Annotated in this window: 212 protein-coding genes, 4 tRNA genes and 1 pseudogene (1 of these 217 only partly in view); 72 read left to right on the forward strand and 145 right to left on the reverse strand. The window is 67.8% G+C overall.

Features of this window, described 5'->3' with window-relative positions:
- Window positions 1-260: 260 nt before the first annotated feature.
- On the reverse strand, window positions 261-1781 hold the full coding sequence (locus BKA25_RS19405; protein WP_069847738.1) for an alpha/beta hydrolase: 1521 nt from the start codon (window positions 1779-1781) through the stop codon (window positions 261-263).
- 293 nt (window positions 1782-2074) lie between these two features.
- Here BKA25_RS19405 and BKA25_RS19410 point away from each other — a divergent pair, with 293 nt between their 5' ends.
- Complete coding sequence (locus BKA25_RS19410; RefSeq protein WP_069847735.1) at window positions 2075-3256, forward strand: sensor histidine kinase; 1182 nt, start codon at window positions 2075-2077, stop codon at window positions 3254-3256.
- Complete coding sequence (locus BKA25_RS19415) at window positions 3257-3934, forward strand: response regulator (RefSeq protein WP_069847734.1); 678 nt, start codon at window positions 3257-3259, stop codon at window positions 3932-3934. It begins immediately after the preceding gene.
- Between the two features lie 77 nt (window positions 3935-4011).
- Here the strand turns inward: BKA25_RS19415 and BKA25_RS19420 are convergent.
- A pseudogene (locus BKA25_RS19420) lies at window positions 4012-4203 on the reverse strand (hypothetical protein); the annotation flags it as partial.
- Window positions 4204-4311: 108 nt separating this feature from the next.
- Window positions 4312-4590, reverse strand: coding sequence for a hypothetical protein (locus BKA25_RS19425; protein ID WP_069847730.1), 279 nt, complete (start codon window positions 4588-4590; stop codon window positions 4312-4314).
- An 80-nt stretch (window positions 4591-4670) separates the two neighbouring features.
- Between BKA25_RS19425 and BKA25_RS19430 the strand changes: the two genes are divergently transcribed.
- The gene (locus tag BKA25_RS19430) at window positions 4671-4850 is read left to right on the forward strand and encodes a hypothetical protein (protein WP_069847728.1); all 180 of its coding nucleotides are present in this window, start codon (window positions 4671-4673) and stop codon (window positions 4848-4850) included.
- Between the two features lie 143 nt (window positions 4851-4993).
- On the opposite strand, the gene BKA25_RS19435 is transcribed toward BKA25_RS19430, so the two are convergent.
- From BKA25_RS19435 to BKA25_RS19450, 4 genes are read right to left on the reverse strand one after another with little or no spacing between them, the layout of a single operon-like run.
- The gene (locus BKA25_RS19435; RefSeq protein WP_069847726.1) at window positions 4994-5311 is read right to left on the reverse strand and encodes a GNAT family N-acetyltransferase; all 318 of its coding nucleotides are present in this window, start codon (window positions 5309-5311) and stop codon (window positions 4994-4996) included.
- Window positions 5308-6279: a pirin family protein gene (locus BKA25_RS19440; protein ID WP_069847724.1), complete on the reverse strand. Its 972-nt coding sequence runs from the start codon at window positions 6277-6279 to the stop codon at window positions 5308-5310. The genes BKA25_RS19435 and BKA25_RS19440 overlap by 4 nt, the downstream gene beginning before the upstream one ends.
- A complete protein-coding gene (locus BKA25_RS19445) occupies window positions 6276-6986 on the reverse strand; it encodes an NADPH-dependent F420 reductase (protein WP_069847722.1) in 711 nt (236 codons plus the stop codon). Before BKA25_RS19445 ends, BKA25_RS19440 begins: the two co-directional genes overlap by 4 nt.
- Entirely contained in the window at window positions 6983-8020 is a 1038-nt protein-coding gene (locus BKA25_RS19450; RefSeq protein WP_069847720.1) for an LLM class flavin-dependent oxidoreductase, read from the reverse strand. Before BKA25_RS19450 ends, BKA25_RS19445 begins: the two co-directional genes overlap by 4 nt.
- Window positions 8021-8207: 187 nt before the next feature.
- Between BKA25_RS19450 and BKA25_RS19455 the strand changes: the two genes are divergently transcribed.
- On the forward strand, window positions 8208-8672 hold the full coding sequence (locus BKA25_RS19455) for a MarR family winged helix-turn-helix transcriptional regulator (RefSeq protein ID WP_069847718.1): 465 nt from the start codon (window positions 8208-8210) through the stop codon (window positions 8670-8672).
- 128 nt (window positions 8673-8800) lie between these two features.
- Here BKA25_RS19455 and BKA25_RS19460 read toward each other — a convergent pair whose 3' ends face one another.
- Window positions 8801-10516, reverse strand: a complete 1716-nt coding sequence (locus BKA25_RS19460) for an alpha/beta hydrolase (protein WP_172803750.1) — start codon at window positions 10514-10516, stop codon at window positions 8801-8803.
- Between the two features lie 158 nt (window positions 10517-10674).
- Between BKA25_RS19460 and BKA25_RS19465 the strand changes: the two genes are divergently transcribed.
- Window positions 10675-11343 carry a response regulator transcription factor gene (locus BKA25_RS19465; RefSeq protein ID WP_069853402.1) on the forward strand — a complete coding sequence of 223 codons (669 nt, stop codon included), beginning with the start codon at window positions 10675-10677 and terminating at the stop codon, window positions 11341-11343.
- Entirely contained in the window at window positions 11337-12500 is a 1164-nt protein-coding gene (locus BKA25_RS19470) for a sensor histidine kinase (RefSeq protein WP_216637806.1), read from the forward strand. The genes BKA25_RS19465 and BKA25_RS19470 overlap by 7 nt, the downstream gene beginning before the upstream one ends.
- 21 nt (window positions 12501-12521) lie before the next feature.
- Here BKA25_RS19470 and BKA25_RS19475 read toward each other — a convergent pair whose 3' ends face one another.
- The 4 genes from BKA25_RS19475 to BKA25_RS19490 form a co-directional block, all read right to left on the reverse strand.
- Window positions 12522-12884 (reverse strand): DUF4180 domain-containing protein, encoded by a 363-nt coding sequence (locus BKA25_RS19475; RefSeq protein ID WP_069847714.1) that lies wholly within the window; start codon window positions 12882-12884, stop codon window positions 12522-12524.
- The gene (locus tag BKA25_RS19480; protein WP_069847712.1) at window positions 12881-13756 is read right to left on the reverse strand and encodes an alpha/beta fold hydrolase; all 876 of its coding nucleotides are present in this window, start codon (window positions 13754-13756) and stop codon (window positions 12881-12883) included. The genes BKA25_RS19475 and BKA25_RS19480 overlap by 4 nt, the downstream gene beginning before the upstream one ends.
- A complete protein-coding gene (locus BKA25_RS19485) occupies window positions 13753-14250 on the reverse strand; it encodes a helix-turn-helix domain-containing protein (RefSeq protein WP_375791892.1) in 498 nt (165 codons plus the stop codon). Before BKA25_RS19485 ends, BKA25_RS19480 begins: the two co-directional genes overlap by 4 nt.
- 63 nt (window positions 14251-14313) lie before the next feature.
- Window positions 14314-15087, reverse strand: a complete 774-nt coding sequence (locus tag BKA25_RS19490; RefSeq protein ID WP_069847709.1) for a hypothetical protein — start codon at window positions 15085-15087, stop codon at window positions 14314-14316.
- Window positions 15088-15344: 257 nt separating this feature from the next.
- On the opposite strand from BKA25_RS19490, the gene BKA25_RS19495 reads away from it, so the two are divergent.
- Window positions 15345-16370 carry an LLM class flavin-dependent oxidoreductase gene (locus BKA25_RS19495; RefSeq protein ID WP_069847707.1) on the forward strand — a complete coding sequence of 342 codons (1026 nt, stop codon included), beginning with the start codon at window positions 15345-15347 and terminating at the stop codon, window positions 16368-16370.
- A gap of 39 nt (window positions 16371-16409) precedes the next feature.
- Here BKA25_RS19495 and BKA25_RS19500 read toward each other — a convergent pair whose 3' ends face one another.
- The 13 genes from BKA25_RS19500 to BKA25_RS19560 all read right to left on the reverse strand — a co-directional run bounded on the left by BKA25_RS19500 (window position 16410) and on the right by BKA25_RS19560 (window position 28449).
- The gene (locus tag BKA25_RS19500; RefSeq protein WP_236750548.1) at window positions 16410-17273 is read right to left on the reverse strand and encodes an ABC transporter permease; all 864 of its coding nucleotides are present in this window, start codon (window positions 17271-17273) and stop codon (window positions 16410-16412) included.
- A 54-nt stretch (window positions 17274-17327) separates the two neighbouring features.
- Complete coding sequence (locus tag BKA25_RS19505) at window positions 17328-18263, reverse strand: ATP-binding cassette domain-containing protein (protein WP_084643594.1); 936 nt, start codon at window positions 18261-18263, stop codon at window positions 17328-17330.
- A gap of 32 nt (window positions 18264-18295) precedes the next feature.
- Window positions 18296-18838, reverse strand: coding sequence for a MauE/DoxX family redox-associated membrane protein (locus BKA25_RS19510; RefSeq protein ID WP_069847704.1), 543 nt, complete (start codon window positions 18836-18838; stop codon window positions 18296-18298).
- 40 nt (window positions 18839-18878) lie between these two features.
- Window positions 18879-19292, reverse strand: a complete 414-nt coding sequence (locus BKA25_RS19515; RefSeq protein ID WP_069847702.1) for a lasso peptide biosynthesis B2 protein — start codon at window positions 19290-19292, stop codon at window positions 18879-18881.
- A complete protein-coding gene (locus BKA25_RS19520; protein WP_069847700.1) occupies window positions 19289-19546 on the reverse strand; it encodes a lasso peptide biosynthesis PqqD family chaperone in 258 nt (85 codons plus the stop codon). The genes BKA25_RS19515 and BKA25_RS19520 overlap by 4 nt, the downstream gene beginning before the upstream one ends.
- Window positions 19543-21369, reverse strand: a complete 1827-nt coding sequence (locus BKA25_RS19525; RefSeq protein ID WP_069847698.1) for an asparagine synthase-related protein — start codon at window positions 21367-21369, stop codon at window positions 19543-19545. Before BKA25_RS19525 ends, BKA25_RS19520 begins: the two co-directional genes overlap by 4 nt.
- Before the next feature lie 55 nt (window positions 21370-21424).
- The gene (locus tag BKA25_RS19530) at window positions 21425-22015 is read right to left on the reverse strand and encodes a flavin reductase family protein (RefSeq protein WP_236750546.1); all 591 of its coding nucleotides are present in this window, start codon (window positions 22013-22015) and stop codon (window positions 21425-21427) included.
- A 195-nt stretch (window positions 22016-22210) separates the two neighbouring features.
- Window positions 22211-22339 (reverse strand): lasso RiPP family leader peptide-containing protein, encoded by a 129-nt coding sequence (locus BKA25_RS19535; RefSeq protein WP_157420991.1) that lies wholly within the window; start codon window positions 22337-22339, stop codon window positions 22211-22213.
- 127 nt (window positions 22340-22466) lie between these two features.
- Window positions 22467-23285, reverse strand: coding sequence for an AfsR/SARP family transcriptional regulator (locus tag BKA25_RS19540; RefSeq protein WP_069847696.1), 819 nt, complete (start codon window positions 23283-23285; stop codon window positions 22467-22469).
- Window positions 23286-23702: 417 nt separating this feature from the next.
- Window positions 23703-24674 carry a class A beta-lactamase gene (gene bla, locus BKA25_RS19545; protein WP_069847694.1) on the reverse strand — a complete coding sequence of 324 codons (972 nt, stop codon included), beginning with the start codon at window positions 24672-24674 and terminating at the stop codon, window positions 23703-23705.
- A 151-nt stretch (window positions 24675-24825) separates the two neighbouring features.
- Window positions 24826-25734, reverse strand: coding sequence for an alpha/beta fold hydrolase (locus BKA25_RS19550; protein ID WP_084642697.1), 909 nt, complete (start codon window positions 25732-25734; stop codon window positions 24826-24828).
- A 353-nt stretch (window positions 25735-26087) separates the two neighbouring features.
- Entirely contained in the window at window positions 26088-27302 is a 1215-nt protein-coding gene (locus BKA25_RS19555) for an NAD(P)/FAD-dependent oxidoreductase (protein WP_069847693.1), read from the reverse strand.
- Window positions 27303-27360: 58 nt separating this feature from the next.
- Window positions 27361-28449: a LysR family transcriptional regulator gene (locus BKA25_RS19560; protein ID WP_069847691.1), complete on the reverse strand. Its 1089-nt coding sequence runs from the start codon at window positions 28447-28449 to the stop codon at window positions 27361-27363.
- Window positions 28450-28926: 477 nt separating this feature from the next.
- Here BKA25_RS19560 and BKA25_RS19565 point away from each other — a divergent pair, with 477 nt between their 5' ends.
- Together BKA25_RS19565 and BKA25_RS28465 are read left to right on the forward strand one after the other, a co-directional pair.
- A complete protein-coding gene (locus tag BKA25_RS19565; protein ID WP_084642695.1) occupies window positions 28927-29514 on the forward strand; it encodes a hypothetical protein in 588 nt (195 codons plus the stop codon).
- A 274-nt stretch (window positions 29515-29788) separates the two neighbouring features.
- The gene (locus tag BKA25_RS28465) at window positions 29789-31213 is read left to right on the forward strand and encodes a PP2C family protein-serine/threonine phosphatase (protein WP_084642693.1); all 1425 of its coding nucleotides are present in this window, start codon (window positions 29789-29791) and stop codon (window positions 31211-31213) included.
- A gap of 53 nt (window positions 31214-31266) precedes the next feature.
- Here the strand turns inward: BKA25_RS28465 and BKA25_RS19575 are convergent, their stop codons facing one another.
- From BKA25_RS19575 to BKA25_RS19585, 3 genes are all read right to left on the reverse strand, one after another.
- Complete coding sequence (locus BKA25_RS19575; RefSeq protein WP_069847685.1) at window positions 31267-31617, reverse strand: nucleotide pyrophosphohydrolase; 351 nt, start codon at window positions 31615-31617, stop codon at window positions 31267-31269.
- An 84-nt stretch (window positions 31618-31701) separates the two neighbouring features.
- On the reverse strand, window positions 31702-33321 hold the full coding sequence (locus tag BKA25_RS19580; RefSeq protein WP_311734495.1) for a carboxylesterase/lipase family protein: 1620 nt from the start codon (window positions 33319-33321) through the stop codon (window positions 31702-31704).
- Window positions 33318-33905 (reverse strand): TetR/AcrR family transcriptional regulator, encoded by a 588-nt coding sequence (locus tag BKA25_RS19585; RefSeq protein ID WP_172803748.1) that lies wholly within the window; start codon window positions 33903-33905, stop codon window positions 33318-33320. The genes BKA25_RS19580 and BKA25_RS19585 overlap by 4 nt, the downstream gene beginning before the upstream one ends.
- Window positions 33906-34130: 225 nt before the next feature.
- Between BKA25_RS19585 and BKA25_RS19590 the strand changes: the two genes are divergently transcribed.
- From BKA25_RS19590 to BKA25_RS19600, 3 genes are all read left to right on the forward strand, one after another.
- On the forward strand, window positions 34131-34481 hold the full coding sequence (locus tag BKA25_RS19590; protein WP_069847681.1) for a hypothetical protein: 351 nt from the start codon (window positions 34131-34133) through the stop codon (window positions 34479-34481).
- A 75-nt stretch (window positions 34482-34556) separates the two neighbouring features.
- Entirely contained in the window at window positions 34557-34883 is a 327-nt protein-coding gene (locus BKA25_RS19595) for an ArsR/SmtB family transcription factor (protein WP_069847680.1), read from the forward strand.
- Window positions 34880-35383 (forward strand): SRPBCC domain-containing protein, encoded by a 504-nt coding sequence (locus BKA25_RS19600; RefSeq protein ID WP_069847678.1) that lies wholly within the window; start codon window positions 34880-34882, stop codon window positions 35381-35383. The genes BKA25_RS19595 and BKA25_RS19600 overlap by 4 nt, the downstream gene beginning before the upstream one ends.
- A gap of 20 nt (window positions 35384-35403) precedes the next feature.
- On the opposite strand, the gene BKA25_RS28470 is transcribed toward BKA25_RS19600, so the two are convergent.
- From BKA25_RS28470 to BKA25_RS19640, 8 genes are all read right to left on the reverse strand, one after another.
- Entirely contained in the window at window positions 35404-37377 is a 1974-nt protein-coding gene (locus BKA25_RS28470) for a beta-galactosidase (RefSeq protein WP_236750544.1), read from the reverse strand.
- A gap of 51 nt (window positions 37378-37428) precedes the next feature.
- Window positions 37429-38367 (reverse strand): carbohydrate ABC transporter permease, encoded by a 939-nt coding sequence (locus BKA25_RS19610; RefSeq protein ID WP_069847672.1) that lies wholly within the window; start codon window positions 38365-38367, stop codon window positions 37429-37431.
- Window positions 38364-39368: an ABC transporter permease gene (locus tag BKA25_RS19615; RefSeq protein WP_069847671.1), complete on the reverse strand. Its 1005-nt coding sequence runs from the start codon at window positions 39366-39368 to the stop codon at window positions 38364-38366. Before BKA25_RS19615 ends, BKA25_RS19610 begins: the two co-directional genes overlap by 4 nt.
- Window positions 39369-39383: 15 nt before the next feature.
- Window positions 39384-41030, reverse strand: a complete 1647-nt coding sequence (locus BKA25_RS19620; RefSeq protein ID WP_069853395.1) for an extracellular solute-binding protein — start codon at window positions 41028-41030, stop codon at window positions 39384-39386.
- Window positions 41031-41104: 74 nt separating this feature from the next.
- Window positions 41105-43090, reverse strand: coding sequence for a glycoside hydrolase family 31 protein (locus tag BKA25_RS19625; RefSeq protein ID WP_069847669.1), 1986 nt, complete (start codon window positions 43088-43090; stop codon window positions 41105-41107).
- Window positions 43091-43230: 140 nt separating this feature from the next.
- Complete coding sequence (locus tag BKA25_RS19630; protein WP_069847667.1) at window positions 43231-44241, reverse strand: LacI family DNA-binding transcriptional regulator; 1011 nt, start codon at window positions 44239-44241, stop codon at window positions 43231-43233.
- A 201-nt stretch (window positions 44242-44442) separates the two neighbouring features.
- A complete protein-coding gene (locus BKA25_RS19635; protein ID WP_236750542.1) occupies window positions 44443-47445 on the reverse strand; it encodes a glycoside hydrolase family 3 protein in 3003 nt (1000 codons plus the stop codon).
- A 259-nt stretch (window positions 47446-47704) separates the two neighbouring features.
- Window positions 47705-48622 carry a DUF6807 domain-containing protein gene (locus BKA25_RS19640; RefSeq protein ID WP_069847663.1) on the reverse strand — a complete coding sequence of 306 codons (918 nt, stop codon included), beginning with the start codon at window positions 48620-48622 and terminating at the stop codon, window positions 47705-47707.
- Window positions 48623-49193: 571 nt separating this feature from the next.
- On the opposite strand from BKA25_RS19640, the gene BKA25_RS19645 reads away from it, so the two are divergent.
- Window positions 49194-51776: a glycoside hydrolase family 9 protein gene (locus tag BKA25_RS19645; protein WP_069847661.1), complete on the forward strand. Its 2583-nt coding sequence runs from the start codon at window positions 49194-49196 to the stop codon at window positions 51774-51776.
- Between the two features lie 103 nt (window positions 51777-51879).
- On the opposite strand, the gene BKA25_RS19650 is transcribed toward BKA25_RS19645, so the two are convergent.
- A complete protein-coding gene (locus BKA25_RS19650; protein ID WP_069853394.1) occupies window positions 51880-52272 on the reverse strand; it encodes an NUDIX hydrolase in 393 nt (130 codons plus the stop codon).
- A 327-nt stretch (window positions 52273-52599) separates the two neighbouring features.
- Between BKA25_RS19650 and BKA25_RS19655 the strand changes: the two genes are divergently transcribed.
- The 3 genes from BKA25_RS19655 (at window position 52600) to BKA25_RS19665 (ending at window position 55433) form a co-directional block, all read left to right on the forward strand.
- Window positions 52600-52806, forward strand: a complete 207-nt coding sequence (locus tag BKA25_RS19655) for a heavy-metal-associated domain-containing protein (protein WP_069853393.1) — start codon at window positions 52600-52602, stop codon at window positions 52804-52806.
- A 1-nt stretch (window position 52807) separates the two neighbouring features.
- Window positions 52808-52978: a hypothetical protein gene (locus BKA25_RS19660; protein WP_157420990.1), complete on the forward strand. Its 171-nt coding sequence runs from the start codon at window positions 52808-52810 to the stop codon at window positions 52976-52978.
- Between the two features lie 208 nt (window positions 52979-53186).
- Complete coding sequence (locus BKA25_RS19665; RefSeq protein WP_236750924.1) at window positions 53187-55433, forward strand: heavy metal translocating P-type ATPase; 2247 nt, start codon at window positions 53187-53189, stop codon at window positions 55431-55433.
- A 33-nt stretch (window positions 55434-55466) separates the two neighbouring features.
- Here the strand turns inward: BKA25_RS19665 and BKA25_RS19670 are convergent, their stop codons facing one another.
- On the reverse strand, window positions 55467-55973 hold the full coding sequence (locus BKA25_RS19670) for an NUDIX hydrolase (protein ID WP_311734496.1): 507 nt from the start codon (window positions 55971-55973) through the stop codon (window positions 55467-55469).
- A 588-nt stretch (window positions 55974-56561) separates the two neighbouring features.
- Here BKA25_RS19670 and BKA25_RS19675 point away from each other — a divergent pair.
- The gene (locus BKA25_RS19675; RefSeq protein ID WP_069847657.1) at window positions 56562-57914 is read left to right on the forward strand and encodes an acyltransferase family protein; all 1353 of its coding nucleotides are present in this window, start codon (window positions 56562-56564) and stop codon (window positions 57912-57914) included.
- A 25-nt stretch (window positions 57915-57939) separates the two neighbouring features.
- On the opposite strand, the gene BKA25_RS19680 is transcribed toward BKA25_RS19675, so the two are convergent.
- Window positions 57940-58566 carry an NADPH-dependent F420 reductase gene (locus BKA25_RS19680; protein ID WP_069847655.1) on the reverse strand — a complete coding sequence of 209 codons (627 nt, stop codon included), beginning with the start codon at window positions 58564-58566 and terminating at the stop codon, window positions 57940-57942.
- Between the two features lie 366 nt (window positions 58567-58932).
- Between BKA25_RS19680 and BKA25_RS19685 the strand changes: the two genes are divergently transcribed.
- The 4 genes from BKA25_RS19685 to BKA25_RS19700 all read left to right on the forward strand — a co-directional run bounded on the left by BKA25_RS19685 (window position 58933) and on the right by BKA25_RS19700 (window position 66419).
- Entirely contained in the window at window positions 58933-60903 is a 1971-nt protein-coding gene (locus tag BKA25_RS19685) for a maltotransferase domain-containing protein (RefSeq protein ID WP_069853391.1), read from the forward strand.
- Window positions 60904-61168: 265 nt separating this feature from the next.
- On the forward strand, window positions 61169-63358 hold the full coding sequence (gene glgB, locus BKA25_RS19690) for a 1,4-alpha-glucan branching protein GlgB (RefSeq protein WP_069847653.1): 2190 nt from the start codon (window positions 61169-61171) through the stop codon (window positions 63356-63358).
- On the forward strand, window positions 63355-64746 hold the full coding sequence (locus BKA25_RS19695) for a neutral zinc metallopeptidase (RefSeq protein ID WP_069847651.1): 1392 nt from the start codon (window positions 63355-63357) through the stop codon (window positions 64744-64746). The genes glgB and BKA25_RS19695 overlap by 4 nt, the downstream gene beginning before the upstream one ends.
- 209 nt (window positions 64747-64955) lie before the next feature.
- Window positions 64956-66419: a neutral zinc metallopeptidase gene (locus BKA25_RS19700; protein WP_069847649.1), complete on the forward strand. Its 1464-nt coding sequence runs from the start codon at window positions 64956-64958 to the stop codon at window positions 66417-66419.
- Window positions 66420-66472: 53 nt separating this feature from the next.
- On the opposite strand, the gene BKA25_RS19705 is transcribed toward BKA25_RS19700, so the two are convergent.
- The 4 genes from BKA25_RS19705 to BKA25_RS19720 all read right to left on the reverse strand — a co-directional run bounded on the left by BKA25_RS19705 (window position 66473) and on the right by BKA25_RS19720 (window position 70801).
- Window positions 66473-67309 carry a TrmH family RNA methyltransferase gene (locus tag BKA25_RS19705; RefSeq protein WP_069847646.1) on the reverse strand — a complete coding sequence of 279 codons (837 nt, stop codon included), beginning with the start codon at window positions 67307-67309 and terminating at the stop codon, window positions 66473-66475.
- 82 nt (window positions 67310-67391) lie between these two features.
- On the reverse strand, window positions 67392-68396 hold the full coding sequence (locus tag BKA25_RS19710) for a tetratricopeptide repeat protein (RefSeq protein ID WP_172803746.1): 1005 nt from the start codon (window positions 68394-68396) through the stop codon (window positions 67392-67394).
- 83 nt (window positions 68397-68479) lie between these two features.
- Window positions 68480-70258: a coenzyme B12-dependent isobutyryl-CoA mutase large subunit gene (gene icmA, locus BKA25_RS19715; RefSeq protein ID WP_084642687.1), complete on the reverse strand. Its 1779-nt coding sequence runs from the start codon at window positions 70256-70258 to the stop codon at window positions 68480-68482.
- Between the two features lie 240 nt (window positions 70259-70498).
- A complete protein-coding gene (locus BKA25_RS19720) occupies window positions 70499-70801 on the reverse strand; it encodes an MTH1187 family thiamine-binding protein (RefSeq protein WP_069847644.1) in 303 nt (100 codons plus the stop codon).
- Between the two features lie 84 nt (window positions 70802-70885).
- Between BKA25_RS19720 and BKA25_RS19725 the strand changes: the two genes are divergently transcribed.
- Window positions 70886-71416 (forward strand): MarR family winged helix-turn-helix transcriptional regulator, encoded by a 531-nt coding sequence (locus BKA25_RS19725; protein ID WP_069847643.1) that lies wholly within the window; start codon window positions 70886-70888, stop codon window positions 71414-71416.
- A 74-nt stretch (window positions 71417-71490) separates the two neighbouring features.
- Here BKA25_RS19725 and BKA25_RS28005 read toward each other — a convergent pair whose 3' ends face one another.
- Complete coding sequence (locus tag BKA25_RS28005; RefSeq protein ID WP_069853388.1) at window positions 71491-71850, reverse strand: DUF3817 domain-containing protein; 360 nt, start codon at window positions 71848-71850, stop codon at window positions 71491-71493.
- Between the two features lie 312 nt (window positions 71851-72162).
- On the opposite strand from BKA25_RS28005, the gene BKA25_RS19735 reads away from it, so the two are divergent.
- The gene (locus tag BKA25_RS19735) at window positions 72163-73572 is read left to right on the forward strand and encodes a DNA polymerase IV (RefSeq protein WP_069853387.1); all 1410 of its coding nucleotides are present in this window, start codon (window positions 72163-72165) and stop codon (window positions 73570-73572) included.
- Between the two features lie 24 nt (window positions 73573-73596).
- On the opposite strand, the gene meaB is transcribed toward BKA25_RS19735, so the two are convergent.
- The 3 genes from meaB to BKA25_RS19750 form a co-directional block, all read right to left on the reverse strand.
- Entirely contained in the window at window positions 73597-74559 is a 963-nt protein-coding gene (meaB, locus tag BKA25_RS19740; RefSeq protein ID WP_069847641.1) for a methylmalonyl Co-A mutase-associated GTPase MeaB, read from the reverse strand.
- Window positions 74560-74565: 6 nt separating this feature from the next.
- Window positions 74566-75753, reverse strand: a complete 1188-nt coding sequence (locus tag BKA25_RS19745; protein WP_069847639.1) for an acetyl-CoA C-acetyltransferase — start codon at window positions 75751-75753, stop codon at window positions 74566-74568.
- Window positions 75754-75868: 115 nt separating this feature from the next.
- Entirely contained in the window at window positions 75869-76726 is an 858-nt protein-coding gene (locus BKA25_RS19750; protein WP_069847637.1) for a DUF1028 domain-containing protein, read from the reverse strand.
- A 117-nt stretch (window positions 76727-76843) separates the two neighbouring features.
- On the opposite strand from BKA25_RS19750, the gene mce reads away from it, so the two are divergent.
- Window positions 76844-77296 (forward strand): methylmalonyl-CoA epimerase, encoded by a 453-nt coding sequence (gene mce, locus BKA25_RS19755; protein ID WP_069847635.1) that lies wholly within the window; start codon window positions 76844-76846, stop codon window positions 77294-77296.
- A 428-nt stretch (window positions 77297-77724) separates the two neighbouring features.
- Complete coding sequence (locus BKA25_RS28010) at window positions 77725-79278, forward strand: coiled-coil domain-containing protein (RefSeq protein WP_069847633.1); 1554 nt, start codon at window positions 77725-77727, stop codon at window positions 79276-79278.
- A 21-nt stretch (window positions 79279-79299) separates the two neighbouring features.
- Here the strand turns inward: BKA25_RS28010 and BKA25_RS19765 are convergent, their stop codons facing one another.
- Window positions 79300-80088 carry an alpha/beta fold hydrolase gene (locus BKA25_RS19765; RefSeq protein ID WP_069853386.1) on the reverse strand — a complete coding sequence of 263 codons (789 nt, stop codon included), beginning with the start codon at window positions 80086-80088 and terminating at the stop codon, window positions 79300-79302.
- 253 nt (window positions 80089-80341) lie between these two features.
- On the opposite strand from BKA25_RS19765, the gene BKA25_RS19770 reads away from it, so the two are divergent.
- The gene (locus BKA25_RS19770; RefSeq protein ID WP_375791862.1) at window positions 80342-80659 is read left to right on the forward strand and encodes an Rv1322 family protein; all 318 of its coding nucleotides are present in this window, start codon (window positions 80342-80344) and stop codon (window positions 80657-80659) included.
- Between the two features lie 50 nt (window positions 80660-80709).
- On the opposite strand, the gene dhaM is transcribed toward BKA25_RS19770, so the two are convergent.
- From dhaM to BKA25_RS19815, 9 genes are all read right to left on the reverse strand, one after another.
- Window positions 80710-81654 carry a dihydroxyacetone kinase phosphoryl donor subunit DhaM gene (gene dhaM / locus BKA25_RS28740; RefSeq protein WP_446323463.1) on the reverse strand — a complete coding sequence of 315 codons (945 nt, stop codon included), beginning with the start codon at window positions 81652-81654 and terminating at the stop codon, window positions 80710-80712.
- On the reverse strand, window positions 81651-82298 hold the full coding sequence (dhaL, locus tag BKA25_RS19780; protein WP_069847631.1) for a dihydroxyacetone kinase subunit DhaL: 648 nt from the start codon (window positions 82296-82298) through the stop codon (window positions 81651-81653). The genes dhaM and dhaL overlap by 4 nt, the downstream gene beginning before the upstream one ends.
- Window positions 82298-83299, reverse strand: coding sequence for a dihydroxyacetone kinase subunit DhaK (dhaK, locus tag BKA25_RS19785; RefSeq protein ID WP_069847629.1), 1002 nt, complete (start codon window positions 83297-83299; stop codon window positions 82298-82300). The genes dhaL and dhaK overlap by 1 nt, the downstream gene beginning before the upstream one ends.
- A gap of 99 nt (window positions 83300-83398) precedes the next feature.
- Complete coding sequence (locus BKA25_RS19790; RefSeq protein WP_084642685.1) at window positions 83399-84982, reverse strand: aldehyde dehydrogenase family protein; 1584 nt, start codon at window positions 84980-84982, stop codon at window positions 83399-83401.
- A 107-nt stretch (window positions 84983-85089) separates the two neighbouring features.
- Window positions 85090-86112, reverse strand: coding sequence for a hypothetical protein (locus BKA25_RS19795; RefSeq protein WP_157420988.1), 1023 nt, complete (start codon window positions 86110-86112; stop codon window positions 85090-85092).
- Between the two features lie 100 nt (window positions 86113-86212).
- On the reverse strand, window positions 86213-86500 hold the full coding sequence (locus BKA25_RS19800) for a hypothetical protein (RefSeq protein ID WP_069847625.1): 288 nt from the start codon (window positions 86498-86500) through the stop codon (window positions 86213-86215).
- 53 nt (window positions 86501-86553) lie between these two features.
- Complete coding sequence (locus BKA25_RS19805; protein WP_069853383.1) at window positions 86554-88233, reverse strand: sodium:solute symporter family protein; 1680 nt, start codon at window positions 88231-88233, stop codon at window positions 86554-86556.
- Between the two features lie 155 nt (window positions 88234-88388).
- Window positions 88389-89048: an endonuclease NucS gene (nucS, locus tag BKA25_RS19810; RefSeq protein ID WP_069847623.1), complete on the reverse strand. Its 660-nt coding sequence runs from the start codon at window positions 89046-89048 to the stop codon at window positions 88389-88391.
- A gap of 80 nt (window positions 89049-89128) precedes the next feature.
- Window positions 89129-90370 carry a S8 family peptidase gene (locus BKA25_RS19815; protein ID WP_084642683.1) on the reverse strand — a complete coding sequence of 414 codons (1242 nt, stop codon included), beginning with the start codon at window positions 90368-90370 and terminating at the stop codon, window positions 89129-89131.
- Window positions 90371-90513: 143 nt separating this feature from the next.
- Here BKA25_RS19815 and BKA25_RS19820 point away from each other — a divergent pair, with 143 nt between their 5' ends.
- Window positions 90514-91071, forward strand: coding sequence for an NUDIX domain-containing protein (locus tag BKA25_RS19820; protein ID WP_069853381.1), 558 nt, complete (start codon window positions 90514-90516; stop codon window positions 91069-91071).
- Between the two features lie 54 nt (window positions 91072-91125).
- Here the strand turns inward: BKA25_RS19820 and ehuA are convergent, their stop codons facing one another.
- From ehuA to murA, 5 genes are all read right to left on the reverse strand, one after another.
- Window positions 91126-91941 carry an ectoine/hydroxyectoine ABC transporter ATP-binding protein EhuA gene (ehuA, locus tag BKA25_RS19825; RefSeq protein ID WP_069853380.1) on the reverse strand — a complete coding sequence of 272 codons (816 nt, stop codon included), beginning with the start codon at window positions 91939-91941 and terminating at the stop codon, window positions 91126-91128.
- 32 nt (window positions 91942-91973) lie between these two features.
- Window positions 91974-92639, reverse strand: coding sequence for an ectoine/hydroxyectoine ABC transporter permease subunit EhuD (ehuD, locus tag BKA25_RS19830; RefSeq protein ID WP_069847621.1), 666 nt, complete (start codon window positions 92637-92639; stop codon window positions 91974-91976).
- Window positions 92636-93331 (reverse strand): ectoine/hydroxyectoine ABC transporter permease subunit EhuC, encoded by a 696-nt coding sequence (gene ehuC / locus BKA25_RS19835; RefSeq protein WP_172803745.1) that lies wholly within the window; start codon window positions 93329-93331, stop codon window positions 92636-92638. Before ehuC ends, ehuD begins: the two co-directional genes overlap by 4 nt.
- 18 nt (window positions 93332-93349) lie before the next feature.
- Window positions 93350-94267 carry an ectoine/hydroxyectoine ABC transporter substrate-binding protein EhuB gene (gene ehuB, locus BKA25_RS19840; RefSeq protein ID WP_069847617.1) on the reverse strand — a complete coding sequence of 306 codons (918 nt, stop codon included), beginning with the start codon at window positions 94265-94267 and terminating at the stop codon, window positions 93350-93352.
- 774 nt (window positions 94268-95041) lie between these two features.
- Complete coding sequence (gene murA / locus BKA25_RS19845; protein WP_069847615.1) at window positions 95042-96310, reverse strand: UDP-N-acetylglucosamine 1-carboxyvinyltransferase; 1269 nt, start codon at window positions 96308-96310, stop codon at window positions 95042-95044.
- A gap of 61 nt (window positions 96311-96371) precedes the next feature.
- Between murA and BKA25_RS19850 the strand changes: the two genes are divergently transcribed.
- A complete protein-coding gene (locus tag BKA25_RS19850; RefSeq protein WP_069847613.1) occupies window positions 96372-96950 on the forward strand; it encodes a cob(I)yrinic acid a,c-diamide adenosyltransferase in 579 nt (192 codons plus the stop codon).
- Between the two features lie 142 nt (window positions 96951-97092).
- Here the strand turns inward: BKA25_RS19850 and BKA25_RS19855 are convergent, their stop codons facing one another.
- Both BKA25_RS19855 and BKA25_RS19860 read right to left on the reverse strand, forming a co-directional pair.
- Window positions 97093-97503: a DUF2550 domain-containing protein gene (locus BKA25_RS19855; protein WP_069847611.1), complete on the reverse strand. Its 411-nt coding sequence runs from the start codon at window positions 97501-97503 to the stop codon at window positions 97093-97095.
- Window positions 97504-97554: 51 nt separating this feature from the next.
- Entirely contained in the window at window positions 97555-97920 is a 366-nt protein-coding gene (locus BKA25_RS19860; RefSeq protein ID WP_069853379.1) for a F0F1 ATP synthase subunit epsilon, read from the reverse strand.
- A 114-nt stretch (window positions 97921-98034) separates the two neighbouring features.
- Here BKA25_RS19860 and BKA25_RS19865 point away from each other — a divergent pair, with 114 nt between their 5' ends.
- The 4 genes from BKA25_RS19865 to BKA25_RS19880 all read left to right on the forward strand — a co-directional run bounded on the left by BKA25_RS19865 (window position 98035) and on the right by BKA25_RS19880 (window position 102066).
- Complete coding sequence (locus BKA25_RS19865; RefSeq protein ID WP_069847609.1) at window positions 98035-98571, forward strand: SigE family RNA polymerase sigma factor; 537 nt, start codon at window positions 98035-98037, stop codon at window positions 98569-98571.
- Window positions 98568-99980: a hypothetical protein gene (locus BKA25_RS19870; RefSeq protein WP_069847607.1), complete on the forward strand. Its 1413-nt coding sequence runs from the start codon at window positions 98568-98570 to the stop codon at window positions 99978-99980. The genes BKA25_RS19865 and BKA25_RS19870 overlap by 4 nt, the downstream gene beginning before the upstream one ends.
- Before the next feature lie 182 nt (window positions 99981-100162).
- Complete coding sequence (locus tag BKA25_RS19875) at window positions 100163-100681, forward strand: SigE family RNA polymerase sigma factor (protein WP_069847605.1); 519 nt, start codon at window positions 100163-100165, stop codon at window positions 100679-100681.
- Window positions 100678-102066, forward strand: a complete 1389-nt coding sequence (locus BKA25_RS19880) for a hypothetical protein (RefSeq protein WP_069847603.1) — start codon at window positions 100678-100680, stop codon at window positions 102064-102066. Before BKA25_RS19875 ends, BKA25_RS19880 begins: the two co-directional genes overlap by 4 nt.
- Before the next feature lie 73 nt (window positions 102067-102139).
- Here BKA25_RS19880 and atpD read toward each other — a convergent pair whose 3' ends face one another.
- The 14 genes from atpD to rpmE form a co-directional block, all read right to left on the reverse strand.
- Window positions 102140-103561: a F0F1 ATP synthase subunit beta gene (gene atpD, locus BKA25_RS19885; protein ID WP_069847602.1), complete on the reverse strand. Its 1422-nt coding sequence runs from the start codon at window positions 103559-103561 to the stop codon at window positions 102140-102142.
- 1 nt (window position 103562) lies between these two features.
- Complete coding sequence (locus BKA25_RS19890) at window positions 103563-104504, reverse strand: F0F1 ATP synthase subunit gamma (RefSeq protein ID WP_069847600.1); 942 nt, start codon at window positions 104502-104504, stop codon at window positions 103563-103565.
- 11 nt (window positions 104505-104515) lie between these two features.
- Complete coding sequence (atpA, locus tag BKA25_RS19895; protein ID WP_069847598.1) at window positions 104516-106165, reverse strand: F0F1 ATP synthase subunit alpha; 1650 nt, start codon at window positions 106163-106165, stop codon at window positions 104516-104518.
- A gap of 70 nt (window positions 106166-106235) precedes the next feature.
- Window positions 106236-107063, reverse strand: a complete 828-nt coding sequence (locus BKA25_RS19900) for a F0F1 ATP synthase subunit delta (protein ID WP_069847596.1) — start codon at window positions 107061-107063, stop codon at window positions 106236-106238.
- Between the two features lie 55 nt (window positions 107064-107118).
- Entirely contained in the window at window positions 107119-107667 is a 549-nt protein-coding gene (locus BKA25_RS19905; RefSeq protein ID WP_236750535.1) for a F0F1 ATP synthase subunit B, read from the reverse strand.
- Between the two features lie 29 nt (window positions 107668-107696).
- A complete protein-coding gene (gene atpE, locus BKA25_RS27395) occupies window positions 107697-107972 on the reverse strand; it encodes an ATP synthase F0 subunit C (RefSeq protein ID WP_084642679.1) in 276 nt (91 codons plus the stop codon).
- Between the two features lie 82 nt (window positions 107973-108054).
- Window positions 108055-108858 carry a F0F1 ATP synthase subunit A gene (gene atpB, locus BKA25_RS19915; RefSeq protein WP_084642678.1) on the reverse strand — a complete coding sequence of 268 codons (804 nt, stop codon included), beginning with the start codon at window positions 108856-108858 and terminating at the stop codon, window positions 108055-108057.
- A 310-nt stretch (window positions 108859-109168) separates the two neighbouring features.
- Window positions 109169-109657 (reverse strand): Cg1360 family ATP-synthase-associated protein, encoded by a 489-nt coding sequence (locus BKA25_RS19920; RefSeq protein WP_157420987.1) that lies wholly within the window; start codon window positions 109655-109657, stop codon window positions 109169-109171.
- A gap of 246 nt (window positions 109658-109903) precedes the next feature.
- Window positions 109904-111070: a glycosyltransferase family 4 protein gene (locus tag BKA25_RS19925; RefSeq protein WP_069847590.1), complete on the reverse strand. Its 1167-nt coding sequence runs from the start codon at window positions 111068-111070 to the stop codon at window positions 109904-109906.
- A 17-nt stretch (window positions 111071-111087) separates the two neighbouring features.
- Window positions 111088-112371: a serine hydroxymethyltransferase gene (gene glyA, locus BKA25_RS19930; protein WP_084642676.1), complete on the reverse strand. Its 1284-nt coding sequence runs from the start codon at window positions 112369-112371 to the stop codon at window positions 111088-111090.
- A 92-nt stretch (window positions 112372-112463) separates the two neighbouring features.
- Window positions 112464-113111 (reverse strand): L-threonylcarbamoyladenylate synthase, encoded by a 648-nt coding sequence (locus BKA25_RS19935; RefSeq protein WP_069847586.1) that lies wholly within the window; start codon window positions 113109-113111, stop codon window positions 112464-112466.
- 120 nt (window positions 113112-113231) lie between these two features.
- Complete coding sequence (gene prmC, locus BKA25_RS19940) at window positions 113232-114104, reverse strand: peptide chain release factor N(5)-glutamine methyltransferase (protein ID WP_069847584.1); 873 nt, start codon at window positions 114102-114104, stop codon at window positions 113232-113234.
- 125 nt (window positions 114105-114229) lie between these two features.
- Complete coding sequence (gene prfA, locus BKA25_RS19945) at window positions 114230-115306, reverse strand: peptide chain release factor 1 (protein ID WP_069847582.1); 1077 nt, start codon at window positions 115304-115306, stop codon at window positions 114230-114232.
- Between the two features lie 96 nt (window positions 115307-115402).
- Complete coding sequence (gene rpmE, locus BKA25_RS19950) at window positions 115403-115615, reverse strand: 50S ribosomal protein L31 (protein WP_069853376.1); 213 nt, start codon at window positions 115613-115615, stop codon at window positions 115403-115405.
- 266 nt (window positions 115616-115881) lie between these two features.
- Here rpmE and BKA25_RS19955 point away from each other — a divergent pair, with 266 nt between their 5' ends.
- Complete coding sequence (locus BKA25_RS19955; RefSeq protein ID WP_157420986.1) at window positions 115882-116235, forward strand: hypothetical protein; 354 nt, start codon at window positions 115882-115884, stop codon at window positions 116233-116235.
- 61 nt (window positions 116236-116296) lie between these two features.
- On the opposite strand, the gene rho is transcribed toward BKA25_RS19955, so the two are convergent.
- The 6 genes from rho to BKA25_RS19985 form a co-directional block, all read right to left on the reverse strand.
- On the reverse strand, window positions 116297-118342 hold the full coding sequence (rho, locus tag BKA25_RS19960; protein ID WP_084642674.1) for a transcription termination factor Rho: 2046 nt from the start codon (window positions 118340-118342) through the stop codon (window positions 116297-116299).
- A gap of 477 nt (window positions 118343-118819) precedes the next feature.
- A complete protein-coding gene (gene thrB, locus BKA25_RS19965) occupies window positions 118820-119698 on the reverse strand; it encodes a homoserine kinase (protein WP_069847579.1) in 879 nt (292 codons plus the stop codon).
- A complete protein-coding gene (thrC, locus tag BKA25_RS19970) occupies window positions 119695-120732 on the reverse strand; it encodes a threonine synthase (protein WP_069853374.1) in 1038 nt (345 codons plus the stop codon). The genes thrB and thrC overlap by 4 nt, the downstream gene beginning before the upstream one ends.
- 86 nt (window positions 120733-120818) lie before the next feature.
- Complete coding sequence (locus BKA25_RS19975; protein ID WP_069847577.1) at window positions 120819-122126, reverse strand: homoserine dehydrogenase; 1308 nt, start codon at window positions 122124-122126, stop codon at window positions 120819-120821.
- A 1-nt stretch (window position 122127) separates the two neighbouring features.
- Window positions 122128-123549: a diaminopimelate decarboxylase gene (lysA, locus tag BKA25_RS19980; protein WP_069853373.1), complete on the reverse strand. Its 1422-nt coding sequence runs from the start codon at window positions 123547-123549 to the stop codon at window positions 122128-122130.
- Window positions 123550-123551: 2 nt separating this feature from the next.
- Window positions 123552-124559 carry a DALR anticodon-binding domain-containing protein gene (locus BKA25_RS19985; RefSeq protein WP_069847575.1) on the reverse strand — a complete coding sequence of 336 codons (1008 nt, stop codon included), beginning with the start codon at window positions 124557-124559 and terminating at the stop codon, window positions 123552-123554.
- A 219-nt stretch (window positions 124560-124778) separates the two neighbouring features.
- On the opposite strand from BKA25_RS19985, the gene BKA25_RS19990 reads away from it, so the two are divergent.
- Both BKA25_RS19990 and BKA25_RS19995 read left to right on the forward strand, forming a co-directional pair.
- On the forward strand, window positions 124779-125741 hold the full coding sequence (locus BKA25_RS19990; RefSeq protein ID WP_084642672.1) for a DUF3105 domain-containing protein: 963 nt from the start codon (window positions 124779-124781) through the stop codon (window positions 125739-125741).
- Between the two features lie 15 nt (window positions 125742-125756).
- On the forward strand, window positions 125757-126551 hold the full coding sequence (locus BKA25_RS19995; RefSeq protein ID WP_236750532.1) for a DUF305 domain-containing protein: 795 nt from the start codon (window positions 125757-125759) through the stop codon (window positions 126549-126551).
- Between the two features lie 68 nt (window positions 126552-126619).
- Here the strand turns inward: BKA25_RS19995 and BKA25_RS20000 are convergent, their stop codons facing one another.
- Window positions 126620-127267 carry a TetR family transcriptional regulator gene (locus tag BKA25_RS20000; protein ID WP_069847571.1) on the reverse strand — a complete coding sequence of 216 codons (648 nt, stop codon included), beginning with the start codon at window positions 127265-127267 and terminating at the stop codon, window positions 126620-126622.
- A gap of 105 nt (window positions 127268-127372) precedes the next feature.
- On the opposite strand from BKA25_RS20000, the gene BKA25_RS20005 reads away from it, so the two are divergent.
- A complete protein-coding gene (locus BKA25_RS20005; RefSeq protein WP_069847568.1) occupies window positions 127373-127819 on the forward strand; it encodes a nitroreductase/quinone reductase family protein in 447 nt (148 codons plus the stop codon).
- Between the two features lie 67 nt (window positions 127820-127886).
- Here BKA25_RS20005 and BKA25_RS20010 read toward each other — a convergent pair whose 3' ends face one another.
- Window positions 127887-128816 carry a cation diffusion facilitator family transporter gene (locus BKA25_RS20010; RefSeq protein WP_069847566.1) on the reverse strand — a complete coding sequence of 310 codons (930 nt, stop codon included), beginning with the start codon at window positions 128814-128816 and terminating at the stop codon, window positions 127887-127889.
- Between the two features lie 232 nt (window positions 128817-129048).
- Here BKA25_RS20010 and BKA25_RS20015 point away from each other — a divergent pair.
- Window positions 129049-129121: transfer RNA gene (locus BKA25_RS20015), tRNA-Arg, on the forward strand.
- A 106-nt stretch (window positions 129122-129227) separates the two neighbouring features.
- Here the strand turns inward: BKA25_RS20015 and BKA25_RS20020 are convergent.
- From BKA25_RS20020 to BKA25_RS28475, 4 genes are all read right to left on the reverse strand, one after another.
- Window positions 129228-129641: an ectoine synthase gene (locus BKA25_RS20020; protein WP_069853371.1), complete on the reverse strand. Its 414-nt coding sequence runs from the start codon at window positions 129639-129641 to the stop codon at window positions 129228-129230.
- Window positions 129642-129704: 63 nt separating this feature from the next.
- On the reverse strand, window positions 129705-130898 hold the full coding sequence (locus tag BKA25_RS20025; protein ID WP_069853370.1) for a Glu/Leu/Phe/Val dehydrogenase dimerization domain-containing protein: 1194 nt from the start codon (window positions 130896-130898) through the stop codon (window positions 129705-129707).
- Between the two features lie 520 nt (window positions 130899-131418).
- The gene (gene tatC, locus BKA25_RS20030; protein WP_236750530.1) at window positions 131419-132363 is read right to left on the reverse strand and encodes a twin-arginine translocase subunit TatC; all 945 of its coding nucleotides are present in this window, start codon (window positions 132361-132363) and stop codon (window positions 131419-131421) included.
- A gap of 86 nt (window positions 132364-132449) precedes the next feature.
- On the reverse strand, window positions 132450-132710 hold the full coding sequence (locus BKA25_RS28475; protein ID WP_069847564.1) for a twin-arginine translocase TatA/TatE family subunit: 261 nt from the start codon (window positions 132708-132710) through the stop codon (window positions 132450-132452).
- Between the two features lie 309 nt (window positions 132711-133019).
- Here BKA25_RS28475 and BKA25_RS20040 point away from each other — a divergent pair, with 309 nt between their 5' ends.
- The 4 genes from BKA25_RS20040 (at window position 133020) to BKA25_RS20055 (ending at window position 137458) form a co-directional block, all read left to right on the forward strand.
- Entirely contained in the window at window positions 133020-133985 is a 966-nt protein-coding gene (locus BKA25_RS20040; RefSeq protein WP_069847562.1) for a CHAD domain-containing protein, read from the forward strand.
- Between the two features lie 185 nt (window positions 133986-134170).
- On the forward strand, window positions 134171-135469 hold the full coding sequence (locus BKA25_RS20045) for a Bcr/CflA family multidrug efflux MFS transporter (protein WP_069847561.1): 1299 nt from the start codon (window positions 134171-134173) through the stop codon (window positions 135467-135469).
- Window positions 135470-135543: 74 nt separating this feature from the next.
- Window positions 135544-136149, forward strand: coding sequence for an LOG family protein (locus BKA25_RS20050; RefSeq protein ID WP_069853368.1), 606 nt, complete (start codon window positions 135544-135546; stop codon window positions 136147-136149).
- A gap of 70 nt (window positions 136150-136219) precedes the next feature.
- On the forward strand, window positions 136220-137458 hold the full coding sequence (locus BKA25_RS20055) for a cytochrome P450 (RefSeq protein ID WP_069847559.1): 1239 nt from the start codon (window positions 136220-136222) through the stop codon (window positions 137456-137458).
- 323 nt (window positions 137459-137781) lie between these two features.
- On the opposite strand, the gene BKA25_RS20060 is transcribed toward BKA25_RS20055, so the two are convergent.
- The 3 genes from BKA25_RS20060 to BKA25_RS20070 all read right to left on the reverse strand — a co-directional run bounded on the left by BKA25_RS20060 (window position 137782) and on the right by BKA25_RS20070 (window position 146127).
- The gene (locus BKA25_RS20060; protein ID WP_069847557.1) at window positions 137782-140997 is read right to left on the reverse strand and encodes a S8 family peptidase; all 3216 of its coding nucleotides are present in this window, start codon (window positions 140995-140997) and stop codon (window positions 137782-137784) included.
- Window positions 140998-141614: 617 nt separating this feature from the next.
- Window positions 141615-144791 (reverse strand): S8 family peptidase, encoded by a 3177-nt coding sequence (locus BKA25_RS20065; protein WP_172803743.1) that lies wholly within the window; start codon window positions 144789-144791, stop codon window positions 141615-141617.
- Window positions 144792-145347: 556 nt separating this feature from the next.
- Window positions 145348-146127 (reverse strand): DUF6319 family protein, encoded by a 780-nt coding sequence (locus BKA25_RS20070; RefSeq protein WP_184285097.1) that lies wholly within the window; start codon window positions 146125-146127, stop codon window positions 145348-145350.
- Between the two features lie 167 nt (window positions 146128-146294).
- Here BKA25_RS20070 and BKA25_RS20075 point away from each other — a divergent pair, with 167 nt between their 5' ends.
- On the forward strand, window positions 146295-146849 hold the full coding sequence (locus BKA25_RS20075) for a hypothetical protein (RefSeq protein WP_157420985.1): 555 nt from the start codon (window positions 146295-146297) through the stop codon (window positions 146847-146849).
- A 56-nt stretch (window positions 146850-146905) separates the two neighbouring features.
- Here the strand turns inward: BKA25_RS20075 and BKA25_RS20080 are convergent, their stop codons facing one another.
- Window positions 146906-147127, reverse strand: coding sequence for a DUF3618 domain-containing protein (locus tag BKA25_RS20080; RefSeq protein ID WP_069847549.1), 222 nt, complete (start codon window positions 147125-147127; stop codon window positions 146906-146908).
- Window positions 147128-147270: 143 nt separating this feature from the next.
- On the opposite strand from BKA25_RS20080, the gene BKA25_RS20085 reads away from it, so the two are divergent.
- Both BKA25_RS20085 and BKA25_RS20090 read left to right on the forward strand, forming a co-directional pair.
- Entirely contained in the window at window positions 147271-147687 is a 417-nt protein-coding gene (locus BKA25_RS20085; protein ID WP_069847547.1) for a hypothetical protein, read from the forward strand.
- Between the two features lie 79 nt (window positions 147688-147766).
- Window positions 147767-147840, forward strand: a tRNA-Leu gene (locus tag BKA25_RS20090).
- Between the two features lie 199 nt (window positions 147841-148039).
- On the opposite strand, the gene BKA25_RS20095 is transcribed toward BKA25_RS20090, so the two are convergent.
- A complete protein-coding gene (locus BKA25_RS20095; protein WP_069847545.1) occupies window positions 148040-148648 on the reverse strand; it encodes an NADPH-dependent FMN reductase in 609 nt (202 codons plus the stop codon).
- A gap of 89 nt (window positions 148649-148737) precedes the next feature.
- Between BKA25_RS20095 and BKA25_RS20100 the strand changes: the two genes are divergently transcribed.
- Window positions 148738-149406 carry a TetR/AcrR family transcriptional regulator gene (locus BKA25_RS20100; RefSeq protein ID WP_069853367.1) on the forward strand — a complete coding sequence of 223 codons (669 nt, stop codon included), beginning with the start codon at window positions 148738-148740 and terminating at the stop codon, window positions 149404-149406.
- A gap of 38 nt (window positions 149407-149444) precedes the next feature.
- On the opposite strand, the gene BKA25_RS20105 is transcribed toward BKA25_RS20100, so the two are convergent.
- The 8 genes from BKA25_RS20105 to BKA25_RS20140 all read right to left on the reverse strand — a co-directional run bounded on the left by BKA25_RS20105 (window position 149445) and on the right by BKA25_RS20140 (window position 156237).
- Window positions 149445-150077, reverse strand: coding sequence for a DUF2249 domain-containing protein (locus tag BKA25_RS20105; RefSeq protein ID WP_069847543.1), 633 nt, complete (start codon window positions 150075-150077; stop codon window positions 149445-149447).
- 182 nt (window positions 150078-150259) lie between these two features.
- Window positions 150260-151030 (reverse strand): hypothetical protein, encoded by a 771-nt coding sequence (locus BKA25_RS20110; RefSeq protein ID WP_069847541.1) that lies wholly within the window; start codon window positions 151028-151030, stop codon window positions 150260-150262.
- Window positions 151030-151812 (reverse strand): hypothetical protein, encoded by a 783-nt coding sequence (locus tag BKA25_RS20115; protein WP_069847539.1) that lies wholly within the window; start codon window positions 151810-151812, stop codon window positions 151030-151032. The genes BKA25_RS20110 and BKA25_RS20115 overlap by 1 nt, the downstream gene beginning before the upstream one ends.
- Window positions 151809-152561: an ABC transporter ATP-binding protein gene (locus BKA25_RS20120; protein WP_069847537.1), complete on the reverse strand. Its 753-nt coding sequence runs from the start codon at window positions 152559-152561 to the stop codon at window positions 151809-151811. Before BKA25_RS20120 ends, BKA25_RS20115 begins: the two co-directional genes overlap by 4 nt.
- A gap of 57 nt (window positions 152562-152618) precedes the next feature.
- Window positions 152619-153347 (reverse strand): response regulator transcription factor, encoded by a 729-nt coding sequence (locus BKA25_RS20125; protein WP_069853366.1) that lies wholly within the window; start codon window positions 153345-153347, stop codon window positions 152619-152621.
- Window positions 153328-154614 carry a sensor histidine kinase gene (locus BKA25_RS20130; RefSeq protein ID WP_069847535.1) on the reverse strand — a complete coding sequence of 429 codons (1287 nt, stop codon included), beginning with the start codon at window positions 154612-154614 and terminating at the stop codon, window positions 153328-153330. The genes BKA25_RS20125 and BKA25_RS20130 overlap by 20 nt, the downstream gene beginning before the upstream one ends.
- Window positions 154615-154686: 72 nt before the next feature.
- Complete coding sequence (locus BKA25_RS20135) at window positions 154687-155214, reverse strand: arsenate reductase/protein-tyrosine-phosphatase family protein (RefSeq protein ID WP_172803742.1); 528 nt, start codon at window positions 155212-155214, stop codon at window positions 154687-154689.
- Window positions 155215-155484: 270 nt separating this feature from the next.
- Entirely contained in the window at window positions 155485-156237 is a 753-nt protein-coding gene (locus BKA25_RS20140; protein WP_069847533.1) for a chitinase, read from the reverse strand.
- Window positions 156238-156626: 389 nt separating this feature from the next.
- On the opposite strand from BKA25_RS20140, the gene BKA25_RS28030 reads away from it, so the two are divergent.
- From BKA25_RS28030 to BKA25_RS20155, 3 genes are all read left to right on the forward strand, one after another.
- Window positions 156627-157523 (forward strand): Pr6Pr family membrane protein, encoded by an 897-nt coding sequence (locus tag BKA25_RS28030; RefSeq protein ID WP_069847531.1) that lies wholly within the window; start codon window positions 156627-156629, stop codon window positions 157521-157523.
- A gap of 47 nt (window positions 157524-157570) precedes the next feature.
- On the forward strand, window positions 157571-158500 hold the full coding sequence (locus BKA25_RS20150) for an alpha/beta fold hydrolase (protein WP_069847529.1): 930 nt from the start codon (window positions 157571-157573) through the stop codon (window positions 158498-158500).
- A gap of 112 nt (window positions 158501-158612) precedes the next feature.
- Window positions 158613-160235 (forward strand): ATP-binding protein, encoded by a 1623-nt coding sequence (locus BKA25_RS20155; protein ID WP_069847527.1) that lies wholly within the window; start codon window positions 158613-158615, stop codon window positions 160233-160235.
- 154 nt (window positions 160236-160389) lie between these two features.
- Here the strand turns inward: BKA25_RS20155 and BKA25_RS20160 are convergent, their stop codons facing one another.
- The 6 genes from BKA25_RS20160 to BKA25_RS20185 form a co-directional block, all read right to left on the reverse strand.
- A complete protein-coding gene (locus BKA25_RS20160; protein ID WP_069847525.1) occupies window positions 160390-160941 on the reverse strand; it encodes a DinB family protein in 552 nt (183 codons plus the stop codon).
- Window positions 160942-161136: 195 nt separating this feature from the next.
- Window positions 161137-162576 carry a GH1 family beta-glucosidase gene (locus BKA25_RS20165; RefSeq protein ID WP_069847523.1) on the reverse strand — a complete coding sequence of 480 codons (1440 nt, stop codon included), beginning with the start codon at window positions 162574-162576 and terminating at the stop codon, window positions 161137-161139.
- Between the two features lie 7 nt (window positions 162577-162583).
- Window positions 162584-163501: a carbohydrate ABC transporter permease gene (locus BKA25_RS20170; RefSeq protein ID WP_084643586.1), complete on the reverse strand. Its 918-nt coding sequence runs from the start codon at window positions 163499-163501 to the stop codon at window positions 162584-162586.
- 15 nt (window positions 163502-163516) lie between these two features.
- Window positions 163517-164488, reverse strand: coding sequence for a carbohydrate ABC transporter permease (locus tag BKA25_RS20175; RefSeq protein WP_084642663.1), 972 nt, complete (start codon window positions 164486-164488; stop codon window positions 163517-163519).
- 86 nt (window positions 164489-164574) lie between these two features.
- Window positions 164575-165852 carry an extracellular solute-binding protein gene (locus BKA25_RS20180; RefSeq protein ID WP_069847521.1) on the reverse strand — a complete coding sequence of 426 codons (1278 nt, stop codon included), beginning with the start codon at window positions 165850-165852 and terminating at the stop codon, window positions 164575-164577.
- A gap of 186 nt (window positions 165853-166038) precedes the next feature.
- On the reverse strand, window positions 166039-166716 hold the full coding sequence (locus tag BKA25_RS20185; protein ID WP_157420984.1) for a DUF305 domain-containing protein: 678 nt from the start codon (window positions 166714-166716) through the stop codon (window positions 166039-166041).
- 162 nt (window positions 166717-166878) lie between these two features.
- Here BKA25_RS20185 and BKA25_RS20190 point away from each other — a divergent pair, with 162 nt between their 5' ends.
- Window positions 166879-168363: an LVIVD repeat-containing protein gene (locus tag BKA25_RS20190; protein ID WP_069847517.1), complete on the forward strand. Its 1485-nt coding sequence runs from the start codon at window positions 166879-166881 to the stop codon at window positions 168361-168363.
- A 90-nt stretch (window positions 168364-168453) separates the two neighbouring features.
- Here BKA25_RS20190 and BKA25_RS20195 read toward each other — a convergent pair whose 3' ends face one another.
- A complete protein-coding gene (locus BKA25_RS20195) occupies window positions 168454-169785 on the reverse strand; it encodes a tetratricopeptide repeat protein (protein ID WP_069847515.1) in 1332 nt (443 codons plus the stop codon).
- A gap of 259 nt (window positions 169786-170044) precedes the next feature.
- Between BKA25_RS20195 and BKA25_RS20200 the strand changes: the two genes are divergently transcribed.
- Window positions 170045-170548, forward strand: coding sequence for a GNAT family N-acetyltransferase (locus BKA25_RS20200; RefSeq protein ID WP_084643585.1), 504 nt, complete (start codon window positions 170045-170047; stop codon window positions 170546-170548).
- Window positions 170549-170561: 13 nt separating this feature from the next.
- On the opposite strand, the gene malQ is transcribed toward BKA25_RS20200, so the two are convergent.
- The 3 genes from malQ to BKA25_RS28775 all read right to left on the reverse strand — a co-directional run bounded on the left by malQ (window position 170562) and on the right by BKA25_RS28775 (window position 174215).
- Complete coding sequence (malQ, locus tag BKA25_RS20205) at window positions 170562-172538, reverse strand: 4-alpha-glucanotransferase (protein WP_069853363.1); 1977 nt, start codon at window positions 172536-172538, stop codon at window positions 170562-170564.
- A gap of 141 nt (window positions 172539-172679) precedes the next feature.
- Complete coding sequence (locus tag BKA25_RS28480) at window positions 172680-173582, reverse strand: EamA family transporter (RefSeq protein WP_069847511.1); 903 nt, start codon at window positions 173580-173582, stop codon at window positions 172680-172682.
- Between the two features lie 447 nt (window positions 173583-174029).
- Window positions 174030-174215, reverse strand: coding sequence for a hypothetical protein (locus BKA25_RS28775; protein ID WP_512699158.1), 186 nt, complete (start codon window positions 174213-174215; stop codon window positions 174030-174032).
- An 8-nt stretch (window positions 174216-174223) separates the two neighbouring features.
- On the opposite strand from BKA25_RS28775, the gene BKA25_RS20215 reads away from it, so the two are divergent.
- From BKA25_RS20215 to BKA25_RS20245, 7 genes are all read left to right on the forward strand, one after another.
- On the forward strand, window positions 174224-174427 hold the full coding sequence (locus BKA25_RS20215; RefSeq protein ID WP_157421365.1) for a hypothetical protein: 204 nt from the start codon (window positions 174224-174226) through the stop codon (window positions 174425-174427).
- Window positions 174424-174963, forward strand: a complete 540-nt coding sequence (locus tag BKA25_RS20220) for a GNAT family N-acetyltransferase (RefSeq protein ID WP_069847505.1) — start codon at window positions 174424-174426, stop codon at window positions 174961-174963. The genes BKA25_RS20215 and BKA25_RS20220 overlap by 4 nt, the downstream gene beginning before the upstream one ends.
- Before the next feature lie 31 nt (window positions 174964-174994).
- A complete protein-coding gene (locus BKA25_RS20225) occupies window positions 174995-176686 on the forward strand; it encodes an AMP-binding protein (RefSeq protein WP_069847503.1) in 1692 nt (563 codons plus the stop codon).
- Window positions 176687-176700: 14 nt separating this feature from the next.
- Entirely contained in the window at window positions 176701-177237 is a 537-nt protein-coding gene (locus tag BKA25_RS20230; RefSeq protein WP_069847501.1) for a PH domain-containing protein, read from the forward strand.
- The gene (locus tag BKA25_RS20235; RefSeq protein ID WP_069847499.1) at window positions 177234-179102 is read left to right on the forward strand and encodes a PH domain-containing protein; all 1869 of its coding nucleotides are present in this window, start codon (window positions 177234-177236) and stop codon (window positions 179100-179102) included. The genes BKA25_RS20230 and BKA25_RS20235 overlap by 4 nt, the downstream gene beginning before the upstream one ends.
- A complete protein-coding gene (gene orn / locus BKA25_RS20240; RefSeq protein WP_069847497.1) occupies window positions 179099-179752 on the forward strand; it encodes an oligoribonuclease in 654 nt (217 codons plus the stop codon). Before BKA25_RS20235 ends, orn begins: the two co-directional genes overlap by 4 nt.
- A gap of 115 nt (window positions 179753-179867) precedes the next feature.
- Window positions 179868-179943, forward strand: a tRNA-His gene (locus BKA25_RS20245).
- 402 nt (window positions 179944-180345) lie between these two features.
- On the opposite strand, the gene BKA25_RS20250 is transcribed toward BKA25_RS20245, so the two are convergent.
- The 9 genes from BKA25_RS20250 to BKA25_RS20290 form a co-directional block, all read right to left on the reverse strand.
- Window positions 180346-181788: an ABC-2 family transporter permease gene (locus tag BKA25_RS20250; RefSeq protein WP_069847495.1), complete on the reverse strand. Its 1443-nt coding sequence runs from the start codon at window positions 181786-181788 to the stop codon at window positions 180346-180348.
- The gene (locus tag BKA25_RS20255; protein ID WP_084642662.1) at window positions 181788-182555 is read right to left on the reverse strand and encodes an ATP-binding cassette domain-containing protein; all 768 of its coding nucleotides are present in this window, start codon (window positions 182553-182555) and stop codon (window positions 181788-181790) included. The genes BKA25_RS20250 and BKA25_RS20255 overlap by 1 nt, the downstream gene beginning before the upstream one ends.
- Window positions 182556-182583: 28 nt before the next feature.
- Window positions 182584-182976 carry a superoxide dismutase gene (locus BKA25_RS20260; protein ID WP_069847491.1) on the reverse strand — a complete coding sequence of 131 codons (393 nt, stop codon included), beginning with the start codon at window positions 182974-182976 and terminating at the stop codon, window positions 182584-182586.
- Window positions 182973-183845, reverse strand: a complete 873-nt coding sequence (locus BKA25_RS20265; RefSeq protein WP_069847489.1) for an ATP-binding cassette domain-containing protein — start codon at window positions 183843-183845, stop codon at window positions 182973-182975. Before BKA25_RS20265 ends, BKA25_RS20260 begins: the two co-directional genes overlap by 4 nt.
- Before the next feature lie 12 nt (window positions 183846-183857).
- Window positions 183858-184625 carry a hypothetical protein gene (locus BKA25_RS20270; protein WP_069847487.1) on the reverse strand — a complete coding sequence of 256 codons (768 nt, stop codon included), beginning with the start codon at window positions 184623-184625 and terminating at the stop codon, window positions 183858-183860.
- Window positions 184622-185248: a hypothetical protein gene (locus BKA25_RS20275; protein WP_069847485.1), complete on the reverse strand. Its 627-nt coding sequence runs from the start codon at window positions 185246-185248 to the stop codon at window positions 184622-184624. Before BKA25_RS20275 ends, BKA25_RS20270 begins: the two co-directional genes overlap by 4 nt.
- A gap of 82 nt (window positions 185249-185330) precedes the next feature.
- The gene (locus BKA25_RS20280) at window positions 185331-186146 is read right to left on the reverse strand and encodes a hypothetical protein (protein ID WP_069847483.1); all 816 of its coding nucleotides are present in this window, start codon (window positions 186144-186146) and stop codon (window positions 185331-185333) included.
- Window positions 186139-186699 carry an RNA polymerase sigma factor gene (locus tag BKA25_RS20285; RefSeq protein WP_216637804.1) on the reverse strand — a complete coding sequence of 187 codons (561 nt, stop codon included), beginning with the start codon at window positions 186697-186699 and terminating at the stop codon, window positions 186139-186141. The genes BKA25_RS20280 and BKA25_RS20285 overlap by 8 nt, the downstream gene beginning before the upstream one ends.
- A 196-nt stretch (window positions 186700-186895) precedes the next feature.
- A complete protein-coding gene (locus tag BKA25_RS20290; protein WP_069847480.1) occupies window positions 186896-188077 on the reverse strand; it encodes an epoxide hydrolase family protein in 1182 nt (393 codons plus the stop codon).
- 104 nt (window positions 188078-188181) lie between these two features.
- Here BKA25_RS20290 and BKA25_RS20295 point away from each other — a divergent pair, with 104 nt between their 5' ends.
- Window positions 188182-188775 (forward strand): CGNR zinc finger domain-containing protein, encoded by a 594-nt coding sequence (locus tag BKA25_RS20295; protein WP_069847478.1) that lies wholly within the window; start codon window positions 188182-188184, stop codon window positions 188773-188775.
- 103 nt (window positions 188776-188878) lie between these two features.
- On the opposite strand, the gene BKA25_RS20300 is transcribed toward BKA25_RS20295, so the two are convergent.
- Complete coding sequence (locus tag BKA25_RS20300) at window positions 188879-189718, reverse strand: SDR family NAD(P)-dependent oxidoreductase (protein ID WP_069847476.1); 840 nt, start codon at window positions 189716-189718, stop codon at window positions 188879-188881.
- A 162-nt stretch (window positions 189719-189880) separates the two neighbouring features.
- Between BKA25_RS20300 and BKA25_RS20305 the strand changes: the two genes are divergently transcribed.
- Complete coding sequence (locus BKA25_RS20305) at window positions 189881-190768, forward strand: helix-turn-helix transcriptional regulator (protein WP_069853362.1); 888 nt, start codon at window positions 189881-189883, stop codon at window positions 190766-190768.
- A 216-nt stretch (window positions 190769-190984) separates the two neighbouring features.
- Here BKA25_RS20305 and BKA25_RS20310 read toward each other — a convergent pair whose 3' ends face one another.
- The 3 genes from BKA25_RS20310 to BKA25_RS20325 all read right to left on the reverse strand — a co-directional run bounded on the left by BKA25_RS20310 (window position 190985) and on the right by BKA25_RS20325 (window position 194826).
- Complete coding sequence (locus BKA25_RS20310) at window positions 190985-192385, reverse strand: amidohydrolase family protein (protein ID WP_069847474.1); 1401 nt, start codon at window positions 192383-192385, stop codon at window positions 190985-190987.
- Window positions 192382-193395 carry an Atu4866 domain-containing protein gene (locus BKA25_RS20315; RefSeq protein ID WP_311734498.1) on the reverse strand — a complete coding sequence of 338 codons (1014 nt, stop codon included), beginning with the start codon at window positions 193393-193395 and terminating at the stop codon, window positions 192382-192384. The genes BKA25_RS20310 and BKA25_RS20315 overlap by 4 nt, the downstream gene beginning before the upstream one ends.
- Window positions 193396-193578: 183 nt before the next feature.
- Complete coding sequence (locus tag BKA25_RS20325; RefSeq protein WP_236750526.1) at window positions 193579-194826, reverse strand: L,D-transpeptidase; 1248 nt, start codon at window positions 194824-194826, stop codon at window positions 193579-193581.
- 328 nt (window positions 194827-195154) lie between these two features.
- Here BKA25_RS20325 and BKA25_RS20330 point away from each other — a divergent pair.
- Window positions 195155-195227, forward strand: a tRNA-Lys gene (locus BKA25_RS20330).
- A gap of 405 nt (window positions 195228-195632) precedes the next feature.
- Here BKA25_RS20330 and BKA25_RS20335 read toward each other — a convergent pair.
- Window positions 195633-196499: a class I SAM-dependent methyltransferase gene (locus BKA25_RS20335; protein ID WP_069847470.1), complete on the reverse strand. Its 867-nt coding sequence runs from the start codon at window positions 196497-196499 to the stop codon at window positions 195633-195635.
- A 100-nt stretch (window positions 196500-196599) separates the two neighbouring features.
- Window positions 196600-197187, reverse strand: a complete 588-nt coding sequence (locus BKA25_RS20340; protein WP_069847468.1) for a helix-turn-helix domain-containing protein — start codon at window positions 197185-197187, stop codon at window positions 196600-196602.
- Window positions 197188-197284: 97 nt separating this feature from the next.
- On the opposite strand from BKA25_RS20340, the gene BKA25_RS20345 reads away from it, so the two are divergent.
- Window positions 197285-198274: an NAD(P)/FAD-dependent oxidoreductase gene (locus tag BKA25_RS20345; RefSeq protein WP_069847467.1), complete on the forward strand. Its 990-nt coding sequence runs from the start codon at window positions 197285-197287 to the stop codon at window positions 198272-198274.
- Window positions 198275-198287: 13 nt separating this feature from the next.
- On the opposite strand, the gene BKA25_RS20350 is transcribed toward BKA25_RS20345, so the two are convergent.
- Window positions 198288-200324 carry a glycoside hydrolase family 97 protein gene (locus BKA25_RS20350; protein ID WP_172803741.1) on the reverse strand — a complete coding sequence of 679 codons (2037 nt, stop codon included), beginning with the start codon at window positions 200322-200324 and terminating at the stop codon, window positions 198288-198290.
- Window positions 200325-200420: 96 nt separating this feature from the next.
- Window positions 200421-200768, reverse strand: a complete 348-nt coding sequence (locus BKA25_RS20355) for a hypothetical protein (protein ID WP_216637803.1) — start codon at window positions 200766-200768, stop codon at window positions 200421-200423.
- A gap of 270 nt (window positions 200769-201038) precedes the next feature.
- Here BKA25_RS20355 and BKA25_RS20360 point away from each other — a divergent pair, with 270 nt between their 5' ends.
- On the forward strand, window positions 201039-201689 hold the full coding sequence (locus BKA25_RS20360) for a TetR/AcrR family transcriptional regulator (protein ID WP_069847463.1): 651 nt from the start codon (window positions 201039-201041) through the stop codon (window positions 201687-201689).
- A gap of 106 nt (window positions 201690-201795) precedes the next feature.
- On the opposite strand, the gene BKA25_RS20365 is transcribed toward BKA25_RS20360, so the two are convergent.
- The 3 genes from BKA25_RS20365 to BKA25_RS20380 all read right to left on the reverse strand — a co-directional run bounded on the left by BKA25_RS20365 (window position 201796) and on the right by BKA25_RS20380 (window position 206532).
- Window positions 201796-205032, reverse strand: coding sequence for a P-loop domain-containing protein (locus BKA25_RS20365; protein WP_157420983.1), 3237 nt, complete (start codon window positions 205030-205032; stop codon window positions 201796-201798).
- 1 nt (window position 205033) lies between these two features.
- Window positions 205034-205375 carry a hypothetical protein gene (locus BKA25_RS20370; protein WP_069847458.1) on the reverse strand — a complete coding sequence of 114 codons (342 nt, stop codon included), beginning with the start codon at window positions 205373-205375 and terminating at the stop codon, window positions 205034-205036.
- Between the two features lie 257 nt (window positions 205376-205632).
- On the reverse strand, window positions 205633-206532 hold the full coding sequence (locus BKA25_RS20380; protein ID WP_084642654.1) for a CPBP family intramembrane glutamic endopeptidase: 900 nt from the start codon (window positions 206530-206532) through the stop codon (window positions 205633-205635).
- Window positions 206533-206849: 317 nt separating this feature from the next.
- On the opposite strand from BKA25_RS20380, the gene BKA25_RS20385 reads away from it, so the two are divergent.
- The gene (locus BKA25_RS20385; protein WP_069847456.1) at window positions 206850-207401 is read left to right on the forward strand and encodes a GNAT family N-acetyltransferase; all 552 of its coding nucleotides are present in this window, start codon (window positions 206850-206852) and stop codon (window positions 207399-207401) included.
- 338 nt (window positions 207402-207739) lie between these two features.
- Window positions 207740-208672 (forward strand): alpha/beta fold hydrolase, encoded by a 933-nt coding sequence (locus BKA25_RS20390; protein WP_069847454.1) that lies wholly within the window; start codon window positions 207740-207742, stop codon window positions 208670-208672.
- A 168-nt stretch (window positions 208673-208840) separates the two neighbouring features.
- Here the strand turns inward: BKA25_RS20390 and BKA25_RS20395 are convergent, their stop codons facing one another.
- Window positions 208841-209500: a response regulator gene (locus BKA25_RS20395; protein ID WP_069847452.1), complete on the reverse strand. Its 660-nt coding sequence runs from the start codon at window positions 209498-209500 to the stop codon at window positions 208841-208843.
- Window positions 209497-210651: a sensor histidine kinase gene (locus tag BKA25_RS20400; protein WP_069847450.1), complete on the reverse strand. Its 1155-nt coding sequence runs from the start codon at window positions 210649-210651 to the stop codon at window positions 209497-209499. The genes BKA25_RS20395 and BKA25_RS20400 overlap by 4 nt, the downstream gene beginning before the upstream one ends.
- 328 nt (window positions 210652-210979) lie before the next feature.
- Here BKA25_RS20400 and BKA25_RS28745 point away from each other — a divergent pair, with 328 nt between their 5' ends.
- Together BKA25_RS28745 and BKA25_RS20415 are read left to right on the forward strand one after the other, a co-directional pair.
- Window positions 210980-211765: an ArsR/SmtB family transcription factor gene (locus BKA25_RS28745; protein ID WP_446323464.1), complete on the forward strand. Its 786-nt coding sequence runs from the start codon at window positions 210980-210982 to the stop codon at window positions 211763-211765.
- A complete protein-coding gene (locus tag BKA25_RS20415; RefSeq protein WP_069847448.1) occupies window positions 211762-212388 on the forward strand; it encodes a dihydrofolate reductase family protein in 627 nt (208 codons plus the stop codon). Before BKA25_RS28745 ends, BKA25_RS20415 begins: the two co-directional genes overlap by 4 nt.
- Window position 212389: 1 nt before the next feature.
- On the opposite strand, the gene BKA25_RS20420 is transcribed toward BKA25_RS20415, so the two are convergent.
- From BKA25_RS20420 to BKA25_RS20455, 8 genes are all read right to left on the reverse strand, one after another.
- The gene (locus BKA25_RS20420) at window positions 212390-212770 is read right to left on the reverse strand and encodes a VOC family protein (RefSeq protein WP_069847447.1); all 381 of its coding nucleotides are present in this window, start codon (window positions 212768-212770) and stop codon (window positions 212390-212392) included.
- Between the two features lie 48 nt (window positions 212771-212818).
- A complete protein-coding gene (locus BKA25_RS20425; RefSeq protein ID WP_069847445.1) occupies window positions 212819-213133 on the reverse strand; it encodes a hypothetical protein in 315 nt (104 codons plus the stop codon).
- A 103-nt stretch (window positions 213134-213236) separates the two neighbouring features.
- Complete coding sequence (locus BKA25_RS20430; protein ID WP_069847443.1) at window positions 213237-213506, reverse strand: hypothetical protein; 270 nt, start codon at window positions 213504-213506, stop codon at window positions 213237-213239.
- Window positions 213507-213717: 211 nt separating this feature from the next.
- A complete protein-coding gene (locus BKA25_RS20435) occupies window positions 213718-215121 on the reverse strand; it encodes a glycoside hydrolase family 6 protein (RefSeq protein ID WP_069847441.1) in 1404 nt (467 codons plus the stop codon).
- Window positions 215122-215770: 649 nt separating this feature from the next.
- A complete protein-coding gene (locus tag BKA25_RS20440; RefSeq protein WP_512699152.1) occupies window positions 215771-216349 on the reverse strand; it encodes a flavoprotein in 579 nt (192 codons plus the stop codon).
- Between the two features lie 78 nt (window positions 216350-216427).
- Window positions 216428-217558 (reverse strand): aromatic ring-hydroxylating oxygenase subunit alpha, encoded by a 1131-nt coding sequence (locus tag BKA25_RS20445; protein WP_069847437.1) that lies wholly within the window; start codon window positions 217556-217558, stop codon window positions 216428-216430.
- A 129-nt stretch (window positions 217559-217687) separates the two neighbouring features.
- Window positions 217688-220186 (reverse strand): GcvT family protein, encoded by a 2499-nt coding sequence (locus BKA25_RS20450; RefSeq protein ID WP_069847435.1) that lies wholly within the window; start codon window positions 220184-220186, stop codon window positions 217688-217690.
- 472 nt (window positions 220187-220658) lie between these two features.
- Window positions 220659-221468 carry an IclR family transcriptional regulator gene (locus BKA25_RS20455; RefSeq protein ID WP_084643577.1) on the reverse strand — a complete coding sequence of 270 codons (810 nt, stop codon included), beginning with the start codon at window positions 221466-221468 and terminating at the stop codon, window positions 220659-220661.
- Between the two features lie 136 nt (window positions 221469-221604).
- On the opposite strand from BKA25_RS20455, the gene BKA25_RS20460 reads away from it, so the two are divergent.
- Together BKA25_RS20460 and BKA25_RS20465 are read left to right on the forward strand one after the other, a co-directional pair.
- Complete coding sequence (locus tag BKA25_RS20460) at window positions 221605-221937, forward strand: bifunctional 3-phenylpropionate/cinnamic acid dioxygenase ferredoxin subunit (protein ID WP_069853356.1); 333 nt, start codon at window positions 221605-221607, stop codon at window positions 221935-221937.
- Complete coding sequence (locus BKA25_RS20465; RefSeq protein ID WP_069847433.1) at window positions 221934-223166, forward strand: NAD(P)/FAD-dependent oxidoreductase; 1233 nt, start codon at window positions 221934-221936, stop codon at window positions 223164-223166. Before BKA25_RS20460 ends, BKA25_RS20465 begins: the two co-directional genes overlap by 4 nt.
- On the opposite strand, the gene BKA25_RS20470 is transcribed toward BKA25_RS20465, so the two are convergent.
- Entirely contained in the window at window positions 223163-224116 is a 954-nt protein-coding gene (locus BKA25_RS20470) for a phosphotransferase family protein (protein WP_069847432.1), read from the reverse strand. The genes BKA25_RS20465 and BKA25_RS20470 overlap by 4 nt on opposite strands.
- A gap of 105 nt (window positions 224117-224221) precedes the next feature.
- Between BKA25_RS20470 and BKA25_RS20475 the strand changes: the two genes are divergently transcribed.
- The 4 genes from BKA25_RS20475 (at window position 224222) to BKA25_RS20490 (ending at window position 228352) form a co-directional block, all read left to right on the forward strand.
- A complete protein-coding gene (locus BKA25_RS20475) occupies window positions 224222-225307 on the forward strand; it encodes an NAD(P)-binding domain-containing protein (protein ID WP_069847430.1) in 1086 nt (361 codons plus the stop codon).
- Window positions 225308-225708: 401 nt separating this feature from the next.
- Window positions 225709-227205 (forward strand): substrate-binding domain-containing protein, encoded by a 1497-nt coding sequence (locus tag BKA25_RS20480; protein ID WP_069847428.1) that lies wholly within the window; start codon window positions 225709-225711, stop codon window positions 227203-227205.
- On the forward strand, window positions 227190-227366 hold the full coding sequence (locus tag BKA25_RS20485) for a hypothetical protein (RefSeq protein WP_157420982.1): 177 nt from the start codon (window positions 227190-227192) through the stop codon (window positions 227364-227366). Before BKA25_RS20480 ends, BKA25_RS20485 begins: the two co-directional genes overlap by 16 nt.
- A 215-nt stretch (window positions 227367-227581) precedes the next feature.
- On the forward strand, window positions 227582-228352 hold the full coding sequence (locus tag BKA25_RS20490; RefSeq protein WP_069847426.1) for a thioesterase II family protein: 771 nt from the start codon (window positions 227582-227584) through the stop codon (window positions 228350-228352).
- 193 nt (window positions 228353-228545) lie between these two features.
- Here the strand turns inward: BKA25_RS20490 and BKA25_RS20495 are convergent, their stop codons facing one another.
- Window positions 228546-230686 carry the 3' portion of a type I polyketide synthase gene (locus BKA25_RS20495; protein WP_069847424.1) on the reverse strand. Its footprint extends 970 nt past the window's final position, so the window shows 2141 of its 3111 coding nt (coding positions 971-3111); its start codon lies beyond the right edge, outside the window; it ends in the stop codon at window positions 228546-228548.

Below are 230686 nucleotides of genomic sequence, written 5' to 3' on the forward strand. Positions count from 1 at the left end.
ACGTGCACGTCCGCAGCGCTGTCATTCGGCGGTGGCTCACCGCCGCATGCACCCGATTCGGAACCCGAACCTTCTACGTCGTCGACAGTGACGGATACCGCGACGTCATCCATGGCGTGGACGAGCTATGCCATCCGATCGGGTCGACCTGCCCGTCTAGTGGTGGGCGTGAGCCGTCTCGCAACAGCGTGTGTGAGGGGTGGGACGGCCATCGCCGTCCCACCCCTCACGGTGGTTCACCGCCTATCGCGGCTCGGTTCTCAGCCTGCCGCCTCGCAGGTCACGTCCTGCTCGGGCATCGTGCCGTCGACCAAGAAGCTCGTGGTGACGTTCAATGCGCAGGGGTTGGTACCGAGGACGTATCCGCCGTGCCCACTGCCGTCGATGCTCACCAGCCGGGAACGGTCGCCGAACTTCTCGTTGATCAGTTCGCCGCCACGCAGCGGGGTGACCGGGTCGCGCTGGTTCTGCACGACCAGAACGTTGGCCGGTCCGTCCGTGTTGATCTCCACCGGCGGCTCGAGCGGTTCCTGCCAGAAGGCACAGGGCGAGATGTTCGCGGAGGCGGCGCCGAAGAGCGGGTACTCCTCGCGGTCCTCGGCGACGGCCTGCTGGTAGGTCTCGACGTCCTCTGGCCATTCGACGTCGTTGCAGGTCACCGCGAGGAACACCGACCAGGTGTTGTCGGTGGGCGAGAGCTCGGAGTTGTCCGCCTCCGGGACGGACTCGACGGCCTGCCCGCCTGCGGCCTGGCCATCTGGGTCGAGCAACGACTGCCAGATTTGCGCCGTCTGGCCGTAGGACCGCTCGTTATACAGGGCTGCGAAGATGCTCAACCGGAAGAGGTGACCGTTGAGGCCTGCCTGCGGGGTCTCATCGAGTCGCTCGGCGATGCTGAAATAGTTGTCGCGCACCTCTTCCGGTGTGCTGCCCAGTCCGTAGCTGTCGTGCCGGGCTGCGGCCCACTCGGCGAAGTCCGGGAAGGTCTCCTCCATGCCGTGGGCGTACCGGCGCAGCCCTTCCTGGTCTAGGTGGGTGTCGCCGATGTTGCTGTCGAGCACCACCTTGTCGGTGGTCTCGGGGAACATCGAGGCGTATGCGGCTCCGAGCGCGCTTCCGTAGGAGTACCCCAGGAAGCTGCCCTTCTCCTCGCCGAGTGCGGCCCGGATGCGGTCCAGGTCACGAGCCATGTTCGCCGTCGAGATGTGCCGCAGCCGTCCCTCGGTGTCGTTCGCCGCACACTGTTCGGCAATGCCCTCGGCGACCTTTGCCTGTTCGGCCACCGCCGCTTCGTCGACCGCGTACGGCGGGATGGCGCCGTAGTACTCCTGATCGTTGGTGAAACCGCAGCTCACCGGCGCCGAATGCCCGACGCCCCGCAGGTCCATGCCGATCAGGTCGTAGCTGTTCAGGACGCTGGCGGGTACACCCTGACTGACCATGAAATTGGGCTGGTCCAGCCCGGTCCCGCCCGGCCCACCCGGGTTCAGCATCAACACGCCGCGCCGCTGGTCCGGGTTACCGCTGGCCAGCTTCGAGATCATGAGGTCGATCTGCTCGCCATCGGGATCGCTGTAGTCCAGTGGCACCGGCACCGTGGCGCACTGCAACTGTGCGAGGGGGTCCGAAACGTCCTCAGGACACGCGTCCCACTGCATCTCCTGCCCTGTGGCTTCCTCCTCGCTCTGCCCCGACGCGAGCGGCAGCACGGCCAGCGTTCCGGCGAGGCCGAGCACGGCCACCAGAACCGCACCACCGCCAACGGTCCATTTTCGGTCCATACGTTCACACTCCCCGACGAGAACTCGCAGCCGATCGTGTCGCCTGCTAAGAAGGCTGTGCTCGCCATTCCGACCATTTCGCAGGCCGGGACCGCCGCCCTCGTTCATCACGTTCTCGGTCTCTCGTGTCCGGTTGTCTACCGTGAACGAGTCTGTCCATTCGGCTCCGCAGCCACATCAGCCCGAGGACTCGAATCGTCTTCGACCTGAGACGAAGCGGCGGTTCGACTTTGGTCGAGGCGCCGAAGCCCCGGCTTGCCGCATCGCCAGGGCGGTGCCGCGATAATGACCGGGTGCACACGGACGTGGCGCCGAGCCTTCGCTGGTGGCAGCAGACATGGCGCTTGGTGGCGGCGGCGGCGGTGGGCATACCGTTCTGGCTGGCCAGCGGCGTGCAGCTGCCGCCCGGATGCGTGGCCGATACCTGTTCCCGATACGTCACCATCGATCCGCTGATAGCTCTCGGTTGTTTGACCGCGTTGCTGTGGCGGCGACGGTTCCCGTTTACCGTCGCCCTAGCGGTCGCGATCGCGTCGCCCGTATCGGCACTCGCCACCGGCGCCGGATTGCTGGCGTTGTCCTCGATCTCCACTCGTCGCCGTCCGGTCGAAATCGGGGTTGTCGGGCTGGCCTATGTGACCGCGTCGCAATTCGCCGGGGATCTCTACGCAGTTCAGCTCGCTGCCCCGGTGTGGATGCAGTTGGCTATCCCGCTTTTGAGCGCTGGCATCGCGGTGGCCATCGGCATGGCCGTCGGCGCACGACGCGTCGAGGTGCGGTCCCTACGCGACCGGGCGGAAAGCGCGGAACGGGAACAGTCCGCCCGAGCGGCGCAGGCACGAGCCCTGGAACGGAATCGGATCGCCCGCGAGATGCACGACGTGCTCGCGCACCGGATCTCGCTGGTCGCCATGCAGGCCGGTGTGCTGGACCACCGCAGGGAGCTCACCACCGAGGAGAACGGCGTGCTGATTCGCGGCATCGCCGACGGCGCCCACCAATCGTTGGAGGAACTGCGAGACGTCCTCGGTGTGCTCCGCGCGGACCCAGACCGTCCGGAACCACCACAACCGTCCCTCGACGGCATTCCCGAACTCGTGGCCGATGCCCGGGCGTCCGGACTGGACGTCACACTCAGCACCACGGTGACCGAGAACCCATCCGACGTCGTCGGCCGAACCTGTTACCGGATCGTCCAGGAGGGGCTGACCAACGCCGCCAAGCACGCCCCCGGCGCACGCGTGCACATCGTCATCGAAGGAACGGCAGGTGCGGGCCTCCACGTCAGCGTCCGCAATGCGCCGACGACCATGACCACCACCCCGCTGCCGACATCGGGGTTCGGTCTGCTCGGTCTCGCCGAACGGGTCAGTCTCGCGGGCGGAGAACTCGACCATCACCCGACGCTGGACAACGGATATCTCCTCAGCGCGCGACTACCCTGGCCAAGCCACCACCACGAGAAAAGAGCATGAGTGGATAGCGAACCAGTACCGGTGCGTGTCGTCATCGTCGACGACGATCAGCTGGTGCGGATGGCACTGCGGCTCATCATCGACGGTGAGCCGGATCTGACCGTCGTCGGAGAGGCGGCCGATGGGGACGCCGCGCTCGTCGTGGTGGCCGAGCAGCGACCGGACGTCGTGTTGATGGACGTGCGGATGCCCGGCCGGGACGGATTGAGTACGGCCCGAGAGGTTCTCACCCGGCCCGCGCCGCCACGGGTTCTCATGCTGACCACTTTCGATTCCGATGATCTTGTGCTCGGCGCACTGCGAGCCGGAGCACTCGGATTCATCCTCAAGGACACCCCGCCGTCGCAGATCGCCGACGCGGTGCGCACCGTCGCGGCAGGCAATCCGATGCTGTCCCCGGTGGCCACGGCCCGGGTGATCGCTGCGGCCACCGGGCCGGATTCCGCGCAGGCGCGCAGCTCGTCCCGCGATGCCGCGCGGAAACGGCTGGCCGCATTGACCGAACGAGAACTCGATACCGCACGGGCCATCGCGGACGGGCTGGGTAATCCGGAGATCGCCAAGCGTCTGCACATCAGCATCGCAACGGTCAAAGCGCACACCGGCAACCTCTTCGCCAAACTGGCACTCGAGAATCGGGTACAGATCGCGCTGCTGGTCCGCGACGCGGAGCAATGACCGACTCCGGGCCGACCGAGCAACACCGACGTCCGGCCCACCCGGAATGGGTGAGCCGAACGGCAGGACGGTCAGCTCTAGTCGGTCCGGCTTTCGGTGGTGTGCTGGACGCGTGCTTCCCTGGATTCCGCAGAGCTCGCGTCCGGTGCTTCGGCACCGTCTGCGGGCACCTCGGGCCGGGGCTGATCCGCGCAATCGGACTCGGCGGCGGGCAACTCGCCGTTGATCAGATAATCGTCGACCTTCGCGGTGACGCACTCGTTCATGCCGTATAACCCGTGCCAACCGTGTCGCGGACCAGATCAGCGGATTATCGAGCTACTCGGCCATCGCCGGACCACCCTCATACTGGGTCGCGGGGTCGCCATCGCCCTGGATCACCAGGCCGACGGGGTAACCGTCGCGCTCCAGCTCCACGAGATCCTCGATCGCGTCGAAGCTGCGGAACGTGCAGTTGGTCGGTGCGGCACCTCGGCGACGACATCCCGGTTCGGCCGTGTCATCGTGCCCATGCCCAGGAAGCGATCGACGGCGTCCCCGTCGGCGTTGGTCGGCCGGTGGTCGTACCAGTCCTCGGGCCGTTCGATGCCCAGTTCCACGGGCTCGATGGTCAGCTGGGCGGTGAGGGCCTCGGTGCTCTCCAACACCTCGTCCATCGTGGCGCCCAGGTGGTAGGTGTCATCGCGTTCGGCGACCCAGCCCGCCCACTGCTCGACGTTGAATCGGACCCGGCGTCTTGGGCGAGCTGCTGCGCACCAGCGGCGACGCGATCCGCGACCAGGTCACCAACTCCGTGGTCGCCCGCGCGGACGCCACCGAGCTAGTGGTGGGCCAGGTCGCCGATCCCGTCCTGGTTGGCGGGGTGGAACTGGCGTTCGAGCCCTCCCTCGGCCAGCCGCAGGACCTCTCGCACTGACCGAGAAGCACCGTCGGCGGCGCAACGCCGGTGATCCCGGGTCCGTTCCCGCTGGGGTCGCCCTCAGGCGTGGCGTGCGACCGGTTCTGCCGAAGTGCGATCCGTTTCGTTCCCGACCGACCGACCCGACGGGCAGGTCCCGGTTATCGGTTCGCTTCCAGCCACGCCAGGACGGCGCGGTCCACGGGATCGGTGATGTCGGCGAATCCGTCGTGCTTGGCGAGGTAGCGAGCCACCGCCGGACATACCGCGACGATGCGTTTGCCTTCCTCACGAGTGCGGGTGAGGGCCTGTTCGATGAGCACGGTGCTCAAGCCCCTGCCCCGGAATGCCTCGGTGACCACGGTATGGAAGAAGACCCGTTGTGCGTCCCGGTCACGGAACTCGGCGAACGCGGCTGGCTCGCCGTCGATCCTCATCTCGTAGCGGTTGTCGGCTCGTTCGACGGCGGGGGATGTCATCTGCGACTCCGAGGGTTGATTCGAGCGTTGGGCAGGGAAGGCGCGGGCAGGCGTTGCGGCGTGCCGGTGTAGCCGTCGACACGGCCGAACTGCTCGGATTCGCTCTGCCATGCCTCGCGGAAGGCGACGATCTCATCGTGACTGCGGCCGACGAAGTTCCACCACATCACGATGTCCTCGTCGAACGGGGCGCCGCCGAGTAGCAGCACCCGAGCCGGCTGATCGCCGGGGTTGGCCAGCTCCAGAGTCGCTGTGCCGGGCGCGAGATAGCCGAGCTCCGCCCGATCCAGACCGGTGCCGCCGAGCACGACAGTCCCGGTGTCGGCGAGGACACCGTGTTCGAAAGCGGGGTCGACGGCGAGCGTGATGCTGGTGTGCGCTTCGAGGACGATCTCCGCACCGAGCAACGGGCTGAAGGTCGGAACCGGGGACGTCTCGCCTGCAAGGCTACCCAGGAACACTCGGGCGGTGGCACCGCCGATGTCGATCGGGGCCGGTGTGTGGTGCTGGAAATCGCGTGCCGTGTGGCGGTGCGCGTCGGGTAGGGCGATCCAGAGCTGCACGCCGTGCAGGGTCGTGGCGCCTGCGGTGGACACCTCGGAGTGGCAGATGCCGTGTCCGCCCGTCATCAGGTTCAGCCTGCCGGGCCGCACGATCGCGTGAGTGCCGAGACTGTCGCGGTGCTCGACCTCCCCGGCGAACAGCCAGGTCGCGGTCTGCAAGCCGGTGTGCGGGTGTGGGGGCACGTCCATGGCCCCGGCACGATCGACGGCGGTGGGTCCGAAGTGGTCGACGAAACACCATGCGCCGATCAGCGATCGTTTGCGCTGCGGCAGCGTGCGCAGGACCGCCATCGCTCGTGGCCCACCGAGCGGCACCTCCCGTGCGGACAGGACCTCGACCTCGCCGGAGCCGGCTACGCCGCTTGGACAGGTGACTTCGGCGGGTGCTGTTTCCAAGTTGCTCATGTGGCGGTTCCTCGGGGGATGTCGTCGGACCCGGCCGAGCGGGCTCGCGCAACGGTACGGCCGTGCGGGGAGTCGGGGAAACGTTCGAGCATGGCGCGGACCTCGTCGGAGTCGACGTTGGCACCGAACAACTCGGCGCCGGGCTCGAAGCGGACCCCCTCGGCGAGCGGACCCGCGACGACGGGGTCGAAACCGAACGCATCGACGAGCCGGGCGACGACGGTGACGGCGTCGGCGTCATCGCCCGCGATCGCGAGCGCCTTACGCCCGGGCACGGTCGCGGGGCGGGCTTCCTCGGCGAGGTCGTGGTACCCCATGTGGTTGAACGCCTTGACCACCCGGGCTTCCGACAGGAAGGTCTGCACGATCTCGCTGGAGGAGGTGCGCGGGTCGGTGAGGTCGTCGCGAATGCCGTCGGTCTCCCACCAGTAGTTCATCGCGTCGACCACCAGCTTGCCGCGCAGCGCGTCGACCGGAATGGTGCGGTGCTTGCCCAGCGGTAGCGCGAGGACGACGATGTCGGCCTGCTCGACCGCCTCGACGGCGGTCACGGCCGTCGCGCCGGGGGTGACCACCTCGACGATGAGCGCGATCCTCGCCGGATCACCGGAGCCGGCGATGAGGACGCGGTGCCCTGCGGCGACGGCGAGCCGGGCGAGCACGGTGCCGACCTTGCCCGCGCCCAGGATCGCGATGGTGGGGTTCATGTCGTCTCGGCGAGGATGTCGCGGACCATGGGGATGACCTTGGTGCCGTAGAGCTCGACGGCCCGGAGTCGAGCACTCATCGGCTGCGATCCGGTGGCGTAGACCAGATCGAACCGGCCGACGTCGAGTGTGCGAACGGTGCGGGCGATCTTGCGGGCGACGGTCTCCGGAGAGCCGACGTACAGCGAGCCCTGGTCGAGATCGGCCTCGTACTCCTCCCGGCGCAGCGGCGGCCAGCCACGCAGGGCGCCGATGCGGTCGCGCATGATCTTGTAGCGGGGATAGTGGATCTCTTTGGCCTGTTCGTCGGTGTCGGCGATGAAGCCGGGCGAGTGCACGCCGATCGGCCATGCGGGGGTGGCGAGCTGGTCGGTGGCCCGGTGGTAGAGCTCGATGAGCGGGATGAACCGATCGGGCGGGCCGCCGATGATGGCGAGCATGAGCGGCAGACCGTGGCCGGCGGTACGGACGATCGACTGCGGCGAACCACCCACCCCGACCCAGGTCGTCAGGCGTCCGGATTCGGTCTTGGGGTACACATCGGCGTTCTCGAGCGGGGCCCGCACGCTGCCGGTCCACGTGACCGGCTTCTCGTCCAGGAGTCGAACGAACAGGTCGAGTTTCTCCTCGAAGAGCACCTCGTAGTCGGCGAGGTCGTAGCCGAACAGGGGGAACGACTCGGTGAACGAGCCGCGCCCGAGGATCACCTCGGCGCGCCCCGAGGAGATCGCGTCGAGCGTGGCGAAGCGCTGGAAGACCCGCACGGGATCGTCGGAGCTCAACACGGTGACACCGGAGCCGAGGCGGAGCCGGGAGGTACGGGCGGCGATGCCTGCGAGCACGGTCTCGGGGGTGGATATCGCGTAGTCGGGTCGGTGGTGCTCGCCGAGTGCGATGGCGTCGACGCCGATCTCGTCGGCGAGGGTTGCCTCGGCGACAACCTGGCGGATCGCCTCGGCGTGGGAGACGAGGGCGCCGGAATCGTCTTCGGGCACGTCACCGAAGTTGTCGAGGCCGAACACGAGGTCGCTCATCGGGTTACTCCTGGATTCTTCGGTTTCGCATGTCGATCGGATGAGCGGGCACGGGACGAGGGGGCCTCGCCGCTGGGAACTGCGAGGCCAGCGGAGTGTTCTGACCGCAGGCTCGCGGTTTTGTTGACACGTCTACATCTACCGGAGTTTCGATGACGCGTCAACAAAGGCTGTTAGGGTGGCACGTATGGGGGATGCTCGCTGGCTCGACGAGCGGGAGGCACATGCGTGGCGCGGGGTGATCGGCGTGCTGCATCGGCTGACCGCGGTGTTGGATCGTCAACTCGTCCAGGACGCCGGACTCTCGGCAGCGGAATACACCCTGTTGGTGCCGCTGTCGGAGGCACCGGACGGACTGTTGCGGGCACGTGACCTCGGTCGGACGGTCGGCTGGGAACGCAGTCGGATCTCCCACCAGATCACCCGAATGGAGAAGCGCGGCCTGGTTGTCCGCGAGGAGTGCAACGAGGACGCACGCGGATCGATGGTTCGGCTCACCGCTGCGGGCCGCGCCGCTATCACCGCCGCCGCTCCCGCACACGTCGCCGCCGTCCGGCAGCACTTCTTCAGCGCGCTCACCGAGAACGAACTCGACGTACTCGGCCCCGCACTCGAACGGGTCCTCGCCCGACTCCCCGACAACGACGGATGACCGGGCCGACGCCCTGAGCCCGGGTAACGGCCTCGACGCCCGGCTCGATACGGCCGAGCAGACACCGACGTCCGGCCCGCCTGTAGGGGGCAGAGCCGGACGTCGGTGTTCGTCGATCTCAGCGTGGCTTACCGCAGGCTGGTCTGGTGCTCGATGGCCGCCCGCACCCGGGCCTCCTTGGTCTCCTCGGACTTCGGGTCCGGTTCCTCGGCACCGTCCGCAGGGACCTCGGGGCGGGGCTGGTCCGCGCAATCGGACTCAGCGGCAGGCAGCTCGCCGTTGATCAGGTAGTCGTCGACCTTCTCGGTCACGCACTCGTTCATACCGTAGAACCCGTGTCCGCCGGTGTCGCGGACGGAGATCAGCGGATTGTCGAGCTGTTCGGCCATCGCGGGCCCGCCCTCGTACTGGGTGGCGGGGTCGCCATCGCCCTGGATCACCAGTCCGGTGGGGTAACCGTCGCGCTCCAGCTCCACGAGATCCTCGATCGGGTCGAAGCTGCGGAACGTGCAGTTGGTCGGTGCGGCACCGATGACGCCCGCGCCGTTGAAGTCCGCGTAGGGGTACTGCTCGCGGTAATGCCGCATGTCCTCGTAGTAGGTCTCGACGTCGGCGGGCCAGTCGGCCTCACAGGTGACCGTGTCGTAGACACCCGGGTCGATCTTGCGGGTGTCGTCGGCGGACAACAGCCCGATAACGGTGCCGGTGTCGGCGGACAGCTCGGTACCGCCTTCGGCCGCCTGCCGCAGCTCCACGATCACCTCGGCGACGACGTCCCAGGTCGGCCGGGTCATCGCGCCCATGCCCAGGAAGCGGTCGATCGCGGTTCCGTCGGCCTCGGTCGGCCAGTAGTTGTACCAGTCCTCCGGCCGTTCGATACCCAGTTCAACCGGCTCGACGGCCAGCGCAGCGGTGAGCGCCTCGGTGGTCTCCAGTACCTCCGCCATCGTGGTGCCCAGGTGATAGGTGTCGTCGCGTTCGGCGACCCAGCCCGCCCACTGCTCGACGTTGAACCGGACGCCCACAGCCTGTTGTTTGAATTGCTCCCGCCACAACCAGTCGGGGTGGATAGAGGAGTCCAATACGCTGCGGTTCAGGTGCTCCGGGAAGAGGCTGCCGTAGACCGCGCCGAGGTACGTCCCGTAGGAGTACCCGAGATAGTTGATCTTCTCCTCGTCCAGCACTGCCCGCATGACGTCCATGTCCCGTGCCGTGTTGGCGGTGTTGATGAACGGTCGGATATCACCGCTCTCCCGTTCGCAGGCGGCTTCCTTCTCCTGCGCGTACTCGGTGAAGGCAGCGAACTGCTCGTCGGTCGGGCGGGTGACCCTGGGCGGGAGATCCGTCACCCGTTCACAGAAGAGTCGGTCCGCGTAGCTCACGCCTCGGGGGTTGAAGCCGATCAGATCGAAATGCGCGGCGACCTCGAACTCGCGGGCTCCCAGCGGCATCGACAACCCGCCTCCGCCGGGCCCACCGGGATTGAACAGCAGCACGCCTTTTCGACTGTCCGGATCGGTCGCCTTGATTCTACTGAGGTCGAGTTCGAGGGTGTCACCATCGGGGTTCTGGTAATCCAACGGAACGCTCACCGTGGTGCATTCCATGTATTTCCATTGACCCTTCCAAGGGTCGACGATGATGCTGTCCTCGTGTTCCTCCTCGGGAAGCGGCGGCGGAGGCTCCTCGCATTGCTGCCAATCGGCCTCCTGGTTGTAGAACTCGTCCAACTCGGTGGCCGCCGCGACCGGGGTGGCCACCGTACCTAACCCGAGGGTTACTCCGACCACGAGACCCATGCCGGAAATGGCACCACGCCGGCCTCGGCTGGTTCTGATCGCCATTCGTGTTCCTCCGTTCTGAGCAGTGCAGCGCACAACGTAGGGACCGCGATGTTTCACCGGCATTTCACCCTGAAATGGGCCGGATAGTGCTTATGTCGTCACAACATCCACCGCATTACCGTCCCATGAGGTAGCCATATCCAGGAGCGGAGATGACGATGCGCGTGCTGGTCGCGGAGGACGAGAAGACCCTTGCCGAATATGTCGCGATGGGGTTGCGCGACCAATCGATATCGGTTGATCTGGCCTTCGACGGCGACACCGCGCTCGATAAACTCACGACCGGCGCTTACGACGTCGTGGTGTTGGACCGGGATCTCCCCGGCACCCATGGCGATGACATCTGCCGGTATCTCATCGAGAACGACGGCCGGACTCGTGTGTTGATGCTCACTGCGATGGCCGACGTCGGCGACCGGATCGCCGGTCTTCGACTCGGTGCCGACGATTATCTCGGCAAGCCCTTCGACTTCGACGAACTCGTCGCCCGGCTCGACGCACTCGGCCGCAGAGCAGGGCCCGCCGTGCCGCCGATGCTGCGTTGGCACGGCATCGTCCTCGACTCGTCTCGGCGCTCGGTCACTCGCAATGGCAGGCCTATCGCCCTGTCCCGCAAGGAGTTCGGATTGCTGTCCGTGCTCATGGCCGCCGCCGGGCGGATCGTCAGCGCCGAGGAGCTACTACGGGTGGTGTGGGACGAGCACGCTGATCCCTTCACCAATGCGGTGCGGGTCACCATGTGTCGATTGCGGGCCAAGATCGGCGCGGTCGGCGCCATCGAGACGGTGCCCGGCGCCGGATATCGGATGGGTGGCAGCGGGTGCTGAGCAGGCTCACCCTGCGATGGCGGCTCACCCTGCTGAACACCGCGCTGTTCCTGGTCGTCACGGCAGTGGTGCTCACCATGGTCTATTTCCAGAATCGCCTCATCATCATGCGCATCGGGGCACCCGATGCCGAGGACCGCCCGATATCGGCTGTTCACGGGGAAACCGGTCGCTCCCCCGAGGATGTGACCGAGCTGGCCGATGGGATCGCGATCCAGCGCAACGAGGCGTTGGCAAACCTGCTCGGGCAATGGTTCCTCGCGCTGATCGCGATGACCGCGCTCGCGGGTCTGTTGGCGTGGTGGGCCATCGGGCGGGTGCTCCGGCGGGTCCACCGGATGACCTCGCAGGCACGGCGGCTGTCCATGGCGAACCTGCATGAGCGGCTCGCGCTGACGGGTCCGGATGACGAGATCAAGGAACTCTCCGACACCTTCGACGCGCTGCTCGCCCGTTTGGAGAACTCGTTCGCCGCCCGGGCCCGATTCATCGCCAATGCATCGCACGAACTGCGCACCCCGCTCGCGGTGGCCCGGACGATGCTGCAGGTCGGGCTTTCCACCAGGGATCCGGGCCGGATCGACCGGGTCCGCGAGGATCTACTGCGGAACAACGACCGGTGCATCGCGTTGATCAACGGGCTGCTGACATTGGCCAGGGGAGAACACGATCAGCATCGGCGGGAGCCCGTGGAACTCGCCGCCGTGGTCGACGAGGTGACCGACGAACTGGGCGCCGGTGTCCCCGCCGACGGGCCCCGACTCCATGTCGACCTTCCCGAACGATGTGTCGTGCTGGGCGAGCCGGTGCTACTCGCCCAGCTGGTCCACAATCTCGTCGCCAATGCCCTGCGGTACAACATCATGGGCGGCGAGGTGCGGGTGGAACTCGACTCACAGGGTGTTCTGAGGATCGCCAACACCGGGCCGCCGATCGACGCCGACGAGGTCGATCGGCTGTTCGAGCCCTTCTATCGCGGTGCGGTTCGCGCCGGGCAGGCCGATGGCGCCGGGCTGGGCCTGTCGATCGTGCACACCATCGCCCAGTCCTGTGGCGGCCGGGTCACCGCACGGCCACGGCACGGCGGTGGTCTGGTCGTGGAGGTCCGTATCCCATCGGCCAGGACGGCCGCCGACGCCCGGCTGGTTCCGATCTGATCCGGCCGCGCGAGATCTGATTCACCGGTCCGGCTGCAGTCGTCGACGGAGTTCGTCGCGGTCGGCCACGAACCAGATATGCCGCCCTCGATTGGCCTCTCGGACGTAACCCGCGAAGGCCGAGCTCCGCTCGATGTGCTCGGACACGTCGCCGAGGATGGCCAGCCGGAAGCCGTAATTCACCAGCTTCTGGGTGAAATCACCGGCCAATCTGGTCTCCAGACGGAAGAAGCCGTCGACGAACCGCTGCACCGGGATGACGACCAGTTCCGGCTTGAGCTCCCAGAGTTCGCCGATGAGGTCGGTCGCATCGCGTTCGGTTCCGATCGCGACGCCCTCGGCGTCGAGGGTGTAGGCCCGGACACCCCAGGCGGTGTCGATCACGATGCCTCCCTTGGCTCGGAATGCAACAGAAAGTCGAGTTCGATTCGCCCTTGGTCGCCGATGAGATGTCCGGTGTTCGGCAGCACACGGACGGTGGCGTGTGGCACGTTGCGCGCGAGTCGACGCTGGGTCTGCGCGGAATCCACCATGACGTCCGCACTGCCTACCAGAACGTGCATCGGCATGGTGAGGCTGCGCAAGGACGAATCGTCGAACACCGGCAGCGAATCGCTCCGAAACCGGTAGTTCGCCGAGATCAACAGAATCTGTTCGATGACGGCGTCCGCGTGCTCCGGATCCATGGTCGCGAGGACCGGGCCGAGGGTCCTGGCCACGTTGCGACGTCTGCCGCGCTCGCCGAGCGAGTTCGATACCAGTGCGGAGAACAGGAAGCCCGGGCGTTGTCTGCCGATGCCGATCGGGCAGGACAGGGCCAGCCGGGTGACCCGATCCGGATGCCGAGTGGCGTAATCCAGCGCCAGCCAGCCGCCGAGTGAGATCGCCATGATCGACGTCTGCGCGATGCCAAGCGAGTGGAGGACGGCGTCGAGCCACTCGGTATACCGGCTCGACTTCCAAGGCGGCCGAGCCGGTGCGCTGAACCCCGGCTCGCCGATCACGTCGACCGCGTACACCCTGAAATGCGCGGCGAGTTCGGCGATGCGACCCATCCACTGGGTGCTGTTGCTCCCGGATCCATGCAGCAGAAGCAGCGGCGGCGCAACCTCCGGACCTGCGGAGATAACGAAGGTAGCCCCTTCGGGGGTCGGCACGTGCTGTCGTTCATGGGGAATCGGCCAGTGCTCCAGTGTTGCCGCATACTTCTCCCGTAGCAGTCGGGCTCCCGCCTCGGAGCGGTAGATCGCGTTCATTCGTCGCCCTCCTCGACCAGCGCACTGATGAGTCCCAGCAGATGCGCATTGGTCGTCAGGCTGCCGAGCATGACGACCTTCAGTCGGGCTCGACGGGCGTCGTGCACCGTGTCGATGCGCAGGTGGTCGTCGCCCGGACGACGGTGGGCGGTCGCGGCGCTCAACAGCGTGGTGATCCGGTCGGCCATGGCGCGGTCGATGGCGTCGATCTCGACGATGCTCGACACGGCGGCATGCCGCTCCCCCGCCGACGGCGGCGTTTCGTCGCGGAGCTCCGGGGCCGTGCCGAGGAACTCCGCGAGATCGGCGCCGGTGATGCGGTACTGCTTGCCGATGCGGACCGCGGGCAGTCTGCCGTCGCGGATGTAGTTGCGCACGGTCCGCACGTGCAGTCCCAGCCGGGCGGCGACCTCGTCCGCTGTGAGCAGCTCCTCGGACATGCGAACTACCGTATCACTCCCTAAACTTCCCTCTCCTGCCCTATTAGAGGTGATGAAGCGACCTGTTGCACCCCGTTATGCCCTGCGTTGGACTGCCGCAGTGACGAAGCGCCGGGGTCAATCGGTGGGATAGGGGAAGCTGCGGAAGGACCGGTCCAGCTCCGCCGGGGAGCGCGGCAACCAGCTGCCCGCCAAGCCTCGAACGGTCTCGCGGGGCAGCGGCGGGTTGATCGCATTGGAATCGGGCAGGGCCAGCGATTGCAGAGCCCAGGCGTATCCGATCAATGGATCGAGGCGGGCCCACCGAGCCCGATCGATGTCGAGCATCATCATCGCGCGCAGGAAGATGTGCCAGAGGTGGTAGCTCATCGTCTCCTCGCCATCCATCATGTGCACCTGCGGTCCTACCCCGGCCCGGCGAGGGTCGAACAGGATGCCCTGGCCGAAAGACCCGAAGGCCGTCACCAAGCGGGGGTCGTTCGGCAGGTAGTAGAGATCGAGGATCTCCAGCTGCACCCGGGAGAATGCCTGCAGCGCAGCACGGATCGGGGTGACGAACTCGGTGAACTCGGTCTCGTAGTCCGGCGTGCCGCTCAACCGACTCCAAGTGTCGAAGAGCAACTGCATGAAGCCGTCACCGAAGACCTCGTAAAGCTCCGCATACGCCTGTTCGACCTCGGGAGTCCGATTGAACAGGGTGACCTCGTCCAGGTGATACCACATCTCGTTGGCGCGCCGATCGCCTCGCATTCCTGGCACGGGCGGGAAATCGCCATCGAGTTGCGCCTGCGGCTGCGCATACGATCGACCTGCGGTGAGTCCCGTGAGTGCGGCGGCCCCCAACGCGGTCACCGATTGCAGCAGTAGTCGCCGATCCAGCTGGTGTGTCATCGCGTCAATTCCCCTGTTCGCGTTCCGCCGCGCTGTTCTGGGACAGCGCCTTGTGTCGCGGGTGGAATACGACGCTAACCAGCAGATCTTGCCCGTGGCTTGTTCGACGCTTGCCCGGCGTGTCCCGGAAACGTCCAGGCAGCGTGACTGAAGCAGGAAACCGGCAAGTCTGCGGCAAGAAACGCGCAAGCAGGCCGCCGTAGCGTTGCGGAGTTCTCTGGTATCCGGCCCCAACCGCTCCCGGCGAAAGGGAATTCATGGCTTCGGCGTCCGTACCGCTGTCCGTACTCGATCTCGCTCCGATCGGCGCCGGTTCGACGGCGGCCGATGCGTTACGCGGCAGCGTCCGGCTGGCTCGGGAGGCCGAGCAGCTCGGTTATGACCGCTATTGGTTCGCCGAGCATCATGATGTCGCCAGCGTTGCCAGCTGCTCCCCCTCGGTACTGGTCGCCGCCGTCGCCGCGGTCACCGAGCGGATCCGCGTGGGTTCCGGCGGTGTGATGCTGCCCAATCACCAGCCATTGGTGGTCGCCGAACAATTCGGCACCCTCGAAGCGCTGCATCCGCAACGGATCGATCTGGGGGTGGGCCGGGCCCCCGCCGCCGATCAGGCGGTCGCGGCGGCGTTGCGCTGCACCGATGCGGCCGAGTTCCCCGGGCAGCTCGGTGAGCTGGTCCGCTTCTTCGGTGCGCCCCAGCAGAACCAGGGGGCAGGTACCCCGGTGTCGGCCATTCCCGCCGTCGGACACCGACCGGAGTTGTGGCTGCTCGGGGTCGGTCCCCGCAGCGCCCAGCTGGCCGGGATGCTCGGGCTGTCCTTCGCCTACGCGCACCACATCGCTCCGGAGAACGTCGGCTCGACATTGGCGGCATACCGATCGGCGTTCCGCCCCAGTGGGCTGTCCTCCGTCCCGCACACGATGATCGCGGTGGGCGCGGTGTGCGCGGAATCGGATGCCCAGGCGCAACGACTGGCCGCACCTGCCGCGCTGTTGTACGTCCGGCTCCGCACCGGCGACCGGCATCGACCGCTGCCCTCGATCAGCGAGGCGGCCGAGTACTCCTACACCGACCAGGAACGCGCGCTGGTGGCCAAACAGACTGCGGGCCGGTTCGTCGGTACTCCCGAGGCCGTTCGGGCCGGTATCGATCGGGTCGTCGCCGAATCGGGCGCCGACGAGGTGATGGTCACGACGCAGGTCGCCGGCTTCGAGGACCGCCGTCGGTCCTACGCGTTGCTCGCCGAGGCCTACGCGCTGGACCGGGCCGCCGTCGCGGTGTGAGAACACCGTGGGCGGATTCGAGCTCCCGCCGCTGCGCCGCTAGATCGGGCGGCGGAATGCTCGGACGGCGAACACCCCGGCCACGCCACCGACCAGCAGGCTCATCCCGATGGCGGTGATCACCGCAGCGCCCACCGGCTGGCCGAGCACCAGCGCGCGGGCCGCGTCGATGCCGTAGGACATCGGGTTGACCTCGGCGACGGCCCGCAGCCAGCCGGGCAGGCCCGCCAGGGGCATGAAGGCGGTGGAGCAGAACATCAGCGGGAACATCAGCAGGGTCGCGGCGCCCTGCATCAACTCGGCCTCGCGGATCCTGCAGGCCGCCGCGATGAAGATCCAACCGAGGCCGGTGCCGACGATCAGGGCCAACGCCCAGGCTGCGAGCGTCCCGGTCACCCCACCCGGCGGGCGGAAACCGAGCAGGGCCGTGGCCAACACCAGGATCAGCAGTAACTGGATGGCACTGCGCACCAGATCGGCGAAGCTGCGCGCCAGCAGGATCGAACCGGGCCAGACCGGTAGGCAGCGCAGCCGCGCGACGATCCCCGAGGTCATGTCGCTCGTCAAGGCGAACGCGCTGCTCACCGCAGCCTGCAGGGTGGTGTTGATCAGGATCGCGGGTACCAGGAAGTCGATGTAGGCGGTGCCCGCCGGAAAGCCGGGAGTCTGCGCGACGCTACCGAAGATCTGGCTGAAGACCACCAGCATGAGCAAGGGGGCCAACAGGTTGGTCAGGATCAACCTCGGATCGCGCAGCACCGCACGCAACGACCGTCCGGTGAGGACGAGCACCTGATCCGGCAGCGTCGTTCCCCGCCGTTCCCGCGCGGCAGGCGGGTCGACGACGGCGGCCGTCGCCTCCCGCATCGCCGATCCGACACGTCCCTGCGGGTCCACGGCCATCAAGCCGGCCTCCTGTTCTGCGTCGCGCCGACCGTGTCGGTCCGAGCCGACCCGCTAGCGGGCATCGGCAACGGCGTTGTCCATGACGAAGAGATAGACCTCGTCCAGGCCCGGCTCGGTGATCCCGAGCTCGGCCGCCTCGATGCCCACCTCGTCCAGCGCACGGACCACCGAGGTGATCTCCCGGGACTGTCCGACCGCGATGGTCAACTCGGTGTCCCGACTATCGGACCGCACCGGTTGCAGCCCTGCCCGGCGCAGCGCCGGTACGGCCGAGGACACCTCGTCGCGGGCGAGCCGCACGGTGACGGCCCGCCTGCCCACCCGGGCCTTGAGTTCCGTCGGGGTTCCGGACAGGACGACGCGGCCGCCGGAGAGCAGCGTGATCGAGTCGGCCAGCCGGTCGGCTTCCTCCAGGTGCTGGGTGGTGAGCAGGGCGGTGCTGCCCTGCCGCACCATCTCCCGCACGGTCTGCCAGAGGTCCAGCCTGCTCGTCGGGTCCATTCCAGTCGTCGGCTCGTCGAGAATGATGACCTCCGGGTGGCCGACCAGACCGATCGCGAGATCGAGCCTGCGCCGCATCCCGCCCGAGTAGGTCTTGGCCAGCCGGTGGGCCACGGCGGTGAGCCCGAACAACTCCAGGAGTTCGTCGGCCCGCCGCCGCGCATCGCGGCGCGACGCACCGAGCAGTCTGCCGACCAGTACCAGGTTGTCCCGGCCCGTGATGCGTTCGTCGAGCGCGGCGAACTGGCCGGTCAGCCCGATCCGGCTACGCACCTGCGAGGCCTGCCGCACCACGTCGTACCCGGCGACCCGGACCGTTCCCGAACTCGGCCGGGCCAGGGTTCCGACGATGTTGACCAGCGTCGTCTTGCCCGCGCCGTTGTGCCCGAGCAGACCGAGCACCGTCCCTCTCGGCACCGCCACATCGACATCGGTCAGTGCGGCCACCTCGCCGAACCGCTTCCCGAGGCCGATGGCCTCGATCATCAGGTCCGGCGAGCCGGTTCGCGGGGCGCCGGTCACGCCTCGACCTGCGGAGCCAGCCGACCGAGCACCACGCGTACCAGCGCGTCGTAATAGCGAATGAAGAACGCCGCACCCGCCAGACCGACGAGCGCCGCCACCGCGGCGTAGCCGAGGTCCCCGATCGGTTCACCCGGGCTCAAGACGAGTCCGATCACGGCGACAGCAATGATCAACAGATTGCGCAGGATCATCGCGCTGGTCATCACCGAGCCACGGCCGAAGCAGCGGCACTCGACCAGCACACCCGCCTGAATGGCCCTGGCCACCACGCCGATGAACAACACCAGCAGCCCGATCGCCAGGGTGAACCCCCAACCGGTGGTGCCAGGCAACACCAGCAGGGCCACCGTCGCCGCCTCGCCGAGGACGATGAACGCGGCGATGCCCGTCACCACGGGTTCGGGGAATCTCGTCAGCTGCCGCACCGTCGCCGCGAACTGCCGGAAGGCCGTCGCACCCGCGATCTTGCCGATGAATGCGACGCCGAAGACGACGGCGATCAGGAATCGATCCGCCAGCAGCACGTAACTCGTCATGGATCCGGTGTCCTCTCCTCGCGGATGACCGCCGCCCTGATCAGCGACAACGCACGGCCAGCATGGTCCGATAGCCTGCGACGTCGTCGCGTTCACCGATCGGAACGCCGTCGACCTCGACCCAGGCATGGGCGCGGAACGGCTCGATGCAGACACCGGTGCACCAGTCCGCCCAACGACCGCCGAGCCGGGCCAGCAGCACCGTGGCGACCGACCGTTGCAGACAGCCCTGGCCCGCACAGCGCACGCTCACCGCCACCACCGCATTCCTGGCCATCGTGATCTGCCGGGCGCTGGCGGGTCGGGCACCACGTCGCAACACTTCGAGGACCCGTCGGAGCCTGCGGGGTGAGAGGCGGATCAACAGCCAGGACGCCGCCACAGCGACCCGGGCGGCTGCTCGACGTCGCATGCCGACGTCGACCGATGGTTCGAGCATCACCGGCATCGTCATCGGGTGACCACCTTCGCAGCACGCAACGCCTCGATGATGGCTTCGACATCCGATGCCACTCGATCCGCGGCGGCGGGATGCCGCTCGCTCAACGTCTCGACGATCTCGGCGACCTGGGCGCCCGCCAACAGTCGACGCAACACCATCGCCCCGGTCGCGTTGAGCTGCCAGTAGCGGCCGCCTTTCTCGTCCAGCAGCACCATCGAGTCGCCGACGTCGGTCAGCGACACGTCCGGCGCGAGAGTGAAGGTCATCGTGCTCCTCCTGTCAGGACAGCGGTGGGCGCGAACGCGGCCACCGACCGCAGCCACACCTCGCAGGCCAAGGTCGCGACCACCAGACTCAACCCTGCGGACGAGGTGTGTTGACCAAGTAGCGTCGTGCGGAACCGGTCGGCGTCGACGAGGCCGCGCTGGGCCAGGAGCATGTCGTCGCAGAGTTCGGCCAGTTCTCCTCGGCAGGACCGCAGCCCGGCGTACACATCGGCGCTGTACTCGGATTTGGTGCCGCGCCCCAGTACCTCGGTGGGCACCGTGCCCCGCATCGACTCCACCAGCACCGGCTTGTACCGGTGCGGCGAGGCGGAATCGGCGAAGCGGATCGATAGCGCCGCCTCGACCACCTGGTCGTCGACGAAGGGCGCCTGCCAGTCGACGCCGTGCCGCGCGGTGAGCCTGCCGACCCGGCGAATCGACTCGCCGCACTTGCGGATGTCCTGGATGGTGGCGTGTTGCGCGCGAATCGGGCTCAGCGGCTCGGGGGTCTTCGCGGCGGCATCGGCCAGTAGCTCCCGGACCGAGTCGACGCCTGTCCGAGTCACCCACGGCGGGGTGCGGAACTGGCCCCACCACCCGAAGTTCGGCGTCCGATTGACCCCCCGGACCGAGTCGGTCAGGGTCGCTGCGGAACCGGCGAGCCAGCCGGGGAAGCTCTGGTCGGCCGCGATCCCACGCAGGGTGTCGGGCAGGGCCCACCGATAGATCGAGCGGAATCCGCGCAGGTATTTGATGGCTGTCCATGGTTGGCTGCGCAGCAGGGCGTGCAGCTGCAGTGGAGTAGGGAAGAACAGCTCGTCGCCGCCGTGCCCGGTCAGGTGCATCGTGGAGCCGAGTTCGGCCAGCCGCCCGGCCTGGAACGCGAGGCGTTCGCGGGTCCGGATCCAGGCGAAGGGCGCCTCGATGTCGGGATCGCCGGCCAGCAGGCCCGCGAAGTTCATCGGGATGCCCTGGCGTTCGAGCACGATGTGCGCGGCGTTGGGAATCGAGGCGGCGGCGCGCTGGGCCCAGTTCTGGTCCTCGTCGTCCACATTCGTCGCCTGCCAACGGGTGGTGACGAATCGATCGACCTGTCCGGCGGCGAGGAAGGCGAGGCTGGTGGAGTCCATTCCGCCGGAGAGATCGGTGCTCAACGGCCGTTCGGTCGCGACGCGGGCGGCAACCGCGTCGTGCAAGGCGGCGCGCACCCGCTCGGCGCCCTCGGTGAGCGGCACCTCGGGAGCCGGGGGTCGCCACCAGCGCACCTCTCGGCCGGAGCCGTCCCGATCCAGCTCGAGTCGGTGCCCTGCGGACAGCGCTTCGACCCGGCGCCATGGGTTGTAGTCGCTCAGCGGCCAGGGTGCATAGGGCGAGATCAGCTGCAGGGCGAGGAATTCCTCGTTGAGGCAGGCCCCGGACAGCGCCGCGAGGCTCTGCGGCCGGTCGGCGGCCACCACCACACCCGCGATCCTGGTGTGGAAGATCTGCCGTGCCGTCGACAGAGTGCCCAGCGCCCCGACCCGGCCGTTCATCGAGGCGACCAGGTGATAACTGCCTGGCAGCGCGCTGCGGATGCGATCCAGTTCGCCGAGGTCGCGGATCCGTCCCAGCCGGGCGGCGAGGTCCTCGGCCGTAGTCGCGGCGATTCCCAGGGCCACGATTCGGTGCCTGCCCGCCGAGGCCGCGACGATCTCGCCCGGCGACCAGCGTCCGACGATCCACGGCCTGCCCGACGGGTGCTCGACCACCGTTGTTCCGGCTCCGCCGATCGATTCCGCGACGGAGGTGCCCTGTGGACAGTCCGGCAGGATCACAAACTCCACTTCTGCTCCCGTTCTCGGGGATCGATGACCGCGATGGCAGCGCCTTCGATCGGTTTCAGCCTGCGGGCCAGCCCGCGTACCGCCGCCGCCCGTACATCAGCGGACTGCGGATCTCCGCGTAGTGCCGGATGTGGGTGACCTCGCCGAAGACCACCCGGTGATCGCCGACGAGTTTGCTGTCGACGACCCGGCATCGCGCCACGGCGTGCACGTCGTCGAACAACACCGGGACTCCCCAGGAAGGCTCGATCCGCCAACGCACCCGATCGAAACGGTCGGGTGCTCCGGAGCCGAACAGCTCAGCGACGGGTTGCGCCGCCTCATGCAGCAGGTTCACCGCGAAGACCCGGCGGCGTCGGATCGCCGCCAGAGTCGGACTACCCGCGCGCAGACAGGCCAACAGCGTCGGCGGGCCCAGGCTCACGCTGCACAGCGCGGAACAGGTCATGCCCATCGGAGCCTGGCCGCGACCGAGGGTGCTGATCACCGTGACCCCGGTCGGGAATCCGGCCATCAGCAGCCGAAACCGCACATCGTCGGCCGCGTCCTGCGGCTCTGGGCCGTCGAGATCGGTGCCCCGTTCGGGCTGGACGTCCGAGCTGTCCCGATCGGTCTCGATCTCGGTGGCGACATCGTTGGTGACCACGGTGACTCCGTTCCACGTCGAGGAAGCGCCGTGTTCTGAGACTCGGTCGATCGTCGCCCTGTCGATGGGCACGAGTCGGCCCAGCCGCGCGGACCTGCGGACTTCGGTGGTTACCCGGCACGGCCGCACCGAGGCGCGGGGACACACATCGGCACGGCCGTACTCACGCGGTCATTCGGTGCTTATTCGCCCGAATCAGCACAACATGACGCAGGTCCAGTCGGCTTCGAAGCCCCAGCCCGGGCGGCCGAGCGTCACCTCGTCGAAGACACCGACCTCTTCCAGTGCGGGGGGTTCGTACGCCACCACGGACTCACCATTCATGATGATCTCCTCCAGACAGGATCGATACACTCGACATCCCGCGAGATTCGCCAGACCACATCACTCCGGGATGCGATATCAGGCTAAATACTCTCGCTTGTGTCGCCCTTGTCTCCGTCTTGCCCGGCTATGAACGGTGCCCTGATCTGCTGGTCACCCGCCAGTAGTCGCCGCCGATCACGAAGTCGTTCTGTTGCAACACCGGATCGTTGCGCAATATCGAGGTCTCCAACCAGGCCAATCGGTCAGGAGGCTCCAAACCGAAATCCCGGTCCATGGATTCGCGAAGTCGCCGGAATACCTCGAGTGCGTCCGCGGTGCGACCCGCCCGGTGCAGCAAGATCATCAACTGCGCGGCGAATCTCGGCCTGCCGGGAAACCTGGTCAGTAGTTCGGTCAGCTTGGCTACCAACTCCAGCCAATGACCCAGTCCGATTTCGAGATCGATCTGCGCGGTGAGGATATCGAGGCGCCGTTCCTCCAGGGGAACGCACAATTCGAGGCGGGCCCGCTCGTTGGTGATGTCGGACAGCGGCTCCCCGTGCCAGAGGTCGAGCGCCTGCCCGTAGAGCCGCGCCGCGTCCGGCGCAGACGCCGCCTTGGCCTGTCCTACCAGTGCCTCGAAGCGGTGTGCGTCGATGCATTCCGGTTCCATCGACATCAGGTAGCCGGGGCCGACGGTCCGCAGGCTCATCCCCTCGGCCATCGCCTTGCCGCCCGCGATGCCCAGCGCCGACCGGAGTCGCGACACATGGGCATGCAATGAGCCGGTCGCCGATCGGGGTAGCGGATCGCCCCACAGCAACTCGAACAGTCGTTCCCGATGGACCGACTCATTGGCGTTCAACAGCAGGACTGCGAGCAGGAGGCGACGTTGTTGTGGACCGATTTCGCATACTCGGCCCTGCCGCCAGAATCGAACTTCGCCTAACAGCTGGAAATACATCGCTCTCCGATCGCGGCGCCGCACTTCCTACCGGGCCCGATCGGCCGGCGGCAGCACCCCCATCTGGCCGCGTTCGTCCTCTTCAGGTTCTCTACAAGATGAATGATCACCGTCATGACGCTCCCCGCTTGATGAACCTTCACCATTACAATATTCCGCCCAGGTTAACGCGACATTCCGCTCCCGCTTCAAGATCGACGACGGAGGCGGCACGCCGACGTAACGCGCCGACCAGAGTAACACCATGATCTGTCACCAAAGGGTGAAGCAATTCATGCGATAGCACCGGATCCATGTTGATTCCCTTGGCGGTCCGGCGATCGCCATCGAGTCATTCACGGCCGTCGCCACCGGCATCCGGGTGCCCCCACCGAACTTCGGCGGCTACCGGTCCGGCGGGGGTCGGATGCTGCTCGATCAGGCGAGCATGTCCACCACGTATTCGGTGGCCGCCGCCAAGAGCGCATTGTCGTACCGGGCATCGCGTTCGTCCTTGCTGGACATGATGGCGATGGCGATCGGTTCGGCATCCGGCGGCCAGACGATGCCGATGTCGTTGGCGGTGCCGTAATCGCCGGTCCCCGTCTTGTCGGCCACCGTCCAGCCTGCGGGGAGCCCGGCCCGGATCCGCTGCTCGCCTGCCAGGGTGGCGTTGCGCTCCAACAGGTCGCGCAGGAAGTCCCGCTTCTCGGCGGGCAGGGCGGCGCCGAGCACGATGTCGTGATAGTCGGTGCCGATGGCACGCGGTGAGGTCGTGTCGCGAGGATCGCCCGGGGTGGCCTCGACGATCGTCGGTTCGTAGCGATCCATCCGAGTCACCGTGTCACCGAGGCTGCGGGTATAGGCCGTCAGTTCGGCCGGTCCGCCGATGTCGCGGAGTAAGAGGTTGCCCGCCGTTCCGTCGCTGAATCGGACTGCGGCGTCGCACAGCGCGCCGATCGTCATCCCGGTGGCCACGTGCTGCTCGGTGATGGCGGAGCTGGCCATGAGATCGGCCTCGGTATAGGTGACGACCGTGTCGAGATAGGACATCGGATGCCGGTGCAGCACGGCTGCGGCGGCCAATCCCTTGAACGCGGAGCAGAAGGCGAAGCGCTCGTCCGCGCGGTGGGAGACCGTGTTGCCGGTGCCGACCGCGATGGCATAGACACCGAGCCGCGCATCGAACTCCCGCTCGAGTTCGAGGAGCCGATCGTGCCGCCTGCTCACCTCGGTCGGAGCGGGGGCGCTGCTCGGAGTCGAAGGGTCGGGCTCGCCCGGCGGGTCTCCCGGGCTCGAGGATGTCACGGCACCGATCAGCTCGTCGCCCCCACAGCCCGCGAGCGAGAACAGCGCGGCCGCACCGAGCACCGCGCGGCGGGTCACCGCCCCTACCGGTTTCGTCGTCATCCTGGCCTCCGAGGCGCCGTTGGAACGGATTACCACGGCGCAGAACCCAGCCGTAGCCCGCTGCCGGGCGGGATCCGTATCGCCAAGAGCAATCCTGGTCTACCTGGTGATCCCGCCCGACAGCGGTGCGGTGGAACTTCGAGTTATCCGATCAGGCGGGCAGCCCGGCGAGCAGTGCCGCCATCTCCCGCGCTCGATAGACGAAACCCGCGTGCGAGCTGTCCACGGTGTGCACGTCGTAACGATTGTCCGGGGTCAGCGCGTCGGCCTCCGCGATCAGCCGGTCCTGCATGGCCACCGGCAACGACCGGTCCTGCAGCAGCCGGACGTAGCTGCGCGCCACGGTGCCCCAGGTCTCGGCGTGCACCGTGGCGTCTCCCGCCATCACCTGCAGCGACTCGTCCGGTTGCAGGATGTTGAGGAAGGTCAGGAACTGCGCATCGGTGGCATCGGCCATCACGGCAGCCTTGAGCGCAGGCAGCAGGGTCGGGTCGGCCGTGCGGTAATTGGCCCGCCCCACCCCGAGCCGCGCGGGATCCCCGACGTTGAGGGCCGCCAGCGGAGCCAGCAGGTTCTCGCCGAACTCCGGTTCCGCCATGTACTCGAGTGGATTGCGCAACCGCACGCAGCTCCACGCGGAGATGTAGACCAGTCGAGCCACCGCTTCCGGTGCACGATCGGCGACGCCGCTGATGGTCAGGCCACCGAGGCTGGCACCGACGAGCACGACCGGGCCGTGTGCCCCCACGGTGCGCACGACGTCGAGCACCGCCTCGACGTTGTCGACGAGGGTGACCTCGGCCAGCTTCGACGGTTCGTTCGCCCAGGCCTGGAGATCCTGGGGTGCCTGGTAGGACGCCGAGTACTCCGCGTCGAGCCCGTGTCCCGGGAGATCGACGGCGTGACTGCGGTGACCGAGCAGCGCCAGTTCACGTTGGATCGACGCCCACATGAAGGAGTTGGAACCGGACCCGTGGACGAACACATAGGTCGGCGCGCCGTCGATCCGCCTGGTGCGGTCTGCCGAGTGACCGGCGGCCTGGTTGGAGAGCTGTGCCATGAGATGGACCTGTCTTCCCCCGGGGCATGCGTGGACGCCCCGATGCAGCGAAATATGAGCAAGAGCTGCTGATCGCAGGCGGGCTCGCCGACGAAGCCGACTACCACGATGGGTGGAACGGCCATCGAGCATCCAGCGCCGGGTGAGGGCGAGCTGGAGCGGCCGTGCGGGTATGGCTCGGCCGGCGGCCTACCTACGGCTCGGTGTCGAGCGCGCCGAGCGACGGCGCGCCTCGGTACCGGCGAAGGTCAGGCGGCGCGAAGCCTGCAGAAGGAATGCATGAGGACCACGCGCACACCCTACCCCGCTGCTTTGCTCAGACGACACCGATTTTCTCGACGACGTCCGCGCTGCTAGACCTCGGCCATGGCGTCGGCCCATTCGACACCGGTGTCCAGAGCGGTCCGCCACCGCCGCAGCCCCCGGAAGTCGCCGACACCGAGCACCCCGGCCACCCGGCTGCCCTTCCGGTAGAGCGCGATGAAGCGTCGCTGTTCGAACGAGCCGGAGACCAACCGCACCTCGTCGTGGTCGCGCAGCAGGCCGTGCGACTGGATCTTGACGTCGAACTGGTCGGACCAGAAGTAGGGAATAGGGGCGAACGGGACCGGTTCGGCGGCGAACATCGCGTTGGCGACGTGTCTGGCCTGTTCGGCGGCATTGGTGCGGTGCTCGATGCGCATCTCGACGTCGTAGCGCGGGTTGAACCAGCGTGCGACGTCGCCGGCGGCGTATACCCCCGAGCCCGCCGAACAGGTGGGATCGCAGTGCACGCCGTCCTCGCAGTGCAGGCCGCTGCCCGCCAACCAGTCGACCGATGGCCGCGAACCGATGGCCACGACCACGGCGTCGGCGGGCACGATGTCGCCCTCGGCGAGTTCGACCCCGGCCACCGCGCCATCGACCACCTGCAGCGAGCGCACCGCGGCGGCAGGCCCGGTCCGCAGATCCACCCCGCGCTCCCGGTGCAGCTGCGCCACGAAACCACCGACCTCGGCGCCCACCACGGCCGCCAACGGAGTCGGTGCCGGGTCCACCAGGCATACCTGCGCGCCCAGCCGACGGGCCGAGGCGGCGACCTCGGTGCCGAGGAAGCCCGCGCCCACCACCACCAGCCGAGCATCCGGGCGCATCTCGGTGCGCAGCGCGATGACGTCGTCGACCGTGCGCACGGTGTGCACCCCTCGAACGCCGTGGGTGTCGGGAAGTCGACGCGGGGCGACCCCGGTGGCGACGACGAGCCGGTCGTAGTCGGCCACGCCGCCATCGGCCAGTGTCACCCGACGTCGCGCCAGGTCGAGACCAATCGCGGCGATGCCGAGGCGGAGGTCGACGTCGAGGTCGTGCAGCTCCGATTCGGAGCGCAACCGAACCCGTTCCGGGTCCCAGTCGCCCGCGAGAACCTGTTTCGATAACGGCGGTCGGTCGTAGGGAAGGTGGACCTCGTCGCCGATCAGCGTCACCGCCCCGTCGAAGCCGTTGCGGCGCACGGTGTCGACGACGGTCAACCCGGCCACCGACGATCCGACGACCACGATTCGACGCGGGGTATCCCCGAGTGCAGTCATGTCGACGACGGTATCCGGGTTGCCGCGCCACGGGCAGTGCTTCGATCTTGGTCCGTGTTCAACCCGCGTCCTCGGAGCCGGTGTCGGTGTCGGTACGCCTGCGCTTGTACTGGATGTCCTGGCGGGCGAACGCGGACCACATCAGATTCAGCGGATGGTCGTCGGGATAGGCGGCTCGCTCGTCCCGGCGGGCGAACAGTCCGGCCAGCACCTGCAGGCCGGGTGCCACGTCGTCGACGAGCTCGATGGTCCGCAAATTGTCGCCCTCCGGCAGCCTGCCCTGCGCGGCGGCCTCGCCGATCCCCTGGGTGACCAGCATGCAACCCCGGGTCAGCTGCGAACGAAGCAGCTCGAAACCGTAGTGCACGGTGTCGATCTCGGCGGCGATCTCCAGGCGGAGCAGGTATTCGGGACCGAACCAGCCCCGGAGGAAGTCGGTGATCAAGCCGTAGCTGGGCACCACCAGCGGCAGCATCGGCAGGTCACTGGTCCGGATCGGCTCGTCGGGCAGGATCTCCGGCGGCAGGTTGGTGACCAGCGACAGACCGCTGCGCCGCCAGGCCATCACATCGAGGTCGGCCAGCTCGTCGACGTCGTCGGTCCTGGTGACCAGGCTGCCACAGACGAGGTCGACCTGTTTGGCCCGCAGCCTGCCGAACAGATCGCCGGAGCGGACGTGCACCACCTTCAGCTCGATGCCCCGGCTCTCGAACTCCGCCGCGACGAAGCGGCCCGCGTCGGCGAGGTATCGCAGGGTGAATCGGGTGGTGGCCACCGTCAGGATGCCGCCGAGACTGCGTCGACATTCGTCGATCTCGTCGAGCCAGCCCGCCAGCGTGCGCCGCGCCATCTCGACCAGGGACTCACCGGTCCCGGTGAACAGCATGTCCTTGCCTCGGCCCTGTTTGAGCACCAGCGGTTCGCCGCAGAGCACGCTGAAGTTGCGGTTCATCGTGTCCAGCTGCTTCTGAACGCTGGACTGCTCACGCCCCAGCATCCGCGCGGCGCCGAGGGCGGTGCCCACCTCGCGCACCGCAAGCAGGGTTCGAAGCTGATCCAACGTGGTGTCGAGTAACGGCGGCGGGGACTGCAGAAGCCGACTCCTGCCACTCGCCGAGGGGAACCTCAATGGATTGAACTCGGACATTCTTCCTTCTTGCGGTCGCGGTCATTCGGTCGCGAGCGTAGACGATAGTGCAGCAAACTAATCTCCAATCGATGACAAGTTTTCTTTAGATCAGGTCCCGGATTCGACGTCGATTCGTTGATCTCTGGGTAACATCTGTCCCGCTTCATCGGCCGTGATCGACACTCGATCTCCCGCTCCCGAACAAAACGGGCGGCGGCATCGCTGATGCCCGGCCAGCCGCACCGACCGGCGGACCCCAGGAAGGAATCCGAACACAAACCAGACGTAACAGGTCCGAATCACAACGCGGGATAACCGCCATCCGGAATTCCGCGCCTGCGACGCGGGACATCGAATAGTGCATCCCGCCCTGCGCCAGAGGACTACCCGAGAACCCATCTCGGCTACGGCGGCGTGCCCGGACTTCGACAGCGGTCGCAGTGCTGCCTGCCCTGCACGACGCTCCTCCACAACCCAGAGAGAGATCCAACCCCCATGAACCAACCCCGGAACGCTCCGCCCAGCGACGAACAGCTCGCCGTGCCCTCGACGCCGCCCCGTAAGCCGCCCGTCGTGATCGGGCTGCTCATCCTCGTGCTCGTCGCCGTGTTGACCTCGGCGATCGGCTCGGTACTGGTCTACAGCGGCGGTGCGACCATGGCCGAGGAGAACCTCATCGCGGCGATCGACGAATCCCCGGAGGGCCGGGAGATCTCCCGGGGAATGTCTTCCACCGAATTACAGGAGATGATGGGGCCCGAGTTCTGGGACACGATGGTCGCCGAACGGCAGGACACCATGAGTGCCCGCGCCTCGATGGCGATCTTCCTCTCGACATTACTCCTGGTTTTCGGGCTACTCGCGCTCAATTCGGCGCTGTGGGCCAGGATTCTCATCACCATCGTCATCCCGTTCGCCGTCTTCCCGCATATGTTGATTACCGAGGACTATCCGCCTGCCATGTTGGAAACCTTGAGCATGATCTCGGTGTGGACCGCATTGCTGGCGATCGCATTCTGCTGGCTGCCCGGCCACGGAAAGCACTCTCGCGCTGTCAAGCAGGCGCGTTCCAGCACCGCCTGACCCGCCTTTTCTGCCACGCATAGTCACCACTGGCCGCCCGGTGCCTCGGCACGGGCGGCCAGTGGTCGTCGGACGAAGATCGATCGGCAGCGGTACCCGGCCTCACACAGCGTCAGGAGTCACGGCGACCTCGCGCACACTTGACTGACGGCGGTGACCGCCGGTCCTGTCCCGGCTCTGCGTTAACCTGCAGAGGTCGGCGGTGGTGACGACCCTTGGCGCGAAACGATCGGACGTCTCCTCACAGAGGTTGGACGGGTGAAGGAGCTGCCTCATGACCCTCGCTCTGCGCTTCACGGCTCGCAGTGACCGAGGACTGGTCCGGTCGAATAACGAGGACTCGGTGTATGCGGGACCTCGACTACTCGCCGTGGCCGACGGGATGGGCGGCCATGTCGGGGGCGAGATCGCCAGCAGGCTGGTCATCACCGCGGTGACACCGCTCGACGACGCCGACCTAGGCGGCGACCTGACGCGGATGCTCCAGGACGCGACCGTCGACGGGAACAGCGCCATCGCCGCGACCGTCGAGGAGGATCCCGAACTCGCGGGCATGGGGACGACCCTGACGGCGCTGCTGTTCGCCGACGACAGGGTGGGTCTGCTCAACGTCGGTGACTCCCGCGCGTATCTGCTGCGCGATGACCAGCTTCACCAGATCACCCACGACGACACCTTCGTGCAGTCGCTCGTCGACGCGGGACGTATCACCGTCGCCGAGGCGGAGGTGCATCCCAAGCGTTCGCTGGTGCTTCGGGCGTTGACCGGTGAGAAGGCCGTCGAGGCGACGACCGAGATCCGGGAGGTTCGCGCAGGCGACCGCTACCTGCTGTGCTCGGACGGACTCACCGACGTCCTCAACCATGCGGCGCTGACCATCGCGTTGCGAGGGGGCGACCACGAGGCCTGCGCCGACAAGCTCGTCGAGGCCGCGCTCGCGGGCGGCGGACCGGACAACGTGACGGTGATCGTCGCGGACGTCGTCGAGGTTCCCGCCGAGCAGCCCGCAGCCGATGAACCCGCCGATTCCGCCCAGGCGGGCACGCCGACCGAGGCGCAGAGCTCCGCGCCTGCGGCGGCCGCACCGACGGCCTCGGAAACCGAGTCCGCGCCCGCTGCTCCGGAGCAGCCTGGGCATCAATCGGCTTCGACCCAGGACCACCCCGACTCGCCCACGATGCCCGACGAGCCCGTCGGATCGGATGCGGCCGATGAGTCGGATGTCGACGATGACGACGACCATGGCTGGAACGCGGCAGGGAACCGATCCGCGACCGGAGTCCCGCTCCAGCGGCCGATGCCCGGCCGGGTCCAAGACGTCCAGGACGTCCAGGACGGCGATCTGGACGCCGGGGAAGCCGCTCCGTCGGGCTCCCCGGCTGCCGCCGAGGTTGCGGAGACCGCCGAGGATCGCACGGACGACCGGGCTCCGGACGATGCCACTGCGGCGATTCGACGTGCCGTCTGGGATTCGGTGGAGCGGGATCTCTCGGAGACCGCGACAACGCATCGAGACGTCCCCGATGAATCGGCGATCGATTCGCCGGCCACGCCCGCACACGATGCTTCCCGGGCCGACGCCACGTCGACGCTGGGACCGCAGCCCGGCCCGCGACGTCGGTCGAAGCGCTCGCTGCTGATGGGTGCCGCGGTGCTCGGTGCCGTGGCCACGATCGCGATCCGTCGTTTTCGCCGTTGACCGGCCGCTGAGAAGCCGTCGGCCCGCAGCTCGGGCGGCCGACGGATTCCGCGTCAGGGGTCGATCCGGGTGATCGAACCGTTCTGCAACTCGACGGGAAACCGACGCTCGTTGCGATCGATCTTGGCGTTGGCCTCCGCGAGTAGGTCGATCCCGCAGGAATTGGCGAATTGGAGCAGGTAGAGCAGAACATCGGCCGCTTCGTCCGCCAACCTGTCGCGCAACGGCCCCTCGGCCAGCGCGGCGGGGATCTCCTCCGGTGCCGACCACTGCAGTTCCGAGGCCAGCTCGCCCGCCTCGCCGCTCAAGGCCATCGCCAGGTTCTTCGGTGTGTGGAACTCCTGCCAACCACGGGCGGCCACGAACGCCGCCTGCCTTGCCCGCACCGCTTCGAACTCGCTCATGCGGTGCACGCTATTCCCCGACCGAACACGAGCGGGCGGCTCGGCATCGACCGAGCCGCCCGCCACCGTGTGGTCCGGTTGGGATCAGGCGATGGTGGACCAGAATTCGAGCCGGTGCTCGGCCGCGAAGTCCACCGGGGCGATCCCGTCCGGGCCCGGGGCCAGCGACAGAACGTGGTCCTCGGTGCCGAAGGGCTCCCAGGTCGGCAGGTCCGCACCGTTGGGGTCACCGGTGCGGGCGAAGTTGGTCCAGTACCGGATCATCTGGTCGGACAGGGCCAGTTGCGATTCGTCGAGCTGCGCCTCGAACTCCTCGCTCCGGAACAGGTAGCTGGTCTCCGCGCTGTGGAAGGCTCCCGGCGGGAAGTCCTCGGGGAACGGGATCTCGGTGGGGGCCTCGGTGTCGGCGAACTCGAAGGCGTAGGTCGGCACCGCTTCGGCGAACATCCGGTTGTGGCGCAGCGTCGACATGGCCCACATCCGGTCGGTCAGCACCGCCGCCCAGGCCAGGCTCGGGGTGTCGTAGTCCGCCAACGGGTATTCGGCCTCGACGGCTGCGGCGTGCTCACCGAAGGCCTCGGCCAGCAGGGTCGGGTACTCCTCGGCGGTTACCGGTTGACCGATGAGGTCGCGGAAGGTGCCGACGAAGGTGCGGTGTTCGTCCTTGGTCGACCCGGAGAGCACCGGGACGTCCGCGAACTCGCCTGCCGCAAGAAGATCCGCCGGGAGTCCGGGCAGCACCTCGTTGCCGTAGGTCATGGCCTGGAACAGGTTCGTCGCCTGCGGGTGTTCCAGCAGGGTCTCGACGGGCAGTTCGCGTAGACACGCCAGCGCCGATTCCGGGTCCGGGCAACCGAGTTCCTCGGCCACCATGCTTCCGACGGCCTGCGTCTGCTCGGTGGGCGTCCACCCGAAGGATTCCAGCGCCGGGACGCCCGGGAAGAGTGCACCTGCGGGCGCGTCCATCAGTGGGAAGGCGCTCTGCAGGATCGCGCGATGGAACAGCCCCTGCGAGCCGGGGGATATCAGATGCGCGGTCGTCGCGGTGGCGCCGTAGGACACCCCGAAGAGGGTGACGTTGTCCGGGTCGCCACCGAAGGCCGCGGCGTTGCGCTGTACCCATTCCAGGGCAGCCCGCTGATCGAGCATCCCGAAGGTTCCCGACCCCTCCAAGCCCGGCAGCCCGAAGCCGCCGAAGGTGCCGAGCCGGTAGTTCACCGTGACGACGACGACGTCACCCTGGGCGGCGAGCCGCCGCGCCTCGAACAGGTCGCCCGATCCCACGGCGCCGTCGCCGTGCAACCACACCATCACCGGCTTGGGCTCGGCATCGGCATCGGCTGCGGGAGTGGTCACGTTGAGGAACAGGCAGTCCTCGTCGGTGCTGTTGATGTCGGCATAGGAGGCGCCGACCTGGGGGCAGGGCGAACCGGGCTCGGTGGCCTCGCGAACATCCGTCCACGATTCGGCCGGCTGCGGAGCGGCCCAGCGGAGTTCGCCGGTGGGCGGTGCGGCGTAGGGAATCCCCTGGAAGCTGCGGTGATCCGCAGCGACCACGCCACGCACCTCTCCGTTGTCGGTGGCGACGACGTCATCGCTCATCGCGGACTCCCGAGGTCGCTGGGCTGGTTGGGCGGTGGCGCAGGCGGTCGTCAGCAGGCCGATGGCCAGGGCCATGCCCACCACCGCGCGCGAGCGCTTCACCGTTGGCTCCTGGTCGCGTTGTCGATCATGGTGGTGAGTTCCTCTCGTACGGTGTCGAGTTCGGCGGGCGCGGCATCGCGGAGTCGGCTCAGCACGCCGTCTCGCAAGGCGAAGACGAAGAGCGCCATCGCCTCGGGATCGAACTCCCGGAAATCGCCGAGTCGGATGCCCTCCCGCAGCAGCTCGGCCAGCGCGGCGTGATCGCTCTCGACCAACCTGGCGTAGGCGGTGGCCTCGCTCGCGGCGATCTCGGCCTCGCCCTGGATGCCGAGCAGGGTCAACATGTCGGCCCGGTGCAGGCGCAGGAAGTCGAGTTGGGCGCCGATGAAAGCCCGCAGCTGCGCTGGAACGGTGGTGTGCGCGTCCACCCGCTCGACGACGAAGGCGGCGAATCGCCCGAGCACATCGCGCACGACCTCGGTGATCAGCTCACTTCTGTTCTGGAAGTGATAGGAGATCAGGCCGGAGCTACTCAGCCCCGCCCGTGCGGCTATCTGCCGATAAGAGGCTTTCGGATAACCGACGTCGGCGATCGTCTCGATCGCGGCCGCCACGATCTGTGCCCGCCGCGCCCGCTCCGTCACAGTCAGCTCACCTGAGCCAGACTTTGCTTGCATGAGTCAAAGTTAGCACAGCTGAGCAAACTGATGATCGAGCCTTCTCGAACCGGTATGACCAGCGAAAACGTCGTTCCAGGCCGGAACTTCACCCATGAGCCCTCGCGACTCCGGGCCGAAATCAGTCGGCTCGACGCGGAAACGCCGGTAGGTTTCCGCCGACCGCCTCGCAGCATCCGAGAGGGGACGACCATGTCAGCCGTACGAACCACAACCCTCTGGCGCCCGACCGGACCGATCGAGCTGGAACTGCTTCGCGAGGCACGCTTCCGCGCCTGGCCGCCCAGGCTCCCCGAACAGCCGATCTTCTATCCGGTGCTCAACGAGGACTATGCGATCCGCATCGCTCGAGATTGGAACGTCAAGCACGACGGCGCGGGTTTCGTGACGCGTTTCGAGGTGGAGACCGAGTTCCTCAGCCGTTACCCCGTTCGGCAGGCGGGCGGGGCGACCATCCTCGAACTGTGGGTGCCCGCCGAGGAGCTCGACGAGTTCAACGCCCACCTCGTCGGCGAGATCCAGGTCGTCCACGAGTTCCGTTGAGCGGCGTGCGATCGACGGTGCCCCGGCGGGCCAGCGCCGCTTGCCAAATGTGTAAGCCTTTGCTTACATATCCGCGTGGATCGATTCGAGGCGCTCGGCGAGCCCCATCGACGACGCATCGTCGAACTCGTCGCCGAGCGAGCACGCAACGCGGGTGAACTCGCCGCCCATTTCTCGATCAGCCGACCCGCTGTCTCCCAACACCTCCGGGTGTTGACCGAGGCCGGGGTGCTGACCGTGACGGCACAGGGCAGGCAACGGCTCTACTCGCTCGATCCGACCACCCTCGACGAGGTCGAGAACTGGCTGGACGCCCAACGAGAACGGTGGGCGCGGGCCCTCGACTCGCTGGAAGCCGCCATGGCCACCGAACCCCGAACTCCAGGAGAGCCCAACCCATGACCACTCGCCACGCTGCCCGACGCGGCACCCTCGGCGTCGACAAGGCCGGGGTGTTCCGCATCCAGCTGCAACGACAGTTTCCGTACTCCCCTGCCCAGGTCTGGCAGTGGATCGTCGACCCGGACCGGCTCGCCCGCTGGCTTCCGGGCTGTCGCATCGACACCGAGGTCGGCGGCGAGGTGTGCTTCGACTTCGGTGAGGAGGGTACGGCGACCGGCGCGGTCCTTGCGGTCACCCCGCCGGGGGCTCGGGGAGCGCTCACCCATACCTGGGTGTGGGAGGGCGTGCCGGAGTCGACGGTGCGATGGACGGTCACGGGCACCGCCGAGGGAAGCGAGCTGACCCTGGTGCACTCCGAGTTGGTCCGCGAACCCGCCGCCGACTTCGCCACAGGCTGGCACGTCATGCTGGATTCACTGGAACTCGACCTCGCGGGCGAGCCCACCGACCCGGCATGGCAGGACCTCCCGGCGATCGCCGAGCTCTATCAGCAGTCCTGAGCTGCCGAAGCCCAGTCGCCTTACTCCATCAGCGCCAAGACCGCGAAGGCCCCCAGTTCGGTGAGCCCGGAATGCGGCTGTCCGCCCAGCAGATCCACCCGGGCAGCCGCATCGAGCTGCACCGAGACGGCGTCCGAACGGTTATTGATCACGAAGAGCACTCGCCCCCGGCGGACCGCTGTCACTCCGACGGGCAGTTCCGGCAGCACCCCGGCCACCCCGGCGTCCACACACACCTTGCGCAGCAGTTCCGCGAGTGCCCTCGGATCGGGTTCGGTGGCCAGATACCAGGCTGCGCCCGCGCCGAAGCCGTTGCGCAGCATTACCGGCCTGCCCGCCCGGTGTCCGTCGGCGACGGTGGCCAGCACCTCCGCGCCCTCGGGCCGCAGGTCCTCCAGCCAGTCGCGGGCCTCGAAGTCGCCGATCGACTCCGAGGAACACCGCACCGTCTCCCCCTCGGCCAGCGGGTCGAACTCCTCGATTCGCAAGCCCAACACCTTCCGGAGCCGCGCTGGATAGCCACCGAGGCCGATGTGGTCGTGTTCGTCGACGATGCCGGAGAAGGAGCCGAGGACCAGCGTGCCGCCGCGCTCGACGAAGGCCGTCAGGTTCGCCGCCGCTCCCTCGGTGACCAAATACAGATTCGGCGCTATCACCAGCCGATAACCGGACAGGTCGGCGTCCGGACCCACCACGTCGACCGTGATGCCCTGCCGGGCCAAGGCGGTGTGGAAGGCGCGCAGTCTGCCGAGCACGTCGATATCGGCCGTGGGGTGGGCGTCCAGTCGCACCGCCCACCAGCTCTCCCAGTCCAGTACCAGTGCCACCGCGCAGTCGATCCCGGCATCGGCCAATTCGTCCAGCCGCCGTAGTTCGGCACCCAGCGAGCAGACCTCCCGGAACACCCGGGTGTCGGGCCCGGCATGCGGCAGCATCGCCGAGTGGTACTTCTCCGCCCCGGCGCGGGAGGCCCGCCATTGGAAGAAGCACACCGCACTGGCGCCCCTGGCCACCGCATGCCACGACTCGGCACGCAGTTGACCGGGGCGTTTCGCGGCGTTGCGCCGCCGCCAGTTGACCGCGCTGGTCGCGCCCTCCATCAGGAACCATGGGCCGCCCGCCATGGTGCGCATCAGATCGAAACCCAGTCCGGCCAGTTCGTGGGCGGCCGGATCGGCCGGGTCGGGGTACCAGTCGTGGGAGACGACGTCCTCGCGCCGGGCGAGCGCCCGATAGTCCAGCGGCGCGTCCAGACCAAGGAAGTTACTGGTGATCGGCATCGTCGGCGTCGCGGCGCGCAGCACGTCGCGCTGCACCTCGAAACACTCCAGCAGCGCGGCCGAACCGAATCGTCGGAAGTCCAACTGGTGTCCCGGATTGATCAGGTAGGGCGCGCGCCGGGGCGGCCTGATCTCCGCCCAGTCCGAATAGCGCTGGCTCCAGAACACCGTGTGCCAGGCCTCGTTGAGCGCGTCGAGGTCGTCGGCATAGCGCTGCCGCAGCCAACGCCGGAAATGCGCGGCGCTGACGTCGCAGTAGCAGACCTCGCACAGCTCGTTGTCCACATGCCACATCGCCAACGCGGGATGGTCGCCGTACCGCTCGGCGAGGTCGGCCACCAGCGACAGGGCATGCTCGCGGTAGATCGGCGAGGACGGGCAGAAGTGGTTGCGGGAGCCGTACAGCAGCCGTCGCCCGTCGGCGTCCACCGGCAGGGTCTCGGGATAGCGATGGCCCAGCCAGGGCGGCGGACTGGCGGTGGGCGTGGCCAGGTCCACGGCGATCCCGCCCGCGTGCAGCAGGTCGAGGACCTCGTCGAGCCAGCCGAAATCCCGCGCGCCCGGTGTCGGTTCCAGCCGCGCCCAGGTGAAGACGCCCACCGTCACCAGCGTGACCCCGGCTTCGCGCATCAGCTCGACGTCCTGCCGCCAGACCCGCGCAGTCCACTGTTCCGGGTTGTAGTCGCCGCCGAACACGATGCGGCCGCGTGTCACGTCCGAGATCCCCGCCACGATGTCCTTCCCACTGCAGTGGAGTCGGTCGCCTCAGCCCTTGACCGCACCGACGATGACGCCCTTGGTGAAGTGCCGTTGCACGAAGGGGTACACGAACAAGACCGGCAGCACGGCCAACACCACGACCGCCATCTTCACCGCCAGGGTCGGCAACGGCCCGCCGGCCACCGAGTCGATCGGCCCCGCTCCCGGGATCGGAATGCCCTCCAGCGCGTAGGTGCGGAGCACCAGTTGCAGCGGCCACTTGTCGTTGTCGCTGAGGTAGAGGAAGGCATTGAAGAACGCATTCCAGTAGCCGACCCCGTAGAACAGGGCGATCACCGCCGTCACCGCCTTGGACAGCGGCAACACCAGCGAGGTCAGGATGCGGAACTCGCCCGCCCCGTCGATGCGGGCGCTGTCGGTGAGTTCCTGCGGGATGCTCATGAAGAAGGAACGCATCACGACCAGGTTGAAGGCGGCGACCGCGGTAGGCAGCACCAGTGAGGCGTAGGTGTCCAGCAGCCCGAAGGTCTGCACCGTCAGGTAGGTGGGGATCAACCCCGGCCCGAACAGGAAGGTCAGCAGCACCGCGAACAACAGGGGCCGGTGCGCGAAGGAGCCCCGCCGCGACAGGCCATAGGCGGCCAGCACCGTCAGCGTGGTGCTGAACAGGGTGCCGAACAGGGTGAGCCCGGTACTCACCAGCACCGAGCGGGTCACGACTCCCCCGGACAGGATCTCCTCGTAGGCGGCGAGGCTGAATCCGTCCGGGACCGTCACCAGGCCGCCGGCCCTGGTGATCGCCTCCTGGGGAGAGAGACTGGTCAGCACGACGACGTACAGCGGGAACGCCACCGCCAGCACCACCAGCGCGAGCACCACTGCCTTGGCCGCCCGCCCGAGCGGCGTCGGTTCCTCCTCCCAGGCGGGCCGCAGCGGATGTCGACGGCGCCGAGGCGCCTGAGGTCGTTCGGCGATCGTGGTCATGAGCGCGAATACACCCCCGGTTGACCGAGCAGGTGCGCGACCTTGTTCGCCCCGAGGACCAACAGCAGGCCGACCACCCCCTTGAACAGGCCTGCGGCGCCCGCGTAGGCGAAGTCGCCGTTGACCACACCCTCGTAGTAGACGTAGGTGTCCAGAACCTCCGAGGCGTTCACCCCGACGGCGCCGCGTTGCAGCAGGAACTGCTCGAATCCGACGGACAGTGCGTCGCCCAGCCGCATGATCAGCAGCAGCACGATCACCGGCACCAGCGCGGGCAGCGTGACGTGCCAGAGCCTGCGCCAGCGGCTGGCTCCGTCCACCGCCGCCGCCTCGTAGAGATCGGCGTTGACCGTGCTCAGCGCGGCCAGGAAGATGATCATTCCCCAGCCTGCGTCCTTCCAGATTCCCTCGGCGGTGACCAGCAGGATGAAGGTGTCCGGGTTGGTCATCACGTCGAAGGCGCCGAGGTCGTTCTGACGCAGGAAGTTGTTCACCACGCCCGCGCCGCCGAGCATCTGCTGGAACAGCGTGATGACCAGCACCCAGGAGAAGAAGTGCGGTAGGTACACCACGCTCTGGATGAACAACTTCAGCCGGGCGCTGAGCAGACTGTTGATCAGCAGCGCCAACACGATCGGCACCGGGAAGTAGAAGACCAGCTGGAACGCGGTGATCCCCAGCGTGTTTCCGGTGGCACGCCAGAAGTCGGGGTCACCGAAGAGGCGTTCGAAGTTCGCCAGCCCGATGATCGGGCTCTCCAGGATGCCCACGAACGGCGAGTAGTCCTGGAAGGCGATCACGTTGCCCAGCAGCGGAAGGTAGTGGAACGCGGCCAGCACGAGGATGGTCGGCGCCACCATCACCAGCAGCGGCCAGTCACGGCGGAATCGGCGACGTCGATCGGCGCGGCGCAGTGCCGCCCGAGACGGCGGCGGGACCGGTTCGCGCGGTCCCACCACCTGCCCCGATTCGGCCCGAGGTTCGTCAGCGTGGATGGTCATCGTCGTGGAGCCGACTCAGCGTCCGGCCTCGTCGAGCGACTCGGCGTAGAACTCGCGGAGCTCGTCACCGCCGTCCCGACGCCAGCCGTCGACGACCGAGGGCAGTTCGTCCACCGAAGTACGACCGCGCAGGAGATCCTGCAACCGGTCGTCGAGTTGTTGAGCGAGCCCGGTCAGGCGCGGCGGCTCCTCGATGCGCAACCCGTCGGTGAGCTTGTCCACCTGGAACGGGGCGACCTCGGCCTCCCAGGCGTGCATGGCCTCGACGTAGCCGGGGTACTGCGACTGGTCGACGATGTAGGGCGGCTTGGCCAGGAATCCGTAGGTGATGGTGATCTCGCGCGAACCGAGGTCGGTGAGCGCCGGGGCGCCGTTCGCGTCGCGCTCACTGTGCTGGCCCTCGACCCCGTAGTTGATCAGGTAGTTCTCCTCCGAGCCGATCGGCGCGGCACAGAAGTCCAGGATGCGCAGCAGCTCCTCGACCCGTTCCCCCGGCAGGTCGGAGGAGATGAAGGTCATCAGGTTCGCGGCCTCCTGCGTGTAGTAGACGGGGTCGCTGCCGTCGTGGGAGAACGCCGGAATGGGCCGCATGTCGAAGTCCGGATTGGACGGCAGCTGCCGTGCCAGAGCCTCCTGCCACGCACCGAGGCCGTCGCTGAACAGCCACAGCGCACCGCTCTCGAACAGCTCCTTCTCCTGGCCGGTGGTGCTGCCCGCGACGGTGGGATGCACCAGGCCCTCGCGGAAGAGCCGGGCCATGAACTCGACCGCCTCGGTGAAGGCCTCGGTCTCGGATTCGTGGATGAGGTTGCCCGCCGAGTCCCGACTCCATTCGGCCGGGACGCTGAACATCCGCTTGACCTCCAGGAAGATGTTCCCGCAAGCCCAACGCCCGGCATCGGGGTCGGTGATGTCGGTGCACAGGCGGTAGAGGTCGTCGGCGCTCTGCGGCGGCACGAAACCCGCTTCCTGGAACAGGTCGTGCCGGTAGTAGAGGGCCAGCGGGAACAGCCCGGCCGGCGTGGGCACCGCGCGAAGCCCGTCGTTCCACACGCAGTACGCCCACGCCCGGGTGGGGATGTTGGCCAACCGGGGATACGCCGCGACCGCATCACCCTGCAGGTACTCGGTGAGATCGGTGAAGGATCCGCCGACCGCCTCGCCGAAGCGGGCAGGCACATCCCAGTCCGGGATCACGGTCAGTTCGGGCAGCTCGCCACCCGCGAGCTGGGCGTTGAGTCGGGCCGCGTAGTCGCTGCCGTTGACGACGCTGAAGTTCACCTCGGCGCCCAACCGCTCGTTGACCGCCCGGTGGTAGGCGTTGTCCGAGGGGGCCAACGGCCAGTAGGCCGGGGTCATCGCGGTGACCTCGCCGCCGGTCCCCGGTGTCTCGGTGACGGCCCGGACCAGCTCGGCGGGATAGCTGGTGTAGCCGGGAACCGAGCCGTGCACACCGGGGAGGTCGGGGGCGGCGTACTCGATCGGCGTGTAGGAGGGCAGCAGCCCGGCCAGCCGGTCCTCGCTGGTGACCGATCCACCGGACGTCGAACCGCCGCCGGAGGAGGAACAGCCGCTCAACAGCGGGCTGGCTGCGGCGACGGCGGCCCCGGCGCCGAGGGCCGATAACAGGGTTCTTCGGTTGATCCTGGCTTCGCCGAACATGCTCACGGGCATCTCTCTCTCGAATGGCAGGGAGGGCGCCGGGAGCGGGTCCGCTCGACGCCGGTGACGCCGGGTCAGGCCTTGATCGGTACCTGGGCGTCCGCACGCAGGTAGACGGGGATCCGGTCCAGCGGTGCGTCGGCCGTGATGGTCCGACCGCCTTCGTGCGTCTCGCCGGTCCAGGCATCGGTCCAGGTCTGGCCCGCCGGGAGATAGACCGACCTGGCGCGCTCGCCGAGCGCATAGACCGGTGCCACCAGCACATCGGGGCCGAAGAGGAACTGGTCGTCCACCGACCAGGTCTCGGGATCGTCGGGGAAGTCGACGAACACCGGCCGCATCGGCGGCAGTCCGGTCTCGTGGGTGACGCGCATCTGCTCGCTCACATACGGGCGCAGCCGCTCACGCAGGTCGAGCGAGCCCTTGATGAGTTCGTAGGCCTCGTCGCCGAAGCTCCAGATCTCGTTGGGACCACCGCTCATCTTCGGGCCGAGTCCCATCCGCGGCGCCCGATCGCCGTGCAGGCGGAACAACGGGCAGAAGACGCCGTATTGGAACCAGCGGACCACCAGCTCCCGGAAGTACTCCGTGTCGGGGTCGCCGCCGTGGAAGCCGCCGATGTCGGTGGTCCACCACGGGATGCCGCTCACCGCCACGTTGAGCCCGGCGCGGATCTGCTCGCCGAGGGACTCGAAGGTCGCCGCGATGTCACCCGACCACAGGGCGGCGCCGTACCGTTGGCTGCCTGCCCACGCCGACCGGCACAGCGAGACGATCTCGGTCTCGCCCTCGCCGCGCATGCCCTCGTAGAAGGCCCTGGCGTTCTCGGTCGGATAGCTGTTGAGCACCTCGAGCCCGGGTCCCGCGTGCAGTCGTAGATTGCCGGGGGTGCCCGGTTTGATCTCCGGTTCGCAGGCGTCCAACCACCAGACCTTGATCCCGTGCCGGTAGTAGTTCTCCCGCACCCGGTTCCAGACGTATTCGCGGGCCTCGGGGTTCGTGGAGTCGTAGAAGGACACCCCGATGCCGACGGGCGATTCCACGCCCTTGTCCGGCCAATCGGCATGCACCGGCGGGCCCTGGTCGGTGTCGATGAACAGGCCCTTGTCGAGCATCTCCGGGTAGTTCTCCGCCAAGGGGCTCACCGACGGCCAGATGGAGACCATGAGTTTGACGCCGAGTTCGGTCAGTTCGCGGACCGCCTCGGCCGGGTCGGGCCACTCCTGCGGGTCGAACCGCCATTCGCCGAGGTGCGTCCAGTGGAAGAAGTCGCAGACGATCACCGACAGCGGCAGGCCACGGGTGTGGTACTCCCTGGCCACCGTCAGCAGTTCCTCCTGGCTGCGGTAACGCAGTTTGCTCTGCCAGAAGCCGGTGGCCCAGTCCGGCAGCATCGGCGCCTTGCCGGTGGCCTCCGCATAGTTGCGCAGCACATCGGCGGGCCCCGAACCCGAGGTGATCCAGTAGTCGATCTGCCGCGCGGAGTCGGCCACCCACCGGGTGCCGGTGACGCCGAGTTCGACGCGACCCACGGCCGGGTTGTTCCACAACAACCCGTAACCTCGGCTCGACAGCACGAACGGGATGGTGACCTCGGAGTTGCGTTGGATCAGCTCGACGACCGCGCCCTTCTGATCCAACAGACCGTGTTGATGCTGGCCGAGACCGAAGAGCCGCTCCCCCGCGTAGGCACGGAAGTTCTGCTCGATGCGGTGGTATCCGTTGCCGTTGCCTGCGAACAGTCGCGGGCCCGGCCACCAGAAGTGGATCGGTTCCTCGGCGAGCAGCTCCTCGCCGGTGTCGGTACGCAGGAATCGCAGGCGGCCTTTGAGATCGATCTCGACGCGAATACCGCCGTTGACCAGGCTGGCACCCTCCGGGCCCACCGTGATCTCGGCGCCGGCATCGGGCCGTTCGCCCAGTGCGCCGGGTAGATCGGTGCGCAGGACGGTCTTGCCGACCCGGACCCGCACACTGTCCTGGCCCCACGGCTCGATCCGTACCACCTGGTGGCCCCCACGCCACTCAAGGCCATCCGGGATCTCGCGAAACTCGGTCACGCGGCTCTCCTGTTCGGTTCAGGGGTGGTCGTCGTCGAATCGATTCGACTGCGGAACGCACGACGAGATGGCCCGGTGGCGACCACTGGTTCGTCGGCGTTGGAGGGTTCTCGTCGGCCGTGCTGGGATCTCCAGCGCGGTCAGGCGGTGCGGGGGCTGCCGGTGCTGCGCCGCTCGGTGAGTCGAGGCGGCAGCAGGGTGACGGCGGGAGCACGCTCGCCCGAGGTCTTGGTCATCAGCAGTTCGACGGCGTGCCGTCCGACGTCGGCGGAGGGAATCTGCACCGAGGTCAGCGGCGGTGAGGACAACTCGGCGACCTCGTCCGGGCAGATGGCCACCACCGACACGTCCTCGGGCACTCGCTTGCCCAGCCGGTGCAGCACGTTGAGCAACGGGCCGAGCGCGGATTCGTTGTGCACGACCAGGCCGGTCAGTCCCGGCTGTTCGGCGAACAGTTCGCCGACCGTGGCGGCAACCGAGTCGTGATCGAATTCGCAGGAGCGCGTGGTGCAGGCGACACCCCGACGCAGGGCCGCGCTGGTGAATCCCGCCATGGTGCGGTGGGCGTAGCCGGTGTCCCGTTCGTAGACCACCTTCGGCGCCCCCAATAACGCGACCTCGGTGTGGCCCAGGTCGGTGAGGTGGTCGACGCACAACGCACCCGCGGCGACGAAGTCGAGGTCCACACAGGTCAGTCCGGTCGAATCGGCCGGGAACCCGATGAGCACCGAGGGTTGGGACAACTCCCGCAGCAGCGGGACGCGTTCGTCGTGCATCTCGACGTCCATCACGACCAGCGCGTCGGCCATGGCGCTGCCCGCGACCCGGCTGATGCCGCCCACCCCCTGATCGGAGGTCACCAGCAGCACGTCCTGATCGTGCTCGCGTGCCGAGGTCACCACCGATAGCACGAACTGCATGGCGACCGGAACATTCACCCCGGTACGCAGTGGCAGCACGAGTGCGATCACGTTCGTTCGGTTGCTCGCCAACGCTCTGGCCCCCGCGTGGGGGTGGTAGCCGAGCAGTTTGATGCTGTCCTGGACCCTGGACCGGGTACCCGCCGAAATGGCTCGCCGCCCGGTCAGGACGTAGGACACCGTGCTGGGCGCCACTCCTGCGTGGCGGGCGACATCAGCGATGGTGACCACAGTGCACCCCTGACTCTCCAGTGAGCTAAGTCACGTCAAACGGTTCGATTGCCAGGACGTTACGCCCGGGAGTCGACGGGCGGCAATACGCCGTTCAGCCGCAGATAATCCACCGTCAAACCGCCTCTGACCTGGCATAACGCAGCACCTCAACCGGGCGGTCGTTTCCCGCCCGGTTGAGGTCTGCCGTTGCCGTCTCCGTCAGCTGATAGGTGGCTCCCCGCAGTCGATTCGGATGTCGCGCACCGTGGTGTGCGCGTCGGGGAAGACGAGGTACAGATCGACGGGTTCCGGGCGCGCGACCGCTGCGGTGGACTCGGATTGCCGACCCGCTCCGGCGAGATCGGTGTCGATCGGCCGCCACTGTGTTTCGGCGAGGACGTCGTGGAAACGGCGTCGATCGCCCGCCCCGGTCACCGTGAGCTCGGCCAGCAACGGCCCGGATGTCGGATCGCCGACCCGCAGTTGCACCCGACCCGAGTTCGGATCGGCCCGGGACGCCGACAGCGTGCAGTGCAACGGGCCGCTGGGCAGCACCACGCGGTGGAAGGCGAGCCAGGAACCCGGTTCGGCGGCCTCCACCGCAGTGCCCCGGGTCCTGGTCTCGTCGACCAGCCTGCCGCCCTGGATCGCATCGAAGTCCACGGCTCGCACTCGCCTGCCCGCCAGGATCACCGGGGCGATCTCGGTACCGAGTACGTCCAGATCGGCGTGGCTGCGCAGATCGGCGGAGGAAGCGCCGACCGACAGCCGGTGTCGCGAGCTCTCCACCACGGGTTTCGAGCTGGTGACGTCGAACAACGCCAGCTCTCGGATCGGGAGGTCGAACTCGACCGTCGTGCTCGCGCCCGCCGCGAGGTTGACCCGGCGGAACCCGCGCAGGGCGTGCAGCGGCTGGGTGGCCCGCGACCGTTCCTGGTGGGAGTACAACTGGACCACCTCGTCGCCCGGGCGCTCGCCGACGTTGGTCACCTGTACCCGGGCGGTGATCGTGTCCTCGGGTCCGGCCTCGTGGGCGTCGAGTTCCAGCGGTCCGTAGTGGAACTCGGTGTAGCTCAGGCCATGTCCGAACGGATAGAGCGGGCTGCCCCGGTAGTACAGGTAGGTACTGCCCGAGGTGATGATGTCGTAGTCGAGCAGGTCGGGTAGTTCGTCGGTGGACCGATACCAGGTCTGCGGCAATCTTCCTGCGGGCGAGTAGTCGCCGAAGAGGACCTCCGCCAGCGCCGAACCGGCCTCCTGTCCGCCGTGCGCCGTCCAGACCACCGCAGGCAGATTGCGGTCCGCCCACGGCACCGCGATGGGGTAGCTGCTGACCAGCACGAGGATCGTGCGTGGATTGGCGGCCCCGACCCGCCGCACCAGTTCCTCGTGTGCGGCTGGCAGTTCCAGCCGTTTGCGGTCCTCGGTCTCCCGACCGTTGATGTGCGGATCGTTGCCGATCACGAGCACCGCGACGTCGGCGGCGGAGGCGGCCTCGATCGCGGTCTCCAGGCCGGGTCGATCGACCCGCAGCGTGAAGGGAGTCGCCTCGGCGGGGTCGGACCGATCGGCGCGCAACACCCCGTCGGCGTCGACCCGTACCCACTTGGCGAGCGCCTGGTTGAACAGTCCGTGCTGCTCGTCGCCGATGGGGGTGAGTTCGAAGGTCTCGTGCACGACCCATTCGCCGGGCATCGCCCGGTCGTTGACCAGGCTTCCGTCGGAGCGCGCCGAGACGTAGCGACCGTTGGCCGCCGCCCGCAGCGTGCGTACGCCCTCGCCCCAGTCGAACAGATCGAAGCCGCAGTCCGCACCCGATGCCGCACCCGCCGCCGCGAGGCGCAGCACCGCCCCGTCCTCGGCCGCGCCCGCACGGACCACCTCGCCGTCGGGCGTGACGAGGGCGATGCGGTCGACGCCCTCCACGACGACGACCTCGGCCTCGGAGAGGTCGGCCAGGCCGCCGGCCGGGGTCACCTGGTACGGCAGGGTTCCGCTGTACCAATCCTCGTAGAGGGTGTCGGCGTGAGTGCCGATCACGGCGATTCGGCGGCATTCGGATCGGCGCAGCGGCAGCAGGTCCCGCTCGTTGCGCAACAGCACGATCGCCTCGCGCGCGGCCTGCCTGGCCAGTTCGCGGTGGGCCTGCGCGCCGATCGCGTCCTCGGTGATGGCGGCGAAGGGGTTGTCCGCCGTGGGGCCAGTCGCCGCTGTCTCGGTGCCGGTCGGCGGGTCGAACTCGCCGAGTCGCAGCCGGAGCAGCAGCAGCCGGCGTACCGCTCGGTCCACATCGGCCTCGGTGATCAGCCCACGTTGCAGGGCCGTGCGCAGGTGGCCTGCGGTGAACTCGGAATCGGTGTCGTGGTCGGTGAAGCTGTCCACACCGGCGAGCAGCGCTGCGGCCTGCCCTGCGGGTTGGTCGGGGTAGTACTGCTGGATGCCCGCGATGTTCGAGGGCGCGTGGGCGTCGCTGAACACCACGACCTCGCCGTCCGCCCAACCACGCAGGGTGTCGAGCAGGGCGCCGTCCAGATGGGCGGGCCTGCCGTTGACCAGGTTGTAGGAGGGCATCACGCCCACCGCGACTCCGGCCTGGATCGCCGCGCGGAACGCGGGCAACTCGTACTCGTGCAGCACGCGCGGTCGGAGGCCGGAGGAGGTGGTGTCGCGGTCGGTCTCGTTGTTGTAGCCCAGGAAGTGCTTGAGCGTCGGCGCCGTCTTGAGATAGACCGGATGGTCACCGCGCAGGCCGCCCGCGTAGGCCACCGAGAGGATCCCGGTGAGCAGTGGGTCCTCGGCATAGCCCTCCTCGTTGCGCCCCCAGCGCGGGTCGCGCAGCAGGTTCACCACCGGCGCCCATACGTTGAGTCCGCCTCGGATCGGGTCTCGGCGGTGAAATCCTCGGACCTCGTCGCCGACCACCGAACCGATTCGTCGCAGCAGTGCGGGGTTCCAGGTCGCGCCCAGGCCGACCGCCTGGGGGAAGACCGTCGCCGGGCCGAGCCAGGCCAGCCCGTGTAGTGCTTCCAGACCGGTGTGGAAGGAGGCCAGCCCCGCCGCTGGCACGGCAGGCTGGAATTGGTGCAACATCAACAATCGGGTGTCGAGATCCAGCAGTGCGAGCAAGGCCGCCACCCGACGTGCGGGTGGCAGGGCTGGATCCAGGTGGGGTGGGGTGTCGGGTCGGCCTTCGATCGAATCATCGGGCTGATCCGGGCTCACGGACGGACCTCCTGGTGAACGGATGACGAAGAACGTGACATATCGGGGTATTCGACGATCCATCGATTCGTATTCGATATTCCGTCGAATCAAGCCGAGAATTCATCGAATGAGTAGTCGAATCGCTTCGATCGAAGCGTTCCAGCAGGCTGCGTTCGACATCATTGCCTGCTATTCGACGATCGGGGGAGGAGATTCGCTGCATATCGAATCCCCGCCGTCGAAGGTGTGGCAGAGGTCAGGTTGCCGGTACGGCCGTTCAGTCCAGGTGGGACGGTGCGGCAGCCGCCGCTTGCGCCGCACCGTCCCGGTCCAGGTGCCCGTCGGCGACCACGATCAGCAGCCTGCGGGCCACCGAGTGACCGGGGGCGAGTCGAATCGGCGTGTCGACGGCCAGTGAGGATCCGATCCCGGGGTAGTCGGCCACGCGCACGAACCACGGGTTGGCGGCGGTCTGGGGATCGGCTCCCCGGAAGACCAGCGTGTACGCACCGCCTGCCGAATCCTGGCCGCGAACGGCCAACCACGGGCTGACCGATTCGTGCACGGCCGCCTCCCCGGTGGAATCGGCGGTGAAGACCGTCGGCTCGGTGGTTGCGGACGGCAGCCGCCAGAAGAAGCCGCCGTAGCCGCCGCCGACCTTGCCGTTGGTGGCCGGGCTACCTAGTTCGATCTCGCGTTCAGTGGCGTTGACCAGCTCGAAGGCGAAATCCAGGACCCAGGCGTCGTCGGGTTCGGCGGGTTGACGCAGGACGATCCGGCGCTGCTCGCGGATCAGCAACTCGTTGGCCGGACTCCGCCAGTGCAGTTCCTCGACCAGCCGCGACGGCGTCGTCCGCGCAGCATCGGATTCGGAGATCGCGGGCTGCCGTTCGATACGACCGTGGTCGTCCAGCCAGGTCGGCCCGCCGTCTCGCAGGAAGGTTCGGCCACCCCAGAAGTTGGTCTTCTCGACATCCTGCAACGCCACCGAGACGCCGAGGTGCCAGGGGTGATCGTCCGGTGCCGCCTCGGTCACCACGGTGCCCCGGCTGGTGCGCACCGGGTGCAGATACGGGCGCGGGCCCTGTGTCGCGATCAGTGTCGGATCGGCCACCACGTACTCGACCACCGGATCTGCGGCGATGTGCAGCTTGATCACGGTGCTCGCCCCGGTGGGCGTAGCTGGCGTGGGCATCTTCGACCTCACCTCGACAGAACGGGCGGCGCCCACCCTCCCCCTCCGGAAAGCGCTTGCCGAAGGTAGGAGAGGACGCGCCGCATTGTCAAACACGACGATCTTGCCGATCGGTGCGCGGATCACGGCATCTCCTCGACCACCATCAGCGCGCCCACTCCCGATGTGGTCGAACAATCGAAACGCATCGACCCGGATCGCCCGATGGATCCGCTCCGGCACGGAACGAACCCGGGGGTGAATACCGGTCCCACTGTTCGGGAGCGCTCCCAAGGTAACACCTTTCTTGAGTTTCGACTGCGCCGATCGATTGCAGATCCGCGAACGCCCTCGCGCTCCCCTTGCTACTCGAATCGACATCGAACGGCTTCCACCAGCCAGTACCGCAGCGGAGTACGTCCGTTCTCAGAATTCGTTATTGACATCGCGGCAATCCGGGCGCAACCATCTTCGTCATCGAGACGTTTCCGCATGGGAGCGCTCCCGGACTATCGGTCACCGCAGATCGAAGCCTGGCGAGGACCGAGTGCGTCACCGAATCCCTCACTGACGCGATGGAAGGAACGAGCCAGTGCGCCGATCATCCCGCCGTCGATCCGTCCCGCTTCTCGCCGCCGCCGTAGCCCTGCCGATCTTCGGGATACTGCCGCCCGCCACGGCGCAGGAGGACACCGAACAGATCGACAACGGCCACTTCACCGACAGCACCGACCCCTGGTGGTGGACCGCCACCGCGCCCGCCGAGCTCACCGATGGCCGGCTCTGCGCCGCCGTGGACGGCGATACCGCCAATCCGTGGGACGCCATCGTCGGTCACCACGACATCCGACTCGAGACCGACGAGTCCTATGCGCTCTCCTTCGTGGCCAGCGCATCGATCCCCACCGTCATGGGGACCAATGTGCAGCTCGCCGAGGAGCCCTACACCAAGGAGCTCGCCGAGCGCACCGTGCTGACCACCGAGCCCACCGAGTTCTCCTATGCCTTCACCTCGGGCGCCGATATCGAGGCCGCCCAACTCAGTTTCGAGCTCGGCGGCTCCACCGAATCGTGGACCTTCTGCCTGGACGACGTGTCCCTGCGCGGCGGTGAGCCGCCACCGCCCTACGAACCCGACACCGGTCCCCGGGTCCGGGTGAACCAGGTCGGATACCTGCCCGCCGGACCCAAGAACGCCACGCTGGTCACCGACGTGACCGAGGCGCTGCCGTGGCAGTTGACCGGCGCGGACGGCACCGTGGTCGCGGAGGGTCAGACCACGCCGCAGGGCATCGACCCCAGTTCCGACCAGGCCACCCACGGGATCGACTTCGGCGTCGTCACCACCGCGCACACCGGTCTCACCCTGACCGCCGACGGCGAGACCAGTCATCCTTTCGACATCGACGCCGATCTCTACGACACGCTGCGCACCGACGCGCTCGCTTTCTTCTATCACCAACGCAGCGGCATCGAGATCGACGCGGAGTACGTCGGCGAGGACTACGCACGCCCCGCCGGACACCTGGGCGTCGCCCCCAACCTCGGCGACCTGGAAGTGCCCTGCCAGCCCGGGGTGTGCGACTACACCTTGGACGTCAGCGGCGGCTGGTACGACGCGGGCGATCACGGCAAGTACGTGGTCAACGGCGGCATCTCGGCGGCCCAGGTGATGAGCATCTACGAGCGGGCGCTGACGCTGGGAGACACCGCCGCCGTCGCAGATGGGACCTCGGCGATCCCCGAGCAGGCCAACGGCGTCCCCGATGTGCTCGACGAGGCACGCTGGCAGCTCGAGTTCCTGCTCTCCATGCAGGTTCCGCAGGGCGAGGAGCTGGCAGGACTGGTCCACCACAAGATCCACGACGACGCGTGGACCGGGCTGCCGCTGGCGCCGCATCGCGATCCGCAGACCCGTGAGCTGCACCCGGTGTCGACCGCCGCGACGCTGAACCTGGCCGCGGCGGGCGCGCAGTGCGCCCGATTGTTCGCCGAGTACGACGCGGAGTTCGCCGATCGGTGCCGCACCGCTGCCGAGACGGCATGGGAGGCCGCACACGCCCATCCGATCCACTACGCCGACCCGGAGGACGGTATCGGCGGCGGCGCCTACAGCGACAACGACGTGACCGATGAGTTCTACTGGGCGGCGGCCGAGTTGTTCCTGGCCACCGGTTCGGCCGAATACCTCGACGCCGTGACCTCCTCGGAACACCACGGCGAGCAGGCCTTCACCGATGGCGGCTTCAGCTGGGGCAGCACCGCACCGCTGGGCCTGCTCAACCTCGCCACCGTGCCCAGCGACCTGCCCGAAGCCGAACTCGCCCTCGTCCGCGACGCGGTCGTCCAGGGGGCGCAGCGCTACGCCGACACCGCGAGCGACGAGGTCTACGGGCTGCCCTACGCCCCGGCGGAGCACGCCTACGTCTGGGGCTCCAACAGCCAGGTGCTCAACAACATGGTCGTGCTGGGCACCGCCTACGACCTGACCGGCGAGCCGGAGTTCCGGGACGCGGTTCTGACGGGTTGGGACTACCTGCTCGGGGCGAACCCGCTCAACATCTCCTACGTGACCGGGTACGGCGAGTACGACGCACGCAACCAACATCACCGGTTCTGGGCCAACCAGCTCGACCCGTCCCTGCCCAATCCGCCTGCCGGTTCGGTCGCGGGCGGCCCGAATGTGAGCCTGGACGACCCGGTGGCCGCCGACGCACTCGCGGGCTGCGCCCCCGCCTTCTGCTACATCGACGACATCGAGTCGTGGTCCACCAACGAGGTCACCATCAACTGGAACGCTCCGCTGGCCTGGGCGGCCGCGTTCACCGCCGATGTGGCCGACCCGGTGGGCACGCCGGAGCCGTCCTGCACGGTCTCCTACCTGGTGGACAGCCAGTGGGACGACGGCTTCACCGCCCGAGTCCGGATCACCAATACCGGCGAGGAGCCGTTGACCGGCTGGACGTTGAGTTGGAACTTCGACGGCGATCAGCAGGTGACCCACGCCTGGAACACCCGACTCGTCCAGCGCTCGGCCGAGATCACGGCCACCGACATCGGGTGGAACGGCGCGATCGAGGTCGGTGGGTCCGAGTCCTTCGGCTTCAACGGGTCGTTCAGCGGTACCAATGCGAGCCCGAGGGCGTTCGCCCTCAACGGAGCCGCCTGCCGATGAGGTCGGCGGGCCGATGACGGCGGGACCCGGCGTGCCAGGCGCCGGGTCCCGCTTTCACCTGTAGGTCGTGCGGGTCTGCCAGCCCGTCGGGCAGGGCGAGCCGTCAGTCGAGCAGTCCTTGTTCGCGGAAATGGTCGAAGGCGATCTTGTCCACCGCCGAGACCCGGTCCCGGTCGGCATAGGAGAGCAGCGCGATCTCCTCGATCTCCATGGAGGCGATGGGCGTGCCGACGACGTCCGCCGTGTAGCAGGTGATGCGCACGAGATCGCCGATCGGCCTGTTGTGGGCCTGGGCCTCGAAGGTGCCGACATGCACCGCGGTCGCGGGCTCGACGTCGACCGACAGTTCCTCTCGGACCTCCCGGATCAGGGTGTCCAGGTCGCTCTCGCCGGGTTCGCGTTTGCCGCCGGGGAAGTAGAAGGTGTCCCGCCCCCTCGTACGGGCGCTGAGGACCCGTCCGTTCTCGAACCTGATCCAGGCGATCTTGTCGATCATCATCTTCGAACCATCCTGGGAATCGCACGCGCCGCTGCCTGCGCCCATCCTGCCCGGCGGCGGGGCGAGCGGTTCATCTCACCCGCCGTCGCGCGGTGCGTGACGAGGTCCCGTCGAGGGGTCGAGCCGGCCGATATCGCCTGATCGTGGAGATACCCCCTGGGCCTACGCTGCACAATCGCGGCGTGGCGTGCGGTGTCGCGATCATGAGACGCGGTTGCCATCCATACCCCTCGGGGGTAGGGTTTTTCGGGGATGGGCGAGCGCATCGAACGGCATCGCCGTCGATCGGCGCCCGAGGACACCGGGCACATCGAGGAGAACGACATGACCACCAGCACCTACACCGTCACCGGCATGACCTGCGGGCACTGCGCGTCCTCGGTGAAGGAGGAGGTCGGCGAACTCGCGGGCGTCACCGGCATCGAGGTCGACGTCGCGACCGGCCTGGTCACCGTCTCCAGCGAGAACGCCCTGGACCCGGAGGCCGTCCGCGCCGCCGTCAAGGAAGCCGGTTACGAGGTGACCGCCTGAGATGAGCGTCGCGATGCGACTGGGCACCTTCCTGTTGGCCGTGGTCGCCGCCTTCGGTCTCGCCTATGCGGCCGGTGCGCTCACCGGCCCCATCGGCGAGGCTCCGCAACCCGCACACGAGATGCCCGCCGACCAGCCCGGCGGTCATCGACAGCACGACGACGGTCGTTGACGACCATCGCATCACACACGAGCGATCCCAGGGGAACGTGATGGCCGCGGTCACGCATGGCGAGCGGAAGACACCTGCAGGCGCAGACGCCGACCGGGCAGGTGACGGGAGCAACGGCGGAGTGTCGACGCACGACGGCGTTGGCGGCCGATCGGCGTCCGAGGATCGGCAGCCGCCGGACGCACAGGTCGAGCTGATCATCGGCGGCATGACCTGTGCCTCCTGTGCGGCTCGCATCGAACGCAAGCTCAACAAGATGACCGGCGTGCAGGCCAGCGTCAACTACGCCACCGAGAAGGCCAGGGTCGCCTTCCCCGAATCCGTGACCCCCGAAGAGTTGATCGCGACCGTGGAGCAGGCCGGTTACACCGCCGAGCTCCCGCCGCCGCCCGTCCCGGCGGCCACCACCCCGGAGGGCACCGAGGCCACCGCCGAGCAACCCGATGCGGCGTTGACCGCGTTGCGCACCAGGCTGTGGGTCAGCGCCGCACTCTCCCTTCCCGTCATCGTGCTGGCGATGGTCCCCGCGCTGCAGTTCGACTACTGGCAGTGGGCCTCGCTGACCCTGGCCGCGCCGGTCGTGGTCTGGGGGGCGCTGCCGTTCCACCGGGCGGCCTGGACGAACCTGCGGCACGGCGCTGCGACCATGGACACCCTGATCTCGATGGGCACCATCGCCGCGTTCGGCTGGTCGCTGTACGCGCTGTTCCTCGGCACTGCGGGAGTGCCGGGGATGACCCACCCGTTCAGCCTGACCATCGAACGCACCACCGGGGCGGGCGACATCTATCTGGAGGTCGCCGCCGGGGTCACCACCTTCATCCTCGCGGGCCGCTACTTCGAGGCCAGGGCGAAGCGGCGTAGCGGCGCCGCACTGCGGGCGCTGCTGGAACTCGGCGCCAAGGACGTCGCGATCCTGCGCAACGGCATCGAGACGCGCCAGCCGATCGACAGCCTGGCGGTCGGAGATCACTTCGTCGTCCGCCCCGGCGAGAAGATCGCCACCGACGGCGTCATCACCGAGGGTTCCTCCGCCGTCGACGCCTCGATGATCACCGGCGAATCGGTGCCCGTCGAGGTCGCGGTGGGCGAAGCGGTGACCGGCGCGACGGTCAACGCGGGCGGCAGGCTGGTAATTCGAGCCACCCGCGTCGGCGCCGACACCCGGCTCGCTCAGATGGCCCGACTCGTCGAGGACGCCCAGACCGGCAAGGCCGAGGTGCAGCGGTTGGCCGATCGGATCTCCGCCGTCTTCGTCCCCATCGTGATCGCCTTGGCCGCCGCCACGCTGGGTTTCTGGCTCGGCGCGCAGGCCGGTCCGGCCGCAGCGTTCGCGGCCACCGTCGCGGTGTTGATCATCGCGTGTCCCTGCGCGCTCGGGCTGGCGACACCCACCGCCCTGCTGGTCGGCACCGGACGCGGCGCCCAACTCGGCATTTTGATCAAGGGGCCGCAGATCCTGGAGTCGACCCGCCGAGTGGACACCGTCGTGATCGACAAGACCGGCACGGTCACCGAGGGACGGATGACCCTGGCCGAGGTCGTCGCCGCATCCGGCGAGGATGCCGCTGAGGTGCTGCGCTTGGCCGGTGCCGTGGAGGACGCCTCGGAACACCCCATCGCGGCCGCCATCGCCGATGCGGCCAAGGCCGAGGTACCCGACGGCACACTGCCCACGGTCGCCGGGTTCGCCAACTCCGCCGGTCTGGGAGTGCGCGGAACCGTCGAGGGACACCAGGTCGTCGTCGGACGACCCGCGCTGCTCGCCGAGACATCGATGACCCTGCCCTCGGAACTCGCCGAGGCACGCACCGCATCCGAGGCGCTCGGTCGGACGGTGGTCGCCGTCGGTTGGGCAGGCCGCGTTCGTGGGCTGCTGGCCGTGGCCGACGTGGTCAAGCCGACCAGCGCCGAGGCCATCGCCGACCTCAGGGCCCTCGGCCTCACCCCGGTGTTGCTGACCGGCGACAACGAGACGGTGGGCCGCGCCGTGGCCGACGAGGTGGGCATCGAGTTGGTCCACGCCGAGGTACTGCCCGCCGACAAGGTGGCGGTGATCGAGCGACTACAGGCCGAGGGTCGTGTGGTGGCCATGATCGGGGACGGGGTCAACGACGCCGCCGCGCTCGCCAAGGCCGATCTCGGTCTCGCGATGGGGACCGGGACCGACGTCGCCATCGAGGCGAGCGATCTGACCCTGGTCACCGGCGATCTCCGGGCGGCGGTGGACGCCATCCGATTGGCCCGCCGCACGTTGAAGATCATCAAGGGCAATCTCTTCTGGGCGTTCGCCTATAACCTGGCCGCGCTACCGCTGGCCGCGATGGGCCTGCTGAACCCGATGATCGCCGGGGCGGCGATGGCGTTCAGCTCGGTGTTCGTGGTGAGCAACAGTCTGCGACTGCGCGGATTCGCCGGGTCACGGAGCAAGGTGTCCGCACCGGCGTCCGCCTGACCCGACCCGCACCGCCGTGGCGGTTCGGCGAGATCACAGGTCTCCGGAACCCGCCACGGCGGGCTGGCCCAGCACCCGCCCGCCTGCCGGGCGCAGCCGGTCCAGCTCCAGGCCGAGCGCGACCAGCTCGAAGCACTCCAGCGAATCGACCTCGGCGACATCGAACCAACGGGCTTGATCCGTCGAGCCGCCGATCTCGTGGCGCAGTGACCCGCCGACGATGTGGACGGCGTAGAAGATCTGCAACGCGTGGTGGTCCACCGGGAGGCCGTCGCGCTGCACGTGCCGTCGTTGACTGTTGACGCCGAGTAGCGCATCCACCTCGGTCCGGAACCCGGTCTCCTCCTCGACCTCGCGCACGACCGCGTCCAGCGGATCCTCCGCGTGGTCGAGCCCACCGCCGGGCAGAGTCCAGCGCATCGTTCCGCTGCGACCCACGAACCTGGCCAGCAGGATTCGGTCCTCCTCGCGACAGACCGCGTAGGAACCGATGCGGATTTCCCGGGTACCGACAGCAGAGGCACTCTCGACAGCATCCACGCGCACCATCCAACTCTCGGCCGCAGCGCGACCGGTGGCTCGCCCGCGCCGACCCGCGCAGGTTATTCGGACCGTATCGAGACGACTCCCGTCCGACGCGACAATCGCCGACGACCCGCCCGATCGGGCAACCCTCGATGCGTGGCGGGTTCGAGATCACGGTAGTCCGCAGGCACCTGGACCGCTCAAGTCCCGCCGGACAATCCCGACCCACGTGACCGACACCACTGTGGGCGGTCCACGGGATTGGGCTGTCTCACAATCCGCATCACCCGACCTGATATATCTCCACCCCGACGATGGATGCGGCGGTAGACTGTTCAGCGAGCTACAGCACGGACGCCCGGGTCTCGAACCTGATCCCGGGGACCGCCTGCGGCGGACACCGACGAGGTGTGTGTTTCCTTCGGTCGAGGTCGCGTCCTTCAATGGATTCGAGATTCGACCGTGGTGGTGAAGCAGCTCACTCTGCCGCGTTCGGTCGGCGATGGACAACGCTGGTATTCCCGTAGGACCCTTCAACGTCCGATCATCGGGTGACTGACGGCTTCTGTCCGGCATCCGAGATGGCGAGGAGAAGACACGGGTATGACGGTCCGCGAGAGCGACGCCGGGAACAAGAGTGCCGAGCAGGCAACCGATGGCGCGCCCCGGCGATCGAAGTCGCGGCGGGTGAGCTGGGACGTCCTGCGTGCGGCCGCCATCGCCTTGGTCGTCGTTCAGCACGCCACCTGGGGCGGCCCCTACCTCGTTCCCGAGCTCGCGGAACGGCCGATCTTCTTGGATCTGCAGGTCGGCGCCTCGATCCTGATGGTCATCTCGGGGTACTTCATCTGTCAGACCCTCAGTTCCAGCGGGCCACGGGCCCTGCTGCAGAACCGGCTGGTCAGAATCATCCCGCCGATGGCGGTGGCCGCGATCGCCAGCCACATCATCGTGCACCTGTGGGGTCCGGAGACGCTGCAACGCGACTTCGCCTCGCTGATCGGCACCATTCTCGTCTACCCGCCGGGGCTCATCGAGGGCATCAGCCGCACCGACGGCAGTTACTGGACCATTCCGCTCCAGGTGACGGCATTCCTGGTCACCGCGCTGTTGTGGCCGCGCAGCTGGCGGCACGGGATTCGGCTGCGGATCGCGCTGACGGTGGCGGCGGTCTTCCCCATCGTGTTATCGCTGCTGTTGGAGATCCCCGGAATCGGCGCGGGCGCGTTGCGGGCCATCGAGATCGCCACGACGCTGGGCGGCGGCCGGGTCCACCTCCTCGCGGGAGGCGCGGCGCTGTGGTTGTGGGGCACCCATCGCTCCGGCCATTGGGTCCTGCTCATCGCCGCGTTGGCGCCCATCACGCACCTCATCAGCGCTCATGACGCGCGGGGGGCGATCGCGCTGCTCGTGGCGATGGTCGCCATCGGCGCCGCGGCCAGGGGCCCGGACTGGAACCACCCCCGGCTGCAGGTGCTGCTCCGGCCGGTCGTGTGGCTGGCGGGCATCTCCTACGGGATCTACCTGGTCAATCACAACATCGGCTACAGCGTGATGTACCAGCTCTCGGAGGCAGGCGTGCCGCCGATGGTGCAGTCGGCCGTGATGATCGTGTGCTCGGTGACCCTGGGCTGGATCCTCACCAGGACGGTCGAGGGCCCGATCGCCGATCGCTTCCGATACCGGCGCAAGCGGCCCGCCTCGTCGGCCCCGGTCGCCGAGACCGCCGCCGCGAAGCCGCCGGTCGAGGCACCCGTGGCTTCGGTGGTCGCCGAGACCACGCCGGAGCCGACGGTCGAGGTCACCCGAACCGCCAAGCCCGGTGCCCGGCCGGCTCCGGTCGAGCCGGGCGACGCGGGCAGGACGATGGTCCCCGAATCGGACGCGGCCGACTGGGTCGATGCAGCCGATGCGCATTCCGAGGTCCCCCAGACCGAGGCAGGGGTATCGCGCTAGCCCGCATTGCGGGCGAGTCATTCCGTCAGAACAGCCGCAATGCGATCGTCGTGGACTGCCGGGTACCGAGATAGGGCTGGATCGACTGATGCAGCCACTGCATGGCCTCCAAGGCCCGCGCATGGTGCAGCGGTCCGGCGTCGATCGGCGTACAGCCGATGCTCTGGACCAGCCGCACCATCGTCATCCGGGCCTCGGCGTCGTCGGTGGCGATGAAGACGTCCAGCGATTCCTCGCCGTCCAGGGTGGCCGCGAAGATCGTGTTGAACGCCTTGACCACCGTGGTCCCCAGCGGGGCGAGCGCGGCGATGCGCTCGGCCATCGAGAAGCCTGCCGGACTGTGCAGCTCCGTCTCGGGTCCGGCCGGATTCGTCGGGTCGACGACGATCTGACCGGGAAGCTCTTCGCCGTACTGCTCGATCAGGTCGGGCACCGAGGATGCGGGAACCGCCAGCACGACGAGGTCGGCCGCCAACGGATCGCCCACCGTGCTCGCCGAGACCATGCCAGGGCCCGAGGTCCGCAGCAGATCGACGAGCCGCTCGGCGCTGCCGGTCGTCCGTCCGAACACGACGACGTCGTGGCCGCCTCGGAGCAGCCGGTCGGCCAGCGCACCCGCGAGCTCACCGGTCCCCACGATCGCGACCCGCATCGCCGACCTCCCCCACTCGTCTGTCTGGTTCGAACCGTGTCAGCCAACCCTTGACGGGCGCACCGTGCCCGACGACGATCGATCGGGTTGGTCCGATTCACACTGTCCGTGAGCCTCGGACCCTTGCCGATCAGGGCGGGTACCCCCGAATTGATGTCGACGACGAACGTTGGGTGATGCATTCGTCCTCGGGCGCGGCGCTTTTTCGCCTGTCTCGGTGGTTTTTGCTTCAACAGGCAGAAAACAGCAGGTTGACGCACGATTGATCTTCGGGGTGCGTAGCGAAACGCCCTGGTTCCCACGCTATTCACGCGATCGAAGGCAGGCAGGATGGGACCGCAGAACCACCATGGAAGGGACAGCGCGGTGAGTGGACGACTGGTCGTCGACGAGGTGTTCCCGGTGATCGGTCTCGGTCGCTATCCCGCCAAAGCCGTGGTGGGCGAACATGTTCCCGTGCACGCCACCCTCTGGCGGGAGGGCCACGATCGACAGGCCGCCAACGTGTCCTGGCGTGGGCCGCAGGATCGGGTCGCCCGACAGACCAGGATGGTGCTCACCGATCCCGGTTTGGACCGCTGGTCCTCGGTGATCGTCCCCGACCAGGTCGGTCTGTGGACGTTCCGAGTGGACACCTGGTCCGACCCGTGGGCCACCTGGCGACACGCGGTGGAGACCAAACTCGCTGCCGAGCAGGGTGCCGACGAACTCGCCAACGACCTCGAATCCGGTGCTCGACTGTTGGAGCGGGTGGCCAGACGTCCGGGTGCGCGATCGGTCCGTGCGACGTTGACCTCGGCGGTGCTCGGCCTGCGCGATGTCACCCGGCCGCTCGCCGAGCGGGTCGCGGCGGCGCTGGCCGAACCGGTCGACACGGTGATGACCGATCAACCGGTCCGCGAGTTGGTCACCAAGGGCATCGCCCATCAACTGTGGGTCGATCGGGAGCGGGCGCTCGTCGGATCCTGGTACGAGTTCTTCCCCAGATCCACCGGCGGCGTCGATGCGGAAGGCAGACCGGTACCCGGCACCTTCGCCACCGCCCGAGCGGAACTCGATCGCGTGGCGGCGATGGGTTTCGATGTGGTCTATCTGCCGCCGATCCACCCGATCGGCAGCCGACACCGCAAGGGGCCGAACAACACGCTGGATGCGGGCCCCCTTGACGTCGGTTCCCCGTGGGCCATCGGCTCGGCCGATGGCGGGCACGATGCCATCCACCCCGAGCTGGGCACGCTGGCCGACTTCGATTCCTTCGTCGCCCATGCCGCCGAGCTCGGTTTGGAGGTCGCGCTCGATCTGGCCCTGCAATGCGCGCCGGACCATCCCTGGGTCGCGCAGCGCCCCGAGTGGTTCACCACCCGCCCGGACGGGACCATCGCCTACGCCGAGAACCCGCCCAAGAAGTACCAGGACATCTACCCGCTCAACTTCGACAACGATCCGGCAGGCCTGTACCGGGAGATCCGCCGGGTGGTCGCCCATTGGATCGACCACGGCGTCCGGATCTTCCGGGTGGACAACCCGCACACCAAGCCGCCGGACTTCTGGGAGCGGCTGATTCGCGACCTCAAGAACGAGCACCCGGATGTGCTCTTCCTGTCCGAGGCCTTCACCAGGCCGGCCCGCATGTATGGACTGTCCCGGCTCGGATTCAGCCAGCATTACACCTATTTCACCTGGCGGGTCACCAAGCACGAGCTCACCGAGTTCGGCGTCTCGCTTGCCGCCCATGCCCACGAGGCGCGGCCGAACCTCTTCACCAACACGCCGGACATCCTCCCGACCTCCCTGCACCACGCGGGCCCGGCGGCGTTCGCCATCCGTGCCGCACTGGCCGCCACCCTCTCCCCCACCTGGGGCGTGTACTCCGGCTTCGAGCTATTCGAGAACGAGCCGGTCCGACCGGGCAGCGAGGAGTACCTCGACTCGGAGAAGTACCAACTACGGCCTCGGGATTGGGAGCGGGCACAGCACACCGGGCGGTCGCTGTCCGACTGGTTGCGCACCCTCAACGAGATCCGTCGACGCAGGACCGCGCTGCACAGCCTGCGCACCCTGCATTTCCACCACGTCGACAACGAGTCGCTGATCGCCTACTCCAAGATCGACCCGGCCACCGGTGCGGCGGTACTCGTGGTGGTGACGCTCGACCCGAACGCGCCCCAGGAGGGCACCGTGTGGATCGATCTGCCCGCGTTGGGCCTGCAGTGGCACGACCGGTTCACCGCCAGGGACGAGGTCACCGGCGACAATTGGGAATGGGGTCAGGCCAATTACGTGCGGCTGGACCCACAGCGCGCCGTTGCGCACATCGTGGCGGTGCAGCCGCATTGATCGGTGCCTCGGACGCGCCGGATCTCCCTCGATACCGGGAGATTCGTCCCGGCGGTACCGGCCGGTCCGCCGACGACCCGTCCGAAACCGCAGGTCGACGCCGCCGAGACATGAATGACCCTCGGCGGTGGCAGACGGCAGACGACAACGGGCGAAAGCCCGGTCAAGCCCTAAGATCGTTGACACGCCACGAACTCCCGGTGCGCGCTCGTTCGTCGCGTTGTTCGACTCGACGGCCGTACCCCAGTGACCGAGGTGACGTCTGATGCCGACCACGCAGTCCTGTCCACCGGATCCGGCTGACACGGCCAGGCTGTTGGCGGGGACCCACCATGATCCGCATTCCGTGCTCGGCGCCCATCCCCATCCCGACGGGACGCTCGTCCGCACCCTTCGACCGCACGCCGACGCGGTCCGCGTCCGGATCGCCGATGCGCAGTACCCGTTGACCTGCGTACACGACGGCGGGCTGTTCTCCGGGGTGGTTCCGCACCAGCCGGGCGACTATCGCCTGGAGGTCGACTACGGCGAGCACACCGACGTGGTCGACGATCCGTATCGCTGGATGCCCACGATCGGCGAGTTGGATCTGCACCTCATCGCCGAGGGCAGGCATGAACGGCTGTGGGACGTCCTGGGCGCGCATCAGCAGAGCTACGAGACCTCGTTGGGTGTCGTGGAGGGCACCGCGTTCACCGTGTGGGCGCCACGTGCCACGGGGGTCCGGGTCTGCGGCGACTTCGACGGCTGGAGCGGCGTGCGCACCCCGATGCGCTCGCTGGGTTCGACCGGGGTGTGGGAGGTGTTCGTCCCGGGAGTGAGACCGGGCACCAAGTACAAGTTCCGGCTGCTCGACGCTGCGGGCCGCTGGCACGAGAAGGCCGATCCCTTCGCCTTCGCCACCGAGGTTCCGCCCGCGACGGCGTCCATCGTCACGGTGTCGGACCATCTCTGGGCAGACGATGCCTGGGTGGCCCGGCGCGATTCCGGCGACCTCTCGCGCAGCCCGATCAGCGTCTACGAGGTCCATCTCGGCTCGTGGCGCCCCGGGCTGAACTACCGCGAACTCGCCGAGCAGCTCGGCGATCACGTCGCCGAGCTCGGCTTCACCCACATCGAGTTGCTCCCGATCGCCGAGCATCCCTTCGGCGGCTCCTGGGGCTACCAGGTCACCTCCTATTACGCGCCGACCTCGCGATTCGGCACTCCCGATGATCTCCGGTGGTTCATCGACCACCTGCACCAGCGCGATATCGGGGTCCTCATCGACTGGGTTCCGGCGCATTTCCCCCGTGATGAATGGGCGCTGGCGCGGTTCGACGGCACCCCCACCTACGAGCATCCCGACCCGCGACGCGGGGAGCACCCCGACTGGGGCACCTACGTCTTCGACTTCGGCCGCCCCGAGGTACGCAACTTCCTCATCGCCAACGCGCTCTACTGGGCCGAGGAGTTCCATGTCGACGGGCTTCGGGTCGACGCGGTCGCCTCGATGCTCTATCTGGACTACTCCCGGAAGGACGGGGAGTGGACGACCAACGAGCACGGCGGTCGCGAGAACCTGGATGCGGTCCGCTTCCTGCAGGAACTCAACGCCACGGTGTACAAACACCACCCCGGGATCATGATGGCGGCCGAGGAGTCGACCGCGTGGCCGGGGGTGACCCGCCGTACCGATCTGGACGGCCTCGGCTTCGGCTTCAAATGGAACATGGGGTGGATGCACGATTCGCTGCGCTATCTGGCGCTCGATCCGGTGCACCGGGCCTACCACCACGATGAGCTGACCTTCTCGCTGGTGTACGCGTGGAGCGAGAACTATCTGCTGCCGCTCAGCCACGACGAGGTGGTCCACGGCAAGGGCTCGCTGTGGTCGCGGATGCCCGGCGACGACTGGAACAAGGCGGCGAACCTGCGCGGCCTGTTCGCCTATATGTGGGCGCATCCCGGTAAACAGCTGCTGTTCATGGGCGGCGAGTTCGGCCAGCTCTCCGAATGGTCGGAGTCGGATTCGCTGGAGTGGCACCTGCTGGACCGACCGCTGCATGCGGGTCTGCGGCGACTGATCACCGACCTCAACACCGTCTACCGGGCCCGGCCCGCGATGTACACCAGGGATATCTCCTCCGATGGGTTCTCCTGGCTGGAGGCCAACGACGCCGAGCACAACGTCATCGCCTTCCTACGGCATGGCGAGGACGAACACGGCAGGCCCACGGTGCTCGCCTGTGTCGCCAACTTCTCCGGAATCCCGCGTCACGACTACCGGCTGGGGCTGCCCAGCGCGGGCCGCTGGCGGGAGGTCATCAACACCGATGCCGAGGTCTACGGCGGTTCCGGTGTCGGCAATGCGGGCTTCGTGGTGGCGGAGCAGACACCGTCACACGGCAGAGAAGCCTCGGCGGTGCTGCAGCTACCGCCTGCCGGAGTGCTGTGGCTCGTTCCCGAGGAATGACCGCGACACCCACTAACCGAACGGGCCGGATCCGACCGCAGGCGGTTCTCGCCCTCGTCGTCGCGACGATCCTGCCGGTGTTGGCCGCGGATCGCCCGTCGACCGCCCGATCTTCGTCGGACGATGCCACTGCGGCCGAGCGAACCGCAGTCGACGACGCACCCGGCGCGGGCTCGTTCGACGTGGACGCCGTGGCCGAGGACGCGATCGGCGACATCGAGTCGTACTGGTCGACGACCTTCCCCGCGAACTTCGATCGACCGTGGCCGCCCATCGAGGGCGGTCTCCATCCGACCGATGCCACCGACGTCGCCGAGCACCGGCCGCCGTGTCTGGTCCGCAGCACCGAGATCGTGGCCAACTCCTATTACTGCGAGGCGGCCGATGCGCTGGTGTGGGACCGAGCCATGTTGCTCGACGCGGCCGCTGAGCATGGCACGGCAGGCGTCGCGGCGATCCTGGCCCACGAATCAGGGCATCGGGTGCACATGCTGCTCGGGGTCGACGAGCAGGCTGCTCGCGCCGATCCGGACCGTTATCCGCTCGCGTTGACCGAGTCGATGGCCGATTGCCATGCCGGTGCCTATTTCCGCTGGTCCGTCGACGGTGGCGGCGAGCTTCGATTCGACGGCTCCGAGGTCGACCGGGCGGTGCTGGCCCTTGCGCGAGCCCATGATCCCGTCGGCGCCGAGAAGCGGACCCACGGTGGTGCCTTGGATCGCGTACTCGCCTTCCAACGGGGCTATGCCGAGGGCGTGCACCGATGCGCGGCGTCCACGGTGGACGAACTGGGTCCGGCGACCGATCCGCAGGCGGCTCCGGTCCCTCATCGACAGCTGCCGGATCTGGTCTCCGACGATCTGGCCGGATACTTCGTGGAACTGGCGCCGCCCGGCTCCGGGCAGGACGGCCCGGCAACGCGGTTGCCGACGGGGGAACCCGGCTGCGCCGATGCGCAGGGCGCCGTCGCGTTGTGCCCCGAGGAGCCGGTCGTGGCGATCGACTCCTACGAGGCGGTGGCCGGGGTGCACGAGGGGATCGGCGACCACGCCACCGCGACCCTCGTCGCAGGCCGGCATGCACTGGCCGCGATCGGTCGACTCGGCCTGCCGGTGGACGATGCGAACACCGGCAGCCGCACGGTTTGCCTGGTCGGTGCGTGGTCGGCCGATGCCGTTGCCGGCCAAGGTCCGCCGATGCCGGATACCACCGGGGAATCCGATGGCTGGTGGGGACCCGGCGATCTCGACGAGGCGGTGTTGCTGCTGCTCACCGACGACCGGCCGGCCCGCGATGTCCACGGCATCAGCCATCGCGGCGGCCGGGAACGGGTGATCGATTTCGCACTCGGTCGACACGGCGGTCCCGATGCCTGCCTGTCCCCCTGATCGGCGCGACGCGCCAGCTCGCTCGCACCCGGCCCCGGTGTGTCGGTGCCGAGGGGATCGAATCCCGTGTGGCGACGAGAGAACCGGGATTCACTGACATCAGATCCGGCCGCCCAGTAGGGTGCTCGGCGGGGCGAGGTCCAATCGGCCATATCGGACCGGTACGACCGCCCCGACTCCATGTCGGTTGACGATCGGTCAGGACACAGGTGGCAGTGGGCTTCCCTCGGCGAAACACATCGGCTCTGACCACCGGCATCGCCTTGGTCGCGGTGGCAGGCCTGCTGATCGGCTGCGGTCCGCAGCGCGTAGCGGGCACCGCCGTCCCCTACGGCGGTCTGGATCCGGCGACCGTCAGCGGACTGCCGGTGACCAACGGACCGAGTGGGCCGAAGGCGGGCGCGCCCCCGATCGATCTCGTCTACGAGAACGGCGACGACGGCGAGATGGATCGGCTCGCGTTGGCCGCCGTGGCCGACCTCTACGAGTACTGGGATCGGGAATACCCGGACACCTTCGGCGGAATGCCCTTCGAACCGGTGCGGACCTTGGCCTCCTATCACGCGGAGACCTCGGGAATCATCATCTGCGACCTGGACACGACCGGGGTGCCGAACGCGTTCTACTGCCCGCCGGAGGACACCATCGCGTGGGACCGAGGCGTGCTGCTGCCAGGCCTGGAGCAGCAGTTCGGATCGATGGCGGTGGTCACGGTGCTGGCGCACGAGATGGGCCATGCGGTGCAGTACAAGTCGGGCAACATGACCGCCGACATGCCGACGATCCTGGCCGAGCAGCAGGCGGACTGCTACGCGGGCGCCTACTTCCGGTACATCGCCAACGGCGACTCGCCGTACTTCGAGGTGTCGACCGGCGAGGGACTGAACAACATCCTCGCCGCGCTGTTCTCCATCCGCGACCAAGCGGGAACGGACTTCCGAGGAGCCCAGGCCCACGGAAACGCCTTCGACCGGACCACCGCGTTCATCTCCGGCTTCGACGAGGGCGCAGCTCGGTGCGCCGAGATGGACGTGCCCGAGATGGAGGAGCGGATCACCCAGCTCGAATTCGCCCCGAACGACCAGAGCGGACAGCTGGAGATCAACGAACAACACATCGCGCTGGTCGAGCAGAGCCTCGCAGAGGCGTTCGCCCAGGAACTCGACGCGGCACCCGAACTGGATCTCACCGGAGCGAGCTGCAGCGAGACCGAACCCGCCTCCTACTGCGTCGATGGCAACGACATCGGGCTGGATCTACCAGAGTTGGCCGCCATCGGTACCCCGCCGACTCAAACCAGCATCAACGCGGACGGCATCGGCGACTTCGCCGCCTTCGCCGAGATCGCCTCCCGGTACACCATGGCCGTCCAGGAGCAGGCGGGCCTGTCGTTGGAGGGTCCGACCGCCGGATTGCGCACCGCCTGCCTGACCGGTGTCTGGGCGGGCATGCTGATGCCGAACCGGTCCACCGACACCTCGTCCTTCGGCGGCCTGCGGATCTCCCCCGGCGACCTCGACGAAGCCGTCGCCGAGCTGCTCCTTCCGGACAGCCTGATCGCCGCCGACATCAACGGTGCCAGCGTGCCCTCCGGCTTCGCGCGGGTCGAGGCGTTCAAGACCGGTTTCGAGGAGAACACCGCGACCTGCACGACCCAGTTCGACGGCGAATAACCGGTTCCTCGGTGTGCGGCCCTCGGCAGCTCTGGAGGGCCGCAGAGGGCCGCTCAGCCCGCGCGCCGCTGCCGGGCGGCCTCGTACAGGGCGATAGAGGCCGATGACGCGGCGTTGAGCGAACTCGCGGAGCCGACCATGGGAATCCGCGTCAGCTCGTCGCAACGGGCCGCCCAGGCAGCGCTCATGCCGCTGGTCTCGTTGCCGATCACGATCATCGTCGGGCCCCGCAGGTCGACCTCGGCAAGCTCCGAGGTGCCGTCCTCGCTCGTCCCGACCACCCGCAGCTCGACGCCTGCCTCGCGTACCCCGTTCACCCACGCCGCCGCCTGTTCTGCGGCGGGAACCCGCACGGCAGGCACGGCGAAGAAGGAGCCGGTGGTCGATCGGATCGTCTTGGGATCGTAGAGATCGGCGGCGTGTCCGGTGATCAACACACCGTCAGCGCCGAGGGCATCGGCCGACCGCAGGACGGTACCGAGGTTGCCAGGGCTTGTCGGGCGGTCGAAGGCGATCACGAGCATCTCCGGCCGGATCGGGATCCGGCTCAGATCGTCGTCGGGTATCGCGGCCACCGCGATCAACTCGGGGGCGGAGGCGTCGTCCTTCTCGCCGAGCTCGGCCATCAGCTCGGGGGCGAGCTCGTGCACCCGGTCCACCTCGGCGGTGGCCAGGATGCCCGCCGCCCAGTTCGACAACCGGCCCGAGACGCGCAGCAGTGTGGTCAGCGGCCAGTCCTGCTGCACCGCCAGGCTGATCGGCCGGACGCCCTGGATCAGGAACTCGCCGAGTCGCTGCCGCTTGTTCCGGTTCGTCAGCAACGCCTGCCACTGTTGGAAAGCGGCGTTACGCGTGGTGATGCGGAGTGTCTTGGTGGGCCTGGCCGTCACGGGCCGACCCTAACAGCGCTGATCGTCGGGGCCGCCCCGGTGGCCGACCGACCGGGGCGCTCCTCGACGCGATGTCTCGGTCTCAGTACAGGGCGTTGGCCAGTGCTCGACGTGCGGCGAGCACCCGCTCGTCCCCGACCGGGAACAGTTCGAACAGTTCCACCAGGTGGCTCCGCACGCGGTCGCGGTCCGGGCCCGCCGACCGGCGCACGGTCTCGATGAGCCGCTTGAAGGCCGCCTCGACGTCCTGGGCCACCACCTGGGCGTCGGCTGCCGCCAGCTGGGCGTCGACATCGTCCGGAGCCGCGTCCGCCTTGGCGATCGAGGTCGGGTCGACGGACTCCGCTCTGGCCAGGAACCGGACCTGGACGAGTGCGGCCTTGGCGTCCTCGTTGGCGGGCTCGGCCGCCAGGATGCGTTGGTAGGCGGCCTCGGCCTCGGCGTAGTCGCCGCGTTCGAGTGCCTCTTCGGCCTCGACGATCCTCGGGTCCTCCGGCGGCGCCTCGACGGGTGCACCGCCCGGTGCGGCGGCCTCGGCCGCGGCGATGCCGGGAAGCTTGTCACGCAATGCCGTGGTGAGCTGGCTGATCCATTGCGCCAGTTGTGCCTCCGGCTGCACACCGGAGAAGGCGTCGACCGGCTGGCCCGCCGCGATGGCGACCACCGTCGGGACCGACTGGACACCGAATACCTGGCCGATCCTCGGATTGGCATCCACGTCGACCCTGGCCAGGATGAAGGTGCCCTGGCCCGCCGCCGCCAGCCGCTCCAGGGCGGGCGAGAGCTGCTTGCTCGGCTCGCTCCACTCGGCCCACAGGTTCACGATGACCGGAACCTGCATTGATCGGTCGACCACCGCAGCCTGGAAGTCGGCTTCGGTGACATCGACGATGAACGGGGAGTCGCTGCCGCCACCCTCGGCGTTGTTCGCCTGACCGGGTGCCGCCGCTGGTGCGCCGCCCGGCGATCGGGCACCGGACCGAGTTGCTTCGGCCCTGGCCTTGAGCGCGGAGAGATCAACCGCGCCGGACAGAGCGGCGGACAGGGCTGCGGTCTGTCGTGGATCTGGCCTCGTCACACTCACCATCCTGGCATGACCGGAGCCGGCCTCGCCGAGGCGGTGGGCGAGATCGCAAGCCCGCCCGCCGTCTGCGGCATGGGATCGGTCGGTCAGAAGCGGGCAGGCTCGGTGTAGACGCCCCATTCGCTGCGCAGTGCCCCACAGATCTCACCCAGGGTGGCCTCCACCCGAACCGCGGCCAGCATCGGTTCGATCATGTTGCCGGTGCCCCTGGCCGCCTGAACCAGATCGGACAGGGCGCGTCGAACCTGCTCGGCGTCTCGACCGGCCCGCCGGGCCCCGAGCACCCGGTTCTGCTCCCGTTCCACCTCGTGTCCGACGCGCAGGATCTCGAGTTCGTCCGAGATCGAACCGGTATGCCGGTTGACCCCGACCACCCGCTTGTCCCCCTTCTCCACGGCCTGCTGGTAGGCGAAGGCCGAATCGGCGATCTCGCCGGTGAACCAGCCGTCCTCGATGCCGCGCAGGATGCCGGAGGTCATCTCGCCGATGGGATGGTTGCCGGAGGGCACCGCGATCTCGGCCATGGTCCGGATGTGGTCGAACACCCGCTCCGCCTCCGCCTCGATGCGGTCGGTCAGCGCCTCGACGTACCAGGAGCCGCCGAGCGGGTCGGCGACGTTGGTGACACCGGTCTCCTCGGCGATCACCTGCTGGGTGCGCAGGGCGATCTGGGCGGACTTCTCGCTCGGCAACGCCAATACCTCGTCCAGGGCGTTGGTGTGCAACGAGTTCGTGCCGCCGAGGACCGCCGACAGCGCTTCGAGGGCCGTGCGGACGATGTTGTTCTCCGGCTGTTGCGCGGTCAAGGAGACGCCTGCGGTCTGGGTGTGGAATCGCAGGGACTGCGCCTTGGCGGTCTTGGCGCCATAGACGTCGCGCAGCCACCGGGCCCAGATCCGCCGGGCGGCGCGGAACTTGGCGATCTCCTCGAAGAAGTCGATGTGGGCGTCGAAGAAGAAGCTGAGTCCGGGAGCGAAGGCATCGATGTCCAGACCTCGGGACAGGCCCAGCTCGACGTAGCCGAAGCCGTCGGCCAGGGTGAACGCCAGTTCCTGTGCGGCGGTCGCTCCGGCCTCGCGGATGTGATAGCCGGACACCGAGAGCGGCTTGTAGGCCGGGATGTTCGCGGCGCAGTACTCCATCAGGTCGCCGATGAGGCGAAGGTGCGGCTCCGGCGCGAACAGCCATTCCTTCTGAGCGATGTACTCCTTGAAGATGTCGGTCTGCAGGGTGCCGTTGAGCTTGCCGATGTCGGCGCCCTGCCGTTCGGCGGACACCAGATACATGCAGAACACCGGGACGGCGGGGCCGGAGATGGTCATCGAGGTCGTGACCTGGTCCAGCGGGATGTCGGCGAAGAGGATGTCGGTGTCGGCCGCCGAGTCGACGGCGACCCCGCAGTGCCCGACCTCGCCGAGCGAGCGGGCGTCGTCCGAGTCGTAGCCCATCAGCGTCGGCATGTCGAAGGCCACGGAGAGGCCGCCGCCGCCCTGCTCGAGGATCATCTTGTAGCGCTCGTTGGTCTGCGTCGCGTTGCCGAAGCCCGCGAACTGACGAATAGTCCACGGCTTGCCTCGGTACCCGGTGGCGTGCAGGCCTCTGGTGAACGGGTACTCCCCCGGCCAGCCGATCCGCTCGAAGCCCTCGGGTTCGGCACCCGGCTCCGGCCCGTACAAGGGGTCGACGGTAGCGCCGGAGAGCGTGGTGAAGTCGGCGTCGCGCACCCGCCCCGCCGCCTCGGCTGCGGCGAAGTTCTTCTCCCAGCGTTCACGACCCGTGGCCAGGTCGGCATCGGCGCCGCCGTCGGTCACTCGGCCGTCGTTGCGTCCGGTGGGGTTCGCCCCCGGATTCTGGTCACCCTGCATGGTCGTCCCCTCGAAGCGGCCTGGGAATCGGCGGTGGCCGACACCCTCATAGTAGGACTTCCTACTATCGGATGCCCACCATCATTCCCGGCCGCAACAGGAGACCCGGACAGCAACCAGGCGATGCCGATGGACCGGCCGCATTTCGACAACGTCGTCGTCGCCCAGAAACCCATCGAGTTCGCGTGCTTCACGACCCGGGCCCCGGTGGCGCAACGGTGCGATCGGCCCCTGCGCGGGCTATTGATCCTGCGCGAGCCGCTCCTCGACCCGCTCGACCTTGGCCTGCAGCTGCCCGACGTGCCCTGGCCGGATGTCGGCCTTGATGACCAGGCTCGCTCTGGGTGCGGAGGCCAGCACCGCATCGGTGGCGCGCTTGACGACCGCCATCACCTCGTCCCACTCGCCCTCGATCGTGGTGAACATCGAGTTCGTCTCGTTGGGCAGACCCGACGCACGCACGATGCGCACCGCCTCCGCGACCGCCTCGCTGACGCTCTCCGAGCCGCCGCCCGCCGGACTCACGCTGAATGCGACCAACATGTGCTCCTCCTTCTCACCGTTTCGCTACCCGTCGGTACATCCGTCACTCTGGCACGGTGGGCGACGCTGCTAGCGTCGATCCTCATGACCGGCCACCGACCACTTCCGTTCGACCCCATCGCGCGTGCGGCCCAGCTCTGGTCCGACCGCATCGGCTCGTCGGGCACGATGGCTGCGGTGACCAGCGTGATGCGGGTACAGCAGATCCTTCAATCCGCAGCGGACACGGCGTTGCGGCCGCTCAACCTGACCTTCGCGCGGTACGAGGCACTCGTGCTGTTGTCCTTCTCCCGACAGGGAGCTTTGCCCATGCGTGTGATGGGAGAGCGTCTGCAGCTCCATCCCACCAGCGTCACCAACATCGTGGACCGCTTGGAGAAGGACGATCTGGTCAAGCGGACCCCGCACCCCACCGACCGAAGAACCACGCTGGTCGCCATCACCGAGTCCGGCCGAGAGCGGATGCAGTCCGCGACCACCGCCGTCACCGAGGTGAACTTCGGGCTCAACGGCTTGGAAACCGACGAGCAGACTCGACTCACCGAACTGTTGGCCAAGGTCCGACTGGCGGCAGGCGATTTCGAGGACAGCGACACGGCGACAGCACGGCCGTGACGGTCCGAGTCAGCCGCCCGCAGGCACTCACAGGAGTGCAGGCGGGCGGCTTTCGACGTTATTGAAGCCCCGCGTCAACTCGCGGTCGTGGTCTCCGGCTCCTGCGACGCCGAGGCGGGAGCTGCGGCCGGGGCCGTCTCGATCCGGCCGGTGCGCCGGGCCCAGCGCTCGAAGACGACCGTCCCCAGCGGGGGGATGCTCGCGATCAGGGCCCAGATGGTCGTCTTGGCATCCCACTGCAGCGTCCGCCGAACCAGGACCACCGAGGCGACGTAGAGCACGAAGCAGGCACCGTGGATCGGGCCGAAGATCTGCACCCCGAGCTCGTTGCCCACCACGACGTACTTGAAGAACATCCCGATCAGCAGGCCGGTCCACGACAGCGCCTCGGCGATGGCGACCACACGGAATCGGGCGGCTAGCGTGGCGAACACGGGATTCCTCCATTGATCGGCGGGCGGCACCGCATCGGCCGACCAGCGCGGGCGATCCCGACGGCGTATCGCCGTGGCGACCACGGTGCCGAGGCCGGTCCGATACGTCCGCCACTGTAGAGCGGCCGAACAGGCGGGCCGAGGCGGCATCCCCCGCACGGCGTCCACATCCGGCCGTCTCGCCGAGCCGGGGCGGGCCCGCATCGGTGTGCCCTCGACGACGGACCGACCCGGTCGGAGAGTCGCTAGGCGCCTTTCGTCGGTCGAAGGAGTTTGAATAGGGCGGTGAGCCGCTGGGTGCTGCACATCGACATGGACGCGTTCTTCTCCGGCGTCGAGCAACTCACCCGGCCCACGCTGCGGGGCCGGGCCGTGCTCGTCGGTGGGGCCGGGCCACGCGGCACCGTCGCCGGGGCCAGCTACGAGGCCCGTCGTCACGGCGCTCGTTCGGCGATGCCGATGGCCCAGGCCCGCAGGCTCTGCCCGATCGCCACCGTCCTACCGCCGAGGTTCGTCGTCTACAGCAGGGCCAGCGAGCGGGTCTTCGACCTGCTCCGCCAGTTCTCGCCGGTCCTGGAACGGATCTCGCTCGACGAGGCCTTCACCGAACCCCCCGCGCTGCAGGGCGCGAGGCCGGACGAGGTGACGGCAGCGGTGATCGCCCTGCGCGAGCGGATTCGAACCGAGCTGGGCCTGGTGGCGTCCGTGGGGGCGGCCACCGGCAAGACCATGGCCAAGATCGCCTCCGACCTGGCCAAACCGGATGGCCAACTCGTCGTGCCGCCCGGCAGCGAACCCGCCACGCTGCGGAATCTGCCGGTGCGGGCGCTCTGGGGGATCGGTCCGGTGTCCGAGGAGAAACTCCACCGCATCGGGGTCCGGACGCTCGGCGAGTTCGCCGCCCTGAGTCGCCGGGACGCGGCGGGCCTGCTCGGGCAGGCGATCGGCACCGAACTGCATCGCCTCGCTCAAGGCCAGGATGGCAGACCCGTGGCGGAGCGGTCCGAGAACAAGCAGGTCAGCGCGGAGACGACCTTCGAGCAGGACCTGACCGATCCGCAACGACTGGCCACCGAGGTGCGACTGATGGCCGAATCTGCGTATCACCGACTGATCGCCGCGCACCGGGCGGCGCGCACGGTGCGGGTCAAGGTGCGGGACGCCGACTTCGTCACGATCAGCCGGTCGGAGACCGTCCAGGCGGCCACCACGGACCGAACTGTCCTCACCGCCATGGCACAACGGCTCATCCGGGCGGCGGTGCCGCCGGGAACCAAGGTGCGGTTGGTGGGGGTCTCACTGGGCGGACTCAGCAGGGGCGAGCAGGAACCGCTGTTCGAGTCGACGACCGATCTTCCTCGCCGGGCAGCCGAGGTCGATCCGTCTTACGACGGCGTCGCCACGCAGGCCGTCGTAGCGGAGGCGATCGAGCAGGAACCCGAGCCGACGCCGCAGGATCCCACCGCCTCGGACGGCACCGAGGGCCCCGACGCGGACGGCACCCCGAGGTGGCGTGCGGGCCACGATGTCGCCCATCCGGAGTTCGGCCACGGCTGGGTACAGGGCGCAGGCGTCGGCCGGGTCACGGTGCGTTTCGAGACCCAGGCGACCGGGCCCGGCCGGACCCAGACCTTCGCGATGACCGATCCGCTGCTCACCGAGGCCGACCCGCTCGACAGCCTCGGCCCCGCCTTCCACCGCCCGGACAGCCAGGGGCACTAGGCGGGGCCTGCTGGGCGGCCGACGTCAGGAACGAAGGTCGGCCAACAGCTGTTCGGCGGCGCGATAGGGATCGCTGCGCCCGTCGACGATCTCCCGCGCCAGGCCCGCCAGAGTCGCCCCGCCCCGCAGCTCGCCCATCTCGGCTCGCAGCCGCGCGGCCACCACCGCCTGGATCTCGTTCTCGGCGCGTTGCACCCGTCGGGCGTCCAGCTCCCCGTGCTCGATCAGCCAGTCCCGATGATCGGTGACCGCCTGCACCAGCTCGTCCACCCCCTCCGATCTGGCCGCCACGGTCCGGACGATCGGCGTCCGCCAGCTCGGCCCCTTCTCGCGTCTACCGAGGGAGATCATGTACTTCAGCTCGCGCACCGTCTGATCGGCGCCCTCACGGTCGGCCTTGTTGACCACGAACACGTCGGCGACCTCGAGGATGCCCGCCTTGGCGGCCTGGATGCCGTCCCCCATGCCGGGAGCGAGCAGCACCAGCGTGGTGTCGGCCAGCGAGACGACATCCACCTCGGACTGCCCGACCCCGACGGTCTCGATCAACACGATGTCGAAGCCCGCCGCATCGAGCACCCGAAGCGCCTGCGGGGTCGACCAGGCCAGCCCGCCGAGATGCCCCCTGGTGGCCATCGAGCGGATGAACACGCCGTCGTCGGTGGCGTGTTCCTGCATACGCACCCGGTCGCCGAGCAGTGCACCGCCCGAGAACGGCGAGGACGGGTCGACCGCGAGGACCCCGACCCGCCGTCCGCTGGCCCGCAACGCCTTGACCAGTGCCGACGTCGAGGTGGACTTGCCGACGCCGGGCGGTCCGGTGAGTCCGACGACCTGTGCTCCCCCGGTGTGCGGGGCGAGTTCGGCGGCCACCTCGGCCAGCCGGGGACTGCCGTCCTCCACCAGCGAGATCAGCCTGCCCAACGCACGAGCCTGCCCGTCCCTGGCCCGCCGGACCAGCTCGGACACCGTCATCTCGGCTGCCATCGACGCCTACGCCTTCGGAACGCGCAGCAACAGGGCGTCGCCCTGGCCGCCACCGCCGCAGAGACCCGCAGCACCGACTCCGCCGCCGCGTCGCCGCAGTTCCAACGCCAGGTGCAGCACGAGGCGGGCGCCGGACATCCCGATCGGATGGCCGAGGGCGATCGCGCCGCCGTTGACGTTGACCCGGTCCTCGGGAACGCCCAACGCCTTGCTCGACACGACGCCGACGGCCGCGAAGGCCTCGTTGATCTCCACCAGATCGAGATCGGCGGGCGCGAGGCCCGCCTTGGCGCAGGCCGCCGCGATCGCGTTCGAGGGCTGTTCCTGCAGGCTGGCATCCGGCCCGGCGACCATGCCGTGCGCGCCGATCTCGGCGATCCACTCCAGGCCCAGTTCCTCGGCCTTCGCCCGGCTCATCACCACGACCGCCGCCGCGCCGTCGGAGATCTGCGAGGACGAGCCCGCCGTGATGGTGCCGTCGGGGGTGAACGCGGGGCGCAGCCTGCCCAACGACTCGACCGTCGTCCCGGCTCGGACGCCCTCGTCCGTCTCGAACAGGATCGGGTCGCCCTTGCGCTGCGGCACCGACACCGGGGTGATCTCCTCGGCGAACACCCCGCGCTGTACCGCCGCATCGGCCGCCTGGTGCGAGCGGGCGGCGAAGGCGTCCTGCTCGGCCCTGGTCAGCTCGTGGCGGGCGTTGTGCCGTTCGGTGGACAGGCCCATGGCGACCTGGTCGAAGGCGCAGAACAGGCCGTCGTGCGACATGTGGTCCACGAGCGTGACGTCGCCGAACTTGTGGCCGGTCCGCGAGCCGGGCAGCAGATGCGGAGCCTGGCTCATCGACTCCTGACCACCTGCGACGACGATCTCGCATTCGCCTGCCCGGATCAGCTGGTCGGCCAGCGCGATCGCGTTGAGTCCGGAGAGGCAGACCTTGTTCACGGTCAACGCCGGAACGGTCATCGGGATGCCGGCTGCGGCAGCGGCCTGCCTGGCCGGGATCTGGCCTGCGCCTGCGGTGAGCACCTGGCCCATGATCACGTAGTCCACCTGGTCGGGAGCGACGCTCGCCCGTTCCAGGGCCGATTTCACGGCGATACCACCGAGGGCGGCGGCGGAGAAGTCCTTCAACGATCCGAGCAGGCGGCCGATCGGCGTCCTGGCCCCGGCGACGATGACGGAACCGGTCACGACTGTCTCCTTGCGTGTGGAGGGAGAGTGTGTGGAGCGTGATGCGATGACATCGGCTCCGATCGGACCCTACCCGGCGGTTTCGGCGGGTCCGAGAGTGATGCGGCGCACAACATCAGCCAACGGCGCCGAGACTGCGCCAAGCGGGTGCCAGCGGGCCGCCGAGGGAGGCCTGATGCGCACACCACGCCGGGAACGTCGGCGACAGCAGATCGGCGGCGGCCGCCAGCACGGGCGCCTCGGCCATGTCGTGGGCGACCGCTCCCGCAGCGGCCCAGCCGGTGAGTAGCGAGTCCCCTGGGATGCGCTCGGCGGCGTCGACCAGCCGCTGAGCCAGGTCGGCATCCTCGTGGAGCCGGTCGGCGTTGCCTGCCAGCAGGTCGTGGGCGCGATGGACGTCGAGCAGTCTACTCAACTCCCGCAGCGGGTCCCGGTGGTCGTCGACCCGCAGATCCAACGGCAGGACCTCGTTGGCGTCCGGACTGCGCACCACCAACCCGGCGGACTGCTGACCCCGCACATCCCCGCCGGCCTGCTGCCCGGCGCGCAGGGCCGCGAGCAGTCTGCGGGCCAAGGGTCCGGTGGTGTCCAGGAAGGTCTCCGACATCGCCTCGCAGACCACCGGCAGGGTCAACAGGTTGCCCTGCACCGCATAGTGCTCCTCGACGAGATCGGTCGCGTGGGCCGGAGTGTCCGGCCCGGTCCAGGTGCCTGCTCCCGCGCGCCCCACGGCGCCGCACTGCACCTCCCGCCCCGGGTCGATCGCGGCGATGGCCGATTCCGGGTGCGTCCCGGCCTTGATCCGATCGATGATGCCCCGCTGTTCGGCGGTGCCGCCTGCGGCCAGGACCGACACAGCGGCGACGCCGGGCTCCACGATGATCGCTCTGGCACCGATCGCGAGGACGCAGCCTGCCACGGCAGCGCCCAGCTCGCCGGTGGTCGAGTCTCTGGCAACGATCGAGAAGGTCACGGCCGGAACCGTAGTTCACCCCGAGCACTCGCGCGGCGAAGACCGATCCACACCGGATGGCATCCGACCCCGCCGATTACTGCCGACGGGCGCCCGCGCTCGTTAACCTCGGCGACCATGCACAGCACGATCTCGTCCTTCGTCACCGCGATCGACCATGTCGGCATCGCGGTCCACGATCTGGATTCCGCCATCGCCTTCCATCGCGAGCATTTCGGTCTCGTCGTCGCACACGTGGAGACCAACGAGGACCAGGGAGTGCGCGAGGCGATGCTGCGCGCACCCGGCGACTCCGGCGAGGGCACGGCGGTTCAGCTATTGGCACCGTTGACCTCGGAGTCCCCGATCGGCCGATTCCTGGACCGCTCCGGCCCCGGCCTGCAACAGCTCGCCTACCGGGTCACCGACGTGGCCGCAGCGGCGGCGGCCCTGCGGGCGAGTGGACTTCGAGTGCTGTACGAGACCGCACGGCGTGGGACGGCGGGCAGTCTCTGCAACTTCGTGCATCCCAGGGATGCGGGCGGGGTGCTGGTCGAGCTGGTCGAGCCTGCCCCTTCCTCGGAGCACTGACCCCGCCCGGCGGCGGGCCGACGACGATCGGCCCGCCTACGCAACCCTCCGCAAGCAGTCCCCACCTGTTCGGGTGAACATTTGCTGCTCGATCGCGTTTAGCGACGGCGACGCACCTCGCCGCAGGACAAGGCCGCATGGCAGTGTCGGGCCGGTGTGGACGGACGCGATGCGGGCAAGCGCCCGGAAGGCGGGCGAAGTGACCCGAGCGCCCGATGGGCAGCCGCGAGCAGCGCACGCAGCGCATCCACTGTGGGGAGATCGGCACCGCCGGTGCCCTTCCAGTAACTCTCTATCGTTGCCAGGGCAACCCGAAGTGCCCATCGTCAACAGGTCGGCGGATATCGTGAGCAGAATCGCGAAATCCGGGTAGACATTGACCAAGAGTCATCCCTGATTCACCGTACCGGGCAGGTAGCGTGACAACCATGGGCCTCGCTGACGACCGTGATCTTCTCCCGTTGGGCTCCGGCTTCGAGACAGTCCGGCGCGGCGGCTACAACCGTGCCCAGGTCGACGAACATCTGGAGCGACTAGACACCGACCTGCGCATCCTCGCCGCCGACCGCAATGCGGCACTCTCGCAGGCCACCGACCTGGCAAGACAGCTCGAGGCAACCCGGGCCGAGGTGGAGGCACTGCACTCGCAGGTGGAACGCCTCAACCAGCCCCCCACCAGCCTGGAGGGAATGAGCGAGCGCCTGCAACGCATGTTGCGCCTCGCTCAGGAGGAAGCCAACGAGATCCGTTCTCGGGCCGAGACCGACGTAGCCGATATCAAGGCTCGCTCCGAAGCCGAGATCACCGAACTCCGCAACCATTACGACCGCCTGATCGCCGAGAACGAGAACCGGCGTCAGGAGATGGAATCGGAGCATCGGGAACTGTTGGACAAGGGCAGGCGCGACACCGAGCGCGCCCTGGCCGAGGGACAGGCCGAGGCGACCCGACTGGTCACCGAGGCCGACCGGGCGCGCAAGGCCGCAGACGAGGAGTCAGAGGCCCGTCGAATCAAGGTCGACGAGGACTTCGAGATCGCGATGTCCGCCCGCCGCACCGACGCCATGCGGGCGTTGGCCGAGCAGGAGGCGCACAGCAAGGCCGAGGCCGAGCGGCGGGTCCGCGAGGCGACCCACGAGGCGAACCGGCGACTGCAGGAGGCCACCGCCGAGTCGCACCGGCGGGTCCGCGAGGCCACCGAGGAATCCAACCGACGTGTCAGCAAGGCACAGAACCAGGTCGAGACGCTGCGCAAGCACCGGGCGCGGCTGGCCGAACAGGTTCGTACCATCAACGGCCTGCTCGCCGACTCGCTCCCGCTGATTCAGCGGTTCGAGGAGGAGGGCGACGCGCCATGGCCGCACTTCGCACCTCCCGCCCCGCCGAACAACCCGGCACCGGTCCAGAACCCGCAACAGAGCGGGCCGACCCCGAGCGGACACCCCGGTCAGCAGGCTCCGGCCGCCGCATCGGCCCCGGCCGCGCCGTCGGCTGCCGCCCCGGCGAGTCCCGCGAACCCGCCCGCACCCGGCTTCGACCCGCCGACCCAGCAGTTGCGGCTCCCCGAGAAGCCGCTCGGCCGGTCTGCGGACAACGACGCCGAGGACGCGAATCCCGGCGGCCACACGACCATGTTGGCCCGGCCCACCCCGCCCGCCGAGTCGACCGAGGTGTTGCGCACCGACGGCGGGGACGCCTCGACCGAGACCGAGCTGTCGGATTCGGCTGCGGTGACCGAGCCGGAGGCCACCTCGACCCCGGCTCCCGAGATCACGCTTCGGTGGTCGGAGTCGGCCGCGAACGGAACGGTGATCGCCCAGCCCGTCGGGGCCGACGCGACCCTGGTCGCCGACCCCGCCGAGGTGGCCGCAGTGGGTGAGAGCGCCGAGGAGAAGCCCGCAGGCACCGCCGGAGCCTTCGCCCCGAACCAGGACGAGCAGGTCACGGCGACCCTGCCCCGGCCCGGCCACACCCCATCCTGATTCTCGGTGGCGCGGGCGCCGTCAGGCACCGCGCCGCCGAGCCAGCCAGGGTCGCACCACCGACAGGAACCCGTCCGGATCCTCCAGCGGCACCAGGTGGCCTGCGTCCGGGATGACCGCGATCTCACCCTGGAGCAGCGACTCGGCGAGTTCCATCGCCGGCCCCGGCGGGGAGAGCTCGTCCTGTTCACCCACCACGATCAACGTCGGTAGTCCGGCGGCACGCAGCGCATTACCGGAATCAGGACGGTCGGCCATCGCCCGCTGGGCCCACGCCACCCCCGAGGCGGGCTGGGAGCCGATCAGTTCCGTGACGCGCTCGACCACCAGCGGGCGGCTTCGGTGGGTGGTGGCACCGACCAGTTTCGGCAGCATCCCGTCGGCCAACCAGCCCTCGGTGCCCTCCTGCTCCGCACGGTCTGCCGCAGCCAATCGCACCGCGCGGGGTCCCTCGTCGTCGGCCTCGGCTTTCGTGTCCACCAACAGAAGTCCGGCCACCCGCTCGGGTGCGAGTCGCAGCAACGCCATGGCGACATAACCACCCATCGAGGCGCCGCCGACGATGGCACGTTCGATCCCCCAACGGTCCAACAGCGCGATCGCATCGGCGGCGGCCACCGCGAGGTCCGGGGCGGGCGGGGTCGTATCACCCTCGGACAGGGGCGTGCCGCCCATGCCTCGTTGGTCGGGGGTGATCAGCCGGACATCCTCGGCGAGCGCGGCGCGAACGCCGTCCCACATCCGGGAGTCCAGCGGGTAGGCGTGGAACAACAGCAACGGCAGGCGGGAATCGGCGTCCGTGGAGGGCATCACGCCATCCTGCCGGATCCGGTGCTGCCCGGGGCGATCGGCGATCCCGGCGGGTCCGGCAGGCGAGCAGGACCGTGCGCTTCACCGCGAGCCCGCCACGGGGCGGGAAGTCGGTACATCCCTCCGGGGACGCGCCGACCGGCGTCCTGAGACGGAATCGGGCGGCGCAGCGACCATCCTGCACGCACCTCCCGGATCGTTCTCGGCGCGCTGCTCCTCGCTGCTCTCCCGGTAGCGGCTAGCGTGTCCTTTCGTGCCACGCCGCAACCATTCCCGCCGCGCAGGTCTGACCGCCGCGACGAACCAGCATCGAGAGATCGGTGCGAGTGCGAGCTCGGCCCGCCGGGTCACGACTCCCGACGGGGACTGGTTGGTCCGTACCGTCCCCGGTGCGCATGCCGCCAAGGCCTATCGATGTCCGGGCTGCGATCACGAGATCAACGCGGGCATCGCGCATGTGGTGGCCTGGCCCGACGAGGATCACGGCGGGGTCGAGGATCGGCGGCATTGGCACACCGGCTGTTGGAACGCCCGAGGCAGGCGAGGTCCGACGGTCCGTCGTTGGCGTTGACCCACCGCGCGGCGACCGGCAGATCGTCGCCCGTCGCCCATCGCAGCGGGCTAGTCCTCGAAACCTCGATCGGCTAGCTCCGTCAGCCTGCGCAGCGCCTCGGCGGCGTCCGGCCCCGCAGCCCGAACCTCGATCCGATCGCCACTGCCCGCGCCGAGCCCCAGCAACGCCAGGACGCTGCCTGCGTCGGCCTGACGGTCGCCGAAACGCACGGTGACCCGGGCCGTCAACCCGGCGACGCACCGGGCGAGCAGGGCGGCCGGTCGGGCATGCAGGCCGACGTCGTTTCGCAGCTCCAGTTCCGCGGCCAGCATGTCGGTCTCTTGAGCGTGGGTCGACAACGAGGTCAGGGCGGGAGTGACCTCCGGCGCGGGGATGGACCAGGCCTCCGGCGCAGGCGCCGACGCCTCGGATTCCGACGTCGCTGTCTGCTCCCCGGTCGGGGTCTCCGGCGGCGGGGTGGCGGCTGGTGACTGGGCGGTGTTCGCGGACTGGGCGGTGTTCGCCGGCTGGGCGAGCGGCCACGGCGATTCGGTGGCCGCCGCGAATCCCGAGTCGGTGGCACCGCCCGATTCGTCCTCCGTACCGAACCCGGGATCCGCCAACGGCCATTCCGCATCCGCAGCGGCCGAGGACGCAGTCAGCGCGACCGAGTCCAGGTCAGCCCCGCCCTGCGCGGCCACCGCAGCGGCGACCGTGCCCTCGACGAACGGCGCGTCCGCCACATAGGCCCGAGAGGGGTCGTCGAGCGCCTCCACGGCGAGCTCCGCCGTCATCTGCGCGCTGCCGATGTCGTAGAGCAGCACGACGCCCGCGCCGCGATCCGCGCGATCCAGCGCGTCCGCGACCGACTCGAAATCGGTGCCGAGCTCGCCACCGGGCAACCCGCCCGCAGCCTCGATGGGGACGTCCGGAGCCATCTGCGCCGCGAGCTCGGCGAGCCCCTCGGCGAGCCGACGACTATGCGAGACGAGTACCAGACCGACCAGACTCACGAGCCCTCCCCGAGCGAACCTGCCGAAGCGGCGAGCGAGGTCAGAATCAGCTCGGTGGATCGCGCGCCCGGATCCAGGTGGCCCGCGCTGCGCGGCCCGAGGTACGACGCGCGTCCTTTCCGTGCGACCAGCTCGACGGTGTCGTGTGCGCCCCGGGTGGCAGCCCTTGCCGCCTCGGCGAGCACACCCGACGCCGAGTCGCCGCGCTGCGCGGCCGATTCGGCCGCCTTCGCCGCTGGGACGAGGGCATCGACCATCGTCTTGTCGCCGATCTCGGCCCGGCCTCGGGCGATGACACCCTCCGACGAGGCCGCCAGAGCCTCGGCGACTGCGGTGCCGTCGAGCGTCGCTCGATCTCCGAGAGCCTTGGCCGCCCGCAGCAACGCCGTGCCGAACAGCGGCCCGGCGGCACCGCCGACCGTGGAGATCAGCGTCGTGGCCACCGATTTCAGGACCGCGCCGGGAGTGGCGGCGTCCATCGCGGCGAGCCGCTCGGCGACCACGTCGAACCCGCGGCGCAGGTTCTCACCGTGATCGCCGTCGCCGATCTCGCGGTCCAACCGCACCAACTCGTCTCGATGAGCGCGGATCACCTCCGCGACGCCGAGCCATGCGGCGACCATGCTCGATCCATCGCAGGCCATCAGCGTCCCCAACGCAGCGCGGGAGTACTGACCGGCGCATCCCAGAGTTCGGCCAGCTCGTCGTCCAGCCGCAGGAGTGTCAGGCTGATGCCCTGCATCTCCAGGCTCGTCACGTAGGGGCCGACGAGGCTGCGCTCGACGAGGAATCCGCGTTCGTTCAGCAGCGCCACGGCGCTCCCGTGCGCCAGGTAAAGCTCGATGAGCGGCGTGCCGCCCATCGAATTGGTGAACAACAGCACCCGGTCCCCTGCGGTGAACGGCAGGTCCTCCAGCACCGGCGTCAACAGCGTTCGAACCAGGTCCTGCGCCGGAGCGATCCGGGTGCGCTCACGCCCCGGCTCGCCGTGGATGCCGATGCCGATCTCGATCTCGTCCTCGGCGAGCACAAAACTGGGTTCCCCGGAATGCGGAACCGTGCAAGGCGCCAGGGCCAGCCCCATCGAGCGGACCGAGTCGACCACCTTCCTGGCGAGTCGTTCGCAGGTATCGAGATCGGCGCCTGCCTCCGCGGCCGCGCCGACGATCTTCTCGACCAACAACGTGCCCGCCACGCCGCGTCGCCCCGCGGTGAACAGTGAGTCCCGCACCGCGACGTCGTCGTCGATCACCACGGTTCGGACATCGATGCCCTCGGCCTCGATCAGCTCCGCAGCGGTCTCGAAGTTCAACACGTCGCCGGTGTAGTTCTTCACCAGCAGCAGCACCCCGGCCCCGCCGTGCGCGGCCGCCACAGCAGCCTGCACCTGATCAGGGGTGGGCGAGGTGAACACCGGTCCCGGGCAGGCCGCCGTGAGCATTCCTGGACCGACGAAACCACCGTGCAAGGGCTCGTGTCCGGAACCGCCGCCCGAGACGATCGCGACTCGATCGGGGATGGGGGCGTCGGCACGGACGATGTACGCGGGATCGGTGTGCTGCACTCGCAGTTCGGGATGCGCCTGGGCCATGCCGTACAGCGCCTCGGTCACGACGGCGGCCGGATCATTGATGATCTTCTTCACTGGCGCGCTCCCCACGGGTCGCTTGCTCAAGCCGTCAGTCCGGCAAGCACCGCCAATGGGTGAGCACCCTTGTGGACCGCACCCTCGTCCCGCCCGGACTCAGCGACCGTAACGCATCCGGACCAGCCGCAACAGCCGGCGAACGGTGCCCGCTCGGCGCCCGAATGTCAGGGCGTTGATCAATGGCCTGCCGCGCCGCCTGGTCACGGACTTCGCCTGGGCGAACTCATGCAGTCCCGCAGCGCCGCGCACCCGACCGTAGCCGGAGCCGCCGGTCCCGCCGAGTGCCAGCGCGGGAACCACTCCGATCGTGCCCGCGCTGTTGACCGCGACCATCCCCGCACGCAGGTTCGCCGCGATCTCCTCTCCCCTGCTCGCGGAGAACACCGAGGCGCCGAGCCCGAAGGCCGATGCGTTGGCCGCCTGCACCGCGGCATCCAGATCGGGCACCCGGTTGATCACCAGGATCGGTCCGCCGGTCCGCTCGGTGAGTACAGCGGCGTCCTCGGGTACATCCAGCAGGATCACCGGTTCGACATAGGGCGGACGCAGCGACTCCGGGCCACCGACCAGGCAACGCGCGCCACGCTCGATCGCATCGGAGAGGTGTTCTCGGATCACGTCGACCTGGCTGGGCAACTGCACCGGACCTAAGTCCGCACCGGGCTGTCCGCCCGGTCGCAGTCGTCGGGCCCGCTGCTCGACCAGGTCTACGAAGCGATCGGCGACCTCGTCGAGCACATAGACCCGTTCCAGCGAGGTGCTGTTCTGTCCGGCGTTGGACATCGCGCCCCACACCGCCGATTCGGCGGCGGCGACGAGATCGGCGTCGGAGTCGACGAGCATCACGTCCTTGCCGCCGCACTCCACCGCGACCGGCGTCAGGGTCTGCGCGCAATCGACGAGCACCTGTTTGGCGGCAGCGGCGCTGCCGACGAAGGAGATCTTGTCGACCCCCACCGAACACAGCGCGGCGCCGGTAGCGCCGTCGCCGGTGGCCACGGTGAACACCGGGTGTTCCGGCACGACCTCGTTGAACGCCTCCGCCAAGGCGACCGCGACGCCCGGCGTGAGCTCGCTCGGTTTGAGGATCACGGCATTGCCCGCCGCCAGGGCACCCACCACCGAGCCCATCGGGGCGAAGGCGGGCTCGCCTGCCGAACCGATCACTCCGACGACCCCGTAGGGCTGGTACTCCACGGTCGAGGCGTGGTTGGTCATCAACCTGCCGGTGGCCACCCGCCTGCGCCGCAGGGTTCGTTCGGCGTGTTCCGCCGCCCAGCGCAGATGCTCCAGAACCATCAGCAGTTCCAGCCTGGCGTCATCCAGGGGTTTGCCCGTCTCGGCACAGATCAACGCGGCGATCGGCTCGATCTGCCGGAACAACGACACACGCCATTGATCCAGCCGGATTCGCCGCTGCGCGAAGCCAAGCTCCTGCCACCAGGTCGCCGCCAGACGGGAGACGGCCAGGGCCTCGGCGAGTCGGGTGGGCGTGGTGAGTGGATGCCTGCCGACCAGTTCTCCGGTCCGGGGGTCGTGCGAGGCGAACTCGGAGGGGGTCGCCTCGTCCTGCTGCTCGGAAGCGTCCCCGGAAGTCGACTCGGTGGCCGCCTTGGCTGCTTCCTCATCCGCCGGCAGCGGGGGGACCTGGGCAGACTGATCGATCTCGCTCCGTTGCATACGCAGTCCTCCCGCCGATGACGACCTCGGATCAGCCGAAGATTACGCTGCTCGGCTCGAGGACCGTCGGCGGCGACCGACAGCCTCGATGGCCAGGCCAGGCCGGCTCACGCCGTGATCCGTTCCTTGACGACCGCTGCGGCCTCGGTGGCCAGGGCACAGGTGTCGATGCCGCTCACCATGATGTCGGCCATCGACACCGTCACCACCTCGTAGTCGCCGCTGTCCTCGAAGTCGGCGTGCACCCACCTGACCTCGCACTCCGGGAAGACGTTCTCGTCGAGAATCCGATATGCGGTGATGCCGCCGAGGTCGATCTCCTCGGCGCCATCGGTATCGGCCGGGTCGAAGTACACCTCGAAGCTCGTTCTCAGCTCGACCCCGCTCAGCGACCAGGCGCAGTCGTGCAGGCCGTACGAGTCCGTCAGGCTGCCCTCGCCGACCCAGGCCGCGGTTTCCTCAGGTTCGAGAATGGTGCAGGGATCGACTCCGCCGAGACCTTGATCGCCCGCCTCGTTCAGCGGCGGGTCCGAGCGCAACAACTCGATCGCGTGCTCGGCGAACTGCCGGCCGGTGTCGCAGACGTCGTCGACCATCGCGTCCATCTGCACGGTGAACGACTTCGCGTCCGGTAGATCGGTGGTGATCACCCGGAGGAAGCAGACTCCACCGCCGTCGCCGTCGACCGACTGGATATGGGTCTTGAGCCCGGCGACCTCGCCGCTGGCCTGTTCCGCCTCGGAGAACACCGAGTCGCCGAGGGTGAAGTTGAGGCTGACCGGCTCGCCGTCGGGATCGGTGCCGTAGACCCCGCAGCGGCTGTAGGCGGTCCGGCTGAAGTCCGGCGCGCTACCCGCGATCTCCTCGAACAGGTCCTCGTCGACCAGCGCGCACGGGTTGACGTCGCGCAGGGCGTCGCGAGTCAGTGCCTCGTCCTGCTCCTGCGGTTCACTGCTGCCGCCGGAACCGTCCGTCTCACTGCTCTGCTCCGAGACCTCGCGGTCGGCAGCGGCAACGGTCGTTCGTTCGAAGTTGGCCTTCGCAAGGTCGGTGCTGCCCGCGCATCCCGCCGTTGCAAGCAACAACACGGCCGGGACCAGGGCAAATCGAAGGCGTCGCAGACGATGCACGGGGAGCACCGTAGCGCCAGCGACCCACCGATGAGGGAACAACCGCCAATCCGAGATTGACGATCACGCTGTGATCACACCATCTCACACACTGTCGACATCAATGCTTGTCGGTGTCGTGGTGCTCGATGACGCTCGGGTCCACCACGACCGGACGCAACCGCGCCCAGACGGCGAACAGCAGAGACATCAACAGCATGCCCAGGCCCGCCCACAGATTGATCTGGATGCCTGCCGCCTTGATCACGTCCGCCTCGGAGGTGAATCCGATGCCGATGATGGTGAGCACCGCCCCGTAGATGGCGAACAGCAGCGCAAGGATCCAACGCAGGTCGAAAAGCCCGGCGCCTCGATGGACCTGCACCCCGCGGGCGTCCTGTTCGGTCATGCCGGTCCCTTTCCAGAGTGCCGAATCGCTGCCTGTCCGACCGACGTCGAGCGTCAGCCGAAGATGATGTTCAGGACCACGGCCAGGGCGAGCGCCCCGCTGCCCAGCAGGGCAGGCGAGCGGTACCAGCCCGCGTCCCGGCCGGTCGTCGAGTGCGTCCGATCCGCCTTGGGCGTCAGGCTCCACACCAGGCCGCCCAACTCCGACTCCGGCTTCGGCTTGGTCACCATCGTCACCACCACGCTGACCAGGATGTCGATGACGAAGGCAGCCCCGGCGCCCAGGAAGCTCGCGCCCTGCCCGGGCAGGTTCCAGACGCCGGTCTCGGCCAACACCGAGACGGTCACTGCGGTCAGGGTGCCGACGACGAGGCCGATCCAGCCTGCGGCAGGCGTCATCCGCTTCCAGAACATCGCGAGGATGAAGGTGGCGAAGAGTGGGGCGTTGAAGAAGGAGAAGAGCTGCTGGATGTAATCCATGATGTTGTTGTAGCCAGAAGCGATGAATGCGGTCCCGATGGCGATGATGGTGCCGACCACGGTCGCCCTACGGCCGATCTTGAGGTAATAGGAATCCGGTCGGTCGCGTCGCACGTAGGTCTGCCAGAGGTCATAGGTGAAGACCGTGTTGAACGCGCTGATGTTCGCCGCCATTCCAGCCATGAATGCGGCCAGCAGACCGGTGACCGCGACGCCGAGAATGCCGTTCGGCAGCAGATCGCGCATCAACACCGACAGGGTGTCGTTATAGTCCAGATCGCTCGCCTGCCCCGCTTTGAAAGCGGCGAGTTGCGGCGACAGCACTCCGGCGATCATGCCGGGGATGACGACCACGAAGGGAATGAGCATCTTCGGATAGGCGCCGATCAACGGGGTTCGCCGAGCCGCCGACATACTAGAGGCCGACATCGCCCGTTGCACCTCGACGAAGTTGGTCGTCCAATAGCCGAAGGAGAGCACGAAACCGAGACCGAACACGGTTCCGAGCACGCTGAGGAACGCATTGCCGAAACCGGTCAGCTCAGTGGCGGGCCAGGCGGAGAGCTGCTGGGCGCCCGCCTGCTCGGTGATCCGCTCCTTGAGCCCGTCCCAACCGCCGACCTTGCGCAGGCCCACGATGGTCAGGGGCAGCAGAGCCGCGACGATCACGAAGAACTGCAGGACCTCGTTGTACACCGCAGCCGACAGCCCGCCCAACACGGTGTAGCTCAGCACCACCGCGGCGGCGACCACCACCGACACCCAGATCGGCCAGCCGAGCAACACGTTGATCACCAGGGCGAGCGCGAAGAGGTTCACCCCGGCGATCAATACCTGCGCGGCGGCGAAACTCAGGGCATTCACCAGATGGGCGCCTTTACCGAAACGTCGACGCAGGTACTCCGGAACACTGCGCACCTTGGAACCGTAGTAGAAGGGCATCATCACGATACCGAGGAACACCATGGCAGGAATGGCGCCGATCCAGTAATAGTGCATCGTCGGCATGCCGTGCTGCGCACCGTTGGCCGCCATTCCGATGATCTCCATCGCGCCGAGATTCGCCGAGATGAAGGCCAGGCCCGTCACCCACGCGGGAAGCGATCGACCGGAGAGGAAGAAGTCGAGGCTGGTGGACACCGAACGGCGCGCAAGATAACCGATCAACAAGACCAGCACGAAGTAGACGATGATCAGCGCATAGTCGATCGGACCCGCGTTTAGGCGCAGCGTCTCTTGCGCAAGAACCGTCACCGAAGCCACCTCTCGATGAATGATCAATCGACGTTTCCGAGACGTTGCGTGCGGGGGATGCCCGAAGAGTAACTCGGAAAGAGGGGTGGCGCTCGGCCGTGGGACACGCAGGGTGCTGAACCGGAATTGCCCGGTTCAGCGTCGTCGGTTCGGTATCAGAAGAGCCGGAACTCGTCGGGTTCGATACCGCGCAATGCGTCGTAATCAAGGATCACACAACGGATTCCTCGGTCCTCGGCCAGTGTCCTAGCCTGCGGCCTGATCTGCTGCGCCGCGAAGATCCCCTGTACCGGAGCGAGCAGCGGGTCGCGGTTGAGCAGTTCGAGGTATCGGGTGAGCTGTTCGACGCCGTCGATCTCGCCGCGCCGCTTGATCTCCACGGCGACCGAGGCACCGTCGGCATCCCGGCACATCAGGTCGACCGGTCCGATCGCGGTCGGGAACTCCCGCCGCACCAGGCTCCACCCGTCGCCGAGCGTGCTGACATGTTCGGCCAGCAACTCCTGAAGATGGGCCTCGACCCCGTCCTTGACCAGGCCGGGCTCCACCCCGAGTTCGTGCTTGCTGTCGTGAAACACCTCGTCGATGGTGATCACGACCCGTTCGCCCGCCTTGTTCTGGACGGTCCAGATGTCCGGGTCCTCGATGAGCCAGCACGGCGGACTCATCCAGTTGAGCGGTTTATAGGCCCGGTCGTCGGAATGCACGGAGACCGACCCATCCGCCTTGATCAGCAGCAGCCGGTTGGCCATCGGCAGATGAGCGGTGAGCCTGCCGACGTAATCGACCTGACAACGAGCGATGACGAGACGCACACGGCACAGCGTAGAGAAAGCCATGACGCGTGCGGGCCGGTGCCCCGCTCCAGCGCGCGACACCGGCCTTGGATCAACGATCAGGGACCGACATAGAGCAGGAGATTCGGCGTACCGACTCCGGGATCCTCGATCAGGTCGGGGGTCGCGTGTGCGACCAGTACCTCGTCGATCTCCTCGGGAGTGGCCTCCGGATTCACCTCCAGGTAAAGGGCCACGCCTCCGGCCACATGTGGTGCGGCCATCGAGGTGCCGCTGATGGTGTTGACGGCGGTGTCGGATCCGATCCACGCCGAGGTGATCCCCACACCCGGTGCGAACACGTCGACGCACTCACCGAAGTTGGAGAAGCTCGCCCGGATGTCCTCGCTGTCGGATGCTGCCACGGTCAGAGCCTCGGGGACCCGTGCCGGGGACACGGTGCAGGCGTCGACGTTCGAGTTCCCCGCCGCGATCGAGTAGGGGATCCCGCTCGCGATGGAGTTGACGACGGCCGCGTCCAGAGCGTCGGAGGCGAGGCCACCGAGGCTCATGTTCGCCACGGCGGGTGCGGTGGCGTTCTCGGTGACCCAGTCGATGCCCGCCACGACACCCTCGGTGGTTCCGGATCCCCCGCAGTCGAGCACGCGGACTCCCACCAGGGCGACCTCCTTGGCGACGCCGAACTCGGTGCCGCCGATGGTGCCCGCCACATGCGTCCCGTGGCCGTTGCAGTCCACTCCGTCCTGTCCGTCGCCGATCGCGTCGAAGGCCGCGGTGGCGCGCCCGCCGAACTCCTGGTGGGTGGGCTGGATGCCCGTGTCGATCACATAGGCGGCGACAGACGGGGCCGTGGTCTCGTAGGTGTAGGTGCCGTCCAGGGGAAGCTCACGCTGATCGATGCGATCCAGGCCCCAGGTCGCGTCGAGTTGCGTGTCGTTGGCCGTGGGATCGGTGAGGGAGACCTCCTGGTTCTGCTCCACGAAGGACACCCCGGGGTCCAAGGCCAGCTGCGCGGCAGCCGCCTCGTCCATCTCGACGGAGAATCCGCGCAAGGCGCTGTCGTAGGTCGTGCGCAGCGTGCCCCCGTACGCCTCGATCATCGCCTCGGCCGTGGTGTGCACCAGTTGAGCGGACACCGTCTGCGGAAGCACTACGAGGTAGCTGTTCGGAATCGCCGCAGTGCTGTCCCGGGCTCGGATCTTCTCGAGCCCGGACTCGGCCGGATCCATCGACGTGGTCGCGTTCGCCATGGCCAGACCCGTGGTAGCCGTGCCAATCAACAGTGCGAAGGTCACTGCACCCATTCGGGCGGACCATCGCCGCCGGTAGTCGTGTCCCATCTGCCGAACTCCTCCCGAGCGATTTGACGCCTCGCCTTCTCGTGTTACCGGCAACCGGATTCGCTGACCAGCGACATCATTCGATCGCGCGGGGTGACCACCCGGCAGTGGCGATCCTGCCGAAGTTCGGCACGATCGCAGCCATGGACACGGTGAGTTCCCGAGAGGTGTACGCCAACCCGTGGATGACGATCCGCGAGGACGCGATTCGACGGCAGGACGGCACGGCGGGCATCTACGGCGTCGTCGACAAGCCCGACTACGCGCTGGTGATCCCGCTGGACGGCGATCGACTGCATCTCGTCGAGCAGTATCGCTACCCGCTGGGCCTGCGTCGCTGGGAGTTCCCGCAGGGCACCGCCCCGGACCGCGCGGATCTCCCGGGTACCGCGCTGGCCCAACGAGAACTACGGGAGGAGACGGGTCTGCGCGCGGGCAGCCTGGTGCACATCGGCCGGTTGGACGTCGCCCCCGGGATGTCGAGCCAGCGTGGCCGGGTGTACCTGGCGACCGATCTCGTGGCGGGCGAGGTGGAACGCGAGCACGAGGAGCAGGACATGCGGGCAGGCTGGTTCAGTCGTGCGGAGTTCGAGGCGATGATCGCCGAGGGCACCGTCACCGACGCCCAGTCGATCGCCGCCTATGCACTGCTGCTGTTGCACGAGCGCACCACGCGCTCGAGCCCGGTCCGACCGGAGTGATCTCCGGACGGACCGGGCTCGGATCCTCTGAGGACGCGGGAGGTCCTGCCAGCCTCAGCTCTCGTCCAAAACCGACTGCAGGAACTTCTGCGTACGCTCCTGCTTGGGCGAGTCGAAGATCTCGCCGGGCGGCGCGGCCTCGATGATCCGGCCCGCGTCGAACATCATCACCCGGTTGGAGACGTCCCTGGCGAACTTCATCGCGTGGGTCACGCACAACATGGTGATGTCACTGGACTTGGCGACGTCCCGCAGCACGTCGAGCACCTCCGCCGCCAACTCCGGGTCGAGTGCGGAGGTGACCTCGTCGAGCAGCAGGATGTCCGGTTCCATCGCCAGCGCACGGGCGATGGCCACCCGCTGCTGCTGACCACCGGAGAGCTGCGACGGGTAGGAGGAGACCTTGTCGCTGAGGCCGACCATCTCCAGCAGTTCCTTGGCCCGTTCCTCCGCCTCGTCCTTGGACTTGCCCAGGACGTGCACCGGCGCCTCGGTGACGTTGCGCAGCACCCGCATGTTGGGGAAGAGGTTGTACTGCTGGAACACCATGGTGATCCGGCCGCGAACCTTGCGGATGTGTGCCTCGCTCGCCGCGGCGAGCTTGCCGTTGCGCTCCTCGTGGTAGAGGTAGTCGTCGCCGACCTTGATGGTGCCGCTGTCCGGCTTGAGCAGCGTCATCAGCATTCGCAGGATCGTGGTCTTACCCGATCCACTCGGCCCGATCAGCGTGACGCGCTCGCCTGCTCCCACCGAGAACGACAGATCGTCGAGCACGACGTTCTTGCCGAAGCGCTTGCTGATGTCGTCGAACCGGATGAAGTCGGCCTGTCCCTGGCTCTTCTCGGGCACGGCGCTGCTCGCTTCGGTCATCGGTTTGCTCCCCTTCTCATTCATCCCGTCGGTCACGCGGCCCGGACCTGACCGAAGCGGCGCTCGAAGATCCTGGCGAACCAGGACATCACCAGCGCGGTCACCAAGTAGAGGATTCCGGCCATGGTGATCGGCTCTGCGTAGAGGAACGTCTCGGAGCCGATCGAGAGGGCGACCGTCAACATCTCCACGACGGTGATGGCCACCAGCACCGGCGTGTCCTTGAACATCGCGATCACATAGTTGGCCAGCGCGGGCATCGCCCTGGGCAGCGCCTGCGGGAGGATCACGCTGGTCCAGGTGCGGCGAGCGGGCAGGTTCAACGCGCGCGCCGCCTCCCACTGGCCTGCGGGCACCCCGTCGATGCCGGAGCGGTAGACCTCGGAGACGTAGGTGGCGTAGTGCACGCCGAGGCCGATCGCCGCAGTGAACAGCGTGGAGAAGCTGATTCCCACCGTCGGCAACACGTAGAACAGGAAGAACAGCTGTACCAGCAGCGGCGTGGAGCGGATGAACTCGATCACCACTGCGGCGGGCACACTGATCCACAGGCTCTTACTGCGCCGCAACAGGGCGAACACCAGACCGAGCACCAACGCGATCAGATATCCGAGCACGGTGGCCTGCAGGGCCACCACCAGACCGGCCAGCAGGTCCGGAATCGAACCCCAGAAGACATCCCAGTCCCAGGTACTCATGCCGAGGCCTCCTTGCGGAAGATGCGGGCGATCATGCCCGGCGGCACCGTTCGACCGAGCGAGGCCGCAGCTCGCCGCTCAAGGAAGCGCATGAGCACCGTGAATATCAACGCGATCACCCCGTAGGCGACCAACAGGCCGCCGAACACCCCTGCGGTGTTCTGCGTCGAGGCGCGGACCAGCTGCGCACCGAAGGTCAGATCGGACAGGTACACGATCGAGACCAGCGCGCTGGCTTTGAGCAGTTCGATCAGGTTGTTGCTGAAGGCGGGGATCATCGCGACGATCGCCTGCGGCAGCACCACCTTGCGCGTCCGCTGCCATGGGGTGAAGTTCAACGCGGTCGCGGCCTCGAGCTGGCTCTGCGGGATGGCGCGGACCGCACCCCGGACCACCTCGGCACCATAGGCCCCGATGTTCAAGGCGAGCGCGAGCACCCCGGCGAACAGCGGGGCGAGCTGGTAGCCGAAGCGGGGGATGACGAAGATCAGCCAGAACAGCACGATCAGCGCGGACATCCCTCGGAAGATCTCGGTGTAGAGGAAACCCATCGCACGGAGGATCTTGTGCTTCGACAGCCGCGCCAAGCCTGCGGCGAATGCGAAGACCAGTCCGAGCAGGGCACCGAAGATCGTGAGCTGGAGGGTGACCACCAGCCCTTCGATCATGTATTGCCAGAGTCCCGGAGACAACGGGTCAACTCCTTCCGGTCAGGCCGTCGGTGCCTGGCACAGTTCGGCGGCGGTCAGATCCGTCATCTCGTCCTCGGTGAAGCCGAAGGGCTCCACGATCGGGAGCAGCAGGCCCTCGCTCTTGAGAGTCACGAGCTCGTTGTTGAACGCCTCGACGATGTTGCGCTCGCCGAGTCGGAAGCCGAAGCCGCCCGCGCCGTTCTGCGGGACCCCGTCGACCTCGGGGATGAACGGCGGCTCGGAGAGCTGCAGACCGGAGTCCTCACGGCTGGCGAGTGCGGAACGCAGCGACAGGGTGGAGAGCAGGAAGGCATCGGCCCGGCCCGCCGTCACGCCGTCGATCCCAGAGACCTGGTCGGGGAAGACCACGATCTGGTCCTGCGGCACACCCACTCCGGTGGCCACGGACTCCTCGACACCGCCCACGATCACGCCGAGGACCACCTCGGGATTGGCGACGACGTCGTCCAACGTCGTCAAGCCCAGCGGATTTCCCTCGGGGACCAGGAACGCATAGGGCGCGTTGTAGTCGGGGTTGGTGAACAGGATCTGTTCGCATCGCGCGGGAGTGATGTACATCCCGGCCGCGATCACATCGAAGAGTCCGGCGTTCAGCCCCGGAATCAAGGAACTGAAGTCTGCGAGCTTGGGGACGAACTCGTCCACGCCCAGCCTGCTGAAGATCTCTTTGCCGACCTCGGCGGCCTGACCGGTCAGGTCGCCTTCCGAGTTGATGAACGCGAACGGGGTCTCGTTGGCGAACCCCATCCGAACGTTGCCTCGCTCGCGCAACTGATCGAGAAGATCGCCGCCGCCTCCCGCCGTCGAGAGGTCGATCGAGCTGCATCCGGCGAGACCGGCACCCAGGCCGACCGCCACAAGACCGCCGGTGGCACCTCGTAGGAAGTTCCGTCGGGTGACGTTTCCAGCAAGCACGGAAGGCCGCTCCCCCACTCGGTGACAGGACGATGCCCAGCCGTCACGCTGCGGCGACTCGGCGTGTCGAACGTAGGCGGAGCCTCTGCGAGCGTCAAAGTTCGACGCGATCGTAACGCCGGGCGTTATGCGAACGAGATAGGAGAAGAAGGCCGTGATTCGCGCGTTCGATCAGCCGCGAAACTATGGGTAACCAGCGATTTCACCCGTTTGGCTTACCTTCGAGTAGCAGATGTGCTATATGGGTCACTATTAGGTTACGATCGACGGCCCGGAGGGCCGATGCGGCCTGATCAGAGGAACTTGCGAACCCACCGGACAGTGTGCATGGAATCCGGTTCACCAGCCGTAAAGCACTATTAACACAACGCGGAGCCGGTCGCCGGAATACCCGTTTCACCACCGCATCGGGTGATTATTCAACTACTGCGAGTGCGTTTCGGGGGCGATTCCGAACTCGTTTCGCGAACGGCCGTTCGACCGTCGAATGCCGGTCGTCGCAAGCAGACAACGATAAAGCTGACCGGGTTCGGCCGTTGCCGATGAATTCCCCAGCGCGCGACTTCCGATCGGCGATCGCGGCACGGGCCGGACGGCCGGGGGCAGGCCGAACCCGCGTGGGCGAGCGATGCGGTCGCAGCGGCGGGTGGTGTTCGCGCTCAGCGGCACGCTGACGGACCGGCGACGCCCCAGACGCCAGGTGGTCGTGACCCCGGCGTCTGGAGCCGCACAACGGATTGGAGCGGTGGTGCGATCTTCTTCGAGCGCAGCCAATCAGCGCTCGGGCGGTGCGGAGACCCGCTCCACCGAGGCGCCCAGGCCCACCAGGTTCTCGACGAACCTCGGGTAACCGCGGTCGATGTGGAAGACGTCCCACACCTCGGTGATGCCGTCCGCGCACAGACCCGCCAGCACCAGACCCGCGCCTGCGCGGATGTCCGAGGCCCACACCGGGGCGCTCGACAGGCGCTCGACGCCACGCACCACGGCGTGGTGGCCATCGGTCCGCGCGTCCGCGCCCAACCGGATCATCTCCTCGACGAACCGGAATCGGGCCTCGAAGATGTTCTCGGTGATCATCGACGTGCCGCGCGAGACAGCCGAGAGCACGATGGCCATCGGCTGCAGGTCGGTGGGGAAGCCGGGGAACGGCAGCGTGACGAAGTCCACCGACTCCGGACGACCGTCCATCACGACACGGAAGCCGTCGGTCCTTGCCGTGACCTCGGCACCCGCGGTCCGCAGCTTGTCCAGGACCAGTTCGAGGTGCTGTGGGTTCACCCCGTGCACGTCGACATCGCCGGAGGTGGCGGCGGCGGCGATCGCCCAGGTCGCACCGACGATGCGGTCGCCGATGACCCGGTGCTCGGTGGGCTGCAGGGAGGTCACGCCGTGCACCGTCAACGTGGAGGTGCCCGCGCCCTCGACCTTCGCGCCCATCTGCTGGAGCATCAGGCAGAGATCGACGATCTCCGGCTCCCTGGCGGCGTTGTCGATCACTGTGGTGCCATCGGCGAGCACGGCCGCCATCAGGATGTTCTCGGTCGCGCCCACGCTGGGGAAGTCGAGCCAGATCTGCGCGCCGTGCAGGCCCTCGGCCTCGGCGACCACGCAACCGTGCTCGATCTCGCTGGTGGCGCCGAGTTGGCGCAGGCCGTTCTGGTGCATGTCCAGCGGTCGCGAACCGATCGCATCGCCGCCCGGCAACGCGACGACCGCCCGCCTGCATCGGCCGACCAGCGGACCGAGGACACACACCGAGGCACGCAGTCGACTCATCGACGCGAAGTCGGCGCGATGGCTCGGCTGCGCGGGGGTGGTGATGGACACCGTGTCCCCGGTGATGGTCACCTCGCATCCGAGACCCCGGAGCACGTCCGCCATCAGCGGGACGTCCAGAATCTCGGGACAGTTGGTGATGGTCGTGGTGCCCTCGGCCAACAGCGCGGCCGCCATCAGCTTCAACACGCTGTTCTTGGCGCCGACGACGTCGACCCTGCCGACTAGCCGGGCACCGCCCCGGACCTGGAAGTGCTCGCTCACAGGCAGCCAGGGTAGAGGTCGACTTCTACCCGCCGCGCCACGGGTTCGATAGGGTGCCTGCATGTCCGTGCATCTGACGAAGATCTACACGCGAACGGGCGACGCCGGCATGACTCGGCTGGGTGACGCCTCGCAGGTGCACAAGACAGACCTGCGGTTGGCCGCCTACGCCGACGTCGACGAGGCGAACTCGGCCATCGGCGTCGTCTTGGCGTTGGGCAGCCCCTCGGAGTCGATCGTCGGGGTGCTCCGCCGAGTGCAGAACGATCTGTTCGACGTCGGTGCCGACCTGAGCACGCCGATCGTGCCGGACCCGAAGTACCCGCCGCTGCGCATCGACCAGCCCTACATCGACCGGTTGGAGGGATGGTGCGACGAGTTCAACGAGTCACTCGGCAAGCTCGACTCGTTCATCCTGCCCGGCGGCACGCCTGCTGCGGCGCTGCTGCACGTCGCGCGCACGGTCACCCGACGTGCGGAACGCTCGGCATGGGCGTTGCTCGCGCAGGATGGGGACAACGGCACGGCCAACGTCCTGACGGCCAAGTACCTCAATCGGCTCTCGGACCTGCTGTTCATCCTCGGCCGGGTGGCCAATCCCGATGGGGACGTGCTCTGGAAGCCCGGCGGCGAGAAGTGACCGTCCGAACCGTCATCGCCTGAGGCGGTCCGGCACCGACCGTGCGGCCGGATCGCCGAGTACGCCGCCGTTTCGGACTACCACCACAGCCGATCGAGGTGATCGGCGAACGCTCGATCCGTTCGGTGCTGCGAAGCGCCCGTCAGGACGCCCACGGAACACTACGGCCGGGCGGTGCCGACTCCAGCCAGGAGAGGAATCCGGTCAGCGCGTCCTGAGTCATCGCCAGTTCGATGACCCGATCGTTGCCCTCGCAACGGAGCACCGTCGACCCGACCGGCATCGCATACGCCTCCGGGGCGCTGGGTGCCCGCCTACTGGCGATCTCCAGTCCGGTGCGTTGCACCACTTGATCCGGGCCGGAGCGCAGGCTCAGTACCCGGAACCAGAGGAAGTCGTCGCCCCGATAGTGCCCGACCCCCAGGTGCCATCCACGTGGGCTGTCGCCGAGCTTCGCTCGTAGCGCCACCTCGATGCCACCGGCCCTGCGCAGCAACCTGATCCTGCGCAGAACCAGTAGGCCGAGCACCAGCGCGGCAGCGAACAGGCCCACTCCGACGGTCTCTACGACCCACACGGCTCGGCCCCGTCCGTCGCGCTCGGCTCAGGCCGCCTGTCCGGCTGCCCGGAGCCGGGCCCGTGCACGCCCTCGAATCTCGGCGTCCTCGCTCTGCGCGTCGGCGCGCGCCTGCTCCACGTTCACCTCGGCGGCCAGGTCGGCGTCCTCGGCGAGAATGCTCACGCCGTCGCCGGTGACCGAGAGGAACCCACCGTGAACCGCAGCAGCGAACGTGTCTCCGTCGCTGGTGGTGATACGTACCAGTCCACCCTCGGTGAGCTGGGCAAGCAGCGGCTCGTGATTCGGCAGGATGCCGATCTCGCCCTCGATGGTCTGGGCCACGACGAAGCTCGCCGTACCCGACCAGAGACGACGCTCTACCGCGACAAGCTGGACGGACATGTCTGCCACACGCATCTCCTTCGTCGGCTGCCTCACCGCAGTCTAGACAACGGTCTCTCAACCTTCGCCCCCCTCCCGGTGTCTCTACCTGTGACGTTCATTGAACGAAAGAGGGAGTAGCGGGTGAGACGAACGGAGGCGGAGTTCGAGGACTTCGTCCGGAACAGATCGACCGCCCTGTTACGCACCGCGTATCTGCTGTGCGGAGGCGATCGCGGCATCGCCGAGGACCTGCTCCAAGAGGTGCTGGCACGCATGTTCGTGCGCTGGCCGCGGATCACGATCTCGGCCGATGCCTACGCCAGGGCGGCCCTGGCGAACACGGCGGCCAACCGTTGGCGGCGGCTCTCCCGGCGAGTGTCCGAGGTCCCGCTGTCGGAACGCACCGATGAGGACGCGCTCGCCGGTGCCGAGCAGGTGGTGTCCGACCGCGACGCGATGCTGCGGGCCCTGCGGGACCTGCCGCCGCGAATGCGCGCGGTGATCGTCCTGCGGTACTTCGAGGATCTCACCGACGCCGAGACCGCCAGCGCGTTGGGCTGCTCCGTCGGGACCGTGAAGAGCCAGACCTCGCGGGGGCTGGCGCGGCTACGGCAGATCTACGCCGAGAACGACGAGCAGGTAGCGGCGACGGCACCGTTACGGGAGGCATACCCATGACCGAGCGGCATGCGATCAGCGAACAGCTCGACGAGATCGTCTCGACGGTGGAGGCGGATCCGCGCCTCGCGGACCGGGCGCTTACGCGAGGCAGGCAGCTCAGGCAGACCCGCCGGACCGTCTTCGGAGCGGTGCTGGCGCTCGCCGTGGTGCTGACGGCGGGAACCGCGTTGACGGCCTGGGTCCGGGCCAACGACGAGGCCATAGTGCCTGCCCAGGAATCGCCCGCCTACGAACCGCCCCGCGACCCCTCGCCGGAACTCGTCGAACGACTGACCGGCGAGGTTCGCGGCGATCTCGCCGAGGACACCGCCTTCATCGCCGAGGCCGAGTCGCTGTGGCGGGAGCAGGCGGCGGACGCACTGAGCTGGACCACCACCCATCACCCGCAACAAACCCTGACCGGCGTACCGAACGTCCATGCCGCCTTCACGACACCGGCGGGCGAGGTAGCGATCATCACCCAGGCTGTCGCGGGCACCCGCAGGGAGGCCATCAGCGGGATCGTGGGCCCGGACGAACAGGGCACGACTCGGGTACTGCGCACGACCCACGATGATGGGCGGCTGTTGTCATACGTCGTGGGGTCGGAGCCGGGTGTGCTGGTCGTCGACGCCGCGTGGTGGGGCCGCGTCTCGATGTCGGACCGAGTCGAGGTGGACGCTGCCACCGGCCGACCCTCCCGAGAGTGGGCCGAGATCCCCCTCCAGGATCGGATCGGCATCGCAGCTTTGGAGCCGACCTCGGACCCACAGCTCCTGACGTTGTCACCATTGCCCAACGGCAATCTCGGCGACGGTGGACCGCTCGGCCGGCAGGTTCAGCACGCTGTCCCGGAAGGCCCCCGGACGGCGGAGGAAGCCGCATCGTGGGATGACGTCCCCGTACGGCGCCCGCTGCTATCCCATACCTGGTCCGACGAAGAGGATCCGCCGAGTCCGGTGATCGAGGTCGGCGAGGTCGACGACCGATCTTTGATCGACGACGCCTTCATGCAGGTTTTCGGCGCGCTCGGCCGCACGGAGGTGTTCGGCGATTCCACTACGTTCAATGATCCGTTGGCGGCATTCGCCCTGCCAGACGGACGGACAGCGCTGGTCATCGATGCCAACCACGGTCCCCCCGCGCCACACCAGTATGCAGTGATCTTCGCCGACGGCGACTTCGAAGAGGTCGTCTACGGCGGCCCAGTCGACCTCGATTCAACGCTGCCGATCGCCATTAGGCTGCCCGCCGAACAGGGTTGGGCGGTGTTCGATCACGAGACCCAGCTGCGGTATCGGGAGAGCGACGATGGTGACTGGGTCAGCACGGGCCGGTCGGGCGCGGCGCTACTACCCGACACCGCGACGCAGGTCGAGGTGACCGACGCGGATGGTGAGACCGAGGTGGTCGACCTCGTCGGCTGAACCTGCATTCGGATAGCACGGACCGGGCTCCGCACGGGGCCCGGTCCGCTGATACGTGGGGCCGACACGCGCTTCTGATCCCCGGGCCCGCACACACCTGCACACAATTGCGCCCGCAGCTTCGAACCCGATCCCGCCGCCTGGTGTCTCTATCGCTGACGACCCAACCGAGGGAGTGATGGGTGAGACGAAGCGAGGCGGAGTTCGAGGACTTCGTCATACATAGATCGGGCGAGCTGTTACGCACGGCCTACCTGCTCTGCGGCGGCGATCAAGGAGCGGCCGAGGATCTCCTCCAAGACGTGCTGGAGCGCATGTTCGGCCGGTGGCGACGCATCACGGAATCGCCGAGCTCCTATGCCAGGGCCGCGCTAGCCAATGCCGCCGCCAACCGTTGGCGACGGCTGTCCCGGCGGGCCAGGGAAACGTCATGGGAGTACGACGTCCGCTCGGCGGAGGCCGGACCGGAGGAGACCGTCACCGAACGCGACGCGATCCTGCGGGCCCTTCGCACACTGCCGCCGAGGGCACGAGCCGTCATCGTCCTGCGGTACTTCGACGACATGAGCGAGGCCGACATCGCGCGCGCCCTGGGCTGCCGACCAGGCACGGTCAAGAGCCAGGCGGCGCGCGGTCTGGCGATATTGCGGCAGAGCCTCTCCCAACCCACAGACCATCAGCAGGAAGGAGCACCGGCATGAACGAGCACGACTCGGTGCGAGACGCTCTCGACGAGACCACCGCCGACATCGCGCCGAGCCCGACCTTCGCGAACCGCGTGGTGGCAGGTGCCCGTCGCCGCAGGAGGACCGGTCGGATACTGGCGGTGGCAACGACGATCGTGGCCCTGTCCGCGACAGGCTTGGCACTGCCGGCCCTGCTGCGGGAGACCAACGGCCTCGACGTAGCGCAGGCAGGCCCGTCGAGTTCGACCCAACAATGGCTCCAGGATCCGACCCGTGGCGATCTCGCCGACGATCAGGCTTTTCTGGACCTCGCGATCGAGACGTGGCAGCAGGAAGCCCCCGGCCGGTATCCCAGGGACGAGACACCGATCAACCAGGGTGAGCCACACGTCGTCGTGGCGGCGGAAACCGAGGCAGGCCCGGTCGCGGTCGTCGCGCAGGAAGTCGAGTGGAGTGGCGGCCCCGAGGTGGTCTCGGGCGTGCTGGCCACTCCGAGCGAGGGCAGCCTTGAGTTGTTGATGACGCGGACCGAGTTCGGTGACCCTCTGGCCTACCTCCTGGGCCCCGATCGGCGGACGCTGCTGGTGGTGTCACCAACGACAGCACTCGATATCTCGACCGAGATTGTGATCGACGATCACTCCGGAAGGCCCGATCCCCGCGCGTGGATGGAGTTCTCGCTCTCGAACGGCCTGGCGCTCCACCAGCTTTCATCAGAACTTGAGCCCGCCGACGTCCTCCTACGGACACTAGGCGACAACGGTGCCGAGGTTCCGCTCGCTTCAGTCATCCAACCGTGGATCGGCGTCGGTTCGGGAACGCCCTACCACGAGGGATCGGACGAACCTGCCCTCGACGTCCGGCTGCGGCAGGGATGGGCCCCTGAATCCGGCGATCAGAATCTCGCGCTCGATATCGATGCCGAGGGCGACGCGCTGGCGGAGAACGGACACGACCAGCTACTCACCTTCGATCGGGAGATGACCGAGGCCGGGCTCAGCATCGACGACTATCAGATGCGCCCGGCCTCCCTCTTCACTATGAACGTCCGCCTGTCCGACGGACGGCGCGCTCTGATCGCGGAACAGCTACACACTCCCGAGCGCGCACACCTCTACGCGGTCGTCTACGACCAAGACGTCGTCGAGGAGATCGTCCACGCCGGTCCGACGCCGAGAGAATCCGCCCTACCCGTCTCGGTTCGGCTCCCGGACGAACAGGGCTGGGTGGTGTTCGACTACTTGTCCGACCTCAGGTACCGCGACAGCCCCGAATCAGAGTGGCAGGACGTGACCACCGAGTGGGGTGCGGCATTGCTGCCCGCCTCCGCCGGCCAGGTAGAGGTCACCGACACCGAAGGTGACGTCACCGTGGTCGATCTGGCGGACCGACCGAACTAGCCAAGGCGAGTAGTACGACGAGAACGGGCCGGACCCCCGCTGGGAGTCCGGCCCGTTTCACGTGTCGCTCGGCTTACTTGGTCAGCTCCTGGTGCCTGCGCTCCAGGTCCTCCAAGCCACCGATGGAGAGGAAGGCCTGCTCGGGGACGTGGTCGAACTCGCCCTTGCAGATCTTGTCGAACGCCTCGATGGTGTCCTTGACCTCGACGAAGGAACCCTCCTGGCCGGTGAACTTCTGTGCGACGAAGAAGTTCTGGGACAGGAAGCGCTCGATACGACGGGCCCGGTTCACCGTGAGCTTGTCCTCCTCGGACAGCTCGTCGAGACCGAGGATCGCGATGATGTCCTGCAGTTCCTTGTTCTTCTGCAGGATCCGCTTGACCTCCTGGGCCACCCGGTAGTGCTCGTCACCGACCACCGTGGGGTCGAGGATCGTCGACGACGAGGTCAACGGGTCGACCGCCGGGTAGATGCCCTTCTGCGAGATCGGCCGGGACAGCTCGGTCGTCGCGTCGAGGTGGGCGAAGGTCGTCGCCGGGGCGGGGTCGGTGTAGTCGTCCGCCGGAACGTAGATCGCCTGCATCGAGGTGATCGACCGACCACGCGTCGAGGTGATCCGCTCCTGCAGTTCACCCATCTCGTCGGCCAGCGTCGGCTGGTAACCCACGGCGGAGGGCATCCGGCCCAGCAGGGTGGACACCTCCGAACCCGCCTGGGTGAACCGGAAGATGTTGTCGATGAACAGCAGCACGTCCTGGTTCTGGACGTCCCGGAAGTACTCCGCCATGGTCAGCGCGGACAGGGCGACCCGCATACGCGTGCCGGGCGGCTCGTCCATCTGACCGAACACCAGCGCGGTGTCGGGCAGAACGCCCATCTCGTCCATCTCGAGGAAGAGGTCGGTGCCCTCACGGGTCCGCTCCCCGACCCCGGCGAACACCGAGGTACCGCCGAAGTTACGGGCGATACGGGTGATCATCTCCTGGATGAGCACCGTCTTGCCGACACCGGCACCGCCGAACAGACCGATCTTGCCACCCTTGACGTACGGGGTGAGCAGGTCGATGACCTTGACGCCGGTGATGAGCGCCTCGGTGCGACCTTCGAGCTGGTCGAACGCCGGGGGCGTGCGGTGGATGCCCCAGCGCTCGGCGTCATCGGCGTGCCCCGGCTTGTCGAGGCACTCGCCGAGCACGTTGAACACGTGGCCCTTGACCGAGTCGCCGACCGGCACCGAGATCGACTCGCCGGTGTCGCGCACCGGAGCGCCACGAACCAGACCGTCGGCCTGTTGCATCGAGATCGTGCGGACCAGGTTGTCGCCGAGGTGCTGGGCGACCTCGAGGGTCACGGTCTTCTTCATCTGCTCGAAGGTGATCTCCACCTTCAAGGAGTTGTACAGGGCGGGCACCTCGCCACGGGGGAACTCGACGTCGACGACCGGGCCGATCACCCGGACGACGCGACCGGTGCCAACAGCGGTAGCAGCCGTCATCTCACTCATCACTTCCTGATGCGGCGAGCGCGTCAACGCCACCGACGATCTCGCTGATCTCCTGGGTGATCTGGGCCTGTCGGGCCTGGTTGGCCTGCGTCGACAGCACCGTGATCAGTTCGTTGGCGTTGTCCGTCGCCGCCTTCATGGCCGTCCGCCGGGCCGCCGACTCCGACGCCGCCGACTCCAACATCGCGGCGAACAACCGCGTGTTGACGTACTTCGGCAGCAACGCGTCCATCAAGGTCTCGGCGTCGGGCTCGAACTCGTAGGAGGGCGGCGGTGTCGTCGACGACGCGTCCGTCTCCTCCACGTATTCGACCTCCAGCGGCGCGAGGCGGTGTGCCACGGGCCGCTGGGTGAGCATCGAACGGAACTCGGTGTAGACGATGTGCATCTCGTCCACGCCGAGCACGCCGTCCGCGCCCGCCTCGTCGCCATCGTCGTCGGCTCCGGCCAAGAAGGACTCGACCAGCGCGTTGCCCGCCGCCACGGCGTCGGTGTACTTCGGCCGCTCGGAGAAGCCGGTCCACGAGTCCACGACCTCCCGGCCACGGAACCCGTAGTACTTCAACCCCTTGCGACCGACCACGTACAGCACCGGCGTCTTGCCCTGCTCGCGAAGCAGCGTCTGCAGCTCCTCCGCGGCACGGATCACGTTGGCGTTGTATCCACCGCACAGACCCCGGTCACTGGTGATCACCAGGACACCCGCCCGACGGGGGTTCTTACGCTCGACCAGCATCGGGTGGTCGAGCGTGGAGGCACCCGCCAGTGCGGACATCACGCTGGTGATCTCGTCGGCGTAGGGACGGGCCGCCTCGACACTCGCCTGGGCCTTGCTGATCCGCGAGGTGGCGATCAGCTCCTGCGCCTTGGTGATCTTCCTCATCGACTGCGTCGAGCGAATCCGCTGACGCAGTTCACGTATCTGGGCAGCCATCCGTCACCACGTCACTTCTTCGCCGGGGCGGGCCGGTGGACCTTCACCGATTCCTGGCCGACCTTCTCCGCGTCCATCGCCTCGGCCTCGGCCTCGTTCACCACGACCGAGGAACCGTCGGAGGCGGTGAACTGCTCCTTGAACGAGGTGATCGCCTCGACGAGCCGCTCCTCGTTGTCCGAGGAGAGCTGCTTGGTCTCGACGATCTCGTTGAGGATGCCCTCGTGCTTGCGACGCAGGTAGTCGTGCATCTCGGACTCGAAACGGCGGATGTCGGACAGCGGCACCGAGTCGAGGTGCCCCTTCGTTCCGGCGTAGACCGAAGCAACCTGCTCGGCCACTCCGACCGGAGAGTAGGCGTCCTGGCGAAGCAGCTCCATCAGTCGCGCACCACGGTCGAGCTGCGCCTTGGAGGCCGCGTCGAGGTCCGAGGCGAAGGCGGAGAACGCCTCCAGCTCGCGGTACTGCGAGAGGTCGAGCCGCAGGGTGCCGACGACCTTACGGATCGCCTTGGTCTGGGCGGCGCCACCGACTCGGGAGACCGAGGTACCCGGGTTGATGGCGGGGCGCTGACCGGCGTTGAAGAGGTCCGACTCCAAGAAGCACTGACCGTCGGTGATGGAGATGACGTTGGTCGGGATGTAAGCCGACACGTCGTTCGCCTTGGTCTCGATGATCGGCAAGCCCGTCATCGAACCCGCGCCCAGGTCGTCGGAGAGCTTCGCGCAGCGCTCCAGCAACCGCGAATGCAAGTAGAAGACGTCACCGGGGTAGGCCTCACGGCCCGGCGGACGACGCAGCAACAGCGAGATGGCGCGGTACGCCTCCGCCTGCTTGGTCAGGTCGTCGAACACGATCAGGACGTGCTTGCCCTGGTACATCCAGTGCTGGCCGAGGGCCGAACCGACGTACGGCGCGATCCACTTGAAGCCGGGCGAGTCCGAGGCGGGGGCGGCGACGATGGTGGTGTACTCCAGCGCACCTGCCTCCTCCAGCGCGGTCTTGACACCCGCGATGGTGGAGCCCTTCTGCCCGATCGCGACGTAGATGCAGCGAACCTGCTGCTTCGGGTCGCCGGTGGCCCAGTTGGCCTTCTGGTTGATGATCGTGTCGACGCAGACCGTGGTCTTACCGGTCTTACGGTCGCCGATGATCAGCTGTCGCTGCCCACGACCGATCGGCGTGATCGCGTCGATGGTCTTGATGCCGGTCTGCATCGGCTCGCCCACCGGCTGCCGCTGCACGACCGAGGCCGCCTGGAGTTCCAGCGGACGGTTGGTCTCGGCGACGATCTCGCCGAGTCCGTCGATGGGCTTACCCAGCGGGTCGATGACCCGGCCGAGGAAGTTGTCGCCCACGGGCACGGACAGCACCTGTCCGGTCCGCTTGACCTCCTGGCCTTCCTCGATGGTGTTGGAGTCACCGAGGATGACCGCGCCGATCTCCCTGGCCTCCAGGTTCAGCGCGACACCGAGCACCCCACCGGGGAACTCCAGCAGCTCGTTGGTCATCGCCGAGGGCAGGCCCTCGACATGGGCGATGCCATCGCCGGTGTCGACGACGACGCCGACCTCTTCCCGGTTGACCTCCGGGGAGTAGCTGGAGACGTACTTATCGATCGCACTGCGGATCTCGTCCGACGAGATCGTCAGCTCCGCCATGTCGTTCCTGCTCTCGCTTCGTTCTCACGCATTGTCGGGTTTGCGGTGTGTCGTGATCGAGGCGTAGTGGTCAGCCCGCGAGCCGACGACCGAGCGCGGCCAGCCGCCCTGTGGCGGTGCCGTCGATTACCTCGTCGCCGATTCGGATCAACAGTCCACCGCGCACCGTTGGGTCCACCTCCAGGTGCAAAGCCACCTGACGTGCATAGATTCGGCTCAGCGTCGCGATCAGCCTGGTCTGCTGTGCCTCGGTGAGAGCAATCGCAGTCCGGACGTAGGCAACCGAACGCTCTCGCCGGGCGGCAGCCGCGCCGGCGAGCTCGTCGATCTCCGCGACCACGTCGCCACCGCGCCAGCGGTGCAGTAGGTCCTCCACCAGCGACAGGGTCACCGGCTCGACCTTGTCGGACAGCAGGCCACGCACCAGCGTGGTCTTACCGCCGACATTGCCCGCTGGATCGGCAAGCAGCCGTTCGAGATCCGGCTGGTTCGCCACGATGCGACCGAGCCGGAACAGCTCGTCCTCCACCGCGTCGAGCCGCGTGTCCTTCTCGGCACCGATCAGCAACGCGGTCCGGCCGAGCAGCACGATGCCGTGGACCAGCTCACGCGGGCTGGACCAGCGAGCGGTGACCACTGCGGCCAGCACCACGAACGCCCGCTCGCCGACCTTCTCGCCGAGCACCGCCCTGATGAGGCCCTCGCGGGTGGCGGCTTCGGCGGACGCATCCGCGATCGCCCGCCGCAACCCGCTTTCGCGGCCGAGTAGCCGCGCCACCGCACTCAGGTCTTCGCCCAGCCCGGCCGCTGTCTCCGCGGTCGCGCCGTCGAGTTCGGCGAGCAGCCGTCGCTCTGCTTCGGCGAAGGCGTCTCGACTCGCGGCGTTGAGTGTGGTCACCGCAATCTCACCGTCCTCATCTCTGGCTGTCCCGTGCGCTGCTCACGGCATTCGTTCACGACTTGGCCGGAGCCGACACGGAGTCCAGCTCGTCGAGGAACCGGTCCACGGTCCCCCGCTGCCGGGCCTCGTCCTCCAAGGACTCGCCGACCACTCGTCCGGCCAGGTCGACCGCGATGCGCCCCAGGTCGCCCCGGAGCTCCGTGACGATCTGCGCCCGCTGTGCGTCGAGCTGAACCTGACCCTGCGCGAGGATGCGGGCGGACTCCTCCTGAGCACGCTGCCGCATGTCCTCGACGATCTGCTCGCCCTCGGCCCGAGCGTCGTCCCGGATCCGGGCCGCCTCCGAACGTGCGTCGGCGAGCTGGGCCTTGTACTGCTCCAGCATCTGCGCGGCCTCGGCCTGCGCGGCCTCCGCCTTGGCGATGCCACCCTCGATCTTCTCGGCGCGCTCGTCGAGCAGCGCGCTGAAGCGCGGCATGACGAACTTCCAGAAGAGGAACGCGATGGCGATGAAGCAGACCAGGGACCAGATGATGTCGTACGAGGCAGGCAGAAGCGGGTTCTGGCCCGCCTCCTCCGCCAGCACTGCGTCAATAGCCACGTTGGTCACCTAACTCGTCGAGGGTCAGCTCAGCCGAGGCCGCCGAAGAGGATGCCCGCGACCAGGCCGAGCAGGCCGAGGAGCTCGACGAAGGCGATACCGAGGATCATGGTGGTACGAAGCTGGCCGGCGATCTCGGGCTGGCGAGCCATGCTCTCCACGGTCTTGCCGACCAGGATGCCGATACCCAGGGCCGGGCCCAGGGTGGCGAGGCCGTAGCCGATGGTCGCGATGTTACCGGTGATGCCTGCCGAACCTTCGGTCGTCTGGGCGAGGATGTCGACCGACTGCGCGAGGATGTCCACTTTCCTGTCTTCCCTTTCCTTTGGCCCCTCGACAGTTCTGTCGAGAGGTCGTTCCTGACTCCGCTTGCGACGCTGCCCGCTCTTAGTGCTCGGCGTGCTGCGAGAGATCGATGTAGACCGCGGCGAGCAGAGTGAAGATGTAGGCCTGCAGAACGGCGACCATGATCTCGAACAGCGTGAACGCGAAACCCATGGTCAGGGTGAGCAGGCCCGCAGGCGCGAACAAGGCGGAGCCCGCCTCGAAGAACAAAAAATGGGTGGCTGAGAAGAACAACACCAGGATGATGTGTCCGGCGAGCATGTTCGCCAGAAGTCGCACCGTGAGCGAGAACGGTCGGACCACGAAGGCCGAGGCGAACTCGATCGGAACGATGATCGGTGCCATCCAGCCGGGAACTCCCGGCGGCATGATGGTGTTCTTCAGGAACGCCCCGCCGCCCTGGGCCTTGATACCCGCGGTGATGAAGACGACCCAGACGAAGAGAGCCATCACCAGCGGGAAGCCGATGAGGCTGCTGGCGCCGATGTTGAGGAACGGGATGACTCCGGTGATGTTCATCCCGAAGATGCCGAAGAACAGGATCATCAACACCGGCAGGAACCGGCGACCCTGAACCTTGCCGAGAATCTCCTCAGCGATCTGCAGCCGGACGAAGTCCAGGCACCACTCAGCGAAATTCTGGATCCCGCGCGGCACCAACTTGGTGCGACGCAACGCGAAGATGAAGAACACCGACAGCGCCAGCACCACGAGCAGGCGGATCAGCATGATGCGGTTGATCTCGAAGATGGTGCCTTCGAACAGGACCGCAGCGGGGTAGAACTCCTCCAGGCCCGGCGCGTGGAACTCGGGCGCTCCGCCTGCGGCCAGCGTGGCGGCCAACACTTGCGCGTTCAGTGTGGTCTCCCTGGTCGGAGCCGGCTGTCGATCCAGCCCGGCCGAAACGGACGTAGACGATGCGGCACACCGTGGCCATGCTCGAGCACAGGCACGTTGTGTCGACTGCGAGCGTGTCCCTGATGGGCCTGCGTGGTCCGGACATCGCTGCTGCGATACGGACGTAGGTGACAGACCGAACAGGTCCTCTCACCCTTTTGGGGAGAATGTCCGTTCGATCTCATCCTGCGGCGAACACTACCAATTCCCTGGAAGGCACTCGAACACCAGGGTCATCAGGGTGCCGGAACCGCCGTGGTCAGGGGGTTGCCTCACCCGATCGGGAGACGGCCGTCACGTCCGTTTCATCACTTTCCGTGCCGGTTTGAGCACTCTTTGGAGTCGGATCCACATAGAGGGTTTTCGCCGTGAGCAACGCCCTGGTCTGCACGACCATGATCCCGACGACCGTCACCACCAGCACCGCGAAGAGAACGATGCGCGAGTAGAAGTCCTGGTCACGGATGATGAACAGCACCGCGAACAGCACCACCATCTTGGCCAACCACGACCCGAGCACCGCTGCGGCCATCGCGGTGGGCGGGGCCTTCGCGGTCGCGATCGTCGCCACCAGGGTCACCAGCAGGAAACCCGCAGCGATGGCCACGCCGAGGACCGCGCCCCACACACCGGGCATCCCAGCGCCCAGCCACCCCGCTCCGATGGCGGGCAGTGCCAGGATCAAGGCGGCCACCGACGCCTGCCGCAGTGCAGAACGCAGCGCGTCCGTGGGCGAGACAGCGGTCACCAGCAGCTCCTCGTTCGTGGGGTCATTCGCCCATTGTGCCCAATACGCCCTCGGTGCCCGACCACCCGGCCCTCGGATGGGCTCACCACCACCCATCGGAGCAGTCCGGTGGATCCATCGGGGGAATCGGGATCGACTTCGGGTTCTGGCCTGATCCGGCCGCGCGCCCGGGAGAACGCCGGTCGGCCCGTCCGAGCCGAAGCCGTACGGCGGGCTAACTCTCGGTGAACATTCGCAGCGGCGGACTCAGCCTGCCGACTCCTGCTTACGACGCTTGGCACGTAACCGGGGAATGGCGGAGGTGACCACCACGACGATCAGGGCGATACCCATGCCCCAACCGACCACGACCGGTTCGAACAGCGTGAGCGCCACCGCGCCGAAGGCCAGCACACCGGCCCACAAGTAGATGAGCAGGACCGCGCGACGTTGCGAATGACCGATCTCCAACAACCGGTGGTGCAGGTGCATCTTGTCGGCGCTGAACGGGCTCTGACCACGTCGGGTTCGCCGGATGACGGCCATGATGAGGTCCAGCATCGGCAGGAAGAGCACCGCCGCCACGACGACCAGCGGTGACAACAGGGCCAGGGCGTCGGAGCCGCCGTAGCGCGAGTAGTCGATCCGACCGGAGGCCGTGGTGCTCGCCGCGACCAGCATCAAGCCGATCAACATCGAACCGGAGTCGCCCATGAAGAGCTTCGCGGGTTGGAAGTTGTAGGGCAGGAAGCCCAGACAGCCGCCCGCGAGGGTCGCGGCGATCAAGGCGGGCGGATACGCGACGACGTCTTCGAGCAGCGTCATCGAGAACGCCCAGATCGCCAGCGCGGAGATCAGACCGATGCCCGCCGCCAAGCCGTCGAGACCGTCGACGAAGTTCATCGCGTTGATCATCGCCACCGCGAGCAGGACCGTCAGGACGCCGCCCTGATTGTCGCTGAGCGAGAGCAGCGAACCGACGCCGCCGTCGACGCCGCCCCACGGCACCCAGAAGAAGAACCACTGGACCCCGTAGAGCACGAGAATTCCGGCCGCCGTGACCTGACCGGCGAGTTTCGTCAGCGAATCGAGCTCGAAACGGTCGTCGAGACCGCCGATCATCACAATCACCGCACCCGCGACGATCACGGCGATGATGTCGTTGGAGTACTCGAAGGCCCGACTCAGCACCGGGAGCCGGAATGCCAGCAGCATCCCGGCGAGCACCCCGATGAAGATGGCGATACCACCCATCCTCGGCATCGGCTTGACGTGTACGTCTCGCTGCCGAGGATGGGCGACCGCGCCGACCTTGATGGCGAACAACCGGATCACACCGGTGATCAGGAACGTCACCGCAGCCGCCGTCAGGCAGACCAGCAGGTATTCCCGAACAGGTAGTCCCACTGGGACGAAAGCGGACGGAACGCCCACGGAACTTCCTTGTCAGATCAGGCTGGGCGCGGGTAGGCGGGGTGTGCGGCGACGAGGGTCTCGACGGCCGAGGCGACCTCGGCCAGCTCGGCGTCGCCTGCCGTGGTGCCCGGCTCGGCACGCACCGCGCGGGCGATCAAGGTACCGATGCGAGCCATGTCCGACTCGATCATTCCCTGCGTCGTGACCGAGGGCGAACCGACCCGGATGCCCGAGGCCGTCATCGGCTTCTCGGGGTCGTATGGGATCGCGTTCTTGTTCAAGGTGATCTTCGCCAGGTCGGCCCGCTCCTCGGCCTGCGCACCGGTCACTCCGAGCCCTCGGAGGTCGATCAGCGCGAGGTGGGTGTCGGTGCCACCCGAGACGGCCCGCATGCCCTCGGCCTCCAGCGACTCGGCCAGCGCGGCGGCGTTGGTGACGACCTGCGCCGCGTAGGTCTCGAACTCCGGCGTGGACGCCTCCTTCAGCGCCACCGCCTTGCCCGCGACCGAGTGCATCAGGGGGCCGCCCTGGTTGAACGGGAAGATGGCCTTGTCGATGGCCTTGGCGTGCTCCGCCTTGCTGAGGATCATGCCGCCGCGCGGGCCACGCAGGACCTTGTGTGTGCTGAAGGTGACGACGTCGGCGTAGGGCACCGGCGAGGGGATCGCCTTACCCGCGACCAGCCCGATGAAGTGCGCGGCGTCGACCATCAGGATGGCGCCGACCTCATCGGCGATCTCCCGGAAGGCGGCGAAGTCGATCAGACGTGCGTACGCGGTCGCGCCAGCGATGATGATCTTTGGCCGGTGCTCCCTCGCGAGATCGCGGACCTGGTCGTAGTCGATCAGCTCGGTGTCCTTGCGGACGCTGTAGGAGATCGCGTTGAACCACTTGCCGGAGAAGTTCACCCGAGACCCGTGGGTCAGGTGGCCACCCTGCTTGAGGTCCATCGCCAGGATCGTGTCGCCGGGCTTGGCGAACGCGGCGTAGGCGGCGATGTTCGCGCTCGCGCCGGAGTGCGGCTGCATGTTGACGTGCTCCGCGCCGAACAGCGCCTTGGCACGCTCGATACCGATCAGCTCGGCCTTGTCGACCTCCGCGCAGCCGCCGTAGTACCGGCGACCCGGGTATCCCTCGGCGTACTTGTTCGACAGGGTCGACCCGACCGCGGCCAACACCGCGGGACTGGTCAGGTTCTCGCTGGCGATGAGCTGGAGCCCGCCGCGCAGCCTGCTCAACTCACCCAGGACGACGTCTGCGATCTCTGGGTCTGTGGACTGGAGGGCACCGAAGTCCGGGCCCCAGAACGGCGTGCTCACTGTGCTTGCTCCTCGCCCCTGGCTCAACGACGTGCGAATGCAGGACAACCTACTCGACAGCGGCCGGCCCTGGGAAAACCGGCCGTTCAAGATCAATCCACGATGACGTCCACGCCGAGCGCCTCCGACACCTCGGCCGCAGGCACGGCTCCCTCGCGCAACACCCTCGGCGTACCGCCGGTGAGGTCGACGATGGTGGAGGCCACCGCCTGCTCGGCCACACCGCCATCGAGATAGACGCGAACGTCGTCCCCGAGTTGATCACGAGCCGCATCGGCGGTGGTCGCCGGGGGCCTTCCGGAGCGATTAGCGCTGGATACCGCCATCGGACCGACCTCGCGCAGCAGTTCGAGCGCGACCGGGTGCAGCGGCATCCGCAGCATGACCGTGCCCCGGGTGCGACCGAGATCCCACGCCAGAGACGGGGCATGCGGAAGCACCAACGACAGACCGCCGGGCCAGAAGGCCTCGATCAGGGTCCGTGCCGTACGCGGCACCGACAGCACCAGTCCGTCGATGGTCGACCACGAGCCGACCAACACGGGAACGGGCATGTCCGGTCCGCGGCCCTTGGCGGCAAGCAGCGATCGCACGGCATCCGCGTCGAAGGCGTCACAGCCGATGCCGTACAGCGTGTCCGTCGGCAGCACCACCAGCTGGCCCGCACGCACCGCGTCGGCAGCAGCGGACAATCCAGCCTGCCGGGTCTCCGAGCTGTTGCAGTCGTAGCTCATGCTCACCCGACGATCCTGGCACTGCGGCGACCGCGCCCCGGCAGAGGGGGCCGCCCGCACACCCGACGGGAGGTCTCCCCCTCGATCGCCGAGTCCGTCGCGACCTCCGGCGGTGTGGGGTGCGCCTCAGCGCGTGCCGGTACGCCGCGCCGTGGCGAAACGCGGACGCCCCGCGAGGTCCAGATGGCCGGTCACCTCGGTGAGCACCCGGCGGGCACCGAGCAACGCAGGCACCGACTCGCCGTGCGTGTCGTCGTGCTCGATCGCGACTCCCCCACCGGCCCGGAGCAGCCGGGCTGCGGTGGACACCACCGGACGGATCACGTCGAGACCATCCGCACCGCCGAACACCGCGTCGAAGGGATCGTGCTCGGCGACCTCCCGGTCGACCTCGGTGTCCACCGGCACATACGGCGGATTGCACAACACCAGGTCGACGGTGCCGTCCAGATCCGCCAAGGTCGCCCGGTCGGTGACGTCCCCGGAGTGCAGGCGGATCGGAGTGTCGCCCTCGGCCGCGCGCGCATCGGCGTTCCTCCGAGCCCAGGCCAACGCGCGCGGATCGCGTTCCACGGCGTGCACGACGGCGTCGGGCCGGGCATTGGCCATCCCCAGCGCCAATGCCCCGGAACCGGTGCACAGATCCACGACGACCGGTGCTTCGACGCCCACGAGCAGCTTCATCCCCCATTCGAGCAGCAGCTCGGTCTCCGGGCGGGGAATGAACACGCCGGGACCGACACCCACGGTGATGGCGCCCATGGCCGACCAGCCGAGCAGATGTTGCAGCGGAGTGCGTTCGGCACGTTGCAGGACGAGCCGGTTGAGCTCGGAGACCATGTCCTGCTCGACCACCGTGACCAGGGCCAACCTGCCCCGAGACACATCGAGGACGTGCGCGGCCAGCAGCTCCACATCGGTCCTCGGACTCGCGACCCCGGCCGCCCGCAGGATCCGCTCGGCCTCCACCAACACCATCCGCAACGGCTGTTTGCTCACAACCGGTCAGCTTGCCATGCCGACGCCGGATACCGAGCACAAGCGCCCACCGGGCAGGTCGACACCATCGCCGCACTCGGTCTCGAGGAAGGGCGCGGGCGCGCTGCGCAGCGCGGCCGAGACGGTCACCGTGCCTGGCCCGCCGCCTCCATCCGCTCGCGCCGATCGGCGTTGCCGAGCGCGTCCAGCACGGGGTCCAACTCACCGGCCAACACCTGATCCAGGTTGTGGGCCTTGAAGCCCACCCGGTGATCGGAGATGCGGTTCTCCGGGAAGTTGTAGGTACGCACCCGCTCCGACCGGTCGACCGTCCGGACCTGGCTTCGCCGGGCCGCCGAGGCCGCCGCAGCGGCCTCCTCCTCCGCCAAGGCGAGCAATCGGGCCCGAAGCACCATCATCGCCCTTGCCTTGTTCTGCAGCTGGCTGCGCTCGTTCTGACACGAGGCGACCAAGCCCGTCGGAAGGTGGGTGATCCGCACGGCGGAGTCCGTGGTGTTGACACTCTGTCCGCCGTGGCCGGAGGCCCGGAAGACGTCGATCCGCAGGTCCTTGTCCTCGATGTCGATCTCGACGTCCTCGACCTCCGGGTACACCAGCACACCAGCCGCCGAGGTGTGGATCCGACCCTGCGACTCCGTGACGGGCACCCGCTGAACCCGGTGCACGCCGCCCTCGAACTTCATCCGCGCCCACACGCCGTCCGGGCCGTTGCCCCGACCCTTGACCGCGACGGTGACGTCCTTGTAGCCACCGAGGTCGGAGGTGTTCGCGTCCAAGACCTCGGTACGCCAACCCTGCCGCTCGGCGTAGCGCTGATACATCCGCAGCAGATCCGCCGCGAACAGCGCCGATTCCTCGCCGCCCTCCCCTGCCTTGACCTCCAGGACGATGTCCGAGGCATCGTGCGGGTCGCGGGGCAGCAACAACTCGGTGAGCCGCTCGCCCAGCACCGGAATGCGCGCGGCCAGCTCCTCGACCTCGTCGGCGAAACCGGGGTCCTCCTCGGCCAGCTCACGGGCCGCAGCCAGGTCGGCCTCGACCTGGTCCAACTCGCGGGCGGTGCGGATCACCGGGGCCAACTCGGCGTGGCGTCTGCTCAGTTTGCGCAACAACGCCTGGTCGGAATGCACGGCGGGATCGGCAAGCCGTTCCTCCAGGTCGCCGAACTCGAAGGTCAGAGCCTCCAGCGCCGAGGTGTCCATCCACCGATCCCTTCGTGACGAGTGACGAGCGCACAACACGACAACGGCGCCCGCCCCCGCTGATCACTCAAGCGGGTACGGGCGCCGAAGGAGCGGCTACTTGTTGCGCTTTCCGTAACGCGCCTCGAATCGTGCGACTCGACCGCCGGTGTCCAGGATCTTCTGCTTGCCCGTGTAGAACGGGTGGCAGTTGGAGCAAACCTCGACGGTGATCGACTTGTTGCTGCTGCTGCTACGAGTGGTGAAGCTGTACCCACAACCACAGTTGACCTGGGTGTCGGTGTACTCGGGGTGGATGCCGCTCTTCACGTCTTGTCCCTTCATCGTGGCCGCCGGGTCCCCGCTGCGGCACTGCGCACGCAGCCTTGTCGACCAGGGGTGAACCGGAGCCGGACTCGACTGGTCAGTCTGCCAGATGCCCTGGCAGATCCTGCAACGCCATCGGTTCCCGCGTTGTTCCACACCGGCGCCGAGCAGGCGCGCACGCCCGCCGCCCACCGCGTGAAGCCGACCGTCCGGCGAGAATTCGACCACCCGAGCGGATGACTGTCGGCCCCACCGAGCATTCTGGTCGGGTGTTGTGTCGCGTGGCCGATCTGGTGACCGTGCGGTCCTGGTTGCTGCTGCCACCGTTGTTTCTGGCGACGGTGGCCGGAGTCGCCGGGGCGATCTGCGGCATCGTCGGGGCCGAGGTATCCCTGTCGGGCCCGATCCTCTTCGGCTCCGCCTCCGCGATCGCCATGGTGACCAGCGTCGATGTCAACTGGCACGGCATCCGTGCGCTGCGCTGGGCAGGTTGGGGATACATCGCGTTGCTCTTGGTTCCGGCCCTGCTCATCGACAGCATCGAACTCCCGGTACCCGTGGCGCTGGCCCTTGGCCTGGTGGGAATCAGCTGCTGGGGCGCCTTCCGAGTCGGTTGCCGCTGATCAATGAAGGAGGGGTCCGGTCGATCGACCGGACCCCTCTCAACTCGGCATTAGCCGACGATCACTGATCGCCGTTGCCCGGCGTGTTCTTCGCCACCTGCATCAGGAACTCGATGTTGGTGCGCGTCTTGCGCAGCTGCGTGAGCACCAGGTCGAGTGCCTGCTGGTCGTCCAGTGCGGCCAGAACGCGACGCAGCTTGTGCGTCACGGCCAGCTCGTCCGGCGAGAGCAGCAGCTCTTCCTTACGGGTGCTCGACGCGTCCACGGCCACGGCGGGGAAGGTCCGCTTGTCGGCGAGCTTGCGGTCGAGCTTGAGCTCGGCGTTGCCGGTGCCCTTGAACTCCTCGAAGATCACCGTGTCGCCGGTCGAGCCCGTCTCCATGAGCGCGGTGGCGAAGATGGTCAGCGAGCCACCGTTCTCGATGTTGCGCGCCGCTCCGAGGAACCGCTTCGGCGGGTACAGCGCCGTGGAGTCCACACCACCGGAGAGGATCCGACCAGAGGCGGGCGCCGCCAGGTTGTAGGCCCGGCCGAGGCGGGTGATCGAGTCGAGCAGCACGACGACGTCGAAGCCCAGCTCCACCAGTCGCTTGGCGCGCTCTATGGCCAGCTCGGCGACCGTGGTCTGGTCCGCAGGCGGCCGGTCGAAGGTCGCCGCGATGACCTCGCCCTTGACGGAACGCTGCATGTCGGTGACCTCTTCAGGTCGCTCGTCGACAAGCACGACCATCAGGTGGCACTCGGGGTTGTTCGTGGTGATGGCGTTGGCGATGGCCTGCAGGACCATCGTCTTACCGGCCTTCGGCGGCGAGACGATCAAGGCGCGCTGCCCCTTGCCGACCGGCATCACCAGGTCGATGACCCGAGTAGTCAGGACGTGCGGCTCGGTTTCGAGACGCAGCCGCTCATTCGGGTACAGCGGGGTCATCTTGGTGAACTCGGGCCGGTTGCGAACCGCGTCGGGTTCCAGGCCGTTGATCGTGTCCACCCGGACCATCGGGTTGAACTTCTGCCGCTGCTGCTCGTTGTCCCTCGGCTGCCGGACGGCGCCGGTGATGGCGTCACCACGGCGCAGGCCGTACTTGCGAACCAACGAGAGCGACACGTAGACGTCGTTGGAACCGGCGAGGTAACCCGAGGTGCGGACGAACGCGTAGTTCTCCAGCACGTCCAGGATGCCCGCAACCGGGAGCAGCACGTCGTCCTCGCGAACCTCCGGCTCGCCTGCGCCGCTGCCGCCGCCGCTGCTTCCGCCGCCGTCGGTGCGGGTCCGGCCGCGCCTGCGGTCCCGGAAACGCCTGCCCCGGCGCCTGCCGCCGCCTGCCTCGTCATCGTCGTCGTCGTTGCGGTTGTCCCGCGAATCCCTGGGCTCGCCCCGTTCCTGACGATCGCCGCGGTCCTGACGGTCGCCGCGCTCACCTCGGTCACGGCCCTCGCCACGCTCGCCACGGTCACGACCTTCGCCGCGCTCCCGGCCCTCGCCACGGCCGCGGCCCTCGCCGCGCTCCTGACGGTCGCCGCGCTCGGCGTTGCGGTCATCGCGGCCGTTGCGCTCGGCACGCTCCTCGCCCGAGGCGCGCTCACCGCGGCCGTCGGACTGCTCGGAGTTGCCCGTTGAGCGGCTGGAGGAACGACGACGGCGCCCGCGACGGCCGCCCTCCTCCTCGCCATCACCGCTGGCCTGTCCAGAACCGCCGGAGCCTGCGGCAGCGTCCTCGCTCTTGCTCGGCTGCTGCGGAGCCTCGGTCTTCGGGGCGGCCGCCTTCTCCGGGATCTCCACGGCGAGCTGCGCCGGAGCCTCCTGCTGCTGAGCCGCAGCGCCTCGGCGGGACGAACCGCCCTGACGCTCACGGATGGCAGCGATCAGATCTCCCTTACGCATTCCCGTGGTGTCGGAAATCCCGAGTTCGCCTGCGAGCTGTCGAAGCTCGGCAAGCACCATCCCGGAGAGACCACCTCGGCGACGGGCAGGCGCGCCATTCGACTGCGTCACGACATCCCCCTGACCTGCGGCGTCCTGGCGTGAACTCGGCTCACCCGTCTCTGTCTGGCCCGCGGCTGATCCGGCGGTGGCCGCCTCGCCGCTCAACAATTCGGTGTTGCTCACAAATGTCCTTCCTGACCGGTCCGCGCCTCTCTACGCGGGCCAGCGGACCTGTCGCACTGCGGATGCAGGGCGACAGTGTGGGCGAAGGCGAAGATTCCTGACAGCGACCTGTCCTGGAGGTTCCGTACCTACGCGCACCCTGCTCGCTCGCTACCGGCGATTCCTGACGCTGACACCCCGTATCCACGAGGACGACGGGACCGCTTTCGCGGGCTCCCTCTGCCACCAGGGCGTTCGGGTACTCACCAGCGTTGACCTCATATGGAGAGTGAAGAGACCAGCGTTAGGTGAGAGATGCGGCCCGAATACCGACGCTTCGGGCACTGCACCGGCGCCCCTGCGCCCGGTGACTGATCTCCTCCGAGGGTAGACCGCTGACCAACCACATGCAACAACGGACCTGCCAGTGTGTCCCCCCGTAGTGAGCGCAAGCCTACGCCCACGAGCTCGCCCCCAGTATGCCGCCCCCTTCACCCATTATTCGATCGATATTCGTACTCCTGTGGTGTCGACGGGTACCGAATAGGCCGAGAAGCCCGCGAGATCGACGTCCTCGGGCAATACGCCGTCCGCAGGCAGGGCGAAGACCGTTGGGCCCGCCCCGGAGACCGCAGCGGGCACGCCCGCCGCACGCAGCGCCGTCACCAATGCCATCGTGTCCGGCCAGGCCGCCGCCCGATGCCGCTGATGCAGCCGGTCCTCGGTGGCGGCGAGCAGCAACTCCGGATGGCCGGTCAGCGCCGCCACCGCGAGGGAGGACCGGCCCAGCGCGAAGGAGGCGTCGGCCAGCGGAACCCGCTCCGGCAGCAAGCCCCTGGTCACGGCGGTCGCGGACTCGGTAGCCGGCACCAGTACCACCGGTCGCAGCGCGGCGTGCGGTTCGAGCCGCAATGCCCGGAACGGTCCCTCAGCGCCGTCGCGCCAGGCGATCACCAAGCCGCCGAGCAGGCTGGCGGCGGCATTGTCGGCGTGGCCTTCGAAGCGTGCGGCAAGATCCAGTGCTCGCTCGTCCAACGCCCGTCCGACCAGGGCGAATCCCGCCGCGATTCCCGCCACCACGGCCGCAGCCGAGGAGCCGAGGCCCCGTGAGTGCGGGATGGTGTTGGCGCAGCGGATGATCAGCCCCGGCATCGATTCGCCCGCGTCCGATACGGCCGCTTGCACCGCCCGGAACAGCAGATGTCGCTCGTCCAGGGGCACCACACCGGCCCCGGCGCCCTCGATCTCGATCAGCAGTCCGGCCGGAGCCGTCTCCACCGTCACCACATCGTGCCAACCGAGGGCGAGCCCTAGGGCGTCGAACCCGGAGCCCAGGTTGGCCGTGGAGGCGGGCACCGTGATCCGCAACCGCGTCACACCAGCTCCAGTGCCCTCGCCACCGCCGCCGGGTCGACCGGCAACGGCTCGACCCGGACCGAGGTGCTCAGCGCGGTGTCCGGGTCCTTCAGCCCATGGCCGGTCACGGTGCAGACCACCACCGAGCCCGGAGGCACCCGACCCTCCTCGACACTCTTGAGCAGGCCTGCGACGCCCGCGGCCGACGCAGGCTCCACGAACACGCCCTCGCGCTGGGCGAGCAGCCGATACGCCGCCAGGATCTCCTCGTCGGTCACGGCGCCGAAAAGCCCGTTCGAGGCGTCCTTGGCGGCCACCGCACCCGCCCAGGAAGCCGGGCTGCCCACCCGGATGGCGGTGGCGATGGTCTCGGGTTCGGCCACCGGCCTGCCATGCACCAGCGGAGCTGCGCCCGCAGCCTGGAATCCGAACATCCGGGGTGTCGAGTCGACGACGCCGTCGGCGGCGTATTCCGCGTAACCCCGCCAATAGGCGGTGATGTTTCCCGCATTACCGACCGGGAGGAAATGCAGATCCGGTGCGCGACCGAGTTCGTCGCACACCTCGAACGCCGCGGTCTTCTGCCCTTCGATACGCACCGGATTCACCGAGTTGACCAGGGTGATCGGATGTTCGGCCGAGGTCTTGCGGGCGAGTTCCAGGCAGTCGTCGAAATTGCCGTCCACCTGCAGGATGCGGGCGCCATAGGCGACGGCCTGGGCCATCTTGCCCAGCGCGATCTTCCCGCTCGGGACCAGGACCGCGCAGGTCATCCCCGCCCGGGCCGAGTACGCCGCCGCCGAGGCCGAGGTGTTGCCGGTGGAGGCGCAGATCACCGCCTTGCTGCCCTCGGCCAGCGCGTGGGTCATCGCCGCCGTCATACCCCGGTCCTTGAAGGATCCGGTCGGATTGGAGCCCTCGACCTTGAGATACACCGCCGCGCCCGAACGATCGCTCAGGTACGGCGCGGGCAGCAGTGGGGTGCCGCCCTCGTGCAGGGTGACGATCCGCGCGTCGGTCGGAATGGCGATGCGATCCCGATAGGCGGCGATCACCCCCGGCCAGTTCGACCGTGCCGAGCCACCGACGCCCGCCGGACGTGCCCGGTCGACGGCTGAGTCGACCACCGACGCATTGCCGCTCACGCTTCCTCACCCTCTACTCGCATGACGCTGACCACCTCGCGCACCGCGGGAAGTCCCGCGAGTTTGTCCACTGTCGACCGCAGCGCCGCATCGCTGGCGGTGTGGGTGACCAGCACCAGGCTGGCCTCGTCGCTGCGACCCTCCTGCCGCACGATGGCGATGCTCACATCGTGCTCGGCGAAGACCAAGGCGACCTGGGAGAGCACACCGGTCCGGTCCGCGACGTCCAGGCTGACGTGGTACCTCGTCGGGGTCTCTCCCATCGGGCGCACCGGAAGTCGCGCATAGGCCGACTCCCTCGGCCCGTAGCCGCCTGCGACCCGATTGCGCGCCACCGCCACCACGTCGCCGAGCACGGCGCTGGCGGTCTGCGCGCCGCCCGCGCCCTGCCCATAGAACATGAGTTGGCCCGCCGCCTCCGCCTCGACGAACACCGCGTTGAACGCGCCGCCGACCGAGGCCAGCGGGTGTGCGCGCGGGATCATCGCCGGGTGCACCCGGACCGAGACCGACTCGGCGCCCGACTGGTCCACCACTCGCTCGCAGATCGCCAGGAGCTTCACGGTACGGCCGAGCAACTGCGCGGCGGCCACATCGGCCGCGCTCAACCCGCTGATGCCCTCCCGGTGCACATCCTCGGCACGCACCCTGGTGTGGAAGGCCGAGGACGCCAGGATCGCGGCCTTGGCGGCGGCGTCGAAGCCGTCGACGTCGGCGGTGGGGTCCGCCTCGGCGTAACCCAGCCTGCCCGCCTCGTCGAGTGTCTCGGCGTAGCCCGAACCGGAGGCGTCCATCGCGGAGAGCACGTAGTTCGTGGTGCCGTTGACGATGCCCATCACCCGCGAGATCCGGTCACCTGCCAGCGACTCCCGCAACGGACGCAGCAGCGGGATCGCACCCGCCACCGCCGCCTCGAAGTAGAGGTCCGCGCCGGAGGAGTCGGCGGCCGCGTGCAGCTCGGGACCATGCTCGGCGAGCAGCGCCTTGTTGGCGGTGACCACCGACGTGCCCGACTTCAACGCGCGCAGCAACAGGCTGCGGGCCGGTTCGATCCCGCCGATCACCTCGACGATCAGGTCGACTCCGCTGTCCACGAGCGCCTCGGCGTCCGTGGTGAGCAGCTCGGGGTCGATCTCGGGATGTCGATGCGGCCTGCGTACGGCGATACCGGTCAGCCGAATGGGTCTGCCGATCCTGGCGGTCAGGTCGTCGGCCTGCTCATGCAGCAACCGCGCGACCTGGCCGCCCACGGTTCCACACCCCAGCATGGCCACGGTGATCGGTGTGTTCCGCACCTCGGACACCTCAGGACACCTCCAACCGGAGCAGATCGGCCTCGGTCTCCCGGCGAAGCAACACCCGATCGACGCCGTCGAGGACCGCCACCACCGGCGGGCGCAACACCCGGTTGTACCCGTTGGCCATCACATAGCAGTAGGCGCCGGTGGCACCCAGCGCGATCAGGTCGCCCGGGGCCAGGTCGTCGGGCAGCCAGCAGTCGCGCACGACCACGTCACCTGACTCGCAGTGCTTGCCGACCACCCGGCAGAGCGTCGCCGACGCCTCGGCGCTGCGGGAGACCAGTCTGCAGTCGTAGACCGCGTCGTAGAGCGCGGTGCGGATGTTGTCGCTCATCCCGCCGTCGACGCTGACGTAGCGCCGCCGGGTCTCGTGCCCCAGCTCGACGTCCTTGATGGTTCCGACCTCGTACACCGTCACGGTGCCCGGACCGACGATGGCCCGGCCGGGCTCCACCGCGATCCGGGGAACAGGCAGGCCTGCCTGTTCGCACTCCCGCGCAACGATCTCGCGCAACTGGCGCGCGACCTCGGCGATGGGCGGCGGATCGTCGTCGACGGTGTAGGCGATGCCGAGGCCCCCGCCGAGGTCGATGGTCTCCACGGAGGCCAACGCGGCGACGCCGTGCTCCTCGACCAGGGCGGTGAGCAGGCCGACGACCCGGTGGGCCGCGATCTCGAAGCCCGCGACGTCGAAGATCTGCGAACCGATATGGCTGTGCAGGCCGACCAGGCGAAGGGTGTCGCTCTTGAGGATGCGACGGACCGCTTCGGCGGCATGACCTGCGGCCACGGAGAACCCGAATTTCTGATCCTCGTGCGCGGTGGCGATGAACTCGTGAGTGTGGGCCTCGACGCCGACGGTGACCCGCACCATCACGGGTTGGACCCGCCCGAGCCGGTCCGCGATCTCCTGCAAGCGGGCGATCTCGTGGAAGGAGTCGACCACCACGACGCCGACCTCGGCCGCCACGGCCGCCTCCAGCTCGGGCACCGACTTGTTGTTCCCGTGCAGGGCGATGCGCTCCGGCGGGAAATCGGCGCGCAGGGCGACGGCCAGCTCGCCGCCGCTGCACACGTCGAGGCTGAGTCCCTCCTCGGCGACCCATCGGGCGATCGCCGTCGAGAGGAACGCCTTGGACGCGTAGTGCACCAGAGTGGGGTCGCCGAAGGCCGAGGCGAACTCGGCACAGCGCGAGCGGAAGTCCGCCTCGTCCATCACGAACAGGGGCGTGCCGTGGCGCGCGACGAGATCCCGCACGTCGACCCCGGCGAAGGAGACCGCACCGTCCGGTTGTCGTGCCGCGTTGCGCGGCCACACCAGCGGGTGTAGCTCGTCGAGCTGTTTCACCCCCTCGGGGCGGGGGCCCGCCGTGTTGGTGGGGAGCAGCACGTCGGCGTGCCGGGGACCAGCGGGGTGCGCTCGCATCATCACATCCGTTCCGGAGCGCTCAGGCGCAATAGGGCAAGACCGTTGTTCAGTACCTGCTGGCTCGCCACACAGAGCAGCAGGCAGGCGCCGTGATCCTCGGTCGCCTGCTGGTCTCCGCCGGGTAGCAGGCGCCCGACGTCGACGGGCTCCCGGACAGCGTCGGCCAGGTCTTCCAGGTACCGCGCCACCCGGTCGGGGCGCGCGGGTACGGCATCGGCCACGGCCGAGGTGAACTCGCCCAGCCTACGGGTGAGTTCGGTGTCCTCCCGGCCACCGGCCGCCGGGGTGGCGGGTGCCGGTTCGGCGTCGGCGGCCTTCGTCTCGGTGGCCGCGCAGCGGGCCGGACCTGCGTCGGCCGGGTGCGACCGAGGTGGTTCGACGGGCCGCCGGGGCGGCAGGGTGACATCGAGTGCGACGGCACCCCGGGCCAGCGCGGACAGCCGGGCATGGGCGTACTGCACTCGAAAGAGTGGATTGTCCTCGGTGCGCCGCCGCCATCGTTCGACATCGAGCCGCACCGAGGACCTCGGCCGCGCCCGGAGCTTCAGATAGCGGGCGGCCTCCCGTCCGATCAGCTCGCTGAGTTCGGCGGCCTCCACCGGTGCTCCACTCGGGGCCAGGACGCCGACGTTGTCGGTATGCGGCGCCAGATCGAGCTCGACGCCGGTCACCCCGTATTCGGCGCCCCCCGCCACGATGTCGTGCAGCAGGTCACGACCCGTGGGTGGCTCGACGACGAGATTGACGAAGCCGGGGCCCGCAGCCGTCGCCGATCGGATTCCGGGGCACCTCGCAAGGGCCTCGGCAAGCCAGTCCGCCAATGCCTGCGCCTCGACGCCCAACGGCCGGGCCGCCTGCAACGCCAGGGTGGTCGTGTAATCGCCGTCGGTTGCCGAACCGCGTCGCAGCCGAACCGTCGTCGGCAGCGCCGAGGCGTCGAGCCCCCGGTCGGATGCCACGCGCAACGCGGCGACCCGAACCAGCTCCGTCAGCTCGTCGGCGTTCACCTGATGGATTCTAGAGTCGAGTCTTCGCTGCTCAGCAAGCCCTTATCCGCTTCTCATCATCTGGGATGGGCGCCATGACGCCTGCTGCTCATCGCAGCCTGTCAGGCCTCGGCGCCGCCATTGGTCCATCTAGCTGAGTCTCTTCCAACAAGACATCCCTACACTGGCGCCCGGCAACGTCAGGGATGTGCGCGGTACGGAAGACGAGGTCCGGCAGGGATGGCCAGCGGAAAGAGTGCCAAGGCACTGCGAAACGCCCGAGCGGCAATGGTGACCGAGAAACAACGTCCGTGGGGCACCGTGGCAGCAGTCGCCGCCGTCGTCGTCTTCGCGGCAGGTGTCTTCGGTTATGTGTACGTGCGCTACGACGCGACGGAAGACATCAGGGCCTTCACTCCGACGGCGGAGAACCAGGACCCCTCGACCGCTATCGAGGGCATCGTCATCGAGGAATTCGAGGCGCAGCAGCACGTCGTCGCGCCGACGCGCGTCGCCTACGAGTCGTCGCCGCCGTTCGGCGGTCCGCATGACGGTGTGTGGGCGGGTTGCAACGGCGAGATCTACGACGAGGCCGTGCGCACCGAGAACCTGATCCACTCGCTCGAACACGGCGCGGTGTGGATCGCCTACAACCCCGACCAGGTCGAGGGCGAGCAGCTCGGACTGCTCGAGGACCGGGTCCGGAACCAGGCCGCGATGGTGATGTCGCCGTACCCCGGGTTGGACAGCCCGATCTCGCTGCAGGCCTGGGGCCACCAGCTCAAGCTGGACGATGCCTCGGACGAGCGCATCGACCAGTTCATCATGGCCTTGCAGCTCAACGCCTACACCTACCCCGAGGTCGGCGCGACCTGCGAAGCCAACCCGCAGGCGTTCGACGTCGACAACCCGCCGCCGTTCGACCCGAGCGAGCCCGGTCCGGACGCGATGCCGATGAACGGCAATCCCGAGGACTTCGGTGGCTTCACCGGCGAGGGCGACCAGGACATGAGCCAGATCGACCCGAACGCCCCGGTCGACCCCGATGCACCCGCCGATGGCGGCGAGGGCGATGCGGACACCGAAGGCGGTGACGGCGCCGAGGGTGGCGAGGACGCCGAGAACCCCGAGGGTTCGGAGGACGCTCCTGCGGACGGCGAGGACGGGTCCGAGCCTGCCGACGGCACCGAGACCAACGACTAGGGACCGGCTTACACCGTGACCGATGGCGAGATCGAGGACGCCTCCGCACGCCGTGGCTCGGCCGCAGACGCGGCCGAGCCCGTCGCCGACGACCGGGCCGACCGCGAGAGCGATGACGTCGAACCCGAACGGGCCTCGTCCTCCGGCGGGCCCAACTGGGTGCGCATCCTGGTCGCCTCGGCAGCCGTGCTCACCCTGCTGCTACTCGGTGCGGCGGCCGGGATGCTCATCGGATTGCCCGGGGCGGCGAATCGGGCCGCACCCCCGGCGGACTCGGTAGACGTCGGCTTCGCTCAGGACATGTCGGTGCACCACCGGCAGGCGACGCAGATGGCGACGCTCTACCGGGCCAATGGAACGCAGGACGACATCCTCACGCTCGCCTTCGACATCGACACCAACCAGCGAGCGCAGATCGGTTGGATGCAGGGCTGGTTGAACCTGTGGGACCGGCCGCTGAATCCCCCTGGCGAGTACATGGCCTGGATGAGCGAGGGCGGCGGTCATGGGCACGGCGGCGCCGAGCCGGGGGCCAGTCCCGAGGAGGCCATGCCGGGTATGGCGTCGCAGGAGGAGCTGGAGCGGTTGCGTTCGCTGCGCGGCACCGAGCTCGACATCTTCTTCCTGCAGTTGATGCTGCGGCATCACGAGGGCGGCACCGAGATGGCCGCGTACGCGGCCGAGCGGGCTGCCATTCCCCAGGTGAGCAACCTGGCGTCCAACATGCTCAATCATCAGACTGCGGAGTCCCGAAAGATGACCGGCATGCTGTCCGATCTGGGCGCCGAGCCGTTGCCCTTCGAGGGTTGACGGCCCGCCACCGGCTCGTACGGCGAGCAGGCTGCTGAACGACACCGACCGGGGTACGCCACCATGGCCTACCCCGGTTCGTCGTCACTGACCGGCGGGACCGCAGCCGGGTAGTCGATGCCCTCGCCGAGCAGATCGAACAACTCGCCTACCGTCTCGGAGGCCAGTGCCGCCGGATGGTGGGCCCGCCAGGCATTGAGTCCGGTCTGGACCGCGTTCAGCGCGACGGCGGCCACGAGATACGGCCTGCGATCGACGGTATGGTCGACGCCCATCCGCTGCCCGATCAACGTGGCCACCTCGTCGAGCCGGATGGCACTCTGTTCCAGTGATGCGGCCAGCAGGGTCGGAGTCCTCGCCAACAGCGTTCTGGTTCGTTGATACCGATCTCGGTCGAAGCCGTCTCTGCCTGTCTCGCAGGCTTCCAGGACCTCGACGACGGAGCGGCGCAACGCCGTGAGAACCGATTCGTCCGACGGGCGCGCGGCGAGATTCTCGATCATCGCCGTGAGCTGCTGGTTCGCCGAGGTCAGCGCCACATCCTCTTTCGAGTTGAAGTAGCGCAGGAAGGTCCTCGGCGAGACCTCGACGGCGTCGGCGATCTCGTCGATGGTCGTCGCCTCGAAGCCCTTGCGGTCGAACAGGACGTACGCGGCTTCGGTCAACGCGTCTCGTGTCCGCTGCTTCTTCCGTTCGCGCAGCCCTGGTTCCGTCACCGCAACAGCATAGGTCGCGTCAGCCAAAACGCCTGTTCGTGACTTATGCCACTGTAAAACTAAAGCCGATTGACGACATTTGTCACTTGCCGACAGAATAGTGCAATGAAGCCACCGCCACCGTCCTCGCCGTACTGGAAGTTCCACCGCCAGCTCGCCCGGTTCAACAAGGTCGTCTTCCGTCGAACCAAGGGCCGCCTCGGCGGGACGTTCGCCGGGTCGCCGGTGCTCCTGCTCGACCACGTCGGTCGCCGGAGCGGGCAGGACAGGACGAGCCCGCTCATCTATCTCGACGACAGCCCGAACCTGGTCATCGTCGCGTCCAAGGGCGGGGTGGACGCGCACCCGTCCTGGTTCCACAACGTGATGGCGATGGACAGCACCGAGGTCGAGCTGCCGGGCGGGATCCGCAGGAGGGTGCGCCCGAGGGTCGCCGAGGGCGCCGAGCGCGAATCACTCTGGGCACGGCTCGTCGATCTGTACAAGCCGTACGAGGCCTACGCCACCCACACCGAGCGCCGGATCCCGGTGGTCGTGCTCGAACCGGCCTGACCCGAACTCACGCCAGCTGCGTCATCCAATCCATCGACGGACCGACGGCGAGTCCGCAGCCGCCCGATCACCAGGTCAGCTCCTGACAGCGGACCGCGCTCGTCGTCGACTCGACCTGCAGGGTGGCGTGTTCGATCTCGTATCGCTCCGCCAGCATCCGTTGCGCCGAGGCCAGCACGTCGTCCGTGCGGGTCTCGGCGTCGACGGTGAGGTGCGCGGCGAGCACCTCCATCCCGGAGGTGAGCGTCCAGACGTGCAGGTCATGCACCTCCGCGACGCCGGGCACGGCGCGAAGGCGGTCGGTCAACTCGCCGATATCCAGATCAGCCGGTGCCTGCTGGACGAGGATGCGCAGCGCTTGGCCCGCGAGTCGCAGGGTGCGCGGCACCACGAAGACGGCGATGGCCACCGCGACGATCGGGTCCGCCAGCGTCCAGCCGAAGAACAGGCTCGTCGCCGTGCCCAGCAGCACCCCGATGGAGGCGATGGTGTCGGCGAGAACCTCCAGGTAGGCACCTCGCATGTTGATGCTCTCCGAGGCCGCCGGACGCAATAACGCGAAGGCCACCAGGTTGGCCGCCAGGCCTGCGGCCGCCGCGATCATCACCGGACCCGCGGCGATCTCCGGCGGATCGGCGAGTCGCCCGACCGCCTCCACCAGGATGAAGCCTGCGACGCCGAGCAGCAGCACCGCGTTGGCCAGCGCCGCGAGCACCTCCAGCCGATAGAGCCCGAAGGTGCGCGAAGAACCTCCACCGCGTGCCTTCTTGGCCGAGGTACGAGCCGCGGTGATGGCGGCCAGCGCCATGCCGATGCCCAGCACGTCGGTGAGCATGTGTCCCGCATCGGACAACAGCGCCAACGAGGACGTGGCCAGGCCGACGATCACCTCGACCACTAGGAACACGAGCAGGACGCCGAATGCCCAGCCGAGTCGTTTCAGCTGCTTCTGCGATGCGCTGACTGCGGACACACCGTGCCCATGACCGTGACCCATGGCCAGAACATATAGTGACATGCGCATGAATGCAATCGATGTCGCTCTCATTCCGAGCACGCCACCCGGACGGCGCCATCGGGTGCGCGGCACCAGAACCGGACCCCCATCGCCGCCACCGAACCGACACGGCCCTGACCAGCGAGATCGTCTTGCGCAACCCAACAGGGCAGGCCCGAGCAAAGCACTGCTGGGCGTGCGCTAGGATTACTCCCGTCGCCACAAACGACATGCCGTCGTAGCTCAGGGGATAGAGCACTGCCCTCCGGAGGCAGGTGTCGCAGGTTCGATTCCTGCCGACGGCACACCGGAAACACGAAAATGCCCATGAGCCGCCACGCCGCGCTCATGGGCATTTTCGTTCTCGGACTCGATCCCTCTAAGGCAGCCGATGTCTTCGGTTGCCCCGACTCAGGCCGATGGTGCCGGATCCGGCGCAGGCTCCACGATCAACGGGTACACACCGTTCTCGTCGTGCACCTCCGCGCCGGTCACCGGCGGGTTGAACACGCAGACGGTACGCATCAGCGTCGTCGGGCGGAGCTGATGACGTTCGTTGCCGTCCAGGAGATACAGGGTGCCGGGCGACAGGGCGTGCACCTCGCCGGTCTCCTTGTTCAGCAGCTCGCCCTCGCCCTCCACGACGAAGACGGCTTCGACGTGATTGGCGTACCAGAAGTCGTTCACCGTCCCCGCGTAGAGGGTCGTCTCGTGCACCGAGAAACCGACGCCCTCCTTGGCCAGCACGATGCGCTTGCTGCGCCAGTTGGGGGTCTTCACATCCCGGTCGCCGTCCTCGATATCGACCACGGAACGCACGATCATCGCCGTCTCCACTCGCTTGCGCCGAACATTGCCGTCAACTCCGTCATGGGGCCGTCAACCCCGTCATGGAATGGTCACCAATCGACGGCCGTCCGCCTCGGCCGCTCGATGCCGTTCCACCTGTAGATCGGCCGCCGCCAGCGCCGTGGTCCTAGGCGGCACCGCGCCGTGGTCCCACGCCGAGACCAGCGGCGCGATCCTGGCCAGCATCTCCTGACGCAACACCGAGAACGACAACGCGGGATCGGCGTCCACCCTGCCGAGCAGCAGCCACCAGGCCCAGGCCGCTGCGCCCGCGTTGACCACGAAGTCCGGCATGACGGGGACTCCGCGCTCGGCGAGCCTGCGCTCCGCCGCCGGGGTGGTCGCGACGTTGGCTGCCTCGACGACCACGCCTGCGGCCACCGCGTCGGCGTTCTGTTCGGTGATCGCGTAGGAGACCGCCGCCGGGACGAGGAGATCCACCTCCACGCTGAGCACCGATTCCTTGGGCAGCCGAGCCACCCGCTCCGGCACCCGGCTTCGGTCGATCTCACCGAAGCGGTCCCGCGCCGCCAACAACGCGGGTATGTCCAGTCCGGCCGGGTCGTAGAGGGCCCCGGCCGCATCGGCGACCATCACGATCCGCAGTCCCGCCTCATGCAAATACCAGGCCGCACCGCCGCCCATGGTGCCGACGCCCTGCACGGCCACCGTCGTCTCCGAGGTCCGCCAGCCACGGGCGGCGGCCACCCCGAGGCAGCTCTGCGCGACGCCGTAACCGCCCACCACGTCGCCGAGCAGGTAGCCGCCCGGGACCGGGGAGTTCAATCCGGCCCGAACCCGTCGCAGGGTCAGCGCGGGGTTGACCGACCGGTGGATGGCCGCGTGGTAAGACTGGTCGAGCCCCAGTTCGCCGAAGATCTCGTCGATCACGTGCTGCGGAACGCCGAGGTCCTCGGCCGTGACCCAATGATCGTCCAGCCAGGGCCGCATCGCCTGTACGAAACGTCGCAGTACCCCGCGGGCTCGCGGGTCCTTCGGGTCGCAGTCGATACCGCCCTTGGCACCGCCCACCGGCAGATCGAACACGGCGGCCTTGATCGCCATCCCCCTGGCCAGGTCCTCGACCTCCGACAGGGTGCAGCCCGCGCGCATCCTGGTGCCCCCGGTGGCTAGACCGGATACCAGGGTGTGCACCACCAGATAGCCGCGTACCCCGGTCTCCCGGTCAGTCCATGTCACCCGCACCAGCGGGTCGTCGTCGATGAGAGCCACCAGCCGAACCTCCTCTCCTATGCCGAACAGCCGCCGAGCGCCCGCCAAGCGACCCGACCCAAGCTGATGAGGGGTGCGTGCACCGGCGGCACCAAGCTGTGCCGCCGCACGCCGCTGCGCCCGAGACGGGCTACTGCAGCCGAGATGAGAAGACCCGCAGTAGGCAGAGCCAGGCCCATTGACCACTAGTGATAGCCATGGCTTGGCACCTCCACGCTCTGCCTCCGGGGCGTCACCGAAAGCTAGCTCCGCAGCCGATTTATTGTCAACAATCTGACGATCCCCGAAAATCGTGCAGGTGAAACCCACAAACCCTGCGCAGCACGTCACGGGCTCATTTCGATAACGGGGTTCGATGAGATCCACCCACTCGGACGAATCGAGCAGACCGTCCGCGGCGCAGGCGGCTAGCCCGCGCGGCGCCACAGCAGGGCGCGAACGCCGAAACGCCGGCGGCCCCTGGTTCGGGCCACGGGCGCGGCGATGCGGGGTGTCGACGTCGGACGCCGACGGGGATCGATCAGGTGGCGTCGTCGTAACGGTCGGGCTTGGGCAACTCGCTGGGCTTGGTGTCGATCTCCGAGGCCTGATCGGGATCCAACTCGGCCAAGCCCGCGGCGGCCAGCTTCTTCGCCTTGCGCTTGTCGTGTATCCGGGCGAACTGACTTGCCGCACCGAACAGCAGGACCAGCGCGGTCGCGAGCACCACCATCGACAGTGGGTCCTGACCGGGGGTAGCGAACGCGGCGAAGACGAACAGCCCGAAGACGATGCCGCGCCACCACTGCTTCAACTTCGCGTAGGGCAGGATGCCCGCGCGGTTGAGCATGACCACCAGCAAGGGCAGTTCGAAGCTGATGCCGAAGATCAGAAGCAACAGCAGGATGAAGCCGACATAGGCACCACCGGTCAGCGCCGTGAAGAAGTTCCCCGCGCCGAAGCTGGCCATGAAGTAGAGGCCCTCGGGGGCGACCAGGTAGGCGAGCACCGCACCGAAGATGAACAGCACGCTCGCGCAGCCGACGAAGATGCCCGCGAACTTGCGTTCCTTGGAGTACAGGCCTGGCGTGATGAACGCCCAGATCTGGTAGAGCCACATCGGTGAGGACAGCACCGCACCGGAGGCCAGGGCGAGTTGGATTCGCAGCGAGACCACCTCGAACGCCGTGGTCTGCATGAGCTGGCAGGCGCCGTCGTTGGGCTGGAACCGCATGTTGGTCGGCAGCGAGCAGTACGGCCCCGTGATCAACGAGGACAGCGTCGGAATCGGTCCCGGCCCGTAGTCGAACCAGATGAAACCGATGACCGCGCCGATCATCAGGGCGCCGAAGGCCAACGCCAATCGATAGCGCAGTTCGTAGAGGTGCTCGATGAGCGGCATCGTGCCGTCGGGATTCCCCCGCCTGCCGCCCTTGCCGAAACGAAGCACCTTCAACCAGCGCAGCGACCGAATCCAGCGGATCACGACCAGGGGCCTGCCTTCTCTGTCTTCCTAACGATCGGCTGAAGAGCCGATCTCCCGCGACCGGCCGTCAGGCCGGGCGAGACGACTCAGCTCTTGTCGACCGGCGCCGAGGGGGCGGTCTGGACTGGCTGCTGGACCTGGGCGGCCTGGACTCCCGGCGCCTCGGAACCGGCGGCCTCCACGGCTGGGGTCTCACCCTTGTCGCCGCGGAATCCCTTCGTCTCAGCCTTGAGGATGCGCGCGGACTGACCGAGCGACCGCGCCATCTGCGGCAGCTTGGTCGCGCCGAACAGCAGCACGAGAACACCTGCGATGATCAGCAGCTCAGTAGCACCGAGACCGAACATTCGGGGGGCCTCCAATCAGTGGCTCGAGCCGATCGTACGCATTCGACCCGGTCGAGAGCGAGGGCGTTGACCCAACGTTGTCCACGACTTTCCTTCGGAGCCACTGCCGATCTGCGTGCTCGCGCAGACCATCTCGATCGACCCGGCGCACGACGACGTCGAGCACATACCGGCAAGTCACCGCATTTTCCCAGGTAGGAGGGTTCGACGATAGTCGTCTGATCCGGTGATCTCGACCGTGTCATCGGCGTGCCCATCGGGTACCTGCAGGGCAGCAGACCAGTCCGTCCAAGCAGGGCAGGAGCGCAGATGACTACGGAGACACCGCAGGTCAGCCCGTCGACGACCCGGATCGACAAGAAGTCCAGTGCGGGAGAGGTCGTCCTCGCCTACCTGCACGAGCAGGCCGCCGCCCTCCGATCGTGGGAGGACGCCTTCCGCCGGGGCGAGCCGGATGCGGTCCATCGGATGCGGATCGCCGTGCGGCGGATGCGCAGTGCCTTACAGGCCTTCGGCGAGGTCGTGGATCGAGAGCAGACCCGAGGGTTGACGTCCGAGCTGAGATGGCTGGCGGAGGTGCTCGGGGAGTCCAGGGATGTCGAGGTCGTCTATGCGCTGCTCAAGGAGCGCACCGAGCGCACCCCGCCCGAACTGCTGCTCGGCGCCGTCGACCAGCACATCACCCGAGACCTGGCCCGCAGGCAGGCCGACTCGGATCAGGCGGTGTCCGAGGCGCTGGACGGCCCCCGGCACCGCGAACTCACCGAGTCGATCGCGGGATTGCTCGCCCAGCCGCCGCTGACCCCGCTCGCGGCCGAGCGGGCCCGCACGGTGCTGCCCGCCTCGGTGGCCCGTACCTATCGGAAGCTGGACCGGGCCGCACGGGCCGTGGGCGCTCCGCCGTGGGACCGGGCCTCGATCGCGCTCGACGATGCCGATACCGACCAGGACCAGCGCCTGCACGAGACCAGGAAGCTGGCCAAGCGGATGCGCTACGCGGTCGAGGTCGTCCGTCCCATCACCGGTAAGAAGGTGCGTCGTCTCGGCCGAGCGGTGCGACGCTTGCAGCGCACCCTGGGAACCCGGCAGGACATCGTGCTGACCAGACAGGCCCTGCGTCGGCTGGGCGCCCAGGCGACGGCGACCGGTGGGAACGGCTTCACCTTCGGCCTCTGGTACGGCCACGACCACGGCCGTGCCGCAGCGCTGGAGCAGCGCTTCGCCGAGGACTGGCGACGGGTTACCCGGTCCCGATCGGCGCGCTGGACGGGGTGAAGCCACGCTCTCGCCATCGGGCGACGAAACGAGCAAAAGTCGCCGTGAGTTCCCAACCATCGGAAAGATAGTCCGCCAAACGGGTTAGATACGTCACTTTCGAGATGGACTCGAACCAGCGTCGTGTTGGACGGCCGGGGGTATGCGCTTCACCCGAGACCTCCTGTACCCGTCTGGAGAATTCGTTGAGCTTGACCGGTCAACTCACCGACACGACCCGAACCGCTCGATCCACACCATCCCGGTGGAAGCTGGCCCTCATCCTGGGCACCATCACCGCCGTCGGTCCCCTGTCCATCGACATGTACCTGCCCGCCTTCCCCGATCTCAGTGTCGAGTTCAGCTCGACGGCGGCCCAGATCCAACTGACCCTCACCGCGTGTCTGATCGGGTTGGCCTTCGGCCAGCTCGTGGCGGGACCACTCAGCGATGCCCTGGGCCGCAGACGACCGCTGCTGGTCGGCGTGGCCGTGTACCTGGTCGCATCGCTGCTTTGCGCGGTCGCGCCGTCGACCGCCGCGCTGGTGGGCCTGCGCTTCATTCAGGGCATGGCCGGTGCGGCCGGACTCGTCATCGCAAGAGCCATCATCCGCGATCTCTACACCGGTGTAGCCGCGGCGAAGTTCTTCTCGATGTTGATGCTGGTCACCGGGGCGGCACCCATTCTGGCTCCGATGATCGGCAGCCAACTCCTGAGCTTCACCTCATGGCGGGGCGTCTTCATCATCCTCGCGGTGTACGGGCTGCTCATGGGCGTCGCAGCTTTCATCACGCTGCCCGAGACCCTGCCGAGGGAACAGCGGCGCGGGGGCGGTGTGAAGGACACGGCAGGCAGCTTCGGCCGGCTGTTCAAGGACCGTTCGTTCGTGGGCTACGCGTTGGCGGGTGGACTGAGCTTCGCCACGATCTTCGCGTACGTCTCGGCGTCCCCGTTCGTCCTCCAGGTCGTCTACCAGGTGTCTCCGCAGACCTACGGCCTGCTCTTCGCGCTGAACTCCGTCGGCATCCTGATCTTCGGGCAGGTCAACGGTTGGTTGGTCGGGCGGGTCGCACCTCGGACCCTGCTGTCGATCGGCATGACCACCTCGGTCTCGGCGAGTGTGGTGCTGTTGGTGCTGGTGAACACCGGCTGGCTCGGCCTGCCGGGTGTGATGGCCGCGTTGTTCGTCGTCGTCTCCAGCCTCGGTCTGGTGATGCCCAATGCGACGACGCTGGCGCTGGCCGAGTATCCGAATTCCGCCGGGGCCGCATCCGCGCTGCTGGGCACCCTGCAGTTCCTTCTCGGAGCGCTGGCCGCCCCGCTGGTCAGCCTCGGTGGCGAGGGCACCGCGCTGCCGATGGCCATCGTGATGGTCGGGGTCTCCGCAGGCGCTCTGGTGATCTACCGCACGATGACCCGGCCGATTCCGCCCGCCGAACAGGAACTCGCCGCCGTGGTCAGCGAGAACACCGCTGCGGAGGCCACCGCGACCAGCATTCGCTGATCCGGCTGGCTGCGACGCCGTGTCCCGGCGCCGGTTGACGGCATGGGGGACACGGCGTCGTTACAGTGCGAGCCGTGCGAATTTGTGTGTTCTGCGGGTCCGCGAGCGGTCGCGGCGATGTCTATCTCGAAGCGGCCACCCGGGTCGGCAGGCTGCTGGCCGACCGAGGCATCGAGTTGGTCTACGGCGGTGCCGCCGTCGGGATCATGGGCGCCGTCGCCGATGCGGCGATGCAGGGCGGTGGCCGGGTGATCGGCGTGATTCCCCGCCAATTGGTGGAACGCGAGATCGCCCATCCGAAGCTGGCCGAACTCCACGTGGTCGCGGATATGCACGAACGCAAGGCGCTCATGGCGGCGAGCGCCGACGCGTTCATCGCGTTGCCCGGCGGGGCGGGCACTCTCGAGGAGCTCTTCGAGGTTTGGACCTGGGCACAACTCGGCCTGCATACCAAGCCCATCGGCCTGCTCGATGTGGCGGGCTTCTACCAGCCACTTCGGACCATGGTCGATCACATGGTCGCCGAGGGATTCCTCCAGCAACGACACCGGGACGCCCTGTTGGTCGACCCCGATATCGAACGGCTGCTGGACCGGTTCGCCGATTACCAGGCGCCCGAGGCCAAGTGGACCACTCCCGCGCCGAAGGCCGCCGCCGACTTGTTCGGCATCACAGAGTGATGACCCCATGGGATTACTGCGATACGGTCGGTGATCACTATCGGCCGATGCGCGAGGTGATCCTGATCCGATGGCGAGCGACGACGGATCCGAGCCGATACCCGGACACGACCCCGAGCTGACGCTGCCCTTTCCCGATGCCTTCAGTCTGGACCCATCCCCCACCTGGGCGGCGTTACGGTCCGACGAGCCGGTGGTCCGGGTTCGCACGTTGACCGGAGACCGGGTGTGGCTGGTGACGCGCTATGCGGAGGTGCGCAGGGTCCTGGGTGATCAGCGATTCTCCCGAGCGCTGACCGTGGCACCGGGCGCGCCTCGCACGGCGGTGGCCCGGCCTAGGGCCCAAGCCGTCACCGCGATGGACCCGCCGGAGCACACCCGGCTCCGGAAGCTGGTCACCAAGGCGTTCACCCATCGTCGGATGCAGCAGATGCGGCCCTGGATCGCCGAGACCGCCGAGCGACTGGCCGTCGGGTTGGCCGACCAACCACAACCCGTGGACCTCCGGGCCCACTTCGCCCTCCCGCTGCCCATCCTGGTCATCTGCGAACTGCTCGGCGTGCCACCCCGGGACAGGCCGCTCTTCCAACAGTGGTCCGCGCAGGTCTACAGCATGGAATTGGCCGAGCGCGAGGAAGTCGAAGCCGACTACACGAGGCTGGAGGACTACATCGGCGAGTTGGTCGCCGAGAAACGCCGCGCGGTACTCGCCGGCCGGTCGACGAACCCCGACCTGCTGACCGAGCTGACCCTCGTTCGCGACGAGCAGGACACGCTCAGCGAGGAAGAACTGGTCTCGCTCGGCCTCACCCTGCTGGTGGCGGGCCATGAGACCACGGCCAACCAGATCGGCAGCTTCCTGATCGCCCTGCTGCGGGAGCCGGACCGCTGGCAACGTCTGGTGTCCGATCCAGCGGCGATTCCGACCGCCGTCGAGGAGTTACTGCGTTTCAATCGGCTCGGCGAGACCGGTCAGTACCGGGTGGCCGCCGAGGACGTCGAGCTCGCGGGGGTCCGCATCGCCGCAGGCGACGGGGTGATCGCCGCGATCGGCTCGGCCAACCGCGATCACGCCGCGTTCACCGAGCCCGATGAGTTACGTCTCGACCGTGTCGACAACCCGCATCTGGCCTTCGGTCACGGCGTCCACCACTGCCTTGGCGCGCCACTGGCCCGAGTGGAACTTCAGGAGACCCTCCGTCTGCTGACCGGTAGGTATCCCGGGATGCGACTGGCCGTTGCTCCAACGGAGTTGCGCTGGCGACGGGTACTGATCAGTGGGGTTGCCGAGCTGCCGGTGACGCTGTGACCTCGACCCGCAGCGGTACGACGATCCGCTAGGCCCATCGGCCGAACAGCCGCCATCCAAACGGCGGTAAGCAGATTGCTGCGTTCACTCGTCGCCGAGGTCGCCCACCGGGCCGTACGGTGAAAACACGCTCCTTCCTGGGGTCGCGTTCGGACGTCGACTCGCTGATGTCCGGGTCTGATGAGTGGCGGGACAGGGACCGCGCCCTTCCCTGTCCCGCCTGCCCACAGCCGATGCAGATTGCCCCATCGGCGTCTCGATCGGCTCGTCGTCGTGCAGTGCCGACGCGTGACAGACAGCAGACGATCACATGTGGTCGTGCATCAGCCCGCTGTGATCTGGTAAGCCCGCAGCATCGTCTGCTCCACGCTGTTGCCCGCGCTGTCTACAGCGCTCGCCCGCAGCGAGACGAATCCGTCGCCCTCCGGATGGGTGAGCGACGCGGTCCAGCCTTGGTCCGTCTGACTGGGCTCCACGCTCGTCCACGACGCACCATCGTCGTAGGAGACCTCCAGCGCGAGTTCGCTGATCTCGGTGCCTGCGCTGTTGTTCACCCGCATGTTCAACGGGTACTCGACGCCCGCAGGCGCCCGGCCCAGGTCGTCGACCTCACCGTCGAAAGCGACTCCGAGCAACGGGAGTCCCGTCGGCGTCTTGGCGGTGTCCGAGGTGAAGGTCCATGTCGCGTTCACCTCGGTACCCAATACCGACCAGGGCACCGAGCGGGTGGCGCTGACGTCATAGGTGAAGACGCTCTCGCCACCGGGCACCGTGAACTGCTCGAAACCGGTCACCGGCTTGCTTGCGATGATCTCATCGTTCGCAGACAGGGTGGCGGTACCGACGAACTCGGGCTCAGAGCCGAAGAACGCGGACGTGGTGTTCGCCTCGCTGGGCGCGAAGTAGCCGAGAGCGAGTATCAGCTCGTCGCCGATGCGCTGGCTGGCAGGCTTGGCCTCGGTGCCGACGCCGACACCCAGCGGTGCGCGGTTCCAGGTGGCCGTGTGGTCTCCTGCCTCGAAGGAGTTGCTTCGTCCGAGATCCTCGAAGGTCCTGAGACCACCGAACGACAGGGTCTCCTGCCAACGCACACCCTCGGTGGTAAACAGATGCAGCTTCTCCGTGGGGACCTCCACCGGCAGCTCGAGCCCGAAGGAGAAGAATTCCTCGGGGAGCAGGCCCGTTGCGCTGTGCATGGCGGACGTCTCGACACCCTGGGCGTGATAGCTGGTCTGCACCGCCGCCAGTTCCTCGTCGGACACCACGAAGTTCGGCTCGCTGGGAATGCCGGGTGAATCGAACACGAGGTTGTACTCGTAGGGTTCCTTCGCGTCGGCCGCCGAGCCCAGCGTCGGTCGATAGACGAAGCCGAGTCCGTTCGTCTCGGCCTCACCGGTCGGTATCACGTAGTTCTCGAACCCGTCTCCCATTTGGACGGCTCCCAGGGAGTAGCCGGGCAGCGTCAGGTCGAGCGTTGCCGCTGCCACCGTCGCCTCGCGATCGACCTCGACGGACACCGGTTCGCCTTGAGTGCCATCGAAGACGACCGACGTGTCCTTACTGAGGTCGACATCCATCTCGGCCGCGACGGTCGCCGTGCCACCGACGGTCACGCCGCCCTCTTCGACATTCTCGGTCAGCACGGCGAGGACGTCGTACCGCCCAATGGGCAGCCGGGCCGAGAAGACACCATCGGTGCTCTTGGCGACGGTGAACGATTCACCGGTCTCCCGGTTCACCGCCTCGATGTACGGGTTGACCGCCGCCGCGCCGGACTTCGTCGTGGCCTCGACGGTGAGGTCGTAGCTCTCCGACTCCAGGAACACACCCGTGGGAGTGGACACCGTGGTCTCGCCGTCTGCGCTACTGGCGAGCACGGAACCACCGAAGAAACCGAGTTGCTCGTTCACCGAGGGGTCCACGGTGAGCTCGACGACGGCCTCGCCGCTGGCAGACACGGTGACCTGGTCGGCACTCAAGCTGAACAGGCCGGCCGGAGCGGGAGCCCCGTCGGGTCCGACCGGTTCGAACGCCAGGTCGAGGGTGATCTCGCTGTCACCGGTATTGCGGTAGGTCAGTTCCTCGGTGGTCGGCTCCTGATCCTGTGGGTAGGGCAGCACGCCGTGGCTCACCGATGCCGGGCTGGTGTAGACCTCGGCTTCCACGGCTGCGGCGACATCGAGCCGACCGGCGCCCTGCGCGGTGACCGACGGTCCGTCGAGCGGCACCGATGATCCCGTCAACACGGCCTTGATCTGTTCGGCCTCCCAGTCCGGGTTCTGCGCGGCCACGATCGCCGCAGCGCCCGCGACATGCGGCGAAGCCATCGAGGTACCACTCATCGAGGTGTAGGACTCGTCGACCGGGTTGCCACCGGCGGTGCCCGCGCCACGCGCCGCGATGATGTCCGAGCCCGGCGCAGCGATGTCCGGCTTCATGGCCTTGTCCCGGAAACGCGGGCCCCGGCTGGAGAACTCGCTGAGCTCGTCGCCCTTGGTGACGCTGGCGACCGACAGTGCGGCGTCGGCGGCGGCTGGGGATCTGATGTCGTCGTCCGCACCCGAGTTGCCCACCGCGATCACGTACAGCGTGCCGCTCTGCTCGGTCAGGGTGTTCACCGCGGCCGACATCGGGTCGGTGCCGTCGGTGGGTCCGGCGCCCAGGCTGAGGTTCGCCACGTCGGCGCCCTGCTCGGCCGCCCACTCCATGCCCGCGATGATCGCGTCCTCGTAGCAGGAACCGCTGCTGCCGCAGACCTTGCCCACGATCAGGTCGGCTCCGGGGGCGACGCCGGCGTGTGCACCGTCGGATGCGGCGCCGCTGCCCGCCACGGTCGATGCGACGTGCGTGCCGTGCCCGTTCTCGTCGTCGGTTCCCGTGTCGCCGCCGGTGAAGTCCTCGGCGTCGACCACCACGTCGACGAGGTCGGGATGCTCGGCGTCATACCCGGAGTCGAGTACCGCGACGGTGGCGCCTTCGCCGGTGAACCCGACTTCCCAGGCTTCCGGGGCGCCGATCTGCGCGTTGCTCTCCTCATCGAGAACCTCGGCCTGGCCATTGAGCCACACCCGATCGATGGCTGTGGAGAAGGTGCTGTTCTCCGCGCCGAGCACCGACCACACCTCGGCGGAATCGTCCGAGGACGGCTCGACAGAGATGCCGTTGATGCTCGGCAGTTCACGGACGACCTCGGCGCCCACATCGGCCAGCGGGGCAGCCATAGTGCTCTGGATACTCGGCGCCGCCGGATCGCCCGCGAGGATCAACGGCAGTGGCCTGCTGTCCCCGAACCCCTGTTTGATGAGCCCACGGACATCGAACAACCGCGCGTCCAGCCGTCCGGACTGGACGAATGGCAATGCGTCGGCGGGGATGACGGAAATACCGTCCTCGGTCGAGGAATGGTGGAATTGCATGTTCTCGCGGCCTGCGGCCGGAATCACCGCGATGGATTGCGCACCACTACCGCTCGATGTCACCCGCACCTGGTCGCCGGTGATCAGGGTGACCACCTGCGCCGAGCCAGAATTGTCCGCCACTGCGGAGGCGTCGTCTTCGGCGTACGCTGCGACCCCTACCTGCAATGTCGCCGCAGTCAGACTGGAACTCAGCGCGATCCCTAATGCTACTGCGGTTACTTTCTTATGCTTCACTTGCACCCGTCTCTTCTCGTCAGCCGCTCGCGCGACAGCGTTGATTCGGCGTTTCCGGCGCTGTCGTGTTTCTGTTTCGACGCAACCGGTGATGCGGGAAAGAAACTAACAGACTCGCGGCGCGGACGTTTCCCACTCATTCTCGGCAGCGCCACGACACCCGAAGGTTTTCCGCTGATCGGGTGGTCCACATCACTAGGATTATGGCCAGGAGGACGAGTCCGAATGGTCCAGCAGCCTGCTAGCGAGTCGGATAACGCGCTGCTCCTTTCGGCCTAGTATTTCCCTGATGTCGCGCCCGATCAGCCGAATGGCTGCGGCCCGAGCCGGATGGCCATACTTCGAGTAAATGACGGGACGGACCTCACCCGCAGGATCAGGTGCCGAGCCATTGCCTCGGAGTCGGCTTCGGCCAGCTCGGGCTTCGAGTCGGAGTCCTCAGCACAGACGACGAGAGGCCGCCCCAATGGAGACGGCCCCTCGCTTGAAAACAGTCGTACTGATCAGCCTGCGGTGATCTGATACGCCCGCAACGTCGTCTGTTCCACGCTGTTGCCCGCGCTGTCCACCGCGCTCGCCCGCAGCGAGACGAACCCATCGCCCTCCGGATGAGTCAGTGACGCGGTCCAACCCTCGTCGGTCCGGCTGGGCTCCACGGTCGTCCACGACGCGCCATCGTCGTAGGAGACCTCCAGGCCGACCTCGCTGACCTCGATGTCGTCGCTGGTTCGATCCACTCGCAGATCCAACGGGTATTCGACGCCTGCGGGCGCCCGGCCCAGATCATCGACCTCGCCCTCGAATTGAATCCCGAGCAACGGCAGCGCTTCTGACAGACCACCGTCGACCGTGTCCGAGGTGAAGGTCCAGGTCGCATTCTGCTCGGTGCCCAACACCGACCAGGGCACCGAGCGAGTCGCGGTGGCCTCATAGGTGAAGACGTTCTCGCCGCCGGGCACCGGGAACACCTCGAAACCGGTCAACGGTGCGGTTGCGATGGTCTCGCCGTTCACCGACAGGGTGCCGGTACCGACGATCTCGGGCTCCGCACCGTAGAGGGTGTGCACCAGTGCGTCACCCGGTGCGAAGTAACCGGGGGTGAGGTAAAGCTCATCTCCGGACCGTTGTCCGCTGGGACTCGTCTCGGTACCGACGCTGATGCCGAGCGGCGCACGGTTCCAGGTCGCCGTGTGCTCACCGACCTCGTAGGTGTTCTGGTGCATGATCTCCTCGGCGGTGGTTCCGTCACTCAGGGACAGGTATTCCGTCCAACTGATGTCCCCCGAGGTGAACAGGTGCAGCCGCTGCGAGGGAAGCTCGACCGGCAGGCCGATACCGAAACCGCCGAGGTCGTCGGGCAGGACGCCCATCGCGGTGCGGGTGGCAGTCTTCTCGACGCCTTGCGCGTGATACCGCGTACTCACCGCCGCGAGTTCCTCATCGGCCACGGTGAAGCTCGGCTGGCCGGGGATGCCGGACTTCTCCAGCACGAGGTCATAGCTATACGGCTCGTCGGCACTCTCCGGTGAGGCGAGCACCGGCCGATACACGAGGCGAAGACCGTTCGGATCGACGTCACCGGTCGGTATGGCGAAGTTCTGGAACCCGTCCCCGTACTGGGAGGTTCCGATCTCGAACGAGGGCAGCGCCAACTCGAGTGCGGCACCCTGCACTGTCGCTTCGCGGTCCACCTCGACGGACACCGGTTCGCCCTGCGTTCCGTCGAAGCTGATCGTCGTGTCCTCGCCGACCTCGACGTCCAGCTCGGCCCCCACGGTCTCGGTACCGCCGACGCTGTCCTCGCCTTCGCCATACTCGCTCAACAGAGCGAGAACGTCGTACCGGCCAACGGGTAGCCGAGTCTGCAGGCTGCCATCGGCGGCCTGCTCGACATAGAACACTTCACCGGTCTCCCGGTTGACCGCGCCGATGTAGGGATTCTCCGCAACGGCACCGGAATGGGTCGTGGCCTCGATTGTAAGGTCGTAGCTCTCCGGCTCCAGGAACACGCCTGCCGGGGTGGACACCGTCGTCGAGCCGTCTGCACTGCTCGCGAGCACGGAACCGCCGACGAAGCCGAGTTGGTCGTTCACCGAGGGGTCCACGGTGAGCTCCACGATGGCCTCGCCGCCAGCGGGCACGGTGACCTGGTCGGCACCGAGGTCGAACAGCCCCGACGGGGCGGGCGTTCCATCGCCCCCGATGGGTTCGAAGGCGAGATCCAACACGAGGTCGGTATCCCCGGTGTTGTGGTAGGTCAACTCCTCGGTGACGGGCTCCTGGTCGTGCGGGTACTGGAACAGACCGTAGCTCACCGAGGCAGGGCTGGTGTAGACCTCGGCCTCGACGGCTGCCGCGACGTCGAGCCGACCAGCACCCTGCGCCGTGACCGACAAGCCCTCCAACGGCACCGACGATGCCGACAACACCGCCTTCAGCTCGTCGGCCTGCCAGTCCGGATTCTGGGCGGCCAAGATCGCCGCAGCACCCGCGACATGCGGCGAAGCCATCGAGGTACCGCTCATCGAGACGTAGGCCTCGTCGCCCGAGCCGCCTGCCTTGGCCGCGATGATGTCCGAGCCCGGCGCCGCGATATCCGGCTTGAGCGCCTTGTCACCGATCCGAGGGCCTCGGCTGGAGAAGTCGCTGAGCTCATCGTTCTTCGTGACGCTGGCGACAGCCAACGCGGCATCGGCAGCCGCCGGGCTGCTGACGGACTCATCGGCTCTGAAGTTGCCTGCGGAGATCACGTAGAGCGTGCCGCTCTGCTCGGTCAGCGTATTGACCGCGAGCGACAGCGGATCGGTGCCGTCGGTGGGTCCTATGCCAAGGCTGAGATTCGCCACGTCGGCATCCTGCTCGGCCGCCCACTCCATGCCCGCGATGATCTCGTCCTCTTGGCAGTCCCCCTCCGGACCGCATACCTTGCCCACGATCACGTCCGCGCCAGGCGCGACCCCGGCGTGTGCACCGTCGGACGCGGCGCCACTCCCCGCCACGGTGGAGGCGACATGGGTGCCATGCCCGTGGCCATCGTCGGCTCCCGTGTCACTGCCGGTGAAATCCTCGGCGTCGACCACCACATCGACGAGGTCGGGATGCTCGGCGTCGTACCCGGAGTCGAGTACCGCGACGGTGGCACCTTCCCCGGTGAAGCCTGCCTCCCAGGCTTCCGGCGCACCGATCTGCGCGTTGCTCTCCTCGTCCAGGAGCTGCGCGCGGCCGTTGAGCCACACCCGATCGACACCGGCGCTGAAAGTGTTGTGCTCCGCGCCGAGCACCGACCACACCTCGGCCGAATCATCCGCACCGGGCTCGACGGCGATACCGTTGATGCTCGGCAGTTCCCGGACGACCTCGGCGCCCACGTCGGCCAACGGCGCGGCCAACGTGCTCTGGATACTCGGGGCACTCGAATCACCGGCGAAAATCAACGGCAAGGGTCCGCTGTCCGCGAAGCCCTGCTCGATGAGTCCGAGGACGTCGAACAGTCTGGTATCCAGGCGACCGGACTGGACTAATGGCAGGGCATCGGCGGGGATGACAGAGATACTGTCCTCGGTCGAGGCACGATGGAACCGAATGTTCTCGCGGCCTGCGGCGGGAACCACCGCGACAGAGTGCCCGCCACCGTCGCTCTGTGTCACCCGCACCTGGTCGCCGGTGATCAATGTGATCACCTGCGCTCGACCGGGAGTATTCGCCGCTGAAGATGTGCCATCTCCGGCATACGCCACCGATCCAGTCTGCAACGTCGCCGCAGTCAGACCCGAACTCAGCGCGATTCCTAAGGCTACTGCGGTTACTTTCCTATGCTTCACTTGCACCCGTCTCTTCTCGTCAGCCGCTCGCGCGACAACGTTGATTCGGCGTTTCCGGCGCCGTCGTGTTGCTTGTTTCGACGCAACCCGTGATGCGAGTGCGAAATTAACAGACTCGCACCGAGAAGATGTGACTTCATTTCGCTTCATCGACGTAGCAGGCAACGGCTGTCCGGCGACAGACGTGATCTAAGTTGCGCACATTATGGCCAAAAGGACGAGTCCGATGGCCCGATTAGTCTGCTAGTGAGTCGGATAACGCGCTGGTCTGGTCGGCCTGCCTCGCGCCAGGGCTACACCCCGGTCAGCCGAATGGCGATCGACCCAACCGGATGGCCATACTTCGAAAAAATGACGGTGCCCCGGTCGATGAAGGTCGACCGGGGCACCGTCGGGACGGATCTAACCCACAGGATCAGGCGTCGGAACCACTCGCCTCGGAGTCGGACGCGGGCTTCGAGTCGGAGTCACCGTTCTCATCGGTCGCCGCAGGCTCGTCCAGGTCGCCCAGCAGGCGTCGAGCCTCTTCCAGCTCGGCCTGCAACTGCTCGACCTTCGCCCGCTGCTGTTCGCGGGCGGCGTCCAGCACCGGCTGCACCGCCGCGTCGGCCTCGGGATGCAGGATCTTCACTGCCTGCGCCACCGCGCCCATGCTGACCGTGGTCGGCTTGAGCACCTTCTTGGTGCCGACGGTGACCTCCGCCGTCCACAACCCCTCGGCCGTGGAGTTGAGCGTGATCGTCGCCGCAGCCCCCGGCTTCGATCTCTTGGCGGCACCGGTCCTGCGGTTCGAGGTGGGCTCGGTCACTGAATCTCCGTTCTCCGTGCTGGGTCGAGGCTTTGCACCCCGGCTCGTCGGCACCGGCGCGGGCTCGGGCGTCCACACTGGCTCGATCGGCGCAGGTGCCGAGGATTCCTCGGCCTGCGGCGTCTCGGGCGCGTCCGGCTTACGCGGCTTACGCGCGGGCTTGGTGAGCGTCACCTCGCCTGCGGAGAACGACAGCACGTCCTGCGATCCCGTTGGCCGAACCTGGATGAACTCACCCTCGGCGGGCTCGTCCAAAGCCGTCACCTTGCCCGACTTCCCCGATTCGACGCCGACGGCCCGGGAGGTGAACCACACCATCGGTGGGCGACCCGCCGCGAGTTCCGTCGCTAAAAATTCAAGGTCCTGCTCGGACAGCACTCGGGGCATCGCCTCTCCTTGATCAACAATTAGCTCTATCAGGTTGCCTTACCGCACCGACAGGAACGCCACCTGGTCGCCCGGAAGTCGGCATACTCCATCCGGACTAGCGGCGAGTCGGCCATTCGGCCTTACCCCATCGTGCAAACGTCTCAGCTCCGTCGGACCATATGCTCATGCGGAAAGCGAGCCAGCAGGCCGACGGGGCGCAGCCCGCCTCACATCTCGTCGCCGAGTACACCGTGGACGGCGACGAGTGGACCGTCACCGTCTCAGACGGGACCCACATTCGCACCGCCCGGGCGGACGATCTCGTCACGGCACGAGAGTCGGCGGACCGCCTCGCCGGAGAACTACGTACCGGCGGAGAACACCCGACCGTCGTCCATCTCCTCGACGGCGATGCGTTGGCGTTCACCTCCGCCTACCTCACCGCGAGACATGTCACCCCTCGCGCCAGCAGGCCGAACGAACCGGAGACCACGACGTCCCCGACGACGGCGAGCCCGACGGACGAGGCCGCACAGGATGAGGCCTCGAACGCAGAGTCTCCACTATCGAATACCACAGCCGAGAAGGGTGCTGCAGCAACCGGATCCAAGAAGAAGAGCAGCTCGCGTCGACGCCGGGGCGCTCGCACCGTCGCCATGACCACGGAGACGTCGGAGGAGGACGCCGACTCCGGAGCCAAGTCGACGGACGACGAACGCCCGGAAGCCGACTCGGCGTGAACCGCCGTGGCGTTCGGGGATCGACCGGCAACCCCCGAACGCCACTCGTTTCGGCGTCAGCGGAAAAGCTTGCGCAGGATCGCGAACACGATCAAGGCCGCGATCACCATGACTGAAATGCGGACCTTGGGGTCTTCGAACTTCCCGAGCACACTGCTCTGAGCAGACTCGACGAATCGCCTGGGATGCGCGCGCGTACCCAACTCGTCCAGGGTCACGGCCAGCGCTTCGCGGGCCTGCTCGATGTCTCGCTCGATCTCTTCTGGATGGCGGGCCACGTCTCCTCCTCGCACAGATGCGGTGCGGACAACGTTAGATCACCAGCTCGCATGCCACTCGGGGCGGTTGACCAGCGTTTCGCAACGGTGTTTCATAACGTCGTTACAGCCTATTCGGCCCGCTGTCAGGAGATGCGTCCGTCATGATCGAGACATTGCAACCACACACCCGGATCATCGCCGGGGCCGTCCTGCTCACCGTGGTGGGAATCGCCTTCGGTGGCTGGTTCCTGACCCGCGTCGTGCGCGGCAAGGTACCGATGACCGACTTCCAAGCCGCCTTCGCGCGCGCCGGTCACGCCCACGCCGGAGTCCTGGTCATCCTGAGCCTCGTCGCCCTGCTCTACGCCGACGGCCTGACCGGCGCGATCGGCTGGGCGGCCCGACTCGGCGTCCCGCTCGCCGCGGCGTTGATGTCCGGCGGATTCTTCGCCGCCTCAGCGGGCGCGGGCCGGACCACGCCCAACCGAAGCATCGTGATCCTGTGGCTCGGCGCAGGCTGCCTCATCGTCGGGGTGATCGCGCTGGGCCTCGCGCTCCTGTTGGGCGCGGGCGGCTGATCAGGGCGGCCGCAACCGGCCGAACTCCCGACGGTAGGCTGCACTCTCGGTGCGGCCCCTCGGGGAGTCACCGCACCGAGGGGCCGTGGCCCAATTGGCAGAGGCACACGGTTTAGGTCCGTGACGGTGTGGGTTCGAGTCCCACCGGCCCCACCCCACGCCTTGTCGGCGTCCTCAATCCAGTCGGGGACGTTGACGTCGAGGCGGTGGCATCTCGAAGGGCCGGCCGTCCCCGACACGCAGTTCGTCGTCTTCACCGATGTAGACCTTGGTCAGCACAACGCTCGCTTGCACAGACGCCTGTTGACTCTGCGCCTGCGCATGAGTGTCGACCGGTTTCCTCGTGGCGACTTCAGCTTTCGACGGCCTGCGCGCGCACCGGTTGCAGGGCGCAGCTCCACACCGTGACCTCCTCCAGCAACCTGGCCAGGTCGGTGACGTGACGGTCCGCAGGGGCGAAGACTCCGGTGATGGTGGGCTCGGTGATGTCTATGCCGGTGTAGTCGAAGTCGGTGAAGGTATTCAACGTGACCTGGGTGGCGACGTCGGCGAGCTTGAAGTCGGCGACGATCTGGCGCAGCTGTTCCACGGCGCGCACGCCACCGACGGTGCCGTAGCCGACGAATCCGACGGCCTTGTGGTTCCACTCGTAGTACAGGTAATCCAACGCGTTCTTCAACGGCCCCGGCACGCCGTGGTTGTACTCCGGAGTCACGATCACGTACCCGTCGAAGGAGGCGATCGCCTCGGACCACCGTTTGGTGTGCTCGTGCGCATAGACGCCCCAGGCTCCCGAGGCAGGCTCGTCGAGGACGGGCAGATCGAACTCGGCCAGATCGACCAGCTCCAGTTCGACGCCCGCAGGCGCGTGCTGTCGTGCGGTGGTCAGAGTCCAGTCGGCCACGGCCTTGCCTCGGCGGTGGGTGCGCGTGCTGCCGACGATGACGGCGATGCGAGTCATGGGTATTCCTCATCAAGTTCTGTAAAGTACAACGACGACTTTACAAGGTAGCCTTGACGGCGCACCACCCCGAGAAGCAAGGAGTCATCGTGAGCCCAGCGCGAGGCGAGGCGCCGCAGGCGAGCGGTCGGCTGCGACCGGCCAAGCATGAGGCGATCATGACCGGCGGCCGCGAGGTCTTCGCCCGCGACGGCTTCGCACGAGCAAGCATCGACGCCATCGCGACCGCCTCAGGGGTCTCCACGCGCACGATCTACAAGCACTTCGCCGACAAACCCGCCCTCTTCGCCGCCGTGATCGTAGACTCCGCTGGCCGGGTCGCCGAGGCCGAGATCGCGCTCATCGACCACCATCTCGCCACCGCAGAAAGCCTGGCAGAAGTCGAGTCAGCACTCCGGGCGTTCGCGATCGACTGGCTCGACGACACCGGCGACTGGCTGGCCACCATCCCGCACTCCGCAGCCCACCGAGCGCTGATCGGCCAAGTCCACGCCGAGGCTGGGCATCTGGGTCGCGAGGTCATCCAGACGTGGTGGCAGGCCGGCGCCGGGCGTGTCCGAGCCGAACTCGCTCGGGTCCTCGCCCGCTGGGGAGAGAACGGACTGCTCCGCATCGCCGATGCCGAGCGCGCCGCAGTGCACTTCTCATGCCTCGTCTCGGCCCAGCCCGGCCCGCCTGCCTCGGTCATCCGGACACCCGAGCGCACCGCGTGGATCGCTGACGGTGTGGCCGTGTTCATCCGCGGACACCAGCCATGACACACGGTTCGACCAACCGAGCCCCATCCGGTGAATCTTCAGATCGCGCTGGACTGCGGAGCCGCCAGGACCAGCGCTCGACGACGTTGGTGCACGGTCAGGTAGCGCAATCCATCGGGACCGGCCCGGAAACGGCGACGGGAACGCCTCGGCAACCACACCACCGCGCCCGGAACCAGCTCAACGACACCGAGTTCGGTGCCGAGTTCACCGCTGCCCGCCAAGACGTGGATCAGGACATCGAGGTCCGGGCCGACGTGCTCGTCGATGGTGCCCGCAGCGGGCAACGCGATGACGTTGGAGTCCAGATCGCGGGCGCGGCTGCGTAGTTTCCACACCGCGCCCGCCGTATCCGACGCAGGTTGAGCCGCCGGATCGGTGCTGTCGGTCGAGTCACCGATCAGCTCGGCGGTGTTCACCAACACCCGGGGCAGCGGGGTGCCTGCCAGTTTGCCGATCCGAACCCGCCATACCGACGGGCCCTGCTCCCGGTACTCCCAGCTGTGACTGTCCGGGTGTTCCAGCTCGAATTCCTCGTGGAGCCGGGCAGGGTCCCGGTCTGCGACCACGACGAAGGCGTCGCCCACCGGGAGCTCCGCATAGCGAGCGAAGACCGTCGGATACTGGTCGGGCTCGCGAAGCTGTCGCAGGTCGAGCTCCGAGTCGGCCATGATCGGGATTCCCCTCGGTAGGTGTGCGCGCGACCATCGACGTCACCTCGGTCAGTCGGCCTACCCGGGCCCCGGCCTGCGGAATCCGGTGGCGTCGGCGCGCGCCCGCGAATCAGCTCGTCACACTGCCAGCCGCAGCGCGAATTGCCAATCGGCGTATCACCGTGAGAGTCGTCCGGGGATCACGCATCCCGGCGCAGGAACAGGCCGGTTCCGATTGCGGAGGTCACGAGGATCCAGCCGACGAACACGGCCACGCCCGTCCCGGGATCGAGTGGGCCGCCCGCGTTCGCCGCCGAGCGGAAGAGCCAGGATCCCGCCCGGTCCGGGAGATAGCCCGCCAGTTCCGTGAACATCGACAAGATCGGGGAGAGCACGAGGACCAAGGTCGACATCACGGCTGTCGCCACCACCAGATTTCGAACCAGCAACGCGACTGCGGAACCCAACAACCCGATCAGCACCAGGTACACCGCCGCGCCGATGAGCGCGCCGAGCTCTCGAGCCCACCCGATCTCCGACACACCGGTTCCATTCGCGGTGAGGATGCTCGCCAGCGCCGCACCACCGACGGCGAGGACGGCGGTCCCGGTGGCGACCGCCAGATAGGCCATCGACTTGGCTGCCAGCAGCATCGATCGATCCGGCACACCGAGCAGGGTGGTACGGATCTGGGCCCTGGGGTATTCCGATGCCACGGTGAGGATCCCCAGCAGGATGAAACCGACCTGGCCGAGGTCGACGAACTGCAACGCCGTTGCCGTGATCGTCCCGGTCGTCTCCCCCGGCCCGCTCCCGACGCCGCTGCCCGCGATACCGCCGAAGAGCGCACCGAGCGCGGTGGACGACAGGACGGTGGCCAGGATGGTGCCGAGGACAGCGGGCAGCGTTCGCAACTTCGCGATCTCGGAGCCGATGGCTCCCCCGAGGTGCGCGAATACTCGCAGGCCCATCACGCATCGCGCCGAACGAAGACGATCGCGGCGATCGCCAGCAGCACGGCGGTCCAGCCGAGCATGACTAACCCACCGGGTATCGGGTCGAGCATGTCCGGTGCCGCGTAGTCGAAGACGAACATCTGTGTCCCCGCGACATCCGGGAGGAACCGGCCCCAAGAGGTGTTCCTCGCGGCGATGTAGGTGAGCGAGACGCCTGCCGTATTGATGATGAACACGATCAACGGGACGACTCCGCTACGGGTGATCACCGTGACCGCGAAGACCATGAGCCCCGTGAGCATCCAGAACGCCACAGCGCCGGGCACCCGCCAACCGAGTCGACCGACGGCCTCCAGGAACGCGAGGCCATGCCCACCCAATAGTGCTTGGGAGGCGGCGACGACCGCGAGAATCGTGCCGAACGCGAGCAGACCGGTCACCAGTGCGACCGCGAGTGCCTTGGCTGCCAGCAGCGGAACTCTGCGTGGTGCGCCGACCAAGGTGGTCAGGATCTGCCTGCCACCGCCCGATTCGTCATCGCCACCGAGGTATTCGCTACTGATCACGACGACACCGATGGTGATCGCGGCGATGCTGCCGATCGCCACGAGGTCGAAGCCCACCGCCATCGCGGGCACGTCGCCTGCGGGCGGGATCCTCCCCGAGTCGAGTGCGGCGCGATGGTGGTGCGCGTCGATCGCGGCGAGGAACACGGTGGCGACGAAGCCGATCACCGTGCCGAGGTAGGTGGCAGGCAGCGAGAGGAGTTTGCGTAGTTCGGCGCGCAAGGCGTTCATTCGGCACCCCGCTCGTCGCCCGGGACCGCCGCGTGGCCCATCCCGACTCCGAAGTCGCCGTCGGTGAGTGCGAGGAACGCATCCTCCAGCGAGGAGTGTCCGGCGGTGATCTCGGCGACCGAGCCCTGGGTGACGATTCGACCCTTGTCGATCACCACCAGGTCATCGGCGGTCTCGGCGGTCTCGCCCATCAGATGGCTCGACAAGAACACGGTGTTGCCCTCGGCCGCATACTGCCGCAGGAAGTGACGGATCCAGCGGATGCCACCGGGATCCATCCCGTTGACCGGTTCGTCGAGGATCAACAACTCCGGTTCACCCAACAACGCCGTTGCCAGGCCCAATCGGCGATTCATACCGAGCGAGTACCTGCCCACCCGTCGGTCGGCGGCCTCGGTGAGTCCTACCGTGGCCAGCACCTCGTCTATCCGGGATCTCCGGATGCCGTTGCTGCGGGCCACCCACGTCAGATGGGCACGCCCGGTGCGGGATCGATGCGCGCCACCGCCGTCGAGCAGCGCACCGACCGTGCGCAGCGGGTGTCGCAGCGCGCGATAGGGCTGTCCGCCGATGAGCGCGGTGCCCGAATCGGCCCGGTCCAGCCCGAGGATGATGCGCAGGGTGGAGGATTTACCCGCTCCGTTGGGGCCGAGGAACCCTGTCACCCGCCCGGCGGCGATGCGGAAACCGACGTCGTCCACGACGCGTCTGGTGCCGTGGGACTTGGTGAGATGCGCGAGTTCGATCACGCAGAGGAGACTGGCAAGTCTGCGTCGTCCGCCGCATCAGTCAAAGGTTGACACTCCTCACCGGCGAGGATCGTCGGCCTGCGGTGTCGACCGCAGCGTGTCGACGAAACCCGACTCATAGGCCAGGATCACCAACTGGGTGCGGTCTCGGACCATCAATTTCGCGAACAGCCTGCTCAGATAGGTCTTCACGGTGGCAAGGCTCAGAAAGAGCGCACCGGCGATCTCGTCGTTGGACATGCCTTGGACGATCGCGGCCACCACCTCGCGTTCTCGCTCGGTCAGCACGTCGAATCTGCTCGATCGGTGGCTTCGGCGATCATGCCGCGCCGCGACCTCGGCGATCATCCGTCGAGTCACCTCGGGAGCCAGCATCGCGTTGCCCTCGGTGACGGTATGGATGGCGCGAACGATCTCCCGTGCCGGGGCGTTCTTGAGTAGGAACCCGGCGGCGCCGACGCGGAGCGCCGCGTAGACGTACTCGTCGAGGTCGAAGGTGGTCAGCATGATGACCCGCGCCGAGGCATCGGCCGCGCAGATGCGCCGGGTGGCCTCGATCCCGTCCATGATCGGCATCCGGATGTCCATCAGGATCACCTTCGGCCGAAGCAGGTTCGCCGCCTCGACGGCCTCTCGCCCGTTGCGGGCCTCGCCGACCGCCGACAGCGCCGGATCGCTGTCGATCAGGTCCCGCAGCGCGGCCCGTGCCAATTCTTGATCCTCGGCAACCAACACGCGGATCCGTTGCGGTGGCGGCTGGAGCGCGTCAGACCTCGATTCGACCATCGCCACCCTCCGCTGCGACCGGCAGGATCGCCGTGATCGCGAAGCCGCCCGTGTCGTCCGGCCCAGCGGCGAAGACGCCGCCGAGTAGCTCCACCCGCTCCCGCAGACCGACGAGGCCGTAACCGATCGACCGGCTGCTACCGGTGGCTTCGCGGCGCGTACCGGTTCCGAGACCGTCGTCGGTGATCTCGACCCGGATCTCCCGGTCACCCCCGGCGACGACCACCCGTACCAAGGCGCCTGCCGCATGGCGAGCCGCGTTGGTCAAACCCTCCTGCACCAGGCGATACACCGCGAGGGCGGTGCTTGCCGCGACGTCGGTCGGCCCACTGACCACCAGATTCACCGAGGTGCCCGCGTTTCTCGCTCCGGCGACCAGCGCGGTCAGGTCCCCGATGCCCGGCTGTGGCCGTCGGCCGTCGGCATCCGCACCCCGGGCGGAACCGAGCACCACTCGCAGTTCGTCGAGAGCCTGCCTGCTGGTCGTCTCGATCTGGCTCAACCGCAGGCGTAGCCGCGATTCGGAGTCCGACGTACTCGCCGCGACCGGTGCGGCCGCAGCCGTCGAGGTCTGCGCGGTGGCGTCCGAGGGACCAGCTGCGTTGGGGCCGTCCTCGTCGTCCGGTTCCCTGTCTCGGTGGCCATCGGCGGGTCCGCCCGCGAGATGCGCACCGACCGACGAGGACAGCGCGATCGCGCCGAGCGAGTGCGAGACGACGTCATGCACCTCCCGAACGACACGCAGGCGTTCGGCGACCACGGCGTGTTCGGTCTCGGCACGCACGGCCTGTTCGGCTTCTCGCCGTTCCCGGCCCGCCGCGCTGCCCAAAGCCCACGCCCCCGCCAGTACCAGCAGACTCGACACCGAGTATCGGACGACCTCCGCCACCTCGGCGGTGCCGAGCAGCGTCACCATCGCGATGACGAGCCCGATGACCACCGACAGTCGGGAGAAGGACCGGGTGCTGCCGCGTCGAAGCGCCACCGGGTACAGCGTCCACGCCGCAGCGACGAACGGGTCTCGGGTGATGCCGAACAAGGCTCCGACCAAGGTCGCGGTCGCGACGAGCAGGAATGCCGGGATAGACCAACGGGATCGGAGGAGCAGCCCCGCCGTCAGCACCAGCAACAGCACCGGGAACAGCGGTGCGAGTGCGGTGGGCAGTTCGGCGGGCAGCCAGAAGACCAACACACACACCAACGCGATTCCCGCGTCGACTGCGATGGCGCGGGCGCGACCTGCCCGCCGTGTCGGGGTCCGACTCACCGGGCGACTGTACGCAGCGGTGCGGCGAGTCGGCGACCGACCTCGAACGGACCAGTGGTGACCAGCGCCTGATCAGCGCAGTCGGGGCACCAGCGCATCGAGCAACGCGGCGGCGAGGACGTCCATCCTGGCGGCCGTGGCCACGTACGCCGCATCACCTCGGCCTGCCGGGTCCGGCAGGTCGACCGCCTCCGACGACGTGGGTGGCGGCGCCATCGACAGCACCTCGGTCAGGTCCCGATCCTCGGGCAGGGTCGCACAGTGTTCGACGAACTCGGCCCAGACGTGTACTCGCGAAGCGACATCGGGCTCGTCGTCGAGTTGGCCGCGCAGTGCGTCACGATGCGCCCTGGTGGCGCACAGGGTGAGGTCGTTCTCCCGTGCCAATGCCGCAGTGACCTGCACTGCTACTCGCTGCCCCGGGCTGATGCCCCTGGACTCCAACACGGCCACAGCGGGTGGCGCGATCACCGACTCGGCATGCAGCCCGGCGGAGGAGACCTCGATCGGCAAGCCCGCGGTCTCGGCCGCCGCTCGGGTGATGGCCTCGGCCATCGGCGACCGACAGGTGTTTCCAGTACAGACGAACAGGATTCGCACTTCGACACGATAGAAGGCGGCCACCGTAGGTCTGATCGACCGACACCGAGTCGCCGTCCCCACCAGCCCGCTACAGGGGCGGATCCGGTTGCGAACTCGCATGGCTCGGCTGTTCGGGGATCAGTGGACGCAGTCGGGCGCTGCCTCGATCGCAGTGATCGGGGCAGCGCCCGGGCTGGGTCGGACCGTCAGGTCACGGCCGGTCGTTCTGGCGGGGCGTCGGTCCGGTGTGGCTGACTGGACAGTCGGATCGCAGGGGATGATCCGCTATCAGCAGTACAGGTTGCCGCCGGTGGTGGTGCCGAGGATCGCGGTGAAGTTCCGGAAGGCGGACACGCGTGCCTCCACCTGTGCGGGGTTTCCACCGTTGCACTCGATGCTGCCGTTGATGCTGCGGATGCTCTCGCCGAAGCCGTGGCCGTCGACGATCGCGGTGTGCCCCGACATGTTGCCCGCGCCGGACTGGGTGTTCCAGAACCAGAGGCCGGTCTGCCAGGCGACCGCGGGGTCGTTCTGCACCAACCAGGGGTTGTTCAACAGGTCGATGCCTAAGGCGTCGCCTGCGGCCTTGTAGTTGTAGTTCCAACTGAGCTGGATCGGGCCCTTGCCGTAGTAGGCGGCCTGGCCTGCCGGGCAGCCGAAGGGCTGGCTCCAGTCGCAGTAGTGCGGGTAGTTGGCCTCGTTCTGCTCCACGATGTGGACCAGCCCGCCGGTCTCGTGATTGACGTTGGCCAGGAAGGCCGCGGCCTCGCGTCGTTTGGTCGCGTCATCCCCGGTGTTGGCGAAACCCGGGTACGAGCTGAGCGCCTGCACCAGCCCGCTGTAGGTGTAGAACGGGTTCCGGTTCGGGAACATCTGGTTGAACTGGGCCTCGCTCACCACGAAAGACTGCTCTGCCGTGGTCGATGCCGAGTTCGTCGACGTCTCGGGCGTGGCGGCGGAGACGACGGTCGGCATCGCGAGGGCCATGGCTCCCGCCATCGCCAGGGCTGCGAGGGAAGCCGTGATGCGTTTCCTCGGCATGTGATTGCTCCTTCGAATCAACGCGAAGCACGCCCGCCTCGGCCCCTGACGCGAGGGGACTCGCCGGGGTGGTCCGCTGGAGATAACCGGATGGAACCGCTCACCAGGGAACCCGATTGGTCTACACCAGTCAAGACTCCAAACGAGATACACCGCAATTCGGTGATCTTCTGGCGAAATCCTGGCGGAGAAGCGAAAACCGCCGTATTGGAAGCCGAATCGGAGTCCGATTCGGCCCGAATCGAGGCATTGCGCCCGGTTCCGGTACTGGTCAGAGGCTTTTCGCGGGAACCTCCGTCGTCAACCAACAGTCCAAGCCCGCGCAACGCGTCGGCGTGGACCTAGGCCGACGACAAGGATCACCATCGTTCTGGAGGCGGTTCCACCTCATGCCACCACCCCCGCATCCCGGCATCCTGTTCGGCGTCAGCCTCTGGCGGCTCGTCATCGTGATCAGCGCATTCAGCGGATTCTGGCTGTACTACGACGGACACGCGCCCAATCTGACGTTCCTCACCCAGCAGGGGAACCTCTTCACCAGCATCGTCTATCTCGTGTTGCTGGTGTATCCGATGTTCACCGCAGGCAGGCGACACGAACCGAACTCGCCGTGGATCCGGGGCGCCACCACCGTCCTGATGATCCTCGTCGGTGGCACCTATCTGACGATGATGAGCGGCAGTCTGGAAGAGCCGCGTGACCTGCTCTCCCACGGCATCACGCCGCTGTTGGTGCTGATCGACTGGTTATTCGTCGGACGCAACCAGCAACGGTCCAAGTGGTGGCATGCCTTGACGTGGCCGGTCTTCCCCCTCGCCTACATCGTCTACTACGTCGCGGCGGGCCTGGACAACTATCGGTTCCTCGATCCCGAGGACAGCGGCTTCTTCGGCACGATCCTCGGTTTCCTGCTCGGCTTGGTCGCGATCGGCTATGTGCTCTACGGGTCGGCCAAGCTGAAGGGGGCGATCAGTCGGGGCATGTCCGGCGGCCCCGGCCACGGTCCGTACGGCCCGCCCGGCGGATACCCGCCCGGATACGGCCCGCAGGGACCGATGCAGCCGGGCTTCCCACCGGGCCGGTTCCCGGGGCAACCTCAGCCGCTCGGTCCGCCGCAACCGCAGGGCGCGCCGCAACCAATCCCGGGTGGCCCACCGATGCAGCCGATGGGTGGCCCAGCCGGACCGGGGCAACAGGCCGGACCGCCCCCCGGTCGATACTCGCCACCACAGTTCCCCGCCGGACCACCGATGCAGGGTCCCGGCGGGCAGGCACCGCACCGCTGAGCAGACAGCGGATCGCGCCGCGCCGCGATCGACCAGGAAAGAGGACCATGGCCACGACCGGTTCGGCCACACCGTTGGGTACCTTCAGCAGCGCCGAAGGTCGACGACGTTTCGACGAACACCTGAGTCGGGCGCTCGCGGCGTGGTCGCTGCCCCACACCGAGATCGTCGTGGACACCAGCTTCGGCGCCACCCATGTCTATCGCGCCGGGCTGGACCCGGCGGCGGGCGAGGGAGATCACCGGCCGACACCGGTGGTCCTGCTGCATGGAATGGGTGGAACCGCGGCGTCCTGGCAGACCATCGTCGAGGAGTTGGGCGCGAGCCATCCGGTGTACGCCGTGGAGATCCTCGGCGATGCCGGCCGCAGTGTGCAGCGCGCACCGGTCGCAGACCCCGGCACCCGCGCCGACTGGTTGACCGAAGTACTCGACGGACTGACGTTGGACCGCGTCCATCTGGTCGGGATGTCCTTCGGCGGCTGGGTGACCGCCAATCAGGCGGTGCGTCAGCCCGAACGGATCGCGACGATCGGCTTGATCGAGCCCGCCCGCGCGCTCGCCGGGCTGAGCCTGGGTTTCTGGTTCCACGTCATCAACAGCGAGGTCAGCAAAACCGAGGCGGCCCGCGACCGATTCATCAGCTGGCTGACCGGCGGCAAGCAGGCCACCGAACCGATGCGGAGCCTTTTGGAATCGGCGCGTGACTTCCAACCGCAGGCAGGCGCCCCGCAGAAACTCACCGACGCCGAATTGCGATCCTTGACGCAACCCGCGCTGATCATGTTGGGCGGTAACAGCAGGGCGCACGATTCCCGGCGGGCGGCACGCCGCGCCCGTCGGCTCCTGCCCGACGTGAAGGTCGAGGTCTTCGCGTCGGCGGGACACGAGATTCCCGACGAGGCGCCGGAGCGACTGCATGCTTTCCTGCAGTCCTGGGAGAAATCGCGGTCGAGAGAGGAAGAGGGAGAGCGCTAATCTCGACGGATCGACCGTGATCCATTCGAAACAGTAAGTCACCCGTCAGGCGGAACGTCGCATCACCCCGGTGTCCTAACGTTGATCCCCTTCTCACCGGGGGGCGTGAAGAATGGACGACGGGGGATTCTCCACCGCTTCGAACGACGACGCATCGAATCGAGGCGACGGCGTCGATCCGCCATCGACGACGTCGCCCGGCTCGGTGCCATCCGGTGCGGGCGACGATCCGAGATGGCCCACTCGAGCACCGACGGACCCGCCGGGCGGCCCGGCGACGACCGGCGCACCGGTCGGTCGGTTGGCGGGCGAACGGGCTCCCTACCCGGGGCTCACCGCCTTCCGGACACAGGACGCCGCATGGTTCTTCGGCCGCGACGCACTCGTCAGCCGGCTGCTGGCCGATCTCGCCGAGCGACTGACGACGGGCAAGCCGCTGGTGTTGGTCGGCGACCCCGGCGCCGGGAAGTCCTCCTTGCTCGCCGCAGGGCTGCTTCCGGCCGTGGCCGAGGGAGGCCTACCGGTCGCGGGCTCACACGAATGGCCCTGGTTGACGATGACGCCGGGCCGAACCCCGCTCGAAGAGCTGGTGACGAGGGCGGCCACGTTGGCCGGTGTGTCGGCGACCCAGGCCATCGCCGAGATCCGAGCCGAGCCGACCGCGTTCGGCGCGCTGGCGGCACAGGCCGCCGCCATGATCGGGAGCGCGGCGCACCGGCGCGGGCTCGACGGCGGCAGACTGCTGATCGTGGTGGACCAGTTGGAGGAGCTGTTCACTCAGTGCACCGACTCGGTCGAGAGAGAATCCTTCATCACCGCACTGACCAGTGCCGACCCCGCGCTGGTGGTCATGGCCGTTCGCGCGGACTTCTACCCGGACTGTCTGCGGCTGGACCGATTGGCCGCCGTGTTCGCGGCAGGACACGTGCCGATGCCCGCGATGCGCACCGACGAACTGCGCAGTGTCATCACCGAACCGGCGGCGTTGGCTGGGGTCACGCCGGAGCCGGGCCTGGTGGAACTGTTGACAGCCGAGCTGCACGACCACGGGCTGCGGCCCGTCCCCACTCCGCTGCCGCTGCTGGCACACGCCCTTCGTGTCACCTGGCTGCATGGCGGAGGCCACCGGATGACCGTCGCCGATTATGCGGCCACCGGCGGCATCGACGGTGCGGTGGCGGACACCGCTGAGGAGATTCATCGCAGCCTTGACGATGCGGGGCGCAGTACGCTGCGGACGGCGATGGTCTCGCTCACCGACGGCGATCGTCCGGTGCGCCGCCGCGCGCCGCGAGCCGAGATCCCGGGCTGGCTGCTGGACCGGCTGATCGGGGCGCGGCTGGTGACCGCGAGCGGGTCGAGCGTCGAACTCGCCCACGAGGTCCTGCTCTCGGCCTGGCCTCGGTTGGGCGACTGGATACGGCGAGATCGGGCCGGGCTGGTGATCCGACGTCAACTAGGCGAATCAATCAGGTTCTGGAGTGACTCCGGCGAGGACTCCGTAGCGCTCTATCAGGCAGGTCGGCTGGTGACAGCGTTGGAGTGGGCGGCAGACCGCCGGGACTTGAGCGACGCCGAACGTCGATTCCTGGCGGCCAGCGTCGCCGCCGAGGAACACGAACGGCATGTTCGGCTGCGCGAGGTCCGCAGACTTCGGACGTTGGTCGGCGGACTGGCCGTGCTCTTGGTGGCGGTCCTCACCGCAGGCGCCATCATGTGGGGCCAGCGCGCCTAGCGGCCGAGTCCGGGGCCTACCGGTGCGACTCGCGGCGGCACCCGAACGCGTCGCGACCGGTAGGCATGGTGGGTCTCGGCGGCGACCACCGGAGGACGGCGCAACCTCCGACGCTCCAATGGATCGACCGTCCGTCACACTGTCGAGATCGGGCTCAGCCCATCGTCTTCTGCCCGTCGATGGACTCCCTGATGATGTCGGCGTGGCCTGCGTGCTGGCTGGTCTCCGCGAGGATGTGCAGCAGCACCCGTCGGGCCGACCACGACGAGCCGGCCGGGAACCACGGCGCCTCGGGCAGCGGGTGCGCGCGGTCTAGATCCGGCAGGGCCAGGACGACTCGCTCGGTGCGCTCCGCGACTCGGTCGTATTCCGCCGTCAGGCTGGCGAGGGTCTCCCCCGGCAGCACCGTGAAGTCCTCCTGGGCCAGGTCGGGGTTCGGATTCCGCCACTGTTCCGCAACCGCGTCGAAGACCGAGGTGCCCTGTTCGATGAAATCCACCCACTGCCGTTCGACGTCGGCCACATGCTTGACCAGCCCCGCCAGCGTCAACTCACTCGTGGTGCTGCGGGTGGCGGCCTGTTCGTCAGTCAGCCCGGTCACGGTGTGCCGCAGGAAGAACCGGTGCTGCGCCAGGGTCGCGAGGATCTCGGCCCGCTCGGAATCGACGGTCTCGACTGCGGTGGGCGCGTCCGTGGCGATGCTCATCGGGTGGTTCCTCTCGGTTCGAACGACTTCGATACCGAGACGCTAGAAGGCAATGCGGACAGGATCGTTCCGCGTCTGCACCACCATCTCGTAGTCGCAGGCAGGACGCGTCGAACCCCCGCCGAGCGGGCGGCGGGGGTTCGACGGGGCACCTCGGGCATTACCTCGGCAGGGACCGCCGGTCTCTCGCCGTGTTCAGGGCGTGCCGTCCGCCGCAGGAACCGCGTTGGCCGCAGCCACCGAGGCGAAGCGGAGCGCGCTGGACTTCGGAGTGCGCTTCTGGGTCTCGTAGTCCACGTGGACCAGCCCGAATCGCTGGCTGTAGCCCGCAGCCCATTCGAAGTTGTCCAACAGCGACCACGCCAGATAGCCCCGGATGTCGGCGCCCCGCTCGATGGCCTCGTGCACGGCCCGGAGGTGTCCCAGCAGGTAGTTCTCCCGCTCGGGGTCGACCACGGTGCCGTCCGGCCGTACCTCGTCCGCCCAGGCCGAGCCGTTCTCGGTGACCATCAGCGGAACCTCGGGATAGTCCTTGCTCAGGCGCACCAACAGATCCCGCAGCGCGGCGGGTTCCTGCTCCCAGTCGAAGCCGGTGAGCGGTCCGCGCGGCGGCAGGTGACGCACGCCCCGCAGGCCGGGCATCCCACCGGAGACGAACTCCGGCTCGGCGGGTTCCACCCTGGTCGGGCTGTAGTAGTTGATGCCGAGCAGGTCCAGCGGCGCGTTGATCAGCTCGGTGTCGCCGGGTTGCACCACGGTGTCCCAGTCGCCGACCCAACTCGTGTCGGCGAGCACGTCGGCGGGGTAGGCGCCGTGCAACAGCGGTTCGAGGAACAGTCGGTTCTGCAGGCCGTCGACCCGCCGCGCGGCATCCCGATGGGCCTCGTCATCGCGGTCGACCCGCACCTGCGCGAGGTTGAGCACGATGGACAGCCGATGCCGTTCGCTCATCTTGGCCCGCAGCGCCGAGGCGGCGAGCCCGTGTCCCAGCAGCAGGTGGTGTGCGGCGACCAACGCCGCGCGGGCGTCGGTTCGGCCCGGTGCGTGCAGCCCGGTGAAGTGCCCCAGGTAGGCCGAGCACCACGGTTCGTTGAGGGTCGTCCAGTTGAGGACGCGGTCGCCGAGTCGATCGAACACCTGCTCGGCGTACTCGGCGAACCGGTAGGCGGTGTCGCGGTTCTCCCAACCACCCATGTCCTGCAGGGCCTGCGGGAGGTCCCAGTGGTACAGCGTCAACATCGGGTCGATGCCCGCCGCCAACACCTCGTCCACGAGCCGGTCGTAGAAGTCGAGCCCGCGCGATTCCAGTGTGCGGCCATCCGGCAGCACTCGCGGCCAGGCCACCGAGAAGCGGTAGACGTCGAGCCCGAGGCTCTTGACCAGCGCCACGTCCTCGGGATACCGGTGGTAGTGGTCGCAGGCCTGCGCCCCGGTGTCGCCGCCGAGCACCTTGCCCGGTTCGGCGGAGAAGGTGTCCCAGATGGACGGTCCTCGACCGTCCTCGTCGACGGCCCCCTCCACCTGGTAGGACGCCGTGGCGGTTCCCCAGATGAAGCCGGTGGGGAAGACGAGCGCGCCCTCGGTCTCGGTGACACCGGAGGTGGCGTTGTGACCTGCGGAGTCCGTTACGGACATGGTTTCCTCATCCCTTCACAGCGCCTTGCATGACCCCGCCGACGATGTAACGGGCCAGCAGGATGAACAGCACGACAACCGGCAGCACACCCAAGGTCGCCCCGGTCAGCATCAGCGAGTAGTCGGTGAAATAGCCGCTCGCGAGGTTGGACAACACGATCTGCACCGTGGGGCTCTCGTTGGGGTCGAGTACCACCAGCGGCCAGAAGAAGTCGTTCCACGCCGTCATGAAGGTCAGCATCGCCAGCACCGCGGCCTGGGGGCGCACGGCGGGCAGCGCCACCGTCCAGAAGGTCCGCAGCACCGAGCAGCCGTCGACCCTGGCCGCCTCGATCAGCTCGTGGGGAACGGTCTCCTCGCAGGCCTGCCGCATCCAGAACACGCCGAACGCACTGACCAGCGCGGGGACGATCACCGCTTCGAGCCTGCCGTACCAGCCGAGCTCGCTCATCAGCATGTACAGCGGGATGATGCCGAGCTGGGTCGGCACCATCATCGTTCCGACGACCAGCACGAACAGCCATTTGCTACCCGGGAAGCGCAGCCGCGCGAAGGCGAAACCGGCCAGGGCCGACAGGAAGACGTTCGACACCGCGACCGTGCCCGCCACGATCAGCGAGTTCTGGATCGCCAACCAGAAGTCGACGGTGTCGAACACCCTGGCGATGTTCTCGAAGAGATTGCCGCCCGGCAGCATCGGCGGCGAGGCCTGCGCGACGGCACTGTTGTCGCGGCTGGCCACCACGAACGACCAGTACAGCGGGAAGACCGAGACCACCGCGATGACCGAGAGCAGGCCGTAGACCAGCAGGCCCGGTCGGCGGCCGCCGGAGTCCCTCGATGTCGAACGACGTCGCGGTCGAGGTTCGGCGACGCGGGCGTCCGAGGGCGCCGGGGCGGGTGGATTGGGGGTTCTCGTAGCCATCTCCAGCACGCCCCTTCAGTCTTTGGACGCGATGCGTCGGCTGAGTCGGAAGTTGATCAGCGCGAAGACCAGCACGATGAGGAACAGCGCCCAGGCGATCGTCGAGCCGTAGCCCGCGTCGCCCAGTCGGACGCCCTCCTCGTAGAGGTACATGGTCACCGTCTGGAACTCGCGGGAGTTACCACCGACGCCCGCCGTCCCCTTCGGATCGAACAGCTGCGGTTCGGCGAAGAGCTGCAGACCGTAGATCGTCGAGACCAGGACGGTGAAGACGATGGTCGGTCGAATGGAGGGCACCGTGATCGACCAGAAGGTCCGCCAGCGGGAGGCGCCGTCGATCTCGGCCTGCTCGTAGAGCTCCCGGGGCACCGACTGCATGGCGGCCAGGTAGATCAGCGCGTTGTAGCCGGTCCACCGCCACACCACCATCACGCTGATGGCGAAGTGCGAGGTCCAGGTGCCCGATCGCCAGTTGACGGGGTCGACGCCGAACCAGCCGAGCACGTGGTTGATCACCCCGTAGTCGCGCCCGAAAAGCTGGGCGAAGACCAACGCCACGGCGACCACCGACACCACGTTGGGCAGCAGCACTCCGGCTCGCCAGAAGGTCCGCCCCCGAAGTCGCCGGTCCAACAACGCGGCGAGCCCGAGGGCGGCCAACAGCTGCGGGATGGTGGAGAGCAGGAAGATGCTCAGCGTGTTGAACAGGGCGTTCCAGAAGTTCGGATCGGACATCAGCGTGGCGAAGTTGGCCAGGCCGACGAAACCCTGATCGCCGAGGACGACGTGCCAGTCGTGCAGTGACACCCATCCGGTGTAGAGCAGCGGGAACAGCCCGAACGCCATGAACACCAGGAAGAACGGCAGGATCAACAGGTACGGGGTACCCCGTAGATCCCAGCGCGCGAGCCGCTCCCGCCACGGCTCCCGCTGCCGGGACGGTGTTGGGCGCTGCGGCGTTTCCGGCGGCGTGGTCGACGCAACCATCAGCTAGTTCTCCCGATCAGCGATCGACCGTGCCCGAGACGCCCGGGCCAGCTCGGCCCGGGCCCGAATCGACAGGGACACCGACGTCAGCCCAGTTCCCGTTCGGACTGTTCGAGTGCCTCGGCGAACGCCGCATCGGCGTCCTGCGCGCCTTCCTCGACGCGACCCAGTGCCTCCTGGAAACGGCTGCGCACCACGAAGTCCTGGGTGCCTCGGTAGTTCGGCTGCAGGCTGTCGGCGGAGGCCGCGAAGATCTCGCCGACCGGGGCGTCGTTGAAGTACTCGTTGACGCTGCCGAGCACGTCGGGGTCGTGGTAGACCTCCGGCTGGCTGGGCAGGATGCCCTTCTCCATGAAGAGCGTCTTCTGCTGCTCCGGCGCGGTCAGCCATTCGGCGACGCGGTAGGCGAGCTCGGTGTTCTCTCCCTGGGCGGGGATGGTCAGGATCGAACCGCCCCAGTTACCGCCGCCGCCGGGCACGGAGGCCACGTCCCAGACGCCTGCGTTGGCCTCGCCCGCAGCGCTCTCCATCTGGGCGAGCATCCAGGCCGGGCAGGTCATGGTCGCGAAGCCGCCCTGAGCCAATGCGACGTTCCATTCCTGGGTGAACGGCTTGATCTGCGCGGTCTGGCCGTCCTCCGCCATCCCACCCGCGAGCTCGAAGGCATCGCTGATGACCGGGTTCTCGTCGGCGATGTAGCTGTCGTCGGCAGCGGCGAAGTAGCCCTCGGGCGACTGGTTGATGATGGCGCCGTAGATGTTCTCGGCCGAGTCCGCGAAGGCCACCTCGGGTGTCTCGGCGGTGAAGTCGTCGGCGACCTGCGCGTACTCGTCCCAGGTCGGCCAGAGTGCGGAGACCTCGTCCCGGTCGGTCGGCAGCCCGGCCGCCTCGAACAGGTCGGTGCGGTAACACATCGCCAGCGGTCCGGCGTCCGTGCCGAGTCCCAGGACGAAGTCGCCGTCGCCTGCGACGCCCTGCTCCCACTTCCACTCCGCCCAGCGGTCCTTGATGTCGGCGGCGCCCATGGTGGACAGATCGAGGAAGAGCTCGTTGGACTCGCGGTACTGCGGAATCCAGCCCTCCTCGATGGCCACGATGTCGGCAGCGCCGCGCCCGCCCGCGAGCTGGGTCTGCAACTGCTGGTGGTGAGCGTCGAACTCGGACAGCCTGGTCTCGAGGGTGATCCCGGGGAACTCCTCGGCGAAGTCGTCCTGGAGCACGTCGTAGCCGAAGTCGCCGAAGGTCGCCACGACGATGGTGTTCTCATCGCCTGCGGCCTGGCCACCACCGCAGCCCGCGAGCAGGGTTGCCGCCGCAGCGCCGAGCGCCGTGACCGCGACCCGTCCTGGCCGAATGCCTCTCATGACGTCCTCCTTGACGTGCCGAACCGCTCACCCCTGGGTGAGAGCGCTCTCACAGTCATGCATGCGGAGGTCGCTGTCAAGAGTCGATCAGCTCGTCGAACTCGATCCGTGACCTTTCGACGCCCCAGCGCCACCGTGCGGACGCTCACTCCGCTGTGGACGGCCAACACCGGGCGCCCAGCCGGGTCACAACTCGGTCAGCAACCGCCGCATCGTCTCGATCTCATCCACCTGGGTGACCAGTACGTCCTGTGCCATCGCCACGACCTGCACGTCGGCGCCATCGGAGAGGACCTCCTCGGCCATCGTCACCGCGCCCTCGTGGTGCACGATCATCAGTTCGAGGAACATCCGATCGAAGTCGACACCGGCCAGTTCGGCCAGTTCGGCGAGCTGTTCCTCGGTCGCCATCCCCGGCATGTCGGCGTGATCGGCAGGACCGGCATCGGCATCCTCGCCGTGTCCGGCATGCCCATGGCCGTGCTCGCTCTCCGTAGCCTCGGCGTCGTGCAGATCCAGCCAGCCCTCGAGTGCGCCGATCTCGGCACCCTGGGCATCGGAGATCCGATCCGCGAGACTGGTCAGCTCTCGATGGTCCGACCGGTCGGGCACCAGCTCGGTGAGCACTCCGGCCTGCTCATGATGCGGAATCATCATCTCGACGAACATGGTGTCGGCCGCGTTCGCGACCGGTTGGCGATCGCCTGCGGCCAGCTCGGATTCGGTCGCATCCCTGGGCTCGTCCCCCGGTGCCCCGGGCATGATCACCGGAGCGCCGTCATTGCTGCCCGCCGCCTGATCCGTAGCCGATTCCCCGGTCGAGCCGCCCGTACAGCCTGCGAGCCCGAGGAACAACAGACCCACGACCGGCCATCGTGCCACGTATGAAAGACGCACTGCCCACCTCTTCGACCGCGTTCCGCTACCTGAACGAGTTTCGGTTATCCCTTGCCACCGATCCCCTGCGAGCCATACTGCAAAGACCCATGTTTTCTGCCGGCCACGAGCAGCACAAGTGAGGGGTCCATGGTGAGAGCCGTTCTTCGAAGAAGCCCCAATCGCCGAAGGGTGGGTGCAGCAGCGTTCTCCGCCGCCGCCACGCTCCTCGCCGCGACCGTCCTAGTGGTGCCCGGCGCCGCTGCGGCGTCCACCGAGGACTCCCCACCGGAGGAGCTCTCGACCCCTGCGGTGGTCGAGCAGCTTCCGCAGGACCTGCAGGACACCATCTCGCACAGCGACAACATCCGGCCGTTGGCCACGCTGCCCAAGCAGCCGCCGTTCGACAACACCGGCTCCTTCGGCACCGACATCGCCTTCCAGGGCAAGTACGCCTACGTCGGCAACTACGACGGATTCGTCGTCTACGACATCCGCAACCCCCGCAAGCCCACGGTGGCCAGCCAGGTGATCTGCCCCGGCGGTCAGGGCGACGTCTCGGTGAGCGGTGACCTGCTCTACTTCTCGGTCGACTATCCCCGCAGCAACAACAGCTGCGACAGCGAACCGAGCACGGCCGCCGACCCCGATGCCTGGGAGGGCATCCGAGTCTTCGACATCAGCGATCCGACGCGACCCGCCTACGTCACCGACGTGGCCACCGACTGCGGATCGCACACCCACACGCTGGTCCCCGACCACGATGGCGAAGCCGACTACCTCTACATCTCGTCGTACTCGCCGTCGGCGAACTTCCCGAACTGCGCACCGCCGCACGACAAGATCTCGATCGTGAAGGTGCCGCTGGCCGACCCGGCCTCGACCGAGTTGGTCGCGGAGCCGGTGCTCTTCCCCGAGGGTGGCAACCCCGGTCCGCCGGAAGGCGCCAGGGCCACCACCGGCTGCCACGACATCACCGTCTACCCGGAGAAGGACCTCGCAGCGGGCGCCTGCATGGGTGACGGCATCCTCCTCGACATCACCGACCGGGAGGCCCCGGTGGTCACCGAGCAGGTGCGCGACGACGTCAACTTCGCGTTCTGGCACTCGGCGACCTTCAACAACGAGGGCACCAAGGTCGTCTTCACCGACGAGCTGGGTGGCGGTGGCGCCGCCACCTGCAACGCCGAGATCGGCGAGACGCGGGGAGCCAACGGCATCTACGACATCACCGGATCGGACGCCGACCCGTCGTTGGAGTTCCGCAGCTACTTCAAGATCCCCCGGCACCAGGGCGACACCGAGAACTGCGTGGCGCACAACGGATCGCTGATCCCCACGCGCAACGGCGACTACATGGTGCAGGCCTGGTACCAGGGCGGCATCTCCGTGTGGGACTTCACCGACTCGGAGAACCCCGAGGAGATCGGCTACTTCGACCGTGAGGCCTTCGACTCGGAGAACCTGCTGACGGCCGGCTCGTGGTCGGCCTACTACTACAACGGCTACATCTACTCCAGTGGCATCCAGGAGGGCCTGGACGTGCTGGAGATCAACGACCGCCGGGTGAACGACGCCAAGCGCGTCCAGTTCGACGAGTTCAACCCGCAGACTCAGCCGAGCTACCAGCGCTGATCCTGCCTCACGGCGTGGCATCGATCCTCCGGGATCGGTGCCACGCCGTTGTCGTCTGTCGAGACAGGACCCGCCGCTGCGGGAGTCGGGTCAGCGGCGACGCGGCCGCAATCCGGTCAACAGGCTGAGGCCCGCACCGAGCACGGTGCACACCATGGCCAGGCTCAACGGGGACAACGTGCCCGGACTGATCAGCACGGTGATCGCCCACCAGCCCAGCAGCACCGTTCCGGCGCCCAACGGCACTCCCACCAACGCGATGCGCCCATCGGGCATCCCACCGCGAGTCGCGGTCAGCCGTGCGCGGGCCGCCACGATCGGCATCGCCAGGAACACGATCAGGCCCACCAACGCCAGGCCGAGGAATCCGTCCATCCGGTTCGAGTCCGGTGCCGCCTGGATCATCAACGCCAGCACGCCGACGCCCTGCACCAACCAGATGCGTCGTAACAAGGGCGCCACGCCCACCGGCCGCACCAGTCGCTTGACGCCTTCTGATCCCGGCCCGCCCTGCTCGCCGGTCGCCTTCCCCGCGGCCGCCTTACCCGACGGGCCCCGCCGACCATCCGATGTCGACGTCTCCGTCGGACCGGCGCTCGTCGCACCGGACCTCGGCTTCGCCGGTTCGTCGTCTCGGCCTGCACCGGCCGAGGTCGAGCGCCTGCGGATCCGCTGGAACAGGGCGCCGACGCTGGCCCAGCCCGTGTTATTGCCCTCGGTGGTCTGCTCCGCATCGGTGTCCGGGCGTGCGCTGGGTGCCTCGGAGCGGGTCCCGGCCGACCGGGGCCGAGTCTGCCGCTTCCCGCCGGGCTGCGAGCCTGCTCGACCGTTGGATCCACGCTGTTGCTCGGCGATCCGCAGGTTGGCCTCGATGTCGGCCGCCTGTGCCGGGTCCAACGCGAACTCCAGGGCGCGGCGATACGAGGAGGCGGCGCCGGGGCGGTCGCCGCCACGCAGTAACGCATCGCCGAGGACCTCGTGCGTGCGCGGCTCGTCCGGGGCCAGTTCGACCGCGCGAAACGCCGAGGTCGCCGCCTGGCCGTACAGGGCGCGGTCCTCACCCCAGATCAGGGCCTCCGCCAACGCCACATGACACCGCCATTGGCGTGGCTGCCGATGCACGGCCTTGCGAGCCGCCTCGACCGCCTCCCGGTAACGGCCCAGATCGCACAGTGCCAGCGAGCAGAGCAGGTGCGGCCAGTGATGGGTGGGGTCGACGACGGTGGCCTGCCTGGCGAACTGCTCGGCGTCCCCGGCATCCCCGGCGTTCAGGCAGGATGCGGCGAGCTGGCACAACGCCGATGCATGGTTGGGCATCCGAGCCACCAACGGCCGCAGCAGCTGGACGGCCTCGGTATGTCGTCCGGTATCGCTGAGCGCGGCCGCTCGCCGGACGGTCGCATCCGCGTCCACCTCAGACATCTCTCTCGCCACCCATTAACCGGACTCGCCTGATGGTCACACCCCGTTATTACCACGTCACAGCGAACGGCGAGCGGGGCGGATCGCCTCGGCCGAATCCGCTTGCCACCCATCCAGCTCATCCCCAGAATCAGCCGATGATCAGTACATCGGCCATGACGCCGTTCGAGCCCGCCGCCGGGCATCGACACTCGCAGGAGGCCCACCGGATCCAGGGTGCCCGGCAGGTGGACCGATGACCGCGCCGACCATCCGTCCGATGCGTCCATCCGACGTGCCCGGCTTGGTATCGGCCAGCATCGCCGCAGGCACATTGTTCGCCGAGCACGGGATCATCCTCCCGCCGGACGATCCAGCGGCGACCCTCGCCGAGGCCATCGACGTCCTGGTCGCCGAGCCCATCGACAGCGCGTCCGCCGAGCGGCAGCAGGCTGCCGGGCCGGTCGGTTTCGCCGCGACCACGGTGCTCGACGGGCACTGCCATCTCGAGGAACTGGCGGTGCATCCCGCCTACGGCAGGTTGGGCATCGGCAGCGCGCTGCTCGCCGCCACCACCGAGCGAGCGGCCCGGCGCGGCTTCACCAGGGTCACCCTCACCACCTTCGCCGACGTGCCGTTCAACGCACCCTGGTATCGACGGCGAGGCTTCGAGCCGCTACCGGAGCGGGACTGGGGCCCGGAGTTGATCCGTCAACGGGCACGCGAGGTCGAGGCAGGCATCGCCGTGGCGCCTCGGGTCGTGCTGTTCCACGATCCCGCGTGACCGCGCGTACTCACTACTCGGTGTCCTCCCGACGCAGCAGGGCCGCTGCGGCCGCCACCCGAGGGTCGGCGAGCAACTCGTCCACGGTCAGCCGAAGCGGCAGCCGCCAGTTCGGATACTGATCGACCGTGCCCGGCAGGTTGGGCTGCCGCTCCTCGCCGATCAGGTCGTAGGGAGCGGCCAGCAGCAACCGGGATGGCGTCCTGGCGAGCAGGGCGTGCATCGCGAGGATGATCTCCTGCTCGGTCGGCTCGGCCGCGCCGGAGTCTGCGGTCAGCACTCCCTCCGTCACCAGATGGGCGAGGAACTCGGCACGTTCCGCCGCAGCCCGGCGCCGCTCGACCTCGACGTCCTGGGTCAGCACCCCGAGTTCGGCGCGGATGCGCACGTGCTCGCCGCGCAGGAAACCGGTGGCCGTCGGCAGATCGTGGGTCGAGACACTGGCGGCGGCGGACTCGCCCCACCGGCCCGAGGGCAGCAGGGTGCCCGCAGGCAGCTCCGGATCGTCGTCCTCGGCTCGTTGGAACCAGAGCACCGAACAGGACAGGATGTCGCGTTCCTGCAGGGCCTCGGTGACCCCGTCCGGAACGGTGCCGAGATCCTCCCCGATCACCACGGCGCCCGCCCGCGACGCCTCCAGAACGAGGATCGCCAGGAGTGCCTCGACGTCGTAGTGGACGTAGGTTCCCCGGTCGGCGGTCTCGCCCGGCGGAACCCACCACAACCGCCACAATCCCAGGACGTGGTCGATGCGGATGCCGTCGGCCTGCCGCAGGACGGCCCGCAACATATCCCGATAGGGGGCATAACCCTGGGCGGCGAGGCGGTCCGGCCGCCACGGCGGCAACCCCCAGTTCTGGCCCTGCTGATTGAAGTCGTCCGGCGGTGCACCCACCGAGACCTCGGTGGCCAGCACATCCTGCAGAGCCCAGGCATCGGCGCCGTTGGGAGTGGCACCGACCGCCAGGTCCGCGATCACGCCCACGCGCATCCCCGCATCCCGACCGCTGCGGTGTGCGACGTCGAGTTGAGCCGCGCAGCAGGCCTGTAGCCACGCGTGGAAGGCGACCCGGTCGGCGAGGTCGCGACGTGCCTGGGTCACCGCGGCCGAATGCGGGTCACGCAGGGCCGCAGGCCACTCCCGCCAATCACCGCCATGTCGCTCGGCGAGCGCCCCGTAGGTGGCGAAATCGCGCAACGCCGGGTCCTCGGCGAGATCGACCGGTCGGGCGGCGGGCCAGAGCAGTTCCAATGCCGCGTGTTTGGCCCGCCAGACCTCGTCGTAGTCGATGCGGTCGCCGCCTGCCGGGATCGCCAGCGCGTCGATGCGGGCCCGGGTCGCCTCGTCGACGATTTGATACTCCGGCAGGTCCTCGATCCGCAGATACAGCGGATTGGCGAACCGCCTGCTCGATGGCGAGTAGGGCGACGACTGGACGGGGTCGGTCAGGGCGACGGCATGCAACGGATTGAGCAGGACCACGTCGACGCCGAGTTCGGTTGCGGACCGGCGCAGCAGTTCGCGCAGGTCGCCGTAATCGCCGATGCCCCAGGACTTCGCGGAGTGCAGGGCGTAGAGCTGGACCATCCACCCCCAGCTCGTCGGCACCCTCGGCGCGCTGCGCGGTGCGACGACCACGGTGGTGAGGTCGTCCCCCGTGCGCAATCGGTGATAGCCCAGCGGCAGGTCCGTCGGAAGGCGGTCGACGACCGCGTGTGAACCGCCCTCCTCCAGCTCGATCACCGCCGGTCCGGTGAGCGGGGCCGACTCGCCCTGGCGCAGCACGATGGTCGCTGGCATCCGGGTGCGGCGTTGGGCCGCGTCGGCGAGCGCGGCCCGCACGGCGACCGGGGTGCTCGCATCGATGCCGAGTTGGCCGAGCACCGCGATGACGACGTCCTGATCGACCTCGATCCGCTGATGTCGCCAATCCTCGTACCAGGTGGCGACGCCGTGTTCGTCGGCCAAGGCGGCCAGTTCCTCGTTCACCCGTGTACCACCGTTCCCGATCGGGCTCGATCTCGAGACGACGAGCGACGGCGCGCCGTCCTCGGCTTGATCGTCGCCCACCGCCACGGAGGCCCACAAGCGGGCAGGCCTAGATCCACTCCATACGATGGAGCCCGGCTGTCAACCCGGTCCCGGCTCCGCAGGCGCCCGGGAGAACAGGGTCGCGCCCCCGCTCGCCACGATCACCAGCCCGATCGCCAGCACTTCCCGGCCGGTCAACTGTTGGCCGAGCACGATGAATCCGGCCACGGCGGCGAGCGCGGGACCGAGGCTCATCAGGACGCCGAAGACCCGCGCCGGGATACGCCGCAGGGCCAGCATCTCCACGGAGTAGGGCAGTACCGAGGAGAGCAGGGCGACCGCGAGTCCGATGCCCAGCGTCGTGGGCGACAGCAATGCCGAGCCCGCCGAGGCGATGCCCAACGGCACCACCAGCACCGACGCGAAGGTCATCGCCACCGCGAGGCCCTGGATGCCGGGGAAGCGCCGACCGGTCTGCGCGCTCAGCAGGATGTAGCAGGCCCAGCCGACTCCGGAGCCCAGGGCGAACAGCATGCCCACCGGGTCGAGTCGGTCGAATCCACCGCTGCTGAGCAGCACGACGCCGACACCCGCCAGCAGTACCCAGGCGACATCGCGCAGTCTGCGGGAGAGCACGACGGCCAAGCCCAGCGGACCGAGGAATTCGAGGGTGACGGCGGGACCCAGGGGCATCCGTGCCATCGCCTCGTAGATGCCGACGTTCATCACGGCGAAGGCCACGCCCAGGCCTGCGGCCGCAGCCAGGTCGGTTCGCGAGCGACCGCGCAGTCTCGGCCGCGCGACGATCAGCAGCACCACCGCCGCCAGGGCGAGTCGAAGGGTCACCGTGCCGGTCGGTCCGATCTGGACGAACAGCGTGGTGGCCAGCGCCGCGCCGAATTGAAGAGCGGAGCCGCCGGTGAGCACCAGCAGCAGTGCGGCCGTCCTGCCACCCGCTACCGATGCCGCTTCCGTCGATTCCCCTCGTCCCGATTCGGCCACGTCAGAACGGTAGACCCCGCTCCGCCGAGCCTGCTCGCTCGTCAGCGCCGTGCTTCGCGTGCCCGAATCCGCCGTCGGCTGCTGTCCAGGAGCCGCCGCAGCTCACTCGATCAGATGAACTTGCCGATGGGCTGGCGAAGTCGGGACCATCGAATCGGCCTTTCGCGGACGTCGGGCGGGACGGGTGGCGATCCACCGCGCGGATGGCCGGGACACCGATGCGTCTGAAACTCGGCGACGCCATCCCCTGTCGGTCCCGGCGATGCCCGGCGCGTCGGCGGCGGCACCCTCGATCGGACACCGGATCGAGCCGGGGATCCCGGCGGCGCTGATCATCCCGACACCAAGGACACTACTCACGAGCAACGGCCGCCTGCGGTCAAAATCTCACCAACTCAGCCAAAAACTTACGCTGAGCCAACGGCTGCAACCCGAGCGAGGCCAAGATCAGCGAAATCGAGTGAGTCGTACATCACAACCGACGCCTAGCGTCGCTGTTCGATGCGTCGACTCAATGAGAAGGTCGACAGCGCCCCGAGGAACTGTCGTCACAGGATCGGGCTCGCGGAGTCTCCACTCCCGGAGAGTCCACGAAAAGCACAGCAGCGAAGACAGAGCCGGTGACGGCGGAATGTGGGGTCATTGTGGTCCGCAACCAATGGTCGGTGAACTGCCGGGATGTGGCGGGCAGGAAGCGCGATCTGACCGTCTTCGTCAACGATGGCCAGGTCGTCATCGTCGCCCCACCCGGTGAGACCGCAGTGCTGGCACCCCTGGAGGTGGGCAGACTCAGGGCTGCGTTGCGCGACGCTGTGGTCACAGCGTCCGTAGCCTCTAAGGAATGACCGGAGCCAATACCGATCACCTCTCACGTACGACCATCCGGCCCGCCGACTCCTCGGACCTCGCGGGCATCCTGGCGATGCTCGATGACGCCGTTCGCTGGTTGTGTGCCAAGGGCATCGAGGGCCAGTGGGGCTCGACGCCCTTCTCCGCCAGGGAGAGCACCGTCGATCGCGTCGCCGGTTGGGTTCGGCGAGGGGTGGTACAGGTCGCCGAGCAGGATGACGAACTGCTCGGCGTCCTCGCGTCGGGTCCCGCACCCGATTACGTCCCGGCCGCCACCGGGCCCGAGGTCTACGTCGTCGCGCTGGTGGCAGGTCGCACCCCGGCTGCGAAGGGCACCGGCGCCCGGTTGCTCCGCCTGGCCGAGCAGCAGGCCATCGACGAGGGTGTCGACCGCGTCCGGCTCGATTGCTGGGCGGGCGGCTCCGGCCGATTGATCGACTACTACCGGGGACAGGGCTACGAGCCGGTCGAGACCTTCGATCTCGACGGTTGGCCCGGTCAGATCCTGCAACGCGAGTTGGACCGGCGGTGACGGCCCGCGACGCCCGGCTCCGGCGGGCGCGATGACGGCCCAGGATCCACCCAACAGCGTCTGGAGTGCACTGCACGGAATCCGCACCTTGATCGACAACGGGGTGCTGCGCCCGATGCGGCCGGATCGGCTCGTCCGGTTGCTCGCCGCGCTCTGGCGTTGGAACACCAGCCTGGCGCTGGGTTTCGCCACCGGCGCGGTCCGGCATCCCGACCGCCCCGCCGTGATCGACGAGCACGGCGCGGTCAGTTATGCCGAACTCAACGACCGCACCACCCGACTGGCCAACGGTCTCGCGGACCTCGGCATCCGGGAGGGCTCGTGGCTCGGAGTGCTCTGCGGCAACCATCGTGCCCTGGTCGAGACCCTCGTCGCCGGCAGCAAACTCGGTGCCAACATCCTGCTGCTCACCAATAATCTCTCGCCTGCCGAGATCACCCGGTTCCTCGATACACATCAGGTCGACACCGTCATCGCCGACCACGATCTCGCGCCGAGGCTGCCGGTCGACGAACGCGGACTCACGGTCCTCACCGCGTGGACCGAGCGCACCACGTCGGCGACCACCATCGACCAGCTCATCCTCGATTCGGAGCCGACACCGAGGCCGAGGCGGCAACGTTCCGATCAATCGGACGACAGCGTCGTGATGCTGACCTCCAGCAGTCACGGACTGGCCACCTCGGTGCCGAGCAGAACCCCGTCGCGGATCACCCCGGCCGCCACCGTCTTCGGCCGCATCCCGTTGGCGGCAGGCGAACGCACACTGATGGCGGCCCCGCTCTCGCACACCTGGGGGATGTCGGCCCTGCATCTGACCGTGGTCCTCGGCGCCACCCTGATCCTGCTGCGCGAGCCGACCACCGAGTCGATCCTCACCGCGCTGAAGCGTTATCGCTGCACATCGATGTTCGCCCGCCCCGACATGCTGCGCGGGCTGGTCGATGCCGGGCCCCCGGAGGGCGGGTTGCCCGCCCTGCGCGCCGTGGTCTCGACCGGCGGACAGCTGCCCGGCGACCTCGCCGCGCGCTTCCGCAACCATTTCGGTCCGGTGTTGCACAACCTGTACGGCACCACGGAGCTGTCCTGGGTCAGCATCGCCACCCCCGCCGATCTCCGACGGGCACCCGGCACCGTCGGCCGTCCCCCCAGAGACATCCAGGTGACGGTTCGGGACGAGTCCGGCAGGCTGCTGCCGCCCGACGAGACCGGCCAGATCTTCGTGGAGGGCGCTGGCTGGGACAGGGGCTTCGACGAGAACAGCGTCGCCCAGTCCTCCGAGCAACCCGGCCGGGCCTTCACCGGCGACCTGGGACATTTCGACGCCACCGGCCTGCTCTTCGTCGATGGCAGCAAACGCGATGTCCCCTCGGCCGAGGAACGCCGAAAGTCCAAGGAGCGGCGGCAGGGCGACCGCCGCAAGGGCGATCGACGCAAGGTCGACCTGGGGCGCCCCGAGGGCGAACGGCGACGCGGTGAACGACGGCAGGGCGAACGACGTCAGGGCGATCGCAGGCAGAGCGATCGGGAGCGCAGGACCGACCGATCCCGACCGGAGGAACGACCCGCGCAGCCCGATTGCACCGCCGGGCCGCCCGGGGAAGCCGATCGCGATTCGACCGGCACCTGCCTGCCAGGGCAGCCGACCAGCCCCGACCCGGATCGCGACGACCCCACGGGCCCGACCGGCGGATCGGAGCCCGACCAGCACGGTCCCGGATAAGGCAGAGTAGGGCCGTGACTTCCACAGAGACCGGCGCAGAGCTTCCCGATGCCGGATCGGTTCAACCGCTGCGTCTGCGGCCACCCCGGCATCGGGTCAGCCGCCGGGCGATCCTCTGGTGGACCCTGCGCAGCGCCATGAGCTGGCTCGCCGTCATCGTGCCGCTGCTGGCCGGCTACTGGTGGTGGAGTGACCCGCCCTTCCACCTCGGCTGGGCCGCGCTGGCCGCAGGCGTGATCGGGTTGCTGCATGTGGCGATCATGCCGAGCTGGCGTTATCGGGTGCATCGCTGGGAATTGGGCGAACACGCGGTCTTCACCCAGAGCGGTTGGCTGAACCAGGAATGGCGGGTCGCCCCCGCCTCCCGGATTCAGACCGTCGACACCGAACGCGGCCCGCTGCAACAGCTTCTCGGTCTCTCGACGGTCACGGTGACCACCGCCTCGGCAGCCGGGCCGCTCCAGATCGCCGGGCTCGATCGCGAGACCGGCATCCGGGTCGTGGCAGAACTCGCCGCCACGACCGAGGCGAATCCGGGGGATGCGACGTGACCGGTCCCGACCCGGACCACACCGGCGAACCGCTCGGGTCCCGACCGGTGTCCGAGCCGCCGCCCGCGCCGATGCCTACGACGTCGGAGACACCTGTCGAGGCGGCGGGCCCGGTCGTGGCCGACCCGCAGCCCTGGGCCGCATCGCCTGCACCACCCGGTGACGAGGAACGCTGGCACCCCGGCCGGTGGCAGAGCGGCCCGGCCCAACCACCGCCGCCCGAGGCGGAGATGTCGGCCTCGGAACAGATCGACCAACGGCTCGACGCACGGATGCTCGCGGTCCGGCCGCTCAACGAGGCGATGGGCCTGCTGCCCGTGCTGATCATCGCGATGGTCGTCGGCAGCGGGGGCGGCTGGCAACTACCGCTCGCCGCTGCGGGTGCGGGATTGCTGCTGATCAACGGGTTCTCCCAATGGTTGACCACCCGATATCGGATCAGCGACGACCAGGTGTTCCTGCGCAGCGGTTGGCTGTTCCGCACCCGCCGCGCGGTGCCGCGCGATCGCATCCGCACGGTCGATCTCACCGCGAAGGTGATGCACCGGGTGTTCGGCGTGGTCACCGTGAAGATCGGCACCGGCGGGCGCAAGGGCGCAGGCATGAGCGACGAACTCGTCCTCGACTCGGTCTCCCGCGCCGAGGCCGAACGGTTGCGCCAGGTACTCCTGCATCGTGCCCCCGTCGGATCGGTGTCGACGCCGGTCGACTCCGAGGCACCCGACGGTGTTGCCGCCGATCCGACCGCGTCGGGCGCGACAGCGCAGAACACCACTGGCGAGGAGCCGGGCACCGTACTGTCGAAGTTGGACCCTCGGTGGTTGCGGTTCGCCCCGCTGACCCTGGCAGGCCTCACCGCGGTCGGTGTGCTGGCCGGAGTGAGCATGCAGTGGCTGCAGGAGCTGTCGATCGATGTCGACGAGGTCGGTCTGGTCCGCGACTGGGTGGGTTGGCTGTCCGAGGCGCCGATCGCCCTGCTCGTCGTCGGTATCGTCCTCGCCCTGTTCGTCATCAGCTCCGTCCTGGCGTTGATCGTCTACGCCATCCGTAACTGGAACTATCTGCTGACACGCGAGACCGATGGCACGCTCCGGGTTCGTCGCGGGCTTCTGACGACCAGGGCCGTCTCCCTGGAGGAGAAGCGGTTGCGCGGGGTCGAGCTGCAGGAACCGCTGCTGCTGCGTAGCGCGCGCGGCGGTCAGGTCAACGCGGTCGCGGTGGGCATCAGCATGATGTCCCCGGAGAGCAGCCAACTGCTGCCGCCCGCCCCGGTGACCGAGGCACATCGGGTGGCGGCGGCGGTGGCCAAGCAGGACCACGCCCCCACTCGAAGCTCGTTGAGCCGCCATCCGGCGGCGGCACTGTCGCGCCGGCTGGTCCGGGCGGTCGTCCCGGTGGCCGTGCTGGCGGCCGCCCTCTGGGCGTTGACGACCTTCGGTTCCTGGCCGAGCTGGCCGGCCTGGACCGCCACCGGTCTCCTGCCGTTCGCGGTGTTCCTGGGGGTGGATCGCTATCGCAGCCTCGGGCATGCCCTGGGATCGCGCTACCTCGTCACCCGATACGGATCGCTCAGCCGCAACACCGTGGCGTTGGAACGCGACGGGATCATCGGTTGGAACATCCGGCGGACGATCTTCCAACGGTCGGCCGGACTGGTGACCCTCACCGCGACGACGGCGGCGGGCGGCAACTCCTACGACGTGGTCGACGTCGCGGAGCCGGTCGCACTCGGTGTGGCCGACGAGGCGGTCCCCGCCCTGCTCCAACCGTTCCTGATCGGCGGAAACGCCCGGGACCACCGGGAATCGACACACCGACAGCCAGTCCCGGCCACGACGTCGGAGGACCTAAACTCATCGACGTGAACTACCGCTTGGTTTGGATCGACTGCGAGATGACGGGCCTCGACCTGAAGTCGGACGCACTGATAGAGATCGCCGCCCTCGTCACCGACGCCGATCTGAACGTGCTGGGCGAAGGGATCGACATCGTGATCAGCGCCGAGGAGTCGGCGTTGGAGAACATGCCCGATGTGGTGCGGGAGATGCACGCCAAGTCGGGTTTGACCGACGAGGTCCGGCGTTCCACGGTGACGATGGCCGAGGCCCAGCAGCGCGTGTTGGAGTTCATCCGCGAACACGTCCCCGAGCCGGGCAGCGCGCCGCTGGCGGGTAACTCGATCGCCACCGACCGGGCATTCCTGGCCAGGGACATGCCCGAGTTGGATGATTACCTGCACTACCGGATGGTCGATGTGTCCTCGATCAAGGAGCTGTGCAGACGCTGGTACCCCCGGATCTACTTCGCTCAGCCCGAGAAGGGGTTGGCCCACCGGGCACTGGCCGACATCCACGAGTCGATCCGCGAGCTGCGCTACTACCGGCAGACCGCGTTCGTGGCCCAGCCCGGTCCGACCAGCGAGCAGGTGCAGGCGGTGGCCACCCGACTCCTCGGTGAGAGCACCGACGTCAGCGGGACCGCCGTGGCCCGGGAGAAGGCGGACGAGAGCGCCTGAGTGAGGCCCTCGCCGCACCGGTCGGGTGCCGAAAGGTAACCCGCTTCGAATACCGCGATCGGACAAGATAAGCTGTGTCCCGTCGCGGTGGTCGCAACCAGGCCAGCGGATCGTGGTGGGTGTAGCTCAGCTGGTAGAGCACCGGGTTGTGGTCCCGGGGGCCGCGGGTTCAAGTCCCGTCACTCACCCCAGTTAAACGAGGTGCGAACTCCGACTGTGGAATCAGTCGAAGTCCGCACCTCGTTCTCATTTCGGGTGTCTTCAGCCCAGCGTGCCCGTCTGTAATTCCCGATCGGTGAGCGCAGCGAACGGCGTGCGGGCATCCGGCCCTCACATCTTCGTCCTCTTCAAGGTAGATCTCGCTGAGCAACGTCTTGTTGCGAGGACGCAGGCCCACATCATCACAGCAAGCGATGACCGGATCCGTCGCGAACGACGATGAGCTTCACGCAGTCATCCGCCAGGCGACGCCGACCGGTCAACAGAGCGTGTGGTCGGTTGCTCGAGGGACCGCGTGCCTGGGTACGCCCACTCTCCGCTCGGCAGCAGCTGCCTTTCGACGGTGGGAACCGAGGTGGCGCCTGCGAGTCTGCTCAGATGCCTCGTGCGGTTGCCGTTCGGAGTGCACGGCCGCTCAGCAGCCACATGGCGGTGGCCATGAGTAGTCCGATCGGTGCGGCGATGGCGAGGCGCGCCGGAGTGTCGGCGGTGAGCGGCCAGGCAGTGGGTCCGAGGATCCAGAGCCAGGTCTCGGCAAGGACATCGCCGCCGAGAGTGATGCCTAGGGTCGTGATGACGACCGTCGCGCCGAGTGCCCAGCCGGTGCCGTAGCGAACGCTGATCCAGAGGGCACCGAGGACGCCGGCCGTACCGAGCATCAGCCACAGCATCCCGGACCGCAGGAGCGACATGATCGTCGCGGGGTCTGGGTCGCCGCGCAGCACGCTGTTCGCGAGGGCACCGAAGGTGACGGCGAGGGTGACGGAGGTGACGCACAGCACCAGCCAGGTACGCACCGAGGCCAGGACGTTGCTTCGCCGCAGGACGAGGATGCGCCATCCCGGGGTGAGGGTCTGCCAGGTGAGCACGGCGACGACGCAGACGCCGATCGGGAGCATGGCGTAACTGTGCAGGCCGAGGAGGTAGCTGTTCGGATACACGGCTGCAACCGCGATGGCGAGCACGATCGCTGCCGCGCAGAGCGGGATCACGGCGCGGGACCTCATCACGCAGCGCACCGCACCGAGCTTGCCCGGGCGGGCGCTGCGCCGCCCGACCGGACGGTTGTCGATCCGCGTCGTACGTGCGGCACCGGTCCCGCGCAGCCGCGCACCGACAACGACAGCGGTGAGCAGCAACCCCAGGGTGAGGGCGAGCGCCGGGGACTCCTGGGCGAGCGGATCGGTCGGATCGAGTGGAACGCCGTTCTGGTGCGCACCGAGTAGGGGCAGCATGGCTCGCACCGCCCAGGTGGGCGGGAGCACGGTCCAGAGGCCGGCCTCGGCGGCGAGGGTGCCGATCGCCTGCCACACCCATGCTGCGAGGAAGACGGGGATGAGTCCCCAGGCCTCGGTGGCGATGTAGGCGAGGGCGAGCACTCCGAGCGTCGCAATCCAACAGCCTGCCCCGGCCCAGAGGATTCCGGCGATGTCGGTCGGGGCTCCGGCGAGTAGTGAGAGCGGGATGACGGTTCCGAACGCCAGCGCGTGGAAAAGGGCCGAGAGAGCGGCGAGGATGAGGATCCGGGCGAGCACGATGATCCTCGTGTTGGTCGCGCGCCATTCGGTGCCGCCCTCACGGGCGGCGACTTCTCGTGCCGTGGTTAGCCCGGCCAGCAGGGTGAGCAGCGGGGCGGCCATCCCGGTGGCGTACAGCGTCTGCCACAGCAGCGCAGCGCGCTCCTGGCTGTCGGGGGTGATGAGGATGCCTGCGAAGCTGATCCCCGCGATCACCAAGCCGAGCCAGGGCAGGTACGCGGCAGCCGAGCCGCGAGTTCGGACGGTTTCCGCGCGGACGGCGGCGAGCAGCGGACGCATCAGGCGGCCCCCGGCCGTGCAGCATCGGGCAGGGTCAGGTCAAGGAACATCTGCTCCAGCTGCCCGGCAGGGGCGAAGTCTGTAAGGGTGCCTTGGTAACGGCATCGGCCGTCGACCAAGACGGAGATATCGTCGGCGAGCTGCACGATCTCACCGAGCTGATGAGAGCTCACGAGCACGGTCCGGCCTGCTGCGGCGTAGTCACGCAGTAAGTGCCGCAGCTCGACGATGCCCTGCGGGTCGAGCCCGTTCTGAGGTTCATCGAGGATCAGCAGCTCCGGTTCGGTGAGAATCGCGGTCCCGAGCGCCAACCGAGCTTTCATGCCCATCGAGAAGTGCCGGGCGCGTTTCCTGCCCGTCCCGGCGAGCCCCACGATGTCGAGGACCTCCTCGATGCGTGCCCGCCCGACTCCGGTGAGGCGGGCGTGCACGAGCAGGTGATCGAAGGCGCTGAGGCGCTCGTAGATCGCGGGGCCGTCGATGCTGGCACCGATCCGTTCCAACGCAGCCGTGCTCCGACCACTCTGTGAAGGTGATTCACCGAGGACTTCGATCGTCCCAGAATCGGCTTGCATGAGGCCCAGCAGGATCCGGAAGGTCGTCGACTTCCCGGCCCCGTTGCGGCCGAGCAGTGCGTGAACCCGGCCGGCAGCGACGGTGAGATCGAGGCCGTCGAGCACCGCCGTGTCGCCGCGCCGCAGCCGCACATCGGCACAACGGACAGCGGGGCTTACAGCCGGACGTGCGTGATCCTCGTCAGTAGCCATCGGAGGTTTCCTCTCGCAGGAATGATGATCAGGCATCACAGGCGGTGAACGCGAAGGTGCGCAGGTTGCCGATGGACCCGTCGACGATCACATCGATGTCGGGCAGATCCTTGTTGTCATCGACCGCGTTGAGCGCGTAGACGGTGCCGTCGGGCGCGGTGAACGTGAGCACCGGATCGCCGTCGGCGTTGTTGTCACAGGCGACGGTGCCGTGATCGACGGTGAGGCTCCAGGAGTGCCCGGGGTCGTCTTCGCTGACCTCGGCCGGGTTGCTCGTCGCGGTCGCAGTCGGCCCGTCGACCGGGAAGTCCTCGGGATGTTGTATGCCGTTGCACCCGCTCAGTCCAACGGTGCTGAGGGCGCAGGCCGCGAGGACGAGCCGGACGGTGTGGCGACGCGAGGTGAAGGTGTCGATGTTCATGGAGTTTCTTTCAGTAGAGCGTGTGCCATGTAGCCGTCCTCGAGGTTCGGCGCGGCCGGGGTGGCGTCGGCGGGTGGGGTGTCGGTGATGATCCGGTACCGGGTGCCGGTGCCGGTCGTCGTCGCGTTGACGACGATGACCTGCTCGGGCGGCGGCGCGGTTCGGGCTGCGGTAAGCCAGGTGCGTCCGCGGGCGGCGTCGATCAGTCCCTCGGTCGGGCCGTCGTAGTGGGCCCGGCCGTCGCGGAGCACGAACACGTACGGACAGGTCTGCGCGACGTCGTCGAGGATGTGGGTGGACAGGATCACGGTGCGGTCCTGGCCGAGGCCGGCGAGCAGGGTGCGGAACCGTATCCGCTCCTCGGGGTCGAGTCCGGCAGTCGGCTCATCGACGATCAGCAGTCTCGGATCGCCCATGAGTGCCTGCGCAACCCCGACGCGACGACGCATCCCGCCGGAGAACCCGCCGATCCTGCGATCCTGCGCATCCGTCAGTCCGACACGGACGATCAGCTCCCGTGCCTGCTGCTTGCGCGCGCTCGCGTTGTCGATGCCTTTGAGGACGCCGACGTAGTCGAGGAACTCCAGCGGAGTGAGGTTCGGGTAGGGCTCGACATCCTGCGGTAGGTATCCGAGGGTCTTCTTCACCGCCCGACGCACGCTCGCGTCGGCGAGGTCGCGGCCGTCGATGTGTACACGGCCACGGGTGGGCCGGATGATCCCGCACAGGATGCGCATGAGCGTGGTCTTCCCAGCACCGTTCGAACCGAGCAACCCGATCAGGCCCTGCGGCAAATCGATGGTGACGTCGTTCAGCGCGGCCTGCTTCTTGCGGAAGTCCTTGCCGAGATGATCGATCGAGATGAACATGCAAGGTTCCTTTCAACGCTTCCGGGTGCGTTCAGCCAGCCACGCCCCGGCCAGCAGCAGGGCGACGACGATGACGAGTCGGAGGATCAGCGAGACGGTCGCGCCTAGCGAGGTGCCATCGAAAGCGAGCGGCCCAGAGGAGGCGGCATAGATCGGGCCCGCACCGAACCATCCGGTGACGATCGCGTCGCCGACCACGGAGAACACGGTTCCGTTCGGGGTCGGGATCGGCAGTAGTGGGCTGGAGAAGACCAGCAGGAACCACGCCAGCACCGCCACAATCCGTGCCAGCGCCTTCGGCAGCAACGCTCCCGCTACACCGGACAGCGCCGTGGCGATCAGTGCGGCCGGTGCGACAACGGTGGCGGTGACGGCCAACGCACCCGGCAGCGACCAGGGACGCCCACCGATCATCTGCACCAGCCCCATCGTCAGGAGCACGACCAGGGAGGGGGCGATGACGACGGTGAAGGCGCCGAGCACGCGCGCGGTCCGCAGTAATGCCTGCGGAACGGAGGTGGCGGCTTCGATCTCGTGCATGCCGAACCTGGCCGAAACAGTGAAGAAGTCCGCGAACGCGGCCGCGTAGGCGATTCCGGTGAAGATTGCGATGATCTGTCCGGCAAACGCGAGGTCTTCTATCCCGCCGGTGCCGGGACGCCCCGGGGATACGACCGCGAGCAGCGTCGCGAACGCGGTGAGCGGGACCGTGGTGAACCAGAGCGCGCTCTGCCTTCGCGCGACGCGGGAATGGGTGCGTGTCAGGCTGATGAGCGTCATACCGTCGTCACCTTCGCGATGTTGCGTTCACCGTCGCCGAGCCGAGACCATGCCAGCCCGAACAGACCGGCTGCGGCCAGGAGCGGTAAGCCGCGCTGCCGATGCAGTGGAAGCACGTACGGGTCCCAGAGCATCGCGAGGCACATCCACGCCATGACGACCGCGATCGTCGTCGACGATGGCGTCCCGGCGAACGCCGCCGTGAACAACGCGATCACGGCGACGAACACGACCGCCCCGGCCGGAGAAAGCACGCTCGCCCAGCCGGTGTCGCGCGGCCATACCCCGAGCAGATGCAGCGGCGCCACCATGATGACTGCGCCGACAAGCCCCGACACGGTGCAGAGCATGGCGCGCAACAACTGGACGGTGCGGAACGACGTCGTCGTCGACTCGTGCAGTTCGATCAGCGGGTCGCCGGTGAGGGCGACCGCAACGCAAACCCCGGCGCAGAGCACGAAGGCCTGGGCCAGCCAGCTCACCAGGCTCATCGCCTGCGAGGGCGGCCACGCCGACGACGCCATCCAACCGACGACCGCAACCAGCGCACCCGCGATCAGCGGTCCGACCGCCACAGACAGACCGACGCGCCGCCATTGTGTCCGAAGCAGCGCTCCCGACATCCCGGTTCTCCTCACTCACGGGCCCAGGCCCGCAGTTGTCTCCGGCCTTCGCTCGGTCAGTAGCGGCGAGGAGGGGAAAGGTTCACCCCGGTTCCGGGAGCCCGCCTCGAAGAGCGGTGGCAGACCTTGCGGACAGGACCGCGGCAGCGAGAATGAGGAGACCGACGCCTGCGACGCCCGCCGGGGTGATCGCTTCCCAGACCGCGCCGGAGAATGCACCGAGGCCGATGCTCGTCGTGCTGTTCGATGCCGGAGTCACCAGGGGAATCACTACGAGGCCTGCGATCATGCCAGCCCACGGGACCGCCCAGATCGCCATGAAGGTCGCAACTCCGGCGATCACCGCCAGCGGAGCCAACCAGCCGGCCAGCACTGCGGCCAGCCCGCCGGTGTACCCCCACGCGGAGACCAGCGCCGAAGCCGCAGTGCCGGCAATCGCGTCGAGGACGAGCACGACTCCGATCCGCGCCATCAGCACGACCTGCGGCCCCAGCGGAGTCGACAGCGATACCGTGTCCGCGCGACCCGGCGACAGCGCCATCGTCACCGTCGCAGCCACGCCGAGCAGCATCAGCATGCAGAACCCCGACAACGCCGCCGACGCTGACTGGCTCACACCGAGGAAGCGGGCGGCGAGCACCGCCATCGTGACCGTCACCAGCACGATCGGCAGCACGAGCCACGGAACCACGCGCAACTGCGCCCACGCCAGTGCCCCGGCCAAGCGCAGGCTCCGACCCGCCGTCCAGCGTGGTGCGACAAGCGGTGACGGCTGCGCGGAGATCCGCCGTCGGATCGCCGGGAATCCCGGTGCTCGCGGTCCACGCTCCGCCTCCCACCGGCGCAGAACGTCGCGGAGGTCTTCGCCCCGTGATCGGTCCGTTTCGGGTTCAGGCATCCTGCCTCCTCATTTCCTCGCGCAGCAGCCTGCGCGCCCGCGACACCCGGCTCTTGACCGTTCCCAGCGGCACACCGAGCACCTGGGTGATCTCCTCGTACGGCAGCTCGTGCAACCACGCCAACCGCACCACCTCGGCCAGGCTTTCTGGAAGTGCGTCGAGCGCGTGTAGCACAGCGGCTGTCTGGTCGGCCGCGATAATCAACTCGGCAGGACCAAGATCCTCGGACGGCACCTCGTTCACCTGTGCATCATCGAGGGGTTGCTGTGGGAGGCGTTTGCGCCGGGTGTGCATCGAGATCTGACGCTTCGCGATCCCGAGTAACCAGGTGAGTACCTTTGCATCGCGTCGAAACGCGCGGGCCGAACGCCAGCACCCGAGCCAGACGTCGGCGCTCACCTCCTCGGCGACCCCTCGGTCGGAGACCCGAGCAAGCACGAAGACGAATACGACCGGTCCGTAGCGGGCATAGAGACCGCCGAGTGCGCGTTCATCGCCATTGCCGACCAGAGCCAACAGGTGATCATCGGTCTGCGGCTCATCGTCCCGCACCAACCAGCTCCACTTCGCTCCGCCGCTCCCATTCGATGGCCATCAGCGGATCAGTAGCGCCCATACCTTCCCGGGTTCACTGAGATCGGTACCTGACGACTGCGGGAGCGTGAACCGGCGCTACGCGGTTGCCGGGTGCCGTCATAGCCTGGTTCGACGGGAGCCCGAGCGTAGGGTCACTAGCCGACCACCCGGGTCAGCGAGGAGCGGCCAGCACCTCGGCCAGCCCCTGCTGGAGATCGGCGATGAAGTACTCGGGAACCTCGAGCGAGGGAAAGTGCCCGCCGGTCTCGGGCTCCGTCCATCGGACGATCCGACGGTATCGCTCCCCCGCCCAGGGTCGCGGGCACTTCTCGATGTCGCGGGGATAACTGGTGATGGCCGTCGGAACGTCGATCCGAAGCTCGGGATCGAGCGCATTGACGCCGCCGTGGCTCTCGAAGTAGATCCGGGCCGCCGACGCGCCGGTCCGCGTCAACCAGTACAGGGTGACGTCGTCGAGAACTCGATCTCTGGAGATCGTCTCGAAGGGGCTGAGCTCGGTGTCGGACCATTCGGCGAACTTGTCGAGGATCCAGGCAAGGAGCCCCACCGGTGAGTCGACGAGCGAGTATCCGATGGTCTGCGGCCGGGTCGCCTGTTGTCTTGCGTAGGCCCCATGGCGGAGATAGAAGTCGTGGGTCTCCTCGGCCCACCTGCGTTCGGTCGGCGTCAGTCCGTCCGTGGTCAGTCCCGGCGGTGCCTGCGCCAACGTGGTGTGGATGCCGAGGACGTGCTCGGGGAAGCGGCCAGCGAGGACTGCGGTGATCACCCCTCCCCAGTCGCCGCCGTGGGCGAGGAACTCGTCGTAGCCGAGCCTGCCCATCAGGGTCACCCACGCGGCCGCGATGTTCTCGACTCCCCATCCGGTGGTGGTCGGCCTGTCGCTGTAGCCGAATCCGGGAAGTGAGGGAACCACGACGTGGAAGGCGGGTGCGTCCGGGGCGTGCGGCTCGGCCAGTTCGTCGACGATGTCGACGAACTCGGCGATACTGCCGGGCCACCCGTGGGTCAGGATCAGTGGAATGGCGTCCACGCGTGCGGACCTGCGGTGCAGGAAATGGATTCCCAGCCCGTCGATGGTCGTGCGGAACTGACCGATCCGGTTTAGCCGCTGCTCGAAGGCGCGCCAGCTGTAGTCGGTGCGCCAGTAGTCCACGAGGTCGACGAGGTCGACGAGCGGAACGCCCTGGTCCCAGCGGCGCGCGCCGGTTGCGATGCGCTGGATCGTCTCCGGCTCCGGTAGTCGCTGCGCGTCCAGCCGCGCCCACAGATCGTCGAGGTCGGCCTCGGGTGCGTGCGCTTCGAACGGGTGCACGCGGTGGCTGGGACCGGACATGCGACCTCCTGGCCATAGACGGGATCGATAGCGGCAACAATTGAACCGCCTATGCCGGTTCTAGCACGCCATCTCGGCAGCAGGCAACCAGCTATGGTGGTTCCATGAGCGCCGAGTACCCCGAATTTCGCCTGGGCACCGAACTGTCGACCAGCTTCACCGCGACGTTGACGGAACGCCGTGGCGACTCGGTGGAGCGCATCCCCACCCCCGCGCGGCTCGTCGATTGGTTGGCGCTGAGCGGCTTCGCGATCAACTCCTGCACCGCCGCCCAACTCGCACTCGCTCGCGAACTGCGCGAGTCGATTCACGCCGCCGCGACCGCGATCGCGACCGACGACGCTCTCCCCGAGTCCGCTGTCCGAGTCATCAACGACCACAGCATTCGCGGTCGGGCCGCAGCCGTCCTCACCCCCGAGGGCGGCCGGGAGTGGCGACTGAGCTCGACGTCCAGCGTGGAGGATGCGCTGGGTGTCATCGCCGCAGACGCGATCGCCCTGATCACCGGGCAGCGCGACGGAAGATGGGCCTTGTGCGCATCGCCGAGCTGCCGGGCGGCGTTCTTCGACACCAGCCGATCTCGCACGCGCAGGTGGTGCGAGATGAACACCTGCGGGAACCGGCAGAAGAAGGCACGATTCGTCGCCAACCGTCGCAGGCAGCCCGAGCCTGCGCGAAATGGCTCGTCGACGTCATGAGACCGGGGGCGACGGCAGCCGGAAACCCTGCTCACCACCGTCGCCCCGGGTTTGCTCAACCCCACCGGGTCCCCGGTAACCCTCTAGGCGTTGGAGAACTCGATCACGCGTCGTCGCCGTGATCGGTGGCGGCCGCAGCCTCGCGGAAGGGCTCCGCCTCCCGGGCAATGCGCTCGGTGACCACGGCTCGACGATCCAAGGCATCCCGCCCGACGGGCAGATGCAGCGGGAGCCTCTCCCCGCTCGCGACCTGATAGATGAAGGCGGCCCCCTTGACCGGATCACCGGCCTGGGTGTGGTTGGCCTTATCCACCCAGTTCAGCGTGACGTGAGCCGGGGTGTCGTCGTAGTTCGCGATGCGTCGCCCCGACAACTGCACCGAGGACGTATCGAGGAGATCCGTACGGAACACCCCGGGTTCGACGACCATGCTCTGGATACCGAACGGCTCCAGCTCTGCAACGAGAGCCTCACTGATCCCGGCGACGGCGAACTTGGACGACGAATACATGCTCACGCCCGGCTCGCCCTCGAATCCGGAGCGGGAGCCGATGTGCACGAGCTTGCCGCGCCCCGCCTTGCGCATCACCGGAAGAACGGCACGGGTGGTGTTGATCAGCCCGAATACGTTCACGTCGAACAACGAACGGGTCTCTTCGTCGGTGATTTCTTCGAGGGCGCCGATCAGCGCGCGACCGGCGTTGTTCACCAGTACGTCGATCGTGCCGAACCGCTCGACGACCGTTGCCACGGCCGCGCTGATCTGATCGGAATCGGTGACGTCCAATGCCACCGGCAGTGCCTGCGGGTGGGTGCGGACATCGGTGGGCAGTCGGTCCGGCCTGCGCGCAGCCAGAGCAACCTGCTCGCCACCGGCAAGGGCGGCGCGAGCGATCTCCACACCGAAGCCCCGAGCGGCGCCGGTGATCATCCAGACAGACATAGTGCTTCCTTCTCCCGAGATCGAGGGCGATGAGGCCGCTGTCGAGCGGCCGTTCCATGCTCGGGCGGGCTCGGCGCGTGGTGAAGGCCCGACCTTTCCGGGGACAGATTGGGCTACCCGCCGCGCCTATGTCAGACCCTGATCCCGGCAAGAATGGAAGCCATGAGCGAAGGCGCGGAATCCGCACTGGCCGGCTATCTGCGTTCGGCACGAACGCGGCTCAAGCCCGAAGATGCCGGTCTGAGCGAGGCTGGCCCACGAAAGGTCACGGGGTTGCGTCGCGAAGAACTCGCGATGCTCGCAGGGGTGAGCGTCGACTACTACACCCGCCTCGAACAGGGCCGCAGCAAGAGCGCCTCCCCTGCGGTGCTCGATGCACTCGCCGACGCGCTGCGGCTCGACGACGCCGAACGGGCACACCTGCACACCATCGCCAGACCCATGCCCTTCCGACGGCGACGCGCAGCCAGAACCCAACGACTCCACCCCTCGACCAGGTCGTTGCTCGACACCCTCGACGCCGCACGGCGCCCGGCGTTCGTCCTCGGCAGGCGGCTCGACGTCCTCGGCCACAACCGGATTGCGGCACTGCTCATCGCCGACTTCGAGGTCATGCCCGCAAAGGAACGCAATCAGGCCCGATTCGTGTTCCTCGATGCCCATGCCCGCGAGCTGTACCAGGAATGGGACGGCGTCGCCGCCGATACAGCGGCCATGCTCCGCGTCGATGCGGGCAAGTATCCCGACGACCCCGCGCTCAGTCGTCTCATCGGCGAATTATCGATCCACAGCACCGATTTCCGCAGATTGTGGGCTCGCAACCGCGTTCATCAGCGCACCACCGGCACCAAGGGCTACCGGCATCCGCTCGTCGGCACCCTCACGATCACCTACCAAGCGCTCGTCCTCGGATCCGATGCCGACCAAACGCTCTTGGTCTACGACACCGAGCCGGGCTCTCCCTCCGCGCACGCCCTGCAACTTCTCGCGGAGGGAGCCGGGAAATCCGACGCCGACTCGGCGATACCCAGCGGTATGCAGATCCGCTAGCAGCTACTTCGCATCTGTCTGAGCGGTGCTGGCCGGGTGCGACCACATGATGCGACCGGACAGCGTCCTGCGGAGAACACCGGTGCATTCCCCGCTGGGGGTCGGCGGGCTCCACCGCTTCGGCGGGCGTTTACAACGGTGGTTGTGCCGACTGAACCGCACGGACGGACGCCGTGGGCTCGGGTCCCGCACCGCATCTTCCTCTTCCCGCAGGACTCAGCCACGTAGCCGTCCCTCGATCGCCGCTCTGGACGCGATCACCTGTTCCCGGAGCCGGTCGACGTCGACACCGACGAGTTCCCCCGCCCATTTGCGCGCGATGCCATCGACGAGCACGCCCTCGATCTCCCGCGTTCCCGCCCCGAGGACCAAGGTGCCGATCGCGTCGTTGCGGGGCATCGTCGCGATCGACTCGGCATCGACGATGATCAGGTCGGCCCGCTTGCCCGGCGTGATCGAACCCGTCTCATCGCCGAGCCCGACCGTCCGGGCCCCGGCGTGCGTCGCGAACTCCAAGACATCGTGCGTGGTGATTCGGGGCCCTGCGGGTCGGCCGGTTCGGGCGCCGTCCTCGACCGCCCGCATCCGCTGGATCGCCAACAGCACTCGCATCTGGGTGATCATGTCGCCCGCCAAGGCGACCTCGACGTCGATACTCAGCCCTGGCCGGACACCCACCGCGAGAGCCTCGTCGATCGCGGGCACCGCGGTCTCCAAGCCGATCTGGCTATCGGAGGTGGGCGCCAGGGAGACCGAGGCCCCGGTGTCGCCGATGGCGCGCCAGGCGTCGCCGGTCAAACCGGTGGCGTGGATCAGCTCGACGGACGGACCGAGGATCCCCTGGCGCTCCCAGTCCAGGATGACCGCCGACGAGCTGCCTCCGAACACGGCGTCGATGCTCACTCCGATACCGAGGTCGCGAGCGAGCGCAGCGGGTTCGACGCCGTAGGCGATCCGCTCGCCGCCGATGGCGCCATCCGCCAGCATCCCCATCCGAACGGTCAGTCTGCCCCCGGCCATGCCGTTCCGATCGGCGACGATCCGGGCGAGATCGGCGGGCCACTGTTCGTCCCAGCTGCCGAAGTGCGGGGCCATCGAGGCATGCACACCTCGGATACCGCTGGCGACGAGTGCCTCGATGGCGGCGTCGGTGTGTGCGGCGCTGCGCGAGTTGTGGGAGAAGTCGAGCATCGTGGTGATGCCGCAGTCCAAGGCGGCCAACGCTGCCAGCCGGGTGCCGATCAGCATGTCCTGCGGTGTGTAGGCGGGCGCGATCTCGCCCAGCGTCGTACCGACGTAGGAGGCGAGGTCACCGACGTCGGGCATGCTCCGGCGGAACTGGCTCTGCCAGGCATGCCGATGGGTGTCGACGAAGCCGGGGGCGAGGATCCGACCCCGTAGGTCGACGGCGGTAGCCGTCCGCAGCCGATCCGCGTGTTCTGGATCGGACCGGAGATCGGCGCCGACGGCCACGATGCGCCCACCCTCGATGAATACGTCACCGGCAGGCAGATCGGGCACCGCCGGGTCCACGGTGACGATCGCCGCGCCGGTCAAGAGCAGCGGGCCGACGCCGTCGATCGAGGCGAGTACCGACCCGGTATTCGATCGGGTCACTTCGCCGCACCGTCCTCATCGGTGGCACCTGTCCGGCCCGTGGCGGTGGAAGCGGGGCGCAGGACGTAACCGCCGTGGTGGAGCACCCCGTTCGCGAAGGTCCCATACGCCCAGAACCCCAGGTCGTCGAGGTAGTCGATCCGGTCGCCGTTGATCCAATAACGTCCCTGGAAGGCATGTTCGCGACCGCCACGGGTCTCGTCATAGCGCCCCGTGTCGAGGAGATGTTGGTGCAGGAAGCCGGTCTCGTCGATCCAGGTGCCGACCCGGGCGGGGTCGACGGCGCCCGATATCGATGCCTCGGCGGGCGGTTCGATCAGCCGCTGCCCGCCCCATTCGACGACGATGCCCGCGGCGACGACGGCAAGCACCCGAGCGGTGCCCGCCAGGATCGCCGCCCACGCCTGGGCGTTGTCCGCGTACTCGCGGCCGGCGAGCACGACGAAGGTCGCCGATGCGCCGGGGACCAGGCCGCCGACGTGCTGGGTGCGGGTTGGGCGCAGCCCGGCGGCGGCCACCAGATCGACGACGCCGGGAACGATCGTGGTGCCCGCGCAGTCGATGACGATCGCGTTGTCGTCATCGGCAGCGGTGACCAGGCCCGGCCCGATGCCCACGATCCGACCGTCGCTCACCAACAGGTCGCCCTGCGAGATCGTGCCGATCAATGGGTCACCGGTCAGCAGGCGGGCGCCGGCATACAACGGCGGCCGGTGCGGCTGGGCCGCCTGCATCGCGCGGATGTCGGCCACGACGTCGGGGGTGAACGTCTCGGCCGTGCGATACAGCACCATCCCGGCGTGGTGCAGGACGTCGTCGACGAAGTCGCCATCTGCGGTGAAACCGGTGTCGTCGAGGTACTCGATGTGGTTCCCGTCGATGCGGTAGCCGCCCTGGTAGGCGTTCTCCTGCCTGCCCCTGGCCTCCGTATACCGCCCGCCGGGCAACAGCCGATGCCGCACCCGTCCATCGGCGGTCACCCAGAGCCCCACATATGGTTCCGTGCTCATCAGCGTCCTTCCTGTTCGGTGTCGGCATCAGCCTGGAGTCGGCCGCACCGATCAGGAAGGTCGTGCTCACCCTGGCTGGGCCACACCCTGGTTGGCACGCGGTGAGAAGCGAAACGGCGGGCCCGACCGACTCCGAAGAGCCGCCGAACCCGCCGTCGCACGCGATGGGGTCTGCCAGCAGGGTCAGCGGTGGCCGCCCTCGCTCCATTCCTCCCACGGGATCTGCCAGTCGTTGAACCCGCCCACGCCGCCGTCACCGGGCAACTCCTGACCACCGGAGTTCTCGATGATCACCACGTCACCTCGTTTGACGTTGTCGAAGAACCACTTGGCATCCTCCATCGAGAGGTTGATGCAGCCGTGGCTGTCGTTCGCCTGCCCCAACACGGGGTTCCACGGCGCCGCATGGACGAACTCCCCGTTGTTGGCGATGCGGGTCGCCCACTGGACATCGGTGACGTAGCCGCCGGAGGCGACGTCCAGGCCGTAGGTGGAGGAGTCCATCGTGTACTGCGCGTGCTTCTCCGTGACGACGTGCACGCCGTCCCACGACTGGAAGGGCGCCTTGCCCAGGGAGGTGGGCATCGTGCGGACCAGCTCGCCGTTGATCTCCACCTTGAGCTCGTGGCTCTGGCCGTCCGCGTAGGCGACGAAGGAATCACCGACGGTCAGGGTCGACTGTCGGCTCTCGCTGCCGTAGACGCCGTTGCCCAGATGCTTGCCGTAGATGTCGGCGTCGATGGTGATGACCGTGCCGGGCTCCCAGTACTCCTTGGGCCGCCAGTGCACCCGGGTGTCGTCGAACCAGTAGAAGGCGCCCTCGACCTCGGGTTCCGTGGTGATGCTGATGGCTTCCTCGGCCGCGGCCTTGTCCTGGATCGGCTCGCCTGAGTCGAAGTAGAAGGCCAGCGGATGGCCCACGCCGATGGTCTCATCGGGCAGCGGCGAGAAGCCCACGAAAGTCTGATAGCGCGGGTTGGCCGTGGTGAACGACGAGGTCTCGGTGATCTCCTCGCCGTCGGCGTTCTCCCCCGTGGCCGTGAGCGAGTACTCCCGCCCGTATCCAAGCGGCTCGGTGGTGGTCCAACTCGCCCCGTCCTCGGCGATCTCCCCCGCGACCGGCTCCCCCTCCGGGTTGGTCATGACAACCTCGGTGAGTACCCCGTCCGCCGCCTCGACGAGAACCGGATCCCCCGGTGCCACATCGGTTTCGGCGTCGGCGGGTAAGGAGAGCGACACCTCCGGTGCGGGCGGCGCACTCGTCTCGCCACCCTGCCCCGCCCCGCCACCCGCGCCGCCCCCGGACTCGGATCCGCCTGCGGACGTGCAACTCGCGAGCAGAAGTGTGACAAGGCCGACTGCGGCGGCCAGTGTCCGCCGCCGAGCCGCCCCCGGCCTGCCCTGGTCGATAGAACGTGCTGATCGACTCACTGTCTCCCCCATACCGCCATCGGGCGGCCTCGATCGCTAGTCCGAACGGGTGTCGGCGTAACGACCAAGCCTGATCAAACCGATGCCCCTAGAACCACTTTGCCCAGATAGACGCCTCAACATCACCGGCGGTTGCATCCTTGTCCCAATCGATGCCCAGGCGTGGCCTTCAGCCTAAAGCGCAGGCCTGTCGATCTCGATCGAGTTCCTCCGATGCGGCGGCGCCCAAGGAGGGGGGCCGGATTTCAACCTCCGGGCGCCCCTGTGTTACTGTTTTGCCGCCGCACGGGGAACAAGCCGGTGAGGCAAAGAGAACAAAGAAGAACACGCGGCATTAGCTCAATTGGCAGAGCAGCTGACTCTTAATCAGCGGGTTCGGGGTTCAAGTCCCTGATGCCGCACTGAAACCCCAGGTCAACGGCCTGGGGTTCTTTGCTTTCTAGATCGAGTCCTACTTTACCGGCCGGATGTCCAATAAGCCGAGGGCCTTAGCGGCAAGCCGGGTGCGACATTAAGGGTGTGTCCGTGCCCGCGTCTGAGCGGCCACTCACGCTTCGGAGTTATCCGGCGGGCTGGCGTACTCCTCGATGCGGGTGCACGAGGCCGCCGTGGAAGCGGAAGTACCACGGCGGCGTCGGTCTAGAAGTGTGCTTCGCCCTTCATGGCCACTTGCACGCCGTGTTGCTGGGGGCTTCCTGGCCATCGGCGAATGGTCGGGTGATGTCTCGTAGCGCATCGAGTCGATCGGTTCGGTCGCGGACCCCGCAGCCGCGCAAGCGTGTCCTGGCGAACGGTCGGCGTACCGCTCAGGCGCGCCGGGCCGCCCACACGAAGCGTTGGGTGCGGACCGCCAGATCGGCGCGATGTGCGATGTACTGGGGGCTCTCGGCGTCGATGAGCTGGTCCAGCGCGTCGCGATCCTCGGCGGAGAGCGCTTCGGCTACGGCCTCGCGCAGGCGGCGCAGCCCGGCGAGGGCATAGCGGCCCACGGATTCGGAACGGGCTGCGTCGAACTGGACGTCGATCGTGCGCTCGCCCGTGACGGTGAAACCGGCTGCGGTCAGTTTCGGGCCCCAGTCGGCGCCTCGGTGCGGCATCTGTTCAGCCCGACGATCGACTGCGGCGTGGATACGGACTTCCAGGCCCAGGCGGTTCTCCGGCGCGTCGTCGGGCAGGAAACGCGGGAAGCCTGCGAGTTCGATGACGGCGAACTGCCCGCCGGGGGCGAGAGTGTCGTGTACCTGGCGCAGCGTCCGGTCCGGGTCGGCCAGGTGGTGCAGGGCGGCGGAGGACCACACCAGGTCGGGGCTGCCGAGTTCCGGCCAGGCCGCGTCGAGGTCGGCTTGGACGGTGCGGACCCGGTCGGACACGCCGCGCTCGCAGGCCTTCTCCTGCAGGCGACGAAGGTGATCGATCGAGGAGTCGACGGCGGTGACGTGCGCTTCGGGGAAGTGCTGGAGCAGCGCGAATGTCCCGGCGCCCGTCCCGCTGCCGAGGTCGACGATCTGGCGGGGGCTCGTCTGGGTGGGCAGCCACTCGATGATGGATGCGGTGTACTCGGCGAGAACCTCCGCGTCGAGATCGAGGATCTCCACCTGGTTCTCGCCGCCCTGGTGGTGATGGTGGTGGCCGTGATCGTGGGAGCGGTCGGCGGGCTGCGCGGTCGAGTTCATGTGGCTCACGGTAGGTCGATAATGCGCCAGGTGCATGACTCCTTGCGCAAAGAGCAAGGAGGTCGTTCCGCTGGCTGCCTGCCCGGCAACAGCGACCCGATCACTGCGGTCTGTTCGCCTCCGATCGCTTGTCCGCCTGGTGTCCTCGCCGGGCTTCACGATCGAAGATGCCCAGGATGTCGCACGGTCCGCCTGCCGCGCCGATCGCGTGCGGAAGCATGGTCGGGAATTCGGCTGCCTGATTGGCCTCCACCCGGAAGCGGCGGTTGCCCAGCATGAGCACCGCGGTGCCGGAGAGCACGACGAGCCATTCATGGCCCGGATGTGCGCGCATGCGGGCCGGGTTGTCCGGCGGCGGATCCGTCACGCGCTGCCGGATGACCGCCAAGCCGGGGTCGGCCTTGAGCGCCCACCGCAGCCTGCCATGGGCACCCTCGACCACCGGATTGGCGATCACATCCTCGGTGTCCGACTCGACGAGCTGATCGAGGGAGGTGTCCAGGGCCCGCGCGAGGGTGACGAGCTGGTCCAGGGCGAGTCGTCGCTGCCCGTTCTCGATCCGGCTCAGCGAGGACGGACTCAATCGAGCCCGGGTGGCCAATTCCTCCAGCGACCAGCCCTGCGCCAGCCGAAGCGCGCGGATGCGCTTGCGTACCAGGCTGTCCAAATCGCCGACATCTTGCGTCATAGGCACGATCTTATGCTCGATCCGCAAAGCGTGCTTACGCTTCTGGAGTCAGCGCCCCCGCCGGGGGCTCGGCCCACGAGGGGAAGGCGGCACAACCATGATCGAGCAGAGGTCGGACGACGGGACGAGCTCGCTGCCGAACGGCACTGTCGACGCGGTGGTGATCGGCGGTGGTGCCGCAGGTTTGAACGGCGCGCTGATGTTGGTCCGCTCCCGCCGCTCGGTCGTCGTGATCGACAGCGGCACGCCACGCAACGCCCCCGCCGAAGGGGTGCACGGCCTGCTCGGCTTGGACGGCGTCCCGCCCGCGGATCTGCTGCGTCGCGGCCGGGAGGAGGTGCGGGGCTACGGCGGACGGGTCGTGACAGGCGAGGTCATCTCGGCCGAGCGCGCCGAGCCCGCTGCCGACGGCGATTCGCGCTTCGTCGTCACCCTGGCCGACGGCGGCCTGGTGACGGCCCGGCGGGTGTTGGTGGCCACCGGGCTGCGGGACGTGCTTCCCGATGTTCCCGGACTGGCGCAACACTGGGGCCGCAGCCTGGTGCACTGCCCGTACTGCCACGGCTGGGAGGTCCGCGACGAACCCATCGGTGTCCTGGCGGTGAGCCCGGCCTCGGTCCATCACGCGCTGCTGTTCCGACAGCTCACCGATGATCTGGTGTATTTCGCCCAGCACACCGCACTGGACGACGACACCCGGGCCCGTTTCGTCGCCCGGGGAATCCACGTCGTGGACATCCCGGTGGCGGCGGTGGAGACCGACGAGAACGGCATCGCGGGAGTGCGATTGAACGACGGACAGCTCGTGCCGCGTCGGGTGCTCGCCGTGGCCACCACGATGCTGGCCCGCACCGACGGTCTCGACGGATTGGGCCTGCCGATGGAGGACCTGCCCGGCGGCATGGGACGACGTTTCGTCGCCGGGATGGCGGGCGTCACCGACGTGCCCGGGGTGTGGGTGGCGGGCAATGCCAGCGACCCGACCGCGCAGGTCGGAGCCTCCGCAGCGGCCGGTGCCCTCGCCGGGGCGCATCTCAATGCCGATCTCGTCACCGCCGACACGAACGCGGCCCTCGGCGCGGGCTGATCGTGCGAGCGACTCAGAGGGGACGGAACCTGATGGCGGTTCCGCCGCCCGCCACCAGCCGGAGGGTGAGCACCGTGCTCGATCGCACCGTCTCGGTGTGGACCTCGATCGGCAGCGGGTTGCCCTTCCAGGTGGTGTCGGGTCCGTCGCGGTAGATCTCGGCGTGGTGCCGTCCGCGTCCCAGGAAGCGCAGCGGCACCCGCAGGGTGCGATCGTGCTCGTCGGTGATCGCCCCGAGGTACCAGATGTCGCCCTTGCGGCGGGCGGCGACGGTGTAGTCGCCGATCACACAGTCCAGGAAGCGTGTCTCGTCCCAGCTGGCGGGCATGTCCTTGAGGTAGGCGAACCCCGGATGGGCGCGGTAGTTCTCCGGGGTGTCGGCCAACATCTGCGCGGGGCTGAAGAACACCGAGTACAACGCGAGCTGCGCCGCCGAGGTGGTCTGCACCCGGGTGTTGAGCCCTGCTGGGTCCCAGGTCACGTTCAGCACGCCCGGCGTGTAGTCGGCGGGACCGCCCATGAATCTGGTGAACGGCAGGATGGTGGCCTGTGCGGGCGGATTGCCGTTCGCGCCCATGTAGTTGTGCTGTTCCATGCCGGCGACGCCCTCGCCGGTCATCATGTTCGGGTAGGTACGGGCCAATCCGGTCGGCTTGATGGCCTCGTGGGCATTGATCATGATCTGATGCCGGGCCGCGGTCTCGATGACCCGCTGATAGTGGCGAACGGCTTCCTGGTCGTAGTGACTTCGGTTGACCCCACCCAGCTCGAACCGGGTGGCGTAGCCGGTCTTGATCGAGTGGATGCCGAGTTCGGCGTAGCGCGCGAAGATCGTGTCGAGGTTCTGCTCGTAGTAGTCGACGAAGCCTCGGGTCTCGTTGTGCGCGATGAATCCGACGCCGTTCTCCCTGGCATAGCGCAGCACCTCGTCGATGTCGAAGTTCGATCGCGGGGTCAGGAAGTCTTGGCCGGTCCACTCGCCGCCTGCGTTGGTGTTCCAACCCTCGGCCAGGACGTTGCTCGCGCCCGCTTCCTTGGCCAGGTCGATGTATTGCTTGACTCGCTCGGTGGTCGCCCCGTGTCGTGGACCCTCGGTCCAGGTCGTGTGTCGACGCTGCAACTCCCACCACACCCCGACGTAGGTTCCCGCCGAGATCCACGAGGTGTCCGCCAGCGCGCAGGGTTCGTTGAGGTTCTCGATCAGATGCGATTCGGCGAGGTCGCCGGGGCGTTCCCCGATGGTCAACGTGCGCCACGGGGTGGAGAACTCGCCGGACAACCGGGCCTTGGTGCCATCGGGGAGGCTGATCAGCTCGCTGGTGAAGACACCGGGAGCTGCGGGGTCGGCGGCCAGGGTCATGCTCGGGTAGTCGATGAGCGCTGCCTCGTGCACGACGACGTGCTGCCCTGATGCGGTGGCGAAGGTCAGCGGGGTCTGCGCGGTGGCCACCTCGGACAGTGGGCGCTGCCGGTAGTGGCGTTCGTCGGCGTTCCAGTCGGTGCCCGCCGCCAGGGACCAGCTCTCAGCGGTCGCGGGGAGGGCGAATTCGGTGCGTTCGGCGGTGACGACGTACTCGTCGAGGCCGGCTTGGGCGGGCAGGTGATAGCGGAAGCCGACTCCGTCGTCGAAGACCCGGACGACCAGGTCCAGTCGTAACCCGCTCGACGGTTGCACGGTGTGCAGCACGCATTCGTTGGCGTGGTTGCGCACGAGTTCATCCGGCCCCCAGACCGGACGCCAGGTCTCGTCGATCGTGCGGCGTTCGACGGACTCGATCACCAGTCCGCTGGTCAGCGAGGGATGGTCGGCCAGGTCGATCCCCAACCCGGAGGAGGCGACGACGACTCGGCCTCGGCGCGCGATCTCGTAGCGCAGCCGACCCTCCACGACCCGGATCGTCACCCGCACCAGCCCGCCGGGCGAGCGAACTCCGTGCCGGGCCGGGATGGTGGCAGGTTCGGCGGCGGCGGACGGGGCTGCGAGGGCCCCGATCAACACGGTGCCTGCGGTAGCTCCCAGGACCGTCCGACGATTCGGTGTGCTGACCACGGCACTCTCCATTGAGGCTGGTTGCTGGCGGGAGGTTCGATCCTGTCGCAGATCCCGGCCGCCGGGCAATGGCTTGTGGTTTCGGCTCGGATGTGCTCAGTCCGACCGCCACCGTTCGCTGCCCCGCCAGGGCTGCCAGCCCCGACAGAGCACATACGCCACCGAGGTGAGGACGACCAGGGCCAGGTCGACGGCGGTGACCTCCTGGGCTTCCGCGGTGGCATCCCAGGCGAGGAAACCCAGCGTGGTGACGGCGAGCTTGTGGAAGAGCAGCAGTTCCCAGAGTCCGGGGATTCGTCGTGGCCAGCGGGCGAGGATCGCCCACAGCCCGGCGAAGACACCGAAGCCGAAGGTGCGCCAGCCCTCGACGATGAGTCGATCAGGCGGGGTGTCGCCCCATTGCAGGAGTCCGTTGGCGAAGACGAGGAGCGTGGTGACTGCCATGACGGCCATCAACACCCGGCCGATGCGATCACCGAGCCGACCGGGTGCCCGGGTCGAGTCCGTTCGGGATGACTGAGTCGAGGTTCCAGGCACGGCATTCCCATCGTGGAGTTGGAGGCCGCCGGGGTCGCGACGCGCGACCGCTAGAGGCTCTAACTATTTCGATAGGTTGTATCAACATCGCATCGGCATAGTCAATAATCTTCGTGATAGCCTCTAACGCTTACTGAGCGTGAGATCCCCGAAACCAGGCGCGGGAGGCGGCAGACCATGGCGGAGATCTCGGGAACACCCCGTGAGCGTTACCGCGCCCAGGTACGCGAGGAGATCAAGAGCCACGCCTGGGAACAGATCGCCACCGCAGGAGCATCGGCGCTCTCCCTCAATGCGATCGCCAAGCAGATGGGCATGAGCGGCCCGGCGCTCTACCGCTACTTCGTGGGCCGCGACGAACTGATCACCGCGCTGATCAAGGACGCCTACCGCGACCTCGCCGACACCTTCGCCGAGGTCGCGGCGGCCGATCCCGCGGCCGGTCCGCCCGCGCTGGCCCGCGCAATGCGCCGGTGGGTCCTTGCCGATCCGCAGCGTTACCTGCTGATCTACGGCACGCCGGTTCCCGGATATCACGCGCCACCCGACGTCACCGCCATCGCGGGTGAGATCATGTACACCCTGCTAGACGTCTGTATGCGGGTGCCCACACCCCGCCCGTCGACGGAGTTCACCGCGCATCTAGCCGACCATCGCAGCTGGGCCGCCGACCATCCGGCGACCCCCGCGACCATCCAGTTGGCCCTGAACTTCTGGACCCGGCTGCATGGCCTGCTCTCGCTGGAGATCGCGGGGCATTTCACCGGGATGGAATTCGACGCCGACCTGCTCTTCGCGGCCGAGGTGGACGAGCTTTCCGAGCGTTAGCTCGCTCACGTAGCTCGCTCGAGCTCCCCCACTGAACGCAAGAGAAAACACAGCATCAGAAAACTGAAAAAGTCGCAAGACCAAGCATGTCATAAAGGGTGCTACATTACCCGCTGCCTGCGGCTGACATTTTCAACGAAGACCGATCGCCAATACGATCCAGTTCAGACAAAATTGCATGAAAAGCCTCGGGTTCGAATGACACTAGATCACCGACGTTTTCGTACCAGTGACTCGTTACAAGTTCCCGCGCAACCACAACCGATTGCGAGATTCCCTTGTCCTTCCTCAGCAGCGCAGCTGGGTACGAATCCGTGAAACTTGTCGAAACTAAATCTCGCGACCTCCGTTCGATGATGTCGACAATCTCGGTCAGAGTGCGAAGTCGCTCCGGCAAACCCCGAAATAGAAAGTAGTCTAGATCTTCGTTCGGTTGCTGGTCGGTCCGCGTCGCGTACCCACGCACTCGCTTTAGTAGTGCCGCAGTCCGGGTACGGTCTCCTAATTGCGCCGCGACCTTGAGCGCAGAAACTAGGACCGTTAAGCACGACTTGCGGACCTCGATCCCATCAGCGATATCAATAGCCTCGTCAAGCAAGCTAGGTTCACGAATTGATCCTGCAATAGAAATGATCAGTTGAGCACGGTGCATTGCCTCTACGGCATTTCTAGCGATGCGAACAGACCGTCCGTCCTCGCCTTGCGCTAGCAGAACACGAACAAGCTCCCGTCGTGGTCGTTGTTGCAGCCTTGGATCCACGATTAATTCAAGGAACTCCTCGGCGCGGGCAAGCTCACCGGCAATGATGAGCCCTTCAGCGAGAGCCGCCATCCCTGCAGATCGCACTTCGCCAACTGAAAAAGAAAGGATCAGCTTTTCCGCCCGGTCGAACTCGGCGAAGTCAATCAGCAGGCCCACCCACCGCAGGAGCCTTCGTCCATCGATGTCGACCGCTGTGGCCCTAGCTGCATCTTCAGCCAATTCAACAAATCGAGACGCACGCGCAAGATCACCTGCTCGAACTAAAGCCTTGGCTACGGATAGAACTCCATCAACTTCTCCCAGCGGCAACAGATGACTGTTGACGAAAAACTCTGATCGTTCGAAATCCCCCAAACAGGCATATGAAACGGCGTTGCCAACGAGGCTGAAAGTCCGCCACTCGTCATCCTGAGCGCCTGCCTGTAACTCTTCAATCTCCGCGAGCAACCGATCGGCACGCGGCCGGTCGCCTTCACTCGCCGCTTCGAAGGCAACGACCGCCAAGCGCGCATGGAGCAGCGCTGCGTCCCCCATAGACCGAGCCAATTCTTCGGATTTGCCAATATTCGAGCATGCGATATTACGAATCACATCCAACAGGTTTCTTTCCCGACGGCCGTAATCACTAATTGAGGTCGACACGCGACACGCGACGTCAAATAGACCACCATCTGCAAACGCCCTAGCAACCTTTGCCTTGAGGTACTCTTCGCTTAAACTCTTCGGAAGGTCATCGAAAACGCACTGCACGAGCACCGATGCCCTAGCGGAATGTCCGAGTGCCGCTGCGGCCGCCGCAATTTGAGCAAGCCCCTCCACGTCGCAGCGATTATCGTTCTCGGCTAATTCTTTCTCCGCTTTGCGGTACCATTGCTCAGCTTCGTCACCCTTGGCATCATTGTAGACACTGAGCGCGAGGGATGCGCAAGCTGCGGCGCGGTTGCGGGCATGCTTAATCGCACCAAGAACACGTTCAACGCGTTCGTGATCCTGGATCCGCAAGGCTCTCCTTGCAAGCTCAACGAGCGGCCCTATACCCCAAAACTGATTGATCGAGATCGTCAATTTTTCGGCCTTGTCCAGGAGAGCACCAGCTAAACGCTGCTCACCGTCGCGATGAAGAACTGCTGCTGTCCACGTCAATGCCCGTGCCTGCTCAAGAGGGTCGCTTATGACATTTATGAGGGATTTAGCCCGGTCGACTTGACCGACTTCTACCCAAGTGGATGGAAGACGAGTAGGAACCCAATTATTTCGCAAATATAGGCTCGTACGGTGCACTGCTAACCGAGTTAGGGTCACGAGACCGATAGATTCGTCGTTCAGCAACAGTCTCTGGGATGTCTCGATCTCTGCTAGCGCAGCATCGTCGTGTCCGGTCACGGTCAACATGAGATTCTGCCGCCGAGGATCCGTGACGTAGGTGAGTAACTTGGAGCGGTCATCGGTCGCTACTAGGGTCTGTACGTAACCGTGGAGCAAATAGCTTGGTGTGTCCGATGGCCAGTGACGGAGACGATAGCTATCGGCCCACGTGTGGAGGCGTTGGCGGTAAGATTCTAGCTGCGGGCCGAGCATTTCAGTCGCCAGGATTAACAACTCGGCATGGGCCATGAGATAAACCGGCAAAAAACCTGGCCGCCTGGTGAAACTACGCCCATCTGCCGTGCGCAGTTGGTCCTCGACCTGCCACACCGAGGTACCTGTCAATTCGGCGAGATCTCGGGAGGAGAGACCTCCCCCTGAGGCTGTGATGAAACCGAGTAGATCACGGTGACTATTGGTACCGCCGAGCAGCCGCTTCAGATCTCTGGTCATCGCCTCTCGTACGACCGCCGCCCTGGGTGACGGAGACAGGGCTTCGATCGTCGCCGATTGCAGCGGGTGGCCAGGTGGTACATCGGTGGGTAGATCGTGGACCGCTCGGCTCGCTACAACAACACGAACGCCAGTATCGGGCAGCAGCGCCGCGATGCTGTGTGCGTCGGCTGAGCCATCAACACCGCGATCTTCGTCCAAGCCGTCGACAACCAAGGTGAAATGCTCGCCACGTTGGTGAAACTTCGTGGCGACAGCGGTGAGGAGCCGCCGAAAATGTGTCTCCCGCTTCGCATCGGTCAAGTTGGCGAGGGGAGGCTCATCTACCAGGTCGTAGAGTTGTTCTAGCACGTTCTCTACGAAGCTCTGGCGGTTGTTCTGATGAGGCAAGCTGGAGGTGACGAAGAAGGACACCACATGCACACCGGGCGGCGGATGCAGCACGAACCACGAGAGTAAGGCCGATTTGCCTGACCAGGCATCTGCTCGCCACACAAGGTAGCTGTCTGCGGTCGACTCCGAGGTACAGAACCTGGTAAGGGTCGCCAGTTCCTCTTCTCGTCCCTCCAGTTGAACGGGCGCCAGCACGCGTACATGTTCGAGGTAGGCAGAGTTGACCGCCCTATCGACCGGCAAGGTCGCGGCCTGAGTGACGTTGAGCTGGTGGATTTCCTGGTGTCCGATGACATCGCGGTCAGCACGAACACGTGTCTGGGTAATCTTCTGCTGGCTTTTCGATTCGCGATCGCCGGGTCGCTGCATCTCAACGGTCCAGCTCTGGTGCGGCTTGCTTGCCGATCACATCGCCGCCAGCATCCAACCGCTCCTGCAGGATGTTGTCGCCACCCCCGCTGCCACCCGACTTCCCGATGATCCGCCCGCCTGCCTTCACATGCCTTTGCTCGATCCGGTCGCGAGGCGCCTCCGAGTTGTTCGACCGGGATCGGCGTGCCTGCATCACCAGCCCCGTAGCCATCGTGAGCGCACCGAAGGAGCCAGCAACCCAGCTCGCGAACTCCACTCCGCGGAGCGTTGCAGCCGCCGCGACTGCGACCACTATTACCGCAGCGCCAACGAATAGCGCGACCCGAACGAAGAGCAGCATGGTCCTCAATTATGCATGACGGAGCGTGCTGCTCGGTAGACGCACAGTTCATCTTCCGCGCCCGGGACCCGGCTGCACGGCCTGCTCTCGTTGGAGATCGCCGGGCATTTCACCGGGATGGATTTCGATGCCGACCTGCTCTTCACATCCGAAGTGAATGAGCTGACCAGGGACTAGCTGATCCCGAACATTATTTCCGGTTGAGACTGAAGCAATAGGGGCTTCGGTATCGGAGTGATCGGGTCCGGAGTCACGGATCAATCCGAGATCGTGTCGACCTTCTTAGGCCGAGGCCGGATCTGACCGGTACGGGATGCCTTGCGGAGCAGGAACACCGTGGGCACCAGACACACCAGCAGGGCCAACAGGCTCGCCTCCGGGCCGAAAGCGCCCCCGGTCAACAGCGACGGGCCGGACAGGGTGAGGTTCAGCAACCCCTCCGGCGGGGTGTCCGAACCGGAGATCACCACGCCGAAGACGCCGGCATGGGTGAGGTTCCAGGCGAAATGCAGGCCGATCGGCAACCACAGCGAGCGGGTGACGAGATACGCGGCCGCCAACATGACACCGCCGGTCAGGCCGATCGAGAGCGTTCCCCACAGCGTGGCGTTCTCGTTGACCAGGTGGGTGAGGCCGAACAACACGGAGGAGAAGGCCAAAGCGAGCACCGTGCCGACTCGTTCCTCCAGAACGCGGAAGATCAGCCCCCGGAACAACGTCTCCTCGGTGACGGCAACACAGGCCATCAATCCGGCGGTGGCCAGAAAACCACCCACCGAGCCCCACGCCAGCTGCTCCCAACCCCCGAACATGCCGATCAGCAGCATCAACACCGTGAACAGCATGGCGCCGACGAGCGTGCCCAGCCGCAGATCGCGCCACTTTCCGCTCGGGGTCAGCTCGGAGACGTCCGCCCGCAGCTCGACGGTGCGCGATAGCCGGCGGTAAGCAACGACACCGGAGACCGCGAGGCCGATGCCGATCGGCAATGCCAGCAGCGGCACGGGCATGAGCAGCTGGATGATCCCGCCGGTCACCACCACGATGGCGAATAACGCGACCGACAGGATGGGGACCCGAAAACGACGTACCCGAAGACGCGCCGCAGAGGGTTCATCCCGGTGGTGAGCGTCGCCTACCCGATCCGTCAGTGTCATGATTTCCGTTCTCCGTGGGTACGAGGTGTACTCGGTTGCTATGCGACGCAAGGGCGGCGGCTCGCCTCGCCTACGCCGGAATTCCTGCTTGTCGATACGCCATGGCGATGACCGAGCATCCGCTCGGTCCGCACGAATCGCGTGATCGCCACGCTATGCAGTCCCGATCGGAAACGGGCTACTGCTGACTACTCACTCGGGGTAGGGCTAGACGGAGCATCGACGGGAATTCCGGGTACTCGGCATGCGCGCATCTCGACTGCCCGCGCGGAGATATTCCGTTGTCCCGTGATCTAGGCGGGTGCTAACACTGCCGTATGAGCAACGGTGCGACCGTCCGCCTTCGCCCCATCGAACCCGCCGAGGCCGAAGCCCATTGGCGTTGGAACAACGATCCGGAGGTGATGCGGTGGTTCTCCACCGGGTTCCCGGTCTCCCGCACCCGTTTCATCGAGGGCTACGCCGATCGGCCGCCGAATTCCTTCGAACGCACCGTGCTGGGCATCGAGACGGTGCATGACGGACGACTGATCGGCCTGATCTCGCTGGGCGACACCGCACATGAGATCGGCAGCGCGGACTTCGACATCTACATCGGAGAGAAGGAGTGCTGGGGTAAGGGCTATGGAACGGAGGCCACGCGACTCGCGTGCCGATTCGGATTCGACACCATGGGATTGCGAAGAATCCAGCTGTGGGTCGCCGACGCCAACGCTGCCGCGATCGCGGTGTATCGGAAGGTCGGCTTCGTCGAGGAGGGCCGAGCGCGCCGCACCCTGCGCGTTCACGGCGTGTGGCACGACATGGTGTTGATGGGGTTGTTGGACGACGAGTTCGCCGCGCTGGATGCGGTGCCATCGGCCGACTGACGCCGAATGGCGCGGTTGTCCCCCAAAAGAGCTACCCGCAAGTGTCCACCGCGTGGTGACGACTTTCCCGCACCGCGTTCATAGGCTTCTGGACAACCGCAGCACCAACGTTGCGGTGCCAGGCGAAGGAGTCGGCGGGGGACGGATGTGATCGGTGCCGGTCGCTGTCGGCGGCTGCCCGTGATCGCCCGGACCCGACGACCGGACGCGACCACAGCAGGTACGCGCCCCTCGGACTTCGCCGGATCATGCGCGGATCGTTCCACCCACCGAAGAGCGGGGGCGATCTTTCGTGTCTACCGCGCCGCGCACACCACGTCGTTCATCCAGGAGTACATATGAACCGCAATCGCAGGACATCCGCTGTGATCGCACTGTGCTGCACCGCCAGCGTATGGCTTGCCGGCTGTGGGGATTCCTCGACTACCGAATCGGATTCGGCGGCGAGCACCGGCAGCACCACCGAGGAGGGCTCGGAACAGGCCACTGAGGACGACACCACGTTCACCGGCACGAAGCAGATCACGGTAGAGGAGCACTCGATCAATGTCTCCTGCTCCGGCGCCCCGGTCGATGGCCGCCCGGCTGTCTTCCTCCTGCACGGGGGCGGTGACGACCTGTCGATGTTCGCCGATGTCCAGGAGACCCTTGGTGAGCAGGATCGGGTCTGCTCCTACGACCGGCCGGGCGCGGGAGGCAGCGACCAGCCCGCCGAGCCGCAGACGCTCGAGGACGCCGGAGCGGTGCTGACCGGGGTGATCGACCAACTCTCCGGGGAGGCCCCCGTCGTCCTGGTCGGGCACTCGATGGGCGGAGTGATCGCCGGTCGGTACGCGCCGGATAACCAGGAGCGGGTCGCGGGCCTGGTCCTGCTGGACGCCACCTCGCCGACGCAGGGCGCCGACCTCGCAGCAGGCATTCCCGAGTCGGCCACCGGCGACGCCGTCGTCGTTCGCGATCAAACCCTCGCGGTCTTGGAGGGTGAGGGCCCGGAGCAGCTGGCACTTCCCGATGGTGAGGTCGCGTCCGCCGGTGACATCCCGGTGGAGGTGATCCAGCACGGCGTCCAGTACCTCGCCGAGGGGATGCCCGAATACGGGGAGGCATTGGAGGGAGCCTGGACGCAGGGTCAGGAGAAGTGGCTCGCGCTGTCCGGCGACAGCAACCTGAGCACTGCGGAAGAGGCCGGCCACCACATCTACCTCGATCAGCCCGATCTCGCCGTCGAGTCGATCCGGGATGTCGTCTCCCGCGCGGCGGCCAACGGATAGGGATCCTTACCTGGGCCCGCATCGGCGCTTCATCAGGTGAGCCGCCGATGCACCGGCCCGTGGGGGAAGCGGCCGGTTTCTCGGCCGCCGGGGAGATCGCGGTGGCGGTCGTCGCGGTGCGGGCAGCCGTCGGCGGGAGTGATCATCGCCGCGATCTCCGTCGCCGCCTCAGGTCACCAGGCCCCGCCGATAGGCATAGACGACGGCCTGGACGCGATCCCGAAGATCGAGCTTGGTGAGAATGCGTGACACGAAGGTCTTCACGGTCTCCTGGCTGATCGACAGGGTCGCCGCGATCTCCCGATTGGCCAGGCCGTCGGCGATCAGCCGAAGCACCTCCAGTTCCCTCGGGGTCAGCGGGGTGTCCTGGGTGGTGTCCTCGGTCGGGCGGATCCGGGAGGCGTATCGGCCCACGAGTTGGCGGGTCACCTCCGGGTCCAACAGCGCGGCGCCGGTGGCCACGGTTCGGATGCCGTGCAGCAGTTGGGCGGGCGGTGCGTCCTTGAGTAGGAACCCGCTCGCACCCGACCGCAGCGCCTGGTAGACGTACTCGTCCAGATTGAACGTGGTCACCACCAGCACCTTGGCGGGCTGCGCAATCCCGGCACCCGCGAGCAGCCGAGTGGCCTCGATGCCGTCCAGCACCGGCATGCGTAGATCCATCAGCACGACATCCGGGCGCAGGGTGCCCGCGAGGTCGACCGCCGTCTGCCCGTCCCCGCACTCCCCCACGACCTCGAGGTCGGGTTGTGCATCGATGATCGTCACCAGACCGGTGCGGACCAAGACCTGGTCGTCGCAGACCAGCACCCGGATGGGGGCGGTCACGACGGGTTCTCCGCAGGTATCCGCACCCGTACGAAGAATCCGCCGCCCGGCCGTTGTCCAGCCTGGAAGTCACCGCCGAGGACGTCGACCCGGTCACGTAGTCCGGTCAGTCCTCGTCCGCTGCCGCCGAGAGATGCGGCACGGGAGCCGGAATCATCGGTCCCGATCTCCACGGTGATCTCGTCCTCGGCGTGCTGCACCTGGACCGAGGTTCGGGCGCCCTTCGCGTATTTCAGGGCGTTGGTCAGAGCCTCCTGCACCACTCGATAGACGACCAGGTAGGCGCTGCCTGCCTGCTCCACAGGCTTGCCTTCCTGAATGAATTCCACCGGCTGGCCCGCCTGGCGTGTCTGCTCCACCAGGGTGTGGAGGCTGGCCGCGGGTGGTGAGCCCGCCTCGGTGTCGTAATCGGGGTTGAGGACGTCCAGCAGATGCCGCAGGTCGGTGATGGCCCGGCGACCGGTGGTGGCGACCGAGGTCAGAGACTGGTCGAGACGATCCGGCGCGGCGGTCAGATATCGCGCCGCCTCGGCCTGTACGACCATCGATGTCACATGGTGAGTCACGACGTCATGGAGTTCGCGAGCGATGCGAGTCCGTTCGGCGGTTCGGGTCTCCTCGGCGATGAGGCGTCGGCGTTCGGCTTCTGCCGCTCTGGTGCGGCGCCACCACACCCCGATGAACCAGACGAGGACCACAGCGAGGTAAAAGGTCACGAACTCACCGAGCGGCTCGCCATAACCGAGTTGGTTGAAGACGATCGTCAGCAGTACATATCCCACGGAGAGCACCAGCGCGGTGCTCCTTCGATACTGCTGGATGTGCGCGCCTGCGCTCAGCACTGCGAGGGAGAATCCGGTGCCCGCGAGGGTGTGGTAGCCAGCGATCTGGTCGATGCACAGCCCGATGGCGGTCAGGTAGAGACAGCCGGTGGGGATTCGTCTGCGGAAGGCGAGCGGCAGACATTGCAAGAGGACCGCCGCCAAAGCCAGCGCGTCGAAAGGGCGGTCCGGTATCCCGCCGAGTCGGGTGCCGTGGCTGTGGAATGCGGGCATCAGGGAAGCACAGGCCAAGAGCAGCGCGACGGGGAGATCCCGGACCACAACGTCGAGTCGGCGCCAACTTTCCAGGACGCGCCGGCGGTTGATCACCGGGGAATTGTAGTCGTGGGACGGATTCGGTCGGTGCGCCGACGGGACTGCTGCCGTCCGGCTGTCATCACCGGCGCGGCCGGTTCCGGCGTGTTGCGCCGTCGGGCATCGCGCCCCGCGACATCCTCGTGGCAGCGGACATGCCGCTGAGAATCGCCGTGCCAGGTCGGGTGGCTGGCTCCAGCTCCAGACGGCACGGCGATCATGTCGGTTTCCGCGCCCGCGAAGTCGATCTCATCGACGCCGACAGATGCTTAGCCCTTGCGCTAAGTATCAGCGTCGAGCCATACTTAGCCACATGGCACAGTATTCGGCGCAACTCGACGGCGTGTTCGTCGCGCTCGCCGACCCGACCCGGCGAGCCGTCGTGCGGCGCCTCGGGCGCGGGCCGACGAGTGTCGGCGACCTCGCGCGTGAGTTCCCGATGACGCTCCCCTCGTTCATGAAGCATGTCCGGACGCTCGAATCGAACGGGCTCATCCGCACGGTCAAGTCCGGCCGGGTACGCACCTGCGTGCTCAGCCGCGAGCGGCTCGCCCTCGTCGACGACTGGCTCGCCGAGCAGCGTCACATCTGGGAAGAACGCACCGACCGCCTCGAACAGTTCGTCACCGCCCGCCCCGGAGGAGAACACACCGTGAACCCTGATCTCGACCTGGCCCTGGAGCGGATCATTCGCGCCCCGCGCGCAACCGTGTGGAACGCGTGGACCGATCCGACCCGGCTCGCACAGTGGTGGATCCCGTCGCCGACCCGCTGCCAGGTGGACCGCCTCGAGGCTCGGCCCGGCGGGGCGTTCGTGACGCGGATGAGCGACGACGGAGCCGAGTTCGTCCCGCACCTTGACGCATGCTTCCTCGCCGTCGACGAACTCGAGCGGATCGTGTTCACCAACGCGGTCGACAGCTCATGGCGTCCGGCCGACCCCGCCCCGGTCGCGATGACCGCCACGATCACTTTCGGCGAGCACCCGGACGGCACGGACTACCGGATCGTCCTCCGCCACAGGGACCCAGAAGCCCGTGCGCTGCACGAAAAACTCGGCTTCGCCGACGGCTGGGGCACCGTCGCGAGTCAGCTGGCCGCATTCGCCGAGAATGAGGCCGCACGATGAAGATCACCCTCACCGAGTTCGTCACGCTCGATGGCGTCAGCCAGGGACCGGGCTCGCCGGAGGAGGACACCACAGGCGGTTTCGCCTGCGGCGGCTGGCTCGTGCCCTACCTCGACGAGACCTTCGTCCAGCGCACTTCCGAATGGCTCGACGTCGCGGACGGCCTGCTATTCGGCAGACGTACCTACGAGGCGTTCGCGCGCGACTGGCCGGAGATTACCGATCCGGCCGATCCCTACACCGAGCGGATGAACACGCTGCCGAAGTACGTCGTGACGAACACCCTCACCGAGGGGGCCTGGCATCCCACGACCGTGCTGACCGGCGACCCGGTGCACTCGGTCGCCGAACTCAAAGCACGACCGGGGCGGGAACTCCAGATCCACGGCAGTGCCTGCCTCGGCGACGCGCTGCTGTCGGCAGGCCTGATCGACGTGCTCCGGCTCGCCGTCGCGCCCGTGGTTCTCCGGACCGGCAGGCGCTTCCTGTCCGGACCCGGCCTGCCGTCCGGCCTCCGCCTCGTCCGCCACGAAGCGACGCCGAAAGGCCTGCTGCTTCTCGAGTACGAGCCGACGGACCAGGTACCCCAAGGCGAATACGAAGGCGTCACCGACTTCGTCTAGATCACTGCACGCAGAACTCGTTTCCCTCCGGGTCGGCGAGCACGACCCAGTCGTCGGTCCGACTCAGCGGTGTCGCGCCGAGATCGATCAATCGCTGTGTCTCGGCGGCCAAGTCCTCACAGTGCAGGTCCAAGTGGACCCGGTTCTTCGTCGTCTTGGCCTCGCCGACGAGTTGGAAGAACAGCCTCGGCCCGATACCGCTGATCGGCTGGACAAGAACGAGTGGGTCATCCTCCGGGCCGTCGATCCCCTCGGCACGGAGTCGGGCGAGTTCCGCCTCGTCGTAGGGGGCCACCTCGTAATCGGTCAACGCCTCGGCCCAGAACTGGGCGAGCGAGGCCGGGTGTCCGCAGTCGACGACGATGTCCCGCAGCCGCGACATGGTGGGCGACCTTCCCTTCGGAGCAGTGTGCACATGGTAGGACGGGGATCAGCCGAGGCCGCGTCCCACCACGATGGTCTCCACGGTCGACTCGATTTCGCCGCCTACCGGTATCAGGAACAGCATTATGGCCGCGCCCAGCACCAGGCCGAGTCCGCCGAGGACGGTCATGACGATGAAGGTTCGTCGGCCTCCGCCACCGCCACGGATTCCGACGACGCCGATGACCACCGCGATGAGGCCGAACAGCGGTGCGGCCGGGAAAAAGGTAGGCACTGTGATCACCGCCGCAAGCGCAGCGATGAAGCCGGGGATCGCCAAGGCGAGGTTGATCTGCGTCGTCTGGTGTGTCGTCTCCGACATGTCCGCTCCCCCTGATGTGCTCTGTTGATCATCCACGGAACGCTCCGAGATCGGCAAGAGACCAGACAGCTCATCTCGGCCTGGTTCCTTGAGTAACTAGCGATCAGACAGGGACACGTTCCACCACGGTGGTTCGCACCCCGCCCACTTCGCCGCCGCCTACCGACACCAAAACCAGCATCATGGCCGAACTCAACACCAGACCGAGACCGCCGAGGACGATCACGACGATGAAGGCCCGGCGGCGGCCGCCGCGCCAGATACCGATGACTCCGATGCCTACCGCGATGACGCTGAACAGCAGTGCGATCGGGAAATAGGCAACCAGCATGATCGTCGTTGCAAGCGCCGCCACGATGCCGGGAATCTCCAAGGCAACGTTGGCCTGCGCTTTCCGTCGTGTCGTCTCCGACAAGTCCGCCCCCTGGATGTGCTGCGCGCAATCGTTCCCGGGGTGGAATCAGCCCACAAGAGACCAAACAGGGCGTTTCCCACGCCCACAGAACGCAAAGGTGGGGAAGCCTGTGCAGGCTTCCCCACCCGAGGTGGTGCGATTTCGCGCTCAGCGCGCGGAACTCACCCGGTCAGTTGAGGGGCGGGTGAGCATTCTCCAGCAGCTCCTGGAACTGCGCGGAGAACCAGTGCCCGGACAGCGGCGCGTCGGGAAGCGCACCGGACATGTTGTACTGGTTACGCGGGTTGCCCTCGTAGTTCGGGTCGCACATCTCGTCGAAGCCCTTGCCCTCGTCGTTCGGGATCTCCTCGCTGGCGCCGTCGGACTCTCCCGGCGGCTTGGCCCAGACGTAGGCGTCGATTCCGGCGGCGGGTGCGACGGTGGGACGCTCACCGAGGCCGGCACCGGACTGGTTGCACCAGTTGCCGAGGTGGATCCTGCGGTCATAGCGGCCGCCGTCCACGTACTCGTCGGCGCTGGTCTCGGGGCCGGGGCCCGTGGGACGCTCGGAGCCGCCCCAGCCGTTGCGGGAGGTGTCGATCAGCATCCCGACGTCGGAGTTGAAGCCGGAGGAAATGGCCTGCTGGCGGAACGCCTGGGCGAACGACAGTTCGTCCACATAGTTGTTCCAGTCGATCCAACTGGACTCGCCGCGGATCGGCTGACCGTTGATCGTGTCACCGATGGCGAAGTTGTCCTCGGTCAGAGCGCTGTAGTTCGCGGTGTTGGCGATGAAGCCGTGCACGTCGTCCGGGGTGGCACCGTTGGCGTTGGCGGCCTCGAAGAACAGGTTCGCGGACGGAGCGAAGTTGTCCTCCCAGCCGATCCAGCCGTGGTGACCGGCGTCGATGTAGTTGTAGACGTTGGGAATCGCACCGAGCTGGTCGAGCGCGTAGCCGACGCCGTTGACGTAGTTGCCGTTGGCCAGCATCTCGTCGCACTGCGGGGTCGCGGTTTCCCGGCCACCGACGTTGGTGATCAGGTTCGGCAGCGAGTCGATCTCGATGATCGTCACGATGCGCAGGTCCGCGTAGGCCGGGTCGCTCAGGATCTCCGCGATCGGGTCGATGTACTCCGACTCGTACCGGGGCAGTTCGTCCGGTCCGAGCTCGCCGTTGGAGGCCAGCGCGGCGCAGTCGCGGCCGGGCAGGTTGTAGATGACGACCTGGAACAGGTCGGCGCCCTGGGTGACCGCCTCATCGAGATGGTCCCGAAGGCCGTAATCGCCCGTCGTGGGGCTGCCATTGCCTTCGATCGCACTGATCCGGTCCATCCAGACGAACGTGGGTTCGTCGGCGATCGCCGAGCCACCGGGCTCCGAGGCGGCATTGGCCGCCCAGATCGGGTTCACGTAGGGCGTGGCGCCCTCATAGGGGTTGTCGACCCGCTGCTGGGTAGGCGTCGGGTCGTCGGCACCACTGGCGGTCTGCCCCACTGCGAGTAGTAGTCCGGAAGCGAGAACCAGCGCCGATGCTGCGGCGGTGCCGCGACGGCGACGTAATTGCTTCGCCTTACTTGGGGAGTCAGATCTCATTTCGGCTCCTTGCTTATTCCTCACGACACCCTTGTCAGAGGCGGTGAGCGCTACGCAACGGACTTCTGGGAGCGCTCCCAGAACTGACTGTACCAATGTCGTAACAGGCTGAAAAGAGGGCGTAACGCGAAAATTGCGCTGGGGATCACCGAAAGTCCCGATGTTCAGCGCGGCATCGCGAAGGAAATCGCAGGTGGCGGCGGTTCGCCGCACTTCCGTGCTCACCCGAAGTCTGCTTAACCGATCACGAAAGACGTCAAGTAGGCCTCGATTCGGCCGAGTCGGTCACTGTTCGGTATCGACGCCAACGGAGACCCACAACCAGGAGACAATCCATTGACCTGGCGTTATGCGCTCAATGCGGCCACCGTCACCGAATTGTTCATGATCAGCACATTGCGCGCATCGGGGCCATTGACCTGCACGGGGACAACACCCGCACCCGCAGGACGATATCCGCAGGCGAGTGCGGCGAAGTGATGCGATTCGACCGGGACGGCAGCCGTCCTTCTCCGTGGCACGTGGCAAGCAAGGCGACGCCGACCAGGCAAGATCAACGAGCCGACGGCCGGCCAGCGGTGGGAACGCTCCCACACTAAGAACGATGCCCGCTGGCCCGGCCCAATCGGTGGGTCGGCAGGCTCGTCCATCACAACGGCGACGACAACGCCTCGGCCGCCGCAGTCAGGATCGCGGGCCAGGGCAGCGGGCGGACCGGCTTCTCGGCGGGTTCGGCCAGTGGGAACACTGCGGGCCCCTCGACCAGGATTGCCCCCGCCGAGCGCAACGCGGCCAGATGTCCCGGCCACGCCGGGTGCCGGGCATGCGCGGCATTGATCCTGGGAAACACCACCACCGGCACCGTCGGATCACCGAGTGCCTCGCCGAGCTGGGTGAGTGCCTGGTTGTCGCCGATCCCCAACGCGAGCTTCGCGACGGAGTTCGCCGAGGCCGGTGCGAAGACGTAGCAATCGACCGGCGGATGCGGACGCGCCTCGGTCGGAAGCCGGGATTGCGACCGCACCGGCAACCCGGTCGCAGCCGCGATCGCGTCGAGCTCGCCTGCGGCGGCCAGCCAGCGGGCCGCAGTCGGAGTCAGCGTCACGCCGACACGAAAACCCCTGTTCAGGGCAGGTTCGATCAGACCGGACCGCAGTTCTCCGAGGCCGCCGGTGGCTGCGGCCACCACACCGATCATCGGGGCAGGCTGCGCGGAAGGCGGTGTCACCGACGGAGGTTAACGCGCGGCGATACCACCGACCAAGGTGCCCGCAGCCGCCACGAATCCGGCGAGGCTTCAGAGTGATCAGCAGGCATCGGAGCCCAATCGGGTTGTCAGCCAGTGATGGAACTCGGCGATGTGGTGTTCGACCGGAACCAGGACACCGCCTCGGGCATAGGCGCGGGAGGCCATTGCCGGTTGGCAACGCTCACAGGCTTCGAAATCCTGTCGATTGACCCGATCGAACAATTCGACGGATGCCGAGACGTCCGCACCGGATTCGACCACCTCGGTCGAATAGAGCCAATCGCATTCCACCAGGGTCCGGTCGGCGGACAGCGGATACATCCGATGCAGAATCACGTGGTCGGGGACCAGATTGAGAAATACCTGCGGCCGAATGGTCGCGGCGTAGTAGCGGCGATCCTGATCCGGGGCGATATCCGGCAGGCTGTCGAATCCCGGTCGACCGTCCACGGTGAACCCTCGGGCCTCGGCGGCGAACTCGGCGCCGTGCCCCACGTAGTACTGGGCCGCGTACCCTTCCGCGAACTCGGGGAGGACCTCGGTCAGCTCGGGGTGGATCGTGGCGCAGTGATAGCACTCCATGAAGTTCTCGACGATCAGTTTCCAGTTCGCCGCGACGTCGTAGGAGATTCGTCGGCCGAGGGCGAGCTCCTCGACCCGGTAACGCTGCACCGCGGCCGGCGTGCCCAGCCGTTCGGTCACCGCGTCGATCACGGTGTCCTCGAAGGACGGCGGCTCGGCTGCCAGACATACCCAGAGGTAGCCCAACCACTGCCGGAGCCGCACGGGCAGCAGGCCGTACTCGGTGCGATCCACCGACCCCAGCGAGGCCAGGTTGGGCGCGGCGATCAGTCGCCCGTCCAGGCCGTAGGTCCAGGCGTGGTAGGGACATTGCAGGCTGCGTCGAACCGTCCCCTGCTCCGCGAGACATAACCGGGCCCCTCGGTGTCGGCAGATGTTGAGGAAGGCGCGCAGCTCGCCGTCTCGGCCGAGCACGATCAGGACGCTCTCCCTGCCGACCTGCACGGTTCGGAAGTCCCCGGCAACACGCAGGTCGGCGGCCCGAGCCGCACAGATCCAGTCGGATTCGAAGATGCGCTCCTGCTCGGCCTCGAAGATCTTCTGATCGGTGTAGTAGTGACCGGGCAGGGTGGCAACCAGGGCCGTCGGGCCATCGGTGGTGGTCATGATCTCTCGCCTCTCGAAGATGCCGGTCGAAGATGGCGTGCATCGACAGCGCGGACGTCGAAAGTGGTCGCCGCGCTGATCGGTCGGTCATCGGGCCCGGAACTCCCGGCGGCGGGGCCGGGCGGGTGTTCAGCGGCGCATGCGGGCGCCCTCGGGGTCGAACAGCGGATCGGCGGCGACCTCGTAGGGCAACCGGTCACCGAAGTACTGGATCTCCACCGGCCTGCCGGGCACGGCATGCTCGGCGGGCAGCCATGCATAGGCGATGCATCGGTCGATGGTGTGGCCGTAGCCCGCGCTGGTGACGTAGCCGGCCGGACGGCCCGCGACCAACACCGGTTCGGCGCCCACGACCACGGCGGTCGGATCGGCCGAGACCAGCGCGGTGAGTCGGCGGGCGGGCGGCCGGTCGCCTCGGGCCGCGAGGGCGTCTCGTCCGACGAAGTAGCCCTTGTTCAGCCGCACCGCGAAATCCAGGCCCGCCTCGGCGGGGCCGTGTTCGCCGGTCATGTCGGTGCCCCAGCTGCGGTAGCCCTTCTCCAGCCGCATGCTGTCGAAGGCGCCGCGCCCGGCCGCGATCATGCCGTGTTCGGCACCCGCCTCCCAGAGGGTGTCCCAGAGCAGTCGTCCCAGGTCGGCGGTGGTGTAGAGCTCCCAACCCAGTTCGCCGACATAGGACAGTCGCATGGCGGTGACCGGCACGTTGCCGACGCAGATCTCCCTGGCCCGGTAGTAGCGCAGTCCCCGGTGGGACACGTCGTCCTCGGTGAGGGCGCCGAGCACGTCCCGGGCGGCGGGTCCCCACAGACCCAGGCTGCAGGTGCCGGAGGTGATGTCGCGGATTTGGACCGATCCGTCGCCGGGCAGATGTCTGCGCAACCAGTCGAGGTCCAGGGGACCGTTCGCGCCGAGCTGGAATCGTTCGGCGCCGAGCCGCGCCACCGTCAGGTCGCTACGGATTCCGCCGTCGTCGCCGAGTAGCAGGGTGTAGGTGATCGAACCACGGTCGCGGATCACGTTGTTGCTCGTCATGGTCTGCAGGAAGTCGGCGGCCCCGGGGCCGGTCACCTCGAGACGGGTGAGCGAGGTCATGTCGAACAGGGCGACCGTGCGGCGGGCCCGCCGGGCCTCCGCCCCGACGATCGGCGAATGGTGTCGGGCGGCCCACTCCCCCGGTGACGGCACCTCGTCGAGCTCCGGGAGCTGCTCGTTGGAGGTGTACCACTGGGGTCGTTCCCACCCTCTGGCCTCGGTGAACAGCGCGCCCAGTCGTTCCTGCCGCTCGTAGAACGGGCTCGTGCGCAACGGGCGCGGTTCCTCGACCTGCTGGTGTGGGTGGATGACGTCGTAGACCTCGGCGAAGCTTCGGACGCTGCGAGTGCGGACGTAACCGGGGGTTCGCTGCACCGGTTCGAAACGGTTGAGGTCGCAGCCGTGCAGGTCCACCTTCGCCTGCCCGTCGATCAGCCACTCGGCCATCGCCCGGGCGACGCCCGCGGAATGCGTGATCCACACGGCCTCGGCGATCCAGCAGCCCTCCAGTTCGGGGTGCTCGCCGAGGAGCGGCATCCCGTCGGGGGTGAAGGAGAACAGGCCGTTGATGCCCTCGTCGACCTTCGCCTCGGTCAGCGCGGGCAACAGCTGGGCGGCGGCCGACCACGAGTCCTCGAAGTCCGGGGCGGTGAACTCCAGGACCGAGGGCATGGTGTCGAAGGCGGGTCGCTCGGCCGTCTCATCGGCGGGCACTGGCTGACCTGCCAGGCTCTTCGGGTCGATGGGCATCGGCCGGTGGCCGTAGGCGCCGATGCCCAGTCGGTCGCCGTGAGTGCGGAAATAGAGGTCGGCATCCTGATGCCGCAGGATGGGCAGCGCCGCGTCGTGTCCGTCGGCGGGTGCCCCGCGCAGGGCGGACAGCGGGGTCGACCAGGCGTATTGGTGGGCCATCGGCGTCAGTGGGATGGGGAGGTCGACCAGCTCGCCGAGCAGCGGGCCCCACATTCCCGCGCAGCACACGACGATGTCGGCCCGGAACCGGGCATCGGGGGTGCGCACCGCGCTCACTCGGCCGCCCGCGCGGTCGATGGCGATCACCCGGTGGTGTGGCAGGAAGCGGGCGCCGCGTTCGATGGCGCGTTCGGCCTGGGCTTGGGCGGCGCCGACCGGGTTGGCGAGGCCGTCGGAGGGGATGTGCAGTCCACCGAGGATTCGGTCGGCGTCGAGCAGGGGATGCAGGCGCGCGGCCTCGGCGGCCGAGACCAGGTTGGTCTCGATGCCCCAGGCGGTGGCCCAGCCATGTCGGCGGTGCAGGTCGGCCCACCGCTGCGGCGAGCCCGCGACCTCCAGACCGCCGACGGATCGGAAGCAGGGCTCGACGACGGTGCCCGCGCCGGATCTCGCGGTCAGGCCACGGTATTTCGCGACGGTGTACGCGGCGAAGTCGATCAGGGTGCGACTGCTGTTGGTCTGGAAGACCAGGCCGGGCGCATGGGAACTGGAGCCGCCCGTGGCGAACAGTGGGCCCTGCTCCAGCACCGTGACATCGGTCCAGCCGCGCTCGGTGAGCTCGTCTGCCAGGGCACAGCCCACGATGCCAGCGCCGATGACGACCACTCTCGGGGGTGCGGTCACCTCGGAACCTCCTACGGATTCGACGTCGGGACGCCGCCACGGCCGCGCGTCGACCGTGGTGGGGACGTGAGGCTCCCGAGAACGGGAAGCCCGGGAATGCGAATCAGCGCAGGGTGAGCCACCCGCGCCGATCGGTGTGGGTCACCGGATCCATCCGACGCCCCCGGCAGGTCACGGTCGTGTCGAGCCGGAGTGCGTCGGCGTTCGCCCGTACTCGACCTTCCACGCCGCAACCGCCCATCTGTTGCACAGCACGAAGTGTGTCGCTCAATACGCAACAAAATCCTCGCCCGGCCGGGCACTGTCAATAGGCCGTTTCGGCGTTGGATCGGGGGCGGTCGCGGCCTCGGATCACGTGTAGGCGCCCCACCTGGATCGTTGTCGCCGGGCCGGGGCGGCTACTCCGATCTCGGTCGCCGAGGACGTGGTCCGGAGGCGTCGAGCCGTTCGGAATGTCGGACGCGGGGCGCGGCTAGTCGCCGAGATAGCCGAGGCGGCCGGACAGTTCCTCGGCGGCGGCGATGAGTTGCGGCGCCACCTGGCGGATTCGGCGCCGCGACAGCCGATAGGACGGGCCGGAGGCGCTGATCGCGGCGAGCACCACACCATCGGCTCCCCGGACCGGGGCCGCCAACGCGTTGAGCCCGAGCTCCAATTCCTCGAAACAGGCCGTGTACCCGTCCCGGAGCACCTGGTCGAGTTCGGTGCGCAGGTCGGCGATGTCGGTGACGGTGCGCGGCGTGTAGCTCTCCAACTCCTCGCGCAGCAGCTCCTCGCGTTGTCGGTCCGGAAGGTGCGCGAGCAGGACCTTCCCACTGGAGGTCGCGTGCAGCGGGGTGCGTTGGCCGACCCAGTTGTGGGTGGTCACCGACGCTGCGCCGCGTACCTGGCTGATGTTGATGGCCACCCCGCTGTCCGGGACCGCGACGTTGACCGTCTCGCCGAGTTGTTCCGCCAAGGACTGGCAGACCGTCTGGCCGAGCTGGGCGAGGTCCATCCGGCCGGTGGCCGCGCCTGCCAACCGGACGATGCCGAAGCCGATCACATACTTGCCGCGTTGGCCGAGTTGTTCGACGAGGCCGCGTTGTTCCAGCACGGTGAGCAGCCGCGAGGCCGTGGACTTGTGGACGCCGAGTTCTCCGGCGATCTCGGTGATCCCGGATTCCCCGTTCTTGGCGAGTAATTCGAGCACGCTGATGGCCCGGTCCACCGATTGCACCACGTTGCCACCGGTCCTGGCCGATTCCCTGCCCCGTCCGATCACCGTCGCGTCATCGCCCATGGCGCAACGGTAGCCGCCCGGACCGGCCTGTTCGGACAACCCGAGCGGCCTATTGACCAGTTCGATAGCGGACCGCACAGTGTTGCGTACTGCACACCATGTCTCGCCATGCGCAACTGGAGCCGTTATGAGCGCCCTGATCCCCGTCTGCTCACTGGCCGAGATCCCGCCAGGGGAATCGGTCCGAGTCCTGGCCCCGCACCCCGTCGCGATCTTCAATGTCGACGGCGACCTCTACGCCATCGACGACACCTGCACCCATCAGGACGCCTCGCTGTCCGACGGTTGGGTGGAGGGCTGCCTGGTCGAGTGTCCACTGCACGCGGCCATGTTCGACCTACGCACCGGGATTCCGACCGGCCTGCCCGCACGGCGACCGGTCCGGACCTGGGCGGTCGTACTCGTCGACGACGTCGTCCATCTGGACGCCGCCCGAGTCGGCGCCGAGGTGCGGGAGCACGCCGCATGAGGACGGTGACCGTGGTCGGCGCGGGCCTGGCGGGTTGGCACGCGGTGCGGGAACTACGGGACCAGGGTTTCACCGGCACGGTGGTGGTCGTCGGCGCCGAGGCGGCCACGCCCTACGATCGCCCGCCGCTGTCGAAGGGTTTCCTACGCGGCGACCTGGGCCGGTCGGATCTGGCGCTGGCGACCGACGAGGAACTCGCCGCCACGAACGCACACTGGTTGACGGGCACGGCAGCCGTGCGACTGGACCCCGCCACCAAGACCGTCGAGCTGGCCGACGGCAGGTTGATCGCCACCGACGGCGTGGTCCTCGCGACCGGCGCCCGGGCCAGGAATCTGCAGGCACTGTCCGACATCGACGGCGTGTACACGCTGCGTACCGTCGCCGACGCCGAGGCGCTGCGCGCGGCGCTGACCGGTAGAACGCCCAGGACGGTGATCGTCGGGGCGGGTTTCATCGGAGCCGAGGTCGCCGCAGGCTGCCATGCCCTGGGCATTCCGGTCACGGTGGTGGAGGCCATGCCGGTCCCGATGGGCGGCCTGCTCGGTCCGACCGTGGGCGCCGCCTGCCAAGGCCTGCATACCGATCACGGCGTGCCGGTGCACTGTGGATTCCTGGTCGCCGAGGTTCGAACGCATCCGGGGACCCGGCGGGTGAGCGCGGTGGTGGCCGGGGACGGTCGTCTGCTACCCGCCGACGTGCTGGTGGTCGGCGTCGGCGCTCGCCCCGAGACCGAATGGCTCGCGGGCTCCGGCCTGGAGTTGGTCGACGGCGTCGGCTGTGATGCCTTCGGGGCTACGGCGCTGCCCGGTGTGGTCGCGCTGGGCGATGTGGCGAACTATGCCGATCCGGCGGGCGGAAGCAGGCGACACGAGCATTGGGCTGCGGCCGTGGAACAGGCTCCCGCCGCGGTGCGGTCCCTGCTGACGGGCCGGACCGCCGCGCAGCAGGCACCGCCCGTCCACGGCGTCCCCGATGCGTTGCACCGGCCCAATCGGGTGCCCTATTTCTGGTCCGACCAGTACTCGACCCGGATCCAGGTCGCGGGCCATCCGAGGCCGACCGACGAGGTCGAGATACTCGAGGGTTCGCTGGCCGACCGCGATTTCGCGGCCGCCTACCGGCGAGACGGCCTGCTCACCGGGGTGGTCGCGATGAATCGGGGCAAACGATTCACCCGGCTGCGACGCGAACTGTCGATGGGAGCGGCGCCGCTGGCCACCGGCTAGTCCAGGGCCCACCAGGTGCGGGCCGCCGCATTCAGCGTGGGTGCGCTGGGCGGCGACAGCCTGCGGAGGTACCACGGCAGGGTTCCGGAGCAGTGCAACAACGCGTAGGCCAGGAATCGGCGGGAGGTCTCGGCCGTCAACTCTGCGGCCGGATAACCGTAGGACCTGAGCAGGGTTCGCAGGGCGGCGCCGTCGCCTGCGGTCACGAACATGCCCACCGAGGCGAAGTCGTACTCGGGGGCGCCCCGCATCGCGGGTTCGAAGTCGAACAGACCCGATAACTCCCACCCCTGCTCGCCGGGGGACACCAGCAGATGCTCGCCCATCACCTCGCAGTGCAACAGCGCGGAGCCCGCGGCGGCGCCGAGATCGACCGCGTCGAGGAAGTCCGGGATCTGGTCGAGCCAGCGCGCGGCAAGGCCGGATTCACGCTGGCGATCCAGGCAGTTCGCCCGCTGGTCCTCGATGAACTCGGTCCAGTCGGCGGGGCCCAGTTCGACCAGCGGGGTACTGACGGCATGCAGCTCGGCCAGTGCCGTGCCGAGCCGCTCGGCGATCGCCTGCCGGTTGTCCGGGGGCAGTTTCCGCCACACCCTGGCAAGGCTCACGCCGGTCAGCCGGGTCATCAGCAGATAGGTCCAGCCCTCGAACTCGCCCACTCGATCCGGAACCGGGGTGGGAATCGACAGTCGGCCGTCGATCGCCTCGAGTACGGAGCTCTCGATCCCCGCCTCCTCGGCGTAGACGCCGGGGTACAGCTTGAGTACCCGGTCGTCTCCCACCGCGTAGACAGGCAGCGAACCGTCGTCGAAGCGGTCCAGCTCCTCGTCGGCGAGTCCGAGTCGCGCACAGAGCTCGGTGACGCCGGGGAGCAGCAGCTCATCGTCGTCGGCGATCCTGTCGTACTCGTCCTCGGTCTCGGCTGAAGGGAGTAGCGATCCCGGCGACATGCCGCGAACCGTAATCCATCGCGGGCCCGTTCCCACCGGAATAGTGAGAAGTGACCACTTCGATGTGTGGGAAGACCAGCGGCCGTCGAGGGGTTGATATCGAGAGTGAGCTCGAAACCGGGTGTCGCCGAGGTCGACGTAGTGGTGATCGGCGCAGGTCAGGCGGGCCTGTCCACCGGCTACCACCTGCGGCGGAGCGGCCATCGCCCGGAGACGGGGTACGTGATGCTGGACGGCCCGCGCAACCCCGGTGGCGCCTGGCAGTTCCGCTGGCCGACGCTGCGGATGGCCACCGTGCACGGCGTGCACGATCTGCCGGGATTCCCCCTCGGGCCGGTCGACGACGCCGAGCCTGCGGCGAAGGTCGTCCCCGAGTACTTCGCCGCCTACGAGAAGCGCTTCGAACTCCCGGTCCACCGGCCGGTGTCGGTGCGGGCGGTGCGGCCGCAGGACGCGGATCCGGTGGGTCGGCTGCGGGTGGAGACCGATCGGGGTGTGTGGTCGGCCAGGGCCGTCATCAACGCGACCGGTACCTGGACCCAGCCGTTCTGGCCGAGTGTGCCGGGACAGGCGGTGTTCCGGGGACGCCAGTTGCACACCGCCGACTACCGGGGCCCCGAGGAGTTCGCGGGTCAACGGGTGGTGATCGTGGGCGGTGGGACGTCGGCGCTGCAGCTCCTCGGGGAGATCTCGACGGTGGCCGAGACGACCTGGGTGACCCGTCGGCCGCCGCACTTCCGGGAGGGCGAGTTCACCCAGGAGCACGGTAGGGCGGCGGTCGAGCGGGTGGATCGCGCGGTGCGGGCGGGCAGACCGCCGTCGAGCGTGGTGAGTGTGACCGGGCTGTGGCTGACCCCTCGGCTCCGGGAGATGCAGGCCGAGGGACTGTTGGAACGGCTGCCGATGTTCGACCGGTTGACCGAGACGGGGCCGAGTTGGGACGACGGCAGGCGGGTACCGGCCGACGTGATCCTCTACGCCACCGGTTTCCGGGCGGCGCTGGACCATCTGCGTCCGCTGCGGTTGCGGGGCCGGGGTGGCGGCATCGCGGTGGAGAACACCAGGGTCACGAGCGAACCGAGGGTGCATCTGGTGGGTTACGGCCCCTCGGCCTCCACGGTGGGGGCCAATCGGGCTGGCCGGTTCGCGGTTCGCGATGTCAATCGATTCCTGGCGCGACACCCGCGTTAGCGCGGCGGACGATCGTTTCGACGCGACGCACCGGGCGATGCGGCGGCGGGGACGAACCGGCGCGAAATTCCGGCCATCGGTTCGCCACGCTCAGGCAGCGGCCGACATCGGCCATCCCTCGTCCGCAGTTGCCGACTGATCGGTGGATCGACTACCGCTGAATGGCGGAACATCATCGGCATATCAACCGGGAGAATCGCGAATTCCGACCGCATTCGAGCTGCTATTCATGCTCGTAATACAACCGGTTGCTTATCATCCGCCGACGCGACACGCCTCTTTCCCAACCCTGTTGGTAATTCACCGAATTTGACAGTATCGGCGGCGGCGGTATCCACACCCGTGCACCAACCCGGCCGGGGATCATGCGATCCCGGATCGGCCCGAGAAGGAGGGAACGGATGTCTGAGCGCACCAGCCGCGCAGGATTCGGCCGACTCACGATGCTGATCCTGGGCTCCTTACTTGTCACCTCGCTTCTCGTGTGGATCGTCCTGGAGCGGTTCCCCACCCTCTTCGGCAGCATGGACTGCTCGGAGGCCACCACGCTCAACGTCGTCGCCGCGCCCTCGGTGGCCCCGTTACTCGACGAGGTGGCCGACGAGCCGAGAGCGGACGAGAACGGCGACTGCTATCGGGTCCGGGTTCAATCGGTGGCCTCCGCCGACGCCGTGGAGATGCTGGCCGACCCCCGACAGGCCGACGAGGTGGCCGCGTGGCTGCCGGAATCGAGCATGTGGCTGCACCGGGCCAGGGCCAACGGCGCCACCGAGGTACCGGAGTCCGGTGAATCGATCGCCTCCTCGCCCATAGTGCTGGCTCAACCGCCCGACGCCGCGAGCGAGCAGGGCGACGATCCGCGGTGGTCCGGGCTGCTCGGCCCCGATGCCGGTGAGACCGCGATCTGGACCAGCGATCCCTCGCGCAGCATCACGGCGACCTCGATGTTGTGGGGGGTACGCCGCCTCAGCGCCGAGGCCGCGGATCCCACCGCAGCCGCCACCGGCCGCTTCCGGACGCTCTCCCAGGAGGTGTCCGAGGACGAGGAACAGCTGTACCAGCGGATCGCGGAGACGTCCGAGGGCGACCGGCCTGCCGCCTTCCCCACCAGCGAACAACGCCTACTGCGCTATCAGCAGGATTCGCCTGCCGTCGAGCTGTCCGCCGCGTATCCCGAGGTCGACGCGCCGTCGCTGGACTTCCCCTTCGTCCCCCTGCTGAGCGCTACCCAGAGCGAATGGATGGCGGCCGCAGGTCTGCGCTCGGTACTCCAGGCACCGGAGACCGTCCGGTTGCTGGGCGATCATCGGCTCCGCACTCCCGGCGGCGAACTCGCAGGGGAGCATCCCGCTCCCGAATCGGTGCCGCCGGTGGCACTGCCGGACACCGATGATCTCGACGAGACCCTGGGCATGTGGGCCGGGGTCTCGCGCAGTGGCCGCATCCTGGCCGCGCTCGACGTGTCCGGTTCGATGGGCGACGAGGTGCCCGGCACCGGACGCACCCGGATGGAACTGGCGATCGGCGCGACCGAGCAGGGCATCGGGATGCTGCTGCCCACCACCCGACTCGGAGTCTGGACCTTCTCGACCAGGCTGGAGGGCGATCGGGACTATCGGGAAGTGCTTCCGGTCGGTCCCGTCAGCGAGCACACCGAGGGCACCGGCCTGGAGGCGCTGCGCTCGATCACCGCGCAGCCCGGCGGCGGCACGGGTCTCTACGACACCACCCTCGCCGCGTACGAGGCGGCCAGGCAGGGTTGGGAACCCGGCCGGACCAACACCGTCGTGGTGTTCACCGATGGCCGTGACGAGGATTCGACGAGCATCGGACTGGATCGACTTCTCACCGAGCTATCGCAGGCGCAGGACCGGCGGCACCGTTGCCGATCGTCCTGATCGGCGTCGGCCCCGACATCGATCAACAGGCCCTACAGCAGATCGCGGATGTCACCGGCGGCCGGGTGTTCACCGCCGACGATCCCGCCGACATGGGCGAGATCTTCCTCGGAGCCCTGGGCAGTCAGCTGTGCCAACCGCCGATGTGCGAGCCGGGCTGATCTCCGACGAGGTCGGCGGGGAGAACCGGGCGCGCTGCGCCGAGTGCGCAGGTCAAGCACCTGCGATCAGCGCGACCCGCCCGTCTCGCGCCGCCGCGCGGACCTCGCCGATTAGCCGGTCGCTCTTTCGAGTAGAAAAATGCCATCCGCCGGAATTCGCTCCGAATCGTCGTTATAGTCCGGCCGTCAATCAGCCGAGACCGTGAGGTTTCTTCATGACTATTCCCGCTGTTCCGGCGGATGTATTGTGGTTCCGTCGCTTCCGGCCGATCGCCGCGCCTCGGGTCCGACTTCTGTGTTTCGCCCATGCCGGCGGTGCCGCCAGCGCATTCCGGAGTTGGCCCGCCGGGCTTTCCGCCGACGTCGAGTTGCTCGCCGTGCGCTATCCGGGCCGACAAGACCGCCTCGGCGAACCCGGTGCGCGACAGATGGCCGATCTCGTCGAACCGATAGTCGCCGCGATAGCGCCGTTTCATACCGAGCCGATTGCATTGTTCGGGCACAGCATGGGCGCGGCCGTCGCCTATGAAGTCGCGGTACGCCTCGAACAACTCGGCACCCGGCCGCTCATGCTTTTCGTCTCCGGCTACCCCGCGCCACTCCACCACGGTTCCCGGCTGACCGAGAATTCCGACGACGCCGCACTGCTCACCAACATCCGGCTACTGGGCGGACCGCAACTGGCGTCACTCGACCCCGCGCTACTAGAGCTGATGTTGCCCGCCCTACGCGCGGATCACGCGGTGATGGCGCGGTATCGCCCCACCCGAGGCAGACCGCTGTCCACACCGGTCGTGGCCTACGCGGCCGCCGATGATCCCTTCGCACCATTGGACCGCGTCGTGGACTGGTCGGAGGTGACCACGGCGATGTTCGCGCACCGGACCTTCCCCGGCGGCCACTTCTACCTGACGGAACAGGAAACGGAGCTGACGAGCGACCTCACCCGGCATCTCGCAGCCACCGGCCGGTTCGCTCGCCGCTGAGCGCAGGCGAGCCGAGGGTCGACCCGGTGCGCTCGGCCGGGTCGCCTAGGCCGAGCACCGTCGCCCGCCGTTCCAGCACGACCCGGCCACTATTCGCCGAGCGTTGCGACTCACCGCCCGGCACACCGCCGGAGGCCGCACCCGCGCGACGACCGCGCGCCCGCGTACTCGCAGTTCACGCCGCCGGAGCGCCTCAGGGGCAGGCCGTGACCGGTGCGTCGCCATCGGACCCGCTGCCGGCCACTGGCCGAGGATCACCCACTCCAGCTGCGGCGATCGCCGCCACGATCTCCCCGACCGTCGCCTGCTCGAAGACCAGCCGAGCGGGCAACGCGACCCGGAACCGGTTGCTGACGAAGTCCATCATGCGCACCGCGAGCAGCGAATCGCCGCCCAAGTCGAAGAAACCGTCGTCGACACCGATGGGATCGATACCCAACACCGACTGCCAGTAGGCCGCCACCACCTTCTCGTGTTCCGTCACCGGAGCCCGGAACGGCGTCGTCAGCCTCGGTCGCGATGACAGCGCGGTGGCAGGCACCCGCCCATCCCCGACCGGAGACCCGCCGACCGGGCCTCGGTCGCCACGGGCAGCATCATCCGGTCGTTCGATCGACGATCCGTCCCGGCGATCCGGCGCAGCAAGGGGCGCAGCCGCCGAATCGCCGGTCGGGACCTCGCCCGTCGCGCGGTGGACGACACGGTCTATCCAGTGTCGCCGCCGCTCGAACGGGTAGCCGGGGAGCGGAATCCGCCTGCCCGCCGGGAACACGGCGGGCCAATCGAGGTCGATACCCTCGTTCCACAGCCGACCCAACGCCGCGAACAGCACCGATGAGTCCGGCCGGTCCTCCTTTCGGCTGCGAACCGAACGCACGACGGTGGTGCCCCTGCCGAGCTGCTTCACCGCGAGCTGGCTCAGGCCGCTGCCCGGCCCCACCTCGATGAAGATCGGGTCGTCCTCGCCCGCCACCGTCACGAGTCCGTCGGCGAAGCGCACGGTCCCCCGCAGGTGCCGTAGCCAGAAATCCGGCTGTCTCGCCTGCTCGGCCGTGATCCAGTCGCCCGTCACGTTCGAGACGAACGGAATCGTCGGCGCCTGCAAACGGACTCGGCTCAGTGCGGCGGAGTAGTCGGCGAGCACCGGGTCCAACAACCAGGAATGGGCGGCCCCGACCACGTCCAAGCCCTGGTTGCTCACCGCGTTGGCATCCAGGACGGCCCGCAGCCGCTCGATGTCCTCGACCGGACCGGAGACCGAACAGGCCCGCGGGGCGTTCACCGCGGCGAGCGACAGCCGGTCGGTCAAATAGGGCGCCAGTTCCTCGGGGGTCAGGACGACGCTGAGCATCGCGCCGCCCGCCTGCCGGATCAGCCGCTCCCGCTCGACCATCAGCGGTAGGACCTCCGAGAGGCCGAGCACCCCGCTCAGGCAGGCCGCGGTGTACTCGCCGAGGGAATGCCCGAGCATCGCGTTCGGAGTGACGCCTGCGGCGATGAGCAACCGTGCCAAGGCGTACTGGGTGCTCAACAGCCCCGCGAGACCGGCAGGCCTGTTGCTCCGCTGCCCTCGGTACAACAGCCCTCGGAGGTCTTGGCCCAGCACCGGCCGCAGTATCTCCGCGCAGCGGTCCAGCTCCGCCCGGAACAACGGTTGGGTCTCGTACAACTCCCGTCCCATCCCGCCGTACTGGGCGCCGCCGCCACCGAACAACAGGACGACGGGACGGGGGCGGACTGCGGCGGTGTCGACGGGGACCGGTTCGCGCAACTGCGTCACCGCATCCGCGTGGTCACGGCACACGATCGTCCGGCGGTACGGCAGCGATCGGCGACCCGATCGGAGGGTGTGTCCGACGTCGGCGAGTCCCAGTTCGGGCCGCGCGGCGAGGTGCTCGGCGATCTCACCCGTCACGGTGGTCAGCTGGTCTCGGGTCCTGGCGGACACCGGCAGCACCGTCCAGGTCTCGGGTGCGGCGGCGGTCGCCCGGACTGGTGCCTGTTCGAGGATGACGTGGGCGTTGGTGCCCCCGATACCGAAGGAGCTGACGCCCGCGCGGCGCGGGCGATCCCCGGGGAAGGCGATGGCCTCGGTGTTGACGTAGAACGGGCCTGCGTCGAGTTCGAGTGCCGGATTGGGCGCCTCGAAGGTCGGGTGCGGTGGAATCCGGCCGCGCTCGATCACCAGGACGGCTTTGATCAACCCGGCGATCCCGGAGGCGGCGTCCAGATGCCCCAGGTTGGCCTTGATGGAGCCCAATGCGCAGAAGCCTCGGCGTCGGGTGTCGGCCCGGAAGACATCGGTCAGCGCGGACACCTCGATCGGGTCCCCGA

Source organism: Actinoalloteichus hymeniacidonis (genome assembly GCF_014203365.1).
In the GTDB taxonomy this organism is placed as follows: domain Bacteria; phylum Actinomycetota; class Actinomycetes; order Mycobacteriales; family Pseudonocardiaceae; genus Actinoalloteichus_A; species Actinoalloteichus_A hymeniacidonis.

Coding starts and splice junctions, on each gene's coding strand:
- BKA25_RS20225 (WP_069847503.1), top strand. CDS start 174,995: ATGACGGCCCAGGATCCACCCAACAGCGTCTGGAGTGCACTGCACGGA.
- BKA25_RS20315 (WP_311734498.1), bottom strand. CDS start 193,395: ATGAGCACGGAACCATATGTGGGGCTCTGGGTGACCGCCGATGGACGG.
- BKA25_RS19765 (WP_069853386.1), bottom strand. CDS start 80,088: ATGCCCTCCACGGACGCCGATTCCCGCCTGCCGTTGCTGTTGTTCCAC.
- BKA25_RS20175 (WP_084642663.1), bottom strand. CDS start 164,488: ATGGTTGCGTCGACCACGCCGCCGGAAACGCCGCAGCGCCCAACACCG.
- BKA25_RS20020 (WP_069853371.1), bottom strand. CDS start 129,641: ATGATCGTGCGTTCCGTGGTCGATATCGAGGACGGCGACCGGGATGTG.
- BKA25_RS19880 (WP_069847603.1), top strand. CDS start 100,678: ATGAACGAGCACGACTCGGTGCGAGACGCTCTCGACGAGACCACCGCC.
- BKA25_RS20190 (WP_069847517.1), top strand. CDS start 166,879: ATGGTGAGAGCCGTTCTTCGAAGAAGCCCCAATCGCCGAAGGGTGGGT.
- BKA25_RS28465 (WP_084642693.1), top strand. CDS start 29,789: ATGACCCTCGCTCTGCGCTTCACGGCTCGCAGTGACCGAGGACTGGTC.
- BKA25_RS19680 (WP_069847655.1), bottom strand. CDS start 58,566: ATGCGGGTCGCGATCGTGGGGACCGGTGAGCTCGCGGGTGCGCTGGCC.
- BKA25_RS19600 (WP_069847678.1), top strand. CDS start 34,880: ATGACCACTCGCCACGCTGCCCGACGCGGCACCCTCGGCGTCGACAAG.
- BKA25_RS19820 (WP_069853381.1), top strand. CDS start 90,514: ATGGACACGGTGAGTTCCCGAGAGGTGTACGCCAACCCGTGGATGACG.
- meaB (WP_069847641.1), bottom strand. CDS start 74,559: ATGGCAGCCGAGATGACGGTGTCCGAGCTGGTCCGGCGGGCCAGGGAC.
- ehuD (WP_069847621.1), bottom strand. CDS start 92,639: ATGAGTACCTGGGACTGGGATGTCTTCTGGGGTTCGATTCCGGACCTG.
- BKA25_RS19520 (WP_069847700.1), bottom strand. CDS start 19,546: ATGACCTTCACTCTCGCGCCGGACGTGTCGCTGACCGACGTCGGCGAC.
- BKA25_RS20010 (WP_069847566.1), bottom strand. CDS start 128,816: ATGGGTCACGGTCATGGGCACGGTGTGTCCGCAGTCAGCGCATCGCAG.
- BKA25_RS20360 (WP_069847463.1), top strand. CDS start 201,039: ATGGCGGAGATCTCGGGAACACCCCGTGAGCGTTACCGCGCCCAGGTA.
- BKA25_RS20435 (WP_069847441.1), bottom strand. CDS start 215,121: ATGAGATCTGACTCCCCAAGTAAGGCGAAGCAATTACGTCGCCGTCGC.
- BKA25_RS19710 (WP_172803746.1), bottom strand. CDS start 68,396: ATGGTGAGTGTGACGAGGCCAGATCCACGACAGACCGCAGCCCTGTCC.
- BKA25_RS19535 (WP_157420991.1), bottom strand. CDS start 22,339: ATGAATGGTGAGTCCGTGGTGGCGTACGAACCCCCCGCACTGGAAGAG.
- BKA25_RS19620 (WP_069853395.1), bottom strand. CDS start 41,030: ATGTTCGGCGAAGCCAGGATCAACCGAAGAACCCTGTTATCGGCCCTC.
- bla (WP_069847694.1), bottom strand. CDS start 24,674: ATGACGACGAAACCGGTAGGGGCGGTGACCCGCCGCGCGGTGCTCGGT.
- BKA25_RS20055 (WP_069847559.1), top strand. CDS start 136,220: ATGGCGAGCGACGACGGATCCGAGCCGATACCCGGACACGACCCCGAG.
- BKA25_RS19465 (WP_069853402.1), top strand. CDS start 10,675: ATGCGCGTGCTGGTCGCGGAGGACGAGAAGACCCTTGCCGAATATGTC.
- ehuA (WP_069853380.1), bottom strand. CDS start 91,941: ATGACCGAAGCGAGCAGCGCCGTGCCCGAGAAGAGCCAGGGACAGGCC.
- BKA25_RS20490 (WP_069847426.1), top strand. CDS start 227,582: ATGACTATTCCCGCTGTTCCGGCGGATGTATTGTGGTTCCGTCGCTTC.
- BKA25_RS20250 (WP_069847495.1), bottom strand. CDS start 181,788: ATGCGTCCGCTGCTCGCCGCCGTCCGCGCGGAAACCGTCCGAACTCGC.
- BKA25_RS19675 (WP_069847657.1), top strand. CDS start 56,562: ATGACGGTCCGCGAGAGCGACGCCGGGAACAAGAGTGCCGAGCAGGCA.
- BKA25_RS20270 (WP_069847487.1), bottom strand. CDS start 184,625: ATGACGCTCATCAGCCTGACACGCACCCATTCCCGCGTCGCGCGAAGG.
- BKA25_RS20110 (WP_069847541.1), bottom strand. CDS start 151,030: ATGGGCCTGCGAGTATTCGCGCACCTCGGGGGAGCCATCGGCTCCGAG.
- BKA25_RS19575 (WP_069847685.1), bottom strand. CDS start 31,617: ATGAGCGAGTTCGAAGCGGTGCGGGCAAGGCAGGCGGCGTTCGTGGCC.
- BKA25_RS19615 (WP_069847671.1), bottom strand. CDS start 39,368: ATGACCATCCACGCTGACGAACCTCGGGCCGAATCGGGGCAGGTGGTG.
- mce (WP_069847635.1), top strand. CDS start 76,844: ATGCACAGCACGATCTCGTCCTTCGTCACCGCGATCGACCATGTCGGC.
- BKA25_RS20165 (WP_069847523.1), bottom strand. CDS start 162,576: ATGTCCGTAACGGACTCCGCAGGTCACAACGCCACCTCCGGTGTCACC.
- BKA25_RS20085 (WP_069847547.1), top strand. CDS start 147,271: ATGATCGAGACATTGCAACCACACACCCGGATCATCGCCGGGGCCGTC.
- BKA25_RS20150 (WP_069847529.1), top strand. CDS start 157,571: ATGGCCACGACCGGTTCGGCCACACCGTTGGGTACCTTCAGCAGCGCC.
- BKA25_RS20295 (WP_069847478.1), top strand. CDS start 188,182: ATGAGCGCCGAGTACCCCGAATTTCGCCTGGGCACCGAACTGTCGACC.
- BKA25_RS20280 (WP_069847483.1), bottom strand. CDS start 186,146: ATGCCTGAACCCGAAACGGACCGATCACGGGGCGAAGACCTCCGCGAC.
- BKA25_RS20075 (WP_157420985.1), top strand. CDS start 146,295: ATGCGGAAAGCGAGCCAGCAGGCCGACGGGGCGCAGCCCGCCTCACAT.
- BKA25_RS20425 (WP_069847445.1), bottom strand. CDS start 213,133: ATGTCGGAGACGACACACCAGACGACGCAGATCAACCTCGCCTTGGCG.
- BKA25_RS19695 (WP_069847651.1), top strand. CDS start 63,355: ATGACCGCGACACCCACTAACCGAACGGGCCGGATCCGACCGCAGGCG.
- BKA25_RS20255 (WP_084642662.1), bottom strand. CDS start 182,555: ATGGCTACTGACGAGGATCACGCACGTCCGGCTGTAAGCCCCGCTGTC.
- BKA25_RS19425 (WP_069847730.1), bottom strand. CDS start 4,590: ATGGACGAGGTGTTGGAGAGCACCGAGGCCCTCACCGCCCAGCTGACC.
- BKA25_RS20180 (WP_069847521.1), bottom strand. CDS start 165,852: ATGAGAGGCATTCGGCCAGGACGGGTCGCGGTCACGGCGCTCGGCGCT.
- BKA25_RS19650 (WP_069853394.1), bottom strand. CDS start 52,272: ATGATCGACAAGATCGCCTGGATCAGGTTCGAGAACGGACGGGTCCTC.
- BKA25_RS20470 (WP_069847432.1), bottom strand. CDS start 224,116: ATGTCGCCGGGATCGCTACTCCCTTCAGCCGAGACCGAGGACGAGTAC.
- BKA25_RS19550 (WP_084642697.1), bottom strand. CDS start 25,734: ATGGCACAGCTCTCCAACCAGGCCGCCGGTCACTCGGCAGACCGCACC.
- BKA25_RS19850 (WP_069847613.1), top strand. CDS start 96,372: ATGTCCGTGCATCTGACGAAGATCTACACGCGAACGGGCGACGCCGGC.
- BKA25_RS20070 (WP_184285097.1), bottom strand. CDS start 146,127: ATGCCCCGAGTGCTGTCCGAGCAGGACCTTGAATTTTTAGCGACGGAA.
- BKA25_RS19500 (WP_236750548.1), bottom strand. CDS start 17,273: ATGGCCGTGGACCCGCAGGGACGTGTCGGATCGGCGATGCGGGAGGCG.
- BKA25_RS20115 (WP_069847539.1), bottom strand. CDS start 151,812: ATGAACGCCTTGCGCGCCGAACTACGCAAACTCCTCTCGCTGCCTGCC.
- BKA25_RS19405 (WP_069847738.1), bottom strand. CDS start 1,781: ATGGACCGAAAATGGACCGTTGGCGGTGGTGCGGTTCTGGTGGCCGTG.
- BKA25_RS20195 (WP_069847515.1), bottom strand. CDS start 169,785: ATGTCTGAGGTGGACGCGGATGCGACCGTCCGGCGAGCGGCCGCGCTC.
- BKA25_RS19655 (WP_069853393.1), top strand. CDS start 52,600: ATGACCACCAGCACCTACACCGTCACCGGCATGACCTGCGGGCACTGC.
- BKA25_RS19725 (WP_069847643.1), top strand. CDS start 70,886: ATGACCGGCCACCGACCACTTCCGTTCGACCCCATCGCGCGTGCGGCC.
- BKA25_RS20260 (WP_069847491.1), bottom strand. CDS start 182,976: ATGAACATCGACACCTTCACCTCGCGTCGCCACACCGTCCGGCTCGTC.
- BKA25_RS20355 (WP_216637803.1), bottom strand. CDS start 200,768: ATGGCAGTCACCACGCTCCTCGTCTTCGCCAACGGACTCCTGCAATGG.
- BKA25_RS28010 (WP_069847633.1), top strand. CDS start 77,725: ATGGGCCTCGCTGACGACCGTGATCTTCTCCCGTTGGGCTCCGGCTTC.
- lysA (WP_069853373.1), bottom strand. CDS start 123,549: ATGCGAGCGCACCCCGCTGGTCCCCGGCACGCCGACGTGCTGCTCCCC.
- BKA25_RS20455 (WP_084643577.1), bottom strand. CDS start 221,468: ATGGGCGATGACGCGACGGTGATCGGACGGGGCAGGGAATCGGCCAGG.
- BKA25_RS20290 (WP_069847480.1), bottom strand. CDS start 188,077: ATGTCCGGTCCCAGCCACCGCGTGCACCCGTTCGAAGCGCACGCACCC.
- icmA (WP_084642687.1), bottom strand. CDS start 70,258: ATGCAGGGTGACCAGAATCCGGGGGCGAACCCCACCGGACGCAACGAC.
- BKA25_RS19480 (WP_069847712.1), bottom strand. CDS start 13,756: ATGAACGCGATCTACCGCTCCGAGGCGGGAGCCCGACTGCTACGGGAG.
- BKA25_RS19890 (WP_069847600.1), bottom strand. CDS start 104,504: ATGGCTGCCCAGATACGTGAACTGCGTCAGCGGATTCGCTCGACGCAG.
- BKA25_RS20095 (WP_069847545.1), bottom strand. CDS start 148,648: ATGACTCGCATCGCCGTCATCGTCGGCAGCACGCGCACCCACCGCCGA.
- BKA25_RS19870 (WP_069847607.1), top strand. CDS start 98,568: ATGACCGAGCGGCATGCGATCAGCGAACAGCTCGACGAGATCGTCTCG.
- BKA25_RS19555 (WP_069847693.1), bottom strand. CDS start 27,302: ATGACTGCACTCGGGGATACCCCGCGTCGAATCGTGGTCGTCGGATCG.
- BKA25_RS20365 (WP_157420983.1), bottom strand. CDS start 205,032: ATGCAGCGACCCGGCGATCGCGAATCGAAAAGCCAGCAGAAGATTACC.
- BKA25_RS19445 (WP_069847722.1), bottom strand. CDS start 6,986: ATGAACCCCACCATCGCGATCCTGGGCGCGGGCAAGGTCGGCACCGTG.
- BKA25_RS28030 (WP_069847531.1), top strand. CDS start 156,627: ATGCCACCACCCCCGCATCCCGGCATCCTGTTCGGCGTCAGCCTCTGG.
- BKA25_RS19440 (WP_069847724.1), bottom strand. CDS start 6,279: ATGAGCAACTTGGAAACAGCACCCGCCGAAGTCACCTGTCCAAGCGGC.
- BKA25_RS20200 (WP_084643585.1), top strand. CDS start 170,045: ATGCGTCCATCCGACGTGCCCGGCTTGGTATCGGCCAGCATCGCCGCA.
- BKA25_RS19455 (WP_069847718.1), top strand. CDS start 8,208: ATGGGGGATGCTCGCTGGCTCGACGAGCGGGAGGCACATGCGTGGCGC.
- BKA25_RS19510 (WP_069847704.1), bottom strand. CDS start 18,838: ATGACGAGTTACGTGCTGCTGGCGGATCGATTCCTGATCGCCGTCGTC.
- BKA25_RS20385 (WP_069847456.1), top strand. CDS start 206,850: ATGAGCAACGGTGCGACCGTCCGCCTTCGCCCCATCGAACCCGCCGAG.
- BKA25_RS20480 (WP_069847428.1), top strand. CDS start 225,709: ATGTCTGAGCGCACCAGCCGCGCAGGATTCGGCCGACTCACGATGCTG.
- BKA25_RS19660 (WP_157420990.1), top strand. CDS start 52,808: ATGAGCGTCGCGATGCGACTGGGCACCTTCCTGTTGGCCGTGGTCGCC.
- BKA25_RS19990 (WP_084642672.1), top strand. CDS start 124,779: ATGGCCAGCGGAAAGAGTGCCAAGGCACTGCGAAACGCCCGAGCGGCA.
- BKA25_RS19560 (WP_069847691.1), bottom strand. CDS start 28,449: ATGTCCGAGTTCAATCCATTGAGGTTCCCCTCGGCGAGTGGCAGGAGT.
- BKA25_RS28475 (WP_069847564.1), bottom strand. CDS start 132,710: ATGTTCGGTCTCGGTGCTACTGAGCTGCTGATCATCGCAGGTGTTCTC.
- BKA25_RS20105 (WP_069847543.1), bottom strand. CDS start 150,077: ATGGCCGACTCGGAGCTCGACCTGCGACAGCTTCGCGAGCCCGACCAG.
- BKA25_RS19665 (WP_236750924.1), top strand. CDS start 53,187: ATGACCTGTGCCTCCTGTGCGGCTCGCATCGAACGCAAGCTCAACAAG.
- BKA25_RS19505 (WP_084643594.1), bottom strand. CDS start 18,263: ATGATCGAGGCCATCGGCCTCGGGAAGCGGTTCGGCGAGGTGGCCGCA.
- BKA25_RS19610 (WP_069847672.1), bottom strand. CDS start 38,367: ATGACCACGATCGCCGAACGACCTCAGGCGCCTCGGCGCCGTCGACAT.
- BKA25_RS20465 (WP_069847433.1), top strand. CDS start 221,934: ATGAGGACGGTGACCGTGGTCGGCGCGGGCCTGGCGGGTTGGCACGCG.
- BKA25_RS20275 (WP_069847485.1), bottom strand. CDS start 185,248: ATGTCGGGAGCGCTGCTTCGGACACAATGGCGGCGCGTCGGTCTGTCT.
- BKA25_RS20300 (WP_069847476.1), bottom strand. CDS start 189,718: ATGTCTGTCTGGATGATCACCGGCGCCGCTCGGGGCTTCGGTGTGGAG.
- BKA25_RS19800 (WP_069847625.1), bottom strand. CDS start 86,500: ATGACCGAACAGGACGCCCGCGGGGTGCAGGTCCATCGAGGCGCCGGG.
- BKA25_RS19540 (WP_069847696.1), bottom strand. CDS start 23,285: ATGTATTTCCAGCTGTTAGGCGAAGTTCGATTCTGGCGGCAGGGCCGA.
- BKA25_RS20140 (WP_069847533.1), bottom strand. CDS start 156,237: ATGCCGAGGAAACGCATCACGGCTTCCCTCGCAGCCCTGGCGATGGCG.
- BKA25_RS19720 (WP_069847644.1), bottom strand. CDS start 70,801: ATGTTGGTCGCATTCAGCGTGAGTCCGGCGGGCGGCGGCTCGGAGAGC.
- BKA25_RS20040 (WP_069847562.1), top strand. CDS start 133,020: ATGACTACGGAGACACCGCAGGTCAGCCCGTCGACGACCCGGATCGAC.
- BKA25_RS20005 (WP_069847568.1), top strand. CDS start 127,373: ATGAAGCCACCGCCACCGTCCTCGCCGTACTGGAAGTTCCACCGCCAG.
- BKA25_RS20420 (WP_069847447.1), bottom strand. CDS start 212,770: ATGTCGCGGCTGCGGGACATCGTCGTCGACTGCGGACACCCGGCCTCG.
- atpA (WP_069847598.1), bottom strand. CDS start 106,165: ATGGCGGAGCTGACGATCTCGTCGGACGAGATCCGCAGTGCGATCGAT.
- glgB (WP_069847653.1), top strand. CDS start 61,169: ATGCCGACCACGCAGTCCTGTCCACCGGATCCGGCTGACACGGCCAGG.
- BKA25_RS19490 (WP_069847709.1), bottom strand. CDS start 15,087: ATGACACACCAGCTGGATCGGCGACTACTGCTGCAATCGGTGACCGCG.
- BKA25_RS19460 (WP_172803750.1), bottom strand. CDS start 10,516: ATGGCGATCAGAACCAGCCGAGGCCGGCGTGGTGCCATTTCCGGCATG.
- BKA25_RS20445 (WP_069847437.1), bottom strand. CDS start 217,558: ATGACCACCACCGATGGCCCGACGGCCCTGGTTGCCACCCTGCCCGGT.
- BKA25_RS19790 (WP_084642685.1), bottom strand. CDS start 84,982: ATGCAACGGAGCGAGATCGATCAGTCTGCCCAGGTCCCCCCGCTGCCG.
- BKA25_RS19590 (WP_069847681.1), top strand. CDS start 34,131: ATGTCAGCCGTACGAACCACAACCCTCTGGCGCCCGACCGGACCGATC.
- BKA25_RS19495 (WP_069847707.1), top strand. CDS start 15,345: ATGGCTTCGGCGTCCGTACCGCTGTCCGTACTCGATCTCGCTCCGATC.
- BKA25_RS20265 (WP_069847489.1), bottom strand. CDS start 183,845: ATGTTCATCTCGATCGATCATCTCGGCAAGGACTTCCGCAAGAAGCAG.
- dhaL (WP_069847631.1), bottom strand. CDS start 82,298: ATGGCCTGCGATGGATCGAGCATGGTCGCCGCATGGCTCGGCGTCGCG.
- BKA25_RS20380 (WP_084642654.1), bottom strand. CDS start 206,532: ATGACACTGACGGATCGGGTAGGCGACGCTCACCACCGGGATGAACCC.
- atpD (WP_069847602.1), bottom strand. CDS start 103,561: ATGACGGCTGCTACCGCTGTTGGCACCGGTCGCGTCGTCCGGGTGATC.
- BKA25_RS20415 (WP_069847448.1), top strand. CDS start 211,762: ATGAAGATCACCCTCACCGAGTTCGTCACGCTCGATGGCGTCAGCCAG.
- BKA25_RS19640 (WP_069847663.1), bottom strand. CDS start 48,622: ATGCCCACGCCAGCTACGCCCACCGGGGCGAGCACCGTGATCAAGCTG.
- BKA25_RS20370 (WP_069847458.1), bottom strand. CDS start 205,375: ATGCTGCTCTTCGTTCGGGTCGCGCTATTCGTTGGCGCTGCGGTAATA.
- BKA25_RS20160 (WP_069847525.1), bottom strand. CDS start 160,941: ATGAGCATCGCCACGGACGCGCCCACCGCAGTCGAGACCGTCGATTCC.
- BKA25_RS20155 (WP_069847527.1), top strand. CDS start 158,613: ATGGACGACGGGGGATTCTCCACCGCTTCGAACGACGACGCATCGAAT.
- BKA25_RS19815 (WP_084642683.1), bottom strand. CDS start 90,370: ATGGGACACGACTACCGGCGGCGATGGTCCGCCCGAATGGGTGCAGTG.
- BKA25_RS20390 (WP_069847454.1), top strand. CDS start 207,740: ATGAACCGCAATCGCAGGACATCCGCTGTGATCGCACTGTGCTGCACC.
- BKA25_RS19515 (WP_069847702.1), bottom strand. CDS start 19,292: ATGACGATGCCGGTGATGCTCGAACCATCGGTCGACGTCGGCATGCGA.
- BKA25_RS20340 (WP_069847468.1), bottom strand. CDS start 197,187: ATGACGCAAGATGTCGGCGATTTGGACAGCCTGGTACGCAAGCGCATC.
- BKA25_RS20125 (WP_069853366.1), bottom strand. CDS start 153,347: ATGGTCGAATCGAGGTCTGACGCGCTCCAGCCGCCACCGCAACGGATC.
- BKA25_RS20220 (WP_069847505.1), top strand. CDS start 174,424: ATGACCGGAGCCAATACCGATCACCTCTCACGTACGACCATCCGGCCC.
- BKA25_RS20170 (WP_084643586.1), bottom strand. CDS start 163,501: ATGGCTACGAGAACCCCCAATCCACCCGCCCCGGCGCCCTCGGACGCC.
- BKA25_RS20345 (WP_069847467.1), top strand. CDS start 197,285: ATGATCGAGCAGAGGTCGGACGACGGGACGAGCTCGCTGCCGAACGGC.
- BKA25_RS20335 (WP_069847470.1), bottom strand. CDS start 196,499: ATGAACTCGACCGCGCAGCCCGCCGACCGCTCCCACGATCACGGCCAC.
- BKA25_RS19450 (WP_069847720.1), bottom strand. CDS start 8,020: ATGAGCGACCTCGTGTTCGGCCTCGACAACTTCGGTGACGTGCCCGAA.
- BKA25_RS19435 (WP_069847726.1), bottom strand. CDS start 5,311: ATGACATCCCCCGCCGTCGAACGAGCCGACAACCGCTACGAGATGAGG.
- BKA25_RS19565 (WP_084642695.1), top strand. CDS start 28,927: ATGAACCAACCCCGGAACGCTCCGCCCAGCGACGAACAGCTCGCCGTG.
- BKA25_RS20305 (WP_069853362.1), top strand. CDS start 189,881: ATGAGCGAAGGCGCGGAATCCGCACTGGCCGGCTATCTGCGTTCGGCA.
- BKA25_RS19735 (WP_069853387.1), top strand. CDS start 72,163: ATGGACGCGTTCTTCTCCGGCGTCGAGCAACTCACCCGGCCCACGCTG.
- prfA (WP_069847582.1), bottom strand. CDS start 115,306: ATGGACACCTCGGCGCTGGAGGCTCTGACCTTCGAGTTCGGCGACCTG.